211 protein-coding genes, 1 tRNA gene, 19 pseudogenes, 1 CRISPR repeat array and 1 riboswitch (2 of these 233 only partly in view) are annotated in these 229,357 nt (G+C 55.7%); of the genes and pseudogenes, 84 read left to right on the forward strand and 147 right to left on the reverse strand.

Annotated features, from left to right (window positions below):
• The 4 genes from ETEE_RS11850 to ETEE_RS21890 form a co-directional block, all read left to right on the forward strand.
• Positions 1–2,157 carry the 3' portion of a UvrD-helicase domain-containing protein gene (locus tag ETEE_RS11850; RefSeq protein WP_034165693.1) on the forward strand. The gene continues 1,227 nt to the left of window position 1, outside the view, so only the last 2,157 of its 3,384 coding nucleotides appear in the window; its start codon lies off the left edge, out of view; it ends in the stop codon at positions 2,155–2,157.
• Between the two features lie 84 nt (positions 2,158–2,241).
• The gene (locus ETEE_RS11855; RefSeq protein WP_034165691.1) at positions 2,242–2,991 is read left to right on the forward strand and encodes a multiubiquitin domain-containing protein; all 750 of its coding nucleotides are present in this window, start codon (positions 2,242–2,244) and stop codon (positions 2,989–2,991) included.
• Positions 2,966–4,147 (forward strand): ThiF family adenylyltransferase, encoded by a 1,182-nt coding sequence (locus ETEE_RS11860; RefSeq protein WP_034165690.1) that lies wholly within the window; start codon positions 2,966–2,968, stop codon positions 4,145–4,147. Before ETEE_RS11855 ends, ETEE_RS11860 begins: the two co-directional genes overlap by 26 nt.
• 77 nt (positions 4,148–4,224) lie before the next feature.
• Complete coding sequence (locus ETEE_RS21890) at positions 4,225–4,599, forward strand: ubiquitination-like system serine protease family protein (RefSeq protein ID WP_237753739.1); 375 nt, start codon at positions 4,225–4,227, stop codon at positions 4,597–4,599.
• A 459-nt stretch (positions 4,600–5,058) separates the two neighbouring features.
• Here the strand turns inward: ETEE_RS21890 and ETEE_RS11865 are convergent, their stop codons facing one another.
• Positions 5,059–6,033: a YagK/YfjJ domain-containing protein gene (locus ETEE_RS11865; RefSeq protein ID WP_202812016.1), complete on the reverse strand. Its 975-nt coding sequence runs from the start codon at positions 6,031–6,033 to the stop codon at positions 5,059–5,061.
• Positions 6,034–6,407: 374 nt separating this feature from the next.
• A complete protein-coding gene (locus ETEE_RS11870) occupies positions 6,408–6,611 on the reverse strand; it encodes a helix-turn-helix transcriptional regulator (RefSeq protein ID WP_034165687.1) in 204 nt (67 codons plus the stop codon).
• Between the two features lie 448 nt (positions 6,612–7,059).
• Here ETEE_RS11870 and ETEE_RS11875 point away from each other — a divergent pair, with 448 nt between their 5' ends.
• On the forward strand, positions 7,060–8,484 hold the full coding sequence (locus ETEE_RS11875) for a YagK/YfjJ domain-containing protein (RefSeq protein WP_034165686.1): 1,425 nt from the start codon (positions 7,060–7,062) through the stop codon (positions 8,482–8,484).
• A 352-nt stretch (positions 8,485–8,836) separates the two neighbouring features.
• Here ETEE_RS11875 and ETEE_RS11880 read toward each other — a convergent pair whose 3' ends face one another.
• On the reverse strand, positions 8,837–10,189 hold the full coding sequence (locus ETEE_RS11880; protein ID WP_034165684.1) for a tyrosine-type recombinase/integrase: 1,353 nt from the start codon (positions 10,187–10,189) through the stop codon (positions 8,837–8,839).
• Positions 10,190–10,582: 393 nt separating this feature from the next.
• On the opposite strand from ETEE_RS11880, the pseudogene ETEE_RS11885 reads away from it, so the two are divergent.
• The 3 genes and pseudogenes from ETEE_RS11885 to herA all read left to right on the forward strand — a co-directional run bounded on the left by ETEE_RS11885 (position 10,583) and on the right by herA (position 14,790).
• A pseudogene (locus ETEE_RS11885) lies at positions 10,583–11,741 on the forward strand (tyrosine-type recombinase/integrase).
• Positions 11,742–11,743: 2 nt separating this feature from the next.
• Positions 11,744–13,003: a DUF4297 family anti-phage-associated protein gene (locus tag ETEE_RS11890; protein ID WP_034165683.1), complete on the forward strand. Its 1,260-nt coding sequence runs from the start codon at positions 11,744–11,746 to the stop codon at positions 13,001–13,003.
• A complete protein-coding gene (gene herA / locus ETEE_RS20130; RefSeq protein WP_071881906.1) occupies positions 13,000–14,790 on the forward strand; it encodes an anti-phage-associated helicase HerA in 1,791 nt (596 codons plus the stop codon). Before ETEE_RS11890 ends, herA begins: the two co-directional genes overlap by 4 nt.
• 395 nt (positions 14,791–15,185) lie before the next feature.
• Here the strand turns inward: herA and ETEE_RS11895 are convergent, their stop codons facing one another.
• From ETEE_RS11895 to ETEE_RS11900, 3 genes are read right to left on the reverse strand one after another with little or no spacing between them, the layout of a single operon-like run.
• The gene (locus tag ETEE_RS11895) at positions 15,186–15,761 is read right to left on the reverse strand and encodes a phage polarity suppression protein (RefSeq protein ID WP_038631454.1); all 576 of its coding nucleotides are present in this window, start codon (positions 15,759–15,761) and stop codon (positions 15,186–15,188) included.
• Between the two features lie 14 nt (positions 15,762–15,775).
• Positions 15,776–16,018 (reverse strand): ogr/Delta-like zinc finger family protein, encoded by a 243-nt coding sequence (locus ETEE_RS20135; RefSeq protein ID WP_071881907.1) that lies wholly within the window; start codon positions 16,016–16,018, stop codon positions 15,776–15,778.
• Positions 16,015–16,767 carry a hypothetical protein gene (locus ETEE_RS11900; RefSeq protein ID WP_049703718.1) on the reverse strand — a complete coding sequence of 251 codons (753 nt, stop codon included), beginning with the start codon at positions 16,765–16,767 and terminating at the stop codon, positions 16,015–16,017. Before ETEE_RS11900 ends, ETEE_RS20135 begins: the two co-directional genes overlap by 4 nt.
• A 561-nt stretch (positions 16,768–17,328) precedes the next feature.
• Between ETEE_RS11900 and ETEE_RS11905 the strand changes: the two genes are divergently transcribed.
• The 7 genes and pseudogenes from ETEE_RS11905 to ETEE_RS21005 all read left to right on the forward strand — a co-directional run bounded on the left by ETEE_RS11905 (position 17,329) and on the right by ETEE_RS21005 (position 20,138).
• Positions 17,329–17,595: a helix-turn-helix transcriptional regulator gene (locus ETEE_RS11905; RefSeq protein WP_034166061.1), complete on the forward strand. Its 267-nt coding sequence runs from the start codon at positions 17,329–17,331 to the stop codon at positions 17,593–17,595.
• Positions 17,592–18,143 carry a host cell division inhibitor Icd-like protein gene (locus ETEE_RS20140; RefSeq protein ID WP_071881908.1) on the forward strand — a complete coding sequence of 184 codons (552 nt, stop codon included), beginning with the start codon at positions 17,592–17,594 and terminating at the stop codon, positions 18,141–18,143. Before ETEE_RS11905 ends, ETEE_RS20140 begins: the two co-directional genes overlap by 4 nt.
• Complete coding sequence (locus ETEE_RS11915) at positions 18,140–18,367, forward strand: hypothetical protein (RefSeq protein WP_034166062.1); 228 nt, start codon at positions 18,140–18,142, stop codon at positions 18,365–18,367. Before ETEE_RS20140 ends, ETEE_RS11915 begins: the two co-directional genes overlap by 4 nt.
• The gene (locus ETEE_RS11920) at positions 18,364–18,684 is read left to right on the forward strand and encodes a DUF5375 domain-containing protein (RefSeq protein ID WP_034166063.1); all 321 of its coding nucleotides are present in this window, start codon (positions 18,364–18,366) and stop codon (positions 18,682–18,684) included. The genes ETEE_RS11915 and ETEE_RS11920 overlap by 4 nt, the downstream gene beginning before the upstream one ends.
• 86 nt (positions 18,685–18,770) lie before the next feature.
• The gene (locus ETEE_RS22340; RefSeq protein WP_370634779.1) at positions 18,771–19,103 is read left to right on the forward strand and encodes a primase-helicase zinc-binding domain-containing protein; all 333 of its coding nucleotides are present in this window, start codon (positions 18,771–18,773) and stop codon (positions 19,101–19,103) included.
• Positions 19,087–19,548, forward strand: a pseudogene (locus tag ETEE_RS22345) (winged helix-turn-helix domain-containing protein); the annotation flags it as partial. The gene ETEE_RS22340 and the pseudogene ETEE_RS22345, both read left to right, overlap by 17 nt.
• 281 nt (positions 19,549–19,829) lie before the next feature.
• Positions 19,830–20,138: a hypothetical protein gene (locus ETEE_RS21005; protein ID WP_038631457.1), complete on the forward strand. Its 309-nt coding sequence runs from the start codon at positions 19,830–19,832 to the stop codon at positions 20,136–20,138.
• 37 nt (positions 20,139–20,175) lie between these two features.
• On the opposite strand, the gene ETEE_RS11940 is transcribed toward ETEE_RS21005, so the two are convergent.
• Positions 20,176–21,156 carry an IS5-like element ISKpn26 family transposase gene (locus tag ETEE_RS11940; protein ID WP_000019440.1) on the reverse strand — a complete coding sequence of 327 codons (981 nt, stop codon included), beginning with the start codon at positions 21,154–21,156 and terminating at the stop codon, positions 20,176–20,178.
• A 25-nt stretch (positions 21,157–21,181) separates the two neighbouring features.
• On the opposite strand from ETEE_RS11940, the gene ETEE_RS11945 reads away from it, so the two are divergent.
• On the forward strand, positions 21,182–22,099 hold the full coding sequence (locus tag ETEE_RS11945; RefSeq protein ID WP_144242810.1) for a hypothetical protein: 918 nt from the start codon (positions 21,182–21,184) through the stop codon (positions 22,097–22,099).
• Positions 22,100–22,627: 528 nt separating this feature from the next.
• On the opposite strand, the pseudogene ETEE_RS21895 reads toward ETEE_RS11945, so the two are convergent.
• Positions 22,628–23,421: pseudogene (locus tag ETEE_RS21895) on the reverse strand (IS256 family transposase); the annotation flags it as partial.
• Between the two features lie 250 nt (positions 23,422–23,671).
• Between ETEE_RS21895 and ETEE_RS11960 the strand changes: the two are divergent.
• From ETEE_RS11960 to cas2e, 9 genes are read left to right on the forward strand one after another with little or no spacing between them, the layout of a single operon-like run.
• Positions 23,672–24,676: a helix-turn-helix transcriptional regulator gene (locus tag ETEE_RS11960; protein ID WP_034165912.1), complete on the forward strand. Its 1,005-nt coding sequence runs from the start codon at positions 23,672–23,674 to the stop codon at positions 24,674–24,676.
• 27 nt (positions 24,677–24,703) lie between these two features.
• Positions 24,704–27,349, forward strand: a complete 2,646-nt coding sequence (cas3, locus tag ETEE_RS11965; RefSeq protein WP_034165911.1) for a CRISPR-associated helicase Cas3' — start codon at positions 24,704–24,706, stop codon at positions 27,347–27,349.
• A 3-nt stretch (positions 27,350–27,352) separates the two neighbouring features.
• Positions 27,353–28,837, forward strand: coding sequence for a type I-E CRISPR-associated protein Cse1/CasA (gene casA / locus ETEE_RS11970; protein ID WP_034165910.1), 1,485 nt, complete (start codon positions 27,353–27,355; stop codon positions 28,835–28,837).
• Entirely contained in the window at positions 28,834–29,358 is a 525-nt protein-coding gene (gene casB / locus ETEE_RS11975) for a type I-E CRISPR-associated protein Cse2/CasB (protein ID WP_034165909.1), read from the forward strand. The genes casA and casB overlap by 4 nt, the downstream gene beginning before the upstream one ends.
• On the forward strand, positions 29,355–29,990 hold the full coding sequence (gene cas6e / locus ETEE_RS11980) for a type I-E CRISPR-associated protein Cas6/Cse3/CasE (RefSeq protein WP_034165908.1): 636 nt from the start codon (positions 29,355–29,357) through the stop codon (positions 29,988–29,990). The genes casB and cas6e overlap by 4 nt, the downstream gene beginning before the upstream one ends.
• A 12-nt stretch (positions 29,991–30,002) precedes the next feature.
• Positions 30,003–31,046, forward strand: coding sequence for a type I-E CRISPR-associated protein Cas7/Cse4/CasC (cas7e, locus tag ETEE_RS11985; protein WP_034165907.1), 1,044 nt, complete (start codon positions 30,003–30,005; stop codon positions 31,044–31,046).
• A gap of 3 nt (positions 31,047–31,049) precedes the next feature.
• Positions 31,050–31,763, forward strand: a complete 714-nt coding sequence (gene cas5e, locus ETEE_RS11990) for a type I-E CRISPR-associated protein Cas5/CasD (protein ID WP_034165906.1) — start codon at positions 31,050–31,052, stop codon at positions 31,761–31,763.
• Positions 31,764–31,766: 3 nt separating this feature from the next.
• Positions 31,767–32,645: a type I-E CRISPR-associated endonuclease Cas1e gene (cas1e, locus tag ETEE_RS11995; RefSeq protein ID WP_034165905.1), complete on the forward strand. Its 879-nt coding sequence runs from the start codon at positions 31,767–31,769 to the stop codon at positions 32,643–32,645.
• 28 nt (positions 32,646–32,673) lie between these two features.
• Positions 32,674–32,913, forward strand: a complete 240-nt coding sequence (gene cas2e / locus ETEE_RS20155) for a type I-E CRISPR-associated endoribonuclease Cas2e (RefSeq protein WP_235439428.1) — start codon at positions 32,674–32,676, stop codon at positions 32,911–32,913.
• A 51-nt stretch (positions 32,914–32,964) separates the two neighbouring features.
• Positions 32,965–33,847: a CRISPR direct-repeat array (repeat unit 28 nt; unit sequence GTCTTCCCCACGTCCGTGGGGGTGTTTC).
• A gap of 55 nt (positions 33,848–33,902) precedes the next feature.
• Here the strand turns inward: cas2e and ETEE_RS21010 are convergent.
• A pseudogene (locus ETEE_RS21010) lies at positions 33,903–34,272 on the reverse strand (integrase core domain-containing protein); the annotation flags it as partial.
• 3 nt (positions 34,273–34,275) lie between these two features.
• Between ETEE_RS21010 and ETEE_RS20165 the strand changes: the two are divergent.
• Positions 34,276–34,959 (forward strand): annotated as a pseudogene (locus ETEE_RS20165) (IS3 family transposase); the annotation flags it as partial.
• Positions 34,960–35,021: 62 nt separating this feature from the next.
• Here the strand turns inward: ETEE_RS20165 and ETEE_RS21900 are convergent.
• The 3 pseudogenes from ETEE_RS21900 to ETEE_RS21910 all read right to left on the reverse strand — a co-directional run.
• A pseudogene (locus ETEE_RS21900) lies at positions 35,022–35,214 on the reverse strand (recombinase family protein); the annotation flags it as partial.
• 135 nt (positions 35,215–35,349) lie between these two features.
• A pseudogene (locus ETEE_RS21905) lies at positions 35,350–35,469 on the reverse strand (IS3 family transposase); the annotation flags it as partial.
• Positions 35,470–36,431: 962 nt separating this feature from the next.
• Positions 36,432–37,195 (reverse strand): annotated as a pseudogene (locus ETEE_RS21910) (IS5 family transposase); the annotation flags it as partial.
• 595 nt (positions 37,196–37,790) lie between these two features.
• Between ETEE_RS21910 and ETEE_RS20175 the strand changes: the two are divergent.
• The 8 genes from ETEE_RS20175 (at position 37,791) to ETEE_RS21295 (ending at position 43,845) form a co-directional block, all read left to right on the forward strand.
• Positions 37,791–38,375: a winged helix-turn-helix domain-containing protein gene (locus ETEE_RS20175; protein WP_071881910.1), complete on the forward strand. Its 585-nt coding sequence runs from the start codon at positions 37,791–37,793 to the stop codon at positions 38,373–38,375.
• Positions 38,347–38,847: a PsaF/MyfF family fimbrial adhesin regulatory protein gene (locus ETEE_RS21280; protein WP_227625186.1), complete on the forward strand. Its 501-nt coding sequence runs from the start codon at positions 38,347–38,349 to the stop codon at positions 38,845–38,847. Before ETEE_RS20175 ends, ETEE_RS21280 begins: the two co-directional genes overlap by 29 nt.
• A 405-nt stretch (positions 38,848–39,252) precedes the next feature.
• Positions 39,253–39,759 (forward strand): hypothetical protein, encoded by a 507-nt coding sequence (locus ETEE_RS21285; RefSeq protein WP_156119378.1) that lies wholly within the window; start codon positions 39,253–39,255, stop codon positions 39,757–39,759.
• Between the two features lie 47 nt (positions 39,760–39,806).
• Positions 39,807–40,136 carry a LysM peptidoglycan-binding domain-containing protein gene (locus ETEE_RS12025; protein WP_072006773.1) on the forward strand — a complete coding sequence of 110 codons (330 nt, stop codon included), beginning with the start codon at positions 39,807–39,809 and terminating at the stop codon, positions 40,134–40,136.
• A gap of 259 nt (positions 40,137–40,395) precedes the next feature.
• Positions 40,396–41,637, forward strand: coding sequence for a phosphoadenosine phosphosulfate reductase (locus ETEE_RS20180; protein WP_071844203.1), 1,242 nt, complete (start codon positions 40,396–40,398; stop codon positions 41,635–41,637).
• Positions 41,622–42,263, forward strand: coding sequence for an IbrB-like domain-containing protein (locus ETEE_RS12035; protein WP_034165837.1), 642 nt, complete (start codon positions 41,622–41,624; stop codon positions 42,261–42,263). The genes ETEE_RS20180 and ETEE_RS12035 overlap by 16 nt, the downstream gene beginning before the upstream one ends.
• 762 nt (positions 42,264–43,025) lie before the next feature.
• Positions 43,026–43,388 (forward strand): hypothetical protein, encoded by a 363-nt coding sequence (locus ETEE_RS21290; RefSeq protein ID WP_144242816.1) that lies wholly within the window; start codon positions 43,026–43,028, stop codon positions 43,386–43,388.
• 31 nt (positions 43,389–43,419) lie between these two features.
• Complete coding sequence (locus ETEE_RS21295; RefSeq protein ID WP_144242817.1) at positions 43,420–43,845, forward strand: hypothetical protein; 426 nt, start codon at positions 43,420–43,422, stop codon at positions 43,843–43,845.
• Positions 43,846–44,230: 385 nt separating this feature from the next.
• Here ETEE_RS21295 and ETEE_RS22350 read toward each other — a convergent pair.
• Positions 44,231–45,445: pseudogene (locus ETEE_RS22350) on the reverse strand (IS91 family transposase).
• 222 nt (positions 45,446–45,667) lie between these two features.
• Between ETEE_RS22350 and ETEE_RS21620 the strand changes: the two are divergent.
• The 5 genes and pseudogenes from ETEE_RS21620 to ETEE_RS12060 all read left to right on the forward strand — a co-directional run.
• Positions 45,668–45,816, forward strand: a pseudogene (locus ETEE_RS21620) (transposase domain-containing protein); the annotation flags it as partial.
• An 834-nt stretch (positions 45,817–46,650) separates the two neighbouring features.
• On the forward strand, positions 46,651–47,415 hold the full coding sequence (locus ETEE_RS12045) for a fimbria/pilus periplasmic chaperone (RefSeq protein ID WP_081854067.1): 765 nt from the start codon (positions 46,651–46,653) through the stop codon (positions 47,413–47,415).
• Positions 47,416–47,426: 11 nt separating this feature from the next.
• The gene (locus ETEE_RS12050) at positions 47,427–50,000 is read left to right on the forward strand and encodes a fimbria/pilus outer membrane usher protein (protein ID WP_051905087.1); all 2,574 of its coding nucleotides are present in this window, start codon (positions 47,427–47,429) and stop codon (positions 49,998–50,000) included.
• Between the two features lie 53 nt (positions 50,001–50,053).
• Positions 50,054–50,533 (forward strand): hypothetical protein, encoded by a 480-nt coding sequence (locus ETEE_RS12055; RefSeq protein ID WP_034165835.1) that lies wholly within the window; start codon positions 50,054–50,056, stop codon positions 50,531–50,533.
• A gap of 388 nt (positions 50,534–50,921) precedes the next feature.
• Positions 50,922–51,623, forward strand: coding sequence for a hypothetical protein (locus ETEE_RS12060; RefSeq protein ID WP_144242818.1), 702 nt, complete (start codon positions 50,922–50,924; stop codon positions 51,621–51,623).
• 10 nt (positions 51,624–51,633) lie between these two features.
• Here the strand turns inward: ETEE_RS12060 and ETEE_RS12065 are convergent.
• Positions 51,634–51,921: pseudogene (locus tag ETEE_RS12065) on the reverse strand (transposase); the annotation flags it as partial.
• Here ETEE_RS12065 and ETEE_RS21915 point away from each other — a divergent pair.
• Positions 51,911–52,300 (forward strand): annotated as a pseudogene (locus tag ETEE_RS21915) (DDE-type integrase/transposase/recombinase); the annotation flags it as partial. The pseudogenes ETEE_RS12065 and ETEE_RS21915 overlap by 11 nt on opposite strands.
• 322 nt (positions 52,301–52,622) lie before the next feature.
• On the opposite strand, the gene ETEE_RS12070 reads toward ETEE_RS21915, so the two are convergent.
• From ETEE_RS12070 to ETEE_RS21530, 3 genes are all read right to left on the reverse strand, one after another.
• A complete protein-coding gene (locus ETEE_RS12070; RefSeq protein WP_227625206.1) occupies positions 52,623–53,789 on the reverse strand; it encodes an Ig-like domain-containing protein in 1,167 nt (388 codons plus the stop codon).
• A gap of 74 nt (positions 53,790–53,863) precedes the next feature.
• Positions 53,864–55,756 (reverse strand): inverse autotransporter beta domain-containing protein, encoded by a 1,893-nt coding sequence (locus ETEE_RS12075; protein WP_227625187.1) that lies wholly within the window; start codon positions 55,754–55,756, stop codon positions 53,864–53,866.
• A 741-nt stretch (positions 55,757–56,497) separates the two neighbouring features.
• Entirely contained in the window at positions 56,498–56,671 is a 174-nt protein-coding gene (locus ETEE_RS21530; protein WP_156119367.1) for a hypothetical protein, read from the reverse strand.
• 136 nt (positions 56,672–56,807) lie between these two features.
• Between ETEE_RS21530 and ETEE_RS12080 the strand changes: the two genes are divergently transcribed.
• From ETEE_RS12080 to ETEE_RS12095, 4 genes are all read left to right on the forward strand, one after another.
• Entirely contained in the window at positions 56,808–57,317 is a 510-nt protein-coding gene (locus tag ETEE_RS12080) for an SMI1/KNR4 family protein (protein ID WP_034163796.1), read from the forward strand.
• Positions 57,318–57,335: 18 nt separating this feature from the next.
• On the forward strand, positions 57,336–59,018 hold the full coding sequence (locus ETEE_RS12085; protein ID WP_034163795.1) for a hypothetical protein: 1,683 nt from the start codon (positions 57,336–57,338) through the stop codon (positions 59,016–59,018).
• A gap of 13 nt (positions 59,019–59,031) precedes the next feature.
• A complete protein-coding gene (locus tag ETEE_RS19470; RefSeq protein WP_051905088.1) occupies positions 59,032–60,228 on the forward strand; it encodes a coiled-coil domain-containing protein in 1,197 nt (398 codons plus the stop codon).
• A 763-nt stretch (positions 60,229–60,991) separates the two neighbouring features.
• The gene (locus tag ETEE_RS12095; protein ID WP_034163794.1) at positions 60,992–62,434 is read left to right on the forward strand and encodes a glycosyltransferase family 39 protein; all 1,443 of its coding nucleotides are present in this window, start codon (positions 60,992–60,994) and stop codon (positions 62,432–62,434) included.
• Positions 62,435–62,848: 414 nt separating this feature from the next.
• Here ETEE_RS12095 and ETEE_RS22355 read toward each other — a convergent pair whose 3' ends face one another.
• From ETEE_RS22355 to ETEE_RS12165, 14 genes and pseudogenes are all read right to left on the reverse strand, one after another.
• Positions 62,849–63,043, reverse strand: a complete 195-nt coding sequence (locus ETEE_RS22355) for an integrase core domain-containing protein (RefSeq protein ID WP_071881911.1) — start codon at positions 63,041–63,043, stop codon at positions 62,849–62,851.
• Between the two features lie 24 nt (positions 63,044–63,067).
• Positions 63,068–63,298, reverse strand: a pseudogene (locus ETEE_RS22360) (transposase); the annotation flags it as partial.
• A 74-nt stretch (positions 63,299–63,372) separates the two neighbouring features.
• Entirely contained in the window at positions 63,373–64,284 is a 912-nt protein-coding gene (locus ETEE_RS12105; RefSeq protein WP_034163790.1) for a LysR family transcriptional regulator, read from the reverse strand.
• A gap of 44 nt (positions 64,285–64,328) precedes the next feature.
• Complete coding sequence (locus ETEE_RS20200; protein WP_071844201.1) at positions 64,329–64,661, reverse strand: DUF202 domain-containing protein; 333 nt, start codon at positions 64,659–64,661, stop codon at positions 64,329–64,331.
• Complete coding sequence (locus ETEE_RS12115) at positions 64,658–64,996, reverse strand: YidH family protein (RefSeq protein WP_034163788.1); 339 nt, start codon at positions 64,994–64,996, stop codon at positions 64,658–64,660. The genes ETEE_RS20200 and ETEE_RS12115 overlap by 4 nt, the downstream gene beginning before the upstream one ends.
• A 43-nt stretch (positions 64,997–65,039) precedes the next feature.
• On the reverse strand, positions 65,040–66,005 hold the full coding sequence (gene glk, locus ETEE_RS12120) for a glucokinase (protein ID WP_034163786.1): 966 nt from the start codon (positions 66,003–66,005) through the stop codon (positions 65,040–65,042).
• A gap of 68 nt (positions 66,006–66,073) precedes the next feature.
• On the reverse strand, positions 66,074–67,837 hold the full coding sequence (locus ETEE_RS12125; RefSeq protein ID WP_034171894.1) for a sulfatase: 1,764 nt from the start codon (positions 67,835–67,837) through the stop codon (positions 66,074–66,076).
• A gap of 2 nt (positions 67,838–67,839) precedes the next feature.
• Positions 67,840–69,258: an MFS transporter gene (locus tag ETEE_RS12130; protein WP_045426404.1), complete on the reverse strand. Its 1,419-nt coding sequence runs from the start codon at positions 69,256–69,258 to the stop codon at positions 67,840–67,842.
• A gap of 285 nt (positions 69,259–69,543) precedes the next feature.
• Positions 69,544–70,833 (reverse strand): anaerobic sulfatase maturase, encoded by a 1,290-nt coding sequence (locus tag ETEE_RS12135; protein WP_034171896.1) that lies wholly within the window; start codon positions 70,831–70,833, stop codon positions 69,544–69,546.
• Positions 70,834–71,134: 301 nt separating this feature from the next.
• A pseudogene (locus ETEE_RS12145) lies at positions 71,135–71,761 on the reverse strand (hemagglutinin repeat-containing protein); the annotation flags it as partial.
• Positions 71,762–72,076: 315 nt separating this feature from the next.
• Positions 72,077–72,916, reverse strand: a complete 840-nt coding sequence (locus tag ETEE_RS12150) for a hypothetical protein (RefSeq protein ID WP_049703720.1) — start codon at positions 72,914–72,916, stop codon at positions 72,077–72,079.
• A gap of 536 nt (positions 72,917–73,452) precedes the next feature.
• Entirely contained in the window at positions 73,453–75,078 is a 1,626-nt protein-coding gene (locus tag ETEE_RS12160) for a VENN motif pre-toxin domain-containing protein (protein WP_338031712.1), read from the reverse strand.
• Between the two features lie 620 nt (positions 75,079–75,698).
• Positions 75,699–75,842 (reverse strand): hypothetical protein, encoded by a 144-nt coding sequence (locus tag ETEE_RS21535; protein WP_156126160.1) that lies wholly within the window; start codon positions 75,840–75,842, stop codon positions 75,699–75,701.
• A gap of 161 nt (positions 75,843–76,003) precedes the next feature.
• Complete coding sequence (locus ETEE_RS12165) at positions 76,004–76,327, reverse strand: hemagglutinin repeat-containing protein (protein WP_081926420.1); 324 nt, start codon at positions 76,325–76,327, stop codon at positions 76,004–76,006.
• A 260-nt stretch (positions 76,328–76,587) separates the two neighbouring features.
• On the opposite strand from ETEE_RS12165, the pseudogene ETEE_RS22250 reads away from it, so the two are divergent.
• Positions 76,588–76,767 (forward strand): annotated as a pseudogene (locus tag ETEE_RS22250) (helix-turn-helix domain-containing protein); the annotation flags it as partial.
• A gap of 77 nt (positions 76,768–76,844) precedes the next feature.
• Positions 76,845–77,192, forward strand: a complete 348-nt coding sequence (locus tag ETEE_RS12170) for a SymE family type I addiction module toxin (protein ID WP_081926421.1) — start codon at positions 76,845–76,847, stop codon at positions 77,190–77,192.
• Positions 77,193–77,258: 66 nt separating this feature from the next.
• On the opposite strand, the gene ETEE_RS19475 is transcribed toward ETEE_RS12170, so the two are convergent.
• The 32 genes and pseudogenes from ETEE_RS19475 to dsdC form a co-directional block, all read right to left on the reverse strand.
• A complete protein-coding gene (locus ETEE_RS19475; RefSeq protein WP_051905089.1) occupies positions 77,259–77,732 on the reverse strand; it encodes a hypothetical protein in 474 nt (157 codons plus the stop codon).
• 1 nt (position 77,733) lies between these two features.
• Positions 77,734–79,932, reverse strand: a complete 2,199-nt coding sequence (locus ETEE_RS12180; RefSeq protein WP_338082345.1) for a hemagglutinin repeat-containing protein — start codon at positions 79,930–79,932, stop codon at positions 77,734–77,736.
• Entirely contained in the window at positions 79,904–80,245 is a 342-nt protein-coding gene (locus tag ETEE_RS21310; RefSeq protein ID WP_144242822.1) for a hypothetical protein, read from the reverse strand. The genes ETEE_RS12180 and ETEE_RS21310 overlap by 29 nt, the downstream gene beginning before the upstream one ends.
• A gap of 17 nt (positions 80,246–80,262) precedes the next feature.
• Entirely contained in the window at positions 80,263–80,526 is a 264-nt protein-coding gene (locus ETEE_RS12185; protein ID WP_034171866.1) for a hypothetical protein, read from the reverse strand.
• The gene (locus ETEE_RS21920) at positions 80,523–82,319 is read right to left on the reverse strand and encodes a VENN motif pre-toxin domain-containing protein (protein ID WP_338031713.1); all 1,797 of its coding nucleotides are present in this window, start codon (positions 82,317–82,319) and stop codon (positions 80,523–80,525) included. Before ETEE_RS21920 ends, ETEE_RS12185 begins: the two co-directional genes overlap by 4 nt.
• A 520-nt stretch (positions 82,320–82,839) precedes the next feature.
• Positions 82,840–82,959, reverse strand: a pseudogene (locus ETEE_RS22415) (VENN motif pre-toxin domain-containing protein); the annotation flags it as partial.
• 149 nt (positions 82,960–83,108) lie between these two features.
• The gene (locus ETEE_RS21315; protein WP_071881912.1) at positions 83,109–83,363 is read right to left on the reverse strand and encodes a hypothetical protein; all 255 of its coding nucleotides are present in this window, start codon (positions 83,361–83,363) and stop codon (positions 83,109–83,111) included.
• Positions 83,364–83,366: 3 nt separating this feature from the next.
• On the reverse strand, positions 83,367–83,930 hold the full coding sequence (locus ETEE_RS12200; protein WP_174434935.1) for a hypothetical protein: 564 nt from the start codon (positions 83,928–83,930) through the stop codon (positions 83,367–83,369).
• Between the two features lie 320 nt (positions 83,931–84,250).
• A complete protein-coding gene (locus ETEE_RS12210) occupies positions 84,251–91,879 on the reverse strand; it encodes a two-partner secretion domain-containing protein (RefSeq protein WP_051905091.1) in 7,629 nt (2,542 codons plus the stop codon).
• 55 nt (positions 91,880–91,934) lie between these two features.
• Positions 91,935–93,500, reverse strand: a complete 1,566-nt coding sequence (locus ETEE_RS12215) for a ShlB/FhaC/HecB family hemolysin secretion/activation protein (RefSeq protein ID WP_225865196.1) — start codon at positions 93,498–93,500, stop codon at positions 91,935–91,937.
• A 677-nt stretch (positions 93,501–94,177) separates the two neighbouring features.
• Positions 94,178–94,387, reverse strand: coding sequence for a hypothetical protein (locus ETEE_RS12220; protein ID WP_034171857.1), 210 nt, complete (start codon positions 94,385–94,387; stop codon positions 94,178–94,180).
• Position 94,388: 1 nt separating this feature from the next.
• Positions 94,389–95,618 carry a beta-ketoacyl-ACP synthase gene (locus tag ETEE_RS12225; protein WP_034171856.1) on the reverse strand — a complete coding sequence of 410 codons (1,230 nt, stop codon included), beginning with the start codon at positions 95,616–95,618 and terminating at the stop codon, positions 94,389–94,391.
• Positions 95,615–96,346, reverse strand: a complete 732-nt coding sequence (locus tag ETEE_RS12230; RefSeq protein ID WP_034171855.1) for a 3-ketoacyl-ACP reductase FabG2 — start codon at positions 96,344–96,346, stop codon at positions 95,615–95,617. Before ETEE_RS12230 ends, ETEE_RS12225 begins: the two co-directional genes overlap by 4 nt.
• Positions 96,343–96,819, reverse strand: coding sequence for a hotdog family protein (locus tag ETEE_RS12235; protein WP_034171854.1), 477 nt, complete (start codon positions 96,817–96,819; stop codon positions 96,343–96,345). Before ETEE_RS12235 ends, ETEE_RS12230 begins: the two co-directional genes overlap by 4 nt.
• A complete protein-coding gene (locus tag ETEE_RS12240) occupies positions 96,816–97,985 on the reverse strand; it encodes a beta-ketoacyl-[acyl-carrier-protein] synthase family protein (RefSeq protein ID WP_034171853.1) in 1,170 nt (389 codons plus the stop codon). The genes ETEE_RS12235 and ETEE_RS12240 overlap by 4 nt, the downstream gene beginning before the upstream one ends.
• 1 nt (position 97,986) lies before the next feature.
• Positions 97,987–98,571: a DUF3261 domain-containing protein gene (locus ETEE_RS12245; RefSeq protein WP_034171852.1), complete on the reverse strand. Its 585-nt coding sequence runs from the start codon at positions 98,569–98,571 to the stop codon at positions 97,987–97,989.
• Positions 98,568–100,889, reverse strand: a complete 2,322-nt coding sequence (locus tag ETEE_RS12250; RefSeq protein WP_034171851.1) for an MMPL family transporter — start codon at positions 100,887–100,889, stop codon at positions 98,568–98,570. The genes ETEE_RS12245 and ETEE_RS12250 overlap by 4 nt, the downstream gene beginning before the upstream one ends.
• Positions 100,858–101,463 carry an outer membrane lipoprotein carrier protein LolA gene (locus tag ETEE_RS12255; protein WP_034171850.1) on the reverse strand — a complete coding sequence of 202 codons (606 nt, stop codon included), beginning with the start codon at positions 101,461–101,463 and terminating at the stop codon, positions 100,858–100,860. Before ETEE_RS12255 ends, ETEE_RS12250 begins: the two co-directional genes overlap by 32 nt.
• On the reverse strand, positions 101,460–101,882 hold the full coding sequence (locus ETEE_RS12260) for an acyl-CoA thioesterase (protein WP_012847695.1): 423 nt from the start codon (positions 101,880–101,882) through the stop codon (positions 101,460–101,462). The genes ETEE_RS12255 and ETEE_RS12260 overlap by 4 nt, the downstream gene beginning before the upstream one ends.
• 3 nt (positions 101,883–101,885) lie before the next feature.
• Entirely contained in the window at positions 101,886–103,577 is a 1,692-nt protein-coding gene (locus ETEE_RS12265; protein WP_034171849.1) for a glycosyltransferase family 2 protein, read from the reverse strand.
• The gene (locus tag ETEE_RS12270; RefSeq protein WP_034171848.1) at positions 103,568–103,921 is read right to left on the reverse strand and encodes an ApeI family dehydratase; all 354 of its coding nucleotides are present in this window, start codon (positions 103,919–103,921) and stop codon (positions 103,568–103,570) included. Before ETEE_RS12270 ends, ETEE_RS12265 begins: the two co-directional genes overlap by 10 nt.
• The gene (locus tag ETEE_RS12275) at positions 103,908–105,269 is read right to left on the reverse strand and encodes an AMP-binding protein (protein WP_034171847.1); all 1,362 of its coding nucleotides are present in this window, start codon (positions 105,267–105,269) and stop codon (positions 103,908–103,910) included. Before ETEE_RS12275 ends, ETEE_RS12270 begins: the two co-directional genes overlap by 14 nt.
• Positions 105,266–105,847, reverse strand: coding sequence for a COG4648 family protein (locus tag ETEE_RS12280; RefSeq protein ID WP_034171846.1), 582 nt, complete (start codon positions 105,845–105,847; stop codon positions 105,266–105,268). Before ETEE_RS12280 ends, ETEE_RS12275 begins: the two co-directional genes overlap by 4 nt.
• Positions 105,848–105,851: 4 nt before the next feature.
• A complete protein-coding gene (locus tag ETEE_RS12285) occupies positions 105,852–106,103 on the reverse strand; it encodes an acyl carrier protein (protein WP_034171845.1) in 252 nt (83 codons plus the stop codon).
• 13 nt (positions 106,104–106,116) lie between these two features.
• Positions 106,117–106,374 (reverse strand): phosphopantetheine-binding protein, encoded by a 258-nt coding sequence (locus tag ETEE_RS12290; RefSeq protein WP_034171844.1) that lies wholly within the window; start codon positions 106,372–106,374, stop codon positions 106,117–106,119.
• On the reverse strand, positions 106,355–107,167 hold the full coding sequence (locus tag ETEE_RS12295) for a lysophospholipid acyltransferase family protein (protein WP_034171843.1): 813 nt from the start codon (positions 107,165–107,167) through the stop codon (positions 106,355–106,357). The genes ETEE_RS12290 and ETEE_RS12295 overlap by 20 nt, the downstream gene beginning before the upstream one ends.
• Positions 107,164–107,889 carry a beta-ketoacyl synthase chain length factor gene (locus tag ETEE_RS12300; protein WP_034171842.1) on the reverse strand — a complete coding sequence of 242 codons (726 nt, stop codon included), beginning with the start codon at positions 107,887–107,889 and terminating at the stop codon, positions 107,164–107,166. The genes ETEE_RS12295 and ETEE_RS12300 overlap by 4 nt, the downstream gene beginning before the upstream one ends.
• Before the next feature lie 66 nt (positions 107,890–107,955).
• Complete coding sequence (locus ETEE_RS12305) at positions 107,956–109,014, reverse strand: class I SAM-dependent methyltransferase (RefSeq protein WP_034171841.1); 1,059 nt, start codon at positions 109,012–109,014, stop codon at positions 107,956–107,958.
• A 64-nt stretch (positions 109,015–109,078) separates the two neighbouring features.
• Entirely contained in the window at positions 109,079–109,468 is a 390-nt protein-coding gene (locus ETEE_RS12310) for a hypothetical protein (RefSeq protein ID WP_034171840.1), read from the reverse strand.
• A gap of 1,363 nt (positions 109,469–110,831) precedes the next feature.
• The gene (gene tnaB, locus ETEE_RS12315; RefSeq protein WP_034171839.1) at positions 110,832–112,082 is read right to left on the reverse strand and encodes a low affinity tryptophan permease TnaB; all 1,251 of its coding nucleotides are present in this window, start codon (positions 112,080–112,082) and stop codon (positions 110,832–110,834) included.
• An 84-nt stretch (positions 112,083–112,166) separates the two neighbouring features.
• A complete protein-coding gene (tnaA, locus tag ETEE_RS12320; RefSeq protein ID WP_034171838.1) occupies positions 112,167–113,582 on the reverse strand; it encodes a tryptophanase in 1,416 nt (471 codons plus the stop codon).
• Between the two features lie 680 nt (positions 113,583–114,262).
• Positions 114,263–115,204 (reverse strand): DNA-binding transcriptional regulator DsdC, encoded by a 942-nt coding sequence (gene dsdC, locus ETEE_RS12325; RefSeq protein ID WP_034171837.1) that lies wholly within the window; start codon positions 115,202–115,204, stop codon positions 114,263–114,265.
• Positions 115,205–115,430: 226 nt separating this feature from the next.
• Here dsdC and dsdX point away from each other — a divergent pair, with 226 nt between their 5' ends.
• Positions 115,431–116,768 carry a D-serine transporter DsdX gene (gene dsdX, locus ETEE_RS12330; RefSeq protein ID WP_034171836.1) on the forward strand — a complete coding sequence of 446 codons (1,338 nt, stop codon included), beginning with the start codon at positions 115,431–115,433 and terminating at the stop codon, positions 116,766–116,768.
• 17 nt (positions 116,769–116,785) lie between these two features.
• Positions 116,786–118,114, forward strand: a complete 1,329-nt coding sequence (gene dsdA / locus ETEE_RS12335) for a D-serine ammonia-lyase (protein WP_034171835.1) — start codon at positions 116,786–116,788, stop codon at positions 118,112–118,114.
• A gap of 110 nt (positions 118,115–118,224) precedes the next feature.
• Here the strand turns inward: dsdA and phnV are convergent, their stop codons facing one another.
• From phnV to phnR, 5 genes are all read right to left on the reverse strand, one after another.
• Positions 118,225–119,022: a 2-aminoethylphosphonate ABC transport system, membrane component PhnV gene (gene phnV, locus ETEE_RS12340; RefSeq protein WP_034171834.1), complete on the reverse strand. Its 798-nt coding sequence runs from the start codon at positions 119,020–119,022 to the stop codon at positions 118,225–118,227.
• Entirely contained in the window at positions 119,016–119,885 is an 870-nt protein-coding gene (gene phnU / locus ETEE_RS12345; RefSeq protein ID WP_034171833.1) for a 2-aminoethylphosphonate ABC transporter permease subunit, read from the reverse strand. Before phnU ends, phnV begins: the two co-directional genes overlap by 7 nt.
• Positions 119,886–119,887: 2 nt before the next feature.
• A complete protein-coding gene (gene phnT, locus ETEE_RS12350; protein WP_034171832.1) occupies positions 119,888–120,997 on the reverse strand; it encodes a 2-aminoethylphosphonate ABC transport system ATP-binding subunit PhnT in 1,110 nt (369 codons plus the stop codon).
• A gap of 5 nt (positions 120,998–121,002) precedes the next feature.
• Positions 121,003–122,016 (reverse strand): 2-aminoethylphosphonate ABC transporter substrate-binding protein, encoded by a 1,014-nt coding sequence (phnS, locus tag ETEE_RS12355; RefSeq protein ID WP_034171831.1) that lies wholly within the window; start codon positions 122,014–122,016, stop codon positions 121,003–121,005.
• A gap of 143 nt (positions 122,017–122,159) precedes the next feature.
• On the reverse strand, positions 122,160–122,882 hold the full coding sequence (phnR, locus tag ETEE_RS12360; protein WP_034171830.1) for a phosphonate utilization transcriptional regulator PhnR: 723 nt from the start codon (positions 122,880–122,882) through the stop codon (positions 122,160–122,162).
• Positions 122,883–123,022: 140 nt separating this feature from the next.
• Here phnR and phnW point away from each other — a divergent pair, with 140 nt between their 5' ends.
• Positions 123,023–124,126, forward strand: coding sequence for a 2-aminoethylphosphonate--pyruvate transaminase (gene phnW, locus ETEE_RS12365; protein ID WP_034171829.1), 1,104 nt, complete (start codon positions 123,023–123,025; stop codon positions 124,124–124,126).
• 8 nt (positions 124,127–124,134) lie between these two features.
• A complete protein-coding gene (gene phnX, locus ETEE_RS12370) occupies positions 124,135–124,944 on the forward strand; it encodes a phosphonoacetaldehyde hydrolase (protein ID WP_034171828.1) in 810 nt (269 codons plus the stop codon).
• A 68-nt stretch (positions 124,945–125,012) separates the two neighbouring features.
• Here phnX and ETEE_RS12375 read toward each other — a convergent pair whose 3' ends face one another.
• On the reverse strand, positions 125,013–125,192 hold the full coding sequence (locus ETEE_RS12375; RefSeq protein WP_034171827.1) for a hypothetical protein: 180 nt from the start codon (positions 125,190–125,192) through the stop codon (positions 125,013–125,015).
• A gap of 445 nt (positions 125,193–125,637) precedes the next feature.
• Here ETEE_RS12375 and ETEE_RS12380 point away from each other — a divergent pair, with 445 nt between their 5' ends.
• From ETEE_RS12380 to ETEE_RS12390, 3 genes are read left to right on the forward strand one after another with little or no spacing between them, the layout of a single operon-like run.
• Entirely contained in the window at positions 125,638–126,237 is a 600-nt protein-coding gene (locus tag ETEE_RS12380) for a cytochrome b/b6 domain-containing protein (protein WP_034171826.1), read from the forward strand.
• Positions 126,238–126,246: 9 nt separating this feature from the next.
• Entirely contained in the window at positions 126,247–127,035 is a 789-nt protein-coding gene (locus ETEE_RS12385; RefSeq protein ID WP_034171825.1) for a molybdopterin-dependent oxidoreductase, read from the forward strand.
• 44 nt (positions 127,036–127,079) lie between these two features.
• A complete protein-coding gene (locus ETEE_RS12390; RefSeq protein WP_034171824.1) occupies positions 127,080–127,370 on the forward strand; it encodes a pentapeptide MXKDX repeat protein in 291 nt (96 codons plus the stop codon).
• A gap of 141 nt (positions 127,371–127,511) precedes the next feature.
• Here ETEE_RS12390 and guaD read toward each other — a convergent pair whose 3' ends face one another.
• The 27 genes from guaD to ETEE_RS12525 form a co-directional block, all read right to left on the reverse strand.
• Positions 127,512–128,861, reverse strand: coding sequence for a guanine deaminase (guaD, locus tag ETEE_RS12395; protein WP_045426336.1), 1,350 nt, complete (start codon positions 128,859–128,861; stop codon positions 127,512–127,514).
• A gap of 175 nt (positions 128,862–129,036) precedes the next feature.
• Complete coding sequence (locus ETEE_RS12400) at positions 129,037–130,065, reverse strand: HrpJ domain-containing protein (protein ID WP_034171823.1); 1,029 nt, start codon at positions 130,063–130,065, stop codon at positions 129,037–129,039.
• Positions 130,058–130,723, reverse strand: coding sequence for a type III secretion protein (locus ETEE_RS12405; RefSeq protein ID WP_034171822.1), 666 nt, complete (start codon positions 130,721–130,723; stop codon positions 130,058–130,060). The genes ETEE_RS12400 and ETEE_RS12405 overlap by 8 nt, the downstream gene beginning before the upstream one ends.
• Positions 130,720–131,274: a type III secretion system domain-containing protein gene (locus tag ETEE_RS12410; RefSeq protein ID WP_034171821.1), complete on the reverse strand. Its 555-nt coding sequence runs from the start codon at positions 131,272–131,274 to the stop codon at positions 130,720–130,722. Before ETEE_RS12410 ends, ETEE_RS12405 begins: the two co-directional genes overlap by 4 nt.
• A complete protein-coding gene (gene sctJ, locus ETEE_RS12415; protein WP_034171820.1) occupies positions 131,271–132,002 on the reverse strand; it encodes a type III secretion system inner membrane ring lipoprotein SctJ in 732 nt (243 codons plus the stop codon). The genes ETEE_RS12410 and sctJ overlap by 4 nt, the downstream gene beginning before the upstream one ends.
• Positions 131,999–132,250 (reverse strand): type III secretion system inner rod subunit SctI, encoded by a 252-nt coding sequence (sctI, locus tag ETEE_RS12420; RefSeq protein WP_034171819.1) that lies wholly within the window; start codon positions 132,248–132,250, stop codon positions 131,999–132,001. The genes sctJ and sctI overlap by 4 nt, the downstream gene beginning before the upstream one ends.
• Positions 132,247–132,513 carry an EscG/YscG/SsaH family type III secretion system needle protein co-chaperone gene (locus ETEE_RS12425; protein ID WP_034171818.1) on the reverse strand — a complete coding sequence of 89 codons (267 nt, stop codon included), beginning with the start codon at positions 132,511–132,513 and terminating at the stop codon, positions 132,247–132,249. Before ETEE_RS12425 ends, sctI begins: the two co-directional genes overlap by 4 nt.
• A gap of 4 nt (positions 132,514–132,517) precedes the next feature.
• Positions 132,518–132,739: a type III secretion system needle filament subunit SctF gene (gene sctF / locus ETEE_RS12430; RefSeq protein WP_034171817.1), complete on the reverse strand. Its 222-nt coding sequence runs from the start codon at positions 132,737–132,739 to the stop codon at positions 132,518–132,520.
• A gap of 18 nt (positions 132,740–132,757) precedes the next feature.
• Entirely contained in the window at positions 132,758–133,450 is a 693-nt protein-coding gene (locus ETEE_RS12435) for a helix-turn-helix domain-containing protein (RefSeq protein WP_034171816.1), read from the reverse strand.
• A gap of 84 nt (positions 133,451–133,534) precedes the next feature.
• Positions 133,535–133,759: an EscE/YscE/SsaE family type III secretion system needle protein co-chaperone gene (locus ETEE_RS12440; protein ID WP_034171815.1), complete on the reverse strand. Its 225-nt coding sequence runs from the start codon at positions 133,757–133,759 to the stop codon at positions 133,535–133,537.
• Between the two features lie 10 nt (positions 133,760–133,769).
• On the reverse strand, positions 133,770–134,960 hold the full coding sequence (gene sctD, locus ETEE_RS12445) for a type III secretion system inner membrane ring subunit SctD (RefSeq protein WP_034171814.1): 1,191 nt from the start codon (positions 134,958–134,960) through the stop codon (positions 133,770–133,772).
• 7 nt (positions 134,961–134,967) lie between these two features.
• Positions 134,968–136,449 carry an EscC/YscC/HrcC family type III secretion system outer membrane ring protein gene (locus ETEE_RS12450; RefSeq protein WP_034171813.1) on the reverse strand — a complete coding sequence of 494 codons (1,482 nt, stop codon included), beginning with the start codon at positions 136,447–136,449 and terminating at the stop codon, positions 134,968–134,970.
• Complete coding sequence (locus ETEE_RS12455) at positions 136,446–136,847, reverse strand: hypothetical protein (RefSeq protein ID WP_034171812.1); 402 nt, start codon at positions 136,845–136,847, stop codon at positions 136,446–136,448. The genes ETEE_RS12450 and ETEE_RS12455 overlap by 4 nt, the downstream gene beginning before the upstream one ends.
• Positions 136,848–136,975: 128 nt before the next feature.
• On the reverse strand, positions 136,976–137,872 hold the full coding sequence (locus ETEE_RS12460) for a protein EseG (protein WP_034171811.1): 897 nt from the start codon (positions 137,870–137,872) through the stop codon (positions 136,976–136,978).
• A 10-nt stretch (positions 137,873–137,882) separates the two neighbouring features.
• Positions 137,883–138,374 carry a CDC27 family protein gene (locus tag ETEE_RS12465; RefSeq protein WP_034171810.1) on the reverse strand — a complete coding sequence of 164 codons (492 nt, stop codon included), beginning with the start codon at positions 138,372–138,374 and terminating at the stop codon, positions 137,883–137,885.
• Between the two features lie 155 nt (positions 138,375–138,529).
• Complete coding sequence (gene sseE, locus ETEE_RS12470) at positions 138,530–138,913, reverse strand: type III secretion system effector protein SseE (RefSeq protein ID WP_034171809.1); 384 nt, start codon at positions 138,911–138,913, stop codon at positions 138,530–138,532.
• A 13-nt stretch (positions 138,914–138,926) separates the two neighbouring features.
• Positions 138,927–139,508 (reverse strand): type III secretion system translocon protein SseD, encoded by a 582-nt coding sequence (gene sseD, locus ETEE_RS12475; protein WP_034171808.1) that lies wholly within the window; start codon positions 139,506–139,508, stop codon positions 138,927–138,929.
• Positions 139,509–139,523: 15 nt separating this feature from the next.
• On the reverse strand, positions 139,524–140,960 hold the full coding sequence (locus tag ETEE_RS12480) for a type III secretion system translocon protein (RefSeq protein ID WP_034171807.1): 1,437 nt from the start codon (positions 140,958–140,960) through the stop codon (positions 139,524–139,526).
• Positions 140,957–141,424, reverse strand: coding sequence for a SycD/LcrH family type III secretion system chaperone (locus ETEE_RS12485; RefSeq protein WP_012847736.1), 468 nt, complete (start codon positions 141,422–141,424; stop codon positions 140,957–140,959). The genes ETEE_RS12480 and ETEE_RS12485 overlap by 4 nt, the downstream gene beginning before the upstream one ends.
• A gap of 10 nt (positions 141,425–141,434) precedes the next feature.
• Positions 141,435–142,025 (reverse strand): type III secretion system translocon protein SseB, encoded by a 591-nt coding sequence (sseB, locus tag ETEE_RS12490; protein ID WP_034171806.1) that lies wholly within the window; start codon positions 142,023–142,025, stop codon positions 141,435–141,437.
• A 25-nt stretch (positions 142,026–142,050) separates the two neighbouring features.
• Positions 142,051–142,398, reverse strand: a complete 348-nt coding sequence (locus ETEE_RS12495; RefSeq protein WP_034171805.1) for a hypothetical protein — start codon at positions 142,396–142,398, stop codon at positions 142,051–142,053.
• Between the two features lie 293 nt (positions 142,399–142,691).
• Complete coding sequence (locus ETEE_RS12500; protein ID WP_034171804.1) at positions 142,692–143,606, reverse strand: translocation protein in type III secretion; 915 nt, start codon at positions 143,604–143,606, stop codon at positions 142,692–142,694.
• Positions 143,584–144,057: a hypothetical protein gene (locus ETEE_RS12505; protein ID WP_034171803.1), complete on the reverse strand. Its 474-nt coding sequence runs from the start codon at positions 144,055–144,057 to the stop codon at positions 143,584–143,586. The genes ETEE_RS12500 and ETEE_RS12505 overlap by 23 nt, the downstream gene beginning before the upstream one ends.
• Positions 144,054–144,422 carry a hypothetical protein gene (locus tag ETEE_RS12510; protein WP_034171802.1) on the reverse strand — a complete coding sequence of 123 codons (369 nt, stop codon included), beginning with the start codon at positions 144,420–144,422 and terminating at the stop codon, positions 144,054–144,056. The genes ETEE_RS12505 and ETEE_RS12510 overlap by 4 nt, the downstream gene beginning before the upstream one ends.
• Positions 144,416–145,732, reverse strand: a complete 1,317-nt coding sequence (locus ETEE_RS12515; RefSeq protein ID WP_034171801.1) for a FliI/YscN family ATPase — start codon at positions 145,730–145,732, stop codon at positions 144,416–144,418. Before ETEE_RS12515 ends, ETEE_RS12510 begins: the two co-directional genes overlap by 7 nt.
• Positions 145,719–147,776: an EscV/YscV/HrcV family type III secretion system export apparatus protein gene (locus ETEE_RS12520; protein WP_034171800.1), complete on the reverse strand. Its 2,058-nt coding sequence runs from the start codon at positions 147,774–147,776 to the stop codon at positions 145,719–145,721. Before ETEE_RS12520 ends, ETEE_RS12515 begins: the two co-directional genes overlap by 14 nt.
• Positions 147,760–148,140, reverse strand: coding sequence for a type III secretion protein (locus tag ETEE_RS12525; protein ID WP_034171799.1), 381 nt, complete (start codon positions 148,138–148,140; stop codon positions 147,760–147,762). The genes ETEE_RS12520 and ETEE_RS12525 overlap by 17 nt, the downstream gene beginning before the upstream one ends.
• Before the next feature lie 179 nt (positions 148,141–148,319).
• Between ETEE_RS12525 and sctR the strand changes: the two genes are divergently transcribed.
• From sctR to ETEE_RS12555, 6 genes are read left to right on the forward strand one after another with little or no spacing between them, the layout of a single operon-like run.
• A complete protein-coding gene (gene sctR, locus ETEE_RS12530) occupies positions 148,320–148,967 on the forward strand; it encodes a type III secretion system export apparatus subunit SctR (protein ID WP_034171798.1) in 648 nt (215 codons plus the stop codon).
• A 15-nt stretch (positions 148,968–148,982) separates the two neighbouring features.
• A complete protein-coding gene (sctS, locus tag ETEE_RS12535) occupies positions 148,983–149,252 on the forward strand; it encodes a type III secretion system export apparatus subunit SctS (RefSeq protein ID WP_012847746.1) in 270 nt (89 codons plus the stop codon).
• Positions 149,252–150,034: a type III secretion system export apparatus subunit SctT gene (gene sctT / locus ETEE_RS12540; RefSeq protein WP_200901073.1), complete on the forward strand. Its 783-nt coding sequence runs from the start codon at positions 149,252–149,254 to the stop codon at positions 150,032–150,034. Before sctS ends, sctT begins: the two co-directional genes overlap by 1 nt.
• Positions 150,031–151,086, forward strand: a complete 1,056-nt coding sequence (locus ETEE_RS12545) for an EscU/YscU/HrcU family type III secretion system export apparatus switch protein (protein WP_034171797.1) — start codon at positions 150,031–150,033, stop codon at positions 151,084–151,086. The genes sctT and ETEE_RS12545 overlap by 4 nt, the downstream gene beginning before the upstream one ends.
• Positions 151,076–151,729 carry a lytic transglycosylase domain-containing protein gene (locus tag ETEE_RS12550; RefSeq protein WP_225865142.1) on the forward strand — a complete coding sequence of 218 codons (654 nt, stop codon included), beginning with the start codon at positions 151,076–151,078 and terminating at the stop codon, positions 151,727–151,729. The genes ETEE_RS12545 and ETEE_RS12550 overlap by 11 nt, the downstream gene beginning before the upstream one ends.
• A 10-nt stretch (positions 151,730–151,739) precedes the next feature.
• Positions 151,740–154,475 carry a two component system sensor kinase gene (locus ETEE_RS12555; RefSeq protein WP_038631476.1) on the forward strand — a complete coding sequence of 912 codons (2,736 nt, stop codon included), beginning with the start codon at positions 151,740–151,742 and terminating at the stop codon, positions 154,473–154,475.
• Here ETEE_RS12555 and ETEE_RS12560 read toward each other — a convergent pair.
• Entirely contained in the window at positions 154,472–155,116 is a 645-nt protein-coding gene (locus ETEE_RS12560; protein WP_012847751.1) for a two component system response regulator, read from the reverse strand. The two genes, ETEE_RS12555 and ETEE_RS12560, sit on opposite strands and share 4 nt — an antisense overlap.
• Positions 155,117–155,726: 610 nt before the next feature.
• Between ETEE_RS12560 and eseJ the strand changes: the two genes are divergently transcribed.
• Positions 155,727–159,794, forward strand: coding sequence for a type III secretion system effector EseJ (gene eseJ, locus ETEE_RS12565; protein WP_034171795.1), 4,068 nt, complete (start codon positions 155,727–155,729; stop codon positions 159,792–159,794).
• A gap of 135 nt (positions 159,795–159,929) precedes the next feature.
• Here the strand turns inward: eseJ and katG are convergent, their stop codons facing one another.
• Entirely contained in the window at positions 159,930–162,104 is a 2,175-nt protein-coding gene (gene katG / locus ETEE_RS12570) for a catalase/peroxidase HPI (RefSeq protein ID WP_034171794.1), read from the reverse strand.
• 892 nt (positions 162,105–162,996) lie between these two features.
• Here katG and tdcA point away from each other — a divergent pair.
• The 11 genes from tdcA (at position 162,997) to thiH (ending at position 174,267) form a co-directional block, all read left to right on the forward strand.
• Complete coding sequence (gene tdcA, locus ETEE_RS12575; protein ID WP_034171793.1) at positions 162,997–163,938, forward strand: transcriptional regulator TdcA; 942 nt, start codon at positions 162,997–162,999, stop codon at positions 163,936–163,938.
• A 96-nt stretch (positions 163,939–164,034) separates the two neighbouring features.
• A complete protein-coding gene (gene tdcB, locus ETEE_RS12580; protein ID WP_034171792.1) occupies positions 164,035–165,024 on the forward strand; it encodes a bifunctional threonine ammonia-lyase/L-serine ammonia-lyase TdcB in 990 nt (329 codons plus the stop codon).
• A 21-nt stretch (positions 165,025–165,045) separates the two neighbouring features.
• Positions 165,046–166,377 carry a threonine/serine transporter TdcC gene (tdcC, locus tag ETEE_RS12585; protein WP_034171791.1) on the forward strand — a complete coding sequence of 444 codons (1,332 nt, stop codon included), beginning with the start codon at positions 165,046–165,048 and terminating at the stop codon, positions 166,375–166,377.
• Between the two features lie 30 nt (positions 166,378–166,407).
• Positions 166,408–167,616 carry a propionate kinase gene (tdcD, locus tag ETEE_RS12590; RefSeq protein ID WP_034171790.1) on the forward strand — a complete coding sequence of 403 codons (1,209 nt, stop codon included), beginning with the start codon at positions 166,408–166,410 and terminating at the stop codon, positions 167,614–167,616.
• A 32-nt stretch (positions 167,617–167,648) separates the two neighbouring features.
• Entirely contained in the window at positions 167,649–169,943 is a 2,295-nt protein-coding gene (gene pflB / locus ETEE_RS12595) for a formate C-acetyltransferase (protein ID WP_034171789.1), read from the forward strand.
• Positions 169,944–169,954: 11 nt separating this feature from the next.
• Positions 169,955–170,353: a Rid family detoxifying hydrolase gene (locus ETEE_RS12600; protein WP_034171788.1), complete on the forward strand. Its 399-nt coding sequence runs from the start codon at positions 169,955–169,957 to the stop codon at positions 170,351–170,353.
• A 125-nt stretch (positions 170,354–170,478) separates the two neighbouring features.
• A riboswitch (TPP riboswitch) is annotated at positions 170,479–170,579 on the forward strand.
• Positions 170,580–170,797: 218 nt separating this feature from the next.
• Positions 170,798–171,433 carry a thiamine phosphate synthase gene (gene thiE, locus ETEE_RS12605; RefSeq protein ID WP_034171787.1) on the forward strand — a complete coding sequence of 212 codons (636 nt, stop codon included), beginning with the start codon at positions 170,798–170,800 and terminating at the stop codon, positions 171,431–171,433.
• A complete protein-coding gene (locus ETEE_RS12610) occupies positions 171,426–172,184 on the forward strand; it encodes a HesA/MoeB/ThiF family protein (protein ID WP_034171786.1) in 759 nt (252 codons plus the stop codon). Before thiE ends, ETEE_RS12610 begins: the two co-directional genes overlap by 8 nt.
• Complete coding sequence (gene thiS, locus ETEE_RS12615; RefSeq protein WP_034171785.1) at positions 172,165–172,365, forward strand: sulfur carrier protein ThiS; 201 nt, start codon at positions 172,165–172,167, stop codon at positions 172,363–172,365. Before ETEE_RS12610 ends, thiS begins: the two co-directional genes overlap by 20 nt.
• Before the next feature lies 1 nt (position 172,366).
• Positions 172,367–173,134, forward strand: a complete 768-nt coding sequence (thiG, locus tag ETEE_RS12620; protein WP_034171784.1) for a thiazole synthase — start codon at positions 172,367–172,369, stop codon at positions 173,132–173,134.
• Entirely contained in the window at positions 173,134–174,267 is a 1,134-nt protein-coding gene (gene thiH, locus ETEE_RS12625; protein WP_034171783.1) for a 2-iminoacetate synthase ThiH, read from the forward strand. Before thiG ends, thiH begins: the two co-directional genes overlap by 1 nt.
• A 79-nt stretch (positions 174,268–174,346) precedes the next feature.
• Here thiH and ETEE_RS12630 read toward each other — a convergent pair whose 3' ends face one another.
• The 3 genes and pseudogenes from ETEE_RS12630 to ETEE_RS12635 all read right to left on the reverse strand — a co-directional run bounded on the left by ETEE_RS12630 (position 174,347) and on the right by ETEE_RS12635 (position 176,756).
• Entirely contained in the window at positions 174,347–175,447 is a 1,101-nt protein-coding gene (locus tag ETEE_RS12630; protein WP_034171782.1) for a glycerol dehydrogenase, read from the reverse strand.
• A 100-nt stretch (positions 175,448–175,547) separates the two neighbouring features.
• Positions 175,548–175,864, reverse strand: a pseudogene (locus ETEE_RS21925) (transposase); the annotation flags it as partial.
• A 130-nt stretch (positions 175,865–175,994) separates the two neighbouring features.
• Entirely contained in the window at positions 175,995–176,756 is a 762-nt protein-coding gene (locus ETEE_RS12635; RefSeq protein ID WP_034171781.1) for a substrate-binding domain-containing protein, read from the reverse strand.
• 959 nt (positions 176,757–177,715) lie between these two features.
• On the opposite strand from ETEE_RS12635, the gene traT reads away from it, so the two are divergent.
• Positions 177,716–178,453, forward strand: coding sequence for a complement resistance protein TraT (traT, locus tag ETEE_RS12640; RefSeq protein WP_034171780.1), 738 nt, complete (start codon positions 177,716–177,718; stop codon positions 178,451–178,453).
• A gap of 172 nt (positions 178,454–178,625) precedes the next feature.
• On the opposite strand, the gene ETEE_RS12645 is transcribed toward traT, so the two are convergent.
• The 6 genes from ETEE_RS12645 to ETEE_RS12670 form a co-directional block, all read right to left on the reverse strand.
• Complete coding sequence (locus ETEE_RS12645) at positions 178,626–179,540, reverse strand: metallophosphoesterase (RefSeq protein ID WP_034171779.1); 915 nt, start codon at positions 179,538–179,540, stop codon at positions 178,626–178,628.
• Complete coding sequence (locus tag ETEE_RS12650) at positions 179,540–180,388, reverse strand: carbohydrate ABC transporter permease (RefSeq protein WP_034171778.1); 849 nt, start codon at positions 180,386–180,388, stop codon at positions 179,540–179,542. Before ETEE_RS12650 ends, ETEE_RS12645 begins: the two co-directional genes overlap by 1 nt.
• Complete coding sequence (locus ETEE_RS12655; RefSeq protein WP_081854099.1) at positions 180,385–181,278, reverse strand: carbohydrate ABC transporter permease; 894 nt, start codon at positions 181,276–181,278, stop codon at positions 180,385–180,387. Before ETEE_RS12655 ends, ETEE_RS12650 begins: the two co-directional genes overlap by 4 nt.
• Before the next feature lie 12 nt (positions 181,279–181,290).
• On the reverse strand, positions 181,291–182,565 hold the full coding sequence (locus tag ETEE_RS12660) for an ABC transporter substrate-binding protein (RefSeq protein ID WP_034171777.1): 1,275 nt from the start codon (positions 182,563–182,565) through the stop codon (positions 181,291–181,293).
• A gap of 29 nt (positions 182,566–182,594) precedes the next feature.
• Positions 182,595–183,692 (reverse strand): ABC transporter ATP-binding protein, encoded by a 1,098-nt coding sequence (locus ETEE_RS12665; protein WP_034171776.1) that lies wholly within the window; start codon positions 183,690–183,692, stop codon positions 182,595–182,597.
• A gap of 155 nt (positions 183,693–183,847) precedes the next feature.
• A complete protein-coding gene (locus ETEE_RS12670; protein WP_034171775.1) occupies positions 183,848–184,258 on the reverse strand; it encodes a hypothetical protein in 411 nt (136 codons plus the stop codon).
• Positions 184,259–184,817: 559 nt separating this feature from the next.
• Between ETEE_RS12670 and ETEE_RS12675 the strand changes: the two genes are divergently transcribed.
• Both ETEE_RS12675 and ETEE_RS12680 read left to right on the forward strand, forming a co-directional pair.
• Positions 184,818–186,497 carry a ShlB/FhaC/HecB family hemolysin secretion/activation protein gene (locus tag ETEE_RS12675; protein WP_034171774.1) on the forward strand — a complete coding sequence of 560 codons (1,680 nt, stop codon included), beginning with the start codon at positions 184,818–184,820 and terminating at the stop codon, positions 186,495–186,497.
• Between the two features lie 42 nt (positions 186,498–186,539).
• Positions 186,540–191,381 carry a hemagglutinin repeat-containing protein gene (locus tag ETEE_RS12680; protein WP_034171773.1) on the forward strand — a complete coding sequence of 1,614 codons (4,842 nt, stop codon included), beginning with the start codon at positions 186,540–186,542 and terminating at the stop codon, positions 191,379–191,381.
• A gap of 105 nt (positions 191,382–191,486) precedes the next feature.
• Here the strand turns inward: ETEE_RS12680 and ETEE_RS12685 are convergent, their stop codons facing one another.
• On the reverse strand, positions 191,487–192,503 hold the full coding sequence (locus ETEE_RS12685) for an SLAC1 anion channel family protein (protein ID WP_081926422.1): 1,017 nt from the start codon (positions 192,501–192,503) through the stop codon (positions 191,487–191,489).
• A gap of 616 nt (positions 192,504–193,119) precedes the next feature.
• On the opposite strand from ETEE_RS12685, the gene ETEE_RS12690 reads away from it, so the two are divergent.
• The 3 genes from ETEE_RS12690 (at position 193,120) to ETEE_RS12700 (ending at position 197,629) form a co-directional block, all read left to right on the forward strand.
• The gene (locus tag ETEE_RS12690) at positions 193,120–194,283 is read left to right on the forward strand and encodes a serine hydrolase (protein ID WP_034171772.1); all 1,164 of its coding nucleotides are present in this window, start codon (positions 193,120–193,122) and stop codon (positions 194,281–194,283) included.
• Positions 194,284–194,490: 207 nt separating this feature from the next.
• Positions 194,491–196,788, forward strand: a complete 2,298-nt coding sequence (locus ETEE_RS12695) for a formate C-acetyltransferase (RefSeq protein ID WP_034171771.1) — start codon at positions 194,491–194,493, stop codon at positions 196,786–196,788.
• Positions 196,754–197,629, forward strand: coding sequence for a [formate-C-acetyltransferase]-activating enzyme (locus ETEE_RS12700; RefSeq protein ID WP_034171770.1), 876 nt, complete (start codon positions 196,754–196,756; stop codon positions 197,627–197,629). Before ETEE_RS12695 ends, ETEE_RS12700 begins: the two co-directional genes overlap by 35 nt.
• Before the next feature lie 22 nt (positions 197,630–197,651).
• Here ETEE_RS12700 and ETEE_RS12705 read toward each other — a convergent pair.
• Positions 197,652–198,370 (reverse strand): annotated as a pseudogene (locus ETEE_RS12705) (helix-turn-helix transcriptional regulator).
• Between the two features lie 218 nt (positions 198,371–198,588).
• Between ETEE_RS12705 and nfsB the strand changes: the two are divergent.
• Both nfsB and ETEE_RS12715 read left to right on the forward strand, forming a co-directional pair.
• Positions 198,589–199,242, forward strand: a complete 654-nt coding sequence (gene nfsB / locus ETEE_RS12710; protein WP_034171769.1) for an oxygen-insensitive NAD(P)H nitroreductase — start codon at positions 198,589–198,591, stop codon at positions 199,240–199,242.
• 174 nt (positions 199,243–199,416) lie between these two features.
• Positions 199,417–199,905: a hypothetical protein gene (locus ETEE_RS12715; RefSeq protein WP_034171768.1), complete on the forward strand. Its 489-nt coding sequence runs from the start codon at positions 199,417–199,419 to the stop codon at positions 199,903–199,905.
• Positions 199,906–199,949: 44 nt separating this feature from the next.
• Here ETEE_RS12715 and ETEE_RS12720 read toward each other — a convergent pair.
• From ETEE_RS12720 to ETEE_RS12730, 4 genes and pseudogenes are all read right to left on the reverse strand, one after another.
• Positions 199,950–200,315, reverse strand: a pseudogene (locus tag ETEE_RS12720) (N-acetylmuramic acid 6-phosphate etherase); the annotation flags it as partial.
• 111 nt (positions 200,316–200,426) lie between these two features.
• Complete coding sequence (locus ETEE_RS20245) at positions 200,427–201,140, reverse strand: Mom family adenine methylcarbamoylation protein (protein WP_034171767.1); 714 nt, start codon at positions 201,138–201,140, stop codon at positions 200,427–200,429.
• On the reverse strand, positions 201,088–201,303 hold the full coding sequence (locus ETEE_RS20250; RefSeq protein ID WP_071881913.1) for a Com family DNA-binding transcriptional regulator: 216 nt from the start codon (positions 201,301–201,303) through the stop codon (positions 201,088–201,090). The genes ETEE_RS20245 and ETEE_RS20250 overlap by 53 nt, the downstream gene beginning before the upstream one ends.
• 177 nt (positions 201,304–201,480) lie before the next feature.
• The gene (locus tag ETEE_RS12730; RefSeq protein ID WP_034171766.1) at positions 201,481–202,035 is read right to left on the reverse strand and encodes a recombinase family protein; all 555 of its coding nucleotides are present in this window, start codon (positions 202,033–202,035) and stop codon (positions 201,481–201,483) included.
• 48 nt (positions 202,036–202,083) lie between these two features.
• Between ETEE_RS12730 and ETEE_RS21320 the strand changes: the two genes are divergently transcribed.
• Both ETEE_RS21320 and ETEE_RS12740 read left to right on the forward strand, forming a co-directional pair.
• Complete coding sequence (locus ETEE_RS21320; RefSeq protein ID WP_144242823.1) at positions 202,084–202,824, forward strand: hypothetical protein; 741 nt, start codon at positions 202,084–202,086, stop codon at positions 202,822–202,824.
• Positions 202,821–203,171, forward strand: a complete 351-nt coding sequence (locus tag ETEE_RS12740; RefSeq protein ID WP_034171949.1) for a tail fiber assembly protein — start codon at positions 202,821–202,823, stop codon at positions 203,169–203,171. Before ETEE_RS21320 ends, ETEE_RS12740 begins: the two co-directional genes overlap by 4 nt.
• 31 nt (positions 203,172–203,202) lie before the next feature.
• Here the strand turns inward: ETEE_RS12740 and ETEE_RS12745 are convergent, their stop codons facing one another.
• From ETEE_RS12745 to ETEE_RS12830, 18 genes are all read right to left on the reverse strand, one after another.
• Complete coding sequence (locus ETEE_RS12745; RefSeq protein WP_269147511.1) at positions 203,203–203,733, reverse strand: tail fiber assembly protein; 531 nt, start codon at positions 203,731–203,733, stop codon at positions 203,203–203,205.
• Entirely contained in the window at positions 203,730–204,860 is a 1,131-nt protein-coding gene (locus tag ETEE_RS21935) for a phage tail protein (RefSeq protein WP_227625188.1), read from the reverse strand. Before ETEE_RS21935 ends, ETEE_RS12745 begins: the two co-directional genes overlap by 4 nt.
• Complete coding sequence (locus ETEE_RS12755) at positions 204,861–205,406, reverse strand: YmfQ family protein (protein ID WP_034171756.1); 546 nt, start codon at positions 205,404–205,406, stop codon at positions 204,861–204,863.
• Positions 205,397–206,479 carry a baseplate J/gp47 family protein gene (locus ETEE_RS12760; RefSeq protein WP_034163784.1) on the reverse strand — a complete coding sequence of 361 codons (1,083 nt, stop codon included), beginning with the start codon at positions 206,477–206,479 and terminating at the stop codon, positions 205,397–205,399. The genes ETEE_RS12755 and ETEE_RS12760 overlap by 10 nt, the downstream gene beginning before the upstream one ends.
• Positions 206,480–206,869: a phage GP46 family protein gene (locus ETEE_RS12765; RefSeq protein WP_051905128.1), complete on the reverse strand. Its 390-nt coding sequence runs from the start codon at positions 206,867–206,869 to the stop codon at positions 206,480–206,482.
• A gap of 41 nt (positions 206,870–206,910) precedes the next feature.
• Positions 206,911–207,510, reverse strand: a complete 600-nt coding sequence (locus ETEE_RS12770) for a phage baseplate assembly protein V (RefSeq protein ID WP_034163783.1) — start codon at positions 207,508–207,510, stop codon at positions 206,911–206,913.
• A complete protein-coding gene (locus tag ETEE_RS12775; RefSeq protein WP_034163782.1) occupies positions 207,503–208,624 on the reverse strand; it encodes a phage baseplate assembly protein in 1,122 nt (373 codons plus the stop codon). The genes ETEE_RS12770 and ETEE_RS12775 overlap by 8 nt, the downstream gene beginning before the upstream one ends.
• On the reverse strand, positions 208,614–210,020 hold the full coding sequence (locus ETEE_RS12780; RefSeq protein WP_081926424.1) for a DNA circularization protein: 1,407 nt from the start codon (positions 210,018–210,020) through the stop codon (positions 208,614–208,616). The genes ETEE_RS12775 and ETEE_RS12780 overlap by 11 nt, the downstream gene beginning before the upstream one ends.
• Positions 210,021–210,025: 5 nt before the next feature.
• Positions 210,026–212,155 (reverse strand): tape measure protein, encoded by a 2,130-nt coding sequence (locus ETEE_RS12785; RefSeq protein ID WP_034163780.1) that lies wholly within the window; start codon positions 212,153–212,155, stop codon positions 210,026–210,028.
• Between the two features lie 123 nt (positions 212,156–212,278).
• Entirely contained in the window at positions 212,279–212,746 is a 468-nt protein-coding gene (locus ETEE_RS12790) for a phage tail assembly protein (protein WP_051905093.1), read from the reverse strand.
• An 11-nt stretch (positions 212,747–212,757) separates the two neighbouring features.
• Positions 212,758–213,114, reverse strand: a complete 357-nt coding sequence (locus tag ETEE_RS12795) for a phage tail tube protein (RefSeq protein WP_034163779.1) — start codon at positions 213,112–213,114, stop codon at positions 212,758–212,760.
• 9 nt (positions 213,115–213,123) lie between these two features.
• On the reverse strand, positions 213,124–214,629 hold the full coding sequence (locus ETEE_RS12800) for a phage tail sheath subtilisin-like domain-containing protein (protein ID WP_034163778.1): 1,506 nt from the start codon (positions 214,627–214,629) through the stop codon (positions 213,124–213,126).
• Positions 214,626–214,883 (reverse strand): DUF2635 domain-containing protein, encoded by a 258-nt coding sequence (locus ETEE_RS12805; RefSeq protein WP_034163777.1) that lies wholly within the window; start codon positions 214,881–214,883, stop codon positions 214,626–214,628. Before ETEE_RS12805 ends, ETEE_RS12800 begins: the two co-directional genes overlap by 4 nt.
• Positions 214,873–215,418 carry a phage protein Gp37 gene (locus tag ETEE_RS12810; protein ID WP_034163775.1) on the reverse strand — a complete coding sequence of 182 codons (546 nt, stop codon included), beginning with the start codon at positions 215,416–215,418 and terminating at the stop codon, positions 214,873–214,875. The genes ETEE_RS12805 and ETEE_RS12810 overlap by 11 nt, the downstream gene beginning before the upstream one ends.
• Positions 215,418–215,837 carry a gp436 family protein gene (locus ETEE_RS12815; protein ID WP_034163774.1) on the reverse strand — a complete coding sequence of 140 codons (420 nt, stop codon included), beginning with the start codon at positions 215,835–215,837 and terminating at the stop codon, positions 215,418–215,420. Before ETEE_RS12815 ends, ETEE_RS12810 begins: the two co-directional genes overlap by 1 nt.
• Positions 215,834–216,301: an HI1506-related protein gene (locus ETEE_RS21325; RefSeq protein WP_071881914.1), complete on the reverse strand. Its 468-nt coding sequence runs from the start codon at positions 216,299–216,301 to the stop codon at positions 215,834–215,836. Before ETEE_RS21325 ends, ETEE_RS12815 begins: the two co-directional genes overlap by 4 nt.
• Positions 216,302–216,362: 61 nt before the next feature.
• The gene (locus ETEE_RS12825; protein ID WP_034163773.1) at positions 216,363–217,310 is read right to left on the reverse strand and encodes a Mu-like prophage major head subunit gpT family protein; all 948 of its coding nucleotides are present in this window, start codon (positions 217,308–217,310) and stop codon (positions 216,363–216,365) included.
• On the reverse strand, positions 217,310–218,434 hold the full coding sequence (locus ETEE_RS12830) for a phage protease (RefSeq protein ID WP_034163771.1): 1,125 nt from the start codon (positions 218,432–218,434) through the stop codon (positions 217,310–217,312). The genes ETEE_RS12825 and ETEE_RS12830 overlap by 1 nt, the downstream gene beginning before the upstream one ends.
• Positions 218,435–218,578: 144 nt before the next feature.
• Here ETEE_RS12830 and ETEE_RS12835 point away from each other — a divergent pair, with 144 nt between their 5' ends.
• On the forward strand, positions 218,579–218,932 hold the full coding sequence (locus tag ETEE_RS12835) for a hypothetical protein (RefSeq protein WP_034163770.1): 354 nt from the start codon (positions 218,579–218,581) through the stop codon (positions 218,930–218,932).
• Between the two features lie 178 nt (positions 218,933–219,110).
• Here the strand turns inward: ETEE_RS12835 and ETEE_RS12840 are convergent, their stop codons facing one another.
• Positions 219,111–219,590, reverse strand: a complete 480-nt coding sequence (locus tag ETEE_RS12840) for a phage virion morphogenesis protein (RefSeq protein ID WP_034163769.1) — start codon at positions 219,588–219,590, stop codon at positions 219,111–219,113.
• Between the two features lie 43 nt (positions 219,591–219,633).
• On the opposite strand from ETEE_RS12840, the gene ETEE_RS21480 reads away from it, so the two are divergent.
• Positions 219,634–219,714, forward strand: a tRNA-Thr gene (locus ETEE_RS21480).
• On the opposite strand, the gene ETEE_RS12845 is transcribed toward ETEE_RS21480, so the two are convergent.
• The 12 genes from ETEE_RS12845 to ETEE_RS12900 form a co-directional block, all read right to left on the reverse strand.
• Positions 219,715–221,043 carry a phage head morphogenesis protein gene (locus tag ETEE_RS12845; protein WP_034163768.1) on the reverse strand — a complete coding sequence of 443 codons (1,329 nt, stop codon included), beginning with the start codon at positions 221,041–221,043 and terminating at the stop codon, positions 219,715–219,717.
• The gene (locus ETEE_RS12850; RefSeq protein ID WP_034163766.1) at positions 221,027–222,574 is read right to left on the reverse strand and encodes a DUF935 domain-containing protein; all 1,548 of its coding nucleotides are present in this window, start codon (positions 222,572–222,574) and stop codon (positions 221,027–221,029) included. The genes ETEE_RS12845 and ETEE_RS12850 overlap by 17 nt, the downstream gene beginning before the upstream one ends.
• A complete protein-coding gene (locus ETEE_RS12855; RefSeq protein WP_034163764.1) occupies positions 222,574–224,238 on the reverse strand; it encodes a hypothetical protein in 1,665 nt (554 codons plus the stop codon). Before ETEE_RS12855 ends, ETEE_RS12850 begins: the two co-directional genes overlap by 1 nt.
• A gap of 5 nt (positions 224,239–224,243) precedes the next feature.
• Positions 224,244–224,828 carry a DUF3486 family protein gene (locus ETEE_RS12860; RefSeq protein ID WP_034163763.1) on the reverse strand — a complete coding sequence of 195 codons (585 nt, stop codon included), beginning with the start codon at positions 224,826–224,828 and terminating at the stop codon, positions 224,244–224,246.
• 10 nt (positions 224,829–224,838) lie between these two features.
• On the reverse strand, positions 224,839–225,129 hold the full coding sequence (locus ETEE_RS12865) for a VpaChn25_0724 family phage protein (RefSeq protein WP_034163762.1): 291 nt from the start codon (positions 225,127–225,129) through the stop codon (positions 224,839–224,841).
• Positions 225,129–225,431 (reverse strand): DUF2730 family protein, encoded by a 303-nt coding sequence (locus tag ETEE_RS12870; RefSeq protein ID WP_034163761.1) that lies wholly within the window; start codon positions 225,429–225,431, stop codon positions 225,129–225,131. The genes ETEE_RS12865 and ETEE_RS12870 overlap by 1 nt, the downstream gene beginning before the upstream one ends.
• Positions 225,424–225,639: a TraR/DksA C4-type zinc finger protein gene (locus ETEE_RS12875; protein ID WP_034163759.1), complete on the reverse strand. Its 216-nt coding sequence runs from the start codon at positions 225,637–225,639 to the stop codon at positions 225,424–225,426. The genes ETEE_RS12870 and ETEE_RS12875 overlap by 8 nt, the downstream gene beginning before the upstream one ends.
• Before the next feature lie 2 nt (positions 225,640–225,641).
• Entirely contained in the window at positions 225,642–225,908 is a 267-nt protein-coding gene (lysC, locus tag ETEE_RS22365) for an Rz1-like lysis system protein LysC (RefSeq protein ID WP_071881915.1), read from the reverse strand.
• Positions 225,808–226,185, reverse strand: a complete 378-nt coding sequence (locus ETEE_RS21330) for a hypothetical protein (RefSeq protein WP_144242824.1) — start codon at positions 226,183–226,185, stop codon at positions 225,808–225,810. The genes lysC and ETEE_RS21330 overlap by 101 nt, the downstream gene beginning before the upstream one ends.
• Positions 226,186–226,249: 64 nt before the next feature.
• Positions 226,250–226,753, reverse strand: a complete 504-nt coding sequence (locus tag ETEE_RS12890; RefSeq protein WP_034163756.1) for a lysozyme — start codon at positions 226,751–226,753, stop codon at positions 226,250–226,252.
• A gap of 124 nt (positions 226,754–226,877) precedes the next feature.
• Positions 226,878–227,306 carry a Mor transcription activator family protein gene (locus ETEE_RS12895; RefSeq protein ID WP_034163755.1) on the reverse strand — a complete coding sequence of 143 codons (429 nt, stop codon included), beginning with the start codon at positions 227,304–227,306 and terminating at the stop codon, positions 226,878–226,880.
• A gap of 73 nt (positions 227,307–227,379) precedes the next feature.
• On the reverse strand, positions 227,380–227,898 hold the full coding sequence (locus tag ETEE_RS12900) for a gp16 family protein (RefSeq protein ID WP_034163754.1): 519 nt from the start codon (positions 227,896–227,898) through the stop codon (positions 227,380–227,382).
• 58 nt (positions 227,899–227,956) lie between these two features.
• Between ETEE_RS12900 and ETEE_RS12905 the strand changes: the two genes are divergently transcribed.
• The gene (locus ETEE_RS12905; RefSeq protein ID WP_034163753.1) at positions 227,957–228,370 is read left to right on the forward strand and encodes a DUF2513 domain-containing protein; all 414 of its coding nucleotides are present in this window, start codon (positions 227,957–227,959) and stop codon (positions 228,368–228,370) included.
• Here the strand turns inward: ETEE_RS12905 and ETEE_RS21335 are convergent.
• The 3 genes from ETEE_RS21335 to ETEE_RS21940 form a co-directional block, all read right to left on the reverse strand.
• Entirely contained in the window at positions 228,332–228,595 is a 264-nt protein-coding gene (locus ETEE_RS21335; protein WP_144242825.1) for a hypothetical protein, read from the reverse strand. The genes ETEE_RS12905 and ETEE_RS21335 overlap by 39 nt on opposite strands.
• Entirely contained in the window at positions 228,588–228,803 is a 216-nt protein-coding gene (locus tag ETEE_RS21340) for a hypothetical protein (protein WP_144242826.1), read from the reverse strand. The genes ETEE_RS21335 and ETEE_RS21340 overlap by 8 nt, the downstream gene beginning before the upstream one ends.
• A 96-nt stretch (positions 228,804–228,899) precedes the next feature.
• On the reverse strand, positions 228,900–229,357 hold the 3' portion of the coding sequence (locus tag ETEE_RS21940; RefSeq protein ID WP_034163752.1) for a nucleoside triphosphate pyrophosphohydrolase family protein. It continues 31 nt past the right edge of the window; only the last 458 of its 489 coding nucleotides appear in the window; its start codon lies off the right edge, out of view; its stop codon occupies positions 228,900–228,902.

Genomic DNA, 229,357 nt, shown 5'->3' on the forward strand with positions numbered 1-229,357 from the left:
AGCGATGAAGCCGTTCGAAGGCAGTTGCAGAGCGACTATGACCACATTCTGGTCGACGAGTATCAGGACGTTAACCACAGTAGCGTTCGGCTTCTTACGACACTGAAGCCGTCAGGTAATAACCTCTGGGTGGTGGGGGACGCCAAGCAGTCAATCTATCGGTTCCGCGGCGCCTCTTCGTTCAACATGGCCCGATTCGGTTGCCAAGATTTCCCTGGAGCGGTACGGGACAGCCTGAAAATCAACTACCGTTCCACCCCTGAAGTTGTCCATGCTTTTTCTGCTTTTGCTGCAGGTATGTCCGCAGCTGATGGAGAAGAGGCCCTTGAGGCGGATAGAGGCCCAAGCGGAACGCTGCCCGAAATCATCACAGTGAACAACGCCCCCCTGCTGACTTCGGCCATCGCTGATGGCATTCAAGAGCTTAGTAAGTTGGGCTATCGGTATCGGGACCAGGCAGTTCTTTGCCGGGGTAACGATCGACTTTCGGAAATTGGACGTGAGCTCGAGCGCGCCGGCATTCCAGTGCTTTTCCTAGGCAGCCTGTTTGAGCGCCCGGAAGTAAAAGACCTTGTCGCGGTGCTATCACTACTTGTGGATCGGCGCGCGATGGGGATGATTCGGACGGCTTGTTGGCCAGAATTCGCCATGAGTTTGGAGGATGTAGTTTGTGTCTTTGAACATTTACGAGGTACCGACGCGGAACCTGGCGCTTGGCGACTTAGCATTCCAGCTGAACTGACACCTGCTGGTCAGGCAGCTCTGTCTTACCTCAATGCAGCTCTTGCAGGCTTCGACGCGACCTCCCAACCTTGGATCGTGCTGGCAACCCTTCTGCTCGACCGGACTAGACATGCTGCCCGCATTGCGTCTTCAGCCTGCGTCTCGGACCAGGCTCAGGGCATCGCAATCTGGCAGTTCATGAACTTCGTTCGGGCGCAGCCGAACGGCCAGGGTCTCCCGATCCAGCGGCTTTCTGATCGCGTGAGGAGACTGCTGCGCCTTCGGGACGACAGAGATTTGAGGCAGCTACCCACGGCAGCCCAGGGGATTGATGCGGTTCGCCTGATGACTATCCATGGCTCGAAAGGGTTGGAATTTCCAGCGGTTCACATTGCCGGCGTCAATAAGGACTCCATCCCAGGGGCACTTCGGACATCAAAGTGTCCCCCACCTGCAGGCATGGTCGCAGGTGGTCAAGGGAGTGCAGAGGACATTGCACGGGCGGCTCACAACGAAGAGCAGGAGTGCTTGTTCTACGTCGCAATGTCCCGGGCGAAGACACGCTTGGCGTTTTACGGAGCGACCTCAACATCGAATGGGCGTGCCAGGCCGCTATCGCAGTTCCTGGATCGCATTGGTCCAGTTCAACGGCGTGCCGTCACGCCTACTACGGTATTACCTCCTGCCCCGGACGATACGCAAATACCCATCGTCTTCTCGGGAACCCCGCGGTTCAGCTCAGATGCGGTCGCGCTTTACGAATCGTGTGCACGGCGATTCCTCTACACACACTTGCTTCAGGTGGGTGGCCGGCGCTGCATGAGTTCATTTATGCATATGCATGAAGCGATTCGTGAGGTCTACCGGAAGATCGTCGCGCAGGGCAGCTCTAGTGCTGAGTGGGAGGATCTGCTTTCTCAGGCCTTCGCGGCTCAGGGGCTTCATGAACATGGCTATTTCGATGACTACCGTGAGATAGCCTCCACCATGCTCCAATACTTCCAAGCATCGAGGGCTGGCGCGCAGGTTGAAGCTCCGACCCCGCTGCGAATTGTATTAGACGGCCATGAGATCGAAGTAACACCGGATGATGTTATCGTGAAAGACGGAAAGCGGGCCATACGTCGGGTAAGAACTGGCCATGCGCCCAGCCGTGACAGCAAGGACGTCGGTGCAGCTGCATTTGTACTAGCGGCCCAAGCGGAGTTCCCGGGTGCCGAGCTGGAACTGGTCTACCTAGCTGATGCTGAAAGCAAGCCGTTGAAACTCAGCCCCAAAGAGTTGAGCAATCGCCAAGAAAAATTGGGCGAGATTTTCCGCGGCATCCGAGGCGGCCAGTTCCCAACAAATACTTCGGACGCCACTTGCCCGAACTGCCCGGCCTTTTTCGTGTGTGGCGCAGCCCCCTATGGAACCCTCTTAAAACAATTCTGAAAAAAGTTTACCGGCGGCAGTCACTGGGTCCGATTAGAGAGTTGAAGGCAGAACAAACTCTGTCGCAACACTTTAGAGGACCATATGAAAAACTATCCGTTTGACGACGTTGGTGACGCGATCCGTGAGGATCGTCCACTGCGAGAGGCCGGCGCCTATCGCATCCGCTTCGGCTTGGAAGGACTGACCTTCCGCAACATCGACGTGCCTGACCCGGTACCCACCGGTCGGCAAATCTTGGACAGCGCGGGGCTCGATCGCCGAAGCGACTATCTACTCTACGCACTTCTCACCTCGGGCGATTTTGAGGACGTCCGTCTCGACGAGACAGTGGATCTGCGAGGCAAGGGGGCTGAGCGCTTCATTGCATTCAAGTCCGACCGAGCCTTCAAGTTCTCCTTGAACGATCGCCAGATGGCCTGGGGTCACCCGGAGCTGTTGGGCAGCGTTTTGTATGACCTAGCCGACGCCTCGCCCGAAGAGGCCATCTTCTTGGAAGTACGGGGCGGCGAAGACATCCTCATCGAGCCGGATGACAGGATCAATCTCGACAGCCCTGGCATTGAGCGGTTTATCACCGCCCTCAAGCCGCAAAAGGGCTACGTCATCGTGGTCAATGCTGTCGAGGAGATTGTGCCGGACAAGCATGTCACCTTCGAGCAGGTGGTCAAGTTGTCCCATCCAAACGCGCCGGCAGAGACCAACGTCAAGTTCTCGATGACATACCGCAATGCTGCCTCGCACCCCCATGCTGGTGAACTCGCTGAGGGTGGCTCCGTTGAAGTCAAAAAACAGGGGACAATTTTCAATGTCACACGCACTGTTCAGTCTTAATGCCGATCTGGCCCGGCTGCGTACGGAGGGCTACTTCGTTCGCATTCAGGGGAGTCTCCTAGTCATGCTGGAAGTGCCCTATGTCGACGCTCAATGTCGTGTGCGTACCGGCACGCTGGTGTCCAACCTTGACTTGGCTGGGGATCGGACGCGCAAACCAGAGACACACGTAATCCACTGGGACGGCGACTTCCCCTGCAGCGCGAATGGAACGCCCTTGCCAGGCATTTCCCATGCGTCGCCCAACACCGACCTCGGTTACGGGCTCACCGCAAGGCACAGCTTTTCCAGTAAACCCAATCCGGATGGCTACCCGGACTATTACACTAAGATGGCTACCTACGCGACCATCTTGGCCGGCCCTGCGGCCGTCCTGCAGCCCGGAGTCAGCCCACGGCTGATCCGTGGTGCTGACGATGAGAATGAGCCCAGCGTCTTCAACTATCTCGATACAGCATCCAGCCGGGTAGGCCTAGGCGCGCTATCTAGCAAGCTGGAAGGTGAGGTGGTGGGCATCCTCGGCGCTGGTGGTACCGGTGGGTACATCCTCGATCTGGTCGCGAAAACGCCGGTGAGGGAAATCCGGATCTTCGACGATGACGATTTTCTTTCCCACAACGCGTTCCGCGCGCCCGGGGCTCCATCGCTCGAGGAGTTGCGGGACGCCCCCAAAAAGGTGCACTACCTGAAGGGCATCTATGAACGGATGCATCGCGGGATCGTGGCTCACCCCGTGAAGATGAAAACGGAGACGCTGGGGCTGCTTGACGGCATCACATTTGCGTTCATCAGCATGGATGCGGGTGAGGAAAAGCGGGCCGTGGTGGCGAAACTCGAAGCACTTGGTGTGCCATTCATCGACGTCGGGATGGGGCTTGAACTTAGCAACGGTAGCTTGGGCGGCATTCTGCGGGTGACAACGAGCACGCCGGCGAAACGCGAGCATGTCCACGCAGGGCGAATTTCTTTCGCTGGTGGCGGAGGTCAGGACGTGTACGCATCCAATATCCAAGTGGCCGACCTTAACGCCTTGAATGCTTGTCTCGCAGTCGTGAAGTGGAAAAAGCTCTGCGGATTCTATCGCGACCTAGAGAGCGAGCATCACAGCACGTACACGACCGATGGGAGCATGCTGCTCAACGGAGATCAAACATGATTCGCTATCAGACTCTGGAACATCGTTTTGTGCGAAATGTTCCACGCGAGCTGGAGCCAGGCATCTTGTATATCTCGATGGACTATGCAACCGCAGTGCACTCATGCTGCTGCGGTTGCGGGGACCGCGTGGTGACCCCATTCACCCCGACCGACTGGCGAATGACGTTCGATGGAGAGTCCATCTCGCTCCAGCCCTCCGTAGGCAACTGGAATCAGAAATGTCGGTCGCATTACATCATTCAGCGAGGACGTGTTTTAGAGTCGGGACCTTGGTCGCAAGGCCAGATAGAGGCGGAACGCTTACGCGACAAAAAAGCCAAAGCAGCACATTACCGTGTCTTGAATGAATCATGTACTGAGTTGTCGAATGCTATTCCTCCCCGAGAACAGTGTTCTCCTGCCCAGTCAATTAGTATCTGGGCTCGACTTAAAGCATGGCTTCAACGCTGACTGTAGATTTAGAGCGATAAGCTTACAATCAGTTTCGAAAGTGCCGAGGGGTATCGTTTAACATTGATTCGGATTAGCCGGTGAATTTCATCCTCTGCTTGAACCGATATGGGAGCACTCCAATCTTGAAGAGCTTACAGCGATGAGACTTATGTAGCATCGCTGTAGCTATTCTCTGGTCTGTACTTGGAAGAAATTCGGGTCGAGGAAAAGGCACTGGTTAGTGCGCTCGTACAGGAGCTGGCTGATCAAGAAAAACAGGTGAGGACTATCGCGTTAGCCCCCTAGTTCGACCATACATTGGTTAAGCAGTAAGCCTGCTACTCTGCATTGTCTACCAGCAAGTGATCAAATCTATCACACCGTTGACAAGGCCCAGCGTCCTAAAGCGTATAATGTGTCCTTTCCATACCAACCAACTTGACCACGACAAAAAGAAGGACAGAATATCCCTTAAAACTATCGACTCTCCTCCTCTCTCCTTGGCCTGCCAAGGCGAGGTTGGCGTGATGGTCTCTCCATACGCCCGAAGGTCCGACGACCGGCTGGCAATATTGCCAGTATTTGCGTATCCAGCTTGGTCAGATAACTCAGCGCATTAATCAGGTGTATACGCTTGACTGTATCGCTGTAGTGCACCATCCCAATCCCATCAGTACCCCATCTCTGATATTCCTCCCGCCTGACCTGGCAGTTGTAATAGATCCCGTTATTGTCGGTTATATCCTCCCACAGCCCCCCTATCGCTCTACTCAGCGAGATATCTTGTTGGTGTACAGCCCCATTAAAAATGAACGTAATGTGGGTATGGAAACGTCTATCAACACCGTACTCCAGTTTCCAGATATAGCCTACCAACGCAGGATATTTGTTCTGTATTCGACGAAGGTAACAACGCAGGTCATTCGTCACGAGGTCTAGCGTGAGCTGGTCGTAGTAGTCTTCGTGATAGCCGATATCCAATCGGATGACTAATAGCTTGGCATGCTGGTCGAATAGGCTATTAACACACGTCGCTATACTGCACTGATTGCGGCTCTGAACGCGTTTGAGGTTATTGAGGCGCTTACGGTGCGCCTTACTCTTGAGCTCTCTTAGAAACGCATACAGCGCGTTATTGATATCCCTGGCTAATTCGTCACCGACATCACTATCGAGAGATCTCTCATGGATGAGGTGCAATCCATAAACCTCTCGCATATGCGTTAGGAATAGCGCTACCGTTGGATGCGCTGACGATACCTCCTCATGACAATAAAAATAATCACACACGGTATCCAACGCATTAAAGAGTTTGGTTGATTGCCTACGGTCAATGCAAGTGATGCGTGACTTACCTGGGGCTGAATCAACAGCCCTGACAATAGGAAGCGTTGTATTTTGGAGCAGGTCTGTTATGGATAGGATATCTAATAGTCTGACTGAATTAAACATGGTGGCCTCGCTTAGGCAGGAGTAACCCTACGCTGTGTTATAGACACACGCGTATATAGGGGCGATTGGTGGAGTGGTATTGGCTAACTATGCTGGTGGTAGCATGACCACCACATGAGGGTGGTGTAATGGTACGCGATAGTGGTAATGGTTATTGGGTGTATATGGGTGGCTGTACATAGCACAGGAATAGTATTGAATAGAAGTAATGTTTAATAATAAATAAACCTAAACGCGATATGCCTACCTCACCTACAAAAATACCAAAAAACATATATAAGAAGAAATGGCTATTTTATTAACCCATTAACCTATCAAGATATGATTTATAACACTGAAAGTTATGGAGCTCACTAGGGATGAAAAAAGAGCATTCAAGACTGGCTGCGATGAATAAGCCAGCTATCAACATCGTGTTCAAACCAACCAATAGAGGACTGACCTATCTTGAAGGGTTTGGGGAATGTCTCGTCATAACGAGGGGACTTGGGATTAAGCCAGTCATAGATAGTAGACCTAGACATGCCAATCTTGTTGATGAGGTCTTTGATGCGCAGGACTTTGATGGTGTTGTTCATGGTGTACTCCTGATGATGTAGTGGGTTGTTTCATCAGAAGAGCGGGCCAGTGAAAAAAAAGATGGTAGTTCAGCGAGCTGAGTGGTCATGATGCCAAATACAAGTATGTGCCTTCATATTGGTAGCTTTCTATGGTTTGGAATGGTCACCCTCTCGGTGCACATAGGTAGCGATAGCCGGAGTAGTAGCCATAGGTAGGAGCATGCACATAGCCCATGGAGAATGAGTGAAAATTCAGATGAGCTTCGTTTTGCCATGCAAAGTCACTTCCCATGTTAAGTGTGATCATGGTTATGTACCGTGATTTGTATCTAAGTGTGCGAAGCGGACATCTAGAAGTCCGCCATTTACTTCTTTGCATTTTTATCGTGATATTCAGCCGGAGTTATGGTTATTTGATAGACAAGTAATTCATCATCACAGCTAGTGACGTAAAAGGAGAATACTCATGACTGACGAAATTGATGTGATAGCAAAAGAAGAAAGGAGGAAGGTAGATAAGGGAGAAACAGAAGAGATACTTAAAAAGTTTTCAATTTATGAATATAGTGACTCCCTACTGAAAGCAGCTAAAAGAAATAGGACATATGCCCATATTGCAGCTACGATCAGTAGAGGTTTTATGCTCAAAACATCTGAAATTGATGACTATAGACTTCGTTTTATAAAATCTCTTGGGGTGAATAGACGCCATTACCTGAAAAAAAGTCGGATTGTTTCGGGTGACGCTGATTTCTTTGAGCGAATTTTTATGTTGCTTAGATATATTGGGACTATTCGAGAATACAGTTATTACCACTTGCCTATGATTGGTCGGCGGATTTTTGAAATAAGTAATTTGGAAGATGAGCAGAGTGTTAACAAAGCATTCGAACTAATAAAGGATAGAATGGCAAGTCAAAAAGACTTATTGCCTGTGTATAGTGCGGCACAGAAGAAAGAGATTAGAAAAATACTTAGAAGGCTAATTTCATCAAATATTAATGCATTTATTTCAGATGAAGATTTTGAGAGGCATTTCAATGTGCACCCTGCAGTGCCATATTTTATTAAAGCTATAAAGTTTCATAGGCTGTCAATTGGTTGCGATACTGATTTCAATGAATATTACTCAGATGATGTTATTGGTGGGTTGGTAAGCTTTCTTAACGTTGTCTTTGACTCGAATAGCTATAAAGAAAGTGTAAGGGTGAGAGTATTTAATGTTGAGCAAAATATTAAATCCATCTTTGGCTACGTAAAAGAAAAAGAGGAAGGGAAAGCTCGTTATGTGGTCAGGTTTAGCTTGGGTTTCAAACAAAAAATAGAGAATATGTATGCTAAAGATGATGACATCCATATTGAGTCAAGCAATGTAGCTACACAGCCTGAAAAAAAAGGCTTGGATAAGGAACCATTGAAAATTGCTTCCCAAACCGAAGGCTTCAAAGATAAGCTAGAAGAGTTAGTAGAAGGACGGCGCAAGCTTTTCATAAACTGCTCGAGAAATCGATTGTTTAGGCATGTAGATGGATATATTTGGAAGTTGGACTATTGCTCTGTCAGAGGATACTACATGCATGTTTTTTTGTTTTTAGGTCGAGGGTGGGAGCATAAACTTGACATAAGAGAGACGATCGGGCAGCTCTGGAAAAGTACTATCATAAAAGACGGCGAAGGGGATGTTTTTGCTTATCCTGGAGATCGGTATGAGTTTGATTTGATGGATGGTGGTAATAGTAGCCATGCTTTATATGAAGAGTTAGAATCTCTATTTAGGCAGGATATTTTAGCCCATGTGGACACAATCCTTACAAATGGTAAAAAAGCACGTTCTTTTGGTAAGGGAGCGCAACGCAAGCCAGTAAGGAATAGATCTAAATATAAACTTTAGCAACAGCCCAAGGATGAAAGTAAATCCACAAAATTTAGCAATGGATTACTCAAGCACGCTAAAAAACTAAATTCGCAGCTTTTGGCGTTATACTTTCATGGCTCGAGCGAAGTATTGCTCATATCTGTGCTTTCTGGCTGGCCAGAGGCGATAAGGCTGAGCATTCCAAGTGGCAGAAGGTCTATCAGGAGCACCTGCAACAGACCACCTGACAGGCAGGACTAATGGCCAAGGAAGGCGCCGCATCAGCTATGTGCCCATCAGGTGGCTGCGTAGCATATCAGGCTAAACAGGCTCATAGAAGGAAGCGGCCATCGGCCGCTTCCTTCTTAGGTCTGATTGAGCTGAAAACTCAGCGTTTACCGAATGTCCCTTGGATTACGTTCCCCATAACATCAGGTGATTTTTCTACTTCATGTTGGGCTATTTGATGTTTCACAATATCCCCCCACCGAAGAAATAAACTCCTCAGTTTTTCAGGGTTACGTAAAGCACCCGCCTGATAAGTTCGCAGGAGTTTGTCACTGATCTGGTGGTTCAGCATATGCTCTATCTCTAGAGGTCCTGCACCAAGTTCAATTCCACAGCAGTTTGCAACACTGCGCCGCAGGTCGTGTACGCTAAAAGGCTCAAGTTCAGCCAGCTTACGCTTCTGTAGCCGGTCAAGGGCGCGCATAAGTGCGTCACCAGTGATGGCATGACCCAGCTTCGTCGTCGATTCGAACACATATGGACTGGTAGAGGAGGTTATCATTCGCTGCTCTGAAATGATTTCCTGAGCCAAAGGTGACAAGGTCACCACATGCGGGCGCCCATTTTTGGTTTCCGGGATCGTCCAGCGATCACCATCCAAGTGTGCCCATTGCATCGATATCACTTCACCTCGACGAACCGCGCTCAATATGACGATTTTAATTGCATTGGCGACACTTCCAGAAAGAACAGAAGTCGTAGCAATGCCACGGCCACCAGCTGTTAACGCTCCGCCACCTTCAACGCCCTCTTCTAATGCATGCCACAAGGCTCGTAATTCAGAGATTGGTAGCCAACGCTCTCGAGGTGGATTGGGGGTCGCATTGTACACTTTGGGTTTGAGTGCCAACGTGGGGCTAATCTCGATAAGCTGTCGTCGCATAGCCTCCTCCATCACCTGGTTCATTATCCCCATTGCTTTGCGGAGCCCTTCCAGAGAGACCTTCTGTAGCTTCTGATAGTGTTGGTGGAGGACGGCCATGGTGATATCGCAAATTCGATATTTACCAAGGACCTTTTGCAAGTGTGTTTGGTAAATTCGACGATAATCAGTGACAGTTCGAAGGCTAATCTCTGATCGAACGCCATCACGGCGTTTTACGCTGGCTTTGTGGCTAAGCCATTGCTCAAACAGTTCATCAAGCACGAGCATCTGTTCGTTCTTTTGTTTAGCCTCTGCAACAACCTGACGGGGATCGATGCCCTGTTTGACTTGCCCCACCGCAACACAATGTCGCTCACGAGCTTGAGCAAGTCCCATCGCAGGGTATAGTCCAAGGACCATGGTTTGTTGCTTGCCAAGTAGCCTAAATCTATACACGAAGCGTTTTTGCTTACCGGCCCGAACCTCGAGTGATAACCCGTTACCATGTTTAGAGCTGATAGCAAATCGGGTTGCGGTTGCACCTTCTTTAAGCTCTGCTGCCGCGACTTGTCGATCTTGAGAAATCATCCTAAAACCTCGTATTGGGGTACCACATGGGGTACCACATTTGGCATCGTATAGGGTTGTATGTCGTTGGACAAGAGTGAATTCGAAGTGAATTTAAGCGATTGAATTTAAAGTGAATAAATTTATTTTTTTGGATTTATCAAGACAGGGTTGAACGTGAGTTTATTGACTTCGTAATGCGAAGGTCGTAGGTTCGACTCCTATTATCGGCACCATTTCAACTTCCTCAAACGTCCGTATTAATCTGTAAATCATCTGATTTATAACGTTTTTTATTCTTTTAAATCCATAGTAGTCCGTAACCATCCAGTAGAATCCGGTACTGAGTGTGTATAGGATTGTGTATATGTTCCTGTTCGGTCGTGGATTCCTATACACAGGCCTTTAAACGATATGCAGATTCGTCGCGCAAAGCCTGAAGCTAAAGCCTATACACTCGGAGATGGTCAAGGCTTGTCATTGCTTATAGAACCTAATGGAAGCAAGAGCTGGCGGTTCCGTTATCGTTTTGCTGGTAAACCCAAAATGATCTCGCTTGGCGTTTATCCAACGATCACCCTTGCCGAATGCCCGTTCTCGTCGTGACGATGCCCGAAAACTGGTCGCTGAAGGAAAGAATCCGAGTGAGGTTCGTAAAGAGCAAAAGCTAGCTCTGCAAACAGAGTCAGAGAACGCCTTCGAAAAGATAGCCAGAGAGTGGCATCAACTTAAATCGGCTAAATGGTCGGCAGGATATGCCTCTGACATCATGGAAGCGTTTAAGAACGATATTTTTCCTTATGTCGGAACAAGGCCAGTGGGAGAGATTAAACCGCTAGAGCTGCTGAACGTTCTGCGTAAAATTGAGAAACGAGGTGCGTTGGAGAAAATGCGCAAAGTGCGGCAGCGTTGCTCCGAAGTGTTTCGCTACGCAATTGCAACGGGTAGGGCGGAGTACAATCCTGCGGCTGAGCTCTCCAGCGCTCTCGAAGTACACCAATCCAACCATTTCCCATTCCTAAAAGCTGATGAGATACCCGATTTCCTGCGTGCTTTGGATAGTTATACCGGAAGTCGGCTGGTCCTGATTGCCACGAAATTACTGATGATTACGGGTGTTAGAACCATCGAATTACGAGCGGCATTATGGTCAGAATTTGATCTAGATAACGCTATTTGGGAAATTCCCGCTGAAAGGATGAAAATGCGCAGATCACATCTTGTGCCATTGTCTGTTCAGGCGTTAGATTTACTCAATGAACTCAAGATCATGACAGGGAACTATCGTTATGTTTTTCCGGGGCGGAACGATCCGAACAAGCCTATGAGTGAGGCGAGTATTAATCAGGTTATCAAGCGTATTGGTTATGGTGGGAAAGTCACTGGTCATGGTTTTCGACATTCCTTATCCACTATCCTACATGAAAAAGGATATGATTCGGCTTGGATAGAAATACAACTTGCTCATATAGATAAGAATAATATCAGAGGCACATATAACCACGCTCAATATATTGATAAACGTCGGGGTATGATGCAATGGTATTCAAATTACATATTGGTTAAGGAATAATTATGGACAATCCACGCAGTGCTATAGGCGCAATCAAAGGCTATTTCTATCAGTTTGATAAGACTATTCTTGAATTATTGAAACGCTCCGATAAAGATGTCATTTGTATTGAGGGGGTTGAAGATATTGATCTTAAGACTGCCGATGACAATACGGCTATACAATGTAAATATTATGAGAGTACAGAATATAATTCATCTGTCATAGCGCCACCTATTCGCTTAATGTTAAAAGATTTCGCAGATAGAGTTTTTAACAATAGAGAGTCGTACAAATATACATTGTATGGATATTATTCTAAAGGGCATGATAAACTAACCCTTCCATTGACAGTTGAGTATTTGAAAGATAAGTTTTTGATATATCATGAATATGAAAAAAAAGATAATGATAAAAAAGGTGATGAAAAAAGGATAAAGAAAACAATTGAAGTTCATACGGCCTTAGGTCTTACTGATCAGCACCTATCAGATTTCATCAATTTATTGACTATTGATATACACGCGCCTTCCTATGATGAGCAAATAAAAGATGTATTAGATACCATTAAGGATATTTATTCATGCAATTCATTTGAGGCTGAATTTTATTATTATAACAACGCAGTTTCACTCATAAAAAAATATTCCATATTGAAAGGTGAGGAAAATAGAAGGATCTTGCCTTCCGACTTTAAAACTCGGATAGATAATAAAAGTATTTTATTCGATATATGGTTCTCAATATTTAAGTCAGAAACTATTTATTGTAAGGAGTTAAGAGCGAGATATTTTCCATCGGTAATGAATACTAGTAATTTTGATCGTATTTTTATTATTGAGGATAACGGCTATAAAATTAATGATGTAGTTGAGTTAATAGTTGTCATTTTAAATAGATGGTCTGCTACCAGTATAAAAATAAAAGAAGAGAATAGATTTTGCCCATATATTTATATTCATGGGATGTCTTCCTCTGATTTATTAGAGTTGAAGTTAGCATTAAGGGCGTCAGGATATCCACCGATGGATGGATATGATTTTCATGGAGCAACTTTTAATTGTGAATCATTAATGAGAGATGTTAATGATATCTCATTTTACAAACTTAGGTTTATAAATGATATTAATGTTATAGATGATATTTTATCAAGATCAACTAGAAAAAAAGAAATCTATCAATTCTATATAAATGCACCTATTTATGATTATGAGAGTAAGCAAAATAAGGTTGTTAAAATACAGGTTAAATCATTGGAAATGTGCAAGAGGATATTAAAATGACTGAACATGATTTGAATGATATTAATGCTGAGGTTATATCTGTTTATCCAAATAATATTAAAATTCTTGTTACCGATCTTAATGATTTTAAAGATGGCCAAAATTTAAAAGTTGGTTCATATATCAATGTTCCATCTGATGATGGGACCATGATGCTTATTGGCATTATTGAAAACTTCTCGATTGAAGCTAAAGAGAGTGGTGAGAGGAAGTATCTTATACAAGCTAACCCACTAGGTATCATCAAAGATGGGAAGTTTGAGCGTGGTGGTGATTCAATTGCATTACCGCCTAAAGAGGCAGTGCCAGCAACAGATGATGATATTAGAAAAATTTACAACAATTCTGTAGAAAAAAATAAGCAATTTGAGTTTTGCTCTCTTTCATATAACGACAATATTAGAATTCCATTAGATGGTAACAAGTTTTTTAATAAACATATTGCCATAATAGGATCGACAGGTTCTGGTAAATCGCATACTGTCTCTAAAGTAATACAAACGGCTATAAATGGAAAAAGTGGAGATTTTAGTTTAAATAATTCACATGTTATTATTTTTGATATTCACTCTGAGTATCGCTCAGCTTTTCCTGATGCTAATTTTTTAGATGTTAATAATTTATGTTTGCCATATTGGTTACTAAACAGTGAGGAATTAGAGGAGATTCTGTTAGATACCGGTGAAAGAGATAACTATAATCAGTCGTCGGTATTTAGAATGTTGGTAACTGCAAATAAAAGAAAACACAATCCATCTTTATCGAAAGTTTTTTATGATAGCCCTGTATTTTTTGATATAGATGAAGTTGAAAATGCTTTAAAAAACCTGCGAGATGAGACCAAAAATTCAAAAGCAAATGATAGATATATGATCATTGGTGAGTCTGGTGAAGCAGATAAAAAGGGGGATAGTTTAACAACCCAAGATTGTGGTTGCCAACTTAATGATGCTGATCGTATTGATAAATATTTTGAGAAAAAATTTAATTTCTACAACACTAAAAACTCGAATATAACAAAAGGGTTTTATGCTGATGGGACTTTAGATAAATTTATTTCTCGATTCTCAGAAAAAATCAATCAGGATAGGTTATCATTTCTTTTCTCTGAGAAATCTAGAAATAATAAATTTGAAGATGTTATTAGGAGTTTGTTAGGAGTAAGAACAACACCGGGTGATAACAGGAATGTGACTGTTATAGATTTAAGTGGAATACCTTTTGAGGTTTTGAGTATTACGGTTTCTTTAATATCTAGACTGATTTTTGAATATGGTTATGTCTATAAAAAAATGAAAGAGGCCAATGGTGAAAATACTGATTTTCCCATTCTTTTGGTTTATGAAGAGGCCCATAAATACGTTCCAAATAGTGAGCTTGTTAGATATAGATCTTCTAAGAAGTCAATTGAGCGTATTGCTAAGGAAGGCCGGAAATATGGGGTCACCTTACTTCTTGCCAGCCAAAGGCCATCCGAAATATCTGAGACTATATTCTCTCAATGTAATAATTTTATAGCGATGAGGTTAACTAACCCTGTAGATCAAAATTATGTCAAGAGACTGCTCCCTGATACACTTGGAGCTATTATTGATACTTTACCTTCCCTTAAGGCTGGTGAAGCTTTAATTATTGGGGAGTCAATTGTTTTGCCTTCCATAGTTTCTATTGATCTATGTCCCGAGGATAAGCAACCATCTTCAAATGACATAAGATATTGGGAAGTTTGGAAACAGCAATGGCATAATGTGGATTTTTCAGGTGTCAAAGACCATTGGCTTAAATAACTTTAAAATTTGTCAATTTGGGATTCTCTAAATACCTCTTGTCTACTTGCCGCTTCCGAGCGGCTTTTCCTTTGCCTTCATCAGGCTGCCTCAGAAGCCCTTCAAGCCCTCGAACATAGCTCCACCACTCACCGACACTCTCTTGAATCCGCGCGCCGCAGTGACGCGCTCAGGCCGTAAATTAAATACACATGTTAATGTTGGCGCGCAATGCTCTCCCCGCCTCGCCTGCCCGCTTCATGGGGCGCTTTTAATGCAGATGCATGAGACGGCGCAGGGCGCACCAGGACTGGCGCGGCGAGGGTTAGAAAATATCGTAAGGCGCATGCAAAACCATGCACGCTATGCATGCATGGCTTTTTAGAGAAAAAATGCGGGGATTTACGGCGATTTTTTTATGCCGGGCACTGCTGTTCCAGTGCGATTTTTCGGTGCATAAATTTCAGGTTTTCGGCAGGCGTCGTGCGGCTGATGGCATCCTGTCGGGCGGCTGTTTCTGGCCGTAGTCCCGCACTGTTTAAAATATCCCGACTGGCCTCGGCGTACTCAATGGCCGGGCTGATGGTCATACTGACGGCCAGCGCTTCCCGCAGGTATTCCAGTGCCCGATCGGCGACCCGTGTGCGTAACAGCTCCGGTTGATGATTCAGTCCCATTAACTCCGGTGCCAGCGCACTGAGCAGCTCGGTGCCGTGACGTTGCATGAAGCTGCGCAGCTCCGTACGCACACTGACACGCAACAGTTCATCATGGGCATGTAGGTATCGATCGGCGTGTTGATTCATCTCCCACTGTTTCACGGCGATCAATTCACGCAGATAGGCCAGGCGATCGCCAGACTTGCCGCTGCTATCGGCCTGTAGGCTAGCCATCTCTAGCGTCGCCTTGGTCCATGCCTGACGGCTATCCTGCCAACGTGTTTTGGCCGCTTGGCACGCCATTGCCGCTTTTTGTAATGGGGTTGTCGTCATGTTGGTGTTCTCGGTTAATGTGAAAAGGGAGAGCGATAGCAACCGGATACCCGGCGCGGCTCCGCCTGTGGTGCTGGCCGTTCTGCCGTTACCGGCTTGGCTGGTTGATGGATAATTTCATCGATGGATTCCAGCGTGCGGAACGTCGCCGAGCAGTGAACATTGGTGCACTGGTGATAGCGCTGCTTGACGTTATCCGATAAGTATCGGCTGCTGCGGGTATGGGCGGATTTCCCGCAAAAAGGACAATGCATCATGCGATCAGCCCCCGTGCCTGAAGCTGGGCTTTACGCTGCTGCATTTCTTCGTAAAAACGCATGCTCTGTGCCGGTGTTGCGGCGAGCTCATAGTCCATATGGGGGAACGGGCTGGGCGATAACCCTATTTTGTACAGTACCGGCTCATCGTTTAAACGGATCTCATATTGGTCTACTTGCGCTTTCAGCCAGCGACTGATTTCTGCCAGAACCTCTTGTTCGGCTGATTCAATGTCATGATGGCCAGCGCGATAGCGTTGTTGTTGCAGGGCGAAAATTTTGAGCTTGATTGCCCGGATGAGTGCAGGGGCTCCCTGTGACAGGGTGGTCTCAAACTCGCGCTGCACGTAGTCGTTTAACAGCGAAAAGTGTGCATCACGGTAGGCTTTCGCCGAGCTGCAACATGTGCCCTTTTCCTGATCGAGTTCATAAGCCAATACCTCGGCAGCGTTCTCACACTCTTGCATCAGCTCCCGGCGGGCGACACGCTCCATATGCTGTTGCTTGAGCGCATCGGTGAGCACGGCGCCATTGCGCAGGAATTGCTCGCGCCAGGCTTGCGTATCATCGAGGCCCGTTTGTTCCAGACGGGTTTTCTGCTGTTTGGCCTGCTCGATGGCATGCTGGATTTCATCCATCCGGTGCACGTTATCCAGATGATGAGTTTTGGCGCTCTCCAGCACTTGGAATGCCTTATCCAGCACGGCGGGGATCGCCGTCTCTTGTTGGGGGTGAGTGGTCGGTTTCATGGTCTTCTCCTGCTGCGTTATCAAGGTGAAATCATTCTGCAACGCACCACACAACCACACGAGCGCTCACGGTTGTCGCAGGGATGGCACAAACAGAATCGGGCAGAACGGCAATCAGGAGGGCTAGCCAGAGAAAGGGTCGGGTAAGCTTCTCTCTCTGTTTGTTTTTCTATAAATAACTGTTCACTACTATTCACTATAAAGAAAAAGATAAGTAATACAGTAAATTAAACAGTGAACAGTTGAGATGAAACTATTCACCGACTGTTCACTACTGTTCACCGTTGACGATGCTCTGCTCTATGAGTCTCCTTTCATTATTTATAGTTATTTCGGGTAGATAGAATAATTAATATTCATTACTCAGATATCGGTATGGTAAATATAGGTAAATAATGGGCAATATAGGACAGTCATCATTTTTGTATAAAAATCACTCTGTTGTGTAGTGGGACACTACAACATCTCTTGTTGCCCTGCGTAGAAATATTCACAAAATAGAGAGCTACCCGAAGCCGGACGGACACGACCGGATTTGTATGGATTTTATGAGGTAGCCCTATGCACACTGCTTTTTCTTCCCCGTCCTCAGCCCCTGCCGCCCCGATGATGCCGGTTCCTGATTCGGTTCAGGAACGCTTTATCCGTCTGCCCGAAGTGATCCACCTTTGCGGGTTGTCGCGCTCAACCATTTACGATCTCATCAGCCGCGAGGCCTTTCCGAAACAAATCTCGCTCGGCGGTAAAAATGTGGCCTGGGTACAGTCGGAAATCACTGCGTGGATGGCCGATCGTATCGCCGACCGTAACCGGAGCTACGACGCATGATGATCCTCGCACCGCAAAACCCCCCTTTTTCTGGCTTGCGTCTGTTGGCTGTTTTTGGGTATAGTTTTTCCGCTGTCGCAAAATCGGCAGCCGGGCGTAGGAACCCGAGTTACTCAGTGGCGACACCAGACGCGCCAGGCGTCTTTTTTTGCGTCGTTGTCCAGGTACACCCATTTTCTGGGCTGTGGTGCTTACACCGTGGCCCAAGTCAGATAATGGTGGCCCGGGCGGGGCAGCCTTCGGGCTGGCCGGTATCCATTGAGGCCGGTATTCCTACCCCCGTTCGGGTCACCACCCATGAGCGTAGGAACTCCGGTGGTGGCATTTACCGCTACTCAATGGAGGTTGCCATCATGGCTACGATCCTCACCCCGTCACACCCGCAGTTTGTCTTTGTCTTCGCCGCTGTCCGCCGCGCCGATCGTCATTCCCATATCTGTATGCTGCGCACCGTAGCTGATAACGAACGCAGTGCCCGCCGTTCCCTTGCCCGTGAGTATGTCCTGTCCTTTGCCGGTCGCCTGCCGGTGACGGGGGTGTACGCATGAAGCATACCACTATCGCCTTGCAAGACCTCGAATGCCTCGATCACCTGCGCAATGTTGGCCAACTGGTCGGTGAACTGATGCAAGAGCGGGCATGTATAACCGTTCAACGTAACCCGGAGCAAAATCTCCAGCTCACCTCCCTGATATACCTGATGACCGCCCAGCTCAATAGCGTGGTCGAGCGCTGTAACCAGCATTGGCTTGCCGGGGAGGACAATGTATGACTACGCCATTACCGCCTGTCCTGCGTGCCGCGTTGTACCGCCGTGCCGTTGCCTGCGCCTGGCTGACCCTGTGCGCGCGTCAGCACCGCTATCAGGCATTCACCCTCGATACGCTGGAAAATGCCATTGCCACCGAGCTGGAGGGCTTTTACCTGCGCCAGCACGGCGAGGAGAAGGGCCGCCAGATTGCCTGTGCGTTACTGGAAGATTTAATGGAAGCCGGACCACTCAAGGCCGCCCCGTCACTGTCCTTTCTCGGCATTGCCGTGATGGATGAACTCTGCGCCCGTCACATTAACGCGCCGGTATTGCACTGAGGGAGAAAACAACAATGGACATGAACGTTACGGACACCGTTAATCTGGCGCGCGGCCACTGGTTACATATTTTATCGGCGCTGGGGATGAAGATAAGGAAAAACCGCCATCAGCCCTGCCCGATTTGTGGTGGTGATGCGCGTAGCGACCGCTTTCGCCTTGATGATCTGGAGGGGCGGGGTACGTGGTACTGCAATCGGTGTGGTTCAGGAGACGGGCTCAGGCTGGTCGAAAAGGTGTTCGGTGTGTTGGCCGTAGAGGCCGCCGATAAGGTGAATGCGGTGATCGGCAACCTGCCGCCGGTTGCCCCGAAGGTGATTGCGGCCGCAGAGGCCGGAACGGAGGCCGACCGCAAAGCGGCGACCGCGCTGGCCGTAAAACTCATGGAGAAAACCCGACCGGCCACAGCTCAGGGATAAAATCGCCCGGGAGCTGGTCGTCATCGTGCGCCAGCTCATGCAGACGTTCAGGGACCCGATGACCGCGCGCACACTGCTGCAGTCGCAGCAGAACTCCGACGAGGCACTCTGCATCAAGCGCGACGCCGACCCGACGTTTGATTTTTGTGGTTATCTGGAGGCACTGCCCGAGCCTGACGGTATGTATATGGGAAATGCGAATATCATCCCGCGACAGCCGCGCCTGTATCTGTATCACGCCTATCTGGTGTACATGGAGGCCCATGGCTACAGGAACGCACTCAGCCTAACCATGTTCGGCAAGGGGCTCTCAGCCATGCTCAAAGAGTACGGTCTGAATTACGATAAACGGCGCACAAATCAGGGCATGCAGACCAATCTCGCGCTCAGGGAGGAAAGCAACGCCGATTGGCTGCCGAAGTGCGATGAGCCCACCGCGACATAACCTACCCGGACCGGCATTGCTGGTCTTTTTTTATGTCTAAATCGGCAAGGTGAGAAACGGAGGATCGCCATCTAGTAATTGCTATCAATTGATCAAATGATTAATATTATTTTGATTCTTGTTGAGGGGGGGGCGTGGAATGCTTTTATTTTGTCACATGTTTTTTTGACAATATCAATAGTCAACGAATCAACTTCTTTACGGGAAATGTTTATTAAATTACTTGATGGTAACCCTATTCGAATCGATTGCGAGAAACTCAATGATTAAGGAGAACAATGATGAATACTGGTGATGACAGAATCAACCAAGAGTGGATAGCGCTGAACGCAATAAGAGGCATGGTAAAAATCGCTTCAAAAGGTAGCATGAGTAAATCTACATACGACAATGCGTTAGATTTGGGAGGGGTTCTTTATCCTGAACTACTCGGCCCTGACAATAGTCTTTTAAGACGGGAGCGTGAGAGTGATACCACTAAGGAAGGTGCGAATAAGCGGGGAAATTCTTCTCGGCTGACTCAGTCATTTCATTTCTTCATGTTTGAGCCGATTTTTTCTCCCGTAAATGCCTTGAATCAGCCTATTTAGACCGTTTCTTCGCCATTTAAGGCGTTATCCCCAGTTTTTAGTGAGATCTCTCCCACTGACGTATCATTTGGTCCACCCGAAACAGGTTGGCCAGGGTGAATAACATCGCCAGTTGGTTATCGTTTTTCAGCAGCCCCTTGTATCTGGCTTTCACGAAGCCGAACTGCCGCTTGATGATGCGAAACGGGTGCTCTACCTTGGCACGGATGCTGGCTTTCATGTATTCGATGTTGATGGCCGTTTTGTTCTTGCGCGGATGCTGCTTCAAGGTTTTTACCTTGCCGGGACGCTCGGCGATCAGCCAGTCCACATCCACCTCGGCCAGCTCCTCGCGCTGTGGCGCTCCTTGGTAGCCGGCATCGGCTGAGACAAATTGCTCCTCTCCATGAAGCAGATTACCCAGCTGATTGAGGTCATGCTCGTTGGCCGCGGTGGTGACTAGGCTGTGGGTCAGGCCACTCTTGGCATCGACACCAATGTGGGCCTTCATGCCAAAGTGCCACTGATTGCCTTTCTTGGTCTGATGCATCTCCGGATCGCGTTGCTGCTCTTTGTTCTTGGTAGAGCTGGGTGCCTCAATGATGGTGGCATCCACCAAAGTGCCTTGGGTCATCATGACGCCTGCTTCGGCCAGCCAGCGATTGATGGTCTTGAACAATTGACGGGCCAGTTGATGCTGCTCGAGCAGGTGGCGGAAATTCATGATGGTGGTGCGATCCGGCAGGGCGCTATCCAGGGATAATCGGGCAAACAGGCGCATGGAGGCGATTTCGTACAGGGCATCTTCCATGGCACCGTCGCTCAGGTTGTACCAATGCTGCATGCAGTGAATACGCAGCATGGTCTCCAGCGGATAGGGCCGTCGGCCATTGCCCGCCTTGGGATAAAACGGCTCGATGACAGCGGTCATATTCTGCCATGGCAGAATCTGCTCCATGCGGGAGAGGAAAATCTCTTTTCGGGTCTGACGGCGCTTAGTGCTGAATTCACTATCGGCGAAGGTGAGTTGATGGCTCATGATGTCCCTCTGGGATGCGCTCCGGATGAATATGATGATCTCATATCAGGAACTTGTTCGCACCTTCCCTAAGGAATATCGTCAAAAAGCTGAGCTCAGATCAATAAAAAATGAGTTCCCTATTACTGCGCTGGAACTTGTTTTGACGGATATTGAAGATTACGAATCACTCATATCAATAGCTAGAAAAAATAGAGGTGATAAACAAAAATCCGATCAACTCAAGAGGAGATTGGCTCAGCTTTTAAAAGCAAAATCTGAACTGGAGATAAAATCACACTCTGAAAATCAACTGATTTTTAGAGATGCTTATAATGCCGAGAGAAATCTTCCTGAATTATCTAAGGGGCATGCTTATAAAGACTTTGAATTGCCCGATGGTAATTATCTAAGGCTTCGTGTGCTACATCCAGATAGACCGGAGCATATTACTGGCGCAGATATAATATATGAGCGGCATAATGAGAAGTCAGGAAAGATAAGTGTGGTCATTGTTCAGTACAAAATATGGGAGGATAAAAAATTATACATATCAGATAGTAGAATGAGAGATCAAATAGATAAAATGAGAAAGTTTACGTGTGGAAATGATATTTGTTCTCTTCAAAAAGGAGATAATACTTATAGATTCCCTTGTTGCGCAGGATTCTTGAGACCAACTGACAGGTTGCAACATGCAGATCAAAAATTTATTTCCACGGGTGAACACCTACCTATCTGTAGAATAAATGACTGTAAATCAGTAGGAAAGCAAGGTGGTGAATTACTTGAATATGATAAAGTAAAAGAAGTATCTCTTTCTGCTGAGCTATTTGAAGAACTATTTAATAGGGGAAAGGTCGGTTCTAGAGAACTATCACGTGATGAGTTGGAAGTATTGTATAAGAATGCTTCGGTTATCGATGCACATGATACAGTCGTCATCTACGCACAGGAATTTTAAATGTCGACTCAAAGGTATACAGGTACACTTTTCTATTTAAATGAAAAAATGAGAATAGTACTTATATCTATCGCCAATTATGAATGATGTTGAATAAGATTGGGAGTAAGAAGATTGGTCAGCACTACAGGTGCCCCCCTTCATACTTAATAGAAGGCCATTTTTCTGTATGGTAGCAACAGTGAACAGTAAAGTGTTCACTGTTCACCAACCATTCACCACATAACTGTTTGAATATTAATTGAAAAAAGGCATTGTGAATAGTGTGAACAGTTTTCCCCAAAAAAAGTTTTTTTCTGTTCTTTAATTTGTATGAAAAATGAACTCGCCTGCCAATATGTATAGGAGTGTGTATAGATTTATTCTTCTATTTAATTTTTATAAATTAAATCATAATGTTACTATGTTTTATTGGTTCCTGTTATCTTCGCCATTCTCCGCCAAGAATGAGTCGATTTAAATGGTGTGCTGCGTCAGGTGATTCGGTGCGAGGTAGACCCTGCACACGATTCTGTGTAAATGCCTTTTTTAGACATGACCGTCCAGGCGGTCACCGAACTTGATAATAAAGCGACTTATCGCCATGCGCCGGCCCCTCAGCGGCATAGTCCATTTCTGTGACGCCGCCTGGGTTGCCAGCCACACCACCTTTTTCACTGTGTCATCCATCGGGAGCACCTTACGCTTTTTGATGGCGTGTCTGATCACGTTGTTTAGCGACTCGATGGTATTGGTCGTGTAGATCACAAGGTGGATGTCCGCTGGGTAGGAAAAGGAAGTGGTCAGGTTCTCCCAGTTGGCCTACCCGCGGCGTCTTATCTGCGGATCTCAGTTGCTCCAGTCGCTGGAGAGCGCTTCCAGCGCCTGCAAGCCTGTATCTTCCGTGGGAGCTTGGTCGATAGCTTTCAGGTCACGGGTGACGGCCTTGTACTCTTTCCCGGAGGCAAAACGCAGGCGGTTGTGCATCCTATGCATGATACATAATGGGATATGCTCCTACGGATACGCTGTATTAGGCCGCCAATACCAGCGATGAAAGCGTCGTTCAGTCCGTGATGCTTCTGCTCCGTCAGCACGCTTAGCCAGAATTCGGCGCCTTCATTTTCGGCTATCCACATCCCCGACAATGCTTTCTGGCCTTTGATATTGATACCCAGTGTTAGAAACACCGACTTATCGAGGATACGACTATATTGTCGAACGTTTAGAGAAATATTATCAAAATAAACAATTGGATCAGCTGAAGCCCGCGGCCGGTGCTGCCATGCGACAGCTGCGCATGACAGCATCGGCTCTCTTTGAGCGTCGCGCCGCTTCGACACAGATTTTCCTCAGCAGGCGATCGAACTGGTTGAGATTCTAAGGGGGATGATGTTGGCCAGTTGGTTAGTCAGAGCCGGCAACTGTTTTTCGTTCATAAATCAATCGGTATTTAATGTTGGATTGAACATATCAAAATCAATCAATTAGACAAATATATGCGCGGGCTTACCGATATCTGTGAGACTCAATAAATTTTTTTTCTTTGAGGTGTATTACCCTAATTTACATTTATCAATAATTTAAAAAGAGATGGAACAACTTAATCGAGCCATTGCATTACACCAATTACTATTGGATTTTCGCTACCCCGTTCCACGCTCAGTCATTCTGGAGCGGCTTGAGTGTTCTGCCAGTACCTTCAAACGGTTACTGGAATTGTTGCGAGACCGCTATCAGGCACCAATCCTATGGGATCCGGTCGCCCGAGGTTATCGTTACGATACCGATGATGGCCGATTTACCTTACCCGGTGTCTGGTTTACCGCATCAGAAGCCTTCGCCCTGTTGATGGCCAATCGTCTGCTACAAGATGTGCAGCCTGGACTACACCAACAGGGGCTGGCGCAACTGCAGGAGCGCATCGGCACATTACTCGGCCCCCAGTGGAAGGGTCAGGCAGACCGGCTGCGAGTTGAGAGCATAGGGCGCCAGTATGTAGCACCTGAACTCTTCCTACCCCTGGTGCAGGCCCTGTTTGCTAGGCATCGACTCCAACTCCACTATCGTGCAACCTCGCATCAGGCCGACATTCGGTGCGTTTCTCCCCAGCGCCTATGCTGGTATCGGGACAACTGGTACTTGCTCGCCTGGTGCCACGAACGAGAGGCACTCCGCATCTTCGCTTTGAGCCGCATTACCGAACCCCTTGAGCTTGATGAGACCGCCTACGACAGCGAGACGCAGGAGCTGGACGCACTCTTTTCCAGTGGCTATGGCATCTTTGTAGGCAGTACCTTGCAGCAAGCCGAGCTACGCTTTGATCCCAGCGTGGCCCCTTGGGTCAGAGATGTGCAGTGGCATCGAGATCAAATTCAGACATTAGAGCAGAGCGGCCATATTCGTCTGAGCTTTCCCTATGCCGATCAACGCGAACTGGTGCGTGACCTGATGCGCTTTAGCGGTGAGATCGACGTGCTGGCACCACCGGAGTTACGTCAGTGTGTGATAGCCGCCATGGTGGCGGGATTAAAAAAACATGGAGCAGGGACATCAGTAGTCCAGCCCCTGAGCCAGTGGGGGGAAGATAATGGCTAAGGTGATAAAACAAAGGGCGACTGCGATATGATAAACCGAAGGCGCAAAGCGGCGGATACGGAGTCACCGATCGCGGCTGTCCCCTTTGAATTGTGTCCGGCTAAGACCTATAAAGATCGGCAAGGCGTACCCCATTTGGGGCGGAGTGTGTTTAACCACTGTCAGATAGTGGGGCAAACGGCCAAAACTTTGCTGGAGCGGATACCCGCGACGATTCGACACTCACTCTTTCCACCCGGGAGTGCACTCCAGGCCGCTCTTCACGATATCGGTAAGGTCAGCCCCGTATTTTTCCTCAAATTACAGTGTGCGGTGGAGGGGGATCACTCCTCTTGGTTACAGCGAATGCCCCAATTTCGCGCAATACAGGAGTGTGAATGGGGGGGCCATGCTGGCGTCAGCGAGTTGGCCCTCGCCGCAATCACAAGCAACCCGTTTGTACCTAGCATCGCTGGGCAGCACCACGGCTTTAATCCGCCCGAGGTGATGTTGACGGCCGATGCGCCGCCTTTGGGAGGAGAGCCCTGGCAGACAGAGCGCTGCAAGCTGGTGGCGGCGTTACAACGGGCAATGGGGGAAGCGATCCCCATTATCACGACGCCGGCGCAGGCCAGAATATTGGCAGGGCTGACTACCGTAGCGGATTGGATTGGCTCTGGTCCTCACTTTGAAGATCCTGCCATCCCCTGGCAACCCAGAATAGGGCAAGCATTAGATGATGCCGGGTTTGTATTGCCTCAGGTACGTCATGGGCTGACCTTTGGTGATATTTTCACTGCTGAGGATGGGACTCCCTATCAACCCAATGAGCCTCAGCAGCTTCTCCACCAGCATAGCCAAGGCGTCGGTGTTTATGTGCTTGAGGCGCCCATGGGGCTTGGTAAGACCGAGGCGGCGCTCTATGCAGCCTACAAGATGTTGGAAGAGGGAAAGGCCACAGGCATCTATTTTGCGCTGCCCACTCAGCTGACATCTAACAAGCTGTTAGACCGCTTCAATGGCTACCTCAAGCAGATCCTGACCGCAGAGAGTCCACACCGTCACTCCCTACTGCTTCATGGCAGCGCCTGGTTGGTAAATCAGGAGTGGGGCGAAGAGGGTAAACCCGGCCGCAGCTGGTTTGACAGTGCCAAGCGTGGCCTGTTGGCACCCTTTGCCGTGGGTACCCTCGATCAGGCACTAATGGCCGCCATGAACGTCAAACACGGTTTTGTCAGGGCCTTTGGCCTGGCGGGCAAGGTGGTGATCCTCGATGAGGTACACAGTTACGATGCTTACACCGGAGTGATCCTCGACGAGCTGATCCGACTACTTCGCACCCTGCATTGTACTGTGATTATTCTCAGCGCTACGTTAAGCCAGGCTCGCCGCAGTGAGTTGCTCGGGCAGCCGGCACAGCGAGATGCCTACCCGCTCATCTCGGTATCACCAGGTATCACGCCATCACCGTTGCAAGAGCTCCCGGTGACACCGGAAGCATCCCGCGCAGTTCACCTGCAGTGCAAGGCCATGGCGGATCAGACTGTATTAGAGGAAGTGCTAAAGCGAGCGGCCCAAGACCAGCAGGTGCTGTGGATTGAAAATACGGTAGCTGAGGCACAGGAGCGTTATCTCGATCTGGCTGCCAGAGCCCAAGAGCTGGGGGTAGCCTGCGGTCTACTGCACTCTCGGTTTACCGCACTGCATCGGCAAAAAAACGAGGCTCATTGGGTTGGCTGCTATGGCAAAGTGGGCAGAGCTGCTCGCAGGGAGCAAGGGCGCATTTTGATAGGCACTCAGGTGCTTGAGCAATCACTTGATATTGATGCCGATTTTCTAGTCAGCCGCATGGCGCCTAGCGATATGCTGTTTCAGCGTTTGGGTCGCCTCTGGCGCCATGAACAGACACCTAGGCCGCCAGAAGCCAGTAGAGAGGCCTGGATCCTTGCCCCAGACCTTGATACAGCGCGCCAAGATCCCTATCAGGCCTTTGGTGCAACAGCCCACGTCTACTCACCTTATTTGCTTTGTCGTTCTTTAGAGGTGTGGCTTGTGCAGGTGAAGGAGGGGATGGTCTCCTTGCCTGACCATATCCGCACGCTGGTGGAGTCCACCTATCGGGAACGCGACGAAGATGACGCGATGGTGCGCTGGAAACGAGAGCTCTTTGAGGGTTCGCACCGGCGTAAAGGGGTTAATACGCTTCGGCAGCTGGCGCGACTTACGCTCTCCAAAGGAGGCAAGACCCTGCCCGAGGCCAAGGCACAAACCCGCTATAGCGAGCAAGAGAGCGGTAACTTGTTGCTCCTGTCGGGGCTATCTCTGAACAACCACGATCAGGCTACAACCCTGACCTTTCTCGATGGTGAGCAGATCATTATTCCATGGCATGGACATCGCCTTACTCCAGCAGAGTGGCGAGGCCGTGCGGCACGAGTGACCCAGCATCTAGTCAGCTGCCGTTTAAGCCAGCTGCCCCGGCCAGCGGAGCGGCTCTGGTGCCAAAAAGTAGGCCTGGGCCATGTACTGTATCTCGGCCATCCGGATCAGGATGACGCCGCTATTTCTATTGCCCTGGTCGCTACAGATCATCAATTACATGCTGTCGATGGGTGCTCCGCCCCCTTAAGCGATCGCCTCTCTTATCGCTATCGGGATGACATCGGTCTCATCATTACCCAATACAAGGAGTAAGCCGTGGAACATCGCTTCAATCTGATCGACGAACCCTGGATACCGGTGGCCGATAAAGGACGGGTCGGGCTTAAGGATATCTTCACCCACCCCGAATACCGGATGTTGGGTGGTAATCCGGTGCAAAAGGCTGCCATTTTGAAGCTACTGCAGGCTATCGCCCAAGCCGCGACGACACCGAAAGATATGGCGGCGTGGCAGCAACTGGGTTGGCAAGGCATGGCAGAGCGGGTCTGTCGCTATCTAGCCCAGTGGCACGATCGCTTCTATCTCTACGGCCCGACCCCTTTTCTTCAAATGCCTGCCATTGCCAAAGCCGCTATCAAGAGTTTTGGCACCGTGCAGCCCAATGTGGCGACCGGCAATACCACGGTGTTGACCCAGTCCCAAGCTGAGCAGCCGCTCGATGATGGCGAGCGGGCGCTGCTATTGATCACCCAGATGGGGTTTGCGCTGGGGGGGAAGAAGACCGACAACAGCGTAGTGCTAACACCGGGTTACACCGGTAAGAGCAATGATAAAGGGAAGCCATCAACGGGCAAGCCAGGCCCCTCTGTTGCATATATGGGCTTACTGCATAATTACTGTTTGGGCACATCATTGCTAGAGAGTATCTGGCTCAACCTCTTTACCGAGGCTGAAATTGCTGATCTCACTCTTTATCCATCTGGCTTGGGTATAGCGCCTTGGGAGAAGATGCCAGAGGGGGAGGATTGCCAAGTTGCTAAACAGCTCAAGGGCTCTCTGATGGGGCGGTTGGTTCCATTGTGCCGCTTCTGCTTATTGGCCGATGAGGGACTGCATTACTCCGAAGGTATTGCACATGGCAACTACAAAGAGGGCGTCTTCGACCCTTCAGTGGCGATCGATATTAGCGGTAAGGAGCCCAAGGCGCGCTGGGCAGACCCCGAGCGCCGTCCTTGGCGCGAATTGACCAGCCTGCTCGGTTTTATCGATCAAGGAGGAAAATCGCTTGATTGTTATCAGATTAAACTGGCTTTGCGCAAAGCTAAAAAGCAGGTAGCTCACTTTGCTATCTGGTCTGGGGGATTAAGGGTCAGCAGTAATGCCGGTGAACAATATGCCTCCGGTTCAGACGATATGGTCGAGTCGCTTTGCTGGCTCTCTCCTAGCCACGTTAACGCGCTCTGGTTTAACCGTTTTCAAACCGAGATAGGCCAGTTAGATGGGCTGGCCAAGACCCTTTACGGCTGCGTGATAGGCTATTACAAGGCACAGATGATGGAGGGTGAGTCGCTCGCCAAACAGGCGAGCAACCTTTTCTGGCAGCTCTGCGAGCGTCAGAGTCAGGCTCTGATCGATGGTTGTGATGAGGTAAAGGCTCGACAACAGCTGCGCCGTCAATTTGCCCGCTATACCACTCAGGTATTTGACCAGTTTTGCCCCCATCAAACGGCGCGTCAGATGGATGCCTGGGCCAAAACCAAGCCAAACCTCTCCGCCTATTTGCAACAGGAGCAATCATGAATACGCAACCGCAAGCCTCACAGCGTCGCGAGGTGGATTTTGTCGCCTACCTCTGTCAGCGCTGCCAAAACGACAAGGGATTTGCCGCCCGGCTGCGCCGTGCCGATAACCCTGCTACCGAGTATCAAAGTTGGGACACCCTCGCCGCCTTCGGGATCAATCTGGAGTGGGCCGAAGAGCGCCAGCCATTTGCCCTGATTGCCGCCGCCGTGGCACGCAGCGATCAGGCATGCAATGGTACCTTGCCACTGGGGCAGGCGATAGCCCTCGCTTTTAGCGAGGGGCGCGAGAGCGATCAAGCCAAAGCCAGGCTACGCCGCCTGCTTGCCTGTGACGATACCGAAGAGGTATGCCGCATTTTGCGTCCGTTGTTGACGTTGATCCGGAGTCGGGTCAATCAACCCCTCGATTACGCGGCGCTGCTGGTGGACTTACGCTGGTTTCATCGCAGTGCAGATCGCGCCAAAGCACGCTGGGCTCAACAGTTCTACGGCCGGCAGGAAAAGGAGATAACAGTATGACCCTCTATGCCAGCGTGTTACGCCTCGATCGGGCCGCAGTGAAAGCGCTGCGAGTGACCGACCTCTACTCACTACACCGGGTGGTTTACACACTGTTTGAGGACGTACGTTCAGAGATGCAAAAGCAGGCCAGCGTACCAAGCGGAATCCAATGGGTCGATAAAGGGGGAGATCACCGTTGTCGCCAGATCTTGCTGCTCTCGGACCGCCTTCCTCAAACCGGTGAATACGGTGAGGTTGAATCACGTCCGCTGCCTGACGATTTTCTAGCGCATCGTCACTACCGCTTTGCCGTTACCGTCTCTCCGACCAGACGCGATAACCAGAGCCGTCAACTCAAGCCAGTGAAAGGGCGAGAGGCTATTGCCGACTGGTTTATCGAGCGCGCGGCCACAAACTGGGGCTTTTATATCGACCCTGAGCGTATTCAGGTCGATGACGTGAGAGTGGCCCAGTTCAAGGGCAACGCTGAGCGAGCTATCACGCTGCAGCAGGCAACCCTGAGCGGTTATCTCACCGTGACCGACCCCGAACGTTTTGCCATGAGCGTAGCCAACGGAGTGGGCCGTGGCCGCGCCTTTGGCTGTGGCCTGTTGCAAGTCGTTCCCCTTATCGAACTCCCTCTATTCTGACAAGGAATCATCATGAATAACGCGCTGAAAAATACCCGTATTGAGTTTCACATCCTGCAGTCTTTTCCGGTTACGTGTCTGAACCGGGACGATGTAGGAGCCCCCAAAACGGCCGTCGTCGGTGGCGTCACCCGCGCCAGGGTTAGCTCCCAATGCTGGAAGCGTCAGGTGCGTCTGGCCATGCAAGCGTTTGGTATTAAGCTGGGTATTCGCACTAAAAAGGTCGCTGATCTTGTCACAGAACACTGCATCAAACTGGGTGCAGCACAGGAGCCTGCTCAGGCGTGTGCGAGCAAGATTGCCGAGCTATTGGCCGATGATACCTTGCTGTTTATTAGCGACAGTGAGGCTGAAGCCTTAGCGGATTATGCTAGAGAGCAGGAGTTCGATTCTAACAAGATCAAAGATAAAGAGCTGGCTAAGCGGGCTAAAAAAAACCTCAACCCAGCCCTGGATGCGCTCGATATTGCTCTCTTTGGGCGCATGGTTGCCAAGGCCGCAGACATGAATGTCGAAGCCGCCGCCTCTTTCAGCCATGCCATCTCGACTCACAAGGTGGCCAATGAGGTGGAGTTCTTCACCGCGCTGGATGATCGGCAAGACGAGCCCGGTTCGGCCCACATGGGGGGTCTGGAATTTAACTCCGCTACCTACTACCGCTATATCAGCCTGGATCTGGGGCAACTCGCCGACACCATGGGTGGGGATGAACTCAATAAAGACCAGTTGAAACAGGCCATCGCCGCCTTTACCAAGGCGCTGTTTGTCGCGGTTCCCGCGGCTCGTCAGACAACCCAGTCCGGCGCCAGCCCGTGGGAGTTTGCCAAGGTGCTGGTTCGTAAAGGACAGCGCTTGCAGGTGCCCTTTGATGAACCTGTAAAAGCCGCTGGTCGTGGCTTTTTAGTCCCCAGCGTAGCAGCACTCAAAGGCTATATCAGCAAGAAAGAGGCGCTCACCGGCAGCCTGTTTGGCAAGCTGGGAGATTATGAGTGGGGTGAGGACGAGGCATTCAGTGTGGATCACCTGATCGCTAAGTTACAAAACCATGTGGAGTAAGTCATGAGTCAACCTTACCTGTTGCTATGGCTGGAGGGGCCGCTACAAAGTTGGGGACACGACTCCCGCTTTGGACGACGTGAGACCCTGCCTTTTCCAACTAAGTCCGGGGTACTCGGGGTGGTCTGTGCCGCCTTGGGCGCGAGTGGCCCTCAGACATCCCTACTTGCCCAATTTGCCGATCTTGATATGCAGGTCCACAGCTTTGCTCGTCGTGACAAGAATGGGGCGCTCGTGCCCCGAGAGCCTTTGTTACGCGATTTTCATATGGTGGGCAGTGGTTACGATGACAGGGACCCTTGGCAGAGTCTGCTGATCCCCAAAACCCGTGAAGGAAAGAAAGCGGTGGGGGGAGGCATAAAGATGACCTACCGCTATTACCTGCAAGACCAGGCGTTTGCTGTACTGCTCCAGACTCCTGCTGGCCTGTTAACCGAGGTCGTCCTGGCTCTGCAAAATCCGGTCTGGGATCTCTCCCTCGGCAGAAAAACCTGCGTGCCCAGCGAGTTTATCTTTCAGGGACAATTTGCCAACCGGGATGATGCGCTGACAGCCGCCCTCAATCTGGCCGAGCAGAAGCAACGAACCCAGGACTTTATGGTGGTCCAGGGTGCTACTGAAGGGGGAGAACTGCTGACATTAAACGATGTTCCGCTGCAGTTTGGTCAGCATAAGCGTTATCGGGATCGGCAGGTGACGCTAATAAACGAGGGCTAAACCATGAGTCGTGGTCAGCGTCTATTCGTCAAGATCACCCGGGAGTCTCTACCTCAGGTTAAGGATAAATACCCCTTTATCTACCTAGAGCGCGGGCGCTTAGAGATTGATGATAGCAGCTTAAAGTGGCTCGATGCCGAAGGGCAGGTTGTACGTTTACCGGTAGCGACGCTCAACGCCATCCTGTTAGGCCCTGGAACCAGCTTGACTCATGAGGCTGTTAAAACGGCTGCAGCGGCCAACTGTGCTATCTGTTGGGTGGGTGAGGATAGTCTGCTCTTCTATGCGGCGGGTTTTTTACCCACCGCAAGTACGCGCAACCTCCAGCATCAGATGCGGCTAGCCTGTAATAAAAAGTCATCCCTTGAGGTAGCTCGCCGCATGTTTGCCTATCGTTTTCCCGATGCGGATTTGGCAGGTAAGAGCCTCAAGGAGATGATGGGCATGGAGGGTAGCCGGGTACGCGCCCTATATCAGCAAAAGGCCCAGCAATATGGGGTTGGTTGGCGAGGGCGTCAGTATATTCCGGGAAAGATGGAAATTAGCGATACAACCAACCGAGTGCTCACTTCAGCTAATGCTGCTCTCTACGGCATCCTTTGCTCGGCGTTGCATGCCATGGGTTATTCCCCGCACATGGGGTTTATTCACTCAGGTAGCCCGCTGCCTTTCGTCTACGATCTGGCCGATCTTTATAAAGAGAACCTCTGTATCGATCTTGCCTTCTCCCTGACGCGTGAGATGGCGGGTCGTTATGAGAAGGCTCTGGTTTCATCTCGTTTTCGAGAGCGGGTGATAGAACTGAATTTGCTCGCGAGTGTAGCCAGAGATATACCACAGCTACTTGGAGGGGCAAATATTGATGCTGATAGTGCTAGCTAACGATTTACCTCCAGCAGTTCGAGGACGAATGAAACTTTGGTTTATTGAACCGCGGCCAAATACCTTCGTTTCCGGTATCAAGGATTCGGTTGCTGACACAGTGATCGAATACCTTTATCAACACTGCTCACCGGCAGCGGGTGTGGTGATATTTAAAAGCATTGCTAGAACACCGGGATATCAGATCCATACCATAGGATCACCGACTAAGACGCTCTGTGAGATCAATGGCCTGCAGTTGGTGATAGAAAAGCGACTCGAGCAGTAAGTTAACCACAATATGTAGTTGGTTTAGTATGCTCTTTAACAATATAATGGGGTCTTCCCCACGTCCGTGGGGGTGTTTCCTCGGCATGATTACCGATAGCGATAAAGCTGCTGTCTTCCCCACGTCCGTGGGGGTGTTTCTTCCGGGCAGGACGACCACTTCACGGCTGATGTAGTCTTCCCCACGTCCGTGGGGGTGTTTCTGCTTATGGAGCCGGAAACATGCGCGTACTAAAGTCTTCCCCACGTCCGTGGGGGTGTTTCTGCAACTACTCAACATCGTAGCGCCGAAAGGAAGTCTTCCCCACGTCCGTGGGGGTGTTTCTCAGCAGCACACCAATGATCCACTCAATGTGACGTCTTCCCCACGTCCGTGGGGGTGTTTCTCTGGCCCACGAAAAAACACCCTGGCGCCGGGGGTCTTCCCCACGTCCGTGGGGGTGTTTCCGTTTGGTGATGTTAGTTGCGCTGATCGTCTCCGTCTTCCCCACGTCCGTGGGGGTGTTTCTCGCCGACAGCGCACTCAGCGCCGACGCGGCCTGTCTTCCCCACGTCCGTGGGGGTGTTTCTCGTTGAGCCAGTCTTTTTCCATGTATGTGCCGGTCTTCCCCACGTCCGTGGGGGTGTTTCCGACGCTTTAAGCTCTACACCGGTCGCCTGAGCGTCTTCCCCACGTCCGTGGGGGTGTTTCTGATTGATGGCTGTGTAGCGCGGTTACGTAAATGTCTTCCCCACGTCCGTGGGGGTGTTTCCAATCGGCAACGATCCAAAATGGTTGTCATGAGGTCTTCCCCACGTCCGTGGGGGTGTTTCCGTACAAGGCGCTGTTAGCCGGAACCAAATTGCGTCTTCCCCACGTCCGTGGGGGTGTTTCTCTCACACCTATCTGTCCGGCAACATCGAGTGCGTCTTCCCCACGTCCGAGGGGTGTTTCCAAAAGTCAGCCAGTGAACCGTCTCGGTTTTGTGGGAGAGCGTTAAGTCCGGGAGTTCAGGCTGCCATAGCCTCGTTCCCGATGGGAGCGTAATACACTTTTTCTGCCTCAGCGGGTGGGATGTGACTCAGCCGCTCAAGCAACCGACGATTGTTGTACCAGTCCACCCACGCCAGTGTGGCCAGCGCCACTTCCTGCCAGTTTCTCCAGCTCTGTCGGTGTTTTGTACAGACCGTTGATACTTTCGGCCATGGCATTATCATAAGAGTCACCCGTACTGCCCGTTGAAGCTAGAAGCTCCGCCTCCTGTAGCCGCTGTGTGTACGCTAGCGATACGTACTATGAGCCTTTGTCGCTGTGATGAAGGGGGGCTGATGGCCGACGGGCCCACAGCGCCAGCTCCAGCGCGTCCAGTACGAACGCTGTCTCTTGGTCAGTGAAGCCTGGATCGCCAGTGGGGGTTCCGCCGGTGTCAGAAGCATCGCCACGATGGTCACTATGAAGGCCGTAAAACTCGGCCGATGGCTGGCCGGGCGGGTGATGAAGGAACTGGGTATCTCCAGTTGTCAGATGCCGGGGCATAAATACAAACGAGGGGGCAATGAGCATGTTGAACCCCTAATCTTCTTGCTCGGCAGTTTACCGCCACAGCGCCAGACCAGGCCTGGTGCGGCGATGTGACCTACATCTGGACGGGCAAGCGGTGGGCTTATCTGGCCGTAGTGCTGGATCTGTTCGCCCGCAAACCGGTGGGCTGGTCGTTACCGTATTCACCAGACTCAGACCTCACCATAAAAGCACTTCAGATGGCATGGGCGTTACGAGGACGGCCATCTGGCGAGTGATCAAGGGAGCCATTATACCAGCCGTAAGTACCGGTAGGTGTTGTGGCGCTACCGGATCACACAGAGTATGAGTCTGCGGGGAAACGGCTGTGATAACAGTCCGATGGAGCGGTTCTTCCGAAGTCTGAAGAGTGAATGGGTGCTGACGACGGGCTACAAAAGCTTCGGGGAAGCACGGTCATCCATAGCCCGGTATATCACGGGGTACTACAGTGCTCTCAGGCCTCACAGGTATAACGGCGGCTTAACGCCAAATAAATCAGAGTGACTGTTTCATGAACAGTCAGGTCGTGTGGCCAAAATTAGTTGACCACTACACAGTTAACCCTCTTCAGACTGAGCTCGTTTGATTCCTAGCGTTCTCTGTTCCGCTGTAAGTTTTTTTCAAAACGGACTAATCCGGCCATCATTGTTAACGTGGCTTTACCAACTGGCATTGTCAGGTCGAATTTTTCACGCAACCTAATAACCTTCTCCCCTTGGCCTGTAGTATCTCAAGGGTTGATAGGTCGTCAATCATGTTACATTCGGTTCCGCACGAACAGGTTGGTCAGGGCCTGTCGCCGAAGGCGAGTCATACAGAGGTTCAGTTCTGGTAAAAGGGGAAGTATGTGGCGCAGCATCCGCGCATGAGTATAAGCACACCAACAATCCGCCCGGACCAGAGGATTTCAATGTCGTCGAAGATGTTTTCCCGGGCTAGCTCCCGGGTTTTATAGCGGCGTTTTCCGTAGTACTTTTTTTTCAGTGAACTGAAGAAGGATTCGACCACGACACTGATGCTCCGATGTAAAGAGTTGACGATTTGCATATGCAAAATCTGAAAAAGTCAGTGGATAGAGTTCGCGCACGATATAGTATTTTAAACATCTGATGATCTCTTTGGTTGGTAGTTATTTGCCAGTTCGCCTGTCTACACTGACTTTGTCACTCTGTTTACTCGATAAACTTTTACCGTATATATTATATGAGGCATGATTAGAGTCTTACATTATATATATCAAGATGGCTCGAGTAGAGAATTTCGTTTCCATTGAGATGCTAAAACACGATGTCAATATATGTGGCTATTAACTCATAATAATGAAGGCTGTTCTTTTGCTCTTTCTTTTTCGACTCACTTAAACTTAAACAGTATGTGATTAAAATCATATCATGCTTTTGTAAAAAATCACGACTTATTCCTAATAAATTAAAGTCAGCAAGGAAAATAAAATCCTCATTTGGATTGTCGCAATAGCAAGAGAATTTATCATTTCCGATAAATTTATGAAAGTATAAAATTGCGGTGTTTTGCATCTTGGTTAAACTTGACGTAGCCGAAATCTCTTGCTCTATATATTCCATGTAAACCTCTGTTCATCTATGTGGGAGATACAGATGCACATGCTACTGAAACCTGTAATATACAGCCAATTATTTCGTGTTTTAAAAAAGAATATGTATTCATAATTGATAAGATTATAGCCTCCGCTACGTAATCGACATGAGTGCTTGGTTGCCATCAGCTATATTGACGGGGATTTAATGGTTACAATGGTTTTGTTGAATAAATCAAATTTCGGGTGGGTTTTCCGGCTACCAGCCTGATTCTCTGGTGAAAATACGTTGCCTGTTGCTCCATGTTCGTACCATGGATCCTATGTTGCCTGACCTCTGTAGGCCCACAGCGTCAGTAAAACTCCCAACAACGGTTTTCGCGATTCCAGCGATTGAATGGTGATTATAATCTATTATCTATTTCCACCGCGCATGACTCCCGCTCAGTCGCTGATTCGCAACGCCGCGATTGTGCTCTGCATACTCAACCGGACAGTAACCCGCCCCTTTTCGGGGAGGAAGGGGGCTCTAATGTTCTTACGATGCAGTTTATCGTGACATAACCGGGTATTGTAAGTGTCATCAGCCACGGCTGACCTGATTTTCCTGTGAGTCTGTTGGATGAGTCCGCTGGGGCCCCTGAGTCGGTTCAACGAGAGGGGTAGCACAGATAATGTCATGTGTGTTCACATCAATGGTCAAATGCAGTTTCCGCCAGATGCGATAACGCTCTTTGCCAGGCTTTTGAACTTTCCACTCACCGTCACCGAAGATCTTCAGCACGGAGGCATCAATTACCCTATGCGTAATCTCACCTCGGCTGGGCGTTGTAAAACTGATGTTAACCTACCTGATACATTTACTGACACGACTGTAATCAGGGCTGTGCAATGGGATGTCCAGCAGGGAAAAATGGATCAATAAAGCCCGGTGCGACCCACTGGGTGAGTCGGAGTATATGCTTAATTGCCATGACGGCGACGATGGCAAGGTCAGAATAGCGCAGAGGTCGCCCCCGTGATGAGGGGGATACTGACTCATACTGGGAGGATCATCTCGTCATCCAACACAGGAAGTGATGGCGCCTCGGTTGACGGATGCTTTGCTGTCGTTACGCCAGTGGGTGGTCTGCTTTGCTACGGAACCAGCTGTGTTGCCGGATGGTACGTGATCTGATCTTTCAACTCAGCAGCAGTTCGATTTACTCAACAATGCCGATATGCAATATAAATAATAGGTAATTATGTGATTATTTAGATAATCGCACTTATATTGATTCAGATGACTATAATTCCTCGTCACTTTACTTCAGTAAATAACACAAATGGAGAGCGTATGAGAGCGAACTTGAATTTAGTCTTGAATAGCTATGATTGTGTGTCTGAGCTAGAGTGCTTATCTATTGAAATTGACATTCTTATGTCTGAGTTTATATATGCAAATAAGATAGAGAAAAGCGCCTTGCATGAGCACATATTCTTAACATATCTCCTATCAATACATCATAAAATAACATTATTGATACAAGCCAGAAAGGCGGAGAAGAGAATGGATGTAGTGTAACTCGAGTAACTGGTGATTATCTTACAATGAATAGACAAATTTAATTAATGCAGTAATTATATTTTTTGTTATTGTAAATTGAGTTATATGCAAAATAGTCATATTAACCATTTTGTATTGGTGGTAATGCTTTTTATTATTTGTTTATGATTCGTTTATGTTGTTAATAGTTTTTCATGTATAGTTCTTCGTTTTCTTCTTGAAGGGGGAGGGTAAGTGTCGGCTTTGATAATTAGAGGGGAAACCCTATATATAAATGAGGAAGAGCAAGCTCTATCCGCTAGTGAGGTTGCTTTGCTATATTTATTATATAGCAATCCAAATGTTATATTTGGAAGTGATGATATCATAAAAAAATGCTGGCCAGATCGTATCGTTTCTGCTGGCTCTGTTCCTGTATCAATAAAACACATAAGGGATACCTTAAAAAAAATAACAGAAAAACAAGTGATAATAACGCATAAAGGTAAAGGATACAGCTTTGATAATATTGCTGGATATATAAGTATAGACATGTGTGATATCAACCAGGGGGCTATTAGCTTAGCGTCTGACAGTAAATTCAGCGTAACTAAAATAAAAACACTATTTGTTATTGCTGTTGGCGCCATTTTTATAGTCGGTTTATTAGATTGGTTGAGTAATACGTTTATTATTGTTGATAATGATCTGGATGTTTCCTCTGGACATCTGGAAATGAGTAAGTATAAGAAAAGTTCAAATGGAGAAGTTATATTTCATGATGCAAATGGCAAAGTCATTCGGTGTAACAATGCGACATGCTTGGAAAGTAGTCATTAATTTCAAGGTAGTATTGATCGTTTTATTGATTTCTATCATCCTACTTGGTAAGGGGACATTCAATGGATATTTTAACGATACATATAATGAATCGAGAGGAGTTGTTGAGCACATAGATTTATCTATCAGTAACTATAGGTTCAAACTGGCTCACTTTGTGAGCGATGAAAATAAAAATTTACTCTTAGCTGAAGAGGAAGAAGGAGTGGCTATTAAATTGTTTAATGGTAAATACCATCTTCTCCCCTTACATTATCAGAAAACCTTTTCTGCTATTAAATATATTGCATCTTTTGATGAGCTAGGTAGCATTAGGGCATGTCTTTATGATTTTGATAAAAAATCTAGGAGGCGTGTGCTTTTTTTAGATAATGACAGGGGTGGTATTGTTTTAAATGGAAAGTCTGTATACCCGTCATCACTATTTCTCGAAGGAGAAGGGCACGATAATAGCTTCTTTCATTCCAAATAAACCATGAATCCAAATACCTTCATAGCTTTTATCACCTAGGGTACCTGGTCTATCCTGGTCTATCCTGGTCTATCCTGGTCTATCCTGGTCTATCCTGGTCTATCCTATCCCCTTTGGGCTATTGATTCGGATGGCGCATAGTTATTTTCATTATTATTTATTAATAATGAAAATAACTCATAATATAGCCCCACCCCTCTATTTTTATTGTAAATAACTTATTTTAATACTCGTCATGCCTTATGCTTTTGTGGCTATTGTAGAGTCGTTTTTTTTGAACATCTATCGAATTATCTAATGGAAGGGGGAAGGATGAATTGTAAAGTGAAGTGTGTATCCCAAGGCGAAGTATTAATTTATTTTATAGGCGTATGTCAGTATGAATTGTTTGGCGCGGAGTTGCTAATGGATAAGTTGGTTGAAAAGATAAATGGCGCTGGACTTAAATGTTGTCAGTCAATTGTATTGTTACCATCAGCCATGAAGTTAAAATATCTTGGTGAAACAATAAAGTTAATAAAAGATAATGGTATTCTTCATCAAGTTGATATCCTTCTCTTTGTTGCAAGTTCTGGTTGGGGCATTAAAGTTTTAAATAAAATGTTATCATTTCACTCAACGTATGAGCCGTTTTCATTGGATTCATATAAAATAAAAATGAGTAAAAATTTAAAACTTGTGGAGAGAAAGAGTATCAAAGCGGCTCATAATTCATTTGAGTCTCATTTACTATCATCCATTCTAAATGGGGGAGATAGTAGGGCATTGCCCAAGACAAGGCCAGAATCTAAGGCTTTTTCACAGAGAAAAGTTTCACTTATAAAGCAATATGGATTCCGGCATTTTAATCATTTTTGTATTTTTCTTCAAGGTAGTGAGTCTCTCATTAGAGATTTGTTTTTATCCTATTAGCATAAACGGATCATATCGCCTTGTTATTTTTTATGGTTGGAGTCCCTGTGTTACGCCATCTGAATTTTTTTAGCTTTGGCTTTAGTATTGTTGTGCGTATTTTATTTCTTGTGGCATTTGTTTTAATATTAACAACTAAAATGGTTGCTGCACAGTTACACCCATTACAACAGTTCGAACCATATATTCATGTATATACATTGAAAGTGGGGGATAGTGCTACATCTGTAGCGGAGAAATTTAACATTACCCTGAAACAGTTATACCAACTAAATAAGTTTCGTAATTTCGAAAATGGCTTTAGTCATTTGCAGGTGGGTGATGAATTAGAGGTGCCGATTCTTATTCTTCATCAAGAAGATAAATTCCTTTCATAAAGTGAAATGCATTTTTAAAAAAAAGGTTTGGAATAGCTTGAAAGCCATGATGATTGTATTGATGATAATAAACATTACTGCTTGTAAGTCTATAAGAAAAGAACAGCAAGAGGTTATTGTTATGAGAAAAGAGTCGTCAAGTTTTATATATAATAATATAAATAAGGAACTTGTTGCTTGGATTAAACATTTTGCAAAAATCGATAGTGATAAGCTATAAGCAAGCTTATTTGATATGTTATTACTATGGTGTTTATTTATGGTAAGTAAAACTCGGCTTATGACAGAGAAAATATTAACTGGTGATAATGTTCTACATGCTGCAATGGAGCGTATTGATTGGATCTTTAGAACATTTACATCAGTTTGCTTATCTTTTTCTGGAGGAAAGGATTCCACTATCCTTTTCCATCTTGTCGCTAATGTTGCCAGAAAGAAAAAACGTCGTTTCTCTGTATTATTCATTGATTGGGAAGCTCAATATGAGTGCACGATCTTGCATGTTCGTAAGATGCGAGATGTATATCAAGACGTAACGGAGAATTTTTACTGGATAGCACTTCCTTTGAAGACGGTAAATGGAGTATCTCAGTTTCAGCCTGAATGGGTATGCTGGGAGCCAAAAGTAGAGTGGGTCCGACAACCCCCAGATCATGCTATTGTAGATTCAGCATATTTCCCTTTTTATCGGCATGCCATGACATTTGAAGAGTTTGTGGTGGATTTTTCATCTTGGCTCGCTAGCACCAATAAATGTGCTGTCGCTATATTGACTGGTGTACGTGCAGATGAATCTCTAAATCGATTTATGGGGTTGGTATCGCATCGCAAACAACGTTATGCAGACGATAAGCCTTGGAGTACAGCATCTCCTAAAGGGGATTATTATACAATGTATCCTTTGTATGACTGGAAAGTCCGTGATATATGGATATATAATTCCAGAACTAATGCCATTGTTAATCCAGTGTATAACCTGATGTACAGGGCCGGTGTTTCATTACACAACATGCGCGTCTGTGAACCTTTCGGACCGGAGCAGCGCAAAGGGCTGTGGCTTTATCATGTCCTTGAGCCGGAAAGTTGGGCTCGCATGTGTTCCCGCGTCTCCGGATGTGTCAGTGGGGCCCTTTATGCTAATGAAACTGGCGCTTATTTCGCTCTACGAAAGCAGATATCAAAACCATCTCATCATACTTGGCGTAGTTATGCTATGTTTCTTCTGGATGTTATGCCAAGAAAGACTGCTGAGCATTACCGGAATAAGATAGCTGTATACCTGCGGTGGTATCAGACACATGGTTACCCAGAAGATATTCCGGATGAACAAATGAATGATTTAGGTGCTAAAGATATTCCATCTTGGCGAAGGATCTGTAAGACACTAATTAAGAATGATTTTTGGTGTCGGACGTTATCGTTTAGTCCAAACAAATCTAGATACTATCAGAGTTATTTAAGTCGGATGAAGCTAAGGAGAAAAGAGTGGGGGATTTTATGACGTTGGAAGAGTTGAGTAATATGATTCATCGGTATTTCAGACTAAATGAAACAGAAGATGAAAAAATTCAGGCACTAAACTATTTGCGCAAATTACTTCATGAGCTTAGCCCCTTTGTGTTAGAACCGGTAGATTGTATTCTGTGGGTGAGGGCTGATCAGGTAGTAACTAATGATTATAATCCTAATGTCATGGCCCCGGCGGAAAAGAAATTGTTAAAGCAGTCATTGGAGAAGGATGGATTCACTCAACCAGTGGTTGTGTCGGAAGAAAAAAACCATTATCTGGTCGTGGATGGGTTTCACCGTCAGTTATTGGGTAAAAATAAGGGAGGGGTCGGAGATAGATTGAGGGGGTGGTTACCTGTCACCTGTATCAGAGCAGAAAGAAAAGGGCAAGCAGCGCGTATCGCAGCCACCATTAGGCACAATCGAGCTAGAGGTAAACATCAAATAACATTGATGTCTGATGTTGTAACGGAGCTATCACAACTCGGGTGGACGAATGAGAATATTGCTCAAGAGTTGGGGATGGATCAGGACGAAGTCCTTAGACTAAAGCAAATTAGTGGATTGACAGAGCTATTTCAAGAGGAGGAGTTTAGTCCCGCATGGACTGTTCGTTAATATATGCAATGGCAATGGCAATGGCAATGGCAATGAGGGGGAAGGGGGGAGACTACGGCAAGATTTCGAAGCGTATCACACTATATAAAGATGCGTACTTCAAGTCATGATTTGTCCTCTGCTCACTTTAGGCTTCTGAGAAGCTAAGATTTCAGATAAAAGGATTATCTAAGAGTTATCTATTAAAGTAGAGTGATTACTTAAAGGTGGCGCCTACCCTATAAAATATCACCATGAACATTTTATTTGGCGACATAGTGACCTCGGCTGATTAAGTATATAAATAAAATATATTAGTACCTCATTGCCATAGGAGGATAGTAATCCTGCTGTGCATGAAAAGTTACCAATGACTTATATGAACCTTCTTGTTTGTCATTTTTATAAAAAACATGAGCGATATGTAGTCGTGAGTTATTTGTGATTGTATTCCCTGTGAGCACTGCCAGGTTAGCGACAACAATAGTATTGTTGACCTGCCTGATATCATTATTTCGATAAATTTAAGTGAAATAATGAGATATTATCACTAATTGTTACTCCATATGATACTTTCATAAGCGATTGGACTGATTTTTATTCCTTTCGATTAAAGGCTAGGCGATAGTCATGAGGGCGGTTTCAACAGGGTGATACATTATTCTTACATGATTGCTTTCGATAATATAACTAGGGATAAAATTAAACCTACTAAAGTTGTTAGGTTTTAAGTTATTGGCTTTAATGAGTTGCTAACTACTATCAATAGAGGTGAGAGGGGTTATGAAGAATTACATCACACAAGCTTTAACAGTAGTTTATATTATGGTTTTAATTGCGGTAACAATATATGCTTCATTAATAGATGCAGATATTGAGCTGTTTAGAAAAGATGTTAGTGGCGAAATAAAGAGAAATCATGCGGGAGGGTTTTCTGTCTCATCTAAAAATGAATGGGAGTTATGTAATATGAGTTATCTTTTTTGTGTAGGGGTTCTGGCAAGAGAACCATTTATTGACGCTGTTCCTGCATATGATTTATACATTAATGGAATGTATTATGCTAACACTAAATTTACCGCCAGTGAAATCAAAGGTATTTGCCGAGCTACAAACAATAATGTCTCATATTATTTCAAAGACTAACTTATCAAAATAACAGGTATGGTAAAGCATCATGAATATAAAATATAAGAAAAGGTTTGTTTTTATCTTTGCCGTTGTAGCTGCATTAGTGTTTTTTGTATCGCCCCCTTTTTTAACAATTAGAGATGTCCATACGCTATGGAACAATGTTTTTGATGGCGGTCGTGATTCAAATCATAACCATGAGAAATATAACGTACTAAACCCATTGGTTTTAAAGCAATATGATGGCAATGTTTTTACCTATATCAATCATATTGATCATATGCAGTGCATCGTTCTTGTTAGTAGTTTTATGTTTTATGTGAAGAATAGAGTTGGCACTTATGCTGAGACATGTATAAATAACTATTGTAGGAGTAATAGTCTGAAGTTAAATAATGCTTTGATTTTATTGGAGTCATGCAGTGAATATGATAACAATATTGTGATAAAATACTATAGAAATAAGTATTAATATGGTTGATGACGAGCTTGTTGTTTCCATTTGGTCTCTACTCCCCATTGCGATGGGGAGTAGACATATGTACTATCTTTTAAGATAACCTTTCTCATATCAGATATCGATGTTATTTTACACTTACTTTTAGAACGAAAAGGGTATCCGCGATACATGCTTGTTTTTTATTGATTTTTCGGACCTAGCATTGCTAGGTAAGATAAATAGTCATTTATTGATGTATCTTAGACGGTTATTCTTGATGGTTAATAGATTGAATCGGCTATTTTTGAGATCTCTAACCATAGATCGTAGCGCGTTACACTCATCAGATGATGGGCACTGCTAGCGGTTACGCGTAAAAATACCTGTTTTGCTTTACTTTTAATCTAAAACTCGTTTTTCAGGCGCAATTATCCAGTAACGGGGTCTGAAGCCATCGCTTTTCGCCATCAGATGACAGCCTGTCAGAGAGCATTTTTGCCGCGTGCTCGTCCACTCCTGCGCCGGTAAAACGCAGCTGACTTTTACACTGGATACCCTCGTACGGGGTGGTGCTCAGGAAGCCCTTCATCAGTACCGCGCGCACCTAGGTCGTTTCGGTTTTTCCCATACACACATCTTCAGTGCTTCGTAAACCTTCTGCAACAGCTGGCCCCGTTCGCGGTTGGCTAGACAATCGTAGTTCCGCACCATGTTAAAGTTCCGTGCCGGAATGTGGCTGACGTAACGCTGTAGCATTCCTCCTGGCTAGATTTTCTGGCGTGTGTTGCTGTGTGCGGTGATCGTAATACTGATATATACGCCACCGCCTCGGTAATGGCACTGCGGAGAGGCCGCCACCGGCGATCGCTTCGGGCGGCGTTTTTCAAGGCGCTGGCCCAGGTATTTCACGTTGTGCCAGACACCTCGGATCTTTTGGGCAAAGTGTCCCTTCCAGGCCCGTCGATATTGTGCATGCGGGTAATGGCGCCTCCCGTCTGCGTTACGGGTATAGTCGGGACCCGGTAGGTCATTGGGGGATTCGCGCATAGTTATCTCGCAGAAGGTGAACGACGGCGTTGCGCCAGATGGTTTCTACCTCTTTCTTTTTAAAGAACAGCAGTCGCCAGACGTGGTGTTTGATATCGAGTCCAGCGCGGGTAACGGAGACATGAATATGCGGGTGCTGATTTAGCTGCCGACCATAAGTATGGTGCGCGCAGAAGATATCCACTTCGATTCCCTGTTGGCGCGTCCCGCGGAGCATGGCGCGGGTGGTACAGCGGAAAAGCACATTACGCAGCGACCAGGTATTGTTGAAGAACGGCCATGGTAGGTGAGGTATGGTGACGGTGATTGCTGCCTATCACCGTCAGGGAGGACGTGCAGCTGTTCGGCGGCCTGGAGGTCACAGCTGTCGCAGGCTTTGGACTTGCAGTTCTGGCATAAGAAGCGGGCATGGCTACAGTCCGACGAGGCGCTGTCGTCGCGGCGAATATCCATGGCACAGGAGCTACCGGCGAGCATGCGCTCGACGACGAGTTTGATCCTGTTGCCGAGGGGCGCCATGTTTATCGGGATACCGGAGCCCGCCGCCCTGCGGGAGTAGAAGTTTTACGGGGCGCACCATGTACATGGTGCAGAGCCTGCAGTGCGGCCGCGGGCAGGAAAAGGGCATCGGCGCTAGTCGGCTCACGCCACAGGCGGGCTCATTTTATGCGGGTATCAACGCGACGGGGTATGCGTCATCGCGTGAGCGGCCGGGCTGTCAGGCAGCGCTGGCGTTGAGATGAGGCGGGATCTTAACGAAGGCTGATGGCAGCCTCGCTGCCGTGCTCGCGCCATAGGGGCGCTACGTTCAGATGAAGGTGGTGAACGTTTTGCTGTACTGTACTCGTTTATCAGTACCTGTCGGCTGAATGGGGGGCGCCAGAGGCGTGGCTGCGTTATGTTCTGGGACATATCCAAGACTGCCCGGTGAACCGGCTGCGCGACCTGCTGCCATGAATGGCAAAACTCACATCTGCATAAGCGTCAATACAGTACTTAATTAACGCTTATTCATTTACTTCCCGTTTGACGTCTTTTCTGAAAAAGAATAAAGCATACACGGGATGGTGGCAGATGAAAATGTTGCGCATTTCATAATCACTTTGTGATTTGACTATAATATTTGATTCTTTTGGGTTATGGTACTGCTTAATTGCCCTCTATACCAATCCGTTTACACTGCATTGAATCTAAGGTCTGCATCCTAAGCGCTTTACTAGATTGCTGTTCGCAAATATATTCCACCGCGTGAAATGCAATATTATATCTAGCCTTTTTATTACCAGAATATTTCTTCGAGTGGGTAGAGCATATGCTACAGCGAAAAGCTTATATAACGACGACCAAATCATACCATTATGCTCGGGGAACATTAGTGTGCTCTACAGCATTATTCGTAACCGCATTGGTGTTGGCCTTTCTGCCAGGTTTAAGCAGTTCGATAGAAAAAGAGAAAATCGAAACCAACACGCCCAGCCCCTCATCACTGTTTGACTGGACACGATACGAGTCATTTACAACTCGATATCAGTCAGATGAAATCCTGGTTGTCAGCAATTCATTGGGCCTCGTTGAAAATAGGTAATCATGCTGTTTTTAGAGGCGTCAATATGCCTATCATACTTGTGTATTGCTCTCTATCCTGATGTTACTCCACTGACTTTAGAGTGCTGCGCCCCTATTTTTTAAGGGGGAATAATATCTATTTATTCAACAACGCTACTCACGGAATGCTATTCGCAAAATTACCCCATTATAGTGCAGTTTAATATTATTTCTGGATATTCGTCAATGTATAAAACACGGCGGCAAAAAGTGAAATCAATCATAAATACAAATATATGCAATATCGTAAAATGCCTGCGGCGGCGGTTTATCCTTTGTGTAATATCGGGATTTCTTGGTTTGCTGCTTTGCTCTTCTACCTTTGCCAGCGGTATTACACTGGGCGCCACGCGCGTTGTTCACCCGGCTGATGCTGCGCAATCAACCTTCTCCGTCAGCAACAAGACCGATGCGTCAACCTACCTGATCCAATCCTGGGTGGAAAATGCCACCGGTGCCAAGACCAGCGACTTTATCGTTACGCCACCGCTGTATACCAGCGCGCCGGATAATGAAAATGTGCTGCGGATCGTCTCGTCTGGGGCCGCCCATCCGCAGGATAAAGAAAGCCTGTATTACCTGAACATCAAAGCCATTCCCTCCGTGGATAAAAAGGCGCTGGAGAAACACGAGGGCGGAAGCCTGATTGTGGCGACCCTGATGCAGGTGAAGCTTTTTGTTCGTCCTGCCGGCCTGACTCCGTCTCGGGAGAAGGCGGCGGACAAGCTGGAGTTTACCCGTAAAGGGGCCAACCTGAACATTCATAACCCCACGCCCTACTACCTGACGCTGATTGACATAAAGGTAGGAACGAAAGCCCTGCAGGATGTCATGGTGCCTCCCCGGGAAAGCGTATCACTTGCACTGCCTGCCGGCAGCGGTGGAACGGTGAGCTGGAGTGCCATCGGCGACCATGGCGAGCAGGATAAAGCACAACGGATTATTCCCTGAGGAATTTGGGGATGTCTGGCCATTTCACCTTTCGACTGAGCGTACTGGCGACCGCGCTGCTTTGTTCTCATGCCCAGGCCGAAGAAGCGCTTTGGTTTCCGCCCGAGCTGGTTTCTGGTGTGGCGGAAACGGCAGACCTGTCTCGGTTTGAGCGAGGAGAGCAACTGCCGGGCACCTACAGCGTCAGTGTTTTCCTCAATCAGGAGGCGCTCGGGGTGCGCGACATGGCATTTGGGGTTGCCGATACGCCGGAGAAGCGGGCCGGCATCACGGACAGTACCGGCCTGATGGCGGAGCTGACCCGACAGGAGCTGATTACTGCCGGCGTTCGTCCGGAAGCGTTTGGTGAACAACGGGTTGACGAGGGCGTTGCCGTCCAACCGTTGTCACCAGGCAGCATCATTCCTCAGGCAACGACACACTTTGATTTTCAGCGGATGCGTTTGGACATCAGCATCCCGCACAAGTGGATGCAAAAACATTCGCGCAACGGGCTCTCCCCGGAGCAATGGAATGACGGCATTGCCGCCGGCCTGCTGAACTGGTCTTTGAGCGGAGCCCACACGAAGGGACGCTATGGCGGCAGCGCCAGTTACTTTCTGCGGCTGAACAGCGGGGTAAATGTCGGTCCCTGGCGGTTGCGTGATGAACGCACGCTGAGTGAAAACCGCTACGCCTCATCACACAGCCGAGAGTGGCGTCATGGACGCACCTGGCTTGAGCGGGGGATAACCTCTTTACGTAGCACTCTGATGATGGGGGACATGACCACTGCCGGCAATATTTTTGATTCCACCGAAATACAGGGGATTAGTCTAAGGACGGAAGACGCCATGTATTCGGATATCGAACGGGGATATGCCCCGGTAATACGGGGGACGGCCCTGACAAATGCCCGGGTCAGCATTCGCCAGAATGGTTACAGCGTGTATGAGACCAATGTGGCTCCGGGGGATTTTGCGATTGACGACATCAACCCGGTGTACTCCAGCGGCGACCTCGAGGTGACAGTGACCGAGGCGGATGGGAACGTCCGCATCTTTACGGTGCCTTATGCCACCTTGCCGGTTTTGCTTCGGGAAGGGCGCGTGTCATACACCCTGAACGCGGGTCGATTGCATGAGAGCGGGCGGCGCGATGCCCGGGAGTCCGGCCTGATACAGGGCACCTTGGCCTGGGGGCTGCCCGGGGGTATCACGGTCTATGGCGGCATCCAGCTAACCCGGAAGTATCAGTCTGCGGCCCTGGGCGCCGGTATCAACATGGGGACATGGGGGGCGGTATCGGCTGATATCACGCATGCGGACAGCACCTTGGCTGACGACTCTCATCATCGCGGACAGTCCATTCGGTTTTTATACAGTCGGGGTTTTGAAAGTACGGGAACCACGTTCCAGTTGGCCGGTTACCGTTACTCCACCCGGGGATTTTACACCCTGGAAGAAAGTTACCGGTCATTCATGCGGGGTTGGCGAGGCGAAGAGCGCCGTGACACCTCTGGGCGACGACTCCCCCGCCCGGTGACGGATTGGTATGACCTGAAGGACAACCGCCGGGAGCGGATGGAGGCCAACGTGTCTCAGCGCGTGGGAGACCACAGTTTGCTGTATCTGTCCGGCAGCCGACAAACGTATTGGAACGGTAAGGGGGCGAGCACATCGTTGCAGTCCGGCTTTAGCAGCCAACTCGGGCCTGTCAGTTACAGCCTGAGTTACAGCGAGAACTACAGCTCGTCACTGCGAGAGACGGACCGGGGGGTGAGCCTGTCTCTGTCCGTTCCGTTGGACGCCTTGTTCTCCGGTGCGGGTAAATCCACCTATGCCTCATGGGGTATAGGTCATAACAGCAGCGGCGGCATGACACAGCAGGCTGGATTGAGCGGTACCGCTCTGGCGCGGGACAACCTGAGCTGGAGCCTCTCCCAGAGTTACTCCCGCCAGAGTGGCAACGGTGACAGTTTTCAGGTGGGGTATCGGGGAACCTATGGTGACATCGCCGCCGGCTACAGTCAGGGCCGTGACTACCGTCAGGTTAGTTATAACGCCGCAGGCGGCATCATCGTTCACCGCGGCGGTGTCACCCTCGGCCAACCGCTGGGGAGCACTTCCGTTCTCGTGTCGGTGCCCGGCGATGCCGGTGTGCCGGTGGAAAGCGGCTCCGGGGTTAGGACGGACTGGCATGGATATGCCATTCAGCCCTGGGTCAGTGAATACCGCGAGAATCGTATTGCACTTGATGTCGCGCATCTGGATGCGCGCACCGACGTTGAGAAACCGGTGGCGCAGGTTATCCCAACGAAAGGCGCAGTCGTCAAAGTGGAGTTTGCAGCAAAAACCGGGCTACGTGCCCTGATGACGTTGACAAAAGACGGTAAGCCACTGCCGTTCGGCACCACGGTGAGCGCCGGGGAGAGCACCGGCATTGTGGGTGACGGCGGTCAGGTATTCCTGTCCGGTCTTACCCCTAAAGGCTCGCTGACCGCGCAGTGGGGACGCGATGCCGGTCAATCCTGCAGAGCCTCATGGATACTCCCTGCGGCAGATGCGGAGGGCCTGCTGACAAGGGGATCGGCAATCTGTCGATGAAACCGAATTTTTAAACCATTGCGTTAGGCAGTAACACACTAAGGAAACACACAATGAAAAGCACCATCATGAAAAATGTCACCGGTCTTCTGGTTCTGGCTTCAGCCGTCCAGCCGTTTGCCTCTCAGGCGGGTGAGGCGTCTGCCACGGTAACTATTACGGCGACCGTGGATGCCACTGTGGCATTGGATGTTGCCAAAACATTTGACCTGAAAAACAAGAAAGACGTACAGACACTGGATATCAAGACGACGAGCAATGGCACCAAGGTCAAACTGGAAGTGTCCCAAGCCGAGGCGGCAGATGACCATATCGTGCTCTCCGCTGGCGAGGGCAAGGACAAGCTGACAATGAATGTGAAGGCCACCCTGGGGACTTCTACAGAAAAATTTAAGAGCGGCACCCTTTCAATAGAAGTTCCTGCGGCTACCACTCAACAGACAACAAAACTGAACCTGACAGCCCTGCCGACGGCGACGCAGGTCGCCGGGAAGTACAGCGGTACCATTACCGTGAAGGCATCGACGATGTAAGGCTGTCATGCCCCTGATTCGTCATCAGCTCCCTGATGCGGCGTGGTCTCTGGCCTATGAGTGGCTTTGCCGGCAATGGCGAGCGAGACCTGAGATGGCGCTGGCCACGGGAGCTCAGCGGTTTTGAGCGTTATCTGGAGAAAACACAGATAGGCCGATAACGGTTTTGACTGGCAGGGGCTATGGTTCGGGCCTGAGGGGGCTGCCCTGGCGCCCCGCGCCTAAATAACCATCATGAGCGAAGCCTGCGGCTTTTTGAGCAGGCCTGGAGAGGGGGCTGTCTGAGCATGACGCCCGGCTGCGGGTGCAGGTGTACGCGGCTCGATGGCATCGCTGGGCTGACGCCATATTGCTGGCTGCCTGATAAGGAATGAAAATGCGAAAAATTATGCTGTACGTTGCTATGGTGTGGTCGGTGCTCGCGGCTATGCCTTGTTGGTCTACTACCCTAAAGGTGGAAACATTGTCTACGGGGATGAGTGCGGGTGAACATTCAAATTATTGGGATAAATGGCTAGACCATTGGATCGTAATCGCCCCAGAGGGGTGCGTGATATCTAATATAAAAGAAGCCAAATATTTCGACGATAACCTTTTGTATAAGTACTGGGCTGACATGGCTATCGTGGAGGGTGAAGGTACTCGAGAGGTAACTCTATGGATAAAGGAGCAGAGGGAGCAGGGGTATGCTGACACTAGCAGGTGGAAGGGTGAGGTATACGTGAAGTGCCTCGGGCCCTCACGGAGGGTACAAGTTAAGAGCATTGGCTACTATAGAGGCTCGGAAAAAATGTGGGCGGGGGGCTTGGACTTCGACATAGACGTTACCGGTGGACAATCCGTAACCGCAGAAGTGAATGACCTGAACTTCCCTATATCTAATTACGGATGCACCGCGTATCAGACCATTGGGCGGGCCTCGTCTGATATAGCTTCACTTACCGGAACGATCGTCAAAAAGCCGAGTGAATCGTCGATCCAATTGGAACTGGCGTCTAAATCGGGTGAGCTGCGGGCGCGGATATGTAACACCGGTGTTGGTGCGGGACGCTACTCATGGATGGTAACGGCAACACTCGCAGTGAAGTGACATTGCGTTGTTAACGTCTAGGTGTTTCGCCCCTGCACACGATTCTGTGTAAATGCCTTTTGCAGACATGACCGTTCAGGCGGTCACCGAACTCGATAATAAAGCGACTTATCGCCATGCGCCGGCCCCTCAGCGGCATAGTCCATTTCTGTGACACCGCCTGGATTGCCAGCCACACCACCTTTTTCACTGCGTTATCCATCGGGAGCACCTTACGCTTTTTGATGGCGTGTCTGATTACGTTGTTTAGCGACTCGATGGTATTGGTCGTGTAGATCACCTTACGATCTGCCGGTGCCAGAAATATCGCCACGATGGTCACTACAAAGGGCGTAAAACTCGGCCGATGGCTGGCCGGGCGGCTGATGAAAGAATTGGGTATCACCAGTTGTCAAATACCGGGGCATAAATACAAACGAGGGGGCAATGAGCATGTTGAAATCCCGAATCTTCTTGCCCGGCAGTTTACCGCCACAGAGCCAGACCAGGCCTGGTGCGACAATGTGGCCTACATCTGGACGGGCAAGCGGTGGGCTTATCTGGCCGTAGTGCTGGATCTGTTCGCCCGCAAACCGGTGGGCTGGTCGTTATCGTATTCACCCGACTCAGACCTCACCATAAAAGCACTTCAGATGGCATGGGCGTTACGAGGACGGCCATCTGGCGTGAGAGTTCATGGATACCGACGACGGGCTATGAAAGCTCCGGGGAGGCACGGTTAGCCGTAATCCGTTATATCACGGGGTACTGCTCTCAGGCCTCACTGGTATAACGGCGGCTTAACGCCAAATGAATCAGAGTGGCTGTTCCACAAACAGTCAGGTCATGTGGCCAAAGTTAGTTGACCACGACACAGAGATGTTCAATCATCGCTGTGAGTCAGTTGCCTGTGGAAAATAGAGCTGATATAACCAATTAGTAGTGTTACCAGGAGTAATTCTTCTGAGTGATAAATAGAAACGCCGCATATTGCGGCGTTATATTTCATGGTTGCCATTACTAATTACACGAAATGGTGAATTTCATTATCGTTTTTGAGCCTCGTCGAACTGTAATAATATTATCACCAACGCCGTTATCGCAAGAAACTTTATTCTCATTTACAAAAACATTTCCAGAGCTAGCAATGATATTTAAATCTGGAGCTAGCGACCAATTTAACTCTTCTATGGGTCTGTTACCGCAATTAGGTACCGGTGTACTATCAAGCTTAATCGTAATATCATCCCTGTCTAATTTTATAGGGGTGCGGTGCATTGTATGACATTGATCATTCCATCTCCGCAGAGTCACCTCTCCTACAAATGGAGAAAAATGCACGACCTTTGTTTTACCGTATATATCAAAATTAGTTCGTACTTGCACCGTAATTTCCTCGAGAACATCATCTGTTAGCGTAAATCGTACTATGCCATTCTTATCTGTCTTTTTCGACCGTGAACTCAGGAAACCTGAAGAACTACTGATGTATACGTTTTCATTAGGAATGTTCTGGTTAGATTTATCTTTTACTTGCGCAGTAAAAGCTATCTGGTCTGTAGAATATTCTTTGTCTGCGGTGAGCGCATAAATCTTCGCTGAGGCGGCATCCGCTTTAAAGGTGACAGATGCTGTTTTGCCTTTTGTGTCAAATGGCGTCGTCGCGGTCACGGTAACGTTCTCAGCTGCTGTATCCGTCAGCTTTGCGTAAGCCACCCCGTTATCATCGGTCGTCACCGTATTCTTAGACAGTGTTCCACTGGTGGCCGCCAACGTGACCTTCACCCCCGGAACAACGGCGCCGGCAACATCTCTCACCACCGTAGTAAAGGTGATGGCATCCTTGCCATTATCAACGGCAACGTCTTTGTCTGCGGTGAGCGCATAAATCTTCGCTGAGGCGGCATCCGCTTTAAAGGTGACAGATGCTGTTTTGCCTTTTGTGTCAAATGGCGTCGTCGCGGTCACGGTAACGTTCTCAGCTGCTGTATCCGTCAGCTTTGCGTAAGCCACCCCGTTATCATCGGTCGTCACCGTATTCTTAGACAGTGTTCCACTGGTGGCCGCCAACGTGACCTTCACCCCCGGAACAACGGCGCCGGCAACATCTCTCACCACCGTAGTAAAGGTGATGGCATCCTTGCCATTATCAACGGCAACGTCTTTGTCTGCGGTGAGCGCATAAATCTTCGCTGAGGCGGCATCCGCTTTAAAGGTGACAGATGCTGTTTTGCCTTTTGTGTCAAATGGCGTCGTCGCGGTTACGGTAACGTTCTCAGCTGCTGTATCCCGTCAGCTTTGCGTAAGCCACCCCCGTTATCATCGGTCGTCACCGTATTCTTAGACAGTGTTCCACTGGTGGCCGCCAACGTGACCTTCACCCCCGGAACAACGGCGCCGGCAACATCTCTCACCACCGTAGTAAAGGTGATGGCATCCTTGCCATTATCAACGGCAACGTCTTTGTCTGCGGTGAGCGCATAAATCTTCGCTGAGGCGGCATCCGCTTTAAAGGTGACAGATGCTGTTTTGCCTTTTGTGTCAAATGGCGTCGTCGCGGTTACGGTAACGTTCTCAGCTGCTGTATCCGTCAGCTTCGCGTAAGCCACCCCGTTATCATCGGTCGTCACCGTATTCTTAGACAGTGTTCCACTGGTGGCCGCCAACGTGACCTTCACCCCCGGAACAACGGCGCCGGCAACATCTCTCACCACCGTAGTAAAGGTGATGGCATCCTTGCCATTATCAGCGGCAACGTCTTTGTCTGCGGTGAGCGCATAAATCTTCGCTGAGGCGGCATCCGCTGGTTTAACCTTGATAGTCGTCGCGGCGGGATTAGAGTTATTACCGTTGTTATCAACGCCAACCGCTTTAATCACGTATTCCTGCGCAGTATTAGCGAGTTTGGTGTACAGGTATGACGGCAGCGTTACTTCTAATTGGGTAAGCGACAGTTTACGAAATGAGCCGCCGTTAGCGAAGAACTCCACAGAAGCCGTCCATTTGACATCCCTTAGACCATATTTATCTTTAGATACCGTGAGCGGTAGTGTTATTGTTTCTGCAGCTTCAGCTGTGACCGTGTTTGGCAATGAGATTTCCAGCAGATCCTGCTTGCGATATTGCATCACGATTTCATTGTTACGGTCGACGAGTTCGTACGAACTACCCATCAAGCTACGTAATACCTTAACGCCGTCAATGCTAATTTGTTGCGCCCATGGCACACCAAATCGATAATTAACGTTGATCCCAATACGGCTAGCGTCTTTCCTACCCCCGGAGTACTCACCCTTCAGGGTAATCAGCGGGATTGGTGTATAACTCAAGCCAAATGTTAGTGCTTTTGGATTATCTTTCAAGTCATCAGCATGACTACCGATATTCAAACGAATACCTTCACCAAAATATTGCTCGTATTTAAGGCTGGCACCTAATTGAGGATATGACGGCAAATACGCTTCAGCACGAAGGTCAAAGCCGCTGGCTGGACGTTCATCATAATCTTTCATGGCGGATAAACGGGACTCATGCCAGTCTGTTAGACCATAGTAGCCATTTACTGCCAGCTTCATATAATCCGCCCACATCTCCCCACCGATACCTGCACGTGCATGTTTCCCCGCGTAACTATAGTCGTAGAAAGTATTGACGCCATACATCCAGTTGTTGATATGTTTTCGATAACCCACACCAATATTGACGTAGCGACTGTTGCCAACGCTGGCATGCAGCCCAAACTGCGAGAAAAGCAAACCATCCGAACTTTCTGTGATTGGGAGTAAAACATCACCAGAAATTTTATTATCAAAGGAAGCATTAATGCGTACGGTGCCTTTTTGATTTGCCCATGCGTTAATTTTCTCTTTTATTAGATCTTCACCAATGCTTTCTGCGTAATTAATAGATAAATTTTTGATGTTCTCACTAGACAGGATTCGTCCTGCCTGCATTACGACATCCGCAACTTTAGTTGCAGGAGTGGGCAGTTGCGAAGGAATTGACTCACCGCCACCAAGAGACGGTAATTTATGGGTGTTCTGATTTTTTTGAAAAATGGCTGAGTTTCCCCCGCTCACATTTCTAGATTCACTGGCTCTAACTACTGAACTAACAGAAAACAATAATGGGGTAATTGTTTGAATAGATATCATCACCCATGATGTTATATTCACTATTATTTTGGCTATTTGAGTGGGGAGTTTAGGTGTCATTATTAAAAATAAAAATTAGATGGATTGGGTTGATATTATGGGGAGAAATCAGTGGATTTGATCATTATTTCTGGTTAATTTTGCATTAATAATGCCGCGCAAACAAAAGAACAGCCCCTCAGAGGGGGCGTGAGGCGACCTTTATGTTTTGATAATGTGAGTGATGATGTCTGATGACCACGTCATGGCAGTAGACCCACTTGCATATGACATGACTCATCAAGGAGGTGCTATGACAACATAGCATAAAAAACGGATTATTGATTACTACGCTGTACTGGATGATCCTGCCCCCAAGATAAAGTGGAAACCATATGGTTATAAAATGGCGAACGAAGTTTTCCTGCAACAGCATTACGCGCCGATTATCAATTAGCGAAATATCGAGAGCAGACATTAGGCTAGCTTGATGTTTACTTCCTTTTTTATAAAGGGCTTTTGTTTAGAAACAACGTTCGAAATTAATCATAGCTTAAGGTTATTATTCGAAGTTAACTGACTATGCTGAGATTAACTGTCTTTAACTTGACCGAGTGAGGTCGGGAATCCTCACCGCCGTTAATGCCGCACTGACATTTAGGTCTAACCGCTGTATTTTTGAGTAAAACTGAGATGTTTGGAGAAAGAAACGGATAAAGGAGCCTCGCGCAAGGTACACGTTGTTGCAACGTGAGGGGGATATTACACGTTAGCGCCGGCAGGCTCCAGCAGCAGCTTGTAAAACGCCTCTGCGTCCTGCGGCAGCAAGCCAGGATGTTCTCGCCTGAGGGACTCCTGTCGGTGCAGCGACTGGATTGGCGTCGCTGTGCCGCTAACTGACCATTTCACAAATTGCTGATATGTGGAGTTGGCCATATTCCTCATGGCACACGACTCGAATGAACAGAATTACTAGGAGAATGGCAGGATTAATACCGTGGTTTGACTTAATCGGTGTAAGCCGGTTAATGCGATGCGCTAACATTAAACCCATAAAACATGGGGAGTTGGCATGAACGAGCTGTGGAAAGATCTGGAACGCTGGCTGCAGGCTCACCGCCCGGCGTTGCTGGACGATCTCAATTCTCCGGCCAGCGGGGCGGAGATTCGCGATCTGGAGCAGGTGATTGGCGCGTCGCTACCGGCGGATTTCACGGCCTGCCTGCTGGTACATAACGGCCAGAAGGGCCTCGGAGGCTGGCTGTTCGGCAGCTGGGAGTTCCTGTCGACGCAGAATATCCTAATGAGCTGGTCGGTATGGCGAGATCTGCTGGAGGAGGGTGATTTTGAGGGCAAGGTCGCCAGGCCAGCGGAGGGGATTCGGCCCGGCTGGTGGTTGCCCGGCTGGATCCCTTTTGCCAGCAACGGCGGTGGCGACTACCTGTGTCTGGATCTCACCCCTGCAGTTGGTGGGGACTATGGTCAGGTGATCAATGTATTTCATGACGTAGCGGACAGAGTGGTGGAAATGCGCAGTTTCTCCGCATGGTTCACGCGTTTTGTTGTTGATAAACGGGTCTAATTCAGGATGGGAAGAAGTATGGATAGGAACCTTTCTACGCTGCGGGAAGAACGCCTGCAGCAGCTATTCGAAGATTGCCAGATGCAGGTGATTGGGCAGATTATTGGGCCCTTTGGCCTATCGACTGCCATGTTTGAAGATAGAAATGGCGGCAACGTCACCACACTGCGTAATTTTGAACGTAAAGATGATGACTATGTGGCGACTGATTCTGATCGTGCTTTGCATGCGCATTCACGCAAAGACTACAACGCTGTGGTCAGGTCGGAGTATGAAATTGATACTGGGGCTAAAGCGAAAAACGCCGGCGCTAAGACCTGGGATCAAAAGCGTGCAGATAAAATTGGCCAGGGCAGGGATGAGTACACCGGCAGGCGTGTTTCTGCTGACGGAACCATTGAGCTCACAGACGGACGGATTGTCCGCGCCGAGCTGGATCACGTGGTCTCGCTGAATGAAATTCATCACAATGCTAAAAACCATCTTGCCATGGGGAAGGTAACCCAGGATGCAGAGAGCGGAGAGATGAGCGTCGATACCAGCCGTATCCGCGGCATGGCCAACGATGACGAGAACCTGGCGCTGACCAATCAGCCACTAAACGGCTCCAAGAGCGACGAAGATATGGTCAAATGGGCGGCTAAGGAGAGGAAGGATGGGAGAGACGGCGCCACCATCACCAACGCTGAAAAGTTTGCAGTCGACGATGCGTTGATGAAAGAAAAATATCAGCGTGCAAAGCAGCATATCGATAGCACAGCGAACCACGCCATGCTGAAAAAACAGACGGCAGAACTGTTGCAGACCGGCGGTAAGCAGGCCGCCATGATGGGCATGCGCCAGGCTCTCGGCGTGCTGCTTACCGAGTTGGTTAACTGCCTGTTCAACGAATTTAAGGTACTGGTTAAGCAGGGCGTTGCCGTTGGGAAAACGCTTTTTGAAGAGATCCGCCAGCGTCTGGTGCGGGTCATCGATTCGGTGGTAAAAAAAATTCCTGATGCACTAGGGCAGATGATTCAGGGCGGCGTCGGCGGATTTATGAGTAATCTGCTGACCTTCCTAATCAACAACTTCCTCTCTACCGCTAAACGTTTTGTCATGGTGATCCGCGAGGGGCTTCTGGGGCTGTTCCGTGCCTTTAAAATGATTTTTTTCCCTCCGAAAGAGATGACCCGGGATCAAGCGCTGCAGGAGGGGCTGAAGATTCTCACCGCAGTGGTGGTCTCATCGCTGGGGGTGCTACTGACCGAAACGGTAGCGACTTTTATGGCCACAGTCCCATTCCTCAAGCCGTTCTCAGACCTGATTACCCCGGTGCTGCTCGGCATCCTGACCGGCCTGACTTCTGCGTTTTTTGCTTACCAAATCGATCGTCTGTTTGATCGCTACCGCTACTCCCTGAGCGAAAAGTTTATGGACGAGCTACTGCAGGACGGAAAGCGGCGAGATAAGTTTGCCAATGAGTTAGCCACCCTGTCTGAACAGTCGCTGAGCAATATAGATAACTACCAGAAATCGATCTCGGTGTACCAGCGTATCGGTACCTCCTTAAGCGGGGCAGGTCTAGCTGCCAACGCCACGCTGGCCAGCCTGGAGCAGACTGTGGCGGAAACCGCTGAGCAGGTGGACAAAAGTATTGCGACTATCGCTTTTATTCGCGATAGCCAGTCAGAAATTGACGACTTTCTTAAAACCTGTTGAAAGGATCAGGGGTATGACATCTCCAAATAGCCAAGAACTCAGCATTATTGAGGCCTTTTCTTCTGCCACCATACCCGAACGCATTATCCGTGAGAGCAATATTAAAGAGCTTATCAATGCGATGACTGCGGAGCGGGGCGAAGTGCAATCGCACACCAGGCAGCTGGATGCGCTGCGCCGGCAGCAGAAAAACGGAAATTTTCTCAGTAACTGGTGGAACGATCTCGACGATAAAGTACAGGAGGCCCAGCTCGACCTGAACAAATCCATCGGTCGGTTGACCGAGAAGTCGTCGCAGCTACTGATCGTCAACACCGCGATCTCTAAGGTGCTGAGCGATCAGCAGCGCATTCTGCTAAGACAGCAAAATTTACTGAAGCAACAGACTGATAGCCTGGAACAGCAGAATCAGAGAATTCTCGACCAGCAGATATTGCTGGAGCAGCAGCAGCGTGAAATAAACAAGGCCAACCAAGGGCTGATGGAGGCCAAGGGGCTCACCCAGAAACAGGCGCAGCAGCTGGTTGGCTGTGTGAAACAGGTCCGTGAGGCAGAAAGCCGCATCAGCGCCACGAGTGATGCTCTGCAGCTGGAGGTTGAGCGGCGGTTGCATGATGCGGCAGAGCAGTATCTGGCACAGCTGGACAGCGCCATTACTGAACAGCAACGCCGCAGCGACGCCTTTGAGCGGCGGGCGACGGCCAGCGCTGCAGAATCCGCCCAACGGCTGCAGGATACGCTGGGAAACGTTCTGGCAGAGGCGACCCAAAATCACCAGGAAATTCAGCAGCAGATTGTCGCACTCACCGCGACCCAGCTACGGCAGGGTGAAGAGCTTAAGCAGCAGATGCAGCAAATGGCAGCAGAACAGTCTCAGCGGCTGTGCTCAGAGCTGGCTCGCTTTGCAGGTGAGAATGCCGCATTTCAAACAGGGTTAAGTGAGCAGCAACAGTCAGAGTTTAAGAGCGTGCAACAGAGGCTATCGCTACAGACGGCTGCGATGCAGCAACAGCAGCAGGCGCTAAATCTTGGCGAACTGAGGCTGCAGACTCTACGGGAGGAGTGCCAGCAGAAGCAGGAAACCGCTGAGAATCAGCTGATCGCTCAGCAAAAATCTGCTGATAGAACCCGTTTAATGCTGGGAGTTTTGGCGACCCTGACGCTGGCTTCGCTAGGGTGGCAGGCCGCGGTGCACTATGGGCTGGTTTAGATAAGTCGTGGGTGGGGGAAAGCCATGCTAAGGCGTTCCTCCACACTGATGGAACTGCTGAGAGGTAGTGTATTAGTCGCGACTTGATCTGACTCATCGCCTTGAAAGGTTTAGCATTACCGATTTTGATATCCGTGTCGTGTTCTGATACCCAATGCGCGGTAATTATCACACTTCGTATGAATAATTACCTCATTAAATATTACGCCAGTTTACTTAGTCTAGCTGAGGCGTATCAGTAATGTGTCGAAAACCGGATAAATTATGGGGGAATCCATGAGAGACTTTAAGCCCGCCATAGGAAGCATTCTCCCAGCTCAAGGTGCGTAAAATCCCATCTGGTTGCTATCGTATTCTATCAATTGCTTTAGCTTTCTGCACGCGGCTGTCTAATTACGCTGGTCCTGACTAAAAAAATTCCCGATGCCAAAACCGCATTCAGGCACAATGAATACTACTATGAGCAAAATGATAAAATCAGATATGCCAGAAGACGTACGTATTACCTGAGAGAGATGAGCCGTTACGGGGTGACCCATCCAAAATAGAATGTGTTTCACAAGCCATTTCCCGCGGCGGTGGCTGCAGAGGGATGGATAAGATGCCCCGAACACGCTTGGTATGAGTTAAGCAATTCTTATGTTTTCCGTTATCATCTGTAGCTCAACCACGGCGGTTAAATCCCTTTCTGTTTATCTAAAAAATATAATTGACTCCTTAGAATAGCATTTTAACTCTCTGTTGATTTTTTTAAGGAAAACATATGACTCGCATGTTTTTAACAATGTGGGTGGGTCTGTACGCTCTCTTGTGGAGCCTGGCTACAATCTTCCTGGATCCTACGGTGCCCTATGATGCAGTGGAAGCATTGAACTGGGCACAAAATGCCGAATGGGGATCGCCGAAAAATCCCTGGCTGGTTGGTATGGTATGGCGTCCGGCGCTGTGGTTTTCCGGTATCTCGCTGAGCGCCTATTGGTATATCACGCATTTTTTGGCGATCGCTATCGGAATGATTGGGTGCTGGTTTCTCGCAAAACAGCTGAGCGGTAGTAAACGGCTGGCCTGGATTGCATTATGCACACTTAACCTGTCAGGAGTCATTAATTTCGATATCATCAGTTATAATGATAACTATTTGTTGGTTATGCTGTGGCCATGGATGCTATTGTCCTTTTTCCTGGCGTTCACCCGCCATCCTGCATGGTGGATAATATTTGCATTTACGGCAGGCCTGGGGGCGATGGCTAAGTATTCAACGCTGGCATTTGTCGGTGCCGTGTTTGTTGCCACACTGGCTGTGCCAAAAATTCGGAGATGTTATCGCCAGCCTGTATTTTATCTGGCGCTGCTGATTGGCCTTGTGATGCTTGCTCCAAATCTATTCTGGCTGTGGGAACATGACTTCGCGGCGTTCAACTGGGTCGATACACAGATAGCGCGTCAGTTTAACCCTAGTTTATTTATAAAGCTACTCAGCATCTATTATCCGTTGCTGTTTTTATGGTGGATATTGCACTCGCAAAAGATCTCTCTCCAGTGGCCTGTTGACACAGATAAACGTATCCTGTTATTGGTCGTTTTAGTGCCTCAGGTATTGATTTGGCTATGGTTCTTGTTTCATCATGGAGGGCGACTAACCGAGTGGCTTCAGCCGTTTTTCATTCTGTCCCCCGCATTGGTTATCGCCTGCGTCGTTACTCCCGGTACGCAGTCACTGAAAAGGCCTGTTTTGGTACTAATGGGGACCGCAATTCTGGTGTTACTTGGCTATGCTATGGTTATGATAACCAATGTAGCTAATGCGGGGCGCAAAATGAGCGGTATTATCCCGTTTAGCCACAATGTGGAGAGGCTATGGCTAGAGCGCTATGCTACTCCACTGCGTCTAGTTGGAGGAGAGCATCTGGCTGAGTGGCTCATTTTTTATGGGGCGTCAAGGCCTGAAATCATCACGCCTTGGAGTAACAGCACTAAACCTAATATCTATAACGCAAATATCCGATTGGCCGATATTAAGCAATCAGGAGCATTACTGATAGGCCGGTCTGATAAAAATTGTACTTATGCTTCGTTTACTCGGGGATTAAGTCAATGGCCGTCTTTACAGCTTGATGCTATCAGTCAGATAACTTTTCAAGAAGATAGCAAACATAGCGGTTATCCTGTCTGTATTGGGTTTGTAAAACCGGACACTATTAAATGAAGGTTCTTCGGATAAAAATTTATAAATAGTGCGCCCATAAGCTTAAAAGTCGCCGCGGCTTAACTTATTAACAGCGCCTTAAATCAGTTGAAACGGTGTTTTTTCGATAAATACGCCGGTGAGTTTTCCTCGGCTATGGGAGCAGATGCTCCGTGAGATGAAAACTCACGATTGAAAATTAATGGCGAGAAAGTTAAAGCGATCGGAAACGCTACGCCTAGCTTAGCTAGCATCGCGACTGCTCCCCCCACAGTGTTCCAGCCAATGGAACCTGTCGGGCCATTGCCCATGGAGATAACGTTTGCCAGCAATCGCTGCGTTTGCCAGATCTATCACGCTGTCTAACAGATAACTGATGCCGGCATTTGCACTTGCTCCCAGTCTCTGCATCGCCTGAGTGTAAATAGCCCCATTTTAGTTCCAGACATTTTTTGAGATCTTGGCCAAATAATGGCGTTGTCGATATTCCTCCGGCGTCATATTGTTCAGTGATTCATGCGGGCGTTCATCGTTATATTCTGACAACCATCTTTCCGTGATTTTTATTACTTTATCCAGCTGGATAAATTCCAGTTTTACTGCATGTTTCTCTGCTCGTTCAGTCAGCACCAGTGAGATAAACTACGGACCATGGTTCTCAAAGCTCAGGTCGGCAAACATCTGTTTGAGACGTCGGTTCTCGTCCTCAAGAGCCTTGATCTTTTTAATATCAAAGGCCTCCATGCCACCATATCTGGACTTCCAGCTGTAGTAGATGGCTTCAGAAATACTAGCCTTCCGGCAGGCATCTTTAACGGTGCGTCCGAATTCAACCGATTTAATCACGGCGATGATCTGATGCTCAATAAAATGGGATTGACGCATAGCGTTCTCCTTCGTTGGAGGATTTATTATGCCGAAGGATCTCTAAATGTGAATGGCACGATTATGCGGTATACTTACGATACGTCGTCACCAAAATGACTTTTCGACTCTATAATCGTGTCGATAAATGCTCTTTTATGCCCATGTTTCAGCACATCATCGATATACATAATTCCGGTCTGAAAGGTGGAGAAGGCTTTTGCCATATCTAGCGGAACTAACCCGCGGTTTGTGGCTTCCTGCTCCAGCTGCAGCGGTAGAGGTAGAATACAGTGGCTCTGGCTGACCAGTGCGATGGCATTGGAGACTGAGAACACTTCAAAACGCACCCGCTCAGGCGGAATACTGCACAGTAAGGGATCTTCAAACTCACCTTCTTCCGACTCATGTCGTAGGACAACCCACTCACTCTGGCTGAGCCGCTTTTGGGAGATGTGCCGACTGGTTGCCAGAGGGTGATCCGGTGCGCAAAACAGCATAAAGCGGGTCGTAAAAATAGGGATGTAGTGAATGGCGGACAGGCGGTTGTCGGGGGCCGGTATTGCCCCTAAAGCAAGGTCACATTCCCCCTTGAGCAGATGCTGTTGTCCCATGGCGCTGTTGCTGTTTTTGATGACAATGCGTACATCAGGAAACTGTGCCATATAACGCTGCATCAGTTTAAACAGCACACCGTGGCTCCAGGCATGTCCACATTCCAACACCAGCGTTTCCCGGTGGCTGCGTTTGATGGTGTCGATATCCAGCATCGCCTGGCGATAATTTCGTTCCAGAAGGCAGGCATGCTGGTAGAGGCTATCGCCGTATACTGTCAGTGAAATTTTTTTTCCGTTGCGCACCAGAAGAGAGACATCCAGCGCGGACTCCAGACGCTGCATGTTTTGTGTGAGCGTCGGCTGGGAGATAAACAGATTTTCAGCGGCAGCAATGAATGTTTTTTTCTCAACCAGTACCCTGAACTGAGCGATGAGTTTATGTAAATGCAAGATGACTCCTCAGTACATCAGTAAAACAGGTCGATAGTAACCTGTCAGTACAGTGAAAGGATACTGTTGAGCGTGATGACCAACGCATTCAGACACAACGAACCGCTGATCAGGCTTTTTGCTAGCGCTGACGGAAGGGTACACAAGTCAGTATTACAGACGAGGGTCTGCTGGCGCCGGTATGAAACCATCACCAGCGCCACTGACAAGGCGACAGAGGCACAACTCAGCCCGATGAGCAGCTGGCTGCCGTGGCAGAAACATGCACGGGCGATGACCAGAGTCAGTGCCAGTGAGGAAAATGCTGTTCTGTGCCACGACAGCGATGTTCGCTCTGGCTGAAGTCCCTGATCACGGATCCGGCGAGTCAGAGTCATATCATCAGTCCCAGCATCACAAGAATGCAAAGTGCCAGCCCGCCACTGAGCCAGAGGAGCAGGCGGGGAAAGGGAAGATCTTTATCAAAACGCATCGCGTGCTCATTTTTGTGCCAACGATACCAGGCGTAGCAGGATAATCCTGCGGCGGTCAGGCTGAGTACAATCACCAGTCCTGTCCGGAAGGTGCCCGGAGTCAGCGTGGTGGCCAGTTGATCTATGCCAACTGACGCAGCCATAAAGGCCAGTGCCGTCCTGACCCACGCGAGAAAGGTGCGTTCGTTCGCCAGTGTGAAGCGATAATCCGGTGATTTTCCCTGTTGTGGTGATGCCATTTTATTGTCCTGCTTACTGATGAATTAATACTGAACCCGTGGTTTAAAGGGGGATGCCTGAACGCTGCCGCAGATATGCCCCGGCGCCGAGGAGACCCGGATTGTCATGGACAATTAAGTAAACCGGAATGTCCTGCACATAGGAGGTAAAACGCCCTTTATCTTCAAAACGCTGGCGGAACGTTGAGGCTTTAAAAAAGTCCAGAAAACGGGGCACTATGCCGCCGGCAATGTAAACCCCTCCGGTAGTGCCAAGTGTCAGCGCTAGATTACCGCCAAAGCGTCCCATGATGTCGCAAAAAAGGGTGAGCGCTCGTCGGGCATCATGGCTGCGGTTTGCCAGTGCCCGCTCAGTCACTTCCTCCGGCGACAGGCTCTCCGGGAGTCTACCGTTCGCGAGCGCAGTGGCCCGATACAAATTGACCAGCCCGGCCCCTGACAACACACGCTCTGCGGAAACATGCCCCATCTCCTGGCGCAAAATAGCGAGCACATCTCCCTCTTCTTTATTGCCGGGGGCGAGATCCACATGCCCCCCTTCTCCGGGCAGGCTTATCCAGCGATTATCCACCGGAATAAGGTGTGCAATACCCAGTCCGGTGCCTGCACCATAAATGGCAACGGGCTTTCCGGCGGCTGCCTCCTTGCCACCAAGCTGAATAAGATGCGCGGGTTTCAGAACCGGTACCGCCATCGAAACGGCGGTAAAATCGTTGATGACATCCAGCCGTGAAAATCCCAGATTGCGCCTTAGTGCAGTAACTGAAAATGCCCAGCAGTGATTGGTCATGGTGACATGGTCGCCGGTCACCGGGCAGGCGATGGCAATACATCCGTCATCCACCGGGGATGGAATATCGCGGAGATAGTCACGGATCAGGTTTTCTGGCCCCGGGTATGCCGTGACCCTGTATGTCTGCACACGGGATAGTTCTCCGGTGGTGAGATTGCACAATGCGAGGCGGGCATTGGTCCCCCCCACATCGGCCACTAACGCAAATGTTGTCATATTTCTGTGGCTCCGCACAGGTCTGAACCATCATGACCTATCAGGGCCATGATGGAGTTCCGTTGTGTTCAGTAAGGTTTGTTAAACAGCGAATACAGTTCCCGGGCGTAATTACCCTGCTCATAAAATGCAATGACAGTCTGTTTTTTGAGATGGCCGAGCGAATGACTGGCAGCCAGTTCACTCAGGAATGTCTCACCGCCGGGACAGGCGGCGATTTCCAGTAGCAGCGTCCGGGTATCCGGGTGCATGCTCATCCCGTTGAGTGGACCGAGATACTGCTGCATGACCTGGTTTCTCCGGGCATGCTCCTGTGACACATACCCGGCATGAATATCATCGATATTCACCGGTAGCCCCAGCCGGCGCCATTCATCTTCAGGTGCCTGAGCCTCCGACAGGGCAAGGGACAGCATGCGCATCATGGCCGCCTCACGCTCAGGACAACACAACGGGTGCTCTTGATTTTTGTCGAGCTGTAAATCAAACAGCAGATTCCCGTGTGCGTAGGAGCTGTAAAATCCGGCAGATCCGGGAATTTTCATTACCGGAATGTGGCCCGTGAACGGGAAGCCCGGATGCAGCGTAGCATTCCGCAGTTCTGTAGCATTAAACATACGGCGCATGCGTGTGGGCATTAGGGTGTATTCATACAGCGGTATGTTCTCAGGGCTCTGGCTTCCGCGCATATAAACGTAGCGGCCATCGGTGATGGACACATGTGCGCCGAAATAACCAAACAGGGCGACGGATTTGACCGGGCCAGGCTTAGTCAGCATGGGCAGCAAAGACTGACCGGTCATCTGTGGTGTCTTTTCAATGCCGAAGGCATCAAGGAGGGTCACCGCGACATCGTGCATCTGCGCGAGTTCATCTCGTGATTCTCCGGCGACCTGGCTGCATGGATCCCAGATAAAAAACGGGGTGTGCGCAATTTCGTTATACACCGGCATCACGCTTTTACCTGACCACTCTTTTTCACCAAACATAAAGCCATGGTCGGTGTTGATGATAAGCATGGTGTCCTGCCACATATCATGGGTATCGAAGAAATCGAGAACCTTACCCAGATATTCGTCACACATCAGCATCAGTGCCTGGTAATGTTTTTCACCATCGATGACTTTCTGCGGGTTATTGATACGTTCCGTGGAGCTGTATTCCGGCCAGTCATCCGTGTTGCCAACAAGTGCCGGATCAACCATCCGTTTAAACCTGTCCGGAACAAAAAAGGGTTCATGCGGATCAAAGCTTTCGATTTGCAAAAACCAGTTATCCTGCCGGTGATTCTCCGCCAGAAATTCCAGTCCGGCCTGATAACAGCGGGCCTGTGGGTAGTCCCGCTCCTCGTGCATATAGCTGCGGTTTATCTGGTCATGCTCAATCATATTGCGGCGTAGTGGCTCAGCATTTTTCCACGCGTCCAGTTTCTCCACACCGGTAAAGCCAATTTTTGCTTTCCACAGGTCGCCTTCCTGACCGCGGATAAACTCATAGCTATTATAGCGGTTGTGGTAGGTTGCGCCGCCGTCCTCCCAGTAGTGCTGGTGGTCAGTTATCAGATGGGAATAGATCCCGTGCTTTTTCATGATCTCAAAAATGGAGTCATCAAAAGGCTCCAGTGGCCCCCAGCTACGGTGGAGGAAGTTCAGACGCCCGGTATGCAGATCCCGGCGCGCAGGCATGCAGGGCATGGAGCCAACGTAGAAATTATCGAAGCGAACCGTTTTTTCACCTAGTCGCTGAAAGTTCGGCAGCGGATGCGCATCCGGGTTGTAAGGTGGCAGCTTGTTGCGGCGCAGGGTATCAAACATCAACATGACAACTTTCATATTTACTCTCCGGAACCCAGCAGTTTCATACAGATTTCTTTGTGATTTTTTCTGTTGAGGGAATAGAAAACCATAGCCAGCAGTGAGAGCAACTGACCACAGACCGGGGTCAGTACCATCAGCGTGGTCAGGCCGTGCAGTGCGCCATCTGTCTGGGTCGCGGTGCCCGGCATATAGCCAATCAAATCCAGCATCCAGCCCAGCACAAACGCCCCGACCGCCGAGCCAAATTTGTTGGAAAAGGTCAGGGTGGAGGAGGCGATCCCGGCAGCATTCTGTTTTGTCTTCCAGCGCAGTTCGTCGGCGCAGTCTGTGACCATCATCCAGGTAATTAGAGAACCGCCCTGGCAGAACGCCATCACGCAGGCCAACAGGACCAGGGTGTAGGTCACGTTATCCGGACTGAATGTCAGCCAGAGGAGCAGTGAAGGAATGATGGCAATAAAGCAGACTGTCACGAACGCGGTTTTGTTACCGTAACGGTGGACCAGCCATTTCACCACCAGATACATTGAAGCACCGAAAATCATATTCAGCAGAGCACCGGTCGCCAGCAGCTTCGTGTTATGCAATACCCAGGTATAGAACTGCACGGTGACCCCGGCGGTGATGGCTAAAGCTAGGGTATTGGCTGACGAGGCCAGTGCCAGACAGGCCAGTGAGCGGCTGCGAAATGCCAGTGACATATGTTTAAACACGGCGATAACGATATGGGTTTTATCGGTTTTTGCCCCATTGTTCATGGCGGCGTCATCACTCTGAATACGCTGCCAGTTATCCTGCCTACGGGCGCCATATGCACAGATCCAGAATCCCAGCGTGGTGACCACGCCAAACAGAAGCCCTAGATACTGATAGCTGTGAATATCGACGACGGCATGCCCTGCTGCATCTTTAGTCTGGCTGAACGCCGACAGAATATAGATGCCGCCGGCACTGACGATGAATTGGGCAATAATGCCGGTAAATTGTTTGAGCAGGACAATGTTACTGCGATCATTCACTTTATCCGTAACATACGCCGTCAGGGAGTGGTAGGGGATATTGGATACGGTGGAGACAATGGAATAGAGCATGTAAATACCGGCGATATATATCACTCTCCCGAAGGAGGAGAGCGCCGGAGAGGCAAAGACCAGCCAGGTGGTGAATCCCAGCACCGGAGCCGAGGTGATTATCCAGAAGCGATATTTCCCCATCCGCGTGCGGGTCCGGTCACCAATTGCACCCATAATGGGGTCGATAAAGGCATCAATCCCCCTGGCTGCAAGTGTGATAGCACCGACAGTGGCCGGATTGACACCGTAAATATCAGAAGCGTAGGTAATAAAGAAGACCAGCATGGCGTAGAAGCTGAGGTTGGAGGCAAAGCCACCGCCCACCGCGTAGCAGAGTCTATCAGAGAGGGTCAGTCGTTCCATTTTATTGTCCTGGTATTTTTTTATGGCCTCTCATAGATAAAGCACTCTCCGCGCCGGGGATAATAGTTTGCGTCATTGATGTATAGGAAAAACCTATATATTGGCGTGCAGGAAGACACGGTGCCTTTGCAACATGCTGTAATTGTTTGTTTTTATTTCATGGCAGAGGAGCGACGCATCAGAAGATGGCAGAGAAAACAATGTGCAGAAATGTGACATTGCGCGAAGTCTGTACAGGGGGAGGGGGTGCCCTGATACTTCCATCAGGACACATTGTTGGCTATGTTAACGGGCGCAACACTTTTTGAATTTCTTTCCACTGCCGCAGGGGCAGGATGCGTTGCGGCTGGCTGTCGGTGTGGTGTGATCTCCCTGCGCAAGGGCCTGCATGACAACCCGAGCCGGATAACCTGCCGCCAGTAAATCTTTCAGCAGATTCATTTTCCGCGTAATGTGCTTAAAGAAATGTTTGTAGCCAGCACACAGGTAATTGTGACCCGGTTTCCCTCCCGGCGACAGCGCAAAGCGGTGCTTCGGACATCCACCGTGACAGACAAACTGATATTCACACTGGCGGCAGTCTTGGGTCAGGGTGTCCTTTTTCGCATGGCCAAAAGCCATGGCTTGCTCGCTGTGGTTCAGCGTTCTGATGTCCTGCTGGTGGATATTACCCAGCAGATGCTCAGGGTAGACAAAGTGGTCGCAGTTGTAGAGATCGCCATTGGATTCCAAGGCAAACGCGTGACCACAGGTTTCAGCGTGCACGCACAACACCGGGGGCTGACCATTCCAGGCAGTTATCGCCACATCAAACATTTGCACGGACACCTGACCCACATCACGGCGTATCCAGATATCAAAAATCTGCCGGAGAAATTCGCCGTACTGCCATGCTGGAACGGTCCACGGGGCCAGAGCCGCGGCACTTTCACCGGGCATCACCAGATGCAGGGGGGCGTTGTCTGATGTGCTGATGCGCTCGACCAGCGGAATGAACTGAATATAGCGCGAACCAGCTGCCAGCAGGAACTCATATACCTCTGCAGCATGGCTGACGTTGTGCTTACCGACTACCGTTAGGGTATTAAAATCCACGTCGTGCTGTTTCAGCAGTAATAACGCTTTCATGACTCGCTCATGGGTGCCATGACCGGCCCGATTTACCCGATAACAGTCGTGAAGCGCCTGGGGACCATCAACGGACAGGCCTATCAGAAAATGGTGCCGGGCAAAAAATGCCGCCCACTCTTCATTCATCAACATACCGTTGGTCTGCAGGGCATGCTGTATCCGGCGGCCCTCGCCGTACTTCTCACACAGTGCAATGACCCTGCGGAAAAATGGCAGACCCATCATCGTGGGTTCACCACCCTGCCAGGCAAACAGCACGTCATTGCTGTTCTGCGCTTCAATATGCTGGCGAATATACGTTTCCAGCGTCTCATCTGACATCCGCCAGTTCTGTTGCCTTTCCGGGTACAGCGCCTCTTTTTCCAGATAGAAACAGTAACTGCAGTCGATATTACAGACAGAGCCAGTAGGCTTTGCCATCACGTGACAGCCATTCAGCGTCATGGGCAGGGATCCTTATTCAGACTATCTCAGTCAGACTGTGCAGAGCCAGAACCAGCGCGTCCAGCGCCAGGGCACTGCAGGTTAGTCGTGTTAACAGCATGACTTTCGACTCCTGCCATTGAGGTTGATAATGGAAGGCTAAAAACGTCATGTCTGACAGACAATGCCACGGGAATACCCCCTGAAACAACAAGCGTAAGGTCAGTATGACGATAACCGCTGCGAACAATTAGCAGGGACAGCACCAGCAATGAGAGCGCCGTGCGCTGCTCAGCCAATGAGGTTCACTCGCTGGAGGGTATTGCCGGTTGGCCCGATCGCGCACGACGATCGCGCCGTCGGCGATAGCCGACTGGGTGGTGCCGCGGGCGCGCTCATTCTGATTGGCACCCGCCAACAGGCTATTGGCCATATTGCCCGCGAACTGGCCGCCAATGCTACCGCCGGAGCTAAGGCCACCCCCCTGGTGCTGCGCCTTGAACTCAGCCCGGTTGTCGATATCGGCAAAGCCCAGGGTTCCGCTATCTAAGCGGTTGTTCTCCTGATCGGCCGCGCTGGCAATGGCCGCGCCGTCCAGCTGGGTATGATTACCCACGGTGATATCAAAGCCGCCTTTACCGGCAAAGATGCCGGTCTGGTTCTCCACCGAGGCATAGTCGCTGTGCATCTTATCGCGGCTGGCGGCGATACTCAGAGAGCCATTGCCGAAGCCGATGCTCCCCCCGGCGCTGAAGCTGGATTGCTTGGCTTCATAGTTATCCATCGCCTGCTCACTGCGTAGGGTCAGATTATTGCCGACATTCGCCACAACTTTCTCCCCCTGTACCTGCGCCCCTTTCAGGGTGGTGTCATTACCGCTGTTCAGCGTTAGGGTGTTGCCCGCGCTCACCGTGGTATCCGTGGCATAGCGGCTGTTGCCTTTTTCAAATACCGTAATCCGTCAGTACGGCAGCTTAAATCCGTCGCCGAGTAAATTATTCTCCACATCAATCTCTGCTAACTTTATAAAAAATCCTCACTTATTCCTTCTTTCTTGCAACCAAATTTTTATCCATATCCCCCCACCTAAAATAATCCCTCCTATATATCCAGATCTGAAAAATGATGTAAAAACACTCTCCCACTTAAATATAAAAACACCAGTTTTAAAAAAACTATTAATGATGCAACAAGCATCGAAATAATACCCAAAAATAGAAATAAAATTACACAAGAAACTATAAGGTACAGGAGTCGATAAAAACTATTTTTTAACATTGTTTTTATCCTTTTCATTAAGTACATCCTCTACAAAACCTCCTGTTTTTTCATTTATATAGCTTCCACTAGTTGCACCTATTAAATCAGATAAACTATCTTTGGCAACTGTCGATATCGCTCCTTTTATAACTGTTCCACCAATACCACCAGAAACTGAGCCCACACCAGCACCAATTGTAGCATTAGTTAGATCTTCTCCTTTAATCCCACTTCCAATCGCAGCACTTCCCATATTAATTATGGCCGTCGCCTTCCACCCTTGCCCTGTTGTGGCTGCAGATACTACGCCAGCCATAAGGGTATCAACATAACTAAATGGCTCATCACCACTCAGTTGAATACCGGTATTTACTGCCATCCCTATCGCCGCATTAACAGCCATACCTCCTTTTATTGTAATACCCAGCATACTGCCTCCGAACATTACAGGCGCATCACCAATACTGGCATTCGATTTATGGTAACCCCATGTGTTAATAATGCTTTGGGCCTGTGCCATAGCCTCAGAATCTGGATTGCGTTTTATGTAATCTTGCCCAGACAGCAACCCCTTAACCAGTTCCTGGGACACCGCCTGGCCATATTCTTTTTCCATTTCACTAGCGTAAATGCGTAGATAAGTCGCCAGCTCAGCTTGTTCCGCGCTGCTCATCTGTGAAGGATCTTTAAGATATTTTGAGATCAGCGCATCGCTGCGCTTATCGGCATTCTCCTGTTTAATAAGGTCATTCGCGGTGGCTAATGTCTTATCACCGTTTTTGATCTTTTCAATAACCTTCTCAAACTTGTCTGAAGATGTTTCACCCAGCAGATTATTCTCCACAATGACTCACCCACAGTTAAACTGATCATTTTTCTAACAAGTTGGCTATCCACAACATAAAACCTGCAAAGCTACCGATATATATACTTATTTTACTTAAAAATAAAACAACAATTGATGAAAAAGACATTGATATTCCTTTATAAAAAAAGAAAAAAATTCACCGCATACATATAAAATAACTCCTGTTAGAAAAATTGAAACTATGCTAACTACAATAAAAAAAATTAGAGAAGGAATGAATCTTAGTAGTTTCATTTATCATTTCCTTCTTGCTTAATTTTGTACCCTGTATACTTACCTCAAACTATTACGCCAATATAAGAACCAAGTTCCCACACTACATAACATAGAGCAATACGCACTTATCTTTAAAGCTCTCACAATATCAGCATACGAAAACAGAAAGTCGCCACCGATCCAATAAAAAGCAAATAATCTCATGAATAATAATATCACTACTGCCATAATAAATATGGCAAAAAACCATATGAGCAAGGTCATTAAAAATCGCAGAAGGAGAGATTGATGTCTCATCACTTACCCTCCTGCTGGTTTTTGAGCTGCTCCTGAATAATAGCTCCCGAGCCTTCTGAAGCGATTGAAGAACCTATATTCCCAGCGATACCAGGAACTGGATTTAGTGGTAAGGGCTTACTGACTCCCATTCCCATGTCAGTCCATTCCCAGTTTTTCCAATTAGGGTTAATTACTTTCTCTAGTGGCCCTTGGATGATTTTCCCTACGCCATATCCTATCGCTGATGAGCTACCACTCATAATTGCACCAGACAGTGGATCTTTGTCATCAATCCAGTTACCCAAAGCACCACCTGCCGCATTCCAGCCCCCGGTACCCGTCAGGCCATTACCCATGCTGAACACATTCACCCAGCCTGCAATGGCTGCATTAGCTGGGTCAATTGAGCCGTCTACCCAGTAACTAACTCCTGCATTCGCCCCAGCACCAAGTCCCCACATCGCCTGGGCACTCCCCGGTAATAGGGCGACGCTACCTGTCGCTAATGCAGCGGCATAGGCTTTGTTTTCGGCCAGCCCCCGCTTGCAGGCCTCTCCCGACGGATTATCACGACAGGATAGAACATCAGCACCATGCTCCCTGGCTTTTTCCGTCTGGAGCCATTCACTGCCACCCAGCAGATTATTCTCCACCGTCGTCTTACCCGACTGTGCGCCGGCGAGCGCGGAGGCACCCGCGTCGCCCACCAGACCGCCGGCCAGTCCGGCGGCAACGGTGGCCAGTGCTGAAACGGTCTGTTTCTCGGTTTCGCTGAGCTCAGCGACCGGTTTCTGGTATATCTCCGTGGCCAGCATGCCGACGATTTCGCCGGTGGCCGCACCCGCGGCTCCGGCAAGGGCGTTATTCCCCTGTGCCGCGGCAAGCGCCGCGTTTACCACCGCATGGGCCGCCACGTTGGCAGCCTTATTGACCTCTCCGCTGAGCGGATCGGTGGTCATCGCTTTCACCATTTCGGCAATATACGGCGCCGCGCCGCCTGCCAGCGCCGCCTGCAGGTTGTCGCCCGCCAGCCCCTGTACCGCCGCCGTGGCCGCCTGAATCGCCTGCTGGTATTGCCCTCCGGTGCCAAACCCCGAATCGCGCATGCCGGTGTTATACGCCCACTGCGCTACATCCTTCTCGGTAAACGGCTTACCGCCGGTCGCCAGCGCGGTGCGCGCCTGATCCAGGGCCGTCGGATCACGCCGGGCTTTTTCCCCGGCGATCTCGCCCTCTGTTCGTGCAATATCGGCCACCTGATTGCCAATCTCACCGAGCAGCTGGCTCTGCTGCAGGCGCCGCTGCGCTTTCTCCTTGTCGAAGATAGGGGAGAGAGGCTGGTGCGCCTGCTCCGTGTCGCGCGCTAACCCGGCGACATCCTGCTGCTGGTTGGCCCGATCGCGCACGACGATCGCGCCGTCGGCGATAGCCGACTGGGTGGTGCCGCGGGCGCGCTCATTCTGATTGGCGCCCGCCAACAGGCTATTGGCCATATTGCCCGCGAACTGGCCGCCAATGCTGCCGCCGGAGCTAAGGCCAAACCCCTGGTGCTGTGCCTTGAACTCAGCGCGGTTGTCGATATCGGCAAAGCCCAGGGTTCCGCTATCTAAGCGGTTATTGTCTTGAGCCTTTTCCTTTTTCACCATGACAGAGTACTCTACGTTTATTGAGCACTATTTGTATTATACTAATAAAGAAGCAACACTATCTTATTGTGATATTTTAATTAATGAGTAGGTTTGCATGAGGAGTAATGCTACAGCATTTTCATTGGGCTGTCTTATTGTGATATCGTATTGGTATATAGGAGTGTATAATTTATCTTTATTATTTTGCGTGTCATTAGAGATACTAATAAATAGTGACTCAATCGTAGCGCATCGTATTCTGAAAATATGCCAGAATCTATGATATCCAGATACTTCTGGATAACAGATTTACAATCTCTGTCAGAAGCCTTAGATTCGACCAGTCTTTTATCCAATGGTCGGGCTTTCTTATAACGTAGTTAGTTATTACCTCCCAATAATTGATGTGCGTGAGTTATTTTCTATTTGATATTTTTATAGTCTAGATTTTATCCATAAACCGATGCCGAGAGTCAATCCAATGACTCAGCTTTTTTCAATGAAGTTGAAAATATTTCTGCAAAATTAAACGCTAAGGCCACCGCCACTGACCATATTCAGGTATTCCCTGATGCTGTTTTCGATATCCAAGCGTTGTACTTAATCATATGAATTTAAAATAATTATTTTATTTTTTATTTTTTATTTTTGCTTTCACTTTCTGCTATTTTTGCTTTAATCCAAATGCCTATACCTAAAACCGTACCTGCAGAGACTCTTTTTCTTATCGCTACAATACCTTGATCTAACCAGTAAAAATTAAAATCATGATCATTCATTAAAGAATATTGCGTAACCTAACGCGGCAAAAAAATCAACTATAGAAATAACCGAAACTCAATAAATGATTAAAAAACCCAACAAAGCAGAATTCATTGATTTAAATATAATCATTTGCTTGTAATCTCATCTATTCTTTCTGTACAGTTACGCTAATTACTTAAGATATGACTGAGCCAACTATTGTGCCCCCTATAGCAGAAGTCGTTTTATCGATTACCTGCATCTTATCGCGGCTGGCGGCGATATTCAGAGCGCCATTGATAAAGCTGATGCTCCCCCCGGCGCTGAAGCTGGATTGCTTGGCTTCATAGTTATCAATCGCCTGCTCACTGCGTAGGGTCAGATTATTGCCGACATTCGCCACCACTTTCTCCCCCTGTACCTGCGCCCCTTTCAGGGTGGTGTCATTACCGCTGCTCAGCGTCAGGGTGTTGTCCGCGCTCACCGTGGTATAGCGGCTGTTGCCTTTTTCAAACATCATAATCCGTCAGTACGGCAGCTTAAACCCGTCGCCGAACGTATTATTCTTCACGTTTATTTCGCCAATACAAAAACCAAGTCACTATATTACATAAAAGAGAACAATATACACTTGTCTTTAGAGTTCTCGAAATATCAGTGAGCGAAAACAGAGAATCTTCACCAATCCAAAACAAATAATCTTATAAATAAAAATATCAATACTGACATGGCAAATATGGTAAGAAACCATATAGACAAACTCATAAAAAATCGCAAAGCGTCACAACCGACTCGCTGATATTTGAAGAGGATGAGCTACAACCTGATGCCGATTTAGCTCTACAGTTTCAGGCCATTGCTAATATGGCTCCTGAACAACAACAGGTTATCAAGCAGCTTTTAGAAGGGATGATTATCAAATATGAAGCAGAACGATGGTCATCAAAGATGAAGGGATAACCGATAATTAGCGCGGTGATAACAGGCGGCAACCCGTTATCACTGCTGACCACAACCAACTGACAAGGAGTTGATTTATGGCTAAGCGCGATTGTAAGTCAGAACCACACACAACTGAAACGCCACAACCGATCACCTGCTACGAGTTCTATAGCCGGGCCGTGTATCGTGCGATCTTTTTGCGCGGCGAGTGGGTAACGCAGGCGGGATTTAGCGACGGCATGCCGATTAAGATCCGGGTGATGCCGGACTGCATCGTGATCACCGCCCAGAACACCCGCGAGCAGTGGGGCTGTGCCGAGGGGCTGAGCGTTACTCGGTTCAGTAAGAAGAAAATGGAGCAGTGGATACAGTCATTTCCGGGGGTGCTTAACGACACCGGCGATCTGCCGGTGTTCACGCGAGGGGACGGGCATTTTGGGTAAGTGTGACGGCTGATAGGAAGATCCCGGCGCTGGGGCCGGGATTTCTTAATCAGTAGATTTGATAACTTATAATCTATTCTTATTGATTTCGTTCGTAGTTACTAAGACGGCTTGAATACTTGAGTCAAGATTATCTTCATCCAACCATGAGACACCCTTTCTTTTTAAATGAAACTTTATTGTTGGCAATAACGTTTCATCATCCAACGATACAATAACACTCAAACAGTTACCATAATTTTCATTCCATTTTTTGATTATTGCATTACAAAAAACAATTGAGTATTGCAAATACTTTTCATTTACATAATCTTCTATATGGATAGAGTTTACAAAACATTCGAAGGCAATTTCATCCTCGAAAACATCAGGAGTGACCGAGTTACAATAAGAAAATAGTTTTTTCGAAAAAAAACAACCATGTAACTCAACAAAACCTTGCTCAACAATCTCATTTAATTCATAAGGAAGATTGAGTTTTTCGATATCCTCCCAACAAATAGATTCAATCAGAGGAAGCATTAAATAGTTAACTAGCATCTTATTTCTCTCCCAAGTATTTAGTCATACCTTTATCTATAGCATTCTTAAAGACAGGATCGTTCAACTTATCATTTACACTTTTAGGTGCTTCAGGGAATTTTTGCGTAACAGGATCATAATAGTATTTATTGTTACTATTATCCTGGTAATGTATTTGTCCTGCTCTCTTTCCTGGCGCTGGGTTCTCAACATCAATTCTTTCTTTCCCTTTACCCATCCACAATGTCTTACTTGGAACAGTTGGGCCATTTATGCCGAGCATAGCACCATCTTTATTTAAGGTATAATTAGGCTTACCAGCCTTACTAATCCCCCCAAATACCGAAGCCGCTGCACCCGCAATAATGTCAGCCTGAATGTTATCCAGACCATACTCTTTCTGAAGTGCTTCCGAGACTTTACTGGTGGCGACGACCCCTTCCGCCTGCAACTGCTGCGCAAAGGTCGCTGTTAGATCGTAGACCATCTTAACCGGGATATCTTCACCCAGAGCGCTGTCTATCGCCTGTTTCACCGCAAGGCTGTCGGCCAGTACATCACCGTATTTCTGCTGGCAAGTTGCCGGGTTAGCCGCACAGTCACTGATGAGCTGATTCTGCTGGGCAGTACTTAACTCTTCATACTTCTTAATCACACCGCCGCAGTCACTACTACCAGCCTGACAGGACTTCATTTCGGCAGACCAGGCAGCTATCTGTTTACTGCTCAGATAGTTATTCTCCACCGTCGTCTTACCCGACTGTGCTCCGGCGAGCGCGGAAGCCCCCGCGTCGCCCACCAGGCCGCCGGCCAGTCCGGCGGCGAGGGTTGCCAGTGTTGAAACGGTCTGTTTCTCGGTTTCGCTGAGCTCAGCGACCGGTTTTTGGTATATCTCCGTGGCCAGCATGCCGACGATTTCGCCGGTGGCCGCACCTGCGGCTCCGGCAAGGGCGTTATTCCCCTGTGCTGCGGCCAGCGCCGCGTTTACCACCGCATGGGCCGCCACACGCCCCGCGCCGTCCGGGGTGCTCTGCTTGATTATCTCACTAATATACGGTGCCGCGCCGCCTGCCAGCGCCGCCTGCAGGTTGTCGCCCGCCAGCCCCTGTACCGCCGCCGTGGCCGCCTGAATCGCCTGCTGGTATTGCCCTCCGGTGCTAAACCCCGAATCGCGCATGCCGGTGTTATACGCCCGCTGCGCTACATCTTTCTCGGTAAACGGCTTACCGCCGGCCGCCAGCGCGGTACGGGCCTGACTCAGGGCCGTCGGATCACGCCGGGCTTTTTCCCCGGCGATCTCGCCCTCTGTCCGTGCAATATCGGCCACCTGATTGCCAATCTCACCGAGCAGCTGGCTCTGCTGCAGGCGCCGCTGCGCTTTCTCCTTGTCGAAGATAGGGGAGAGAGGCTGGTGCGCTCGAACTGTGTCGCGCGCTAACCCGGCGACATCCTGCTGCTGGTTGGCCCGATCGCGCACGACGATCGCGCCGTCGGCGATAGCCGACTGGGTGGTGCCGCGGGCGCGCTCATTCTGATTGGCGCCCGTCAACAGGCTATTGGCCATATTGCCCGCGAACTGGCCGCCAATGCTACCGCCGGAGCTAAGGCCAAACCCCTGGTGCTGCGCCTTGAACTCAGCGCGGTTGTCGATATCGGCAAAGCCCAGGGTTCCGGTATCGAGGCGATTGCTCTCCTGATTGGCCGCGCTGGCAATGGCCGCGCCGTCCAGCTGGGTATGATTACCCACGGTGATATCAAAGCCGCCTTTACCGGCAAAGATGCCGGTCTGGTTCTCTACCGAGGCATAGTCGCTGTGCATCTTATCGCGGCTGGCGGCGATACTCAGAGAGCCATTGCCGAAGCCGATGCTCCCCCCGGCGCTGAAGCTGGATTGCTTGGCTTCATAGCTATCAATCGCCTGCTCACTGCGTAGGGTCAGATTATTGCCGACATTCGCCACCACGTTCTCCCCCTGTACCTGCGCCCCCTTCAGGGTGGTGTCATTACCGCTGTTCAGCGTCAGGGTGGTGTCATTACCGCTGTTCAGCGTCAGGGTGTTGCCCGCGCTCACCGTGGTATCCGTGGCATAGCGGCTGTTGCCTTTTTCAAACCCTTTGCCTTTGCTGGCGCTGGCATTGACATTGAACCCCACGCCGTTGGAGCCGAAGGTTATCCCGACCCCCACGCTGCTACCCTGGCTGCTGTTTTTGCCGTCCACCGTCATTGTCTTGCAGGAATTTAAGATCAGCGCCATTGAGATAATTCACCAACGCCGCAGCATCTGGATCCTTCAGCTTTTCATCCAGCCGAATTTGTGATGGGTGTGCATCATTGGCTACATTGGTCGCCCCTTGAATAAGCTCTTCCCATGTAACACAACGAACGCCACCATCGGAACAGGCATCAACCAGTTCTTTGCTGTTTTTGTTGCTGATTTCGATATATTTCTCAACAACGGATTTGCAGTCACCACCTGATGCTTTGCAGTCGGATAGCTCTTTATCAAGTGCTCTGGCTTCTGTGCTACTCAAGAAATTATTCTCCACTTTCACTCTGATTTTTTACGTTTATTTTCTTCCATTTTAGCTTTACCCCAAATGCCGATACCCAGAACAGTACCAGCCGAGACTCCTTTTCTTACCGCCGAGATACCTTGAGCTAACCAATCAAAATTCAAAGCATTACCATTCGTTAAAAAAAAGAATACCGCAACACCCAATACAGCGAAAAAGATGGTCAAGGAAATAATTAAAGACCAATAAACAACAAAAAAAATCAATAATGAAATACTCGCCCTTTGAAATTTAATCATTTCTTACCTGCTTTATCTATTTCTTCTTTTACAGAACCACCAACTGCCTCAGATATGACAGAACCTACTACTGCGCCTCCTAGATCAGAAGTAGCTTTATCAACTACCTGACCGATTGCACCCGAAGTCGCTTGCCCAGCCTTACCTCCCGCCAATGAGCCAGCCCCCGCCCCAATCACTGAGCCAATAGGATTCTCACCTTTAACAGCACTCCCCACAGCAGCCCCGCCCATGTTAATAGCCGTAGAAGCGCCTATACTTTTTCCCGTGGTTGCTGCGGCGGTAACACCGGCAAGTATCGCATCAACATAGTTAAACGGATCTTTACCACCAAGTTGAACGGCTGTATTTGCACCCACACCTATCGCCGCATTGGTCACCACACCAGCCTTAATTGAGTTTGCCAACGGCCCCGTCCCAAATGCCAATATAGGGTCCCCAATACTCGCATTGGATTTATGATATCCCCATGCCCTCATTATATTTTGCGCCTCAGCCATTACATCAGAGTCTGGGCCTCGTTTTAGATAGTCGCTCCCTGAAAGCAATCCATTGACTAGCTCCTGAGCAACACCTGTACCATATTCCGTCTCCATCTCTGCGGCGTAAATACGCAGATAACCAGCTAATTCGCTTCGTTCAGCGCTATTCAGTTGGGTAGGATCTGACACAAACTTTGCGATAAGTATGTCACTCCGTTTGTCTGCGTTTTCTAATTGAAGTAACTCTTTCGCCGTCGCTAACGTCTTATCACCATGCTGTATTTTTTCGATAATTTTATCTAGCTTGCTGGACGATTTTGTCCCAAGGAAATTATTCTCCACCGTCGTCTTACCCGACTGTGCGCCGGCGAGCGCGGAAGCCCCCGCGTCGCCCACCAGGCCGCCGGCCAGTCCGGCGGCGAGGGTGGCCAGTGTTGAAACGGTCTGTTTCTCGCTTTCGCTGAGCTCAGCGACCGGTTTCTGGTATATCTCCGTGGCCAGCATGCCGACGATTTCGCCGGTGGCCGCACCCGCGGCTCCGGCAAGGGCGTTATTCCCCTGCGCCGCGGCAAGCGCCGCGTTTACCACCGCATGGGCCGCCACACGCCCCGCGCCGTCCGGGGTGCTCTGCTTGATTATCTCACTAATATACGGCGCCGCGCCGCCCGCCAGCGCCGCCTGCAGGTTGTCGCCCGCCAGCCCCTGTACCGCCGCCGTGGCCGCCTGAATCGCCTGCTGGTATTGCCCTCCGGTGCCAAACCCCGAATCGCGCATGCCGGTGTTATACGCCCGCTGCGCTACATCCCGCTCGGTAAACGGCTTACCGCCGGCCGCCAGCGCGGTACGCGCCTGATCCAGGGCCGTTGGGTCACGCCGGGCTTTTTCCCCGGCGATCTCGCCCTCTGTCCGCGCAATATCGGCCACCTGATTGCCAATCTCACCGAGCAGCTGGCTCTGCTGCAGGCGCCGCTGCGCTTTCTCCTTGTCGAAGATAGGGGAGAGAGGCTGGTGCGCCTGCTCCGTGTCGCGCGCTAACCCGGCGACATCCTGCTGCTGGTTGGCCCGATCGCGTACGACGATCGCGCCGTCGGCGATAGCCGACTGGGTGGTGCCGCGGGCGCGCTCATTCTGATTGGCACCCGCCAACAGGCTATTGGCCATATTGCCCGCGAACTGGCCGCCAATGCTACCGCCGGAGCTAAGGCCAAACCCCTGGTGCTGCGCCTTGAACTCAGCGCGGTTGTCGATATCGGCAAAGCCCAGGGTTCCGCTATCTAAGCGGTTATTGTCTTGAGCCTTTTCCTTTTTCACCATGACAGAGTACTCTACGTTTATTGAGCACTACTTGTATTATACTAATAAAGAAGCAACACTATCTTATTGTGATATTTTAATTAATGAGTAGGTTTGCATGAGGAGTAATGCTACAGCATTTTCATTGGGCTGTCTTATTGTGATATCGTATTGGTATATAGGAGTGTATAATTTATCTTTATTATTTTGCGTGTCATTAGAGATACTAATAAATAGTGACTCAATCGTAGCGCATCGTATTCTGAAAATATGCCAGATTCTATGATATCCAGATACTTCTGGATAACAGATTTACAATCTCTGTCAGAAGCCTTAGATTCGACCAGTCTTTTATCCAATGGTCGGGCTTTCTTATAACGTAGTTAGTTATTACCTCCCAATAATTGATGTGCGTGAGTTATTTTCTATTTGATATTCTTATAGTCTAGATTTTATCCATAAACCGATGCCGAGAGTCAATCCAATGACTCAGCTTTTTCAATGAAGTTGAAAAGATTTCTGCAAAATTAAATTCTAAAGCCACGGCCAACACTGCATTTACCACCGCATAGGCCGCCTTATTGACCTCTCCACTGAGCGGATCGGTGGTCATCGCTTTCACCATTTCGGCAATATACGGCGCAGTGTTTCCCGCCAGTTCCCAGGCCTTTCGCCAAGTCGCTTTGCGCCTGTGCTATCTCTGCTGCTGTCGCGCCATTCAGGGCCATAAATTGCCCTAACGTTAAAGCAGCCTGACCGATATCCATCATGCCTTTAGGCATGATTTGTGGCGCAAGGAAATTATTCTCAACTTAAGCGCTTACGTTCATCAAGTTTAGATAAAATCCAACAACCTATACCCAAAGGAATCCCTCCGGAGAGTCCCATTTTTACTGAGTAGATAACATTAAGTACCCAATCAAACTCAAAAAGACCATTTTTATAGAAATAAATACAAGTAATCAGCAGTCTAATAAAAAATATAATTCCTGTAGAAATACAAACACAATAAATTATCAAAAAGTATAATAATCGAAGACCAACAGTTTGAATAAGTTTCATCTATCACTCCTGATTCTTCTTATTCAACAAATCTTGAGCCATGCTTCCAGAAGCCTCAGCTCCCATAGAACCGATTCCTGTACCAATCAAATCAGCAGCCTTATCTGATGTAATGGGTTGTAATTTATCAGTAACAACCTTACCGGTTCCTGCGCCAACGACAGCACCAACCCCGGCCCCGATCATCGCATTAGTTGGATCTTCTCCTTTGAGCGTACTGCCAACATAGGCACCACCAACGCTAATCCCTCCAGTGAGCACCGGACCTTTACCTTGTGTCAGTGCCCCGGTTCCTATCGCGATCAACGCATCAGTATAGCTAAATGGCTTGTCACCATTCATCGTAAGCTGAGTACTGATATTCGCTGCACCACCGATGGCACCACCGGTAGCGGCGGCTCCAGCGCCAACGGCTGCACCGGTTCCCATGGTGGCTGCGGTACTCATCATCAATGCCCATTTCTTCACCAACTCAGTAGCGGGTTGCGGTGCACCAGTTCCCAGTCCTCTCGCCAGCTCACTTTGTGCCTGGGCTATCTCTGCCGCTGAAGCTCCATTCTGCGCCATAAACTGCCCCAGTGAGGACGATGCCTGTCCGTAGTCCATCAGCCCCGATGGCAGACTGAGCGAGTTATTTTCAGTAACAACTTAGAAGCCTTTTAATTTCAATAACCGAGCTATCCACATCCCGCCCCCGATAAAGCTTCCGACACTGAAACTAATCTTACAAAGCAAAAATATATTTTCTTTAGTAAAATTTATTGGTATCCCTTTGAAAAAGTAGAAGAACATCTCCCCTGCTACGTATAAAGTAATTGATGTTAAAAAAATAGACACAATATTTAATACGATAAAAATAGCCAGATGCAGAAAAGCATTTTGTTTTCTCATTTTCTGCCATCCTCCTGAGAGGATTTCTGCTCTATAAACTTCCCACTGAGCTCTGAACCCAAGCTACCACCGATATCGCCAGCTATGCCTGGGAAATAACTAGGAGTCATTTCTTTTGAAAGCCCTAAATCTCCTTTAATATCAGTATACTTTTGCAAAGTCAGATTAAACTTCGGATCCCATCCACCTTTCAGCCAGTTAGCACCAGTATTAACGCCCCATGAAAGACCTTTACCAATGCCATAACCTGCGAAAGAACCGGCACCATTGATCAACGCCCCGGATGTTGGGTCTTTCCCTTCGAGCCAGTTTCCTAATGCACCTCCAGCCGCATTCCAGCCAACTGTACCTACAACACCATTTCCTGCGCTGATCACATTAACCCAGCCACCGATAATTGCTGTCGTTGGATCTATAGTTCCATCAGCCAGATAGTTGATGCCTGCATTAGCACCAGCCCCTAATCCCCATAAAGCCTGAGCACCACCCGGTAAAAGGGCAACGCTACCTGTCGCTAATGCGGCTGCATAAGCTTTATTTTCAGCTTGCCCCCGCTTACAGGCTTCACCGGAAGGATTACCACTACAGGAGAGGACATCCGCACCATGTCCCCTGGCTTTATCGGTCTGAAGCCACTCACTGCCACCCAGCAGATTATTCTCCACCGTCGTCTTACCCGACTGTGCGCCGGCGAGCGCGGAGGCACCCGCGTCGCCCACCAGACCGCCGGCCAGTCCGGCGGCAACGGTGGCCAGTGCTGAAACGGTCTGTTTCTCGGTTTCGCTGAGCTCAGCGACCGGTTTCTGGTATATCTCCGTGGCCAGCATGCCGACGATTTCGCCGGTGGCCGCACCCGCGGCTCCGGCAAGGGCGTTATTCCCCTGTGCCGCGGCAAGCGCCGCGTTTACCACCGCATGGGCCGCCACGTTGGCAGCCTTATTGACCTCTCCGCTGAGCGGATCGGTGGTCATCGCTTTCACCATTTCGGCAATATACGGCGCCGCGCCGCCCGCCAGCGCCGCCTGCAGGTTGTCGCCCGCCAGCCCCTGTACCGCCGCCGTGGCCGCCTGAATCGCCTGCTGGTATTGCCCTCCGGTGCCAAACCCGGAATCGCGCATGCCGGTGTTATACGCCCGCTGCGCTACATCCCGCTCGGTAAACGGCTTACCGCCGGCCGCCAGCGCGGTGCGCGCCTGATCCAGGGCCGTTGGGTCACGCCGGGCTTTTTCCCCGGCGATCTCGCCCTCTGTTCGTGCAATATCGGCCACCTGATTGCCAATCTCACCGAGCAGCTGGCTCTGCTGCAGGCGCCGCTGCGCTTTCTCCTTGTCGAAGATAGGGGAGAGAGGCTGGTGCGCCCGCTCCGTGTCGCGCGCTAATCCGGCGACATCCTGCTGTTGGTTGGCCCGATCGCGCACGACGATCGCGCCGTCGGCGATTGCCGATTGGGTGGTGCCGCGGGCGCGCGCCTGATTGTTGGCACCCGCCAACAGACTATTGGCCATATTGCCCGCGAACTGGCCGCCAATGCTACCGCCGGAGCTAAGGCCAAACCCCTGGTGCTGCGCCTTGAACTCAGCGCGGTTGTCGATATCGGCAAAGCCCAGGGTTCCGGTATCTAAGCGGTTGTTCTCCTGACCGGCCGCGCTGGCAATGGCCGCGCCGTCCAGCTGGGTATGATTACCCACGGTGATATCAAAGCCGCCTTTACCGGCAAAGATGCCGGTCTGGTTCTCCACCGAGGCATAGTCGCTGTGCATCTTATCGCGGCTGGCGGCGATACTCAGAGAGCCATTGCCGAAGCCGATGCTCCCCCCGGCGCTGAAGCTGGATTGCTTGGCTTCATAGTTATCAATCGCCTGCTCACTGCGTAGGGTCAGATTATTGCCGACATTCGCCACCACTTTCTCCCCCTGTACCTGCGCCCCTTTCAGGGTGGTGTCATTACCGCTGTTCAGCGTCAGGGTGTTGCCCGCGCTCACCGTGGTATCCGTGGCATAGTGGCTGTTGCCTTTTTCAAACCCTTTGCCTTTGCTGGCGCTGGCATTGACATTGAACCCCACGCCGTTGGAGCCGAAGGTTATCCCGACCCCCACGCTGCTGCTCCGGCTGCTGTTTTTGCCGTCCACCGTCTGGGTGTTTTGGGCCGATAGCAGGGTGATATCATGCTGGGCATCGAGCGCAATATCGCCGCCGGCCTGTAGCGCGCTGCCGGTGACGGCAATATTGCCGCTGTCGGGGGCTTTGCCGGTTGCGCTGACGCTCAGGTTGTTACCGGCGCTGACGCCGCTGCCCTGCGCCGTGGTCTGGCGGGTTTCGGTTTCGGACTTGGCGGCGCTGCTGCCGAAGGAGAGGTTAATCCCGATGGATGCGCCGCTGTCGCCCTGAGAGGCGTCAGCCAGGCGCGCGCCTTGTACTGCCTGAACCGCGGATAGTCCCGCTTTGATCGAATGCAGCGCTTTAATCCGGCTGTCATCCGTCTCTTTCGCCTGATTCGCCGTCTGTACGGCGGTATTCAGCGCGCTGCCTACCGTTCCGCTCAGGGCGAGCGTCAGCCCGCTCTGCTTCTGCTCGGTTTTGGTCAGCTCCGTGTGGGTGTTCTCCGCTGCGCTTACCGTAACGGACTGACCGGTCAGGTTGATATCTTTCTTCGCGATCACATCGCTGCCGTGCAGCGTAAGATTTTCACCGGCGCTCAGGGTGACATCGCCCCCGGTGCTGCCCAGGGTGCTGCCCTGGTGCTGCTGACTGTGGCTGTCCGTCGTCTGTGTCAGGGAACGTGTCCCGATGGTAAACCCGATGCCCCCGGAGCCCATCAGCCCGCTATTTCTCTCTGCGCGCAGGTGGGCCTCGTTACGCAGCTCATCCGCGGTGGTGACGGTGATATTTTTGCCCGCGCGGGCGCTCAGGTCGCCGTCCGCAATCACCTGGCTGCCCTCGGTCGTGAGGTTATCTCCGGCGCGCAGGGTAACGGTGTGGCCACTGAGCTGGCTGCCGGCCGCCCGTTGGCGCTGTACCTCGTCATGGGTTTCCAGCGACGACGCCGAAAGGAGACCTTTACTGTGCTGTTGGCTATGTTCAACCAAATCGGTCGCCACCGTCCCAGATTTTAGGGTTATATCCCGACCCGCCGCGGCCGTCAGGGCGCTATCCGCCGCCACCGTCGCCGCCGTGGCCGCGATATCCCGTCTGGCGTTGAGGGCGATGCTCCCGCCGAGAAGCTGTGTACCGACGTCGGCCTGCTCGCTGAGGCGGCGATAGTTATCCGCGCCCCAGTCGCTGTTTTCGGTGCGAGTGGTGGTCACCGTCGCCAGGGTGATGTCGCCGCCGGCGCTAATGGCGGTTTTAGCGTCTTTGCCCCGACTCTGAATATCTGACGCAGTCAGCGTGACGGAGTCTGTTGCGCTCATCGTTAGCTGGCCGCCGTCGTTCTGTATATACACGCCGGCAATGCGGTTGAGGTGTCGGTTGTCCTCCGTTCCCGTCAGGGTCGTTTCACTGCGGATATTTTCCGCATTCATGGTCAGGGCGCTGCCGCCGATAAGCGTGCCGCCGATGTTGCTGAGGCTACGCTGCGCGCTGAGCAGGGTCTCATTGCTGCTGATGGTTCCCTGGTTGAGGATATCCCCGGCACTTACCCGTAGCGCCGCTTGGCTGAGCATGCTGCCGCTGTTCACGAGCTGATCGTTAACGGTAAACCGCGTATTTTTACCGGACAGCAGCGCGCCGTCGGCGCCTAAATCCCCCGGCTTCAGCCGGGCATAAACCTGCGGCACCAGCACCGTTTCGCTGCTGCCGTCCGCCAGTGTCACGGTTTGCTCAACCAGCCATATGATATCGCTCGTCAGCAGCGCCATCTGTTCTGCGGTCAGCGCCGTACCCAGGGTCAAATTAAATTGTTTGCCAAAGGTGATACCGTTATTCATCAGCGCCTGGAACTGCTCCTCGTCACTGCGGTAATCGCCCAGATAACGCTGCCCGGCCAGCGTCACAATCTGCTCAGAGACCAGCTTCTGCTCGTAGTAGCCGTCCCCCAGGCGTTTGTGCATCTGCTGGTGATCGCTCAGCATGGCCTGCTGCATGTAATCGGTCGCCAGCCACGTTTTGTGGTTGGTGAAGCGCGGATCCGTCTCTACCAGGTACTGGCTGTCGCTGCCCGGCTGCACCCTAAACAGGTTATTCTTTGGCAGGGTCAACGGGGGATTCGCGCTGCGGATCACCGCCTCCACCTGCGCACCGTCCGTCGCAGACATTACCGGGAGCGTGGTGATGGCCAGCGGCGTGCGTCCGCCGCTGTCCCGCGTCTGAACGTCGGTCTGTGCATTGGCCTCCCATTTCTGCACCGCAAGGTCGATAGATGTGGTCAGCGGGGGAGGGGAGTAGTTTCCGCTCTCCTTTCCCTGGGATGTTTCTGTTCCGGCGAGGGGGCGCTTTGTCTTTTTGGGCCACCAGCGGGTCTGGGTTCCTGCGTCAGTCACAATATGGACGCCCGGCGTCGCGTTGTTTCGCAGGTCATGGATCGTCGCTATCAGCAGATCGCCTGCAATAACGCGACTGTCCTGATTCATCAGCGTGTCACCGTTGATGGTCAGCGTCATACCGGACTGAATAACCCCGGGCTCCGTCTTTATCACCTGCGTTTCCTGAATAACCCGGGTATATCTATATTCGTAAAACGAGTCATCGCTGCTGCCGTCTGGCATCACTGCGCTATGGACGCCATATTTATTTTTATGGCTGATATCAATATCCTTCCAGTCAAAACGCTGCGTGTATCCTTTCAGAACCCCCTCGTGGCGCTGCTGACGGCTGATTTCGGCAATCTGGGTTACCAGGTTGGTATTGATATTGTTAATCTCCCTGATATTCAGGGTCATATCTCCCTGCGACTCGAGGGTGGCGCCCATATTGTTGAAGCGATCTGCGCTGCCGGTGGCGCGGCCATTGGCATCTAGGCTACGTCCGATATTCAGCAGCCCTTGGCTATAAATCAGGCTCTCTCCCGCGTTATTCAGGGTCGCGCTGCCGATGTTCAGGCTGCTGCGGGCGGCGATTACCGCCGAGCGGGATTTATCCGCGGCGGCGGTGTTATTAATCAGCGCGGCCTGCAGCGCAATATCATCACCGTAGAGCCGGCCTGAGGCGGCATTGTTCAGGGTGCCGGCGTTAATCTGCGTCTTGATGCCGTCAATCAGTCCGATATTAGTGAGGGCATTGCGTACGCTCAGCGTGGCCTGATCGGCGCTGATTTCGGCGTCGCGGGTATTTATCAGCCAGGGGGCTTCGATGGTTAGCGCTGTTCCCCCTTGGATCTGCGCTGCGTTCTGAATGCCCTGATGTGCTGCGATCAGCAGGCTGCCGTTAGCCTGCACAGTGTGCTGGTTGCTGAACCGATCATTCAGCGTCAGGGCCATATCGCCGGACGAGAGGATATTCCCGTCACCGCTGAGTGTTCCGCTGTGAAGGGTCAGCGTCTGACCGGCCATCAGCGTGCCCTGCGTATTGGTGAGGCGCTCCGTGGTAAGGCGCACTTTTTCATCGCCGGCCGTGATGCCCTGCGTGTTGTCCAGCTCGCGGGTCGAGACGCTTAGCTGCCTGCCCGCGCGGATCTCTCCGCCGTGATTATCTGTTTTCTCGGTCACCGTCAGCCGCGTAGCCGCGCTGCCTTGAATTCTTCCGTGCTGATTGTGCAGAGCGTCGGCGCTGAGCGTCACGCTTTGTCCAGCGATGACCCCCTGTGCGTTGTCCAGGGTGTGCCGTACGGCCAATGTCAGCGCACCGCTGTCTCGCTGTATCAGGGTACCGGCGCGGTGTGACAGAGAATGGATCTGCGCGCTGATACCGCGAGCGGACGTTTCACTGTTATCCAGTTGATAGCTCCCGCCTTTCATTATCAGGTTTCCATTGGAGCGCATCTCGCCCTCCTGGCCGTTAAAATCCGCTGTGGCGATGCGGACAGCGCCGTCACCGGCGTGCTGAATGCGCCCGCGCCGGTTATCGATCCTGTCTGCGCTCAGCGTGAGATCGCGACCGTTGGCGGCGATCGTCCCGCCGTTATTGATTATCCCGTTCTTATGCGTCAGCGTCAGATCCTCTGCGCCTATCTGGATAATCTGCCCCTGCGTGTTGTCCAGCCTGCTACTGCTCAGCGTCAGTGCGCCGGCGCTCAGCCTGCCGCTGTGGTTATCAATTCCGTCCGGCGCCGCCGCCGTCAGTGCGTCGGCGGCGGTCACCGTCGCAGTTTGCAGATCCAGCCGAGTGGCCGAGCGCAGCGTGACGGCGGCGGCGGCGGTGTGGCTGCCCTGCAGTGAGGCAGCCTGTGCCGATACCGCCACATGGTCATGCGCGAGCTGCAGCCCGTTCAGGGTGGCCGCGTTCGCGGCGTTCAGAACGAGATCGCCGCGCCGAGAGAGCCTGCCGTCTTGATCGACGCCGGCCGCCACAACGGCCCCCATCGCGTTATTCAGCGCCCGGCTGTCAGAGGTGATATGGCGCCCCGCGAGGAGCTGTTTCCGGTTATCCATATCCCCGGCCGTTTTCAGCTGAATATCGCGCCCGGCGCTGATGGTGCCCGCGTTGGTGACGCTATCCGTCAGCGTCACCTTCAGGTCCGCGGCGGCGGTAAGAATGCCGCTATTCTGCAATTTACCGTCGGCGCTCAGGCTCAGTTCGCCAACCTGTGCCCCGATGATGCCCGCGTTACGCACGCCAACCCCATGTTCCGTGCCGACCAGCTTAATTTTATCGCTGTACATGCCGCCGACCGCCGCGACATCCAGCGCAAAGGCGGGCACGTCGCCCTCTGGCTCTCTTTTCCTCACCACGTTGCCCTGCGCATCGGTGATATTATGTCCGGTGGTAATGGTCAGATCCTGAGCATGCAGCTTGGCGTTGACCTCCACCGCGCGGCCGATCAGTCGGGTGTAGTCACTTTGCGCGTCGTTCATGCCGCCGCCGGTGATGGCAATCTGGCCTTTGTCCACCGCAAACCCCGCGACTCGCCCTTGCTCCAGCAGCGCCTGCGCGGCGGCCATCGTGGTCTGCCCGGCATTGATAAAGCCACAGCCGCTGCAGGTGATCCCGGCCGGGTTGGCAATGATCACATCCGCCCGCCTGCCCGCCACCTCAATAAAACCGTTGAGCTGGCTCGCGTTGGCGCTGTTGACCTCATTGAGAATGATCTTCGCCTCGCCTTTTGCCAGCCACGGGTTGGCGGTGATCATGCCGCTCAGCTGCGTCTGCGTATGGATTGCGCTGTTATTGAGGATGGCACCTTTGCGATCGACATCGAACTGGCGGTAGTGATTGTGGGATACCCCATCGCGGTTTGGGGTCTGAATATTCACCTGCGGCGTACCGTTGGCGGTGGAGAGCACGGACGGTTGCCGATTGCCGGGCGCCGCGCCGTCCGCCACAATACCGCCGGCGCTGGCGGGCAGGGCGATCCAGCCCAGCAGCAGCATCGTAGTCAGACGCAGCGGGGAGATGACGGCCGTCAGCGATGGGGTATCCACGCCGCGCGGCGCCCGGGCGTTATCCGCGCTATGATTTTTCGCTAACTCGGATACCACCATCATCATCTGGCGGGAGTGATTAAAAACGACACGATAGCAGCGTTTATTCATGGGTTATCACCTGCATCTTCAGCTTGGTCATCGGCACAGTCATCACGTGTCTCCGTCAGTACTGCCAGTTCACCGAAAAATTAACGACCGCATTGTCCGTCTTGAAGCCGTCCGGTTTGGACAGCGGCGTGCCGACAGAAAAATCATATGAAAGCCCCGCGGGGTAATAGCCGCCCCTCAGGCCGATCACGCCGCCGGCAAGGGTTTGCCCGATAAGTTCGCTGCGGTTATGGCCGTCCACCCGGCCGTAATCTGCGCCGATATACAGCTGCTGCTGCGGCAGCGGGGTCTGCCAAGATAGCGTGTTACGCAGATACCAACCGTCGTCACTGTTCAGCGTGCGTTCACCATCAAAACCACGCACGCTCCAGCGATTGCCGATGGAAAACTGATCCTGCGGCGTCAGCGGCGTCGCGCTCAGCTGGCGCAGGTATTCACTGTGTAACTGAAACTGCTGTTCACTCACCGAGAAGGGGAGCGTCAGCGATGCGGAGAGCTGTAAAATACGGGAGAGTGCGGTGGCATAGTCTTCGCCGTCTCGAGCGCGGTACTCCTCAAACGCGGGAATGGCGCCGAACCAACGGGTGCCGCGCTGATAGCTCCCGCCCACATCCAGAATGGCAGAGGCGAAATACTGTCGGTGCGTCACTCCTACTCGCCAGCTGCTGGTGCGGCGTTTCTGGCTCTCAATTTCAGTCTCTTGAATAAAGTTGCGGGTCTGGCGCAGATCCACGCCATAGTTCAGGGTCGTTTTGCCCGAGGTGTTGCGATACAGCACATTGCTGAGCTGCATATTGATATTTTCACTGCGCCCTTTATAACGCGCATCGCCATTGAGCAGCGCCACGGTTTGGACGTAATCATATTTACTCCCCGTGAATACCAGCTGCCAGTAACCGAACGGTACAGAATAGTGCGCGCTGTAGTTGGTCGATGCTTTCGCGTCCGTAAACAGCAGGTCCCGGGTGGCGGTGACATAAAACAGATCGCTGAGGGAGAGCGGATTATCCAGGGCTAACATCATCCCTCCCTGGTTTTTTCCGGCGCTCTCCGTGCCGGTATTATCCACCCACAGATTAACCCGCCACATTTTTTTCTGTTTGCGGGTAATGACGATATCGCTCTCCCCCGGCTGATTGCCGGGATGCAGCGCCACCGTGGCGTCGACGCTCGGCAAACGCTGTAAATTCTCCAGCCCCTGTTCGATATCCCGCAGATCCAGCACGTTTCCTTCACGGGCAGGCATGGCGCTATAGCGTGTTGCATAGTCATCCGAATCTTCGGTAAAACGCACCTGACGTATGCGCCCTGGCACCACGGCCAGCGCGAGGGTACCCTGCGTCAGATCCTGCTGCGGCGCCAGCACACGGGTCGTTACCCAGCCGTGGTCAATAAGGCGGTTTTGTAGGGTGGACATCAGCAGGTTAATCCCCTGCACACCCAGGCAATGACCGATCGCCTGATTGGCGAGGCGGGCTAAGGGGAGCCAGTGGGGTAATGCCTCGGTGCCGCTGAGATGAACCTGCGAAATAGGGAAGCAGGGCGTCTCACGCGGAAACTCGCCGTTAACGGCGGGCAACGTCGGCGGCGCCAGGTGGATATCTGGCGCCACCGGCGCCATCTGCTGTTCAAGCGCCTGCTGACGCTGCTGTTGGTGGATAAAGGGCTGCCCCGTCAGCGGCGCTGCTATTGGCGCGGCCTGAGATGAAAAGGCGCATGCCTGTGCAATTGCAGAAATAAATAAAATGTTTTGCCTGGCTTTTATAGCCATTCGAGGGCGAGGTGTTTTGCCAAGACAATAGGAATATGAGTTTTGCATTTATCGTTAGTTATATTTATTCTAGTGATAAGAGGAAGCGTTTTACATTATTATCTGCGCTGAGTAGCTAATGAAATAAACGCTGGCCGGTGATGACTGGAATTATTAATAAGTAATTGGCGTTAAAATGCAATGGGTCGACGCTTTTTCAGACTTATCGCATTATAAAAACATATCTATTATATGGTGGGTATAATTTTTTGATATTACTTGAGGCCATTGTCGGGGAATAATGGCGGGCGTCGCGGATTGGGGGGCGGTAATATGTTCGGTGAGTTTATTTTAATTATGGTGGCTGTGCCCGCTATACTCCAGAAATATAGCGGTCTCTCGTCGGGCTAGGGGATATAAACCCCGCCGCTTGAGCACCCTGCGATCTCGGCAATGTTCAGACGGGATCCGCGCCGGCCATCTAACGCGATAAGCGACGTCGATCGCGATAAACGGCGCCGGAAAAGCGCGGGCGGCACCTCTCTCATTTACGCTTGGTCGCCGGGGCTAAGGTGACGCCGCGGCGTCATCGCGGCCGCAAACGCCGGTTGGCCGTTTTTATGGCGGGAGATATCCGGCGGCGCGGCAGGGCAAGACGCTCCGGAGAGACGCTCGCGCCAGGTCGGCCCGACGGCGCCGCGCGGATCCGCGCCGGCAGCGCTGAAACGCTCCCTGGTCGGATCCGCCGGATGCGACATGCTACGCCCAGCGCTTAATGATGATGGAGGTGTTGATCCCGCCGAAGGCAAAGTTGTTGCTCTGCAGGTACTCGCAGTCAATGCGGCGAGCTTCTCCCATGATGTAGTCCAAGGCGCCGCACTGTGCGTCCGGCTGCGTCAGGTTGATGGTCGGCGCAAACCAGCCTTCGCGCATCATCTGTAGACTCATCCAGGCCTCCAGCGCGCCACAGGCGCCCAGCGTGTGGCCAAAGTAGCTTTTCAGTGAGGAGATCGGCACGCTATCGCCGTAAATCGCCGCGGTGGCCTGGCTTTCCGCAATATCGCCGCGGTCGGTGGCGGTGCCGTGGGCGGAAAGGTAGCCAATATCGCGCGCGCTAAGGCCGGCCATGTTCAGCGCCTGCTGCATACAGATCTGCATGGTGTCGCGCTGCGGCTGAGTGATGTGCGCGGCGTCGCAGTTGGTGGCAAAGCCGACGATTTCACCGTAGATGGTCGCGCCTCGCGCTTTAGCGTGCTCTAACGCCTCCAGCACCAGGGTTCCCGCGCCTTCGCCAATCACCAGCCCGTCGCGCCCTTGGTCGAACGGGGAGGGGGTGGTTTTGGGCTCGTCGTTACGCTGGCTGGTGGCGAACAGCGTATCGAACACCGCCGCTTCTGAAGGGCAGAGCTCCTCTGCGCCGCCCGCCACCATCACGGTCTGGTAGCCATGGCGGATGGCTTCCCAGGCGTAGCCGATGGCCTGGCTACCGGAGGTGCAGGCGCTGGAGGTGGGGATCACCCGTCCGCGCAGGCCGAAGAACAGCCCGGTATTCACCGCCGTGGTGTGCGGCATCATCTGCACGTAGGTGGTGCCGGTGATGTTGTTGGTGTGCTTTTCGGTCAGCATGGTGGCGAACTCACTCACCGGGCCGGTGCTGCCGGTGGAGGAGCCATAGGCAATCCCCGTTTCACCGTTGGTCAGCACCGGATCGTCGATCAGCCCGGCCTGCTCCAGCGCCAGTTCGCTGGCGCGGGTCGAGAGCAGCGAAACGCGACCCATCGAGCGAATGCGCTTGCGGGTATAGTGCGCCGGCGGGATAAAGTCGTCGATCGGTGCGCCGAGCAGGGTATGGAGGCCGTCATAGACCTGCCACTCCGGCATTTTACGCACCGCATTCTCATAGCCGAGCAGGCGGCGGGAGACGGCATCCCAGCTCTCGCCAAAGGCGGTTACGCCGCCCATTCCGGTAATCACCACGCGACGGGTCATAGCATTCCTCCGTTGATGGAAATGACCTGTCGGGTCACGTAGCCCGCAATGTCAGACATTAAATAGCCGGCAAGCCCGGCCACCTCATCGGCCTGACCCATGCGTTTCATCGGGATCATCGCCATCGCCTCTTTCAGCGCGCTCTCCTCCATCGCGATCATCCCGGTCTCAATCAGCCCGGGCGCGATACAGTTGACGGTGATTTTGCGCTTGGCGAGCTCAATTGCCAGCGCTTTGGTGGCGCCGATGATCCCCGCCTTCGCCGCGCTGTAGTTCACCTGGCCACGGTTGCCCATCACGCCGGAAACCGACGACAGGGTAATGATACGCCCGCCCTGGCGCAGGCCGATCATCGGCATAATGCACGGGTGAATGACGTTGTAAAAGCTGTCGAGGTTGGTATGGATCACGCGGTCCCAGTCGTCGTCACTCAGGGCCGGAAACGCGCCGTCGCGGGTGATGCCCGCGTTGCTGACCACGCCGTACCATGCGCCGTGCCGGGCGATCTCCTGCTCCAGCACCTCGCGGCACTGCTCGCGGTGGCCGACGTCAAAGCTGAGCAGGCGCCCGCTGCCGCCCGCCTGCTGAATGGCGGCCAGGGTCTCTTGTGCTCCCGCTTCGTCGCGGTGGTAGTGAACGCCTACGGTAAAGCCGTCGGCGGCAAGCTGACGGGCAATCGCACGTCCAATTCCTTTACTGGCCCCGGTGACCAGTACTGAGCGACTCATGCGCTATCCCCTTTATTAAAAAGCGTTATTAATTCTTCAGTCGTCGGCTGAAAGGTGTTGATGCGTCCGCTGGCGAGCGGGACGCCCTCTGCGCTGATGGTGCACTCAAAGCTGCCAAAGCGCTGATCCTGCATCAGCAGCTTCACCGCTATCTCCAGCGTGGTCTCGGCCGGAAACCCCCCTGCGGCGCACACTAGCTCGCGCGCGCCGAGCACCATGCCGAGCGCAATGCACGCCTCACCGACCTGCTGACGGTGCCAGCCCGACCATACGCCGACGGTCTGCGCCATCAGCTCCAGCGCATACCAGCCGGGGAGCTGATCGTGGGTATCGACAAACGGCGCCAGCACGCCGCGGCGGCTGACGGTGACCCGGCAGTGCGCCGTGCTGTCTGTGACGTTGACCACCTCTTCCAGCAGCAGCATCGGCGCGTCGTGCGGCAGATAGTGGGCGGGGGGCAGATAGTGGCTCATGATACGCTCCCCAGCAAAATGCTGGCGTTGTTACCGCCAAAGGCAAACGAGTTGGACAGGATCACCGGCCGGGCCAGCGGCTGCGCCTCGCGCAGGATCCCGCAGGCGGGCAGCGACGGGTCAATCTCGCCGCGGCTGAAGTCCTGCGGCGGCAGCGGCAGCCGCATTTGCAGAATCAGCGCGGCGATCGCCGCCTCGGTGATCCCCGCCGCCCCCAGCGTATGTCCGGTTAAGTGTTTGGTCGAGCTGCATGGAATATGCTCGCCAAACAGGTCGTGCACCACCTTAGCTTCGATTTGATCGTTGAGCGGTGTGGCGGTGCCGTGCAGGTTGATATAGCCCACGTCGTTCGGCCGCAGTCCGGCGTCGCTCAGCGCCTGCGTAATCGCCCGGATCGCCCCCTCTCCCTGCGGATGCGGCGCCGAGATATGCCAGGCATCGCTGGATTCTCCCACGCCCAGCAGCGCAATTGGCTGCGGCTGGCGCGTGAGCACCATTAGCGCTGCGCCTTCACCGATGGTAATGCCGCAGCGGTCGCGGCTAAACGGCTGGCACTGCGTGGGGGAGAGGGACTCCAGGCTGTTAAAGCCGTTGATCGGCATCCGGCTCAGGGTGTCCGCGCCGCCGACGATCGCCACGTCGGCAAGCCCGGCTTCGATCAGGCGCCGGCCGCTGATGATGGCCCTGGCGCTGGATGAGCAGGCGGTGGAAAGGGTGAACGCCGGGCCCTCCAGCGCCAGCCAGCGGCTGAGGAAGCGCGACGGATCGCCCAGCTCCTGCTGCGGATACTGCCAGTGCGGGCTCGGTTGCCGGTTCAGCGATAGATTGACGTGCGTGTCGCCCTCGTCAAGCCCCGAGGTGCTGGTGCCCATCACCACGGCGATGCGATCGCGACCGTAGCGCGCGATGGCGTCATCCACCTGCGGCTGGATCTGCGCCAGCGCGGCCAGGAGCAGCTGGTTATTGCGCGAGCGGTGCGCGGCAAAACGGTCGGGGATCGGCGGCAGCGTGGCGTCCACGCCGCCCAGCACCGCGTCAGGAAAGCCCTGCAGCCAGCCTGCGCGCGGACGCATGCCCGGGGCGACGCCGCGGGTCAGGTTGGCCGCCGCTTCTGCGGCGTTGCTGCCCAGCGCATTAATCATGCCGATGGCAGAAATGTAGATCATCTCACTCACCCAGATATTGAATGGTAATGTGGTATTTAAAGGCGTGCTGTTCAACGCTGACAGGCTCGCGTTTCCCCTTGCGCTGCAGATAGGTTATCTCCGTCACCAGCGCGCCGCGGGCATCGCGCAGCTCACGTTTATCACCCTTGTCGATGAGGGTCCAGCCTTTTGGCAGCAGCGGCTGCCAGTCGCTAATCGGCCAGTGGCTCAGCATTACGTCTGCCAGCACCTGACTCGCCGGCGGCAGCTGCGGCACGACGATCGACTGTTCGGTGTGCAGCCCTGTCTCATCGTAGGTCAAGAGGAACAGGCGGATGCCGACGGAGGAGAGCCCCGCCAGGGTCAGCCTTTTATCGTCGGCGTTGAGCATCACCAGCAGCGACTGGGTCTTGCCGTTAAAGCTGCCGGTCAGCAGCTGCTGCACGTTGACCGCCGGGGCGATCCCCGGCTTTGGCAGCGTTACGCGTGCGCCCGGCTCAAGCCAGGCCTGGGGGCGGCCCTGGCGTTCCGGGGTCGAATGGCTACAGCCTGCGAGGGTGAAGGCAGCCAGCAGGGCGACGGCGCGCCAGAAGGGAGAGGTTATCATCGTTTTTCCCGTTTTTTGTCCGGCATGGCTAGCGGCGCGAGCAGGTAGGCGGTGAAAATACCGCTCACCAGCACGAAGCCGAAACTGCTGATAGCCTGGGTGGCGCTGAAGATCAGCATGCCAAGGGTTAATAGGGTGGTCAGCATCGCAAGGGTAATCGCCAGCAGGGAGGTCAGCGGCGTACCGCGCGGGTTACTGAAGAACAGGGTGTAGTTGATGCCGATGCCAAGCACCAGCACCAGCGCCAGCAGCGAAAACAGGTTTAGCGAATGGCCGCTGAACGACAGCGCGGCCAGCCCGCAGCCGAGCGACAGTACCGATGGTACCAGGCTTATCAGCCCCTTGCGCAGGCCCAGCCGCGCCACCGCGCCGCAGGCGATCACCGCCAGCGCCACGCCGAGCAGCCCGGTCAGCAGGATCCGGTACTCGGCAAACAGCGCATCGAAGGTCAGCTTACGATCGACCCACGCCACGCCGGGCTGCTTCGCCGCCAGCGCCGCCAGCGCATGGCTGTCGCTGACGCCGTCCGCCGGAATCAGCACCCCGCTGGCGCCGTTCGGCAGCGTCAGCCACATCAGGCGCCAGCCTTCGCTGGCCGGGCTTTGCAGCCAGGCGTCGACGCTGACGGTCATCGGGCTGAGGTCCGGCGCGACGGCGCTGAGCCCGGCGCTTTGCAGCGTATGCTCGACCGTCGGCGCCGCCTCGCGCAGCAGCTGAAGATCCCGCTGCTGACGCGCCAGCGAGTTCAATGGCACGCTGCGGTAGCGCTGCAGTATCCCGTCGCGCTGCGCCGCCTCCAGCGCCGGGATAAAGGCCTCCATGCGCGTCAGGGTTTGCTCCGGCGTATCGCCGTAAACCACAAACCACTTCTGATCGACGCTCTGTCCGGTCAGGCGGGTGATGGCTTTCTCCTGTGCCAAGATCGACGGCGGCAGCGCCTGTAGCTGCGAGATATCATCATTGACTTTCAGCTGCGCCAGCCCGGCGAGGGAGAGCAGCGTCAGCGCCGCCGGCAGCCCAATGCGCAGCCGGTTGTCGCGTCGCCAGGCCGCCAGCCAGCGCAGCAGCGGCACCATGGCGGGTACCGGACGCACCGGCAGCCCGCGGCAGAGCCACGGGTGCCAGAGCAGCACCGTCAGGCAGGCGGCGCTCAGGCCGACGGCCGCGAATACCGCCATCTGGCGAATCCCGGGGAAGGGCGCCAGCATCATGATCAGGTAGGCGGCAACGGTGGTGAGCAGCGCCAGCAGCAGGGCGCTGCGTACCTTTAGCAGGCTTTGCCACGGCGTATTCTCTGCGCCGTGGACCATCCGTTCGGTAAGGTAATAGAGCGTATAGTCAGCCGAAATGCCGATGATGCTCATGCTCATCACCAGCGTCATCAGGTGCAGCTCACCAAACAGCAGCAGCGTCACGACGCTGCCCGCCAGTGCGCCGATGCCAATGGAGATCAGGCACAGCAGCAGCGGGCGCAGGGAGCGGAAGGTGATCACAATCAGCAGGATCACCCCCAGAATGGTCGCTATGCCGAGGGTCGAAATATCGCGTTTGGCCTGCTGGCTGGCATAGTCGCTGTAGAACACCGTCCCACGCGCGAGCAGCCGCGCCTGGGGATAGCGGGCCTGAAGCTCGCGCTCAAGCGTGTTCAGCGTCGTCACCAGCCGGTGAGTTTGCTGCATATCGAAGGAGTTGCCCGCCAGTTCGCCGTGCAGTAGATACCAGTAGCGGCCGTCCTCGTCCTGGGTCATCAGCCAGCCGTCCTTCAGCTGCAGGCGCTGGCTGTTCTGCGCCATGGCCAGCTGCGATCCGCGCATCAGCATCAGCGGATCCTGGCTGAGTTCTTTGCCGCTCACGCCGGAAAACGCCGAGTAGATCTGGGCCAGGATCCACTGCGCCTGCGCTTCGCCGCCGTTTTGCAGGCGCGCGCGGGTGGCGCTGTCGATCAGCGCGTTGCGGTGAGTCCAGAAGAACTCGCCCCAGGCCCGCTGATCGGCCGCGTCCAGCGGCCCCTTCACCCCGCGGAGCGCCGGCGATTTTTGCAGCGCGTTAAGCCACGCCTGCGCCACGCTGGGATCGGCCGTTTTCCCCGGGCTTACCAGCCATACCAGCTGGCGATCGAGGCGCTGCATAAAACCGTCGTTGAGCGCCGGGGGCAGCGTCCCCAACGCGTGCGTGGGCAGCATTGCCAGCACGCTGCTGTTGATGCGCGACTGCGGTAGCAGTGCGAGCAGGGTGCCCAGCAGCGCCAGGCACAGTATTCCCCACAGCAGCGCCGGGCGGCGAGCCTTATTGGGCGGCAAAGCGTTGGCGTTCGTCATGGGTCAGCGTTGCGGGCGTCAGTTGGTGTTGAGAGAGCGCGATATCGGTGCGATCGCCCTGTTTATCGTTCAGCTGGATGGTGTCCAGATAGGTGTTTCCCGCCAGATCGATAGTGGCGAAGATCTTATCCAGCGGCGTGGTGACAGGCGTTAGACGCAGCGTCCAGCGGCCCTGGCCCCGATCCTGGAAATCAATGCGGAAGTTCTGCTCCAGCACCTTCCGGTCGGCCTGGAACAGGGCACGCAGCAGATGGTTAAACTGGAACATCTGCGGGTTATCCTCCGCGGTGATCACCTGCGGCGGCTGGTGATTGATCACCTGTACCATCCGCGTGTCATCGAGCATCAGCCGCATCGGGAACGGCGTTTTCTGATCCCACAGCAGGCCGGTGTCGCGGGCGATCAGCATCTCGCCCTGCGATCGCAGGGGCTGAGGCAGCCCTTTAATCGTCCGGGTCTGCTCGAAATGGGCGCGCACCACCGGCTGTTCGGTAAAACGCTGCTGCAGGTCGTCCAGGGTGACGGCGCTGACGAACGGGCTCACTAGCAGCAGGATAACGGGCCAGAATCTCATGGTGTGACTCCCATACGTTCAAACAGGATCGCCGGGCTGACGAAGCACATCTCCCGGCTTTGCTCTTCCACCGCCACTTGAATGGTGTAGCCGGTGGTGGTGCGCTTGCCGCTGGCGGCGTCGAAAATCTGATAGCCGATGCGCAGGCGGTTCTCAAACTCCTCCAGCGTTGCGCGCACGCGAAAACGCTGCTCAAAGGTCAGCACGTCGCGGTACTTCACCCGGGTGTCGACCACCGGCCAGACGTAGCCGGAGGCTTTCATCTGCCGGTAGCCGTAATCAAACTGGTTCAGCAGCGCCTCGCGGGCGATCTCAAAGTAGCGAAAATAGTTGCCGTGCCATACCACGCCCATCATATCGACGTCGTGAAATGGGACGGTCAGCTCAACTTCGGCGGTAAAGCGGGGATCGCTCAGCACCCTTTACTCCTTATCGGCGGCCTCTGGCAGCTGCCAGAAGTCAAAAAAGTTAAACCAGTCCAGCGGCGACAGCAGCGCGTAGTGTTCGAGGCGCGCGGCGTAGCGGTGGATGGCCTGCTCCAGCGCGGCCTGGCGCTCGGCTCGCGGCAGCAGGAGCGGGTCGGCAAACGCCTCGCAGTGGATATGCAGCCTGCCCTGTTGATACAGGGCGAAAATCAGCAGCACCGGGCAGCGCAGAATTGAGGCGAGAATAAACGGCCCCTGGGCGAATGGCGCAGGCTGGCCCATAAACGGACTCCAGGTCACCCGGAAGTCGCCGCCGCGCTGTGGGTTGACCGCAACGCGATCGCCGACGATAGCGACCCATTCACCGCGATCAAGCTTCTCTTTCAGCATAATAGCGGTTTCCGGGCCAATATCGTTCACCGGCAGCAGATTGACCCCGGCCTGCGGCGCCATCTCTTCCATTATCTGCTTAAAGCGCTGGGCGTTTTCACTGAACACCAGCGCGTTGATGGTGATGTCTCCCCTCATGCTCGCCAGCGCCCGGCAGGCTTCGATATCGCCGAGATGCGAGGCCAGCAGCAGTTTACCCTGGGGCTTATCGAGCGCCAGCGCGGCTTCGGCGCCGGGGGCGAACACCACGTCGCGCCCAAAGTGCAGTTCGCCGCGCCAGCCGGCGACTTTATCCAGCATGGCGTTAGCGAAGCGCAGGAAATGGCGATAGCTGTTAAAGGGTTTGGGGACCGGCATCTGGTGCAAGGCGAGCTGCCGGCGTACGCGCGCCAGCCAGTTCTGCGAGGCGTGACGGGCGCGGGCGGCGGTCAGCCAGTAGACGCCCACCACCGGCCAGAGCAGAACGGTAAAGGCGTTGCGTCCGAGCCGGCGCCAGACGGCGAGCATAAAGCGCATGCCCCACAGGCCCCTGACCTCTTTCTGCTGCGCCCAATGCGCCGTCCGGCGGCGGCGCAGCAGGGAAGGTATGCGCGGCAGCATGCCGAAGAACAGCCGGGCGTGCATCAGGGAGATGCGCAGGTTGTCTTTCAGGGCGTCGAAATGCGACAGCCCATCAGCGGGGTAAGTCACCCGGGTGGGCAGAAAATGGCTGGTGTTACCCTGCCAGTAGAGGCGCACCATCACCTCGATATCGAAATCCATACGCTTGCCGATATTCACCTGGTCCGCCAACTGCAGCGTCGGGGCGACCGGGTAGACGCGAAAGCCGCACATGCTGTCTTTAAGCTGTAGCGAGAGGGTCTCTATCCAGACCCAGACGTGAGTAATCCAGCGTCCATAGCGTCGCGAGCGGGGGATCGACGCATCATAGATCGGCTGGCCGGAGATCAGCGACTGTGGGTGCTGCTGTGCCAGGGCTAGCATGCGGGGAATGTCTTCAATGGCGTGCTGACCATCGGCATCGACCTGCACCGCGTGGCTGAAGCCCTGCTGCTGTGCCGCCTGTAGGCCGCGCATCACGGCGACGCCTTTACCCGCGTTCTGGGCGAGGCGCAGCAGCGTCACGTCGGGCCGCGCTGCTGCGAGGGTTTCCAGCGCCGTGCGCGTGGCCTCGTCGCTGCCGTCATCGACAATGATGCACGGCAGGGAGAACGGCGCGAGGCGCGCCAGCACCGTCGGCATCATCGCGCCGTGGTTATAGCAGGGGATCAGCACGCAGGGGGAGAACGCTACGGGCATAGTCGAATCTTCCCACTGCTGGCGGTGTGGCGCGCGTCGCCCTCATGGCGCTGGAAGCTGAAGCTCAGCGTCTGCTTTGCCGGCAGCCAGTGCAGCGCCAGGGTGACGGTGGCGCCGGGCAGTAGCGGCGCCTGAAACTTTACGTTCTGAATGCTGTGAAAATGAAAGCCTGGCGCCAGCAGGGTCGTGGCATAGTGCATCGCCCACTCCAGCTGGGCGACGCCGGGTAGCAGCGGTTGAATCGCAAAATGACCCTGAAACCAGAAAAGGGTCGGATCGAGATAGAGTTCGATCTCCATCGCTCCACCCGGCGCCTGCAGGCGCTTAATTTCATGCGGTTTCATCAAATAACTCCTGTAGCTGGGCATAAACGCGCTTGTTCATACTGTTGACTGGGATCTCATCCAGTACCCGCCAGTAGCGGGGGATCGCCACCGGCTCAAGCCATGGCCGCAGCGCCCGGCGCCATGACAGCGCCAGCGCTTTGCCGTGCGTTTCCTGCCAGCGCTGGCGGAGCGCATCGTCAAGAACCAGCAGTACGCCAATGCCCTGGCGCCCTCCGCGGGTGATGGACAGGGCCGCCGCCTCGCGAATGCCATCGAGGTCGGTCAAGCGCCGCTCTATCTCGCTCAGTGAAATGCGTTTTTCTTCAATTTTCACCACGCGTCCGCGACGTCCGGCAAGGCAGAAGCGCCCGTCGTCGCCGAAGCGCAGCACATCGTCAAGCAGCAGGCCGTCAGCGTCGGCAATCAGGGGGGATCTCGCGCGGAAGGCGTCGCCTTCCGGCGTTATTTGCACGCCGGGGAAGGGGAGCCATGGGACGCTGTCCCGCTGGCGGTGACGCCAGGCGAGGATCCCGGTTTCGGTGCTGCCGTAAATCTCATCCGGCCAGATGCCGAGCCAGCGCTGCGAGCGGGTAACGTCGCTCCAGGGCAGCATGCCGCCTGCCGAGAGCAGCATGGCGAGCGGCGGCGGCGTCAGCTGGTGATCGAGACGCTTAAGGAACGCCGGGCTGCTGACGAAGAGATAGCGGTGGCGCGGGCTAAGCGCCACCAGCTGTTCAGCGTAGTGGGTCATCGCAGCGTGCAGCGGCAACCCCAGCGCCATCGGTAAAAAGATGCGGAAGGTCAGGCCGTAGAGGTGCTGTGGCACCACGGAGGCGACTACCCGGCAGCCAGCGAGACGCCCGGCAAAGCGGGCGCCGAGCAGCGCGGCTTCCGCATCAAGGGCGGCGATGGACTTCACCACCCGCTTAGGCTGTCCGGTAGAGCCGGAGGTGAACAGCGTCACAAAGGCATCGGTGGGTATCGGCGGTAGCGCGGCGGCGGACGTACGGCCGTCGTCAGCCGAGTGAACCCGCAGGTGCGGGCCGTGCCAGTCCAGAGGGCTTTCGCTCAGTACGCCGTCGAACAGCGCGCGCTGTTCGTCCAGCAGCGAGGCGCGGCAGTGGCCGGGAATCACCGGGGTTTTCCCCGCGTGTAGCGTCGCCAGCAGCGCCACGATAAACAGATAGCTGTTCTCAAAGCACAGCGCCCAGCGCTGACCCTCCTGCTCACGCAGGGTCGCGAGCAGCGCGGCAACATCGTAGCGCAGCTGGCCCAGCGTCCAGCTGCGATCGCCAAGCCAGGCGATGACGGTTTCGTCACTGCGCGAGGCGCTGAGCCACTGCGACAGGGGAAGCGTCTGATTCATTGAGTATCTCGTTTCATGACCCGGCGGCGAACCAGCCATTCGCCGACCATCAGTGTGCCCATCAACAGATAGGAGACCATACCGTTCCAGGCGGTCCACATCCGCATATCGCCATACAGGGCAGTAAAGAGCGCGATAGCGCCGTTAAAGAGGAAGAAGAGGCACCAGATCTGCGTTACGCGGCGGGTGTAGCGGACACCCTGCGGCGGGAGATCGGGGGTACGCAGACGCGCCAGTCGCTCGACGAGCGGCATTGCGCTCCACAGGGAGCCGCCGAAGACGCTGAGCATCACCGCATTGACGACCACCGGATAAAACAGCAGCAGCTGGTGGGTTTTCAGCAGCGCGCTGGCTGCGCACAGCACAATCCCCGCCAGCGCCACGCTCTGCATGACAAAGCGCATCGGCCCGGCGTTCCGTCTCGCCTGGCGTAAGCGTAAAACCAGCAGCAGCGCCAATACCGGCAGCAGCCAGCGCAGCGCGTTGTGCGCCAGCCCAAACCAGATAATAAAGGGCCAGGCCAGCAGCAGCGCGCCGGTCGCTACCTGAATGACGGGTAGCCCTCTGAAGCCTCGCATGGGATCAGGCGTCTTGCATCAGGCGCTCTACGGCGTCGACGACATCCTGCACCGTACGGACGGCTTTAAACTCTTCCGGCTTGATTTTCTTGCCGGTTTTCTTCTGTAGGTGGACTATCATGTCGACGGCATCGATGCTGTCCAGCTCCAGATCCTCATACAGGCGCGCCTCTGGCGTGATGTCTTCCGGGGCGATTTCAAACAGTTTAGTGAGAAGCGTGGCGACTTCCTGGTAGATAGCGTGTTGTTCTGTCATAGCGGGCTCGTTATCAGGCGCGTTGTGAATGAATAAAAGCGGCCAGCGTCGCCACGGAGTAGAAATGCTGGCGCATCTCTTCGCTCTCGGCGGACAGGACGATGCCGTACTGATTTTTCACCGCCAGACCCAGCTCTAATGCATCGATAGAGTCCAGACCTAACCCATCCCCGAACAGCGCGGCATCGGTGTCGATGTCATCGGTGCTCAGCTCGTCCAGATTTAACGTGTTAATAATGAGATTTTTAATTTCAAGGTAAAGCGCTTGCATCATTAATTCCTGAAAGAGGTGTTTCAACGATTTGTAATTTATTTAAAAGATGCCGGTTAAGCTGCCTTGCCGCCAGCGCCGGTTCTTGTGTTTTCGCATCATAATAATCGGTAATGTAGAGCCGTTCACCCACCGTCACGGTAAACCGCGGTTTGCTGGGGGGCACGTTATACCATTTGCTCTGTTTATCGAGTAGGCGTTCGCTACAGCGAATCGTCACAATGCGCAGGTCGCTGTTACAGCGTATGGCGATATTGGCCGCGCCGCGCTGCAGCGACATGTTTTCTCCCGGACGGGTACGGGTGCCCTCCGGAAAAATGAGAATGGTGTCGCCCTGCGCCAGACGCCGTCGGCTTTGCGGCAGCAAGGCGTCAGCCTGGCTATTGACCAGGTAGTCCGCGGCGCGGATAACGCCGCTGATAAAGGGGTTGCTCAACAGGGCGCTCTTCACCAGACAGTCGGTTTCCGGCATCACGGAGGCGATAAGCACGTAATCGATCAGCGTCGGGTGGTTCGCCACCACCAGGCAGCCTTGTTCCTGACGCAGCAGCGCGGCTCCCTCGATGTGGTAATCCAGCGTCCCGGTCAGCCTCGCCACCCGCAGAAAGAAACGGAAACTGAGGGAGATGCTGCGCCGGGCGATGCGCCGACGGGTATTATTGTTGCGCACCACGAGTAACAGGAGGTTAAACCAGACCAGCGACAGCAGCAACCCACCTACGCCAAACAGCGCGAAGCACATTCCGGTCATCAGCAGACGCCAGAATTGACCGAGGCGGGTGACCAGACTCATTGCGCGCGGCTCCAGCGCCACTGCCGGTTATCGCCGGCCAGCGTAAAGCATGGGGCATCATTAAGCACATGCTGTAAAAACAGCAGGCTTTGCGGCAGAGCCGTCTCTGCGCTGTCGTCTGCGCGCCGCGAACTGCACCGCAGCGCATCACCGGCTTCAAACACCAGCGCGACGGCGTAGGCCCAGGTCGGCATCTGTGTCGGCAGCTGCGGGTGATAAAACGCCGGTAAATTACCGTCAAAGTCGACCATCAGCACGCGCTGATAGCCCGCCTGCAGCAGGCAGATGACCTCGCACAGCCCCTGTTGAAACGTATCACGCCCCGCAGACAGCGATGAAGTGACCACCGGGTGCTTCGCCGCGATGGTCAGGTTGCCGACCGCGGCGTTGTGTACCGACATGGTGAAATCCGTGGGCGAGACCGCCTGTTCGGTCGCCAGCGCCTGCAGGATACGGTAGTTGCGCTCCAGCTCCCCATGGCGGCTGGTGTAGAGCACCGCGTCGATGTCATGCCGGCGCAGCATGGCCAGGCCGCATTCGACGGCGAGTTTGCTGCCGGAGCTCAGTCGCCGGGCGGTCATCATCGGTAGTTCAGTCAGTTTTGCCTGAGTCGCGCGGGGATCGATGGCAAAGGGCTGCTGTGACCACTGCTGCCACTGTGACGTTTCGCTCAGTCCTGGCGCTCTCGCCTGCCAGTCGATAAGGTTTAGTGCAAATTTCATCAACGCATGTCCGCGGTAAGTCGCGGCCCAAGCAGCATCAACCTTGACGCTGAAAGCCGCCGAATATTAACGTTTCTCGCATATTAATAAAGTATGCCCAACGCCGAGATTATCGAGGCGCTGTTCTACCCGGAAACCGGCTATTTCCAGATAGCGATAAAACTTTTCAATGCTGTAAAAACGGCTGTTGCCATTGGCCAGACAGGTAAAATAGAGCGATGAGGCGTTCAGGCTAAACGCGGCTGCTTCAAATCTCTGCGTATCCCAGAAGAGCTCCATGATGCAAAGTCGGGCTCCGGGTTTCATCACGGCGGCCATACGCGTCAGCATGGCGATAATCTGCTGCGGAGAGAAGCAGTCGAGGAACTGGCTCATCCACCAGATATCTGCCTCGCCGGGGAGCGGCGCATCGCTAAGCATATCCACGGCGTGGAAGTCGATGCGATGTGATAATCCTGCATCCTTAACATGCTGGCGGGCAAGCTCAATTTGCGGAGGCAGATCGAGGATCGTTACCGCGACGTTTTCGTCGTATTGACAGCAGCGCAGCGCCCACTTACCGGTATTTCCACCGACATCGTACAGGACTCCGGGCTGACTTGCGAAGATATGCGGTAGTACGGCGTTAAATGCGACGTCAGAATAGTAGTGATCGAAGGCAAACCAGCTTTCCCGCGCCGGGGATGGTAGCTGCGACAGCACCGGGTAGATGGTCTCGGCGTCGCTGAAGACTTTGAGCCCGGAGGGCTTCTCCGTCTTTAAGGCCTCCTCCAAGAAAAAAAGCCCCTGATAGCAGACGTCCTGAGTGAAATCCATATTCACCCGCGTCATTGCGTCGTGCAGCAGGAAGTGGCCCACTTTCGACAGGTAGTAGCGTTGATCCTTGCTGATGACGATACGGCCACTGAGTCCCATATCAAGCAGGACACTCACCGCATATTCGCTCAGCGCGCCGTTAGTGACGATGTCGTCGAGCGTTGCCCCCTGCGTTCCTTGCCGATCAAGATAGGCTAACACCCCGGTATTTCGCAGGTTGAGTGCGGTTTGAAACAACATGGGCGCAAATGCAATGCGCTGCGCTTCCGTGATGGCGTCGAGGGCGCTGAGAGAGTCCTTATCGTACATAATATAGGTAGCTTATCCTGAGCAAAAAGTCATCAGGCCATTGCTGGCCCAACGTTAGTGCAAATTATTGAACCGCGCCGGAGGCGAGATTGAGCTGAATATCTTTGTTGAGGTTATGCACCCAGCGATTATAGGTTTTGTGAATTTGACCGCCGGAGGCTTTCAGGTTGAGGCTGCTGTCGTATTGGATGCTATAGCCGGTAGCCGAGTAGGTGATGCGCACTTCGGCAACGTGGCCGCGGCTCTGTTGACGTGCATGAATTACGCCTGGACCCGCCGCGTTCATGACCCACTGGCGCTGTACGCCCGCTTTAAGAATGGCATTTTTAACCTGAGCTTCGGTATGACCGGCGCTGACGGTTGACTGTACGTTATCAATCGGTACGGTGCGCGCGCAGCCTGCCAAGGCTCCCATGACCGCGAATGCGGCTACCCATTTAGCTATTTTTTTCATATATACTCCGTCTTTGTATTATAAATCCGAATTACACATATTGTATCACTTTGATGTAAATAAAAACAAATATTAATATCAATACACATTAAATTTGGGATTACTCCCAAGAGGGATATAGGTATTAACAATGCTTTTCCATAAATGTATTGATGAGATTACTCGAGGGCGTAATGGCGCCTCAGCGGCGGGTGGGGGATATTAACCGGGTGATATAATTTGATTTCTGGATGGTTAATAGCGCTTTGACCGTTGCTGTTTTCCCCCGAGGCTTTTGGCTTTGTTTTGATAAAAGATTTTATTCTTTTGATATCAGAGGTTTCATCTCATCGTATGTTGCTTTCTATCTGGAATATAAGGCTGCAAATATTTTCGTCGCGCGGTAGATATCTTTGACGGTACGCGCGTAGGCGAGAGACTTTAGCACGCTAATGAGGCGGTGTTCGGTGCGTCGGGCCTCATGCCGGATGTTCCCCTGTGGGAACCTAGGCAACCTGCCGGAAAATCCTAACCGTGGATGGCTCGATAAAACGGGCTGTCTACCGTCATTTCATTATCCTGCCAAGGTTATAATTGTGGGGGTGGCGCCGGCTCAGTTTTTTGATGAGTTAATTTGCAGCGATATTTTCGGGTGGTGTGGAGCATATTGACTGCATTTTTATTGTCGCGCTGAGTTAGGCCGCCGTATTGGTTATCAACAGCCGAGGGGGAGCGACATGCGAGTCGGTGTCCCTGAATCATCCGGGCTATAGTAACCATCAGTTTCCACAACCTATCGAACGATGGCTCGCGACGATCCGCGCGATGGGGGATGGACTCTTATCCCGCCCTTACTGACTGCTGACCCCACCACCTACGGGCCGGATGTCCATGGCCCGGATAGCGTAAAATCATTCATGGGGAGCCGGTCAGGTCATCAGATCGGTGCGAGGCCTTGGGCTATTTTGCCGGTGCCCTGCCTCACCGTTCCCGCGACCCCAGAAGCCTGAGCGGCCGTTTTGGCGGCGAGGCGTTTATCGTCTTGTGCGGCGCAGAACAGACCTGTGGCGTATTGCGCGGCTGGGTAAGCTCGCGAAACGCTAGATTACGGCAGCGATCGGGCGTTGCCGGGGCATCTCACCGTCGATATCGGCGGTATGCCGCTGCCCCGGCAGAGCGTGATCCCGCCCGATTTCGATGCCCAGGTGCATCATGTCGATAAGAGGCTATATCAGGCGAAGAACCGTGGCCGTCGCTGTCTAAGGCGCCGCGAATTGAAGACGCAGCAGGAGGTGACGCCGCCTGCGCAAGAGCGCCTCCGTGCGCCCGTTTGGTGAGAGGCGCTTTCTGGCTCGCTATTCTGTTCTCCTTTATTCGCCTTGCGTTAGCTGAATACCGGCAATAGGTTGAGCGCCTTGCCGAACCAGCAGGCGATGACCAGCAGGCCAAACAGGATCACTAGCACGGGGATGACCTTGCCACCCCAGACGGTAAACAGCTGCTGCGGGAACTTCTGGCGTGATTTCAGCCCGAGGATGGCGGGCACGATGACCGCCCAGATGGTGGCGCATAGCCCGGCGCCGCCGATCCCATAGAGGAAGCCGTTGGGGAACAGCAGATAGAGCAGCGCCGGCGGGATGAAGGTCAACAATACCGTCTTGAGGCGGCCGACAGACGAATTGTCGATGTTAAATAGATCGGCCAGGTAGTCGAACAGCCCCAGGGTGACGCCGAAGAAGGAGCTGGCGACGGCAAGGTTAGAGAATACCAGCAGAAAGAACTCGATCACCCGGCCCGGCGTGGTGCCGATGAACGATTTCACCAGTGAGTCGACGTTGCCGCCCGCGGCGATGATATCTTTAAACGCCTCGCGCGGGATGTTGCCCATGGTGCAATACAGCCAGAACAGGTAGATCACCAACGCCAGGAGCGAGCCGAAGACCAGGCTCTTGATCAGCTTATCCTTACGCTTGCCATAGCAGATGATCAGGCTGGGAATATTGCCGTGGAAACCGAACGAGGCGAGGCAGACCGGCAGCGCCATAAAGATATAGGGGAAGTAGTGGTTGCGCTGGTCCATGCCGGCGGTCGCGTCGGTGAGGGTGGCGTAGTCGACGCGGAAGAAAAACGAGCCGAAGACGATGACGAAGGCGAGGATCTTGATGCCGAGAAACAGTGAGGTGATCCGGCTGGCCGCCAATGAGCTGAACCAGAGTACCGCGCCAACGAACAACGCCGTGGCGATGCCGACCAGGCGAGGATTAACCTGATGGCCTAGCTGCATGGCGATGGTTTCGCTGAGGATCGCGCCGTTGGCGGAGATATAGGCATAGGTCAGAATATACAGGACGAAGGCAACGGTGATGCCGTTAATGATATTCCAGGTGTTACCGAGGAGATCTTTGGTGATGGTATTGAAACTGGAGCCAATAGGGTAATTTAAATTTGCCTCGAGTAATAAGAGCCCAGAGTGTAGCATGGAAAACCAGGTGATGATTAAAATAAAAGCACCCCAGAAAAACCAACTGCCGGCCAAATCGACGGGTAAGGCAAACATTCCGCCGCCGATAACGGTGCCGGCGATAACCATAATTCCCCAAAATGCAGAATGCTTGTTTTTAAACTCCGGCTCCATAAGATTCTCCTCTTATTCAGAGCGTGATGATTTCTTGTTGGCGGAGAAGAGCCTACGCATGGTGCGCAGGCCCCTATTTTTGGTTTAGACTTCTTTTAATTTGGCGGTGAAGTGGCGGAGCACCTTCGGTTCGTAAATAAATTCCAGTCCTTTAATATTTTTGGCGCTCTGCTTGATCTGTTGGAATGCCTCGATAATAAAGTCCATGTGCGTCTGGGTATAGGTGGCGCGCGGAATGGTCAGGCGCAGCAGCTCGGCGGGGCAGGGCAGCTGTTGACCGGTTTTCGGGTCGCGGCCGAGTAAGAAGGAGCCGATTTCGACGGCTCGGATACCCGCAACCTTATACAGTTCACAGGCCAATGCCTGGGCCGGGAACTGCTCGGCGGGGATATGCGGTAACAGCTTACCGGCATCGACGAAGGCGGCGTGGCCCCCAGCCTGCTGGCAGGTGATGCCGATCGCCTCCAGCCCATCGACCAGGTATTGCACCTGGGTGATGCGGTAGGCCAGCCAATCCTGGTTCATGCCATCGTGTAGCCCGACGGCCAGGCGCTCCATGGCGCCCCCCTCCAGGCCGCCATAGGTCGGGAAGCCCTCTTGCACCACACACAGCGTGCGGCATTCGGTGTAGACATCGAAGAAGCGCTCATCTTTAAAGCACAGCAGGCCGCCCATCGGCACCATGGCGTCTTTCTTCGCCGACATGGCGAGCATATCGGCAAACTTGTAGGTTTCGCGGGTGATCGCGTCAATGCTCCAGTCGCGGTATTCCGCCTCGCGTTGCTGGACGAAGTAGGCGTTTTCGGCGAAGCGGGCGGAGTCCATCACCACCGGAATCTCGTATTTCTGCGCAACGGCGTACATCGCCTTCAGGTTGGCGATGGAGACCGGTTGGCCGCCCGCCGAGTTACAGGTGATCGTCGCCACGATATACGGTACGTTGTTGGCCCCGACCTCGCGGATGCCTTGCTCCAGCTTGTCGATGTCGAAGTTACCTTTAAAGTCATGGCGTGCGGCGGTATCGAAGGCCTCTTCGATGTAGACGTTGCGGATAGTGCAGCCGTTGATCTGGCTATGGCCCTGGGTGGTATCGAAGAAATAGTTGGAGAAGGCCACCATCTTGTTTCTATCCAATCCCTTCTCTTGCTCACGCTTCTTGATCAGCACCGGAATATAAATTTGCTCGGCGCCGCGCCCCTGGTGGGTGGGGATGGTGTATTGATAGCCAAAGATCTGCTTAACGGCGTCGACCAGCGCGTAGTAGCTGCGGCTGCCGCTGTATGCCTCGTCGCCGCGCATCATCGCGGCCTGCATATTCTGCGTGACGGCGCCGGTGCCGCTGTCGGTCAGCAGATCGATAAACACGTCTTCGCTATCCAGCAGGAAAGGGTTCATCCCCGATGCGGCGATCGCCTGCTCGCGATGCTCGCGAGTCGTTCTTTTTACCGGTTCAATAACGCGAATACGGAATGGTTCTGGTAAATGTTTAAAGTTATCCATTTTGCTCACCCTTTTAAATATACAGGTAGGGAGTGTTCTTTTCCGGCGGAGAAGAACACTGTAGATAAATAAAATATATAGCGAAGCGGAGCGGACATAATAAAACAGTTATGCCGTGGTGCACGTTCGCATAGAGTCAATCCCGCATGGCGTTATCCTATGCGAGTTTGCCAAAGGTGTCAGGATGGGAGATTAGGAAAAGAATTCGACGAGGATGGTGTCGAGATTAAACCACTTGCTAGGAATATTTGTTTCACATAGTTTTTTCATGATATGCAAACATCCTTAGTGAACGCTGTGACTATAAAATGCACACGGCGACTTTATTTGTCTATTGTTATATTGGTTAATTGTGATGGGATTCACGCGCCATAATTTAACTCAGGTATTTTTCAGGCCAAGCCGGTGTGGCGGTTATCGTTGGCATGGCGGGGTAATTTCTTGGGTGATCATCATCGGTGGAGCACCGCGGGGAATATGACGCCGCGTCGCCCCCACCCTGTATAGCGCCTGTTATGTCACACCAGTTTTTGAGCGGGCGGGCGCGGCGTGGATCGTGCTGGTTCCGCCGCCGATATTGCTCAGGGGGATAGCGAAGTGTTGGCGCAGTGGAGGGATAAAGGCGCGGATGTTGGCATCGCTGCGCGGCGGCGGTCTGCTCCGGGTCGCGGCGGCGGATCTCAGCGCTGCGCTCCCCGCTGCGCCTGCTGCTGTAGCCAGCCGATAAAGGCGTCGATTTTGGGCCACTGGCGTCCCGGCAGGGTGGTGGCATAGTAGTGCTGATGGCACTGTAGCGCCATTTGGCCGAAGGGGGCGATCAGCTCGCCGCTGTCGAGCCGCTTTTGCACCAGCCGCTTACGCCCCATGGCCACCCCGATATGGTTCATCGCGGCGATGACCGCTAGATCGGAACGGTCGAATCCAATGCCGGCGGCGGGCGGCAGGGGGACGGCAAAATGCTGCGCCCAGCCGAACCACTCATCGGTGCCGGAATCGTTGCTCCAGGCCTGCCTGTCGTGCAGCAGCGTACAGTGCTGCAGATGGTGCGGCGCGTTTAGCAGGTTGAACTGCCGGGCGTAGTCGGCGCTGCAGACGGGGAGGATGGCCTCATCCATCAGGAGATGGTGGCTCAGCTGTGCCGAGGGGGCGTCGTCAAAATAGATGGCCACATCAACCCCCGACCACTGCAGGTTGACGTTGTCATTGCCGGTCAGGATCGTCAGCGAAATCGAGGGGTAGCGCCGGGCAAAGTCGCCCAGGGCGGGCACCAGCCAGCACTGCGCGATGGAGGGGCGGGAGTAGACCGTCAGGGTGCCGGAAAGACGCTGGTTTTTGATGTCCAGGAGCTCCTGGTTCAGGACATCCAGCGATGACTTTAGCGCCCAGTATACCCGCTTGCCCTCCGGCGTCAGCTCGACCTTTCGGTGCGAGCGCACGAACAGCAGAATAGCCAGATCGGCCTCCAGCTGGGTGATCTGATGGCTGATGGCGCTGGGACTCAGGGAGAGCTCGGCCGCGGCCAGGGCGAAGGACTGGTGACGGGCGGCGACCTCAAAGGTATGGAGCTTGGCAAGCTGCCAGCCGTTAAGGGGGCGGTTTCTGACTTCTCGTAGCGATTCCATGGCGTCATCAGGCAGGGTGCGAAGGAAGGGAGTGTAAAGAAATTTGCTGCATATTTCATCATATTGATGAGCGTTTCTGACTTATTTTCTATTCCCAGCGTTTTATTTGATGTCGGTCACGCCATTGCATCTGTTTTCCTCATGTGAGCCGCCAATTATATCGTTTGTCAGCCGATGCGGTTTCTTTGTTCAATAGCACCGGGTTAATTACAGGGTAAGGTGAGATATGCACTCGCAAATTTGGGTTGTGGGCACGCTGCTGATCAGCATCGTGTTAATCGTACTGACTATCATAAAATGTAAACTGCACCCGTTTCTGGCCCTGCTGCTGGCCAGTTTCTTTGTCGGCACCATGATGGGAATGGGGCCGCTGGATATGGTTAACGCCATTGAGAGCGGTATTGGCAGCACGCTGGGGTTCCTGGCGGCGGTGATCGGCCTGGGCACCATCCTGGGCAAGATGATGGAGATCTCCGGGGCGGCAGAGCGTATCGGCATCACCCTGCAGCGCTGCCGCTGGCTCTCTACCGATGTCATTATGGTGCTGGTGGGGCTGATCTGCGGCATTACGCTGTTTGTGGAAGTGGGCGTGGTGCTGCTGATCCCGCTGGCGTTCTCCATTGCTAAGAAGACCAACACCTCACTGCTGAAGCTGGCGATCCCGCTGTGTACCGCGCTGATGGCCGTGCACTGCGTGGTGCCGCCGCATCCGGCGGCGCTGTTTGTGGTGAATAAGCTGGGCGCGGATATCGGTACGGTGATCGTCTATGGTCTGCTGGTTGGCTTAATCGCCTCGTTGGTCGGCGGGCCGCTGTTCCTGAAGCTGGTCGGCAACCGCCTGCCGTTTAAGGCGATCCCGGCAGAGTTTGCCGATCTGCAGGTGCGCGATGAAAAGACGCTGCCCTCGCTGGGCGCCACGCTGTTTACCGTATTGCTGCCGATTGCGCTGATGCTGGTAAAAACCCTGGCCGAGCTGAATATGGCGAAGGCGGGATCGCTGTATACGCTGCTGGAGTTTATCGGTAATCCGATAACCGCCATGTTTATCGCCGTCTTTGTCGCCTATTACATTCTGGGGCTGCGTCAGCATATGGGGATGGGGACGCTGCTGAGCCAAACCGAAAATGGCTTCGGCGCTATTGCCAATATCCTGCTGATTATTGGCGCAGGCGGTGCGTTTAACGCCATTTTAAAAAGCAGTGGCTTGGCGGACAGCCTGGCGCTGATCCTCTCTAACCTGCATATGCACCCGATTTTGCTGGCCTGGCTGGTGGCGCTGATCCTGCATGCGGCGGTGGGGTCGGCGACGGTGGCGATGATGGGGGCCACGGCGATCGTGGCGCCGATGTTGCCGCTGTATCCCAACGTCAGTCCTGAAATCATCGCGATCGCCATCGGCTCCGGCGCGATTGGTTGCACGATCGTTACGGACTCGCTGTTCTGGCTGGTGAAGCAGTACTGCGGAGCAACGCTGAACGAAACCTTTAAATACTATACGACCGCAACCTTTATTGCGTCGATTATTGCCCTGGCAAGCACCTTCTTGCTCTCTTTCATTATCTAAGTATCAAGAGACGTATGATGACGAACATTAATATGACCTCACTTATTGCCCAGTATCCGTTGGTGGCCGATCTGGTGAATTTACGGGAAACCGTCTGGTTTAACCCGGCGACGACGACGCTGGTGGAAGGACTCCCCTATGTTGGTCTGACGGCGCAGGACGTGCAAGATGCCCACGATCGCCTGGCCCGCTTTGCCCCTTATCTGGCCAAGGCGTTTCCGGAGACGGCGGCGACCAACGGTATCATTGAGTCCGAACTGGCGGCGATCCCGGCCATGCAGCGGCGTCTAGCGCAGGAGTACGGCCAGCCGATCGGCGGTCAGCTGCTGCTGAAAAAAGACAGCCATCTGCCGATCTCCGGCTCCATTAAGGCCCGCGGCGGCATCTATGAGGTGCTGGCGCACGCAGAAAAGTTGGCGCTGGAGGCCGGTCTGCTGACGACGGATCAGGACTACGGCATCCTGCTTACCCCGGCGTTTAAACACTTTTTCAGCCAGTACAGCATCGCCGTTGGCTCCACCGGCAATCTGGGCATGTCTATCGGCATTATGAGCGCCAGCCTGGGCTTTAAGGTTACCGTTCATATGTCGGCCGATGCCCGTGAGTGGAAGAAGGCCAAGCTGCGTAGCCACGGTGTGACGGTGGTGGAGTATGACGAGGACTACGGGGTGGCGGTAGAGCAGGGACGTAAGGCGGCGGAGTCCGATCCCAACTGCTTCTTTATCGACGATGAGAACTCCCGCACCCTGTTTTTGGGCTACGCGGTGGCCGGCGAGCGGCTGAAGGCGCAGTTTGCCGCGCAGGGGCGTACGGTCGATGCCGATCATCCGCTGTTCGTCTACCTGCCGTGCGGCGTCGGCGGCGGTCCCGGTGGGGTCGCGTTTGGCCTGAAGCTGGCCTTCGGCGACAACGTACATTGCTTCTTTGCCGAGCCGACCCACTCTCCCTGCATGCTGCTGGGGGTGTATACCGGTCTGCATGACGCCATCGCCGTGCAGGATCTGGGGATCGATAATCTGACGGCGGCGGATGGACTGGCCGTTGGCCGCGCCTCTGGCTTTGTGGGGCGGGCCATGGAGCGCCTGCTGGACGGCTGCTATACGCTCGACGATCAGAGCCTGTATAACATGCTGGGCTGGCTGGCGCAGGAGGAGGGCATTCGTCTGGAGCCCTCGGCGCTGGCCGGTATGGCGGGACCTGTCCATGTCTGCGCCTCGGCGGAGTATCCGCGGATGCACCACTTCGGCGAGCAGCAGCTGGCGCAGGCGACCCATCTGGTGTGGGCGACCGGCGGCGGCATGGTGCCTGAACGCGAGATGGCGCAGAACCTGGCGAAAGGACGCTGACGCGCGGGCGGCTGTCCGGCGGCGTTTCGTTGCCGGGCGGCCGCGCTTTTAACGCCCTGCGGCGTCGGTAACGCGGCGCCGCCGTTTTTCGGTTTACGGCCTCGCCGCGATCATTTTTTGCCCAGGCGGCCTGCCACCCTTTCCAGCTTTATCATTAAACAGAGCGTAATGGCTACCAGCACAATTGTCAGCGCCGCGCCGTCGGCAATATTGCCGCGGTCGGTCAGGCTAAAAATAGCGACGGGCAGTGTGGACCACCCCGGCGGGTAAATCATCATCGTGGCGCCCAGCTCCCCCATCGAGAGCGATAAGCTCAGCGCCAGCGCCGAGATCATCCAGGGCATCAGCAGCGGCAGCGTGACGTGGCGCATACGATACCACGGCGTTGCGCCGAGGCTGGATGCCACATGTTCAATGTCTGCCGGCAGGCGGGCTAACCCCGTGGAGACGTTGCTGAAGGTAAAGGCCGAAATCAGTACAAAGTGGGCGGCCAGGACAATCCATAGTGTTCCATTCATCTGTAGCGGCCCTTGGCTGAACGCGACCAGAATCCCCAACCCCACGGAGACCGAGGGGATAGCGCTTGGCAGGTAAAACGCTAGGCTGAGCCATTTTTGCGCCCTGGCGCTGTATTGGCGCAGGGCCAGGGCCGCCCATACACCGCACAGCAGGGCAAACAGGCTGGCGCAAAAGCCGACCACCAGACTGGCCAGCAGGGCGTCCCATGCGGCGCCGCGAAACGCATTCACAAAGTGCATCAGCGTGAATCCGCTGGGCAGAATGCCGTTCCACTGCTGGCTGAGGCTGGACATCAGAATGACCAGCAGCGGAAGAAAGAAGATCACGGTAAAGAGCGTCGTTGCCACGACGCCGGCGGCGATGCGCCCTTTGCGAGACCAAATCAGCATGGTTGGCTCCTTAGGTGGGTGCGCGAGACGGCCAGGCGATACAGGGAAAACAGCCCCAGCGAGAGCAGAATATTGATCAGCGCAATCATACAGGCGACGCCGTAATCCGACTCCAGGATGGCTTTGCTGTAGACCATCATCGGCAGCGTATTGACGCCCTTGGCGCCAATAAACAGCACAATGCCGAACTCATTGGTCGTGAGCAGCAGGCACAGGCTGCCGCCCGCCAGCAGGGCGGGCAGCGCCGCCGGAAAGATGACTCGGGCTATTATCTGGTGCGGGCGGGCCCCCAGGATGCTGGCGGCCTCCAGCTGACTTTTGTCGATTTGCCGCAGGGCGGCCATCAGCGGGCGCATGACCAGGGGGGTAAAAACGGTTATCTCGGCGAGGATCACCCCTTGCAGAGAGTAGAGAAAGCTTACCGGCGGTAGCTCAAAGCCGAACAGCTGCATCAGCGTGCCGTTGAGTAACCCGGCGGAGCCGTAAATAAAGGTAAACGCCAGGGTGATAAGGAAGGTTGGCAGGGCGATAAACGTATCGACGACCCGGCCGATCAGCTCGCTTCCCGGAAAAGGGATAAAGACCAGGATAAGCGACAGCACACTGCCCAACAGAAGGCAGCCGGCGGTGGCGAAAAAGGCAATTTGCAGGGTATTGATCAGCGCGCCGGTAAAGCGCCTGGACTCCACGACCTGCCAGAGGCTCTCCAAGCCCATTCCCCCATGAGGCGTGCTCAGGGCCTGCTCTGCAATGAGCAGCAAGGGGTAGAGAAACAGGGTCGCCAGCACCAGCAGCGGCGGCGCCAGCCAGCGCAGCGGGCGCAGCACGGGGCGGGATCTTTCCAGTGTCATAAAAAGCGACATCGTTATACCTCAATGAGAACCGCATCGTCAGGCTCAAACCACAGCGCCAGGCTGTCACCGGGCTGTGGCATGGGGCTGACCTGGGTCATGACTATACGTACGGACTCTCCCGCCACATCGCACAGCAAATGGGTTAAGTCGCCCTGCCAGTGTACCGACTGCAGCGTGGCGTTCAGGCGGTTGCTGTTCGCCGTGCGCGGCGCCAGGCTGATATGCTGCGGGCGAATGCACAGCAGTTTGTGGTATCCATGCTGACCGCCTCGGCTAAAGGCATTGATGATGGCGCCTGCGCAGCTTACGCTGACCATACCGGGCGTCGGGGTGACGCTCAGGGCCGTAGCCGGGATAATGTTCGCCCGCCCGAGGAACTCTGCCGCAAAACGATTGGGGGGGTGGTGATACAGCGAGCGGGTTTCGCCGTGGGCTATCATGGTGCCGTCTTTCATTATGCCTATCTTATCCGCCAGCGTGAGGGCTTCGGTCTGATCGTGGGTGACATAAAGGATGGTCAGCTCGGGCAGCTCTCGGTGTAAGCGGGCTATTTCTTCCACCATCGTGTGGCGGATCTGCGCATCCAGCGCTGACAGGGGCTCATCCAGCAGCAGCACGCGGGGGCGCACGGCAATCGCCCGGGCAATGGCTACGCGCTGCTGTTGGCCGCCGGAGAGCTGGTGGGGATAACGGGCCGCATAATCGCTCATCCCGACCGTCCTCAGCGCGTCGTTGACGCGATCGTTAATCAGCGCTTTAGGCTGCTTTTGTGCGCGCAGTCCAAACGCGACGTTATCCTCTACCCGGAGGTGGGGAAACAGCGCATAGTTTTGTACCACCATCGCCAGACCCCGTTTATACGGCGGCAGGTGGGTAACGTCGGTACCGCCAATGACAATACGTCCGCCCGTCGGCTGAACAAAACCCGCCAGCGCCCGCAGCACCGTCGTTTTTCCCGAGCCGGAGGGGCCGATCAGCGCCAGGACCTCGCCTGGTTCAATGGTCAGTGAAAGCGGTTTAAGAACTACGTTGCCGTGGTATGCCACGCGCAGGGCGTCAAGGGTAATACCGGAGGCGCCCTGCTGCGCCGGTGTTGGGATAGCGGTGGATTTCATCAGCATAATGCTTACTCGCTATCGGTCACTTTATGCCAGCGGGCGATGTCGGCTGACAGCGAACGCGCGACCTCATCCCAGTCCGGCTGCCAGCTTTTCACGCCCTCAAGCATGGCCTTGGCCATCATATAGTTGGCATCCTGCGGTGACACATCGCCGCGTACCGGCATTCCCCAGGAGAGGGCGCTGACGCTGGTTTGCGCCTCCTTGCTGAGCAGGAAGTTAATTAGCTTTTTGCCGTTCTCGCTTTCCGGCGCACCCTGAACCAGGCCGATGACATACGGAATCGATAATGCGCTGCGCTCCCCCTTGGCATCGGCGGGCCAGAAGATATTTACGTTCGGGTTGCGCTGCATCTGCGCCAGGTTCATCTGTAAGTCGCCGTTGGCGACGTAGAGCTCGCCTTTATTGACCAGGGCGGTGAGCTTGCCGGTCGAGGCAGACGGGCCGATGTTATTGGCCTGCAGCTGGCGGAGATAGTCAAAACCGGCCTCTTTGCTGCCAAAGCTGTGAAAGGCCTGGAGCATCACGGCGGTGCCGTCAGCGGCCTGACCGGGCGTGGAGTACTGCAGCTTGTTTTTGTACTTGCTGTCGAGCAGATCCTGCCAGCGTGCCGGGGCGGTTTTCAGCCGCTGGCCGTTGTAGATAAAGCTCAGGTAGTTTTGCACCAAAGGGGAGTAGCGATCGTTGGCGCCCGGGATCTGCTCCGCGGCATCCGAGGTAAAGCCGGCCAGCAGGTTTTCGGCGGCGGCGCGCTGAATAAACGGCGGGGCGGTTACCAGTACGTCGGCCTGTGGGTTCGTGCGCTCTTTCGCCAGCCGTTCAACCACAACGCCGCCGCCGCCCTCCACGTAGCGGACGGTGATCCCGGTCGCTTGGGTAAATGCCTTAAATTGCGCTTGATACCAGCTATTGTCCCCATCATGTAAACCATCGATAGAGTAAACCGTTACCGTAGAGCCTGCCCATACCGGCGCGGCGGCAAGGGTGAGAGCGGAGAGCAGTGCGAGTCGGGAGCGTTTCATCGAGATAGCCTCATTGCATGCGTTAAACTCATCTGGCCTATACCAGATTTTCGCTGTTACGCTAAACGGCTTTTATGACAATACGATGAAGGCACGCTATTTTTCGCCGCCGCAGCGGCAGAGCGCGGGCGGCGTTGGGGAGACTAAGGGGCGGTATCTACCTCAATGCGCAGGCTGTCGTGACGCCAGTATTCGATGTCCAGATCGAGTATGCGGCCATATTGGTCATAGTTGAGGCGGCGTAGCAACAGCGCGGGCCGCCCCTCCATCACGCCCAACGCCTGGGCGGCCTGAGGCGGCATCGCCGTGGGGTAAAATGACAAATGCATGCTGGTATAGCGCAGGCCGTAGCGCTTCTCATATATCTCCGTCAGGCTGCCGTTGAGATCGTATTGCAGCAGTTCGGGCACCCGGGCCGGCAGGCAATGGTTTTCGCAATAGCAGATAGCCCGATCATCGGCATAGCGCAGGCGGGCCAGCAGGTAAATTTTATCAACGGACTGCAGCTGTAGCGCGGCCCGTGCTCCCGCGGGTACATCGGTCACTATCCCATTGAGTAGCCTCGTTTTTGGCTGGCGTCCCTGCTCACGGCAGAGCCGATGGAAATTGGTGTTTTGGGTGGGGTCCAGCCATAAGCGCTCCGGCGTCACGAACCAGCCTCGCCTATCGGCACGCCAAATGATCCCGCTGGCCTCTAACTGCGCCAGGCTTTCTCGGATGGTAATGCGCGTGGTGTTAAAGCGCGCACATAGCTCACGCTCCGAGGGCAGCTTATCGCCGCTGCTTAATGCGCCGTCCCGAATACATGCCTGCAGTTCGGCCTTAATCAATAGATATTGAGGTGTCTCGCCGGGAATAGATTTCATGGTGACTCACTGCCGTTTTTCCTGCCGTCATTATACAGACGTTGATGAATTTTTTGTTGCAACCCGATTTTCCCTTTGACCCTGTGCCGTAAAGATCGTCATGATAAATGTAAATCTGGTATAGACCAAAGGCAAATAACATGACTTCACGTAACTATCTGCTGCTGACGCCCGGGCCGTTGACCACCTCGCGTACCGTGAAAGAAGCGATGCTGTTCGACAGTTGTACCTGGGATGATGATTACAATCTGGGGGTGGTAGAGCAGGTTCGCCGCCAATTGACCGCGCTGGCAACGGCGGAGGCGGGCTATACGTCCGTACTGCTGCAGGGCAGCGGCAGCTATGCCGTTGAAGCCGTGCTGGGCAGCGTGATTGGCCAGCACGGCAAGGTGCTGATTGTCAGCAACGGCGCCTATGGCGCCCGTATGGCAGAGATGGCCGAGCGTATGGGGATCGCCCATCATGTGTATGACTGCGGCGAGGTGGCAAGCCCGGATCCCCACGCCGTTGAGGCGATCCTTAAGGATGACGGCGCGATAACCCATATTGCGATGGTCCACTGCGAAACCACCACGGGAATATTGAACCCCATTGCGGCGCTGGGCGCGCTGGCCCGGCGCTATGGTAAGACCTATATCGTTGACGCAATGAGCAGCTTTGGCGGTATCCCGTTGGATGTCGCCGCGCTGGGGATCGACTTTCTGATAAGCTCCGCCAATAAATGTATTCAGGGGGTTCCCGGCTTTGCCTTTGTTATTGCCCGTGAGGAGCAACTGGCGCTGTGCGCCGGCCGATCCCGGTCACTGTCGCTGGATCTGTATGCCCAATGGGTCTGTATGCGGGATAACCACGGTAAGTGGCGTTTTACCTCCCCGACCCACACCGTACTGGCGTTTGCCCAGGCGTTGAAAGAGCTTGCCGAGGAGGGCGGCATTGCCGCGCGCTATCGGCGCTATCGCGATAGCCAGCGTCAGCTGGTGGCCGGTATGCAGAGGCTGGGATTTACCCCGCTACTGGAGGCCGCGCTGCATTCGCCTATCATCACGGCATTTTATTCCCCCACGCATCCGCAGTACCGCTTTGACGACTTTTATACCCGCCTGAAGGCGCAGGGTTTTGTTATCTATCCAGGCAAGGTGTCACAAAGTGACTGTTTCCGCATTGGCAACATTGGCGAGGTCTATGCCGCGGACATCACGGCTTTGCTGAACGCTATCGATAATGCCATGTACTGGCATAAATAAGGAGCATGATGAAGCGTATTAATGCAGTGATTCTTGACTGGGCTGGGACCACGGTCGACTTTGGCTCTTTTGCGCCGACGCAGATTTTTGTCGAGGCATTCCGCCAGGCATTCGGCGTTGAGATTACCCTTGACGAAGCGCGGGTGCCAATGGGGCTGGGCAAGTGGCAGCATATTGACGCGCTGGGTAAGCTTCCCGCCGTGGCCGCCCGTTGGCAGGCTAAGTGGGGGCGAGCCATGACGGCCGACGATATCGATGCCATCTATGCGGCGTTTATGCCGCTACAAATCGCGAGCGTTGTCAATTTTGCCGCCCCCATTGACGGCGTTGTCGACACGGTGGCGCAGCTGCGGGCCGAGGGGATCCGCATTGGCTCTTGCTCCGGCTATCCCCGCGCGGTAATGGAGAAACTGGTTCCCGCCGCCGCGGCCTATGGTTACTCGCCCGATAACTGGGTGGCGACCGACGATCTCGCCGCCGGCGGGCGCCCAGGCCCCTGGATGGCGCTGCAGAATGTGATTGCGCTGGGGATAGACTCCGTTGCCCACTGCGTGAAGGTCGATGACGCAGCCCCGGGGATTGTAGAGGGAATCAATGCGGGCATGTGGAGCGTCGGGCTGGCGGTATCCGGTAATGCGTTTGGCGCAACTCGGGAGGCGTTCTTGGCGATGCCGGCGGCGGAGGTTGCGCAGCGCCGCGAACGGGCCGCCGCCAAGCTGTACGCCGCCGGTGCGCACTATGTTGTGGATACGCTGGCAGACTTGCCGGGCGTGATAGCGCAAATCAATGCGCGCCTGACGCGGGGCGAGCGGCCGTAAGCGGGTTGCGTTGGCGTGATTCGCCGAGCGTGACAAGGGCATCGGTGTGGTGCCCTTGTCTGTTTCTGTTATCCGTGCCGCTGTGGCTCAACGGTGAGCGAGCGGCCATCGTTGGCGCTGGATGCCTCTTTATCTGAAACGCTGGTTTCACCGCCCTGCGGGTTATTCTCCCGCGGCATGCTGACCGAGGGCACCGTGGCGCAGCCGTTGATGAGTAACAACAGTGTGGAAAGAAGAACATATTTCATCTTGCTATAAACGCCCTTTTAGCGTTTGGATTCATGTCGCTCAGTATCGACGGTGATTATTCCGCCCGCGTATTTAGCTTAACATGGGCGCCGACGCTATCGGCGGCGTGGATTTTTGACGGGCCTGCGTTTTCCTGCGGCGACCTGGCCATGGGCGTTGTCCCGACACGGTATGGGGATGACGATTGGCGCCGTGCACCCTGCCGTAGCATGACCCTGTACGTCTCGCCTCATTATTTATCTACTGATCATCCTACCCATAAGGAATAATTATCGGTGTTTTAATTCCTATGGCTAATACGTTGAGGAATACCGCTATAGATTTATCAACGACAATACAACCAGGGGCGCTTTTAGGGCGAAAACTTATAACGTTTTGTTTAAGGATTTAACTTTTCGCCGTGGGGTAGACTGCAACTATTCCCCTACATGCAGGAGCGACCGGATGAGCGGCGCAAAGGTAGTGAATGTCCATCCGCTATGGCTACGGCTGTGTCACTGGATTAATGCCATCGCCATCTTTTTAATGATCCTGAGCGGATGGCGGATTTATGACGCCTCACCGCTGTTTGATTTCTATTTTCCCAAGCAATACACCCTGGGGGGATGGCTGGGCGGTGCCCTGCAGTGGCACTTTGCCGCCATGTGGCTGTTTGCCCTTAATGGCGTGGTGTATCTGACCATCAACGTGATCGGCGGCCGTTTTCGTCGGCGCTTTTGGCCGATATCGCTGCGGCAGCTGGGACAGGATATGGCAGACGCGCTGCGCGGCCGCCTGGCCCATGACGATCCGCGCCATTATAACGCGGTGCAGAAGTGTGCCTATCTGTCGGCCATCGGCGCCGCCATCGTACTGCTGCTTTCCGGTCTGGTGCTGTGGAAGTCTGTGCAGTTTCCGCTGCTGCGTGGGCTGCTGGGCGGGTATGAGGCGGCGCGCTATATCCACTTTTATGCCATGGCGTTCGTGTGCGCCTTCCTCGTGGTGCATGTGGTGATGGTGGCGCTGGTTCCTAAAACGTTGCTGGCGATGTTACGCGGACGCTAAGGAGCGACGATGAAGAAGAGCAACATCGATTTATCCGTCGGTGATGGTGATGCGCTGGTGAAGGAGGCGCAGCGTCTGGTTGCCCGCCGCCTGGACGGATCGTCGCGCCGCCGTTTTCTGCAGCAAGGCTTGACGCTGGGCGGCATCGCCCTGCTGACCGGGTGCGATCTCAGCGAAAATCCCGACGTAGAGAGCGTTCTCAACCGTATGTCCCGGTTTAACGATCGGGTACAGGGCTGGCTATTCAGCGGGCAGCGCCTGGCGCCGGAGTATACGCCGAGCGAGATCACGCGCCCTTTTCCCTTTAATGCGTTTTATGGCGAGGAGGAGATTCCCGACATCGCGGGAGATGACTATCGGCTAGAGGTTCGCGGGCTGGTGCGGGATACCCGGAGCTGGCGCCTAGCGGAGCTGTATCAGCTGACGCAGCATGAGCAGATTACCCGCCATATCTGCGTTGAGGGGTGGAGCGCCATCGGGCGCTGGGGCGGCGTGCGCTTCGCTGACTTCCTGCAGCTGATCGGCGCACAGACCCAGGCGAAATACGTTGGCTTTCGCTGCGCCGATGACTATTACACCAGCATTGATATGGCGAGCGCGCTGCACCCGCAGACCATTATGGCGCTCTCCTGGGATGGGCAGCGGCTGCCACCGGAGTATGGCTATCCGATGAAGCTGCGTATTCCGACCAAGCTGGGCTATAAAAATCCAAAGCATATCGTTTCCATAGAAATAACCAACCGATTCCCCGGTGGTTATTGGGAAGATCAGGGCTACAACTGGTTTGGCGGCAGCTGATCTTTTTAATGCAGTACTTCCTCAAATAAGATAAGGATGGAAAAATGAAAAAAGTAATCGCAACGGTACTGGCGGGTTCTCTGATGATGGCCTTCTCCGCAGCCTATGCCGCAGACGGCATGGCCAAAGATAATATGGGTCATGATGGCATGAAGCAAGAGAGCGCGATGTCCCATGATAATATGGGTAAAGATGGCATGAAGAAAGATGGTATGAAGAAAGATGGCATGAAGAAAGATGGCATGAAGAAAGATGGCATGAAGAAAGATGGTATGAAAAAAGACAGCATGAAAAAAGATAGCATGGCCAAGGATGAGATGAATAAAGGTATGTAACCCCGCGCCAGCGGCTTTATTTTATTCTGTGTCTTTCTACTACGCCCTATCGCCGCTCCCCCCGGCAATAGGGCGTTTTTCTATTAGGATATCTTGTGTCGCGCCGCGGGGGGGAGCCCCTGCGCCGTTTGACGGAGGATATTACGCACGTTGATACTGCTGGTTACCGGCAATATAGGTCTCTTTAATATTCTGTTTGCCCCCCATGATCATCAGTGCAAACAGCCTGTCTTCTAATGTAGTCGTATTATCCATACGCAGCTTTTGTATCTCATCGGTGTGCCAGTCGATAACCGTAAAGTCGGCCGTTTTCCCCGCGGTAAAATTCCCTACCTGCGCCTCAAGGCTGAGGGCAACGGCACCGCCGAGGGTCGCCAGATAAAATCCCATAAACGCTGACAGCGCGCCTCCCGCGAGCTGGGTGATTTTATAGGCCTCGCACAGGGAGTCTAATTGGCAGAAGCTGGTTCCCGCGCCGATATCGGTTCCCAACCCCACCCGAATGTGATGATTTTGCGCCCTGGCCAGATTGAATAGGCCGCTGCCTAAAAAGAGATTGGAGGTCGGGCAGAATGCGATGGCCGAGTCCGTTTTAGCGATGCCGTCCCACTCTGCGTCGCTGAGGTGAATCGCATGAGCGAATACCGATTTTTTCCCGGCGAGTCCATAATGGCGGTAAACTTGGAAGTAGTTTTCCTGCTCGGGATACAGCTCGGCAACCCAGGCAATCTCACTGTGGTTTTCACAGAGATGGGTGTGGACATAGGTATCTGGATATTTTTCTTTCAGCTTTCCAGCCAGACGCAGCTGCTCTGGCGTAGAGGTTGGGGCAAAGCGTGGCGTAATCGCATATTTCAGCCGGCCCTTGTTGTGCCATTTCTGAATCAACCGTTCGCTGTCTTGGTAGGCCGATTCTGCGGTATCAAGCAGGTAGTCGGGGGCGTTTCTGTCCATCATGACCTTGCCGGAGATCAGCAGCATATTTTTGCTCAGGGCCTCCTCAAACAGCGCATCTACCGACTGTGGGTGCACGGTGCCAAAGACCAGGGCGGTGGTGGTTCCATTGCCGAGTAGTTCATTGACAAAAATATGCGCAATGCGTTGGGCATAGGCCGGATCGGCAAACTTTTTTTCTGTTGGAAAGGTATATTTCTCTAGCCACTCCAACAATTGCTCACCATAGGCGCCGATCATTTCACTCTGTGGATAGTGAATATGGGTATCGATAAACCCCGGGGTAATCAGACAACCGGTTTTATCATCAATGTTTTTATAATTATACGCATCGCTATGATGGTAGGGGCGGCACTCAACGACTTTACCCTCTTTAATTATAAGTAATCCATCTTGAATAAATTCAAATGAGTCGCTGAGATTGTCTGTTTTTGCCGGATTACTAAAGAAATGGAGAAAACTAGAACGAATGGCTGATGTTGCTTGGTTCACAAGGATAGTCTCGTTATTGTTGGTGGAAGCATAAAATAATAGCATCGGTGGCAGGGACGTTTATCTGATTCGATATTATGTTGGTGTTTGGTTTATTTTTATATGGATGGGCGGCACTGGATCTTTTTTAGTGCGCCGGCGCGATTGTTTTCGCCACGGATATCAATACGGCCGGCGCTGGCGCCGTGCGGCAGAGAGACTTCCGCCGGGATAAAATAGATCAAGAGACGATACTATCGCTAAGGCTATGAATGGCTTCATCTAGCTGCAGGCGATGGTCCGCGTCGTTAAAGCATGCGTCCGGCAGCAGCTGTATCAGCTTGCCCAGCGATTGCAGGAGCCGATAGCGATCCAGCTCGGCCTGCGGCGGTAACATTTCGGCCAGCGTATCGGCGTTAAGCCAGATCTGCTCGATCAGCTGTACCACGAGCAGCATGAGCCCTTCACCGCTAATGGCCGGCATGCCCAGCGCCGCGGCGGCGCGATCGCAGTAGTCCTCTAGGCCGAGCAGACGCAGTAGCTGGCGCAGATCGTCAATGACGGCGGCCAGATGGCTGCCGACGATCGGCTGGCCGCTGGCGGAAAGCGCGTAGGCTAAGAGGTGCAGCATGGCGCGTATTTTTTTGCGGCGCTGCTGCCGCTCTCCTAGCAGGTTCAGCCACTGGGAGATCTGGCGGCGGGGGGCCAGCGCGCGGTGATAGAGCTGGAGTAGCTCTTGGCGCAGGCCCGGCGTCACGGTGCCAAACTCCAGCGTGGCAAACAGCGCGATGGCCGTTTGATCGTCCGCCATCAGGCTGGCCAGCGCCGCCTCCATTCTGCTGCGCAGCCTGGCCCCCGGCTGCCGGTGGGCCAGCCAGGCGGCCAGATGCAGGGCGGCCGCGCCGGGTGCCGGATACTGCGCCTGCAGGGCGCTCAGCAGCTGGGGCGCGTGCTGCCAGGCGTTGTCGTCGTTCAGATCGCTGAGATCCTCCTCCGCAACCATGGCCACCTCCGCCACCAGCTTGTGCATGAGCACCCGCTCACGGCTGCTTGACTCCTGCTCTTTGCCGTTGCGCAGTTCGCGCAGGCGTCCCCCCAGCGCAAAGCTCAGATCCTCCTGGGTCTCCTCTAAGGCATCACTCTGGCTTTCACTCAGCTCCACCATCGCCTGCGCGATGACGGATGCGCTGTTATCCGGACCTGGCGCGGCATGCGGTACGAGCGTCTGCCGTTCGGTGGGAGCCAACGAGGCGGAGTGAATGTTAAGCATATTGCCTCCCGCCGCAGGTATCCCTGAGCAGCTGCAGCAGGCGTGACTGCTGTGCCTGGCTATCCAGGTGAATGCGCAGCAGCCCATCGTCCAGCAGCGCCTGACCCTCTTGCAAGGTGGGATCGGCGGTGACGGCGATCCGTGGGCTGTCGGCCCAGGCGGCCTGGGCGTGCGCCATGGCCGAGGGCGGTACGCTCAGGGTGAGACGTCCCTGAGCGAAGCGACGGATCACCAGCTGATTGACTCTCCGAATAAGCAGCGCGTTCTGGTCCTGTTTCCCCAAGAGCTCCTCGATGGCTTGGGCCGTCAGCTGACGCCAGCGCTGCGCGAGCTGATCGGCCAGATGCTGCTCCAGATCCTGCTCGTGGCACAGCCACTGTACGGCGGCGGCGATGGCCTCCTCCTGCTTTTGCCGGGCCAAACGCTCCCCCTCCCGCAGCGCCTGCTCCCGCACCTGCTGCGCCTGCGTCTTGGCCTGGGCCAGAAGATCATCGGCCGCGGCCCGTATCGCACCGGCGTGATCTTCAGCCTGGCGCAGCGATGCGGCGATGGCGCACTGCGCCTCTTCCCGCTCTTGCAGGCGCTGTGCCGTGAGATACCCGTGGCCCGGCAGGGCGCCGGGGAGGGTCGTAAACGGAAGGTGCAGCGGATTGTTCATAGCCACCTCGCTAGCTTTTGCAGTATGGGGATGGGCGATCCCGCGGGGGCCGCGCCCTGGGACGGGGGCGCGTAGAGTCGGCAGGCGCGCAGCGCAGGATCCGGCGCCTGACTCAGCCAGGCGCTGCCGAGCTCCCTGGCCCGCTGACACAGCGACGCGGGCGGTAGGGCCTGCGGCGCGGCGCCATAGGGCAGCAGTACCTGCAGCTGTCCGATGCTGAGCGGATCCAATGCGTCGGAGAGCGTCTCGCGGTAGGGCTTGAGCAGCAGCAGCCCTCCGGCCTCCAGGGCCCAGAGCCCCATGGCCAGCAGCAGCGTCGCGCGGCGCTCGGCGCTGGACAGCAGATCGCCGGATAGCGGTGTCAGCGTGGGCGGCAGACCGCTTTGCCCCAGGCGCTGGCGTAGCAGCGTATCAAGCGCAGGCCGCGCCAGCGGGCTATCACGGTAGATCGACTGCCAGCAGTGCAGCCCCAGCGCCCCCCACCATGCAGGATCGATGATGTGCCCAGGCTGGTGCCAGATCTGGTACAGATGCTGCCGAGCGGGGGTCATGGTGTGCTCCTTGCGGGGCGTCGCAGCCACAGGAGCAGGCTAACGAGCAGGCCAAACAGGAGGGTGCAGGCTGCGGCGACCAGCGCCTCTTTGGGCAGCGGGTGGCCGTACAGCGTGATTTTATGATCCTCCGTCGCGACGGCGGCCGGAGGCTGATAGCGGTATTCTGCCCGCTGCAGGGTCACGCTGATGCGATCCGGCGCGAGCCCTGGAATACCATTGTGGATGAGGGCCCGGATCTCCGCCTCTCTGGCGGGGAGGTTGATTTCGGGGCTGTATTTAATGAAGACCGCCGCGGAGGCCTGGGGCGGCGCCTCGCCGACGATGATGCGCGGCTCAGCTACCGAGACCTCGGCATTAATGACGCCATCCATGCTACCAAGCATCTTTTCAATTTGCTGGCTTTTAAGAAAGTTGAGCTTGGCTTCCTCCTGTTCGGGGGAGGTAACCAGCTGTCCGCTGGGAAACAGCTCCTGCATGGTGACGGTTTTACGGCGCGGCAGGCCGTTTTGGCGCAGCACCTCGACGGCATCGACAAAGCGCTCCCGCTCGACCAGCAGGGTTACCCCCTCTTTTTCCACCCGCTTATCGGCCGGAATGTTGTTGTAGATCAGCAGGGCCATCATCTGATTCGCCTCTTTTTCATCCAGCTTGCTGTACAGCTCGCTTTTACATCCGCTCAGCAGGGGCAACAGGCCGAATAGCAGTATCCATGGAATAATTTTCATGACGGATTCACCAGCTTATTGATGGATTGGGCCACGGATCCCGCGACCTTGGCGGTCAGGTCGACCCCGACGGCCAGCTCATTCAGGGTGCCCTGGATCGCCAGCAGGGAATCCGGCGAATCGCCGGCCTGCGGCGCGTTCATCAGGGCGGCAAAGCGCTGCTGAGCGGGCAGGGGAACCGGATCTTGCGCCTCTGCCGTTCCGCGGGTCAGCGCCTGTCCGATAGCATTAATGGCATCGATATTCATACCGTTTTCTCCTGAGTGGTGGGCGTAAGCAGCGCGCGCAGCGGCAGGCAGTCGTCCGGCGGTAACATCGCCAGGCGGGCCGAGGCCGCCTTCCTGCGCCCCAGTCCGAACAGCAGAATGGCTTCGCAGCGGGTAATCTGGTCGGGATCGTCGATCCAGTCGGGCAGCGCATTGAGAATGTCGTGCATTTCGGCCCGCATCCCGCAGTTAACGGCGGCAAAGCCCGCCTCAACGACGAGGCGGGGGACAGACAGCGTATCCATGGCATTACCCTATTTTGCTGATGATGCTCATCATCATGTCTTTGACGGTTTTCATGACCGAGCTTTGATAGCCGATCATGACGGAGTACTGCTGCATGGCAAACTGGGCTTTCAGCATGGCCTGCGGATCGTTGTTGACGCTGCCGGAGGTGATAACCGTGTGCGCATCGTTAGACATGCGGGAAACCTGATTGCCCAGCTGAGAGACGATATCCTCAATGTTCATATAGGCTCCTTACCGTGTTTAGCCGGCGCGGTGGTGAAGGCTGGCCCGGCGCACTTCGCTCGGCGACTGACTGAAGTGGCGCCGAAAGCAGTCAGAGAAGTGGGCGGCGTTGCAGAATCCGGACTCCAGCGCTACGTCGATCACCTTTTTGGAGGTGGTTTCGAGCAGCTGACGGGCATGGCCCAGGCGCTGGCGCAGCAGCCAGCGTTTCGGCGCCATCCCAAACTTATCGTTGAACAGCTGGTTGAACTTACGCTGCGACAGGCCGAAGAGATCGGCATAGCGCGCCACCGGCCAGGGCTCGAGCCGATGGCGATAGAGCGTGTCGAACAGGTCGGCATCGGCGGTCAACAGCGATCGCAGCAGGGTCGACGTCCGCTGACACTCCAGGGTCAGGCTGTAGGCCAAGACCAGCCTGAGCATGGTTTCATCATCGGCATCCGCGAGCCGCAGCAGCGTTTTCAGCAGGCCCGGCGCCATGGCGATGGGTAACGGCTGAGGGGGAGATACGGGGTCCGGGCCGCTGTACATCAGGTGCTGCAAGTCCCGGCAGATGCTGTGCAGAAGATTGCACGGATAGCTAAATAGCCGGGTATGCCGGGTCGATGCGATGCCGGGAGGTCGTGAGTCAGCGATCAGCAGTACGCCGGGCTCCGGCAGGAGCGCGATGTTATCTGGACCGGTGACGAGCAGTAGATGCAAATTGGGCATGAGGTGCTCCTGACTGAGGTACTAAGGCCATCATAGCGACCGGGTAAATTTCCCCTATCGGGTCATCACCTGAGTTAGCGGCGATCAGGTGCTCTGATGCAGGGTCCACAGGGTATCGATGACGCGTACCGCGGCCAGACACGACTGACGCTGACGCTCCAGGCGGGCGTACTCGTCGGCGCTGTGCGGCTGGCGCAGGGCCAGGGCCAAACGCCGCGCGGCCTCATTGAGGCAGTCGATCAGGCGTTGGCGCTGGTGTCCGTGCGGATCCTGGCGAAGCGAATCTTCGAGATGCGTTAGGGTTGGCATAGGGAGCCTCTCAACGGGAGTGTAGGGGGATAAAAACAAGGCGCAGTCGACCCGCCAGCGAGACGCCGCTGGCCGTAACCTGGACGATGCGCATGCCTTGGCTGAGCGGTGCGCCGGGGAGCAGCCGCATGCCGTTGCTCAACTGCAGATATAGGGCATCATCGGCGCCGCCGACGCCGGCGATCGGCGCGGGCAGGAGATCGCCGGCGTCGAACTCTCCCGCCATACCGATAAAGCGCAGGGGCAGCGTATCTCCCTCACCCTGCCGGTTGAGGCGCTGAAGTAAACTGTTCAGGCGCGCCTGTTGCGGCGGCGCAATGTGCCCTGAAAGCAGCCAGGCGTGCTCGGTGCGCCGCGCGCTGATGCCCTCCAGCAGCCCCTCGGTACGCAGGGCATTGATCAGCCGTGCCAGCGTCTGTGCGCCGCTGTCCGTAAACTGCCAGCGTCCCAGGCCCGGCAGCCGATCCAGCGCCTGGGCCAGGGGAGCGCTATTGCCCTGGAAATCGCCGTCGATGGCGGCGTCGCCGTTATCCTGCAGTGTGATGATCATATTCTGATAGCCATAGCTATTCAGCAGCGCCCGTAGCGCCTGGCGCAGCGTATCGTTACACACGGCCTCCTGCTGCAGATGGATGCCGCTGGCCTGCAGGCGCTGACGCAGCGCCGCCAGGCGCCCGCTCTCCTGGCAGTGGCCGCGCAGCAGCAGATCCCCGCTGCTCTGCCAGATGGCCTGTAGCCCCGGCTCACTTTGCAGCGCCTGCGGCAGCCATGAGCGCGGGGAGGGGGGCGTCGGCGTCGCGCTGGGCCAAAGGAGACCGATGATCCCAAGCGTCGGCAGCAGCGCGCCGAGAAGGGGATACAGCAGCATGGCGCGGCGCCCGGCGCGGCGTTTGGCCATCTGCGGCAGCGGCGTATCGCTGTCACCGTCGGTCAGCGCAAAGTGGATGCCGGCGAGATCGATTCCCTGATTTAACGGCAGGCGTTCGCCGTGCCAGGGGCGGCCGCCAACCCAGCAGGCGGTAGGGGTAGCGAGGCTGACGCCCTGGGCGGTGACCGATAGCGAGGCGCTACCGCCGCTTTCCAGCGCCAGGTGCAGATCGTTCTCCTCGCGCCCGCCAAGGGTAAACTCGCCTGCGGGCAGCCGCAGCGCCTGTCCCCGTAGGGGGCCATTGAGCAACGTAAGCTTGAAGCAGGTCTCCATGGTTACCTCACATCTGGCGGGGCTCGGCTTTAATCAGAAACAGACGTACTACGCTGTGTATCTTGCGATCGGTGCTGCGGAACAGTCCGCCGATCAGGGGAATGTCGCCCAGCAGCGGAATTTTGCGGACGCCCTGCGTGTTTTCATTCTGCACAAAGCCACCCAGCAGCAGGGCCTGCCCCAGATTTAGCGTCGCCTGAGTGGCGATCTCCGCGTTTTGCACCTGGGGCAGGGACTCCGCCTGGCTGAGCGGTGCCCCCTGGCGTCCGTCTTCGATATTGAGGATCAGCAATATCTTATTGCCAGCGCTCTCCCGGATAAGGCGCGGCGTAACGCGCATCAGCGCCCCGGCGGTAATCGCCTCCAGCTTGGGGTTCTTCTCGCTTCTGAGCTTGGTGTAGAACGTGATGCTGCGATCCAGCACCGCCTGCACATTGTCCAGCGTGACGACCGAGGGGCGTGAAACGATCTTGGCCTTGGACTGCTGCTCCAGGGCGGAGAGGCGCACCATAAAGCTGCCGGAGTTGGAGATCAGCGAAGAGAAGCTGTCGGCGTTGAGCCCGCCGCTGTTGAAGCTGACCTGACCGCCGCCGATGCGCGCGGAGGCGGACCAGTCAATGCCCAGTTCGTTGATATCCCCGGCATCCACGTCGATGATAGTCACGGAGATCTCGATCAGGGTCGGGCGTTTGTCGAGCTGTTGGATAAGCTGGCGGTAGAGCGCCATATTCTGTTTACGATCGCGGATTAATACCGCGTTTTGGCGCAGGTCAGCCGAGAAGGTGGGCAGGCCGCTGCCATTGCTAGGGGGGGTGCCGCTCTTGCTGTCGGGAAGCGGCATGGCGTGTCCCTGCGCCATCTCGCGCAGTACCGATACCAGCCCAGGGACGACGACGCTCTGGCTGCGGTAGGCGTAGCTGGTGTCGCTGGCGTTGGCATACTTGAGCGGGAAAACGGCGACGGTTTCACGGTTTTGCTCCAGGTTAAGATCCTGCTCGTCCAGCTGTTTGGCCAGGGTCGTCACCTGGCTGAGGCAGGCGGGGACGCCGTTGACCTGTAGGGCGTTGGCGCTGGCGACCTGGCGGACCTGGCAGGCATAGCCGTCCAGCAGCCCGCTGCGTTGTAATAGGCGTTTGAGCACGGATCCCGCCAGGTAACTGGGCGCCAGCGTGGCCTGCTCCATCTCCTGAGCCTTATAGATATACAGCGTATTGCCATCGTAGTAGGGCAGCAGCTGGTACAGCCGGCTTAGCTCGGCCAGTATTGTGCCGCGCGGCGTATCTCGGAGCTCGCCCGCATAGGACTCGGTGATGCGGGGGCTGACCACCACCGGCACGCCGGAGTTGGCGCCAAGATCGCGCAGCACAGAGGCCAGCGTGGCGCTCTGGCTGGAGACAAAAAAGGGGGCGCCGCGCCAGGGGATGGGCTGCGCCAGGCTGGAGGCGGAAAATCCACCGCAGAGTAAGAGCAGTAGGACGATGATTCTCATGCATACCTCCCAATGAACGGGCCTGTGGGATGCGGCTCCCGAACCGCGGGCATCAGTAGCCCCGCCATCGCCAGCTGCTGCTGCAGTAAAAGATCGAGCTCTGCCTCCGTCAGCAACGGCGGATAGCGACGCAGGAGCCAGAACTGCTCCTGCTCAACGTAGAGCGCGTCGTCCAGCGTTTCCGGGCTCGCCGCCAGCAGCAGGCACGCCTGGCTAGCCTGCGCCAGCGGCCATGCGATCGTTATCGCCACGCACATACCGCTGGCAAAATAGCGTCCTTTCAGACGCCTACCCTGCAGGGTACCCGTGAGGCTCTGCTGCCCCTGGGACCAGTCGGCATGGCTGAGGTACATCGCCAGCTGCTGCAGCGCCTGGCGGGGATTCAGTTTTCTGTTCATGTCATCAGGGTAAAGCGGCGGCGTCCCGCTGCGTATCGGGTGCATACCTGAATTGATGGGCAAGGGCCGCGCGGGCATACCGGCCGCAGGGGCGCCGCCGGTATGTTCATGAGGCGAGAGGGTGGGGGTCAGGCAAAGCTGTAGCGTCGCGTCGGCGGCGCAGACCCGGCGCCGCTTTGACTGAGGGTTTGGAGGAGAAATGCGCGGGTTTTCTCCAGCGTTGCCAGCTGCGCCGATATCCTCCGTTCATCGGCATCGCGGTCGGCCCGCTGTTCGCTCTGGGCTATCTCTACGCGGCCCCAGGCCCGGCCGGCGCTGATCTCATGGACGCGCTGAACGATGCCATGGTGGGTCTCGTTGGTTTTAATCGCGTTAGCGCTGATCTCTATCATCGTTCTGCCCAGGGTCAGCGCCGGGATCGTGGTTTGCAGGGCGAGAGGGGCGGCGACGGGAAGAAATCCGCTGACGGCGACGGTGCTGACGGTAACGGCGCTGCGCGCCAGCAGTGAGCCATAGGCGGCGACCTGGCGTGCCCTTTCGTCGCTGGCGCCGCCGGTTTTCCCTAGCCAGTGGATCGCGTTGCCGATAGCGTCGCTGCCCATGGCGAGTCCTCCGCCGCCATTTTTTTTGTGGTTCCAGTCATAGGCTGCACAGGCGACATCGCCGACGGCGAGGGTGAACCCGACGCTGGCCAGCGTCAGCAGGGGGACGCCGGCGCCGGCGGTGAGTCCGGTGATCAGCGCGGCAGTGATCAGCACGGCGCTGGCCGCGACCAGGGTGAGCACTTTGGCGACAAAGGCGCGTTTCGCCATCTCGACGCCGCAGGCCTTGGCCTTTTGCTCGGCCTCCTGCGCCTGTGCCCTGAGCTGATCCAAGGGGATTGGGGCGCCCGGCGCCCGGCTGCGCGGCGCCTCAATGCCCAGCAGATCGCACTGGGTTGCGATATCCCTGCGGCCAGGCGCGGGCTCACTCCTCGGCGTTGCGGAGGGCGGCAGCGGTGCTTCGGTGAAAACGCCGTTGATCATCATGGCTTCCTTAAGGTTGATTAAGCGTATCCAGCAGGTCCTGTGCCCGCTGACGCAGAGGTGTATAGCGTGGGTTGGCGTCGGCCTGGCCATAGCACAGCGCAATCGTGGCATCCAATGCATCCATGGCGGCGTCAGGCTCTCTCAGCGCAAACAGGCACTCCGCCATATGAAACGGGGTAAAGGGATCGTTAGCCTGCAGCGCGAGGGAATAGCTAAAGAGGGTCAGCGCCTGGCGATACTCCTGCTGCTGCAGCAGTACGCAGGCAAATGCGAAGGTAAAGCGCCGTTCCAGCGGCTGCTGTAGGGAGAGAAAAGCGAACGTGGCCGTCGCCTCGTGAATATCGCCGTCGTTCAGGGCCTGGCAGCCGCGCGCATAGCTGGCCTCCATTTCATCCTGGCTGGCGCCGCTGAGGGGACGCTGGGTTTCCTTCCCCTCAAGCAGCGCCAGACAGCGACGCGCCACGTTTTCAGCCTGGGCGGAGAGCGATGCGGACGTCATAGTGTTCTCCAATTGATATGATATATTATTACATTATCAGGGCCTTTCCTCCGGGGCTTTGGCAAAGCGGGGCGGCTTTGGCTTTTGGCATTATGATTTCGGGGAGCCGGCCATTCTCCCCTGCGGCGGAGCGCTGGCCGGCGTTGATTGGGCGGTTAACGGCAGCGATAGCGCAGCCACAGCGCATCATCCAGACGTATGGGCTGCGCGCCTTCCGCCAGCATCACATCCGTCAGGCGCCGTCGCATCCTATCCAGCGCCCGATCGTGGGGCGCGGGCAGGATCATGGCATCGATATAGCGCAGCAGGGGAAGCGCGCCGATGAGGCGGCGCAGGAGTCCCATCAGGGCGATAACGGCCTGCCCATCGTCATTGCGGGCGGTAAAGTCACAGAGGATCAGACGTTCCCCCTCCTGCCGATAGGTGAGGTGAAAACGCGGGGTTTCGATGCGCTGCCCCATGAGAAACTCGCTCTCCAGGAAGTGCGCCGGCGCCGGGTGTAGCCCCTCTGCCACCATGAAACGGCTGACGTCATCCATCGTGTCACCTCCTTCAGGACATGCGTACGCTGCTGGCAATACGCTCGTGGGCCTGATTCAGGGTGGTCAGTATCTCGCGCAGATCGCCGGAGACTCTGAGCGCCTTTTCCTGCGTTTCATCCGCCCGCTTAAGCTGCTGGGCAGCCAGGCCGTGCTGATATTCGGATAGCGCCTGCTCCTCCTGCGCCTGACGGGACATATCATTGACATAGCCGACGCCGACGATCCCCTGCGTCATGCTGTTAACGCCATTGCTAATGGTATGCGCCTGTTCGCCGAACGCGCCGCCAAAGGCCTGGGCGATGCCGCCGAGGATTTGTGCGATAGCCTGGGCCTGCTTGGCCTGAAAGTCTTTATCGATGGCATCCACTCGAGTGTCATACGCTGTTTGTTGCATCTTGAACGCGTTGCTTTGCTGCGTCTGCTGATATTGGCGCAGCACATCGCGCAGCTTCCCAAACAGCTCTCCAAGCTGAACCATCAGCTCATTCAGCTGGCCGATGGCGTTGCCGCCGCGATCCCCCGAAACGTAGCGATGGCTGTCCGGTGGGGTAATGCCGTTAACGCCGAGGCTGCCGCTGTCGATGGTACTCATAGTCTGCTCCTTGGTTCAGGCGATATTGGCGGCGATGCTGCTGAGCATGGCGCCGCTCTTTTGCTGGGTATCCGCCGCGGCGGAGAGGGCTTTGCCTGCCCCGTCCATCAGGCTGCCGATATTCTCTTTGGCGCGTTTTTTGATTTTTTCAAACTCATCCAGCATGAACTGCATAAAGTCGGTCTCATTGATCAGCTGCTGGATGACTTTCTGGAGCTCGGCCCGCTCCTTGGTGATAACGCCTTGGTAGACGCCGTTAACGCTCTGCAGGGTGCTGCGGGTGGCTGACTTCGCATTGTTGGCCACGCTGTCGATGCAGGCGCCGACGATGGCTTTGATGACCTCGCGCTGCACCTCTTTAATGACCTGCTTGCTCAGCTCCTTGGCCGATATCTCGACGCCGGATTGGAGCGCTCTTTTCGCGGCGGTCTCGACCGCCCGCGTGACCATTTGCTCGATGGCCTGCTTGCTGAACGCCTCCAGGAGATGGCCCTGGCCCAGGAAGCGAGCGCTCTGCTCGGCCAGGCTGCGGGTGACCTGCTCGGAGACCTGTTCGGCAACCTGCTTGCCTATCTCTGCAGCCGCGGTCTTTATCGCGGCCTCGCTGCCCTGGGTCACGGCGGTATGTAGCGCTTCGCCGGCCGCCCCCTCCATGACGGTTTCCGTCGCTTTGGCGATGGACTTGCTCGCCATGACTCCGCGCCCGACGCTGACCAGATCGACGGCCATGCCGGCGATCTCGAAGGCCAGCTGTACCTTTCCGGCGACGTCGGCAATAGACTGGTATTTTTCCGCATTGTCCTTATCGATCAGCGCCAGGGTTTCGCAGGCGGCTTTCACCAACCCGGCGCATCCCGCCGCCACGTCCATGGCGCCGCCGGCAAAGTCGCCGATTAGGATTTTGCCGATGCCGCTGACCACCTCGGCGATGGAGACGATCCAGTCGACGATGGCGGAGAAAATCCCCGCTTTCTGCGCCTTGGCCTGATCCTCGATGGATTTCTCCACCTGTTTACGCAGATCTTCATTCTGGCGCAGACGTAGGCTTTCGGCGCCGTGGGTGCGGATCTCCATGGCCAGCGCTTTGAGATTGGCATTGTCGCCGAGCGCCTTGACCCCCAGCAGAGAGGCGGCTAGCGTCATCGCCTCCATCGGCGTGCGCTCGATATCGGTGACCGTCAGCGGCTTGCCGTCGACGCGGGGGCCAAAGATGTCCAGAATGCGGTTCAGTGCGCCCTCTGCGAGGCGCAGCGTCACGGGCTGACGGGGCGCGGGCGGGCGATGAAACTCGCGCTTAGGGTCGTGATCCTGCTGACGCTGAGGGGGGGGACGCAGCGGATCCAGTGCGCCGGCGCCAATCTGCGGGTGATCGTGCTGTGACTGCACGCTGTCGTTTTGCGCGCTGCCCCCCAGCGGCGGCGTGGTATAGCGGGTCTCAGTGATATTGTTCATGGCTGTGTCTCCTCGGTCACCGGTGTGAACTGACGCAGTATTTCCCCCTTGATCGCCTGGTACTGCGGCTTGGCGGCGCACCATTTCAACGCCGCGCTGAAGGCCTTGCCGGCCAGCGCCGTCTGCCCCATTTGTCGATAGCTGAGGCCCGCTAGATAGGCCGGCTGGGGGTCGTCCAGCCGCAGCAGGCCGGCCTGACCGAAGCAGAATACGGCCTGATCGTGCTCCTCCAGGCGCTGACAGCACAGCCCCAGGGAGAGCCAGTACTCGTATTGCCAGTGGGAGAGGCGGGCCAGCAGCAGGTAAAAGCGTTTGGCGCCGGCATAGTCCTCTGCGTCGAATAGCTGGCAGGCATAGCTGTAGACATGGTCAAGATCGTCGGGGGCGATATCCATCAGCGCCTGTAGGGTGCCACCCTGGTTGAAAAAACCATGCAGCGTAGCGAGATCGTCCTGTTCGGTCATCGTGGCCTCCTTAGCGGATATTCTGGGCGATGGCTTTGTTCATCTCGGCCAGCAGCGTCTGCATACTGTTGATGAGGCTGACGCAGACGTTATAGGACTGCATGGTCTTCTGGATCTGCAGCTGAGCCTGGGTGACGAAGTCGGAGCTGCGCCCCGAGTCGGTCTCCAGCGCGCCCTTAATTACGTCAAGCTCCCCCTTGTCCAGCCCCTTACCATCAGGGTGGCCGATGCTTTTCAGGTAGCTGTCGATGTCGCTGGTGGCGTTTTTACCGTCGTCTTGTACCGTGATATTGATGTTGTGATCGCGCAGATACTTGAGCACATCGGGCGGAAGATCGCCGGTATCGCCCGCTTTTTTGAACTTGGCGATGATGGCATCGATCTGATTGGCCACCTGCTGGGAGTTTCTGGCCCGGTCGGCCTTGGCCTTCATCTGGTCATATTTTCCCTGCGCCAGATCGGTGAATAGCGTCATGAACTGGTACAGCACGCTGATTCCTTCGGACATGATGCTATCGCCCTGACTCGCCATACGATCCAGGTCGTAACCGTTGGCGCCGATGTGGGTTACACCACCTTGGCTGTCGATATTGATGGACATAGTGCTCTCCTCTGATGGGATGGCGTTAGATGAAGTCATGCCCGATCGCCGGGGAGTGACCGGCGCCGCCGGGGCGTGACGGCGCCTGGCCAGCGCCCTGTCTCAGGGTGGCGCCAAGGGCGGAAAAGTGCGTTTGCAGACGGCTGATGCTGCTGTCGAGCTGCTGACGCAGCGGGGCTATCTCTTCGCGCATCGCGTGACTGAATCGCTCAAGCCGCTGGCGGGCCTGTGGGTCGCGGGGCGCGCGTTCATGGAGCGCGGCGATCTCTTGCTGTAACGCGTGAAAGGCGTCGATCTGTTCGCCAAGTTTGCGCTGACGCCGCTGTAGGTCTTGCATCAGTTGCAAAAGGGGATGAATGGCGTGTTGGCTCATAGTGAAACCTCCTATTGGCTACCGATAAGGTGATGCTAGAACGCCGTTAACGGGCGAACTTTCGAGAAGTTGCATAACGTTTGCTGTTTGGTCGTCGGGGTCGGGCTCTTTTGCGTCAACGTATTATCTGCGCTGATTTCGTGCGGGAGATATCGGGTAATTACCTGAATTTACGTTTGTTTTACTCTAGGATGGGGCTGAGGTGGGCCGTGCCGCCGGCCTGCGCCGGCGGCGCTCGATGGTTTGCGCGGGCGCCGGGGCGCCGCTCCCCCTGTGCGTCGTCCGCGCCGGGGCTATCCTTCCCGCGCATCGGGGACGGCCGATATCCGACGGGTGATCCGCACGGCCCAGCCATCGTCTAGCCGCAGTAGCGTTCCTTCCGCCCATGGGATGCCCCGCAGGGAGAGCTGCAGGCGCGGGTAGGCACAGGCGTTGAGCGGTGTCTCTAGGCCGGGCGCCCACTCTCCCAGGCTCTCCGCCTTGAGGCTGACGCGGCCGGCCTCGGCCAGGAGGCAGAGTTCGTCGGCGGCCGTGAGCGCGACCGTGGGCAGCGTTGCCCGTACGACGACGCCGCTCTCTGCGTCGTGGAGGCGTAGCTGCTCGGGGCTATCGGGGGAGGCGAGCCAGAAGCAGTCGGGCTGGGGAGCCATCCCCTGCAGCGGCAGCGCATCTCCGGGGGCGATCTTGGCCGCCTCTTCCGCCGAGAGCCAGCACCAGCCGAGGACTAACGGCAGCGTATGCTCCCGCTGCGCTGGCGGCGCTAGCGCCGCCAGCCAGCGCGTCAAGAGGCCGGGAGCGATCTGCGTAATATAGAGCGACAGGCGGGCGTCGGCGCGGGTAAAGGTGAGGCGCCAGCAGCGCTCTGGCGCCTCGGCCTGATGCAGGGTTGGCGAGGCCAATTCGGGCAGCGACGCCGCTTGTAGCCACGCATTCAGCGGTGAAAGCAGCCAGCCCGCAACCGCCGGGTGGAGATCGGGCTCAATTTGCGCCAGGGAGGGGGCCGCCAGCTGCGGCGCCAGCCAGCGACTCCACTCCGCGCCGACCCACAGCGCGATGGCGAGATCGTCACAGCGGCTCTCCAGGCGCAGCCCCGATCCCGAGGGGCGGTGTTGATCGGCCTGGATCCGCAGGCCGTTTATCTCAGCGCTGGCGTCGAGGCGGCTGAGAAAGAACAACGACTCACTGCTAAAGGGGGCGGCAAGGTTCATAGGCTGTCTCCACGGTTACGGGGATCCCCAGCAGGTCAGAGAGCGTGGCGCCGAGCGTATCGCCGGTCTGCGCCAGACGATCGCGCAGGGCGCCGGAGGGGGCAGACAGGCGCAGTATCAGCCGTCCGCCGTGCCATCCCGCCGTCACCATCAGTCCGGCGAGCGGACCGCTGGCTGCCCGCAGCTGCAGCCCCTCCGCGGACAGCGGCAGGGGCGTGGGGCGCGGGAGCGCCGGCAGGATGCCGCCGCCCGGCGCGCGATGCCCTGGCGTGTCCGGAGGCGTCGCATCGTCGGCGGCGCGGTGAGGCTCGGGGAGGGGCGCTGGCGGCGCCAGCAGCTGACGGAAACGCTCGGCGTCACGATCGGCGTCGGCGTCGCGCCGGGGGCGGCGTCCGTCGCGATCCGTGGCCGGGGCGTGGCCGGAAGTGGGCCCATAAGACGGCGTAATCATTCGCTCTCCTCCAGCAGTTTCAATTTTTCCTGTTCGCGCAGGTTGAGGCGCAGCTGCGTTTCGTGTTCACCGCGCAGCTGGCTGATGCGTCCCTGCTCCGCGGCCAGCGTGTCCAGCTCATGGCGCAGCCGCTGCGATTCGCTCTCCATGGCCGACTGGGCGCTGCGCAGGCGTCCCAGCGCCAAATGATCCAGGCAGCCCGTCTGCTGATTCAGGGTGCGCCAGCGGATCTGCAGCGCGGATAGCCGCGTCTGGAGCTGCTGCTGTCGCCGCCGTACGCTGTCAGCCTCATCGGCCAGCTGGGCCAGCGTGCTGCGCAGGCCGCGTTCGCGTAGCCGCTTGATATCGCGTAGCTGCGTCAGCATGGCTGGCCTACTGCGCTGTACAGCGCGCTGAGGGTGGCGGCCAGCGGGCAGCGTTCATCGGTTTTCTGGCACAGTAGAGTGGCGATGGCCTCCCGGCGGGCCATCGCGTCATCCGCGTCGGCATCCTGCCCCGGGCGGTATTCGCCCACCCGCACCAGCAGCGCGATCTCCTGCCAGGTCGCCAGGAGGTGGCGCAGGCGGTTGGCCGCCTGGCGGTGCTGTGGCGTAACGACCTGCGACATCACTCGGCTGACGCTGGCCAGAATATCAATGGCGGGATAGTGGCTGGCTTCGGCCAGGCGGCGTGAGAGCACGATATGCCCGTCCAGCAGCGAGCGGACCTCTTCGGCCAGCGGGTCGCTCTTTTGCTCTACCAGTACGGTATAGAACGCCGTAATGCTGCCGCAGGCGGCGGGGCCTGCCCGCTCCAGCAGCCGGGGCAGGCGGGCGTAGAGGCTGGGGGGATAGCCGCCGCTGACCGTCGGCTCGCCGGCGGCCAGCGCGATTTCACGGATCGCGCGCGCGTAGCGGGTCAGCGAATCGACCAACAGCAGTACGTGGTGTCCGCGATCGCGAAAGTATTCGGCGATGACGGTCGCGGTATCGGCGGCCTTGATCCGCTCCAACGCCGGCCGATCCGAGGTCGCCAGGATGACAACGCTCCGGGCGCGCAGTTCGGGGGACATGATCTGTTCGATAAACTCCCGCACCTCGCGTCCCCGCTCCCCGATCAGCGCCAAGATGACGACCTCGGCCTGGCTATTGGCGGCCAGCATGCCGAGCAGGGTGCTCTTGCCGCAGCCGGCCGGAGAGAAGATGCCCAGGCGCTGGCCGACGCCGACGCTGAGCGCGGCATCGATGGCGCGAACGCCCATCGGCAGCAGGGTATCGATAGGGGCCCGCTGCAGGGGATCTGGCGCGGGGCTCTCCAGCGATCGCCACTGCGTGGCCTGCGGCGGCGGTTTCCCGTCCGCCGGTTGCCCCAGCGCATCGATGACCCGCCCCAGCAGCGCCTCGCCGACGCCGATGCGGGCCTGCGCACCGCTGGGGGTCACCAGCATGCCGTTGGCGAGGCCCAGCGGCGGCTGGTAGGGCGAGAGCAGCGCCTGATCCCCCTCGATCGCGACCACCTCGGCCGGGCCGCCGTCGGGCAGGGTGCACTGTTCGCCAAGCCCGACCCCGGGCAGATGGGCGCGTAATAATGTCGCGCCGACGGTGAGCAGACGCCCCTCCAGGCGCTCTCCCGTCACCGACGGCAGGGTGGGGCTGCCGAGCAGGTCGAGGATCTTCTGAGTGTCAGGCAGCCGCATGGGTGTCTCCTATCAGCTCAATGTGCCCTAATACCTTGAGTTCCGCCTCATCGTCCAGCTCCTGAAACGAGAGTACGGCGGTGGTGAACAGCTCACGCTCGATCAGCTTACGGATAAATCGACGGATATCGATCGCGGTTACGATGGCCGTATTGACGGCGCCGCTGCGCTCCAGCGCCGCGTGGATCTCGGCCAGAATCGCCTGATTCTCCTGCTGCGAGAGCGCGGAGTAGGAGCCCGCAGAGGTCTGGCGGACAGACTCGCGCACCATCTGTTCAATCCGGCTACCGATAAGCCAGGCCTTGACCCAGGGCTGGCCGTGGCGCTGGCGCCCGATAATGTGGCGGCGTAGGGCCAGTCGGGCATATTCGGCCAGCATCACGGGATCCTTTTCCCGCGGCGCCCATTCGACCAGCGCTTCAAAGACGGCGCGCAGATCGCGGATGGAGACGCTCTCCGCGACCAGGCGCTGCAGAACATCGGCGACCCGTGCGACCGGCAGCTGGCGCTGCAGCTCTTTGACCAGTTCGCCGTAGCGCTGCTCCATCTGATCCATGAGATAGCGGGCTTCCTGGACACCGATGAACTCGGCGCCGTAGCGATCCAGTGCCAATGAGACGAGATAGGCAATCCGGTCATTGCCCTGATAGCGGTGCAGGCCGATGGCGGCGCTGCCTTCGGCCTGCTCCAGAGAGAGCCACTGCAGCGTGATCCCGCCGAAGGGGAGCGTCTCCCGGTGGTCGACCTGGCGCAGCGCGGGCGCGGCGAGATCGAGCAGGGCAAGGTGAGGAAGGGTCATCGAGAGCACCGGCTCCTGATACAGCAGCAGGGTAAACTGATCCGGGCCCAGGCCGTTATCTGTCTGGATCTGAATCTCCGGCAGCGGCAGACCCGCCTGCTCCAGCTTCTCCGCCCGCAGCGTGGCCAGCGCCTGGGCGAGGGAGGGATCGCGGGCCAGTGCGGCGGGCAGGCGCAGCGCGAGCGGCGTTGCGCCGATGAGCAGCGGCACGCCCTCCTGTCCGCTCTCGTCGCGCGGATCTGCGGTTTGGCCGGCGGCGAGCGGGGAGCGCTGCCGCTCTTTGCGTCTCAGCGCGTAGGCGATGGCGGCCACTCCCGCGCCAAGGCCGATAAAGATCAGGGTAGGGAAGCCGGGCAGGGCGGCAAACAGGGCCAGCACCGCGGCAACGATCCACAGCGCCTGACGCTGGCGCAGGATCTGCTCGGTGAGCTCACTGGCAAGGTTACGCCGGCTTTCCCCCGGGACCCGGGTGACGATGATCCCGGCGGCGATCGAAATGAGCAGCGCCGGGATCTGGGCAATCAGGCCATCGCCGACGGACAGGATGGCGTAGGTCGCCGCCGCATCGCCCGCGCTCATCTCATGCATAAACACGCCGACGCAGATTCCCCCGACGATATTGACCAGTATGACGATGATCGAGGCGATGGCGTCCCCTTTGACAAACTTCATCGCGCCATCCATCGCGCCATAGAGCTGGCTCTCTTTCTGAACCAGGGCCCGCTGGCGGCGGGCCTCTGTCGCATCGATAATCCCGGCGCGCATATCGCCGTCGATGCTCATCTGCTTGCCCGGCATCGCGTCGAGGGAGAAGCGGGCGCTGACCTCGGCCACGCGCTCAGAGCCTTTGGTAATCACGATAAACTGCACGACGGTAATGATGGCGAACACGATGAGGCCGACGGCCAGGTTGCCCCCCACGGCAAAGTTGCCAAACGTATAGACGATCTCGCCGGCATCGTGCTGCAGCAGAATAAGGCGGCTGGTGCTGATGGTCAGCGCCAGACGATACAGCGTCGTGATGAGCAAAACGGAGGGAAAGGCGGAGAACTCCATGGGTTCCCGGATGTAGACCGCCATCATCAGCAGGGTGATCGATAGCGTGAGGTTGATGGCGATCAAGATGTCTATCAGGGGCGTCGGCAGGGGAATGATCATCATGAAAACGGCCAGTAACAACATGGCCGCCAGAATGATGTCTTGGCGCGCGGTGATCTTGTGTAGCCAGCTATTGACCGTTTTCATGGGGATTCTCCATCACGCGATCGAGCAGGCGCCGTTGACGGCGCGCCAGCTCGCGCCACTGCTCGGCGCCGCTGTCAGGCGGCGCCGCCGCTGAAATCCACAGCGCATCGCCCGCCAGCCAGGCTCGCAGCGGGATCCCGCCGCCGGCCTCGGGCTGTAAGAGCTGCAGCAGGCGCAGCAGCGTCGGCTGCCGCTGCGGCACCGGTAGGCTGCGCGCCAGCGTTAGGCGCGCCCGCCCTTGATCCTGCTCCAGAAAAATACGGTCGCGATCCCGGCCCAGGGTCAGGCTGATCGCCGGCGGCTGAGGGGCGGCGCCCATCAGGCGTAGCCAAAGTTCGGTTTGCCGTTGCCACTGTAGGTCCATGAATATCCTCCGCGATCGTGATGCGCCCTCATGATGGCGGAGCCGTATTCAGTAAGGCATAGGGTGAATACCTGATGTCGCGTTAGCCCTGGGTTTTCCATGCAGGTCAGGTCTTTACCCGATGGGCGTCGGGGCGGAAGTGGGGAACACTGTCGGCAGATCCTAGAGGAGAACCCATCATGTCTCTGACAGAACAACCGGCGGAACTGATCGCGCTTCTGGTTACCCTCTCGCTGCTACCGCTGCTGATCGTAATGGGGACCTCGTTTTTAAAGCTGTCCGTTGTGTTTGCCCTGCTACGTAATGCGCTGGGAATACAGCAGATCCCCCCGAATATTGCGCTTTACGGTCTAGCGCTGATCCTGACGCTGTTCATCATGACGCCGGTCGGTACCGCCGTGCAGGCGCGGCTGGCCGATGCGCCTGTGGAGGCGCAGACAACGCTGCTGTCGCGGCTGTCCGACAATACGCTCGACCCATACCGTCAGTTTCTGCGCCAGCACACCTCCGCGACGCAGCTGCACTTCTTTCGCCAGGTGGCAACCAAGAGCTGGCCTGCCTCCGTTCGAGACCAGATCAGCGATGACTCGCTGCTATTACTGATGCCGGCGTTTGCCGTCAGTCAGCTGGTGGAGGCGTTCCAGATAGGCCTACTGCTGTTTTTGCCCTTTATCGCCATCGATCTCATCGTCTCCAATATCCTGCTGGCCATGGGGATGATGATGGTGTCGCCGATGACGATCTCCATGCCGTTCAAGCTGCTGGTCTTTATTCTGGTCGGCGGCTGGGACAAGCTACTGGGCCAGCTGTTGCTTTCGTACCGCTAAGGCCCGGGAGGCGCTATGGGAAAAGCACAGCTCGTGCAGTTGGCCAGTGAGCTGCTATGGCTGGTTCTGATCCTCTCTCTCCCGGTGGTGCTGGTCGCATCGTTGGTCGGCGTGCTGGTGGGGCTGGTGCAGGCGCTGACGCAGATCCAGGATCAGACGGTCTCTTTCGCCATTAAGCTGGTGGCCGCCAGCGTTACGCTGGCGCTGACCTACCACTGGATGGGCAGCGCGCTGTTTAGCTATGCCGGGAGAGCGATGGATCTGATCGCGCAGATGGGGGGCTGATGATGGCAGAGCTGAACCACTGGTGGCCGCTATTGGGCATCGCCATGATGCGCCCGCTGGGCATCATGCTGATCATGCCCCTATTCAATAGCGCGATGCTCGGCGGGGCCCTGATCCGCAATGCGCTGGCGCTGATGGCGGCGCTGCCGGCGCTGCCGCAGCTGGCGGCCCTGGTCCTGCCCAGCCCTCTGCAGGCACCGCTGCACTATGGGGGGCTGCTGCTGGGGGAGTTGGCCCTGGGGCTGTTGCTGGGATTTTCGGCGGCGCTGCCGCTGTGGGCCTTGAACATGGCGGGCTTTATTATCGACACCATGCGCGGCGCCTCCATCGCCGTGCTGTTTAACCCGCTGCTGGGCGAGCAGTCCTCGCCGATGGGGGTGCTGTTTTCCCAGCTGGTCGGCGTGCTGTTTATCGTAGGCGGCGGTTTTCATGCGCTGCTGGCCGCCCTGTTTTCATCCTATGGTGACTTGCCGCCGGGGCAGTATTGGCAGTGGGGACGCGGCTTTATTCCCCTGCTGATGCACCTGTGGCACCTGCTGTACGCCCTGGCGCTGAGTTTTTCCATGCCGGCGATGGTGATGATGGTTCTGGTCGACCTGGCGCTCGGCTTTATTAACCGCTCGGTGCAGCAGCTCAACGTATTTACCCTATCGATGCCGATTAAGAGCGCCATAGTGCTGCTGATGCTGATTATCAGCCTGCCTTTTGCCCTGGATGGCGTGCAGGCACTGTTCACCCGCTTTGACGGCGGACTGCTGCGCCAGCTAGCGGAGGTGCTATGAGTGAGAAAACGGAACAGCCTACGGCGAAGCGCCTGCGCGATGCGCGCGAGGAGGGGCAGGTCGCCAAGAGCCAGGATATCAGCGCGACCGTACAGCTGGCCGTCATTTTGCTCTGGATGGTGACGGAGGGGCCGGCGCTGTATGCGGCCATCGGCGGCTTCATCGATGCAACGCTGGCCACGCTGAACCTCCCGTTGCCCGACGCTATCGCGCTGCTGACCGGCAAGGCCGCCGCGCTGGCGGTGCGCTTTGTCTTCAGCCTGGCCGCGCTGTTGGCCGTGACGCTGATCTTAACCGGGCTGGTGGAGACCGGCTTTTTGTTTGCGCCGAAGGCCATCATGCCCTCCGCCGAGCGGATTAACCCACTGAATAACGCCAAGCAGATGGTATCCCTGCTCAAGCTGTTCGAGCTGGGTAAGATGGTGCTGAAAATCGTGATCCTCGGCCTGACCTTTACCTATTTTATCCGCGGCTATGCCGCATCATTTGCGCAGCTGGTGCGCGCCGACGCCGAGGCTGGTCTATGGGTCACCGGCAAAATGACCCTGTGGCTATGGGGGATCCTGCTGCTGCTGACGGCGCTGTTCGCCGTCGTCGACTACAGCATGCAGTACCGCCATCTGCGTAAGCAGCTGATGATGTCGCATGAGGATATTAAGCAGGAGTTTAAAAACGCGGAGGGGAGCCCGGAGATCAAGCAGCGGCGCCGGGAGCTGCACAGGGAGATCCAGAGCGGCAGCCTGGCCGATAGCGTCTCCAGCGCGTCGGTGGTGGTACGCAACCCTACCCACATCGCCGTTTGCCTGCGCTACTGCGAGGGGGAGACGCCGCTGCCGCAGGTGGTGGAGTATGGGCGTGGGGCGCGGGCGCGGCATATCGTGGCGCTGGCGGAGGCGCGGCGCATTCCCGTGGTGGAGAATATCCCACTGGCGCGCGCGCTGATCGCGACCACCTCTCCGGGCGATTACGTTCCCGAAGAGCTGTTTGTCGCGGTGGCCCAGCTCCTGCGTCTGCTGCGTGACGATACACAGGAGGAAGACGATGATGCGTAAATGGGTATGGGTGGGGCTGACGCTGGCGCTGCTGGCCGGGCGCTGCGCCGCGGCCCCGCTCAAATGGTATCGGGTGAGCGGGGAGGAGCGCGTCGCGTCGGCGCCGGCATCGGCGATAGCCGGCGGCGCGAGCTATGCGTCGCTGATTGGGCAGGTGGCGGGGAAGCATGCGCTGGATCCGCGGCTGATCCAGGCGGTGGTGGCCGTTGAATCCTCCTATCGTTATGATACGGTATCGGAAAAAGGGGCGATGGGACTGATGCAGGTGATGCCGGAGACGGCGGCCCGCTTCGGCCGTTTCGCGCTGCTGGATCCGCGCGATAATCTGGAGGTCGGTACGCGCTATCTGAGTACACTGCTGCGCCGTTTCAATGGGCGGCTGGATTTGGCGCTGGCCGGCTATAATGCCGGCGAGGGCGCCGTGCTGCGCTATGGGGGGACGGTCCCCCCCTATCCTGAAACGCAGCGCTATGTGCAGCGGGTGTTGGAATACTACCGTCAGCTGCGATCTGCTGTACCGGCGGCGCCCGCGCCACCGCCGGAAATGGGGGTGCATACGTCCGGAGGGGTCGGTAACCTTGGTCAGCTATGGCGCCTGTTAACCACTGGCTCTCCGGGCTCTTCGGCGTCCTCCCGCACATAAGGAATCCCCTATGTCCCGTCATATCTGGCGCACCTCCCTCTCGTTTCGCCTGGCGCAGATCCTCAGTGGATTTATTGCCCTGTTCTGGCTGCTGAGTACCGGCGTGACGCTGCTGCTGAACTTTGAGCAGACCAAGTCATCGCTGCAGCGGCGCTTGACGGCGACCGTGGCGGAAACGGTTTATGAGCTGAGCTCTGAGCTGCTGGACGTCAGCCGTGATGTGGATACGCTGATGCGCTGCTGGCACCGCCTGGACGACGGCGTTGCCTCTGGCGCCTACTATCTGACGGCGCGCTACATTCACGATATGACTGCGCCGCCGGATCCGGCGGCGCGCATCAGCCGCGCGAAGGCCTTTGTCGAAGCCTACGGCAGCGGTAGTCTGGGCAATCTGGTGGATACCTTCGTCCTGCTGGACGGCGGCGTGGTGCTCTCCAGCGCCGGCGGCCAGCCGACCGATACCCCGCTGCACATTGAGCAGATCCGGGCGCTGCGCGAGCAGGCCGTCGGCAACCACATCATCTGGAGTAAACCCTACCGCAGCGTCAGTGGAAACTGGCGGGTGATCGCGGCGAAGCGGGATTTGCTCACCGGTGCGCTGGTCGGCATGACGGTAAACCTGCACCCCTCCTTTAGCGCCGTAGAGAAAACCCCGGACGGTGAAACGATCGTGTGGCTCGATCGGGAGGGGCAGCCGATCATCCCGCTGTCCGCCGCGTTGCGTCAGAGCCTGCCGGCGTGCCAGCGCGAGATGGAGGGGAATTTTGATGAGGTCTTCTCCATCTGCCGCGAGGTCGCCCCGGTCGGCTGGAAGCTGCTGCTGTTTACGCCGAGCCGTCAGATTACGGACGCGGCATTTGCCGCGCTGCACCGCTATCTGCCGGTGGCGCTGCTGTTGCTGGTCGCGCTGGTGGGACTCCTGTACCTAGTGCTGCAGCGCACGTTGGGACGTACGCTGGCCGGTATTATGCAGCGTCTGACGCCCAACGTGGCGGTTGCCGATCTGCCGCCCCTGGTGGTGGCGGGAGAGGATGAGCTGGGGCGCATAGCGCAGGTCTATAACCGACTGCTGTCGGCGGTCAAGGCGCAGTATGCGCAGCTGGAGGCGCGGGTTGCCGAGCGTACGGTAGAGCTGGAGCGGGCGCGACGCCAGGCCGAGCGCGCCAGCGCCAACAAGAGCGAACACCTGAACAGCATCAGCCATGAAATCCGTACCCCGCTGAATGGGATTATCGGCGCGCTGACGCTGCTGGAGAACGGTGAGAATACGCCGGAGCAGCGTGATTTACTGGATACCGGGCTTAAGTGTTCGCGCCACCTGTTGGAGATCATCAATAATCTGCTGGACTTCTCGCGCATAGAATCGGGACAAATGGTGGTCAACCCAGAGTACCTCGATCCGCTGCCGCTGATCGATCAGGCGATGCTGACGGTGCAGGTTCCGGCGCTGGAGAAGGGGTTGACCCTGCACTGCCTGCTGGCGCCGTCGTTTCCGCAGACGCTGTATACCGACGGGCTGCGCCTGCGTCAGATTTTGATCAACCTGCTGGGCAACGCGGTCAAGTTTACCGCCCATGGCGAGGTGGTGCTGCACGGCTGGAGCGAGCAGGATCGACTCTGCTTCCGGGTGCAGGATACCGGCCCGGGCATCGATGAGGCGCGGATTAACGATATCTTTACCGCATTTCATCAGGTCGATTGCCACATCGCCGGCAGCGGCCTGGGGCTGCCGATCGCCCGCAGCCTGTCACGTCTGCTGGGCGGAGAGCTTTCCTGCGAGAAAAGCGCGATCGGCGCCCGTTTTCGTCTGACGCTACCGCTGGAGGGGAGCGGGAGCGTTCCCATCGCGCCGCCGGAGGATAAGGGTAGCATTGTCGCGCCGCGCTGCCTGCACCCACAGCTATCGGCCTGGGGATACCACCCCCTGGCGGGCGACAACCCCGATCTGGATGCGCCTGAGCTGAGCTACCTGCCCGGCCGTTTGCGGCAGCATTTGGACGGCGAAACGCAGGCGACCGGCGTACGGGAGCGGATGCCGGTATCGCCCTGGTCGCTGCAGGTGCTGGTCGTGGACGATGTCGATACCAATCAGGATATCGTCGGGCGTATGCTGCGCCAGCAGGGACATAAGGTGTATACCGCCTCTAGCGGCTCTGAGGCGCTGGTGCTGGGGCGTGGACACGTGTTTGATCTGGTCCTGATGGATATGCGTATGCCGGGGCTGTCCGGCGATGAAACGCTGCATCTGTGGCGGGATAGCGTGAACGGTATGCTCGATCCCGACTGCCCGATCATCGCGCTGACGGCCAATGCGCAGCCCGGAGAGCGCAAGCGGCTGCAGGACGCCGGTTTTAATGAGTATCTCACCAAGCCGGTGACCCCCGCGATGCTGTCCCGAGCCCTGGAGTACACGGCCGACATACAGTTAACCCGGGGTATCGAGCTGTCGCCTAACAGCGCAGGCGAGATACCGCTGCTCGGGCAGGATCCCGCGCTGCGGCGGCGTCTTCAGGAGGATGTCTTGCACTACCTGGCGCAGCTGACGCAGGCGGTAGAGCAGCAGGATACCCCTGCGGTGCGGCAGACGCTGCATACGCTAAAGGGGCTGGCCGGGCAGGGCGGTCTGACGCTGGTGTATGAGGCGGCTGCGCGCTGGGAGCAGGCGCTGGAGGGCGGGATGCCGATGCCAGACAAGGCGCTGGAAAGCCTATCCCGCTTGGTGCACAGTGAATTTGAGGTGGATTAAAACTCCAGAACTCCCAGGCGGCGGGCCCAGTTGCTCAGCTCCGCCGCGTTGTGGGCATCCAACTTGCGCATCAGGTTGAGCCGGTGGGTCTCCACGGTTTTCAGGCTGATGGACAGCAGCTCCGCGATATCCCGGTTACGCTTTCCTTCGGCGACCAGCTTGAGAATTTGCCGTTCACGCAGGGTCAGCGGCGGCTCCTGGGCCATATCGGACGAGGCCACCAGGGAGTCCAGCCTGAGGGCGGGATCGACAAAGGTTTTTCCCAGCGAGGCATGCTGCATGGCCGCCAGCAGGGTTTGCTGCGGGCTTTGCTTCAGGACATAGGCGAGCGCGCCGGCGGCGAGGGCTTCGCTGCCGCGCCGCGCCTCAGACGAGGCGGTGACGACGACGATGCGCATATCGCTCCAGCGACGCCGCAGCTGACGGATCACGTCAACGCCGTCCATGCCCGGCAGACCCAGGTCGAGTAAGACCAGATCGGGCGAGAGGCGCTGGCAGGCCTCATAAACGGCCAGCCCATTCGATACGGCGCCCACGACCCGGTAGCGGGGCTGGCTGTCCAGGAGATTACGGATGCCATCGGCCAGCAAGGCATGATCTTCTACGATCAGAATGTTCAGAGGTAAAATAGAAATCGTCATATTTAAGGGGTACTCCGAATCAGTGGCACACTGAAAACTTCATACAGCTCGCTCGGGGCATTTGAATAACCAGGGTTGTGCTGAACGCTTTTTTTTGCCGTCTAGGATTTTTCTACCACTTTTAGCGTATTGCATTTCTCGATATTCAAATTTCGGAGTGAGATTTTTAATCTATTCATTCCACGGTTTTTCAGCATTATTTTGGATAAACTGCGTCACGGTCAAGCAAAACTGCTGCCTTGGCTGAGCTAAGTGTAGGTTTTCAGGGGGGCGGTAATGTTTTTTGCACCGTAAGCGCCCTCGCGTTGAGATGCCTCATCATGTCGAAAATGAGCTAATTGATAGCATTTTGCGGCGATTGAGTCTGCTATTTTCAATCGTAATCTGTAGTTTTGCATGGGCGGATTGGTAAAATCATAGGTGAATTATAATAATAAATTCAGAAGTCTAGGATTTTTCTATTCACGTTATTATTTCCAAGTGACATATTTTTATCTGTCGATAATCTCAGGCCAATACCCGAAAGCATCTCAATAGCGGTACGGATAAAATCGCATTATGTTCCGGCTAACGGCCGGCGCCCCGTGTAACGCGATTGGGAGGTCTCTCCATGGTGAATGCTTTTACTTTATCCCCCGCGCTCAGCGGCAACACCGCGGGCTCTGAGTCAACGGAGAGCCTTTCTCGCAGCGTTAGCCGCGTGGCCGCGCTGTTTCCTGCCGAGAGACGCGCGGCGGCGGAAGCGCAGTATCATCAGCTGCTGCAGCGGGGGGATGACTCTCTTGCGGCGCTGGAGAGCGCCGCCGCGCTGCGCCAGCTATGTAACGCGGACAGCCAAAGCGCGGTGACGGTGGATTATGATGATACGACACAGGATTTCACGCTCAGTATCGATGGGCAGTGCATCAGCCGCCATCGGGACGCCCGTCTGCTCGAGCAGCTCAATCTGAGCGAGACATCGCTGCTGGCACCACAGCGTCTGGCGCTGTTTAGCGATCCGCTGCGGTTTTTCTGCTGGCTAAAAGAGCTGGGGTCACCGCATCAGACGACGGCGCTGAGCGCGCATGTGGCGCCCCATGACGGATCGGCGCTGATCCTGAGCGCCAATGGTCATGAGGCGCTGCGCCTTCCGCTCGGGCAGATTGATGAGCGTGCCTGGGCTGAGGCGCATCGTCTGTTCCCGACGCTGGCGGAGACGCGCCCGGCGGAGGAGCACCGCATTCTCGATTTGCGGCCGCCGCACGCGCCGGTGGCGCTGCCGCCTCCGGCGCCGCTGCGGGACGACGCACTGGATGACCTGCTGCCCGCGCCGATAGCGCTCGGCTCGTTGCTGCAGATGCAGCGCCATACGTTTAATCTCCTGTTCCGGGTGAAGGACATGCTGGTCGGGGGGCCGACCGAGCCAGCCTATCAGGCGCTGTCCCGACGCATCGAGACCCTGAATCACACGCTGGCGACGCTGCGTACGACGCTGACCACGGTGCGGCAGCAGAGTGAGACGCTACTCGCCCCTGCGGAGGCGCTGGGCGCGGAGATTGCCGAAGAGCAAAGGGCGCAGGAGGCGGTTCGCCAAGCGCTGCAGGCGGTGTTGACCGAATGCGCGGGGATCGAGGGGGGGCCAGAGGCGCCGCCGGTGATACAGCGTATCCGCGCACAGGCGCTGCATGTGGCCGATCGCCTGGCCGCGCTGGAACAGCGGATGGATGGGGTCGCGCAGAGTGAGTCCCCCACGGGTGAGCGGGGCGTATGGCGGGCCCGCCTGGCGCAGGTGAGCGCCCAGCTTGGCGATGGCGCCGGCGCTGTCGGCGACGACGATCGCCTGTGGCTGGCGCTGGTTCAGCAGGCGCAGGGAGAGGCGGGCGCCCCCGACGCGACCCGTTTACGCCAGGCGGTCGCTCGGGTGATGCAAAGCGGAGTGAGTCTGCCGGATACGGCGGTCGCCCAGCGTCTGCTGGCAGCCTGTTATCCCTACGTCGCGTCGCTCCGGGAGGATACCGCGGCGCTGCCGGCGCCGGATAGCCTGCTTATCGATCGGGAGCGCTATTCTCAACTGAGCGCCCTGCGCCGCACCACGCTGCAGGAGCGCGATCGCACCCTGCAGCTACAGCAGCTGCTCAGCGACGCCAGCCAGCAGGCGCAGGAAACCCTGCGGCGCGATCTGGATGAGATTAAGGGTAACCCGGATTACTTCAGCGCATTTAAACAGCGCAGCCAGGCGCTGGACGCGCTCGAGGACTATTTTTCCCGGCGCTGGTCGCCCGGCGTCGATACGGACGATAGCGATGGCGCTGCGGCGCCGATCCCCCATGAGCCGGCTTTGGAAGGCCTGCTGTATCTCTGTGCCCGCAGCGGCCCGGCCACCGTTAACCGCGATCGCTTGCTGTTGGATAACGACACGTTCGTCGCAGAGGATATTGCGGTGAGCGAGGCCGTGCTGCGGGAGTATCAGCGTTTGGCGCCCGCCGCGCAGGCTCGGGTCCAGACGATCGCCGCGGACTGCCTGCAGTTAGAGCATCAAATTGATTATCATAGTGAATTTCATCAGAACGCAGGGGTTAACTTCCCACAGGCGCTAGCGCAGGGCACGCTACGGGCGCAGTTTATGGCGGATCCTGAGGGCTATCTGGCCTTTTTCCAGCAGCGGGATCGGCTGCTGCAGCGCTACCAGGACAGCGTCGCGGCGCTGGCTTCGCAGCTGCCCGACGCCGAGGCCCCACACGGGGTGCTGAACCGGGCGCTGACGGAGATTAACGCCGAACGGCGGGTGATAGCGGCGCTGCTGCGCAGCGGAGAGACGCTGGCGGCCGTGGATAGGCTGGGGCACACTCTGGCCGCGCAAACGGCCACGTCTGCCCGGCTGGCGGCGGAGATCACGACGGCGGCCCAGCCGTTTGACGGCGCGCTGGCCACCATCAATCAGCAGGTGTATCAGCTGCGCAGCGCGGCCCTGAGAGCGATGACGGCGGAGACCGACGGGATGGTGCGTCAGCGCGATGCGCTGCGACAGGGAAAGGAGAGTGGGAGCGACGTCGTGTCGCAACTGGCGCAGCTTGAGCAGCGTATCGCCAGCAACAGCGCCGCCTTTCGCGTGGCGCTCTTGGCGCTGCAGCAGGAGCAGCAGCGGGCTGATGGGCCCGGCGGCGGCGGTTATCCCAAGGACATTTATTGGAGCAGCTGGCTGCTCGCGCAGATGGGAGACAAGGTCTCCTCGCTGCTGGGGGCGCGCATGGACAAGCCGCGGGATTTGCTGCTGCAGTACCAGCTGGCATTGAGCGGAAAAGGTATCGTCGCGGCCTCCCTGGAGCTGATGCAGGCGCTGCGCAAGCTGCCGACCGATCCCACCCAGGCGTTGACGGAGCTGGGATTTACCCCGAGCCAGCTGCTGGCCTGGGCCAGTGCGTATCCGCAGGAGCTCGCGTACCTCTCCAGCAATTTGGATCATACCTACCACGCGCTGGTCGCGACGGGATCGTCGACGCTCCTCGGCGATATGTTTCATACGGCCTGGCAGCGAGGGACGACGGCCAGCGTGATACAGGATACGCTGTTTGGCAAGCGTGAGCCGGTGGTGGGCGTGACGGACGCGAAGCCGATGCCGCCGGCTCTGATCATGCTGTTGAGCATGGCTGACTGGGCCCCCTATGCCGCCGGCGGCGTTAAGGGCATGCTGAGTCAGAATCTCGGGGGCGTGGTGGCCGGCGGTCTCGGCGGGGCCCTGTTTGGCGGCGGGGTGGCAACGGTGGCGCTGACCTCCATTTTGCAGTTTGTGGTGGGGGCGGCCCAGGCGCAGGCAGAGAAGGGGATCGCGGATAAGGTGGCCGAGCAGCGGCGAACCAACGTAGTCGTCAATGCGGTGCTCCGCGGGATGCAGCTGGACTCGTCGGCCAGTATCAATGAGCGTATTCAGCGCGTGACGGCGTATGCGATGCAGCGGGAGGCGTTACGCAGTGCGGGAACGATTGGCCGCGATCTCGCGGAGGAGGGGAAGCGGGGGGTGATAGGACGCATGCTCCAGGATATGTCCCTGACCTGGAAGCACGCCAGCGGCGCCCAGAGAGCGCTGTTGGTCGCGGCCAGCGTGGCTGCTCCGCTGTTGATCGGCGGCGTAACGCTGGGCTTTCTGGCGCTTGGGCCGCTGGGACTTCTGCCTGCCGGGATTATCGCCATCGGGGCCGCGTTGTTCAGCGGGGCGCTGACGACCGGCAGCCTGTGGAACTCGATGGTATCCTGGCTGATGCCCGAGCTGGGCCAGCGGGCGCAGCGGGAGATGAACGGCGACATATTGGAGAGGGCCTTGGCAAAGGCGCGTGAAGAGGCGGGGATACAGATGGCGAAAACGCTGGCGCAGATCGACGTGCGCGATCGGCACACGCTTGACGAGATACAGCGTCAGGGGGGTCAGCAGCTGACGCATCGGCTGGATACCCTGGCGGGTGAGCTGCGGAAGCAGACGGCGTTCGCCTCGCTGTCACCCCAGGAGGTCGGTGAGCAGTTTGACCTTGCGCTACGGCAGGCGGCGTCGGAGTCAGCGCCGCACCTGCCCTTGAATATGAAGGCGGAGGCCATCATACAGGCGGGGCTCAGCGTACAGCAGGCGGAGGAGATCCGCGATGAAATAGAGCAGGCGCTGTGGCAGCACAGCCCGCTGAGCGGAGAGGGGACGGCGGCGGCGATATAGCCGGGCATGCCGCTATAGAACGAGCGGGTTGGCAGGGACGCCGGGCGGCGCTGACGGTATCAAAAGCAACCCCCGGCATTGCCGGGGGCTGTGTCTGGATTTACGCCGCCGGGTCAGGCGGCGTCGCACCATTACTTAGCGCAGATCGTAGCGATCGGCGTTCATTACCTTGGTCCAGGCGGCGACGAAGTCGCGGACAAACTTCTCTTTATTGTCGTCCTGTGCATAGACTTCGGCATAGGCACGCAGTATTGAGTTGGAGCCAAAGACCAGGTCGACCCGGCTGGCGGTCCACTTCAGCGCACCGTTAGCGCGCTCGCGGATTTCATACAGATTGCTGCCGGTCGGTTTCCAGGTGTAAGCCATATCCGTCAGGTTGACGAAGAAGTCATTGCTCAGGACACCGATGCGATCGGTGAAGACCCCGACCTTGCTGCCGCCATAGTTGGCGCCCAGCACGCGCATCCCGCCGATCAGCACCGTCATTTCACAGGCGGTCAGGCGCATCAGCTGAGCGCGATCCAGCAGCAGCTCTTCGGCCGTGACCACGTAGTCTTTCTTCAGCCAGTTGCGGAAACCATCGGCCAGCGGCTCCAGAACTTCGAAGGAGGCTTCGTCGGTCATCGCCTGGGTGGCATCGCCGCGTCCCGGTGCAAACGGCACCTCGATAGCGACGCCGGCGGCCTTGGCGGCCAGCTCAATCCCCAGGTTACCGGCGAGGACGATGACATCCGCGACGCTGACGTTAAACTCGGCGGCAATCGGCTCCAGTACCGCCAGCACCTTGGCCAGACGGGCCGGCTCGTTGCCTTCCCAGCTGTTCTGCGGTGCCAGGCGGATGCGGGCGCCGTTGGCCCCGCCGCGTTTGTCCGAGCCGCGGAAGGTACGGGCGCTGTCCCAGGCGGTGCTGACCATGTCGGCGATGCTCAGGCCGCTGGCGGCGATCTTCGCCTTGACGGCGGCAACGTCATACTCGCTGCGGCCGGCGGGAACCGGATCCTGCCAAATCAGCGCTTCCTGCGGCACATCCGGCCCGAAATAGCGTGACTTCGGCCCCAGATCGCGGTGGGTCAGCTTGAACCAGGCGCGGGCAAAGACGTCGGAGAAGTAGGCGGGATCCTGACGGAAACGCTCGGCGATCTGACGGTAGGCCGGATCGACCTTCATCGCCATGTCGGCGTCGGTCATGATCGGCAGAAGACGGATGGAGGGATCCTCCACGTCGACCGGCTTGTCCTCTTCCGCGATCTGGATCGGCACCCACTGCCAGGCGCCTGCCGGGCTCTTGGTCAGGGTCCACTCATGGCCCAGCAGCATGTCAAAGTAGCCGTTATCCCACTGGGTCGGCTTGCTGGTCCATGCCCCTTCGATCCCGCTGCTGACCGTATCACGGCCAATGCCGCGGGTGGTATGGTTGTTCCAGCCCAACCCTTGTTCCTGCAGATCGGCGCCTTCCGGTGCCGCGCCCAGGTTGGCGGCGCTGCCGTTGCCGTGGCATTTACCTACGGTGTGGCCGCCGGCGGTCAGGGCGACGGTTTCCTCATCGTTCATCGCCATACGGGCGAACGTGACGCGCACGTCGTTGGCGGTTTTCTGCGGATCCGGGTTGCCGTCCACCCCTTCCGGGTTAACGTAGATCAGGCCCATCATGACTGCGGCCAGCGGATTTTCCAGATCGCGCTCGCCGGAGTAACGGCTACCTTCGCTGCCGCTCGGCGCCAGCCACTCTTTTTCTGAGCCCCAGTAGGTATCGATTTCCGGGTGCCAGATATCTTCACGGCCAAAGGCGAAGCCAAAGGTCTTCAGCCCCATGGACTCATAGGCCATGGTACCGGCCAGCACGATCAGATCGGCCCAGCTGATTTTGTTGCCATATTTCTTTTTAATCGGCCACAGCAGACGGCGTGCTTTATCCAGGTTGACGTTGTCGGGCCAGGAGTTGAGCGGTGCGAAACGCTGGTTGCCGGTGCCTGCGCCGCCGCGGCCATCCGCGATGCGATAGGAGCCAGCGGAGTGCCAGGCCATACGGACCATCAGGCCACCGTAGTGACCCCAGTCAGCCGGCCACCAGGGCTGGCTGTCGGTCATCAGCGCCCGCAGATCGTCTTTCAGCGCCTGGACATCCAGCTGCTTCAGCGCCTCTCGATAGTTGAACTGCTGTCCCATCGGGTTGGTTTTGCTATCGTGCTGATGCAGAATGTCTAGATTCAGGGCATTCGGCCACCAATCCTTACTGGCCATGCCCGCGGAGGTCATACCGCCGTGCATGACGGGGCATTTACCGCTAGAAAATTCGTTGTTATTTCCCATTTATCGCACCTTCAGTAAATTTATGGAGTACTGTTCAGGTCATTACTGCGGATAACCCATTGCGTGATGGATCGCTGCTTTCGTTTTATTCCTTAACGATTATACGTGCTAATGATTTTTTGTCCGGTCTGCATGCCCAATTTCTGAAATAGGAACAATCGATTAATCTATCGAACTTGATTGTTATTTCCTGTTAATCAAGCCCGTCAATACGTTTCCCTGCCCGATGACTTTTGCTTGGCAGCGCCGCTGGGGACGCGCTCAGTATCTATAGGGTGGCGCGTCGTGCGGCGGTGTGCCGATCGGGCCGTTTATCTGACGACAGCCGCAAAAGCGGCCGTCGCGCCTTCGGACGCCGTCGGTTTTTAGGACGATTCGGTAACGCCTTGCTACTCCGGTCGGTGGTGTTGGTAATAGATTCTGTTGTTTTGCCCATTTCATGGTGCTATTTGTTGTTATGGTTATTAAATTAGGTGTTTTGTGTTGATTTTCCCACTGATAATGTTCTTTTGTCCAGGTAGCAGGGCGCCGCTTGGCGCGCGGCGAGGGGGGCAGACAGGGCAGCCCCGCTGGGGTGAACCGATGGCACCGATAACATTCTGATGGAATATTTTTGTTTATCCGCATAAATTCATTTTTAGCTTCTTGGCGATTTAAAAATAGCTTTTTGGGAGGTGTTTAAATTATCGCCATAACATAAAGTTATTCTCTCTTTTTTTCTTGATTGTGGTCATGAAAAAATACGTTATTTTTATTTATCTGTATGAAATGTATAGGGTAAATATCAATTAAGAACATTGTACTTTATAAACTGTGAGCAATAACACATCCCCCCATAACCCTATTTAGTAGAGTTCAATACCACCCGCTGAGAGAATAAGTGCTAATGAATATGAACACCTTTATTCTACCCAAAACGCAACACCTTGTGGTCTTTCAGGAGGTCATCAGAAGCGGCTCAATTGGGGCTGCAGCCAAGCGTTTAGGAATTTCTCAACCGGCGGTAAGCAAGACCATCAGCGAGATGGAAGACTATTTTGGTATCGAGGTTATCATTCGTAAAAATACCGGCGTCACGCTGACCAGTGCGGGGCAGGTGCTGCTGAACTATTCCGAGTCAATCACCCGTGAAATGAAGAATATGGTCAGTGAGATCAATAGTCTGAGCTGTAGTAGCGTAGCCGATGTCGCCTTTGGTTTTCCCTCCCTGATCGGCTTTACCTTCCTGTCGCAGATGATTAAGACATTTAAAAGCGTCTTTCCCAGCGCGCAGGTGTCGATGTTTGAAGCTCAGCTTTCATCCTTTTTCCCGGCGATCCGTGATGGCCGTCTGGATTTTGCCATCGGTACGCTGAGCGACGATATGCAGCTGCAGGATCTGCACGTCGAACCGCTGTTTGATTCAGAGTTTGTCGTCGTCGCCAATAAGTCCCGCAGCGGCAGTGGCCCGCTGACGCTGGAGGCTCTACGGCATGAGCAGTGGGTACTGCCGCAAACCGATATGGGATATTATAAACAGCTACTCAGTATTCTGAATAAGCACCAGATTGACACCGCTAATATCATAAAAACCGACTCAGTCGTCACGATCTATAATTTGGTGCTCAATGCAAATTTCCTTACCGTGATCCCCTGCGATATGACGACCCCCTTCGGCTCAAACCAGTTTATGACCCTGGCGATTGAGGATGCGCTGCCAATCGCACATTATGCCGCAATTTGGTCAAAAAACTATAAGATTAAAAAATCCGCTCTGCTGTTGGTCGAGTTGGCTAAGCAGTATTGTCCAAGCCAGTGTGCCAAATATAAACAGCCCGTCGCCGCTGAGCAGTAGCACGTTAGATTAACGAATGTGGGTAATTAAACGATACCCACAGGATCAGTATTGTCGTTGGCTTTGAATATAAATTACTCTTATAGAGAGGATAGCATGCATATTACATATGATCTTCCCGTTAGCATTGATGATATTCAAGCAGCAAAAACCAGACTCTCCGGAAAAATATATAAAACAGGGATGCCGCGCTCTAATTATCTGAGCGAACGCTGTAAGGGCGAAATATTTTTGAAGTTTGAAAATATGCAGCGTACCGGTTCGTTTAAAATTCGCGGCGCGTTCAATAAGCTCAGCTCCCTGACGGATAGCGAGCGACGTAAAGGGGTGGTGGCCTGCTCTGCCGGTAACCATGCCCAGGGGGTTTCACTCTCCTGCGCCATGCTGGGGATCGACGGTAAGGTCGTCATGCCGACCAGTGCGCCCAAATCTAAGGTCGCGGCAACCAGTGACTATTCGGCAGAGGTCGTGCTACACGGCAATAACTTTAACGAAACTATCGAAAAAGTGAGCGAGATTGTCGAGATGGAAGGACGGATATTTATTCCGCCCTACGATGATCCGCTGGTGATTGCCGGCCAGGGGACCATCGGTCTGGAGATTTTAGAGGATCTCTATGATGTCGATAATGTTATTGTACCGGTCGGCGGCGGTGGGCTGATAGCCGGTATTGCCATTGCGATTAAATCGGTTAACCCGACCATCCGTATTATCGGCGTGCAATCGGAAAACGTACACGGTATGGCGGCGTCCTATTACGGCGGGGAGATCGCCTCTCACCGTACGGGCGGTACGCTGGCCGACGGCTGCGATGTCTCTCGGCCAGGGAACCTGACCTTTGAGATCGCCCGCGAGCTGGTTGACGACATGGTTCTGGTCAGTGAAGAGGAGATCCGGGCCAGCATGGTGGCGCTGATCCAGCGCAATAAGGTGATTACCGAAGGGGCCGGCGCCTTAGCCTCTGCCGCACTGCTGAGTGGAAAGCTCGATCAGTATATTAAAGGGCGCAAAAGCGTCAGCATCATCTCCGGTGGGAATATTGATCTCTCCCGCGTTTCGCAAATCACCGGGCTGGTAGGCGCCTGATTTTTTATGTGAGGATAAGATATGAGTAGCACTGACAGTGTCGTTACGGGTCAGGCCAAGGTGACCACGTGGCGCAAAACGGATACACGCTGGGTTTTAGGGTTGTTCGGCACGGCGATCGGAGCCGGCGTTTTGTTTTTTCCGATCAGCGCCGGTATCGGTGGACTGCTGCCGATTATTTTCATGCTTATTCTTGCTTTTCCCATCGCGTTCTTTTGCCATCGCGCGTTGGCCCGTCTGTGTCTGTCCGGGCACAGCGCATCGGATAATATTACCGATACCGTCGATCAGCACTTCGGCCATGTCGGTGGCGTGGTGATCACCTTCCTGTATTTTTTTGCCATCTGTCCGCTGCTGTGGATCTACGGCGTGACCATCACCAATACGTTTATTGCCTTCTGGGAGCATCAGCTGCTGCTACCGGCCATTAACCGCGGCGTGGTGGCGCTGGCGATCCTGCTGGTCATGGCGTTTTTTATCTACTTCGGCAAGGATTTAATGGTTAAGGTGATGGGATATCTGGTCTTTCCCTTCATTACCTGCCTGGTGCTGATCTCCCTGTCGCTGATCCCCTACTGGACGAGTGACATCTTTACCAGCTTTGACATGCACAGCCTGAGTCTGTTCGGCAGCCATGGCATTCTGGTAACCGTATGGCTGGGGATCGCGATTATGGTGTTCTCCTTCAACTTTTCCCCCATCGTCTCGTCGTTTGTGGTCTCCAAACGCGAAGAGTATGAGGCGGAGTTTGGCCGGGAATATACCGAGCAAAAGTGTGCGAAGATCATCTCGCGCGCCAGCGTGCTGATGGTGGTGGTGGTGATGTTCTTTGCCTTTAGCTGCCTGTTTACCCTGTCGCCGCAGGATATGGCGCAGGCTAAACAGCAGAACATTCCCATTCTCTCCTATCTGGCCAACCACTTCAGCTCGCTGGGCAGCGGGAAATCTACTTATGCCACCGTTTTGGAGTATGCCGCATCGATTATCGCCCTGGTGGCTATTTTTAAATCGTTCTTTGGTCATTACCTGGGAACCCTGGAGGGGTTGAACGGTTTGATCATTAAATTTGGTTACCATGGAGAGAAGTCACAGGCGCCGATGAAGAAGCTCAATATGATCAGCATGGTCATCATTATGGGCTCTACCTGGGTCATCGCATATCTCAACCCGAATATTCTGGATCTGATCGGTGCGATGGGCGCCCCGATTATTGCTGCACTGCTGTGTCTGCTGCCGATGTATGCGGTATGGCGGGTTCCTGCGCTGGCGAAATATAAAGGCAAAGCCTCTAACTATTTTGTCACGATTATCGGCCTGCTTACCATCCTGAATATTGTTTATCAGCTGATGTAATTCGGCGATCGGACGATGGGGAGTCATAAAATGGATGAGTATCCAGTCGTGCTGGTGATAAACAGCGGATCGTCTTCGATTAAGTTTTCCGTGCTGGACGCTCAGCGCTGTGAGGTGCTGCTGTCCGGCATCGCCGAAGGCATCAATAGCGGCAGCGCGACGCTGTCGGTGAACGGCGCGGCGCCGGTCGCGCTGGCGCAGCAGGGCTATGAGCCGGCGCTGGTCGCTATCTGCGCCGAGTTGGAGAAGCGCAGCCTGATTGAGAGCGTGGCCTTAATCGGCCACCGGGTCGCGCACGGCGGCAATCTGTTTCAGCAGTCGGCGATCGTGGACGATGAGGTGATGGAGAAGATTCGCCGGATCTCGCCGTTGGCGCCGCTGCACAACTATGCCAACCTGAGCGGTATGGTCTCCGCTCGACATCTGTTTCCCGGTGTGACCCAGGTGGCGGTGTTTGATACCAGCTTTCATCAGACGCTGGCGCCGGAGGCCTGGCTGTACGCCCTGCCATACCGTTATGCGCAGGAGTATGGCGTGCGGCGCTACGGTTTTCACGGCACCTCGCATCGCTATGTGTCGCAGCGGGCTCATCATCTGCTGGGGCTCGCTGAGGCCGACTCCGGGCTGGTGATTGCGCACCTTGGCAATGGGGCCTCTATCTGCGCGGTGCGCAACGGACGCAGCGTCGATACCTCCATGGGGATGACGCCGCTGGAGGGGCTGATGATGGGCACCCGCAGCGGCGACGTCGACTTTGGGGCGCTGGCCTGGATCGCCAGCCAGACCGGTCAGTCGATCGCCGATCTGGAGCAGATGGTGAACACCGAGTCGGGGCTGCTGGGGATCTCCGGACTGTCGTCGGATCTGCGGGTCTTGGAGAGGGCGCAGCGGGAGGGGCATCGGCGGGCCGATTTGGCGATCCGCACCTTTGTCCACCGCATTGCGCGCCATATCGGCGGGCACGCCGCCTCGCTGCGGCGTCTGGACGGCATCATCTTTACCGGCGGGATCGGTGAGAATTCGGCGCTGATCCGGCGGATGGTGCTGGAACATTTATCCGTATTCGGTATTACGCTGGCGCCGGATAAAAATAATCTTCCCGGTAGCGCAGGTGAAAGAATTATATCCGGAGAGGACTCAGCCGTTATTTGCGCAGTAATTCCTACCGATGAAGAGAGAATGATTGCTCTGGATGCACTGCGTCTGGGAAAAATGATGCCATCGATTGAATACGTATAATTTATTCATTGTTATCTAAAGAGAGTATTTCCATGAAGGTTGATATTAATACCGGCGATCGCGCGTATGCCGAGGCCTGGTATGGCTTTATAGGTACTGAATGGAAAAACGAAATAAACGTTCGTGACTTTATTCAGAATAACTATACGCCTTATACCGGCGATGAATCTTTTCTGGCGCAGGCGACGCCCGCGACAACGGCGCTATGGCAAAAGGTGATGGAGGGGATCCGCACCGAGAATGCGACCCATGCACCGGTCGATTTTGATACGAACGTCGCGACGACGATTACCTCTCACGGGCCGGGCTATATCGCGCGGGAGCTGGAGACCATCGTCGGTTTGCAGACGGATGCTCCCCTAAAGCGTGCGCTGCATCCGTTTGGCGGCATCAACATGATCCGCAGCTCGTTTAACGCCTATGGACGGGCGATGGATCCGGCGTTCGAGTATCTGTTCAGCGACCTGCGCAAGACCCATAACCAGGGGGTCTTCGACGTCTACTCACCGGAGATGCTGCGCTGCCGTAAGTCGGGGATTTTGACCGGCCTGCCGGACGGCTATGGCCGCGGACGTATCATCGGCGACTATCGCCGAGTGCCGCTGTACGGTATCGCCTATCTGGTGCGTGAGCGTGAGCTGCAGTTCGCCGCGCTGCAGCCGGCGCTGGAGCGCGGCGACGATCTGGAGGGGGTGATCCGCCTGCGTGAGGAGCTGGCGGAGCAGCGGCGGGCGCTGCTGCAGATCCAGGAGATGGCCGCCGGCTACGGCTATGATATCTCCCGTCCGGCGCGCAGCGCGCAGGAGGCGATACAGTGGCTGTACTTCGCCTATCTGGCCGCCGTGAAGTCACAGAACGGCGGCGCCATGTCGCTGGGACGCACCGCCACCTTCCTGGATATCTATATCGAGCGCGATCTGCAGGCCGGTGCCCTGACGGAGACCCAGGCGCAGGAGCTGATCGACCACTTCATCATGAAGATCCGCATGGTACGCTTTCTGCGCACGCCGGAGTTCGACTCGCTGTTCTCCGGCGATCCGATCTGGGCGACGGAGGTGATTGGCGGAATGGGGCTGGATGGCCGTACCCTGGTGACCCGTAGCTCATATCGCTATCTGCATACGCTGCATACCATGGGGCCGGCGCCGGAGCCAAACCTGACTATCCTGTGGTCGGAGGCGCTGCCGGTCAGCTTTAAAAAGTATGCCGCGCATCTCTCTATTCTGACCTCGTCGCTGCAGTATGAAAACGATGATCTGATGCGCCCGGACTTTAACAGCGATGACTATGGTATCGCCTGCTGCGTCAGCCCGATGGTGATCGGGAAACAGATGCAGTTCTTTGGCGCCCGCGCGAACCTGGCCAAAACCCTGCTGTACGCGATTAACGGCGGCGTGGACGAGAAGCTGAAGATCCAGGTGGGGCCGAAAATCGCGCCCCTGATGGATACGGTGCTGGAGTATGAGACGGTGATCGAAAGCCTCGATCGTTTTATGGACTGGCTGGCGGTCCAGTACATCAGCGCGCTGAATCTGATCCACTACATGCACGACAAGTACAGCTATGAGGCGGCGCTGATGGCGCTGCATGACCGCGATGTCTACCGCACTATGGCCTGCGGCATCGCCGGACTGTCGGTGGCGGTGGACTCCCTGTCCGCCATTAAGTACGCGCGGGTGACGCCGATCCGCGACGAGCAGGGTCTGGCGGTGGACTTCGCCATCGAGGGGGACTACCCGCAGTACGGCAACAACGACGATCGGGTCGATCGTATCGCCTGCGACCTGGTCGAGCGCTTTATGAAGAAGATCCGGGCGCTGCCAACCTACCGTCACGCGGTGCCGACCCAGTCGATTCTGACCATCACCTCCAACGTGGTCTACGGGCAAAAGACCGGCAATACGCCGGACGGCCGCCGCGCCGGGACGCCGTTCGCGCCGGGGGCTAACCCGATGCACGGGCGCGACACAAAAGGCGCCGTGGCCTCACTGACCTCCGTGGCCAAGCTGCCCTTTACCTATGCCAAAGACGGCATCTCCTATACCTTCTCCATCGTGCCGCAGGCGCTGGGCAAGGAGGAGACGGTGCGCAAGGATAACCTGGTCGGCCTACTGGACGGCTACTTCCACCATCGGGAGGCGGTTGAGGGCGGTCAGCACCTCAATGTCAACGTGATGAACCGCGATATGCTGCTGGATGCGATAGCGCACCCGGAAAACTACCCGAACCTGACCATCCGGGTCTCCGGCTATGCGGTGCGCTTCAATGCGCTCACCCGGGAACAGCAGCAGGATGTGATTTCACGCACCTTTACCCGCACGTTTTGAGGAGGATAACAATGCAGCGTAACACCCTGGCTACGGCACAGGCGCCGGGCGCGATTGGCCCCTATGTGCAGGGCGTTGATCTGGGCGGTCTGGTGATGACATCGGGACAGATCCCGGTCGATCCGCAAACGGGACGTGTGGCGGACGCGGTCGCCGAGCAGGCGCGCCAGAGCCTGGAAAATGTCGCCGCCATTGTCCAGGCCGCCGGACTGACGGTCGGCGATATCGTCAAGACTACGGTTTTTATCACCGAACTGCAGGATTTTGAGGTGATAAACCGAGTATACGCGGAATTCTTCGATGCCCACGGCGCCGCTTATCCCGCACGCAGCTGTGTGCAGGTTGCCGCGCTACCGAAAGCGGTGAAGCTAGAGATTGAGGCCATCGCCTGGCGCGGATGCTCCCGCTAACCCTCCGGCCGCCTGTCTTGGCGGCCTGTTTTTTTGAGCGCCGGCATCAGGTTTGCGGTGCCCGGCTTGAGATTTTCAGCATTAACGCGTAGTTTAGCTGCGCAACCCTGCCGTCACGGCAGGGGGTTATCTTGTCGGAGTGCCCTGTTGGGCTGAGACCGTTTATTCGGGATCCGCGGAACCTGATCAGGCTAATACCTGCGAAGGGAACAAGAGTTACACTGCTGCTGCATCGCCGTTAGGCGATCTCACCTCTTGCTTCATCCGTCGTCTGACAAGCCACGTCCTTATCTTAGGGAAATGAGCTATGTCCGGAACTCAATCACCCCATCGCGCCTCTGCGCGCGGCCTTGGCGGGCGGCTCCACCGCGCCCTGCTTTTCCCCGTGGCACGCCGTACGCTAGCCCACGGCGGCGCACGGTGCCTGCATCAGGAGGTGGTCTGATGTATCAGCCTGATTTTCCCCCGGTACCGCAGCGCTTAGGGCTGTATCCGGTCGTTGACAGCGTGGAATGGATCGCCCGTCTGCTGGAGGCCGGGGTACGCACCCTCCAACTGCGGATCAAAGATAAGGCGGAGGGTGAGGTAGAGGACGATGTGATCGCCGCCATTGCGCTGGGGCGCCGCTATAGCGCCCGGCTTTTTATTAACGATTACTGGCGGCTGGCTATCAAACACCGGGCCTATGGCGTCCATCTGGGCCAGGAGGATCTGACGGAATGTGACCTGGCCGGGATTAAGCGCGCCGGGTTACGTTTGGGCGTATCCACCCATGATGACATGGAGATGGATGTCGCGCTGGCAGTCCGTCCCTCCTATATTGCGCTCGGCCATGTATTCCCGACCCAGACCAAGCAGATGCCTTCCGCGCCGCAGGGGCTGGTGCAGCTGGCGCGCCATATTGCGCGTCTGGCCGGCTACCCAACCGTCGCCATCGGCGGCATCACGCTTGCCCGTATCCCAGAGGTGCTGGCGACCGGCGTCGGCGGCGTGGCTGTCGTCAGCGCCATCACCCAGGCGCCCGACTGGTTACAGGCTACGGCGCGGCTGCTTGAGAGGGTGGGCGCCGGTGATGAATGATCGCGATTTTATGCGTTACAGTCGGCAGATTTTACTGCCGGATATCGACGTTAGCGGGCAGTCCCGGCTGCTGGAGAGCCGGGTATTGATCGCCGGGCTGGGAGGGCTGGGCGCGCCTGCCGCGCTGTATCTCGCCGGCGCAGGCGTTGGCACGCTGGTGCTGGCGGATGACGATGACGTTCACCTGAGTAATCTGCAACGGCAAATCATGTTTAGCGCGGAGGATATCGGCAAGCCGAAGGCCGAGGCCGCCCGGGAGCGCCTATCTCGGCTGAACCCGGATATTACGCTGATCGCACGCCAGGAGCGCCTTGGCGGCGAAGCGCTGTTAAACGAGGTCCGCCAGGCGGATGTGGTGCTCGACTGCACTGACAACATGGCAACGCGCCAAGCGATTAACGCCGCCTGCGTTGCGGCCTCGACGGCCTTGGTGAGCGCTAGCGCCGTGGGGTTTGGCGGCCAGATGATGGTGTTGGCGCCCCCCTGGACGCATGGCTGTTATCGCTGCCTGTGGCCGGAGGATGCCGAGCCTGAACGCAGCTGCCGCAGCGCCGGCGTCATCGGCCCGGTGGTGGGCGTGATGGGGACACTTCAGGCGCTGGAGGCGATTAAGTTGTTGAGCGGCCTGGAGACGCAGCGGGGTGTCCTGCGTCTGTTTGACGCCCGCGCCAATCGTTGGCATACGCTGACGCTCCGGCGTGCAGAGGGGTGCCCGGTCTGCGGAGGCGATGATGAACGTGTTTGTCAATGATGAGGCCATCGTCTGCCCGCCGGCGTTAAGCGTGTCGGCGCTGCTGGCGCAGCTACAGCTGCCAACGGCCGGCATGGCGCTGGCGCTTAACCAGCATATTCTTCCGCATGCGCAGTGGCGGGATCATATCCTGCAGGAGGGCGACTCCCTTCTGCTGTTTCAGGTGATAGCCGGAGGCTGACATGTTGCGTATTGCCGATAAAACCTTTGAGTCCCATCTGTTCACCGGCACCGGTAAGTTTGCCTCGCCGCAGGTGATGCTGGAGGCGATTCGCGCCTCGGGAAGTCAGCTGGTGACGCTGGCGATGAAGCGGGTGGATCTCCGCGGACATCGAGATGCCATCCTGGCGCCGTTGCGCTCGTCGGGCGTGACGTTGCTGCCCAATACCTCCGGTGCGAAAACGGCGGAGGAAGCCGTCTTTGCCGCCAGGCTGGCGCGAGAGGCGCTGGGAACCCACTGGGTAAAGCTGGAGATCCACCCGGATGCACGCTGGCTGCTGCCGGATCCGATCGAAACGCTGAGGGCGGCGGAGAGCCTGGTGAAACAGGGATTTGTCGTGTTGCCCTACTGCGGCGCGGATCCGGTACTGTGCAAGCGGCTGGAGGAGGCCGGCTGCGCCGCCGTGATGCCCTTGGGCGCCCCCATCGGTTCGAACCAGGGGCTGGAGACCCGCGCAATGCTGGAGATAATCATCAGTCAGTCGATGGTACCGGTGGTGGTCGATGCCGGCATCGGTCTCCCCAGCCATGCCGCGCAGGCGCTGGAAATGGGCGCCGATGCCGTGCTGGTCAACACCGCGATAGCCGTTGCCGATGACCCCATCCGTATGGCCCGGGCTTTCCGCCTGGCGGTCGAAGCCGGTTTGCTCGCCCGCGCGGCCGTGCCGGGGGCCTGCAGCCAACGGGCTCAGGCCACCAGCCCGCTGACCCGTTTTCTGGAGGCTCGGTAATGGAGACCTTCAGCGCGCGTTGGCATCAGCTGGATTGGCAGACTGTCCGCCAACAAATCCATGACAAAACCGCTGCCGACGTTGAGCGTGCGCTTGGCGCGGCCACCCTGAACCGTGATGATATGATGGCGCTGCTTTCGCCCATCGCACAGCACTATCTGGAGCCTATGGCGCAGCGGGCCCAGCGCCTGACCCGCCAGCGTTTTGGCAACACGGTCAGTTTTTACCTACCGCTCTACCTTTCCAACCTCTGCGCCAACGATTGTACCTACTGTGGCTTCTCCATGAGCAACCGGATTAAGCGTAAGACGCTGGATCAAGAGGCTATCATGCGTGAGTGCCAGGCGATTCGGGCGTTAGGGTTCGAGCACCTGCTGCTGGTCACCGGAGAGCATCAGCAGCAGGTCGGCATGGCCTATTTTCGCCGGCACCTGCCGATGATCCGTAGCCAGTTTGCCTCATTGCAGATGGAGGTGCAGCCTCTGTCGCAGGCGGAGTATGCCGAGCTGAAAAGCCTGGGGCTGGATGGCGTGATGGTGTATCAGGAGACCTACCACCGGGCGGCGTATGCGCGTCACCATCTGCGGGGCAAGAAACAGGATTTCTTCTGGCGCCTGGAGACGGCGGATAGGCTGGGGAGGGCGGGGATCGATAAAATCGGCCTGGGCGCCCTGATTGGGCTCTCTGACAGCTGGCGGGCAGACTGTTATATGGTGGCCGAGCATCTGCTGTGGCTGCAGCAGCGCTACTGGCAGAGTCGGTATGCGATCGCCTTTCCCCGCCTGCGCCCGTGCGCTGGTGGTATTCAGCCGCTCTCCTTGATGGATGAACGGCAACTGGTGCAGGCCATTTGCGCGTTCCGCCTGCTGGCGCCGGATGTGGAGCTGTCGCTATCCACGCGGGAGTCGGCGCCGTTTCGCGATAACGTCATCCCATTGGCGATTACCCACGTCAGCGCCTTTTCCAAAACGCAGCCGGGAGGCTATGCCGATAGTGAGCCGGCGTTGGAGCAGTTCGCGCCGCATGACAACCGACACCCGCAGGAGGTCGCCCGCGCCCTGATCGCCCGTGGCCTGCAGCCGGTGTGGAAAGACTGGGACAGCTGGCTTGGGCGTACAGCGCCAGAGGGGTGAGCGTCGGCGCGGGCGGATGATGGCCACCCGTGGCGCGGGAGAGCAGAACCAACGGGGCGCTAGCGCCCCGTTAACCCCCTTATGCCAGCCAGGCGCGCCCCAGCCGGTCGGCCGCCAGGATCGCGGCGTACACCTGCGGCGGGGTCACCGTAAACGGCATATTGTGGATAGTTTCGCCCTCGGCGCAGCTGGCCTCGGCGACGGCCATGATTTTATCGTTCAGCTGCGGGCCCTCCTTGATGCCCAGCTGCGCCAGGGTGACCGGCAGTCCCACCTGGACGCAGAAGTCGAGCACGGTTTCGATCTGCTCACTGCTGCTGTTTTGCAGCACCAGCTGACACAGGGTGCCAAAGGCCACCTTCTCCCCGTGGTACATCGGATGGCACTCCTCCAGCACCGTCAGCCCGTTGTGGATGGCGTGCGCCGCCGCCAGCCCGGCGCTTTCAAAGCCCAGCCCGCTCAAATAGGTATTGGCTTCGACGATGTTGTCCACCGCCGGCGTAGCGACGCCGGCCTCGACCGCCAGCTTGGCCTTGTATCCCTCCTCCAGCAGCGTTTGATAGCACAGGTGCGCCAGCGCCAGCGCCGCCCGGGTCGACTCCCCGCCGGCCATGCTGATCGCGTGGGCGTCCACGCAGGCCTGCGCCTCAAAATAGGTGGAGAGGGCATCGCCCATACCGGCGACCAGCAGCCGTACCGGCGCCTTGGCGATGATCGCCGTATCCATCAGCACCATATCCGGGTTAGTCGGGTAAATCAGATACTCCTCAAACTCGCCCTGGTCGCTGTAGATCACCGACAGCGCGCTGGTCGGTGCGTCCGTAGAGGCAATGGTCGGCACGATCAGTACCGGCAGCGCCTGATAGTGGGCCAGCGCCTTGGCGGTATCCAGCGTCTTGCCGCCGCCGATGCCGATCACCCCCCGGCAGCCAAGCCGCTTCAGCTCGCGGCCCAGACGATCGATCTCGCTACGGCTGCACTCGCCGCCAAAGCGGGCAAAGTGCCCTTCGACGTCGGCCTGTTTCAGGCTGGTCGCCACCGTCTCGCGGGTCAGCCCCATGACAAAGTCGTCGGCGATGACAAACTGGCTGTCGGCCAGCAGCCGGGCATACTGTCCGATGGCGTGCAGTGCACCGGGCCCCTGAATGTACTTGGACGGTGATTGAATAACTTTTAACATCGTTACGCTCCTATCGGGAAGATCACGTCTGCTCAAGGCGCTCCGCCGGGCGAAGGCCACGCTGTCGTTGAGTATGGATCAGATAGTCAGGTTACGGCCCCTTTTTTGAGCCGGCAAGCGACGATTTTGTTATGCAACTATTCATCGATAACCGTGGCCAATTAATAGCGTCCGGCCTCTTACTGGCAAGCCACCCATTTTGCCAGAAGCGTTCGACAACCTCAGCATCACGCCACTTCCGGGAAGCGACGACGGGCTGTGATTGACGAGCATATGCCGATCGCCTTTCGCGCATTGCATCCGCAACCCGTCCTGAGGACGACGGCAATGGCGTTCATTGCCGTACGCGTTATCCATGCGCTTACGCTGCGTCTCCAGTGGATGCCAGGTTCTGTGCTCTGGGCGGCGCGATGCCATCGTTTTCCCGATCTCTGCGCGAATCTGCTACTTGTGGCCTGGCATATGTCACCCTAAGCAATTACCGTGACGCATTATATGACAGCGCCTTTGGGAATAGGCGCTACACGCAGACAGGAGGCTGTCCCGTTTAAGACGCGGCGGATCTCAACCAACCATATTTGATAAATATCGGAAGGGCTTCATCGGAGCGCAGCCAGGCTGCAAATTGGCGCGTTTCTACATCTGAGTCTTTACGGACGGTAATATTCATATCGCGCCATATCATATAGTCTGGTTCAATATTAACTACATCACCTATTCCTGGATTACTGATAGCCCAATCCGCCCAGGTTATCCAAACATCGGCTTGAGGCTGCTCTTCCAGAGCCTTACGGGCGCTCCCGCTATTGGGCGCAAAGAGGATGATATTTTTCCGTATGCCGATAACGGTCTTAATATCCCCTTTACGCCCCGCGATATCTTCCCATACCCCCGTGCCAGAGGTATTACTCGTACCACCGCCATCATTTACGATAATCCCAATTCCAGGACGAGATAGATCTTCAACTCCCTTGATATTTTTAGGATTTCCTTTTTTTACCAGCAGGATACTCTGCCGTAAGTACAGCGGCTCAATATCTTTCTCACTGAAGTTATTCTGATGATCGCGGACGATGGCCAAGGCCGATTGCTCAGAGGCACCAAATAGGATATCCGCATTCTTCTTTGCTGCATCATTCCACTTCGCCTGAGGGCCGTAGTGTACGGTAATCGGCACCCCAGTTTTTTGGGTATACTGTGCCGCCGCCGCCTGTAAGGCGACGTGGGGGCCTCCGGGCCCATACAAATTAATGTCGGCCGATGCAGCTGAAGAAAATGCAAAAACCATCGTTGCCAGAACTTTTTTCATAGGTATTCCTCTGATCTTTAGCGAGGAGATATGATAAGTGTTTTAGCCGTATCCCGATGTGTTATCACGAAAACGTTAAACTTTTAACATTTAATAACCCATAAAAAAATAAGGATATAAATAGGATTATTGGATAGATAAATAGAATGTCTATAGGTGATAATGATGTTACATCACTCGCCATCGGGCTATTTCACTGCGTCAGTCGAAGCACGTTCGATGATAGCCTAAGTGCCCGGCGTCCCGCCGGCAGTACCCGTTTTGCCAGAAGCGTGTGACAACCTCAGCATCACGCCACTTTGGCAAGCGACGATGGGCAGTGATTGACGAGTATATGCCTGGCGCCTTTCGCCAATTGCATCAGCAACCCGTCCTGAACACGAAGGCAACGGCGTTCATTGCGCTACGGTTATCGATGATGCGCTTACGCGGCGTTGCCAGTCGGCGTCGGGGCTTGCACCCTGGGCATTGCGCCGCCCTGTTTTCCCTGTACTCATCGCGGATCTTCCATTAGGGGGTTGTCCGACATTATCGATGGCGCTTTTCTGGCGGGGGCGACGATGCTCCATTGATGACACACGTTATTATGCGTCAGCGCGGGGAGTGAGTATCGGTGAGATTTATCTTATTGTTATACAAAATGAGGAATGATTTATTTTTTATTATATTATTCCAGGCTCTACTCCATTAGTATTAATTATGCCACACTAGCCGCTGGCGCTCCTGGCGTCATTCCGCTGGCCTTGCCCTGCGTGGCCTGAGTATGGCCTGGCTATTCCGCGCTCACCTCGTTTAGCTGCGATTTAATCTTGTCTAGGAATACTCTTGAATCGCGTTTATCAATAATGGCGCCATTTGCATTAAAATAATTCACATCGCTATAATCGCCGCCCGATGGAGCGCCACGCACAGCGGTTCCGGTTATTTCTTTTTATTTACCTCTGAATGAGTATATTTATATGCAACGCCATTATAAAAATGCCGCTATTGCCGGTCTGATCTCCCTTTGTCTGCTGTTGTCCGGCTGCGGCGCAGTGAGTACGGCGATTAAGAAGCGTAATCTGGAGGTGAAAACCCAGATGAGCGAGACTATTTGGCTGGAGCCGTCGTCCCAGAAAACCGTTTATCTGCAGGTGAAGAATACCTCGGATAAAACGCTGGACAATCTGCAGGCGCAAATCGCCGAAGATATTCGGGCGAAAGGCTATCAGCTGGTCTCCAACCCCGACCAGGCCTACTACTGGGTACAGGCCAACGTGCTACGGGCCGATCGGATGGATCTGCGCGAGGCGCAGGGTCTGCTGGGCCAAGGCTATCAGGGGGCGGCCACGGGGGCCGCGCTGGGGGCCGGAATCACCGCCTATAATACCGCCTCTGCCGGGGCGACGCTGGGGGTCGGGCTGGCGGCGGGCCTGATCGGACTGGCGGCGGATGCGATGGTTGAGGATGTCAATTATACCATGGTCACCGACGTGCAGATTGCCGAGCGTACGACGGCCAGGGTGCAGACCGACAATGTGGCGGCCCTGCGCCAGGGGACCTCCGGCGCCAAGGTGCAGACCAGCCGTGTTCAGGGTAATCAGCATCGCTATCAGACGCGTATCGTCTCCAGCGCCAATCAGGTCAATCTGAAGTTTGATCAGGCAAGACCGGCGCTGGAAGCGCAGTTGGCCAAGTCCATCGCCAGCATTCTGTAAGCGGGCCGTTGGGGCCGGCCGATCCTGCCCGGGCGGATCGGCGGGTCGTCGCGGGCGGCCTCTCTCTCTACGTTATCCCTACGCTCTCCCCGTAGTTGTCTCACGCCCTCCTCACGCTGCGCCTTCGCCGCGATCCCTTTTCCTCTCTCCGCGAACGCTCCGTTGCCTGTGCTCACAGCGTTAGCCGCCGGCTGGGCTCCGGGCCGAATCCGCGCAGCGTCAGGCGCGTGCCGTTCAGCTCTGCGATGGCGAAAGGAGAGGCGTCGGCGCCGTCGACCATGCCGCGTAGGGTAATAAAATCGGTGTGCTCCCGGCGCAGATAGCCACCGCGGTGATCGTGCCCGCTGAAGCAGGCGCGTACCCGATAGTGGCACAGCAGCTGGCTGACGGCGGCGTGGTTCCACAGGCTGTGGTGGGTTTCCTGCGCCAGGGGAAAGTGGCAGAAGACCAGAGCCGTTTCCGCCCGCCGCCGCGCCGCGTTCAGCTGCCGGTGTAGCCAGGTCAGCTGGGAGACGCCGACGGCGCCATTCCAGGGCTGGGCCTGCGGCGCCCCGCGCTGGGTCAGATGCGCCAGTAGGCGCTGCGCCCGGCGCAGATCGTCTCCGGCGGCGCACAGGCTGAGGTCATTGCCATCCAGGACTAACAGCCGTATGCCCGGCAGCGTCACGGCGTAATAGTGCTTGGGCAGCGCGAGGGGCGGCTGCGCCGCGGCCAGGTGAGCGGCAAGCGCGACGGCATCATGGTTACCGCTGACGATCAGATGGGGATGGCGCAGGGCGCGGTAGCGGGCCAGCAGCGCAGGATAGTCGCGCCAGTGGCGATCGACCAGATCGCCCAGCGTGGCGACAAAGGCCAGCGGCTGTCGGTTAAAGCAGGCGATGGCGCGGTCAAGCTTCTGCGGGCTGTGGCGGTAATAGCGCTCCCCGTCGGGGGGCGCGTCGGCGTATTGGGGATCGGCCACCAGGCCGAAACGCAGAGGCTCCCCTGCACGGTGATGGATAGGCGGGCGTCGGTATAGCGCGGCGGCCAGCCCCAGGCGCCGCCGCTGGGGCTGAGTGAGCAGGGAGGGCTGGGCATCGCGGTGCATCAGCGGATCCCCGCGCGCATAAAGGATTGCACAAAACGGCGCTGGCACAGCAGGAATAACAGCAGCAGCGGCAGGGTCGTCATCAGGGTGGCAGCGCCGATCAGCGCCCACTGTATGCCCTGTTCGGGAGCGGAAAAAAGCTGCAGACCGACGGTGAGCGGGCGGGCGCGCAGGGAGTCGGTGATCACCAGCGGCCAAAGAAAGTCATTCCAGTGAAAGCTGACCGACACCAGGGTAAAGGCGACGTAGACCGGCGTTGCCAGCGGGACGTAAATGCGCCACAGAATGCAGGCTCGGCTGGCCCCCTCGATGATAGCCGCCTCCTCCAGCGCCAGCGGGATCCCCTTAAAGGTCTGGCGTAGCAGGAAGATGGCGAACGCAGAGGCAAAGTAGGGCAGTGCGATGCCCCACAGCGTGTCGCGCAGTCCAAGGGCGCTGATGGTCTGGTAGTTGTTCAGGATCAGGACGTCCGGACTGATCATCAGCTGTAGCAGGATCAGGGCAAACAGCAGCCCGGCGCCGCGCGGCGCCATCCGCACCAAGGCCCAGGCCGCCAGCGTGGCCAGCAGCAGCTGGACGCAGACGATCAGGGAGACCTGCAGGGCCGTATTGATGAAATAGCGGCCGAAGGGGGCTGCGTGCCAGGCGGCACGAAAGTTCTCCAGCGTCAGGGGGGCGCCCGGCGAGAGGCTGCTCTGCTCGGCCGCCGGGTGCAGGGCGACCCAGGCGGCGACCAGCACCGGCAGCAGCCAGAGCAGGGCGCCGATCCAGATCAGCAGGGTGACGGCGCGGCGGCCCAGCGCATAGGCTCGCGGGCGGTAGGATAACGGCAGCGTGAGGGTGCTCATTGATACCAGGCTCTCCTGTCCAGCAGGGTGAACTTCATCAGCGTCAGCGCGGCGAGGATCGCCAGCAGGACGACGGTCATCGCGGCCGCATAGGGCAGATCCCAATAGCTGAACGCGGTGCGGTAGATGTAGAACAGCAGCAGGCTGGTGCTATTGTCCGGCCCGCCGTTGGTCATGGCGATCACCTGATCCGCCAGGCGAAAGGCATTCATGGAGGCGTTGATCAGTACAAATAGGGTGGTGGGCATCAGCAGGGGCCACTGCACCCGGCGAAAGAAGGTCAGCCGCGAGGCGCCCTCGATGGCGGCCGCCTCGCTCAGGCGCGGATCGATCTGCTGCAGCGCCGCCAGATAGAAGATCATAAAGAAGCCCGCTTCGCGCCATACTGAAACCGCCATCAGGCAGTACAGGGCGCTATCGGGATCGCCCAGCCAGTTCACCGGGGCGCAGCCCAGCAGCGCCAGCGCGCGGTTGAGCAGCCCCAGCTGCGGCGTATAGAAAAACAGCCATAGGTTGGCGATAGCGACCATCGGTAGCAGCGACGGCAGAAAAAAGGCCGTGCGGATGAGCGCGCTGCCGCGGGCGCGGCGATTGACCGCCAGCGCCATGGCCAGCGCCAGCCCCACCGCCAGCGGAATGGTCAGCAGGGCGTAGCGTAGGTTGTTGTACAGTGACAGCACAAAGGTATCGTCCTGCCACAGGGCGCGGTAGTGCTCCAGCGTGATACCGCCGCCGGGGTCGCTGCTGAGCAGGCTATCGCGCAGCGCCGCCAGCGCCGGGTAGTGGGTAAACAGCGCCAGCGGCGCCAGCGCCGGCAACAGCAGAAGATAGCCGTATACCTGGCGCTGCACTCCTGCGCGGCGGGCCAAAGAGACGTGGGCATGCATCATCCGTCGCTCCGTTTATTGGTAGCGCTGCAGCAGGCGATCGGCCTGGCGCTGGGCGTCAGCGAGGGCCTGCTGGGGGCTCTTCCCGCCGGTGACGGCGGCTTCGACGGCCCGGTTGAGCAACTCCTGCACCTGTACGCTGCGGTAGGTGGAGAGCTCCGGCTGGGAGTATGGGAGCTGATCGCGGGCGACGGTGGCCTGGGGGAACTGCTGTACATAGCGCTGCATGGCATCGGTCTGCCAGGCGGCCGGTGAAGTGGCGACATAGCCGGTGGCGATGCTCCAGCGCGCCGCCTGTTCCGGGGCGGAAAGCCAGCGGATAAAGCGCAGGGCCGCCTGGCGCTGCGCCGGGTTTGCCTGGCTGAACAGGTACAGGTTGCCGCCGCCGGTCGGGCTGCCGCGTCCGGTATTGGCCGGTAGCATGGCGACGCCGAAGGGGAATTTGGCGCTATTGCGCACCGTCGCCAGATTGCCGGTGGTGGTCACCATCATCGCCGTCTTGCCATCGATAAAGTCCTGTGGCGTCGAGCCCCAGTGAATGGCGCCCGGCGGCGAGATGGCGTGCTGTCGCGCCAGATCGCGCAGCCAGCTGAGCGCCTCGCGGTTGGCGGGCGTATCAAAGGTGACGGCGGTACCGCGGCGGTTGTCCAGCGTGCCCCCGTTGGTGGCTGCGATGGCCTGGAAGGTCCAGTAGCCTATCGGCGTGGACGGGATCTCTATTCCCCACTGGCGTACCTGGTTACCCTCGCGCAGGGTCAGGCGGCGGCCAAACGATTCCACCTGTCGCCAGCTCTGGGGCGGGCGCTCGGGATCCAGTCCCGCCTGGGCGAAAGCCTGCTTGTTCCAATACAGCACGACGGTAGAGCGTTGAAACGGGATACCGTAGATCTTGTCGTCAATGCGGCGAATAAAGGCCGGATAGAAGCTGTCTAGCCAGGCCTGGCCCGCCGCGTCATCGACCAGATCGCTGATGGGGGTGATGGCGCCGGCCTCCTTCAGCGAGTAGACCTCGATATCGCCGATCACCGCCAGCTGGGGCGGGTTGCCACCGCGAAAGGCGGTCAGCGCCTTGGTGACCGTGGTGGCATAGTCGCCGGTGTAGACCGGCTGAATGCGGATGTCGGGATGCTGCTGCTCAAAGTCGGCGACCAGGGCGTCGACGGTCTGGCTGACCTTGCCGCCGACGGCGATGGGGTAGTACATCTGGAGAGTCACCGGGGCCGCGCTGGCCACGCCGGCCGTCAGGGCCAGTAGGCTGGCCGCGGCGAACCGTGGCAGAGATCGTAGCATGACGTTTTCCTTATGGGGCAGAGAACGGATTAATGGGCAGCGTGAAGGGCAACCCGTGGTAAAAACGGCTGTTCAGCGTCGCGGCAGCGCGTGCCGCTGTCGCGGTGAAACAGATACTGGGCCTGGCGCGGCCAGCTCAGGCCGACGGTGCTGCCGGGGCTGAACCGGCGCAGCCCGCTCATGCTGACGGTGAGCTCGCCGCCGCACTCCAGCGCACACTGCAGCCAGGTCTCGGCACCCATATATTCGACGGCGCCGATCCTGGCGTCGGCTTTACCGGCGCCCAGGGCGGTCAGAGTCAGGTTTTCGGCGCGCAGCCCCAGCGTCAGCGCCGTCTGGCCATCATCGGCGCAGATGGGCTGGTGGCCCAGGCAGTGCCAGCCGCTGCGGCGGCGCAGGGGCAGCAGATTCATCGGCGGGGCACCGATAAATCGGGCGGCAAAGCTGCTGGCGGGATCGTGATAGAGGTTTTCCGGACGGTCGTGCTGGACGATGGCCCCCTCCTGCAGCAGGATGATGCGATCGGCCATGCTCATGGCCTCCAGCTGATCGTGGGTGACGTACAGCACCGTCAGCCCCAGGCGCTGCTGCAGGGTACGGATCTCGCGGCGCATGCTCTGGCGTAGGCGGGCGTCCAGATTGGAGAGCGGCTCATCCATCAGACACAGCCGGCGGCGGGCGATAACGGCCCGCCCCAGGGCGACCCGTTGCTGCTGTCCGCCGGAGAGCTGTGCGGGCAGGCGATCGAGCAGGGTATCCAGCTCCAGCAGGGCGCTGACCTCGGCCAGGCGGCTGGCGAAGTGACGCTTCTCCTCATGGCGCGCCCGCAGCCCGAACAGCAGGTTTTCACGGACGCTGAGGTGGGGAAACAGGGCGTAGGATTGGAACACCATAGACAGCTGGCGCTGCGCCGGCGGCAGGTGTTCTACCGGCTCGCCGCGCAGGTGAATGGTGCCGCTATCGGCCTGATCCAGGCCGGCCAGGGTACGCAGCAGGGTGGTTTTTCCACAGCCCGATGGGCCGAGAAGGGCGACAAACTCCCCTTCGTGGACGGAGAAGCTGATGTCGCGTAGGGCGGTTTTATCCCCCCAGGCTTTGTGAATATGGTGCAGCGTCAGGTAGCTCATGGCATTGGCCCGTCAGGAAATACGTGGCTTAAGCCTGCCAGCGCTGCGTGTCAGTTTCATGAAGGGAATATAACGCGGTGATGACGGCAGAGCGCCCAAACGGGGCGCTCTGGCGGCGCGGGGGGCGCTCCCCATCGCGCCCGGCGGAGAGGGGCTTAGGCGCGGGCTTCCAGCATATCGACCCACTGGGTCAGCGGTACGATGGCGCCGGGGCGATAGGTGAGCTGCAAGGCGCCCAGCAGCCGCACCAGATGGCTTTGCACCGCCGGCAGGTTTTCACGGACGTGGGGAACCACCAGAATATACTGCTCCAGCCAGCACTGCAGATTTTCGGCAAAGCCGCTGTTAAAATGTGCCAGCCACTGTTCGATGGCCTGTGGATTTCGCTGCAGGGCCTGGCTTACCTGCTCCTGGCTTTCGCTGACCGGAAAGACGAGGGTGCGCATCAGATTGAGCGCGTCGTCGCGATCGACCACCCGCAGCACGATAGCCGATGCGGCGTCGGGCAGCGCCTCTCCCTCCGCGGAATAGGCTCCGGGCGCTGACAGCGTAGCTGACTGAACCATGATAACTCTCCTTGAGAATATGAATATACTGGTTGATGACGGTATCCGTCACGGATCTGTTATCAAGATTAGCGCATCCTTTGTGGGGTTACCCGTCGTCATATCACACTGACATAATGGAATAAGCAGTGAGCCCCTCCAGTGCCGCGGCCGCTTATTTCTCCGGCGCCGTATTCTGCGCAGCGCCGCCGGCCTGACGCTAAAAATATCCCCGTATTTCAGTGGACAAGAGAGTGTGACAAATAGCACGTCTCCGCGCACCTGAGAGTATTCGGCCTATTTCGTCTTTCCTAAATCAAATTACCAATGATTCATTCTTTGAACGCAATCCATTGCCTATATCCACGGCGGGTGGCGCAGCACAATGTTTCGCAAAATAGGGGGATGGATAGCGATGTAATTATCAATTTGATTAGATTTGTATTGATTTATATTACAAATTGAGATTAATCTTAAAAACAGATTAGAAAGGATTAACTTTACGATGTTGTTTCGCCGTTCCATGCAGGGAAGATAACGATAACTCCACCGACAGATTGCCGTCGCCCGGGGGAATAATATGAATAAAAAAACGCCTTTCTGCCTGCTATGGGTAACGCTCTGGGGGATGTCGTGCGGCGCGGGCGCCGCGCCGTTCTGGGACAATACGCCGACCGATGAGTCGAGGCGCGCGCTGCAGAATAGCACGCGCGAAGTCAATTCACTGCTGGAGCAGCAGCGCCTTCAACGTCTGGAGAAGCAGCGCCAGGCGCGCCCCGCCGCCGCCGCGCCGGCCCAGTTGCGTGAAGACACGGCGTGCCTGCCGATCGGCGGTGTCTATTTAACCGGGATCACGCTGCTATCCCTGCGCGATCTCCGGACGCTGGACGCCTTGCCGGCGCGCTGCATCCGTAGCCGCGACGTCAATCATCTCGCGAAACAGCTGACCGCCCTGTATCTGGAGAAAGGCTATATCACCGCCCGGGTCCAGTTTCTGCGCCCCAACGCGCGCGGCGAGCTGGGCGTGCGGGTGACGGAGGGATTTATCGAGCGCATCGAGGGGGGCGATCGGGGCGTGAATCGGCGCTGGCTGTTCCCCGGCGCGATCGGTAAACCGCTGCGTCTGGCCTCTCTGGATCAGGGGCTGGATCAGGCCAACCGGCTGCGCTCTAACCACGTCAGCATGGACATTCTGCCCGGGGAGCGCGTCGGTGGTTCGGTGATCCGCCTGTACAACCGGCGGGGGCGTCCCTGGCAGGTCAGCGGCTCGCTGGACAACTACGGCCAGCAAAGCACCGGGGAGTGGGTGGCGCGCGGCAGCGCAACGCTGGACAGCCCGCTGGGGCTCTCTGACTTTGTCAGCCTGAGCGCGTCGACCACGCTGGCCCGGCCCTCGGCGCGCTACAGCCGCGCCTACATGCTGTTTTACTCACTGCCCTATGGCGACCTGACCTTCAGCGGCTTTGCCAGCTTCTCGGACTATCAGATGCACCAGTCGCTGCCGCATACCCGCATCCTGCTGGACGGGCAGGCCAGCCAGTACGGCCTGCGCGGCGATGCGGTGCTGCAGCGCAGTCAGCGTCAAATCAACACGCTGGGCGTTCAGCTGACCTATAAGCGCATCCGTAGCTATCTGCAGGATGATCTGCTGCGGGTCAGCAGCCCGACCCTGAGCGTAGCGGAGCTGGGCCTCAGCCACCTGCATATATTGTCCGGCGGCGTCGCCACGGGCAATCTCAGCGTGGAGCGGGGGCTGTCTATTTTGGGTGCCGATCGCGGACGTCAGCGCACCGGCGCCGAGGCGCAGTACACCAAGCTGAAGCTCGCCGCCGGTTTGAGCCAGCGGGTTACGCTGGCCGACGATGTCTATCTGTTCAGCTCCCAGTGGTATGGGCAATACAGTCGGGATCCGCTGCCGGGCGTTGAATGGGTCAGCCTCACGGAGCGCAGCGCGGTGCGTGGATTCAAGCGGGGCACGCTGTCGGCGGATAACGGATGGTATTGGCAGAACACGCTGTCGCGTCCCCTGAGCTGGCGGGCGTTCACCGTGACGCCGCGCATCGGTCTGGACGCTGGCCGCGTGCTGTCGAACGCGGGAGATCAGGGATGGCAGAGTGGCGTAGGCGCCGTTGCCGGCGTAACGCTGAGTACAGCCTCCGCGCAGCTCGATATTGAGGTCGGGCGCGCCAGGGCGATTTCAAATAATAACTTTCCGGGTCAATCGACCCAGCTATTAACACGGTTTTCCTATTCCTTTTAACTCGGCTTCGGCGTCCGCGGGCGCCGATATGAGGTAACCTCTATGGCATATCAACATTTTAAACTCTCTTCGGCGGGGCGACTGGCGACCATCATCGCCATCTCCTTTGTCGCCTGCAGCAGCTTTGCCGGCAATATTGTGTCGGATGGCGGGGCGCTTGGCCCCGGCGTGGCGACGGCGCCCAGCGGAGCCCAGGTGGTCAATATCGTCACACCGACGGATCGGGGGCTGTCCCATAACCAATATCAGGATTTTAACGTTAACCGTCCCGGCGCGGTATTCAACAACGCCCTGACGGGGGGCGAGTCTCAGCTGGCCGGCGCGCTGGCGGCCAACCCTAACCTGCACGGGCAGAGTGCCAGCGTGATCCTGAACGAGGTGATCAGCCGTAACCCCTCTCTGCTGCTGGGGCAGCAAGAGGTGTTCGGCATGGCGGCGGACTACGTGCTGGCTAACCCCAACGGCATCACCTGCGACGGCTGCGGCTTTATCAACACGACCCGATCGGCGCTGGTGGTGGGTAATCCGCTGGTCGAGGGGGGAGCGCTCAGCGCCTATTCGACTCTGAACAATGGCAATCGTCTGCAGATCGGCACGGGCGGGCTGTCGACGGACAGCGTGCTGGATCTGGTGGCGCCGCGCATTGAGAGCGCGGGTGCGGTCAGCGCCCGCGAGATCAACGCCGTCAGCGGCAATAACCGTCTAACGCGCGATCTCCACCAGATCGACGCGGGCGTCAATGGCACGGCGCTAGACAGCTATTATCTGGGCAGCATGCAGGCCGGGCGCATCCGCATCATCAACACCGCCGCCGGCAGCGGGGTGAAGCTGGCGGGCAGCCTGCAGGCGGATCAGGGGATTTCGGTCGCGGCGAAGGATCGTCTGACCCTGCAGTCCGCGGAGCTGCGCGGCGGCGATATCTCGCTGCAGGCGGGAACGCTGCGCGCCGAGGGCACCCTGTCCCAGCGCGATGAGCAGCGGGAGGGCAAGGATAACTACCAGAACTACCGCGGCGGGATCCACGCCAGCGATAGCCGCCGGGAGCAGAGCTACCGGCGCACGGTGCTCAGCGGCAAGAACCTGAGCCTGGTGGCGGCGGAGAGCAACCACCTGACCGCCACGGATATCAGCGGTGATGATGTGACGATCGCCGGCGGGGAGGTGCTGCTGGATGGCGCGTCGCTGACGCAGGAGCAGAAACAGACCGATAATCGCTGGTTTTACTCCTGGCAGCACGATGAAACGCGCAGCGACAGCCAGCAGCGTACGGTGGCGGGGCGTATCGATGCGCGCCATAACGCCAGCCTCAGCGCGACGCACGGCGATCTGCGGCTGCAGGGCAGCGAGGTCAGCGCCGGCCAGGATCTGCGCCTGAAGGCGAAGGGGGACGTGGCGCTGAGTGGTATACAGGAGCGCGATGAGCATCAGCTGACGGGGTATAAGCGCAACGAGGGCGCCGCGCTGAACAGCGGGCGTTGGAGTCAGCGCAGCAGCGAGGAGCGTCTGCATCAGACACGCCTGCGCGCCGGGCACGATCTGAGTCTGGAGGCCGGCGGCGATCTCAGCGCCCAGGCGGCGCAGATCCGGGCGAATAACGACGCCGGGATCGCGGCGGCGGGGAACGTTAACCTGACGGTGCAGAACGTCGCCAACCGTAAGACCGAGATCGACAACCATACCTACTGGGGCGGGATCGGCGGCGGCGGCGAGCGGGACAACAATCATAGCCAGGAGCGCAGCCAGGCCAGTGAGGTCGAGAGCGGCGGCCAGCTGACGATCTCGGCCGGGCAGGATGTGACGATCAGCGGCAGCCGGGCGCACGGCGGACGCGGCGGCGTGGTGCAGTCCCAGCGCGGCGACGTGATTATCGATCGGGTGGTGAACACGACGCGTGAGCAGGATAACAGCCGCCGCGGCGGCGCCTTTAACATCACCACCGCCTCGGAGAAGCGCACCGAGAGCCATGAGCAGGTGCGCGGCAGCCAGCTGGCGTCGGACGTGAACCTGCGGGTGAAGAGCGCCCGCGATATTCAGGTCAACGGCAGCCGGGTGGAGAGCGACGGAAAGCTGGCGCTGCAGGCCGGTGGTCGGGTCGATGTCGCGTCGGCGGCCGGCGTGGATACGCTGGAGAAAGAGAGTACCTCGCTACAGGTGACGGCGTATGCCAAGGCGCAGGGGGATAAACAGTATCGCGCCGGGGTTGGCATTGAGCACACCTCACGGCAGGAGGAGAGCCGCAGCGTGACGCATCGGGGCAGCCAGCTCCGCGGCGGCAGCGTCGAGGTGACGGCGGGAGATGACGTGGTGTTTAGCGGCGCGCACCTGCAGGCCGATGCGGGCGATGCGCAGATAAGCGGTAAGAACGTCGCCTTCGTGAGCGCCGAGGAGAGCAAAACCAGCCATACCCGTCAGACTCAGGCGGGGGGCGGAATGTACTACACCGCCGGTATTGATAAGGCCGGCAGCGGCTATGAGGGACACTATAGCCACAGCGATACGCAAAGTGAGCAGATCCGGGCGCAGGGCAGCAGCAGTAACGTCAGCGGTAATCTGACCATTACGGCGACGGATAAGCTGACGCAGCAGGGGGCGCACCACCAGGCCGGCGGCGTCTACCGGGAGCAGGCCGCCAGCGTAGAGCATCTGGAGGCCCACAACCGCGACAGCAGCCGCAGCCAACAGACCCAGGTCCATGGCGAAGCGGGTGCGAGCGTCGACTACAGCGCGGTGACCCGCCCGCTGGAGGGGGCGGTGAAGAAAGGCGCTAGCCTGGACGCCAACGGCGTAGTCAATGAGATTGGCACCATCGGCAAGCCGAATCTGGGGATCGATGTCGCCGCCAGCGGGGGCACCCATACGCAGAGCAGCAGCGATACCACGGCGCAGACCACGCAGATCCAGGCAGGGGCCATTCAGGTCACGGCGCGTGACGAGGTGCATGACCGGGGAACGCAATACCGGGCTACCGACGGCGGCGTCAGCCTGCGGGCGGATAGCCATCGTTTTGACACCGCCAGCGACAGCCGCAGCAGCCAGAGTGACGACGTTAATGGCGGCGCTAGCCTGCGCATCTACACCACGACCGGCAAGGATATCGGCGGTACTGCCCGTGGGCAGGGCGAGAATCGCAGCAGCCAGGCGCAGCACGTGACGGCGCAGACCGGTAAGGTGCAGGCGGCGAATGGCATCGATATCCAGCTGGGACAGGAGGGGCGCTATCAGGGAACGGCGCTGGACGGCGGCCGTGGCAAGGTGCAGCTCAACAGCGGGGGCGATCTGCGGCTGGATCAGGCGACGGACAGCCACAGCGTCAGCCACGCCGGCTATGATGCCCACGCCCGTCTCAGCGGCGATATGAGCGGCAGCAACAGCGGCAGCGCGGCGCTGGGCGGCGGGCAGGATAACGGCCAGCAGAGTGAAACTCAGGCGCATACGGCGCAGGTCCGCGCCGACGGCGGTGTGACCCTGAGCAGCGCAGGCTCCCTGACGCTGCAGGGCACGGAGGTCAGCAGCCAAGGGGATGTTACCCTCAAGGCCGATGAAAAACTGGATCTGGGCCAGGCGGACTCCGCGCGCCGTCAGCAGGGCAGCCTGTGGTCCGGCGAGCTGAGCGGCGGCGCCAGCCGCGGCAGCAGCGACAGCGCCGATAGCCGGGGAGGCTCGGTGGGGGCCAAGGCCAAGGTGGCGATGCAAAATGAGCAGCAGACGACGGCACAGGGCGCGCGCGTCAGCGGTGCCAACGTCACCCTGAGCGCCGGCGCGCAGGATAATGATGCGCTGCATCTGCAGGGGGCGCGGGTCACGGGGCACGATGTCGCGCTGAGTGCGAAACAGGGCGGAATCGTGCTGGAGTCGGCCAGCAACGTTCAAGAGAAAAACAATTGGGGCATCGATGCCTCGGGCGGCCTGTCCGGCCGTCAGAGCGTGAGCAAGGACGCTCAGGGGCAGGTCGATCCGGCCAGCCGTCAGAATCGCCATACTCTGAATACGGGGCTCAAGGTGGACGTCGATCGGCAGGCACAGACGACGCAGCAGAACAGCCAGATCCAGGCCGATAATCAGGTCACGATATCCAGCCAGGGGGATACGTCGCTGGCCGGCGCGCGGGTCGATGCGCAGCGTATCGGCGGCGAGGTGGGCGGCGATCTGCGTCTGGAGAGCCGCCAGGACAGCGAGCGCAGTACGCAGGTTAACGCCGGGCTGACCTTCAGCCACAGCAATGATGAGGGGGCCAGCAAGACGGCGAAGCTGTCCAAAATCGCGACGCCGCATCTCGCCGGCAAGGTACAGGACAAGCTGGAGGGCGCCATCGACAAGGTCAGCGATAAGGTGAGCGACGAATATAACGGTGCGGTACGCCGTTTGGATAAACGCCAGGACACCACCGGCAGCGTCAGCTTTAACAAGGCGAATGAGGCGGTGACGCTGCCGGAGACGCTGGCCGGTGAGAAGCCGCAGGGGGCGCTGTGGGATCGCGCAGCGCGCAGCGCCGGTAACGGGGTGAAATCATCGCTGACCGGCGCCCCCGGCGCGCAGGGATCGCTGCAGGCGGAGGGCAAGCGGGTGGATAACCTGTCGGTTACGCAGCAGTCCGGACTCTCCGGCCAGCAGGGCGTTACGCTACGGGTTGACGGGGAGAGCGACCTGACCGGCGCGACGATCGAGAGCCAGGCGGGACAGGTCGATCTGAACGGTAGCCGCGTGGTACAGCGCGATCTGGTGGGACACCGCTATCAGGGCAGCGGTAAGGGTGCGCTTCCGCTGAGCGTCGGTGGCTTGACCGAGGTGGCTAACAAGCTGGTCACTCAGGGTGAGCTGCCCCTGAGCGTCTCGACGGAGAGCCATCCGGAGAGCAGCCAGAGCGGGGTCCACAGTAAACAGTAAACAGTAAACAGTAAACAGTAAACAGTAAACAGTAAACCGGATAGCGGCGACGCTATCCTTCATCAGCGGCGGCCTGCGGGCCGCCGTTTTTAGCGCGGATAAACCTCAGCCGGCCAGCGTGCGCAGGCGCCCACGCGCGATGCCATGCACGGTGTAAGCCACCATCCACAGCAATAGCAGCGAAACCACAGCCAGCAGCAGCAGGGCGATCCCCTGACTGATCGGGCCGGGGTGATGGGCTGCATAGCGCAGCGCACTGCCCGCGCTGGAGGCCAGCGGAAAACCGACCGACCACCATGACAGGCGAAAAGGACAGGTGCGCGGCAGATTCTGGACGCGGCCTATCAGTACGCACAGCAGAAAGAGCGTCAGCATGTACAGCGCATCGGCAAACGCGTCGACCTGCCCAAGAGTGGTGACATAAGATGAGAATCCGACGGAAAAGGGGGCTAGTAAAATCAACAGTGACGGCTGCAGCGCAACGGGCAGCGGCGTGTCAAACAGGAGGCGGGAGAGGATCAGGGTAAACAGCGGCAGCGCGAAGAACAGCCCGATGGCCAGGGCAAACATCATCATCTGCGGATAGGTCTGCAGCTGCAGCGCAGGCATGGCCAGCGGTAGGTCGATGAGCCCGACAACCGGCACCATCCACGCCGGTGTCGCATGCGCCGTCTGCTGACGCTGGGACAGCCAGCGCGTTACGCTAAACCAGGCAAACCACACCATGCCGACGGCGCCTATCGCCCACACGGCCCGCGCCAGCGGCAGGCAGTAGTCGGCGATGATCATCGGTAGCAGCAACAGGCTGATCAGCGGCGTGCCGAATAGGTTACCGGCTATCGGATGGCGAAACTCAGCGCTGACGACGGCGGGGCTACCGATGATTTTGATGATGTAAGCGACGCTCAGCACGACAAAGACCAAGAGCGCGAACAGCCCAATTCCCTGGGCAATCCAGTGGGGCAGCCCAAAAAGTCGCCCAGCCAGCTGCCAGGCGGCGGCGAGGCCCGCAAGCCCCATCACGCTGCCAAACAGCGCAACGGGCAGGTGGTCTAAAGGGCTCCGCCGCGCGGCGTTAACCGGCGAACCCAGCGCGGCCAGGGTATCTTCTGTTTGTGCCATAAATGACTCCACGGTATTTTCTGTTATTTCGGAATAGGAATAGAAATAGGAATAGGACGATGAGTGGGGCAGATATTGCCTGTATTATTGTTTATGGAAATATATTTTATATGCCATCAGTGTATTATTTTGGCAAGCCTAGCCGAATAGCGCAATAAAGACAAATGCTGTATTTAATTAATCTATTTTTCTGAACTCAGAGACGCTAAAGCAATTATTTGCGCGTGGTGCACAGTGCAATATTTAAATAAAGGGTTATGATGCGGCGCCTGATTCTCAGCGTGTGGTGGGGCATCAGTCGCTAGACGCCTGATCCGTGCGCCCCGGCGGATGTCGCGCGGTGCCGCCACCCAGCGTCATAGCCCGCTGGGCGCGGGATGGCGTGGCCGACGATCATGGCCTGGTATTATTATTTTTTTGCATTATTGGCCTTGTGTATTCTTCTCCGTGTTTTTTATTACAACTTTCACCAACTGAATTGTTTTTTTTACATTTATTGACGCTACGGCCGGCGGCTTTTGTTAAGAATAGCCGCGCCCTCCCCCCTCTGCGCGGGCGGGCGGCGCGGCATGGCATATGCCCGCGCGTAACGACGATATCTGAATGAGGAAACGCTTTGAATACAGTTGCCAAAATCCCGCTGGCCCTCTTACTGCTTGCCGGTGCCGCCCAGGCACAGATGGCCTTTCCTCTGGTGCCGCCCCATATCGATGCCGCCTCCTGGGTACTGATGGACGCCCAGACCGGACAGATCCTGGCCGCCGGGAACCCGGATGCCCGGCGTAACCCGGCCAGTCTGACCAAGCTGATGACCAACTACGTGGTGGAGCGGGCGCTGGATCAGGGGCGGATCGGGCTCAACGATCGCGTATCGATCGGCGATGACGCCTGGGCGACCCGTAATCCGCTGTTTAAGGGATCGTCGCTGATGTTCCTCAAGCCGGGGGATCACGCGACGGTCAGCGATCTGATCCGCGGGATCATCATTGACTCCGGCAACGACGCCTGCGTTGCCCTGTCTGACTATGTCAGCGGGGATCAGGCCGATTTTGTCCGTCAGATGAACGCCTATGTCAATGCGCTGCACCTGCAGAATACCCACTTTGAAACGGTGCACGGTCTGGATGCGCCCGGGCAGTACAGCAGCGCGCGCGATCTGGCGCTGTTGGCCCGCGCCATCATTACCCATGAGCAGCCCTACTACCATTTTTATGCGGAAAAGAGCCTGAGCTGGAACGGGGTGACCCAGAACAACCGTAACGGGCTGCTGTGGGATCAGGATCTGCACGTGGACGGGATGAAGACCGGCCATACCGCCAGCGCCGGCTTCAATCTGGTGGCCACCAGCGTTGACGCGCGCGGTCAGCGTCTGATCGCCGTGGTGATGGGGGCCGACAGCAGCCGGGGGCGAGAGGAGCAGGCAAAGAAACTGCTGCTGTGGGGCGATCGTAACTTTGAAACCGTGCAGCTGGCGGCCAGCGATAAAGCGGTGACCCGTCAGCAGGTGCGCTATGGCCAGCAGCAGACCGTGGCGCTGGGCAACCCACAGGATATTTACTACACCCTGCCGAAGGGCGAGCTGCGCGACGTGAAGGTGGAGTACACCCTAAGCCATGACTATCTGAAGGCGCCGCTGGCGAAGGGCGAGGTGGTCGGGCAGGTGGACTACCTGTACGGCGGCAAGAAGATCGGCAGCTATGCGCTGCGAACGCTGACCCCCGTCGCCGAGGCCGGGTGGTTCTCCCGCCTGGAGGACTATATCGCGATTAAGATCGGCTGAAGGGGCGTAGCCCAGACCCACGCTGTCTGCGCGGCGGTCATTGTCGCCAATAGTTGAGGCAGATCCCATTTTTACCAGCAGCATACAAAAATCCAGTAAATGAGGCTTTTCTCTCCTGTCGGCGCGCGCGCCGATTGCCTATTGTGAGCGCAGATTGCCCGCACCCGCGGGCGTACCGTATCTGCATCCGTCTGCAAGGAGATCGCTATGCCAAACCGTATCTCGCGTTTAAAGGCCGCGCTGTTCGCCCAGCCCCGGGCCATCTCTCTGGAGCGGGCGCTGCTGTATACCGACAGCCACCGGCAGACGGAGGGGGAGCCGGTGATCGTGCGCCGTGCCCTGGCGACCGCCCATATTCTGGATAACGTGGCGATCGCCATCCGCGAGGATGAGATCGTGGCCGGCAACCGTACCGTGCAGCCGCGCGCCGGCATCGTCTCCCCGGAGATGGACCCCTACTGGCTGCTGGAGGAGCTGGAGACCTTTTCCCAGCGGCCGCAGGATCGCTTTGAGATCGACGAGCAGGATAAACGCCTGTACCGCGAGACGCTCTACCCTTACTGGGCGGGGCGCTCAATGAAGGACTTTATCAACGCGCAGATGACGGAGGCGGTGCAGCGCGCCGCCGCCAGTCAGATCTTTAGCATCAACCAGACCGATAAAGGGCAGGGGCATATCATTATTGACTACCCGCACCTGCTGCAGCACGGCCTGTCGGCGCTGATCGCCCGCCTGGATGCGGATTGCCGTCGGGCGCCGCACAGCGACTTTTACCGGGCCGCGCTGCTGGTGATGCGGGCGGCGCAGCGCCATATTCTGCGCTATGCGACGCTGGCCGAGGTGATGGCCGCCGCGTGTCGCGACGCGGCGCGGCGCGCGGAGCTGCTGCAGATTGCGGCGATATCGCGTCATAATGTCCACGAGGCGCCGCAGGATTTCCGCCAGGCCTGCCAGCTGTTCTGGTACTTCAACGTGATCCTGCAGTATGAGTCCAACGCCAGCTCGCTGTCCCTGGGGCGGTTTGATCAGTATATGCTGCCGTTTTATCAGGCCTCCCTGGCGCAGGGCGAGAGTGCCTCGCAGCTGCAGACGCTGCTGGCGGCGCTGTGGGTGAAGTGTAACGATGTGGTGCTGCTGCGCTCCAGCGGCAGCGCGCGCTATTTTGCCGGCTTCCCGACCGGCTATACCGCCCTGCTGGGCGGCCTGAGCGCCACCGGGCGCAGCGCGGTCAATCCGCTCTCCTTCGCCTGCCTGGCGGCGTACCAGGAGGTTTGTCTGCCGCAGCCCAACCTCGGGGTGCGGATCAACGAGCTGATCGATCGGGCGTTTTTGCTAAAGAGTGCCGAAACCATTCGTCTGGGCACCGGTATTCCGCAGATCTTCAACGACGAGGTGGTGGTTCCGGCCTTCCTCAACCGCGGCGTGTCGCTGGAGGATGCCCGGGACTATGCGGTGGTCGGGTGCGTCGAGCTGTCCATTCCTGGCAAGACCTACGGGCTGCACGATATCGCCATGTTTAATCTGCTCAAGGTGATGGAGCTGGTGCTGCTGGATAACGAGGGTAACGCCGCCCTGAGCTACGCGGATTTGCTGGCGCAGATCCGCGAGCGGATCCGCCACTATATTCGGCTGATGGTCGAGGGCAGCAATATCTGTGATATCGGTCACCGCGACTGGGCGCCGGTGCCGCTGCTCTCCGCTTTTATCAGCGACTGTCTCGACAAGGGACGCGATATCACCGACGGCGGCGCCCGCTACAATTTTTCCGGGGTGCAGGGGATCGGTATCGCCAACCTGGGCGATTCGCTGCACGCCCTGCGCGGCATGGTGTTTGAGCAGCGGCGCCTCAGCTTTGATCAGCTGCTGGCGCAGCTGAAGGCCAACTTCGCGACGCCCGACGGCGCGCAGATCCGCGCCCGGCTGATCAACCGTTTCGAGAAGTACGGAAACGATATCGATCGCGTGGACGATATCAGCGCCGATCTGCTGCGTTTTTACTGTAAAGAGGTGGAGAAATACCGTAATCCGCGTGGCGGACAGTTTACGCCCGGCTCCTACACCGTCTCGGCGCATATTCCCCTGGGGGCGGTGGTCGGGGCGACGCCGGATGGCCGGCTGGCCGGCGAGCAGCTGGCCGACGGCGGCCTGTCACCGATGCTCGGTCAGGACAGTCAGGGGCCGACGGCGGTGCTGAAGTCGGTCAGTAAACTGGATAACTACCTGCTCTCCAACGGCACGCTGCTGAACGTGAAGTTTACCCCGGCGACGCTGGAGGGCGAGGCGGGACTGAATAAGCTGGCCGATTTCCTACATGCCTTCAGCAAACTGAAGCTGCAGCATATCCAGTTTAACGTGGTCAGCGCCGAGACCCTGCGCGCGGCGCAGCGGCGCCCGCAGGCGTACGCCGGGCTGGTGGTGCGCGTCGCGGGCTACAGCGCCTTTTTTGTTGAGCTGTCGCGGGAGATCCAGGATGACATTATCCGCCGTACCGCCCACCCGCTGTGAGACGGCCCGCGCCGCCGGGGAGACGGCGTGCATCTTTAACGTGCAGCGCTATTCGCTGAACGACGGGCGCGGGATCCGCAGCGTGGTCTTTTTTAAAGGCTGTCCGCACCGCTGTCCGTGGTGCGCCAATCCTGAGTCGCTCTCCCCCGCGCCGCAGACGGTGCGCCGCGAGCAGCGGTGCCTGCGCTGTACCCCCTGCCTGAACGACGCCGATGAGTGCCCCTCTGGCGCCATGGAGCGTATTGGCCGGATCGTGACCCTGGCGCAGCTGGAGGCGGAGGTGATGAAGGACGCCGTCTTTTTCCGCAGCTCCGGCGGCGGAGTGACGCTGTCCGGCGGCGAGGTGCTGCTGCAGGCGGCCTTCGCCACCCGCTTTCTGACGCGCCTGCGCCGGCTGGGCGTGCGCTGCGCGCTGGAGACGGCGGGGGATGGGCCCGCCTCGCGGCTGCTGTCGTTGGCCAGCCTGTGCGATGAGGTGCTGTTCGATCTCAAGATCATGGATGCCGGGCGCTCGGCGCAGCTGCTGCGCCTGAATCTGCCGCGGGCGCTGGATAATCTGCGCCTGCTGCGTCAGCGTGGGATCCGGGTGATCCCGCGGCTGCCGCTGATCCCCGGCTATACCCTGTCACGGGAGAATCTGCGGCGGGCGCTCGACGCGCTGGCGCCGCTGGGGATCGACGAGTTACACCTGCTGCCGTTTCACCGCTACGGCGAAGGCAAGTACCGGCTGCTCGGCCAGCGCTGGGCGATGCAGGGGACGCCGGCGCCGACGCCGGAGCAGATCGTCCCGCTGCGGAGCATGGCCGAGGCGGCGGGCTATCGGGTGAGGGTTGGCGGCTAATCGGTGCGGCGCCGAGCCGCCGCTATGGCGCGTCTCTCTGGCTATGGTACTGGCGGCGATATTCGCTCGGCGTACGTTCGGTGCGCTGGCGGAACAGGCGGCAAAAGTCGTTGCTGTCGTCGTAGCCGCAGGCGTGGGCGATCGCCTTGATGGTCATCTCATACTCCTTGAGCAGCGTCTTGGCCTGTTCAAGGCGAACGTGATTCAGATAGTGATTAAAACCGCCGCCGTCGGCGCGCTGAAACAGCTGTGAGAGGTAGTTGGGCGCGCGCCGGGCGACGGCGTCGCGGCTCAGGGCGTTCATGTAGTGGCCGTCGATATAGTCGCGAATGGCGTTCAACAGCGCCTGGCTGCGCGGCGCGCAGGTGGCCCGCCAGCAGGTCAGTGCAGTGGCTGAGCAGCGCGCAGACGGTCAGCCGCGCAGTCGTCTGGACGGCGGGCTGCATGGCCTGCTCGTTCAGCGCCTGCAGTAGAAAGGTGCCGGTACGCGGCCCGCGCCGGGCGATCTGGGTCTGCTGCCGACGCTGGAGCTGCGTGCCATCCCACTGCCACAGGGTCAGAACGATCCGCTGCTTGGCAAACAGCAGGGTCAGCAGCGCGGCGCAGCAGGTTCCCGGCGATAGCGATCTCCAGGCGCGGCGGCTGCGCGGGCGCGGAGAGGGCGCTGGCGAACAGGATCTGTCCCAGCGCCAGGCGATCCTCCAGCAGGCGGCTCAGCGCCGGGGCTATCTCCAGAGGCATCGGGTTTCTCCATGGGGCAAACGCCGGCGGGCGGGGAGGCCGGCCGGATCCTCTCCGATTATCCGTTGCGCCAGAGGGGGAGGCAAGCCCGCCGCGACGGGGGATGACCGCCAGGATTGTCCTTGCTGGCGGCGGAATAAACAGGATAGTCTGAATGTCCTCCCGCGGCGGATCAGGGCGCCGGAGGGGTCATCATTCGTTCAACCAGGAGTCTCTCGATGGATATCATTTCAGCGGCGCTATCCCGCTACTCAACCAAGGTGTTTGACGCCGAGCGGAAAATCAGCCACGGCGATCTCGACAGCGTCAAGGCGCTGCTGCGTTTGAGCCCCTCTAGCACCAATTCCCAGCCGTGGCACTTTATTCTGGCGGGCAGCGATGCCGGTAAGGCGCGCGTTGCCAGCGCGACGGTGGGCACCTATGAGTTCAACCGGCGTAAGGTGCTGGAGGCATCGCACGTCGTGGTCTTCTGCGCGAAAACGGAGATAGATGAAGCCTATCTGCAGCATCTGCTGCAGCAGGAGCAGGACGATGGCCGCTTTGCGACGCCGCAGGCGATGGCGGCGCAGCATACAGGGCGCGCCTACTTTGCCGCCCTGCACCGCGATACGCTGCAGGACGCCGGGCAGTGGATGGCCAAGCAGGTCTATCTTAACCTGGGTAACTTTCTGCTGGGGTTGGCGGCGCTGAAGATTGACGCCGTGCCGATCGAAGGGTTTGACAGCGCCGCGCTGGATGCCGAGTTCGGCCTGTCGCAGCAGGGGCTGACCAGCGTGGCGCTGGTAGCGCTGGGCTACCGCAGCGCAGAGGACTTTAACGCCGCGCTGCCCAAGTCTCGTCTGCCGCTGTCAGAGATCCTGACCGAGTGCTGAGACGCCTTTCCCTCGCCCCTGCCGCCGTGGGGGCGGTCGCCCCGACGCGACATTTTAGCCGCTGCGCCTTTTTGTCAGACATTTTCCCCGCCGGGAGGACAGCGACAGACAATCGCGCTATAACGGAGAGAATCGCGTCCCGCCGGGGCGTCTGACTGGATAAGGGGAAGAGCAATGAAAGCGATCGCAATTCCGGGCAAGGTGCCCGCAACCCAGGAGTGGATAGCCGAGGTGGCACACGCGCTGCACGTGCCCGCGCTGGATCTGCAGGTGCACCGTTTCGCCGCCTGGCGGCAGCCGCAGGCGGCGTTCGATCTGCAGGCCGAGCTGACGCATATGCCGCACGGCCAGTGCGACCTGCTGCTGGCCAAATCTATCGGTACGCTGGCCTGTGTCCTGACGCCGGCGCTGCAGGGGCGTCAGACCGTCTTCATCGGCGTGGCGCTCTCCCTGTATAACGCTGAGCAGCGCCGGGCGCTGCAGACGTTGACCGCCCGCCAGCGGGTGCTGATTATCCAGCAGGAGGCCGATCCCTTCGGATCCTATGAGGCGTTGGCCCAGCTGGTGGGTGAGACGGCGCAGTGCCGCTGCGTTGCCGGAAACGATCATCTGTATAGCGATATCGATGAGCTGGGGCGGATCATCCGCGCCTGGCTGCAGTAGCCTTCTGGTCCGCGCCGGCGTCTGCGGCGCGGCCGTGCGTGGACTCAGGCCGGGCGCTCATTCAGCGCCGGGCGGATAAAGCCCCGGTGCCGGTCGAGCAGCGCCTGCGCCTCGGTGGCCGACAGGCCGGTCAGCACCATTACAATGGCGGTTTTACACTGCCGCTGGCTGCGCTCCAGCGCCTCGACGGCGCTGGCGCGATCGCACTCCCCGGCCTCCATCACAATGCGGATTTGGCGCTCGACCAGCTTGGCGTTGGTCGCTTCTACGTCCACCATCAGGTTGCCATAGACCTTTCCGCTGCGGATCATCGCCGCGCTGCTCAGCATGTTCAGGATCATTTTCTGCGCCGTTCCCGCCTTCATCCGCGAGGATCCGGTAATCACCTCGGGGCCTATAGCGCGCGAAATCATTTGATACGGATTTGAAAATCATTTGATACTAACTCAAACCGACGATCAGAATAACATTTGATACCAAATTAGCCGCTAAACAGCGGCTAATTTATACATCAATCACTCCTACGAGGTGGCTTCAGGTTTCGGGTAGGGCTGAACAGTGAACAATTTTGCATTTAACCGCTTTCGTGCTCGCTTGTTCAGAAACCGAATGTATCGGAACTGTTTAAAGCGGTGCGCTGTTGCTCGGCCAATGTTGGCTCGTAAGTACTCTCCGCGTTTACCTCCGCGGGAGATAGCGTTGCGGGCTATCTCGTGATACCACTCACCATCCAGCTCCCAAAATGTTGAATAATGGCACCCGATGTAATCAAAGTTGCTCGCTTGGTATACGACACCAAATCGCCCACATCGCTCATCAGCAAAGGACTGAACCCACATTACGCAGGGATATAGCAACTTGATCGCTTTAAGGGCATAACTAATGGCACGGGACTCTGAATTGCGCGGCATACAATCATGTAGCCATAAACGGTTTAACTCCATGTATTCACGGTTCCCCGTCCCCTCAACAACCCTTGAGCCACTGTTAGGATTTAATGCATATCCCCATTGCATTACTCCGACTAGCTCACGTCCAGAAAACACCCCCAGGTGCAGGTAAGAGTTATTCACAAACCGCTTACTGTAGTGCTTATTAGCAATGATCACGCGTGCCAGCCAACAGGGTATGGTTTCAACACGTAACTCATCTGAACCATACCCCACGACAGTATCACCGTATTTAATCGTTTTTGGGGGCGTAATAATTTTTGATGTTTTGGCTTTGATCCCCACTGTCTCTCTCTCTCTCCGTGGGGCACTCTGTAGTGCTCTGTATGGGGTTGTCCACCCTCAACTCATTAAATGCCTTGCAGCGAGGGCATTTTACCTGAATGTAATCGTAGGATGCTTTTGCCAGAAGCCGGTTACAGCGGCAGCACCGGATTTCTCTAATCATGTGATAGGCTCTCCCGAGTCAGTTGTTACCGAGAAAATCTATCAGCAATCGATCGGTGTTTATGATCGAAACATGGGAATTAATTTGTTTTAACGATCAACAACCACACCTCGGCAACTGGCCAACATCCCCCAAAAATGTTAAAATGACAAAGGAGTTGATATTATCGTGTATTGCTCATCTCTTTGCAGGGTGGTATTTATACAATGTTGAGAGACCGACGTCGTACAGTAGGGAAAGTTGTTTATATGAATACCCTTTGGCGAGAAGACGCCCCACCTGCTCCTGTTCATTGAGAGTTAGTGCTCGCGGTCGTCCACCAATTCGGCCTTTTTCCCTAGCGGCAGCTAAACCTGCTCGGGTGCGCTCAATGATCAATTCACGCTCCATTTCTGCCAATGCTGACATTATATGAAAGAAAAAACGCCCCATTGGCGTGCTGGTGTCAATGCTGTCAGTTAGGCTTAAAAACTCAATACCTCGCTCACGCAGCTCCGTTACCAACTCAACTAAATTTTTAACGCTACGCCCTAACCGATCAAGCTTCCACACTACCAGTGTATCACCTGTTTTTAGCACCTTTAATGCGCGCTTTAAACCAGGTCGAACAGCCGTTTTTCCGCTGATTTTATCTTCAATAATTAGGTCGCAATTTGCACAATTGAGCGCGTTGCGCTGTAAATCCACATTCTGGTCGATTGTTGATACCCGGATGTAGCCAACCCTTGCCATGAGAGTGCCTCCAACGATGTAAAAGAGGCTATTTTAAACGGTAAGCGTTTGGCTGATAGGTTTCTGTATAACCTTGGTTTGCAAGAAACCATCAATCTGGCAAAGGATGCATGTTCAAAGAGAGTTGTTAAAACGGTACGTAATGGTGAATTGTTAGCGAGCTGCACGACTCCAGGGTTTTACAGTATTTCCATTGATGATGCGAGCACTGTTGATGATTTCCCCAAGGTTCACGGAACTCCAATTTATAGCTATGGGGTGATGATAGTTATCAAAAATGATAACACCATTGAACAGTTATTTATTAGTCATAAGGGACATATTGCGACAAGACAGACCTGGTATGGGGTAGACCGTTATGAAATGTGGGTGGTCCAATATAGCAGCGTCAATAAACCGACGCATCCTGAGTTAGGATTGGGTGATTCAGCTTCAAAAAATATTGGCTCGGCTACGGGAACTGTAGCGGCAGGGGATGATGCCAGGTTTAATCACGCAATCGGGATTTCCCAATCATATCAGGTCATGACATCTTCACGAAAAATAGGCATCACGTATATAAATACTCAGACTAGACCGATAATTGTAAAAGTAAAGGCTCGCATTGATGCCAATGCTGAAATATCCATAAATGTAGATGGTGTCCAGGCTGCGGGTGGTGACGCGGCAAACGTGAATGGCGCTATTCAATGGGTTTATCCCAATGCCATAGTGCCACCAGGATCTTCATATGTTGCTTCAATTGCCAAAGGCTGGGGAGAGCTAATAGAGTGGGTGGAGTTACGATGAAATATTTTAAAGACAGCAATAATGTTATATACGCTTATGATGCTGATGGCTCACAGGATGAATACATCAAAGATGGCCTGATTCGCATTTCAGAGGATGAAGCGATATCCATCGTTAATCCACCACCAACAAAAGAGGATTTAATAAGAGAGGCTGCGCTTAAAAAAACATCTCTACTAGCTGAAATCGATACAGTCACAAAGTTATGGCAAACTCAATTAGCCCTAAACATTATTCTTGACTCAGATAAAGAAAAGCTCAAAGAATGGATGCGCTACGCACAATCTGTGGCAGCGGTTGACCCAGACGGCCTGCCTGAGTCATGGCCGGTAAAACCATCAGTATAAAAGCTACGCCCGCAATAATGCGGGCGCTCTGTTACTCTGGTATAGGCGGAAATGTTGCAGGCAATTGAGAGGTGTCTACTCGGTTGACGTTGACTCGGAATTTTTTCCAGGCTTTTAGCCTTGCTTCCTCTTCTGGCGTTGCTTCGCCTAGATCGACTGCATCCTGCAATGGAGCGATAGCTTTTGCAGCTCTGGCCAGTAGGCTTTGTTTCTTCCGTTCAGCCTGGTCAGTTAGTTCATCGGACGTATAGGTACGATGAGCGATACGTCCATCAATAAACTGCCACTCACCATCACTATCCGCCCCATCGGGTAATGAGGTCATTTCGACAACACTTCCACCATCGGGACAAATTGCACTGGCATCTTTATTAATGGCGCAAATTACCCCATCGGGGAGATATTTCACTTTGAAAGTATCTGGCTGAAATTGTGCTATTGCTTGATACCAGTCTCGCCCTGATTCATCATGCCAAAAAAAAGCCTCAAACTGTTCAGCAATTTCTTTTTGCTCGTCAGCTTCTGGCGCATATCGGGTTAGATTTTTCAAATGTAACATCATAGTCCCCCTACGTTATACCATGTTCCATTAATTAATTTTTGCAATGCTCGACGGTAGACTTGATCGGGAACGTCATCGCGGTTACCATTTTCAACCCCCGTAATTACATACGGAGGCTGATCGCTATATCCTGACCCCTGCCATATTTGGGAGCGCTCACAAGCTGATAATCGAATATCCTGCACTGTTTTCGTGTTAGGCATGAGTTCAACCCAACCACTTTCAAACCCATAGCCATCACGAGCAGAACGATAGCTGATACCACCATTTCTATAAGCCACTTTAAACTGTACTGCCGGACAACTTCCCCTGCCCATATTGAAATGAAGAATAAGGATTGAGGAGTCACCTAGCGATGCATCATAAATCCCGCTCGGTGCATTCCATGGCACGGAGTTAGCATCAGCGACTACTTCCCCTGTTGGCCCGAGGGCAAATGCCGAAACATCGCCAGCGGTTAGCGTAATATCGTTGGACAATGGATGATTGTTAATCCTGCGCGTGGATGGCACCGCATTACCGGCCTGATTAATGGTTTCTCGCAAACCAAGGTTATTGATAAAGCGCGCTTTATCGGGAATGTCTGCACCATGCTGGTTTTTCTGCATCGCGCCGATAATACGGCCATCATCACCAGCGGCTACCGTACCCGATGTTGTGCCGACATTACGGGTAGCGCTATTCCCGAGTTCAAGGGCTTTACGGGCTTCGGCCTTGCTCGGCACATCGTTTAGATTCTGGTCTTTTGCCAACGCGTTAACATCCGCTGGCCCGAGGCTGTCTTTTGTTGCCAGTGCGCCCAGTCCCAGCGCGTCCCGTGCTTTTTTCTGTGCAGCGGCACCCGCTTGGGCAATTTCACTCAGGCAGTTATTTTTCAATAATGCCTCATTGCCCACAATCACTTTGATTGCCAGTGCCAACTGGTTTAATTTGCTCTTATCCGGGCGCAGGCCTGCCACGTTCAAAATGGCGAGCAACTCGGCTTGCACGATGTTAAACCAGTCTTGCCCAGGCCAACTAATCCCCTTGGCGCCATCCCCTTCGGAAAACCAGCGTGGCGTGGTACTTTGTGCCGCCGACAGCGGAGGCATAGTCGCAATACCGCTATTATTATCTAAAAAATACATTTACTTCTCCGTCGGTGCGTCATACACATAACGAAACTCTTGCCATGCAGGTTTATAACGATTTAATAAACACTCCAGTATCCCGGCGTCATAAACCCGCAGCGGGGTGAGCACATGGTCAAGCACATTCATATTTCTATACGTGATATGGTCTTTTATCGTGATAATACTGACCCATTGACTCTCTGGCGCGGTTGTTATCTCGATGCGAAAACCATACTGTGCAGCTAACTCAATATAAAAATACCGATTCACACTAGGCTTTAAGCGCATTTTATTGGCGGCATAGTTTTGTCGCTCGGCCACGCCTGCATCGCCAATATCACAGTCGGGCAGCCCTAAAAATCGCTCCCAATCTGTCAACAGGAGCGTAGCCGAACTGGGGAAGCGCTCATGTAATAACTGGCGACCCGCTTCGCTAACTCGTGCTGATGATTGTGATAGCCCACCACACAGCGATGCTAGCGATGCCTCTGGCGCTTTATTCCATGCCTTACCTTCGGGTAACAACAACATTAACGCCCGCTGATGGGGGGTCATAACCATGTAATCTCTCCCAGCGTTAGCAGTTCCGTGTTACTGGCACTAGAGGATTCACTCGGTGAGCGTAGCTCAAAATCATTCAGCGTCATCACACCGGAGATCGCCCGCACATACGCCGAGACAAAAATAACATCCCCAGGCTTGGCCTCGTTATAAAACAGGGTCGATAACGCTTTTTTCACTGCTGCCTGATTCTCTGGTGTCTTGGGAGCAATGCGAATTTGAAAGTTAACCCGCTTAGGCGTCAGCTTCACCATATTAACGATAATGCCCTCAGGGCTCCCAGTCATATACCCCGTAGCCGGATCACGATGACCTGCGATATAGTCCTGTACTCGTTTTATATCTGTCTCAGTTGGGAATATATCGGGGTTATTATCCAGAACAAATGCGACACCTACTGAACCTCCGCCATTCAGCCGTGGTAGGCACCATGCACGGGTAACACCAGGGACCTCGCGTGCCCAACGCACATAGTCATATGCTGTGCCACCGCTGGGTGGGTACTGGACTCGAAATAATAGACGCGAGAGCAATTCTGCAACAGACTCGACATTTGCGCCGCCGGTTAATCCTCCGGGGGCGACAATAGCCTCAGATTGGATCCCCGCAACGGGTGTCACGAATGTTAATATTGTCCCCTCGGGACAATTTCCGGCTAACCCCGGCTCGACTGCCTCCAACGCCGCCTGGACAGTACCAGCATTACCGCTGATAGCCTTACTGACGCGAAACAGTGCGCCATCCGCGCGTTGTAACCGTGTATCAGCGGCGAGGTTCGCCGTATCATAGTAAGCCAGATTGACGGGGCCAGCGGCACGACTCGGTTGTTTGCGAATAACGCCCCAGAACGCGCAGTGCTTTAGCAGTTCATCTTCATCAGCATCTGAGGCGATAATTTGACGACTGATCCACGCCAAATGCTCATGCTCCATTGCGGATAACCCCGCCTGCGCATAAGCGATGGCGTGCACCGTGGTCTCACGTGAACCCGGCAGAGAGCCAGGCAAGTGTTGCTCGACATCCTGCTGCGTTTGAATAATCAACTGTGAAAGTGACGGTTGTTGATACGGCATTTAAAACCCTTTGAATGTTGCTTTAAACACAAATGGCGTTATGGCTCCATCCGGCAGTGTTAACCGGATAGCGAGATGCAGCACACCGTGGCGTGGCACTGTCGCCTCAACCTGTAGTGCCGTTATCAGTCCCGCTGTTTTCATCCAGGCCAGTGCCTCTTCGGCATAATTTTTTGCCCGGCGTAATACTGAGGTGAGCGTCTTTTCGCGGGACAATAGCCATAGACGGGAACCAATAGGACGACGGCGATAACTGTCTGCCCACCACCCGCGTCGGTCGTGGCTGCCATCTGGGAGCGCATCAGACGGCTCGGCTCGCCGGTCGGTAAACAGAGAGATAATCACATCCGTGGTCACACTGTTATCCGTCAAAAAATCCATGCCATTCATGGCGAACGTCCCGAGACCATCCTCCCAGATAATGGCAATACTCACTGTGGGCCTCCTGTAATGCTCTGGGTCTCTTGGTGGCGGTGGCCGCTATAACGAATACCTGCAATCACCGCATCGGACATCGTAAAGTCGCCCTTGGCGGAGCCGGTGCCATCCAGTTCGAAGTTGCCTAAAACATGCAGATTTTTCTGCACCTCAACATCACCGGTAAAAATGGTCTTAGGGGTATCGATGAGCACCTGATCGTCTGCATACACTTCTAGCGCCTTACAGGTGATGATGCAGCGGCCATCCTTGGTTAGCCGGATACGATGCCCCTCATAGTGATATAGCCCGGAGTCGCCCGCCGGTAGTCCGGTTGGGCGATAGCGCCGGTCTTCGGCAACCAGCACCACGGTTTGATCCCGCTGTGCTCCGATGCAGGCAATAATGGCTTCTGCACCAGAGAGCGGGACGCTGATTTGCCCGTATTGCAGTAACCGTTCTACATCATCGAGCGTTTCCCCCGCCAGCGCAGTCAGCTGCACGTTCTGCGCCTTTAAGCTGTCATTGATACCGGTTAACACTGCCCGTCCCAGCATCAGCTGAATGCGGCGCATCAGGGGGGCAAACATACGCTGTAACAGGGGGTCATTCATCCAGTTTTCCTCCCTGATTCAGCCAACTGTTAACCATCGCATCAATACCACCACCGGTGCTGCCAGCTCCGCTTCTGTCTGGCTCTGCCGGAACAATAAAGGCGTCCCGAGGTGCCAACGTGAGAGTGGTGGTTTCACCGCTTCGGATATCGAGAGCAAACTCGACACGACTTATCAGCAATGCCTGAACATCGACACCCACTCGTGCCGCACTGACTCGCGTCAACAGGTTCGGCTCCCAGAGTTTGCCGTTATCCCTAAACCACCCTCGAAGCTGGGCTGTAAAACTGATTGAACGGGCCAATGCCCGGCGCTCTTCGCGTAGCGCTCGTTGCCGTGCGCTGGCCGCATCAATTTTGTGATCGGCCAGAATGACGCGGGGGCGGTAGCGTGTGATCACATGGTCATCGGCCTTTCCCTTGGGTGCGGCAATGAGAGCCGCTGTTTTGGCATCGCCACTTTTACCACCGCCGCCACTATGGCCTTTAATTTGGTATTCGCTATAACGGTTACGCCAGTCATCGCTGTAATCACATGCCAGCAGATTTTCTCCCAGGGTGAGCGTATCGGTTTGTATATTCCCTGCTTGGGTAAAAACCAGATCGCCGTCGGCATTGCTGGTAACCAGGACACCACGATGCCGCGCGGCGCGCGTTAGGGCGTCGCTGACCGTTTCTGACAGCTCAAGCGTGAAGCTGGTGAACGGTTTGGCGGCAGTGGTATCGTTAAGAGCCCAGATAACCTTGATGCCAAAGGGACGGCACAAATCCTCTGCAATCTGGGCCAGCGTCCGGTTCCGCCACTGACCGCCAGCATAAATCGCCGAGCAGTCAACCAGATCCCCCGTTTTATCGCGGCCTTGTACCGAGACCGTGAGTGAGTCCTCGGTGATTTTTTGCTTTACCACATCGAGATAACCGGTGATCACCGTTTGCCCGTTAATGGTGAGTTTTAACGGTTGGCCCGTGCGGAAACTGTGCGGCGCGGGCTGTCCGGGCATCATAATGTCCAGCTCAAAATCCCCCGCCAAACGCTCAATAGAGCGAGTGACCCTGACTGAGATCCACCCAGTGAAAATGACCCCATCAATGAACAGCTCAACATTACTCGCCATCGAGGATCTCCACCTGGCTCCCGCCCAGAACAAAAGCCGGGTGACGAATACCATTACGACGTACAAAACGTTGCCATGCGCGCGCGTGTCCTGTACGCCGGTACAATGTGACCAGTGCAGGCTCTGTTCTGCGCAACGAAAACTGCTGGCTGGCGGGGAGATTGAGACCTCGGGTATTCATGTCATCAATCAATGCCAGTCGCAGGCGTTTTAACTGCATCGCACACGCTGTTTGCCCTAAATCCGATGTGTTGATCACACATTGATCCAGGGTGTCGCCAATATCCCGGCTTACCACATCAATGTCTCCCGTACTCTCCAATAACGGGGCGGTAATGGATGACCACCCGCTATCTGCAACGGGGGCAGAGGATGAGAGGCCATTCTGGGGTACATTCTCGCTATGCTGCGCGGATACGCGATCAATAGCGGCAGTTAATAGTTCAGAGGCCATCTGCACGCGGACAATAGCGGTCGCATTAATCAGGGTTTGTGATAACTGGCGGATCCCCGTTACGGTCGCGGGTTGTACACCATCAACGACCTGCTGGCGCGCTTGTCGTGTCAGGGTTTGCGTTAACGTGTCGCAGGTGCGGTAGATCTGCATCGCGGTTTCAGCCTGCTGCTGGCGGGCGGCGGCATTGTTACTGCTGCCACGTTCGGCAGTATTGATCCCGGCTTTTGCCTTTAATGCCAACGCGGGAAATTGCGTCATGGCCCGCAGCCCGGAGAAGATACCGGCAAAGGCTGTAGCCATACGTGCCGGGGTCGTGATAAGCGATGACACAGTGCCGCGCATGGCGGCCAGCGATCCCATAAATGATGAAATATCATGGCCTACACCCAGACCGGTGATCGCACTCTCGATAGCACCAATTTTATCGGTGACCGTATCGATAACGGCCTGCACATCGTGCAGGGAGGTGCTGGCAAAAGCCCAGGCATCACCCAAAGTATCAAACAGGGTATCTAGCGTACTTTTGCTCTGGAGGCTAACGGTAGAGGCTGTATCTTTACTGGCCTCCGGTGCGGTCGATGACTCCGCCGGAATGACCGTTATCGTAAACTCCACATAGTCCAGCTCATCGGCGCTATAGCGGCAGTCAAATGTATCAATCAGGACATTCAACGTGCCAAAGTCGGGATGGGATAACTCACCTTTCCCAGGAGCGTACAAGGCTTCACGCAGGCGTGCGCGCTGTTGCTGGGCCGTTTTACCCACCAGACACACCGTGAATGTAAACTCGGGGATTTTTGGGGCGATATCATCGGCACCGCCCGCCTCGCGCAGCGGGTATTCCCGTTTCGCAATATGGCGACCGCCTCGCTCGCGCTGCTCACGGGCGATCAGGAACGGGACACCGCGAAAGGAGCCTTTACCTGTTTCCGTCATCATCTACCTCAGTACGAGACAAAGTTATCACCGGTGTAAAAATCAACACCGAGCCCAAGGCCATTTTCTTTCACTTCGGCGCTTTGCATCCCCCAACCCTCCGGGGCAATCAGGCGTACAGCGGCCTCGGCTTTAGGTTGTTGTTGCGCCTTGGCATCATCACCGCGCCATTTACTGATAACACCATCCAACCAGCCCCCCAGGTTCTCGCCGAGATAGCTGCCCAGTGCCATACCTGCAACCGTACCGATTGGCCCGGCCAGAGAGCCGATAGCTCCACCCAACGTACCACCGGCGACACTACCGACAGCCCCGGACTTCTCCCGGCTGCTCGCCGTTTCATCCATCAGGATCGGCGCAACGGACAATGCGGCCATTGCCGGGCCTCCCAGACGCCCGAGTAAGCGTCCCCCGAAGCCTAGCGCACGGCCTAAGCCAGACCCCGCCAGGCCACCGAATAGACCAGCCACTTTTCCCAACCCGCTACGCGCAGCCCCCGAAATACCCGATAAAATTCGCCCCCCGGCCGCACCGGCCTTACCCATGCCAGGGATATGTCCTATCCATCCCGTAGCTCCGCGCCACAGTCGTTGTAATACACCGGGTTTTACCGCTGCGGGTAGCGCAGCCGGGGTGACCTTGACTCCACGGCCACGGCCTTTACCGGGGCCGCGTTTGCGTTTGCCATCGGCAGTGCTATAGATATCCCCGCCTGCGCCACCTAGCCCACCTGCAGGCCAGTTCGTTACAAATACATTCATCTGGGAGGGGAAGCCCATGCCCGGAAAGGCAAACGGCTCCAGCGGAGGAACGGCCCCACCGGGCGGTGCCGGGTTTTTCCGGTTACGTAGCCATCGATAAGCCCGGTAGGGATAGCGTACCGGCGCAGTGCCTATACGCCACGCTGGACGCAAAATGGCCCCACCGATGGCTCCGCCAATGCGTAACGCTTTTTGGGCAACATACAGCGCGATGATAGCCTTACCGGCAGTCATTGCACCGTTGGCAATCTTGTCGAGCACATCACCGAACCCGGCATCCCGTAGCTGTTGCAAGGTCGCGTTAACCTTTCCGAGTCCCTGATTAAACAGGGCGACGCCTTGCCGGGCACGGTCAAACAGCCCGGTGAATGCGCCAGCGGCGGCAGTGGCATACTGATCCAGCAAGCCTGACTTATCTGCGGCGTCATAGGTATCAAGAAAACCCCGTAGCTGGCCTTTCAGTACCTTAAAAGGGCCTTTATCCATAACCCGGCGAGAGAAGTCCTCCCAGGTATCGCCCATTTGTGCTGTTAGCCCTGTCCAGGAGTTCATGGCATTTTTTTGTGCGCCTTTGGCCTGTTCACGCAGTGCCTGGAACAACAGCGCAATAGACTTCGGCCCGAGTTTTCCTTTCTCGCCATCCTGTCGCACCTGTTTGACGTCCCGGCCTAACTTCTCTGCCAGCACCTGGTAGACGTTGATGCCATAGCCGGTCAGAATATTGGCATCCGCCGCCTGTATGCTTTGCCGGGCATACATCTGTTTCAACTGCATGGAAGCCCCTTGCGCAGCACTTAAATCCCAGCCGCGGTAGGCCCCCTGATCCTGCAACATGGTGATGAATTGCCGGGTTTGATGATCTGACATGCCAAACCCCATACTGGAGGTATACTCCTTCATCACGCCATCCAGACCCCAGGTTGAATCCTTGGCGTTTTTAACCGCCCAGGCTAACGTCTCCTTTACCCGTTTCTGATCGCCTTTATATTGAGAACTCAGTCCGATGGTGTAGTTTTCAAAACGGGAGGCCGGATCAATAAACCACTTATTCATGCCATAGATAGCCGCGCCTCCGGCCATCAACGCATACAGGCGAGACACGCCGCCATACGCCGCACCCGCCCGCGCCTCCAGCGCATCAAAGCCACTCGCCGCCTTGCGTAATCCAGTGTGCAGCAAGCCTACCGAGCGGGTAGATTGCTGCCCTAAGCGCCCAAGGCCATCCCCCAGGCCTCGGACACTGCTGCCCATACCACGCAGCGCTAACCCACCACGATGACCCATATTTGATAGGCTCTGTGACCACAAGCGAGCCTGCTGGGACACATTACCCAGTAGGTCAACGATGATGGAGGCTTTAAGCTGTTTTCCGGCCATAGTTAATCACGCTTCAATAGTTCGCTTGCCTGTCGGCAGTGTCGGTAGAGCTGACCCAACGGTAAGGTTAAGGCCCACTCCGGGCCAGATTTGGTCACCATGCCGAGGGTCAGGGCGGCTTTCTCAATCTGAGGCCGACACTGCATCCAGTCGCCCCGACTCTGCACTCAAGGCAGAAACCAGCGCGCTGTTGCGCAGGCGCTGTGCCAGAAGCAGGCGCTCTATGTCAGACTGCGATAATTGACGGAGCAACGTCATTGGCAACGGCCCATTGATCCGGCCAATGCGTGCAATCTGGCGGCGTAGCATTTCAAAACTGATCATCGCTGGGCTGCGTACCAACTGCGGCCCCTGTCGGGTATCCACCACGCGCTCGGCAGCCAGTTCGGCCTCAATGATGTCTTTCCCTGTCAAGTCGCGCAGCGTGACGTCATATTGCATTTCACGCTCATCGCCCTGGCCGAACGGCAGGCCGTCCTTGATTGCCAAGCACCCCTCCGCCAGTTGCCGTTTGACCTCGGCTACCATCAATGCGGTTTCGAGATCGTTGTCATCCAGCAGGCTCTCTAACTCGTCGATTTTTTCCGCCATGAGTCGGCTCCTTATGCAATGCGTTTGCTTTGAACAGCAGCAAACTTGGCGGAGATTTCTCCACCATCGGTTAATGAGGCAGGCTCTGTTGTCCAGGCCCCCGGCATCATGTGGGTCTCGCCGGTATCGGCGACAAACTCAATGGTGACATCCTCCCAGCTGTTGATCTCATCAACAGCCAGCACACCACCGGCGACGAACTTGGCATCAAGCGTGGCCTCTTTCGGTGTCCGGCTAAAGCCGTATACCTTGGGGCCTTTGATGGTCTTGCGTTCGTGTCCGCTAGGGGTAAATGTGGCCCCCTCCAGCGACTCATACTCCTGACCGTTAACGCGAATAATCGCTGTCCCCTGATATCCTTTACCCATATCGCCCTCTTATAGAATGAATTGCATCTGCTGCGCGTAGATACGGAACTGGTTAACCAAATCGGGGTTAGACAGAACATCCAGACGGTTCCGATCGTTTTTATTACGCTCAACGATCAGCGATGCTTTGAACTCATCAAAGTTTTCAAGCAGTCCAGCCTCTACCCATTCTTGAGCCAGCGCCAACAACTGGGTTTTCACAATTTTTGGTGTCGCGATAGCCTGCCCCGGCGAGATTGGCGTGCCGTCATCAGCCAGTTTGTGGCGCGGAAAACGCTGGGTAATGCGAACACGGGTCGAGTAACGCAGGTATGACAGCGTAGCGATGGTGTTCACATCGAGGTAGGACGGATCTGGATCACCGTAAGCATTGGTGCGATACGTGGTAATCTGGCGCTCAATTTGCACCACATCACCCGCTGCCACATCAACGGTCGCAATGCCGTCATACAGCAGCGTGTTACGCTCGGTCATCCCCAGACGGTCTTCTACTGCGGGTGCCATACGACGGATTAATGCCAGCGACTGCAACGGACGCGCGGGGTCAATAGCCAGATGTTTAGATCCCACCGCAGACAGCGTCGCAGCCCACAGGTATGAGGGTTCAGGCGCTTTCTGAATGCCGGTACAGGTCAGCAGAAAATCATTGCGAGCCTGCCCGAACGTAGTCATTTCACCCAGTGTGCCGGTATGAGCTGCCCAGGCAATACCATCGGACATTTTGACCGGCCCCCAACGGTCACGCAGCTCACTGCCCAACAGCTTTAAGTTGGCTGTATCCAGGTAAGGCATGATGACGTGCTGGTATTGCAATTCACCCATTGCGGCGATGGTCTCGGCCAAATCGGGGTTAGTTGCCTTGGTTTTCGGGTAGGCAATGGTTACCACAATGCCTTGAGGCGTCATTTCACCGTCATAGTAGTTCAGGCGAAGATCATGAATGGACAACTCAGAAATAAAACGGGCTGTCAACGTGACAACGCTTGTGGTTTCGTTAACATCTCCCCCGGACGGTGCAGCCGATACCGCTGTTACCGGCAGGGCAGGATTAGCATTGATGGCACTCGCCAGAGCATCCGCAATGGCCTTACCTTTCTGCTGGGCGGCTACGGAGACCCTTACACGAGTCCCGCCGATATAGACGCTCAATACGCCATCGGCTAACGCTGTACCGCTGATGGTGAGCGTACCAGCGGCACCGCTTCCGGTGCCATTCCCTTGAGCCATAACGTACAACACGGCGTCCGGGTTATCTTCCAGAAAAGCTTTAGCCATATTGGCAACCATCGAGCCTCGCCCCCATAGGGCGATCGCCTGTTTGTCTCGGGAGATCCGCACCGGCACATTTAATGCTCCAGTGCCATTGACCTTGTCGCCGCTCATATCGGCTTGCCCCAGCAACAGGACATTCACCAGTTTCTGAGGCGTCCCGGTCACCGCGCGTGAGTTATCAAACTCGATGTATGCCAATGGCACACGGATAGTGGTGCCAATGTCATTAAACGAAATCGTCATTGTTCATCACCTGATTGCGTGGGTTGGGATTGGGCGCGGCGCTTGCCTGCGCTCTCCGGGGTAGCCGCGTTCGCGTCGGCCTCTTCGGTGGCGCTATTCTCTTGCGAGACGTAAACCACATCGCCCAGGCGCAAACGGCGTAGCCAGTACGGGCTACGGGGTTTTTGCTCGCCGTGCTCGGCCAGCAGGGCCATCGTGACGGGATCGCGTACGGCACACCCCGGAGCCGGTTTAATAAAAATCTCATCGTTCATTTGGTGTCTCCTGTTGAGGTAAGGTGATATGTGCCTCACAAACCGGTGTCCCGTTGGGTTGCTGGAATGTTTGCCAGTGACGCAAAAACTCATCAAGCGACCCCAAATCGGTTTGCGGCTCAATCAGTTCCTCGCAGGTAAAATAGAGACCGTACAAGGAGACGCCGACGCCACCTTGCTTCTCGGTGTACAGATTGCGAGACTCGGTAAACTGCATCACACCGGTATCTCCTGGCTGAAACCCAGATATGCCACTGATGAGCCGCCCGACAATCTGGTATAGCCCCAGTCGTGAAACATCCACGCCATTGATCACATCGGCTACCACATACAGCACCCAGCGGCTCTCCATCCGCTGACGGGTACGCCCAGCGCCCGCACCTAACCAGACCACATACACCGCAGGCGGGGTCAGCAGCATGGTATGCAGGGCTTCCTCGCTCCAGTCGCCGGGGTGGGTGCCAACATGGCGCAACTGGTGCTCAAACAACGCATTAATCCGGGCAATCAGGGCGTTTTCGGTCTCGACAATCATCAGATAAACCCCTGTTGCTTACGGCTGAATACCGGCGCATCGGCCACCATCTGTGGTAGGTCGATCCCCTCTGGAGCGAGATTGTCTTCATCCACCCCGAGTTGCAGGTCACCGTTTTTCACCTCGTTAAGCCAGCGCAATGCGTCTTTATAGCGCTGGGTGGTTTGCTCCGTAGCCCGCTCATCGTTGAGGTAATAAAACGCAATGGCGCAGCAGTGCTGGGTCAGCAGCCGAGGAATGGCCGAGAGTGGCAACGCGTACCGCGCCGACAAGTACCCCTCAATCAGTGCGCTGGCATCCGTTAGCGCCCGATCGAGCTTCTCTGTATCCAACTCGGCAGTCCCCACCCGACGCAGCAGACTATTGAGCAAATCATCGCGGTAACGGACGCGCATATCAGCAACAGTGGCATAGTTCATGAGGCGTCCTGGTTGAGTGCCGCATCAATCTGGCTTTGGGTCACTTTGTCACCCAGAACGTCAACCACTGCGGCCACTTTGGGCTTGCCTGCGGCGGTAAAATGCGCCGGGTTGTCTGCCTCCAGCGCGGCAACGGCAGCGCGGATCCGGGTATTCATATCGCAGGTCGGAGTATCGGTGCCTGGATGTACCACACCCGCCACGCCGCCCTCATCATCACCAGTCGGCGAAAGTACGCGCACAACGAGGCATGGCTCAGCCTGTAATCGAGCCAGTTGCTCCGGTGTAACATCCACGGTCTGTTTGCCTTGAGTAAAGACCAGGCCTGCACGGCGGAACGTGGGGCGCGGGCAACAAACCGATACGGCAATACGTTCCGGATGCACAGCCTCAGTGTCTGGAGTACGGTTATTATCTTCTGGCAGGTTGCCCGCCAATGTCGGATCAATAGATTGCTTGTCCATCTCACAGTGCTCTCCGTTTGAAACGGGATATAAGGCGGCCTAAAGCCGCCTTAAAACCGGGTTACAGGAAATCAGCGACAAGTAACTTCAGCTTGCCTTTCATTTCGTTGGAGACCGTGGTGGTGCCATCGGTAAACAGCTCACGCTCCAACAGCTGCGTGGCCTGCTTCTCCAGTTCAGTCGGGACAACCAGATGCGTCGGCTTGATCCCCAGCTTGCGGCCACCATCAGCCGTGAAGGCGCGCATGGCCTGCCATCCCTGCCAGAGGTAGTCCAGGGTGAGCGGGGCTTTCATCATGTAAGCCATTTGCCAGAAGCCATAGCCGACATTGCGACGGGCTGAGGCACCAAAGACAAACTCGTTATCCGTAAAGGCTCGGCCCTCATCGACTTTGGTCTGGGCAACCAGCTCCAGCTTGCGGCGATCCTGAAAAATGAGCGGTTTGACGGCGCGGGAGCAATCCAGCAGGTAGAACGCCGGGCCGGTATAGTTGGTTTGCGAACCACTGGCCCCGACCTTGGCGGTAAACATGTTGGCTACGTTTTGCACATCGCCGCTACCATCAACCTTCGGGTAAACAGGATGGTCGGTATCAAAGAAATTTTGACCGTCATAACAGGCGTTTTTAATGCCATCGCGCAACGCCGCAAAGACCAGCTCATCCGGTTGGATCGCACCCGCCCGGCCCATCTCCTGAAACATCGGTGAGTAGATCCCGAGGTTGTCGTCCTCAAAATCATCACGGCTGATAGCAACCGTGCCCTCAAAGGTTTTGTTGGCGATGGTGTAGCCGTAGGCTTTCATCTTTTCGATGACACGCGCGCCGACCCATTCACGGAACTGCGGGAACTGCCCCAGCCAGCCGTAGGTGTTGGTCTTGGACGTTGACGGCACCGTCATGGCAATCTGTTGGTATTGCGACGGAGCCATGCTGATCCCGTTCTGAAAGTCGGCACGATAGCCGGTCATCAGCGCGGTGATCTGTGCCGGGGTAATCGGGGTAGGCATTATTTAGCATCCTCTTTCAGTTTCAGGAATTCTTCCGGGGTTTTCCCCAGCACGTTCGCCGCCTGCAAATCCTCCGCAGAAAGCGCGGCGGTGCTTTTTTTCGCCTCACTGGCCGCAGGAACGGTCGTGGTCTGCATGGCGGTCAGTGCGGGGATAGGCTGGCGCGTTGCCAACTGAGCAGACAGCGCTGCGACGCCAATTTGCCCTCCCAGGCGGCTCAGGTATTCCCGCTCGGATTTAAAGATGCGCCCCTCTTGCTCGGCCTTATCGATAACCTGCGTGATGGATTGCGCACCATGTTCAGATGACAGGGCAGCCAGTTGCGTGCGTAGGGCATTAAAGGTCTCGACTGGCACGTACTGGGTTAAGTCCACCGAACCTTGCGCTGGAGTCGTCCCTTTCAGGGTGGTGACCTCAGCCGACAGTGAGGCGACCTGAGTTTGCAGCCCGTCATGGGCATCGGATTTGGCTTTCATTGCCATCAGCGCAGACAGGGCAGCCGTTCCTTGTTCGGCGGTAACGTCGCCGCTTTCAGGAACGGTTACACCCAGCGCCGCCAGCAACTGGCGCAGCTGTTCATTCATGGGTTGATTCTCCGGTTGGGAGGAGGGAACAAAAGAAGCACTGAGGGCTGCAACGGCTTGCATACCCGTCAGGCCGGGGTCATTAGTCAGTGCAGCGACACGCACACCGATAATCTCGCCCGTATCCTCGTAGTACTGCAATACGGCGCTAAGATAGGCGTACTCCAGATTATCGATATGCTGGCGGGCGTTGGGTGTCCATTTAGGGCAAATGAAAACGCCTTGCCCTTCGCGCCACTCGATACCCTCGGGGCTAACCCAGCCTGCGGCCAGTGCCTGGATGCCTTTACTTTGGGTATGCAGGGTCTGGTGATCGTAATCAATCAGCAGCGGTTGTTTGAGAGCGGCTAGGCTGGCCCGGATACGGTTACAAGCCGCCGCGTCAACTAACCAGCCCTCGACGGGTTTCTCGGGGCGGCCATCGCGTGAACGCACCCGGCCTGCAGGTAGCAGCTGGCACCAGCCGTTTTCATCCGGTTTTACCAGGGCAGCACTCAGCGGGGCCAGGGCGATGTTATGGGAGCGTGATTTTGTTTTCATTCCCCCATTGTCAGGGGGATGGCGAATCGGGTGGATTTACCTTATGCCACAGGGAATACCTGAGCACTAGATAAAAAATGGATAACTACCAGTTAATGGACTAAATTACTCATAATTTATAATCAGGAATAGGGAGTATTTTGCATGGATTATAACACGCTACTTGGAATTATTGGCGGTTTAGGTATTGGCACTATATTAAACTCTATAATGTCCAATTTTTTAGCAAAAAAAACAAAGCAGAAAGAACGTCTTTATGAGGAAAAAAAGAGTGCATATTTAGGGCTACTATCTGCTATTCATAAAGCTGCTGCGATGCCATCTGAGACGACAGCAAAAGAGTATGCTTTATGGCAAACACATTGCTCTTTATTTGGGTCCCCCGAAGTTGCTCTATTTGCTCAAAAAATGATCGATACGAACGATGGCCCTAGCACAAAAAGGCATGAGGCATTTGATGGGCTAATACAAGCTATGAGATCTGATTTAGCTAAATAGTCCATTTCGAAGATAGAATAAGTTGCCTTAACCATCGTAGAAACATTTAGTACATTGGGGTGAGAGCGCCCCAAACTAGCCTCTTATCGTAAGGTGGGTTTGATACCCCTTTCAAACCCCTTTCAAAAACGCCGTGACGCTTTCAAAAACTTTTCCTAGTACAACGACGGGGATACAGTCACTTATCGCCGCTAAGGGCCATTTGCGCGCGTTTTTGAATAGCGGCGATAATCTCCTGCTCGCCAGCGCTATCCAATCCCATATAGGGCCGTGCGGTGATTGCAGCTGGGCCGGGAGCCATACCCGGCTTTCCGCCCCATTGATGAATCGCGGCGTAGGGTTTGTTGGAGCCGATAATCGCCCAGTTTGGGCCATAATCGGTGGTGACGCTGCGGGCGAGATCGCCCTGTAGCGTGAGGATTTTACCCGGCAGATAGCCGTGCTCTTCTCGCCAACGTCGCCAGGGATCAGACCAGGCAGCCCAGCTTTGCCTCTCAGGACTCTGTTCCCGCTCAAATGCCTGCTCTGTCGATGAGAGTAAGGCCCCGGCAACAACACGGGTAATGCCTCGGCCATCATCGCCCATTTTTATGAGTGTCCGAAAGGCACGCTGCAGGCGCTTTTGGTCAATGACGACCGCGAGATTTAACGTGCTCATGGTTGCTCCAATCCCCGGTTAATGGTTAACTATTGACTGATAGGCCGATGTACGCTTAACCGGTAAAGTCGGTGCCGCGTTAGTCACGTGGGCATGTATGCAGGTTCGATCCCTGCCATCGGCCTTAATTCAGACTCCCTTCCAATAGTTCAAGCCAGCCGCCGGCAATATCTCCTTGTAAGACCTGACTCTCGACCCGATAAGCATTGATCACCACATCCAGTTGGTCGGGATGCTTCTTTATGCCAAAAGGTGCATTTACCACGACTTTGGCAAGGCCATCTCGGCTGGCCACAACGTACAGCAGATTGTTGTGACGTTTATCCCACAAAACCGCCTGAGGATGGGCTAACAGACGAGGGAGCAGCGCCAGATCGTCTTGTGATAACGCTACGCCGCTACGTTGGTGTTTATCACTATCTATGTGCATCAGATTTTTTTCACTCATCGCCAGTAAGCGTGCCGGTGCCGTTCCGGTACGCACGGCCACAGCATCAGCGATGTGTTCACTCATAAACCCCAGCGTCTGAATACCGTTACCCGCACGCCGGGTCTCGGCGACACGGCGCGCCCACAGTGAAAAGGCCAACTGGCGAGCCGGACTGTTGTTCAGGATTTGAACCACCTGCTGGCGTAACGCCGGATCTTGTACCTCAACCAGTTTACGAATGAGCGACTGATCTGTACCAAATGCCGCCGAGCCAGGATTATATGACCAGCCCACATCCGGGGTCATTTTTACCCGGCCATTGTTAAAGGTAGTTGAGGCCGTTTTGAAAACTTCACCGGTGGTCTCATCAATACCCGCGTCCACGTCTTGTGTATGCAGGTAGCTAGCCCCGTAGCTGACACGCAACCCTAATGCTTTTAGCCTGGCGGCAGACAATGCCCGAACCCGGCAACGACAGCGCCAACCGTTCGGGGGGTAATGCGTTTTCCAAAACGGATCATCATAGCGGAATACCAGTCCGTTTAAGGCAGCATGTGCCGGACGTGTCCGGCTGTCCAGTACGGCCACATATTGCCAATAAGGATACAAATCCGCCGTATTTACCATTTGGGCGTAACGCCCGCTGTTATAGGCGGTACGGGTGTTCACGTCATAAATCAAGGCGAGGCGGCGGGCACTGCCCAATTGGATCTCGTTGGCATTACCCTGGCTATCCACAGCAATTTGCTTTCCCCACCATCCCAGCCGTTGCAGTCGCGGGGTCAGCGTCTTAATAAACTCATCGCGGGAAATCCCCTCACTGATCGCCCGATCTGTTTCCTCCCGGATAGACGTCAGCACATCCATTCTTACCGCTTTGGCCACGGTAAACATTCGGGCGTGTACATCAGCCAGTTGTTCGTACCAGTTCCAGGTGATGGCGTATCCTTTGGCGCGAAAATACGCCACGCTCTCCTTTGGCGGTAGGCGAGCGGCATAAGCCAGATCAATCGGTTGTGGCATCAAGCCTCCCCCAGACCTCGGCAGCAAAGACGGCACGGGTCAGCATGTCAATCAGGTCATCATCATTCATCTGCGGATACAGCGCCGCCGCCTGTTGCATTGCCGCCTCCGGGCCATGCTGGCGGATAGCGGTAATCAGCGGGGCCAATACGGGATCGATCGTGGCATTTAGCCCGGCAACATCCACATGCTCGGCCATGATATCCAACGCATCTTTAGCAGGCGGAGTCGGTACGGCGTCTTGTGCCGATAGCGGGGCCTGCGACGTGGGTAACGGTGTCGCCGCTGTGGCGGTAAATACCGGCTCATCATTCTGCGGTACAGGGATCCGCAGTTTGTCATGCAGCCAGGATACGGGGATAGGCATCCCCACGGCCAGCTTAGGGATAGCGTCGGCAAACATGGACATATCTTCCGGCTCCATCGTATCGAACGTGAAGCGCGGTAGGCGTGTTGGATCCAACGGTGAAGCGCTGTTAACCGCCAGCATGGGATAAATCAGATCACGGTTAAGGGTGGCAATCAGGTGGCGCAGGTCGGCATTACGAATATCTTTGCGCACCTCGTTATGCACCTCGCCCAACGCCCGGTTGCCGTTGGTATCGGTCTGACTGGTCAGCGTTGAGCCGAGGATTGCCTTAGAGATAGTCTTTTCGCCCCAGTTCATCATGGCGAGGAAAGGATCTGACTGGCCGTTCGCCGCCGTCGCAAAGTCCAGACTCATCCCCGCCGGGATAATCCCCCCGGCCCGGCGACCAATATCCATTACTGCTCGCATCAAGGCTGCTTTTTGCTCTTTGCTGGCACCGCTGGGATATTTACCCACCTTCAACGGTAAGCCGTAAATCTCCAGAAACTCGGCAAAATCCCGCAGACTGTAATTTTTGAAAATGAACGGCCAGATAAGGGTGCGCACCAGTCCTTGCGTCCCGGCATAGCCGGTTTTGGATTTAGCCTGATGACGTACCCAACCGAATGGCTGCAACGCCACACCCTGATAGCTGTCATCGCGCAGACGGATTTCGTGATAGTTATCCGGGTTGAGGCAAAAGAGTGCGGGATCGCGCCAATGAAGGGCGATCGGCCAACGCTGCTTTCCTAAGTATCCCCATTCGATTTCCTGCATCGAATAGCCTTTGAGGATCGCATCCGTGGCATCAAACAGCCCATCTTCAAACCAGGCGGCACTCTGCAAAAACTCACTCAACATTGCCGCATCTTTTTTCTCGGCGGCCAGAGCATTAGGCGGTGGCTCAATACGCCACGCCACACTCTGGATAGCCAGACGGCGTTTGCTCAACTCCGCAAACAGGTGCGTGTCTTTTTCTTCAAGATCTGCGGCCAAATCTGCCTGCATGATAAGATCGCCGCGTTCGGCAGCGCGCAGGCATAAAGCTGCCCGGTTAGGGGTGATCCCCGATGACGGATGCTCCGCCGCTCGGCTAGCAACCTGTGGCAGGTCTTCCCGCACAGATTGCATCTCCGGGTCAAAATCAAACGGCTGGCCGTTTATATCCAGAATTTTTCCCATTACCAACAGCCTCGCTCATAGTCGTGATAGTCATCATTCAGATCGTCGGTGGCTTCCTCTAGGGCACGTGTTCGTGCCGGGAGCGCCTGACAGGCGTCATCATCCAGCACAAATCCCTCCATGTAGGCAGCACGGTTCGCCATACACAACGCGACCGCAAAGTCACCGTGACGGCGGGCACCACTCGTCTTGGCCTCGCTGTCTTTGGTGCGCCCTTTATCTATCTGCGGGATACCGTTAACCACCTTGATACTCTGCAAATCGTCCAGGGTGGTCTGATGACGGGCTACCGTGATGTTTTGCGCTTCAAACTCACCTTTGAGCTTCGGCATCCACTCGGCATACCAACGAGGCGAAAGCATGACGCAATCCACCATTTCCGGGCCAAAATGCAGGCGAGCCGCCTCGGCCAGATAACCGCCGTTGCCGGTGGCGTCAAACGCCGCCCCAATCAGGCGCGGCAGGCGGGTGAGAATAAACAGCATGATTTGCCGCTGCTGCTCATAAGTGACGCGCCGCAGCTCGACGCGAAAGCATTCACGCTTGGTCAGCAACGGAGTGATCGCCAGCGGAACAAAACAGGTAAGATCGCCCACGCGTGCAAAGTCCTCGCCGAAACTGTGCGTATTGGCCGGGTCAAGAGCCTCCAATAGCGGGAGCAGGTTCAACTGGCACCAGTCATCGACGTCAGCTTCGCGCTGCACACTGCTCCACAGCTCAAAGTCATCAGGGGCCTCATAGCGCAAGATTGGGATATCCCGCGCCGGGGTCATCGCCGCCTCAATCAGTGGGCGGGACAGATAGGCTCCGCCGGATTTTTTCGGGATACAGCCATACTCTTCGTCGGCATCCTCTTTGCAGGGCGCATTCTTATACAGGTCATCGCGCCATTTTTTCTCGGCTTCCAGCGACCACGGCTGATCCGTGACGTAACAGATACGGCGGTATAATCCGTCATTGATGGCATCATCCAGCGTGATACGGTGAACGCTGTAATCCTTGCGCCCTTCGCGGGCATCCTGAATGTACTGATTAAACAGATTATCGACGCCGTTATGGGTCGATATCAGGCGCACGCGAGCCCCCCACATGGTCAGCGCCATTGCGGCTTTTAACAGTTCATCGAGGGCTTCATGGAAACCGGCTTCGTCAATAACCACATCGCCCTGCAAGCCGCGTAGGTTGGACGGGCGGGATGATAGCGCCTGAATTTTGAATCCGCTGTTGGGAAAGCGGATCATGTAGGTGAGGATTTCCTCTTTTTTGTCGCTATCCCAGAAGGTCTGCTCCCAGACGTCCGCCTTGGCTAGCTGGTTAAAAGCGCGGGCAAACAGCGCACAAGCCGCGATGTATTCCAGCGCCATTTCTTGCTTTGAGCCGACATAAAATACGTTACGGCCCCTCCGGCGGCGGGGCTTGGCCGCCGTGATCACATTGCGGCCCGCCTCGGCCCAGGTCAGGCCGGTACGGCGGGATTTCTCCGCAATGCAGATTTGGCTCTCATCATCAAACCAGCGCTGCTGATAGGCCAGAAAAACCGGCCCATTCTCAGGGTGGATCGCATTGATATCCGTCTGGATAGTGACGCCGAGCAGTTCGGCTTCTTCCTTCAGGTCAATAAGGCGCGGGGCCGTCAGCGCTTTAAGCGTTTTTTTTGACGTCATAGTGTTTACGCTTTCCCCAGCAGAACCATGCGGATCCGCTGCTCCAACGCCTCACTCATCCCATCCTGTCCGCGTAACTCCTCGCTAACCGCGTTGGCAGCCTCTTCGGCATACGCCAGGCGAATTTCCTTTTCGCGCTTAAGGTTGACCATCGCCGTATTTTCCAGACGCTGTACGGCCAGCATGGCGTTTTTCAGCAGATCAACATCAATCTCTGATTCAGGATCATTGGCCTGTTTCATCTGTTTGCGCATGGCCTTAAACAGCAAAGAGCGGCCCATCTCTAACACCAGTTTTGAGGTTTCGCCCGCAGGTTTATCGCCCAGTTCAGTCGTCAACGCTTTGGTCTGCTCGCGGAGTTCCCGCAGATCTTGCATCAACTGTTCATTCTCAGTTGCCAATCGGTTAAGGCCAGAACGGGACAACTTTTGTTCATCGGGTAAACCGGCATCCTCAATCAGTCGGTTTACTTCGGCCAAGATCTGCTGTTGGGTGATCTGCTTTTCACGCAGCATGTCAAACAGCGTCTTGCGAATAGCGTCAGGCAGGCGATCAATTTTGCTGGGGCGGCCACGCGTTTTCTTTTCCATGTGGCCTCCCTTATCGAGCGCGGGGCTTTTTTACACCCGGCACAACGACACGCCCCTCAGAGGCATCCTGTCCGCGAGCTGTCAGGTGTGCGACGTAATAGCCATTTGAAAGGGTTTCAATGCGGACTAATCCCTGCTCAGAAAGCCAGTGGATCAAGGTGCGTACCTTGTCGCGGGAAATGTTGTGGCCGTAAGCATCAAGGCAATCCTGTAAAACGGACTCGCCTAACTCCAGACCCCCCTCGGCCAGAGATCGCAGAATAACCAGGCGCTGATCCTGCGTCAGAATATCATCAAGCATTACTCACTCCGGTTGATGGTTTTTTCCAGCATCAGCTGGTTTTGATGGGATACTGCCCGCAGCGCGGCGTTGGTCTCTTTCAGATCGCCACGCAGTTCATACATTTCTTCTTTCAGGGCGTTAAACTCGGCCTGTGATGGCAAGTTGCCCTGCTGGGTTTCGATACTGCGCAGTCGCTCATCCAGCTTGCCAACGGCCTCTACGGTGGCGAACGAGCGGCGTAACACAAACAGTGCGACGGCATATACGGTGCTAATAATTGACAGCCCCTGTCCCCAGTAGTCTTTGAGAAACTCAAACACGCCGAACCTCCCGTAAACGCTGGCAATCAATACAGCACACCGCCGTTGGGACGATGGCGAGCCGCTGAACAGGAATAAGCTGGCCACAGTCCTCACATTCACGGCAAGCCGTCACGGGTAAGGCCGGGTGGGCCTTGCGGAGTTGGGCCGCTAAACTCTCCGCCTGAAAGCGCGCTTCAATTTCGGCAGCGCGGTCAAAATCATCCATCGCTATTTTTTGCTCATTGGGTGCCGCGAAAGCTCTATCTGACGGATCCCGGCTTTATCGGCATTGCAGTTTTTAATCACGGCCAGCAGTTGCAGGTTGTAATCCACACTGGCCCCGTAGGTGAATGGCTCTGGCGGCATTGGCGCGAGACAATCCGCCAACAACTCGTCAGGGATGGGGACGGGCGGCACCGGTACGTATTGCACGCGCGGCGTCCCGCACGCGGTCAGCGCCACGCTGAGGCACAAGGGCAGCAGCCGGGGCATCATTCGCCAGGGCTTCGCGCACATCTTGCCGGATGACGTCCATCTCTTGCTGGTTTTGTTTTTTCTCATCCCGTACTGCCTTGGAAACCGTGTTAAACAGCGTCATGGCCCGTTGCTGGTTTTGTAGAATAAAACGCGCCTCGTCGCGCTCTCGCCTCAGTAACGCGTTGTCTTCCTGCAAGGTGCCATTGTCGTGATAAAGAAAGGCAACAGCGGCCCCCAGACAGGCGATCACCGCAAACATAAACAGCGTTGCCGCATTCGCTTTTAGCCAAGCCACAAGACCCCCCGCAGAACCAGAACAAATACCAGCAACCCCAGCGTAACCACTCGCCAATATTGGCTTAATCGGCTTTCGGCAAGTCGAACGTACATAGCCACTCATCCGCATTGCGCCGATCACGCAGGCCTGGGAGTACCTCACCGCCTGCACGGATCCAGCGTGGATATTCTTTGCAGGAGGCGGGCATTTCCCCGGCGTTGATGAGCTTTAAGAGTGTGGACTTGCGAAATTTTCCAACCCCTACGTTGTAGATAAACGATGCCAGCGCCACACGTTGACCGTCCGTTAAAGGGGCTGTGACATAGCGATCAATCGCCTGAAATGCACCGCCCAGATCTTTTTCAAGCAAGGCCAGACATTCTGCGTCGGTCTTGTACATGCCGGGCTTAACGTCAGGGCCGGTGTGGCCGTAGCAGATGGTGGGGATTTTCACCGGATCCAGGTAGGTCGTGTTAACTTTCCCTTCCCAATAGCCGGTATAGGTTGCGGTGATCCCCAACAGACTGGCACCGGACAAAATGGCCGCGAGTAACTTTTTACGTAATGCAGGGGGGAGTTTGGGCATGAGGCTATCCGTTCGTCACAATCTGCGAACAGGATAAAAAACAGAGAGGTACTCAGGGGATTTGCATATGCCGGTGAAACTGCAATCCGCCCTCTGGAGGGCCGCCGATTGCACGCGGCGTGACTTAATGCGAAGCGAACAGATCGCGCTGGTAGCGGTTCATGTGCAGTTTGCGCTGGCGACTTATGATGCGATAAAACTGGGTCTGACCCAACCGGTATTTTTTCAACAGTGCGGTCATGTTCCGTCCATCATATTCCCGGTAGATTTTATCATCGCGCAGCGAGTTAAACAGCACCTCCCCATTAGGAAGATAGTAAGAACGCCCACCCATATAATGGCTCATTGCCGCAGCCAGCTTACGTGCCAGCTGGCGCGGTTCATGCGGGGTTTTAGCTTGCCGCTTGATTTCACACTCCAGCACATCGATCAGCGCGACCAGCATTTGCGGCCACTGCCGCTCCAACTCATTAACCGGAATTTCGTCCATATGGTCGAACAGCTGCTGCGCATCGGGATCGCCCTCAAATAAATCAGTTTGGATCTCAGCCATAGACACCTCATGATCGTTTATACAGTACAAGGTGCCATTATATAAAAAATCCCGCCGATTAGCGGGATTTTTGTCATCGTTTAGTTGCCCGGTAGCGCAAATAATCACGACAGAGCGCATCATAGCCACGCGGTGGATTGCCCGGCGGCATTGCCGACAACATGCAGCGTCGGTGCCATTTTTTAAGGCTTTCCAACACCTGCGCGGCCAGTTCACTGTCCCGATTTAACCAGGCAAGCTGTGCCACACCCAGACCGCCATTTAGCGTGGCTGTCGTACGCTTTATCCAGGCATTCAATGCAACTTCATCACCATTTTTAATGAAGCCCTCGTCGTGCATGGTGCGCCATATTGCACGAATTTTTGCGGGGATCGTCGCAGGCTTTATCCCCTTGAGCGGGGGTTTTGCGTGAGGTTTAAAGCCTCGGGTGTTAAAAGCATCGAGAACGTTTTTAAGCTCGTTGTCGGTCATATCGCGGCAACTCCGTTTACCCGGAACGGCTGCTATGAGGACGGCCCGATAGGTATCCTCGTCGAGGTGTAGATCACGGCGGGCGATATGGATTAACTTAATGAGGGACGTACGCTGCATGGTGTGTCTCCTAGCGTGTATACTACATTCAATAGTAATTGATAATGGAGATATATGAATGCGTATTGATTATGATGAAATGAAAAAAATCCTTAATATTTTCTTGGACTCTCCCCATGCATTTATCACATTAAAAGATACCGGAATCCTTGAGGTGAATGATGAGCAAGAGGAGATCCTTTTATTTACATTGTTATTAATGGTAGAGAATGGACTCATAAGTAATGATGAGTTAGAAACGGGCTCTCCATCATGCATTGGTATACACATGACAAATAGCACACCAAGAGTAAACTCCGCGCGAAAAATAAGGCTAACCCAGAATGGGCATGATTTTGCGAGTGCTTTAGCCCAAAAGCCAATTCTTGAGAGAATCAAGAAAGAGTTTGCTGACGCCCCCTTTGATGTTGTTAAAGACGTCAGCAAGAGTATGCTAGCTAAATTTTTTAAAGATAAGCTCGGCCTGGAGTAGTTTCTGGCTTAATCTCCATAAAACATCTAAGGCGGCAACAGCTGCCTTTTTATCATCACTATTTGCCAACATTTCACCCATGCCACTGGCTATAAACAAAGGCCGACATTCATCTTTCATTGTGATTTCATTAGGCATATAGCCTCCGATAGCATTTCTTTTATCATAAAAGACAGTTTTTACAAATGAGGGAAGATTACAATATCTCAACCATTGCTTAGTCATAGGTTAGCATCCCATGATGATTTTTAATCATTTCTTTAGCAACATCGACAGCATCATAATGGTGCCAGTTAAATTCATCATTCTCTGGTGAGAAGGACCATAATTCCACAGCAATTAAAGCAGCCTGATCGCCCAACTCCGACGATACTGCCTTCATCAATCGACGTCGCCAGAAAAAATATTGAACCCTCTGTAATAGATTATTCACACTCCCTCCCCAATAGCTCGCTAATTTTTACAAAAGAAAAACCACGAGTGCGTAGCCTTACAACCTCTTCGGCAATGGCTTTCTTATGTGAGTTCATCATGAATTACCCCTCCCAGCAGATTGTTCGATACGTTGCGCATCCCGAACACAAATCTGCGCGGCATACATCATGCGACCCATTGCCAAACGCAAGTGCGCAGCTGCCTGTCGGTTATGACTCGCTTTGCCAGACATGGATAAACCTTTAGCCATGCACATATGCTCAAGAGCCTCATCAATCAACTCGAATGGCGGTGGTATGAGTTGAGCAGGAGCACTTGCAGGTATTCCCAGTCGCCGGGAGAGGCGTGCTAATTTTCGCGATTTTTCGTTGTCCAACTCACCGCCAAAGCCATTATTCCGTAACTGCTCAATCATAATTTCAACGTCTGCGGCTTCCGATACCACCTTACCAATATTGGTGCGATGGTTGAGGAAACGGCTGATGACGGCGGCTAATTCGCTGGCCTCCTCGTTTAATACCAGCATTTGGGCGTCAAATCCCCAGCGAGAGA

It is taken from the genome of Edwardsiella anguillarum ET080813 (assembly GCF_000264765.2).
GTDB classification, from domain to species: Bacteria; Pseudomonadota; Gammaproteobacteria; order Enterobacterales; family Enterobacteriaceae; genus Edwardsiella; species Edwardsiella anguillarum.

Coding starts and splice junctions, on each gene's coding strand:
- sctF (WP_034171817.1), bottom strand. CDS start 132,739: ATGAACATTGAGGATATCGTCTCTCAGCTGGGCAATCAGGTTTCCCGC.
- sctT (WP_200901073.1), top strand. CDS start 149,252: ATGATGGCAGAGCTGAACCACTGGTGGCCGCTATTGGGCATCGCCATG.
- ETEE_RS11905 (WP_034166061.1), top strand. CDS start 17,329: ATGCACACTGCTTTTTCTTCCCCGTCCTCAGCCCCTGCCGCCCCGATG.
- ETEE_RS12465 (WP_034171810.1), bottom strand. CDS start 138,374: ATGACGTCCGCATCGCTCTCCGCCCAGGCTGAAAACGTGGCGCGTCGC.
- ETEE_RS12055 (WP_034165835.1), top strand. CDS start 50,054: ATGAAAAGCACCATCATGAAAAATGTCACCGGTCTTCTGGTTCTGGCT.
- ETEE_RS12425 (WP_034171818.1), bottom strand. CDS start 132,513: ATGGATACGCTGTCTGTCCCCCGCCTCGTCGTTGAGGCGGGCTTTGCC.
- herA (WP_071881906.1), top strand. CDS start 13,000: ATGACTGAACATGATTTGAATGATATTAATGCTGAGGTTATATCTGTT.
- ETEE_RS12185 (WP_034171866.1), bottom strand. CDS start 80,526: ATGATTAAATTTCAAAGGGCGAGTATTTCATTATTGATTTTTTTTGTT.
- ETEE_RS12635 (WP_034171781.1), bottom strand. CDS start 176,756: ATGAAAAAAGTTCTGGCAACGATGGTTTTTGCATTTTCTTCAGCTGCA.
- sctS (WP_012847746.1), top strand. CDS start 148,983: ATGGGAAAAGCACAGCTCGTGCAGTTGGCCAGTGAGCTGCTATGGCTG.
- ETEE_RS12095 (WP_034163794.1), top strand. CDS start 60,992: ATGACTCGCATGTTTTTAACAATGTGGGTGGGTCTGTACGCTCTCTTG.
- ETEE_RS12810 (WP_034163775.1), bottom strand. CDS start 215,418: ATGATTGTCGAGACCGAAAACGCCCTGATTGCCCGGATTAATGCGTTG.
- ETEE_RS11875 (WP_034165686.1), top strand. CDS start 7,060: ATGACTGACGAAATTGATGTGATAGCAAAAGAAGAAAGGAGGAAGGTA.
- ETEE_RS12305 (WP_034171841.1), bottom strand. CDS start 109,014: ATGTACGATAAGGACTCTCTCAGCGCCCTCGACGCCATCACGGAAGCG.
- ETEE_RS12815 (WP_034163774.1), bottom strand. CDS start 215,837: ATGAACTATGCCACTGTTGCTGATATGCGCGTCCGTTACCGCGATGAT.
- cas2e (WP_235439428.1), top strand. CDS start 32,674: ATGAAACTTTGGTTTATTGAACCGCGGCCAAATACCTTCGTTTCCGGT.
- ETEE_RS21890 (WP_237753739.1), top strand. CDS start 4,225: ATGGACTATGCAACCGCAGTGCACTCATGCTGCTGCGGTTGCGGGGAC.
- ETEE_RS12285 (WP_034171845.1), bottom strand. CDS start 106,103: ATGACAGAACAACACGCTATCTACCAGGAAGTCGCCACGCTTCTCACT.
- ETEE_RS11895 (WP_038631454.1), bottom strand. CDS start 15,761: ATGACGACAACCCCATTACAAAAAGCGGCAATGGCGTGCCAAGCGGCC.
- ETEE_RS20180 (WP_071844203.1), top strand. CDS start 40,396: ATGGTAAGTAAAACTCGGCTTATGACAGAGAAAATATTAACTGGTGAT.
- ETEE_RS12525 (WP_034171799.1), bottom strand. CDS start 148,140: ATGGACCTACAGTGGCAACGGCAAACCGAACTTTGGCTACGCCTGATG.
- ETEE_RS19470 (WP_051905088.1), top strand. CDS start 59,032: ATGACATCTCCAAATAGCCAAGAACTCAGCATTATTGAGGCCTTTTCT.
- phnU (WP_034171833.1), bottom strand. CDS start 119,885: ATGTCGCTTTTTATGACACTGGAAAGATCCCGCCCCGTGCTGCGCCCG.
- sctJ (WP_034171820.1), bottom strand. CDS start 132,002: ATGAAAATTATTCCATGGATACTGCTATTCGGCCTGTTGCCCCTGCTG.
- ETEE_RS12760 (WP_034163784.1), bottom strand. CDS start 206,479: ATGCCGTATCAACAACCGTCACTTTCACAGTTGATTATTCAAACGCAG.
- ETEE_RS12290 (WP_034171844.1), bottom strand. CDS start 106,374: ATGCAAGCGCTTTACCTTGAAATTAAAAATCTCATTATTAACACGTTA.
- ETEE_RS12680 (WP_034171773.1), top strand. CDS start 186,540: ATGGCATATCAACATTTTAAACTCTCTTCGGCGGGGCGACTGGCGACC.
- ETEE_RS11940 (WP_000019440.1), bottom strand. CDS start 21,156: ATGAGCCATCAACTCACCTTCGCCGATAGTGAATTCAGCACTAAGCGC.
- ETEE_RS12825 (WP_034163773.1), bottom strand. CDS start 217,310: ATGCCTACCCCGATTACCCCGGCACAGATCACCGCGCTGATGACCGGC.
- ETEE_RS12060 (WP_144242818.1), top strand. CDS start 50,922: ATGCTGTACGTTGCTATGGTGTGGTCGGTGCTCGCGGCTATGCCTTGT.
- ETEE_RS12200 (WP_174434935.1), bottom strand. CDS start 83,930: ATGGCGCAGAATGGAGCTTCAGCGGCAGAGATAGCCCAGGCACAAAGT.
- thiS (WP_034171785.1), top strand. CDS start 172,165: ATGAACGTGTTTGTCAATGATGAGGCCATCGTCTGCCCGCCGGCGTTA.
- casB (WP_034165909.1), top strand. CDS start 28,834: ATGAATACGCAACCGCAAGCCTCACAGCGTCGCGAGGTGGATTTTGTC.
- cas1e (WP_034165905.1), top strand. CDS start 31,767: ATGAGTCGTGGTCAGCGTCTATTCGTCAAGATCACCCGGGAGTCTCTA.
- ETEE_RS12520 (WP_034171800.1), bottom strand. CDS start 147,776: ATGAAAACGGTCAATAGCTGGCTACACAAGATCACCGCGCGCCAAGAC.
- sctR (WP_034171798.1), top strand. CDS start 148,320: ATGTCTCTGACAGAACAACCGGCGGAACTGATCGCGCTTCTGGTTACC.
- ETEE_RS12170 (WP_081926421.1), top strand. CDS start 76,845: ATGGCTAAGCGCGATTGTAAGTCAGAACCACACACAACTGAAACGCCA.
- ETEE_RS12245 (WP_034171852.1), bottom strand. CDS start 98,571: ATGATAACCTCTCCCTTCTGGCGCGCCGTCGCCCTGCTGGCTGCCTTC.
- ETEE_RS11860 (WP_034165690.1), top strand. CDS start 2,966: ATGTCACACGCACTGTTCAGTCTTAATGCCGATCTGGCCCGGCTGCGT.
- ETEE_RS12675 (WP_034171774.1), top strand. CDS start 184,818: ATGAATAAAAAAACGCCTTTCTGCCTGCTATGGGTAACGCTCTGGGGG.
- ETEE_RS12875 (WP_034163759.1), bottom strand. CDS start 225,639: ATGGATGATTTTGACCGCGCTGCCGAAATTGAAGCGCGCTTTCAGGCG.
- ETEE_RS12085 (WP_034163795.1), top strand. CDS start 57,336: ATGGATAGGAACCTTTCTACGCTGCGGGAAGAACGCCTGCAGCAGCTA.
- ETEE_RS12630 (WP_034171782.1), bottom strand. CDS start 175,447: ATGTTAAAAGTTATTCAATCACCGTCCAAGTACATTCAGGGGCCCGGT.
- ETEE_RS12500 (WP_034171804.1), bottom strand. CDS start 143,606: ATGAACCTTGCCGCCCCCTTTAGCAGTGAGTCGTTGTTCTTTCTCAGC.
- ETEE_RS21325 (WP_071881914.1), bottom strand. CDS start 216,301: ATGGACAAGCAATCTATTGATCCGACATTGGCGGGCAACCTGCCAGAA.
- ETEE_RS12860 (WP_034163763.1), bottom strand. CDS start 224,828: ATGGAAAAGAAAACGCGTGGCCGCCCCAGCAAAATTGATCGCCTGCCT.
- ETEE_RS12800 (WP_034163778.1), bottom strand. CDS start 214,629: ATGACGATTTCGTTTAATGACATTGGCACCACTATCCGTGTGCCATTG.
- tdcA (WP_034171793.1), top strand. CDS start 162,997: ATGAACACCTTTATTCTACCCAAAACGCAACACCTTGTGGTCTTTCAG.
- ETEE_RS11960 (WP_034165912.1), top strand. CDS start 23,672: ATGGAACAACTTAATCGAGCCATTGCATTACACCAATTACTATTGGAT.
- ETEE_RS12115 (WP_034163788.1), bottom strand. CDS start 64,996: ATGGCATCACCACAACAGGGAAAATCACCGGATTATCGCTTCACACTG.
- ETEE_RS21935 (WP_227625188.1), bottom strand. CDS start 204,860: ATGTATTTTTTAGATAATAATAGCGGTATTGCGACTATGCCTCCGCTG.
- ETEE_RS12400 (WP_034171823.1), bottom strand. CDS start 130,065: ATGCTTAACATTCACTCCGCCTCGTTGGCTCCCACCGAACGGCAGACG.
- ETEE_RS12600 (WP_034171788.1), top strand. CDS start 169,955: ATGCAGCGTAACACCCTGGCTACGGCACAGGCGCCGGGCGCGATTGGC.
- ETEE_RS12440 (WP_034171815.1), bottom strand. CDS start 133,759: ATGCCAACCCTAACGCATCTCGAAGATTCGCTTCGCCAGGATCCGCAC.
- ETEE_RS12045 (WP_081854067.1), top strand. CDS start 46,651: ATGTATAAAACACGGCGGCAAAAAGTGAAATCAATCATAAATACAAAT.
- ETEE_RS11855 (WP_034165691.1), top strand. CDS start 2,242: ATGAAAAACTATCCGTTTGACGACGTTGGTGACGCGATCCGTGAGGAT.
- ETEE_RS12450 (WP_034171813.1), bottom strand. CDS start 136,449: ATGAGAATCATCGTCCTACTGCTCTTACTCTGCGGTGGATTTTCCGCC.
- ETEE_RS12655 (WP_081854099.1), bottom strand. CDS start 181,278: ATGATGCATGCCCACGTCTCTTTGGCCCGCCGCGCAGGAGTGCAGCGC.
- ETEE_RS12785 (WP_034163780.1), bottom strand. CDS start 212,155: ATGGCCGGAAAACAGCTTAAAGCCTCCATCATCGTTGACCTACTGGGT.
- ETEE_RS12900 (WP_034163754.1), bottom strand. CDS start 227,898: ATGCAGCGTACGTCCCTCATTAAGTTAATCCATATCGCCCGCCGTGAT.
- ETEE_RS12830 (WP_034163771.1), bottom strand. CDS start 218,434: ATGAAAACAAAATCACGCTCCCATAACATCGCCCTGGCCCCGCTGAGT.
- sseB (WP_034171806.1), bottom strand. CDS start 142,025: ATGTCCATCAATATCGACAGCCAAGGTGGTGTAACCCACATCGGCGCC.
- ETEE_RS12670 (WP_034171775.1), bottom strand. CDS start 184,258: ATGGTTCAGTCAGCTACGCTGTCAGCGCCCGGAGCCTATTCCGCGGAG.
- ETEE_RS12385 (WP_034171825.1), top strand. CDS start 126,247: ATGAAGAAGAGCAACATCGATTTATCCGTCGGTGATGGTGATGCGCTG.
- ETEE_RS12050 (WP_051905087.1), top strand. CDS start 47,427: ATGTCTGGCCATTTCACCTTTCGACTGAGCGTACTGGCGACCGCGCTG.
- ETEE_RS12135 (WP_034171896.1), bottom strand. CDS start 70,833: ATGACGCTGAATGGCTGTCACGTGATGGCAAAGCCTACTGGCTCTGTC.
- pflB (WP_034171789.1), top strand. CDS start 167,649: ATGAAGGTTGATATTAATACCGGCGATCGCGCGTATGCCGAGGCCTGG.
- ETEE_RS12550 (WP_225865142.1), top strand. CDS start 151,076: ATGATGCGTAAATGGGTATGGGTGGGGCTGACGCTGGCGCTGCTGGCC.
- ETEE_RS12775 (WP_034163782.1), bottom strand. CDS start 208,624: ATGGCGAGTAATGTTGAGCTGTTCATTGATGGGGTCATTTTCACTGGG.
- ETEE_RS12835 (WP_034163770.1), top strand. CDS start 218,579: ATGGATTATAACACGCTACTTGGAATTATTGGCGGTTTAGGTATTGGC.
- ETEE_RS21315 (WP_071881912.1), bottom strand. CDS start 83,363: ATGAAACTTATTCAAACTGTTGGTCTTCGATTATTATACTTTTTGATA.
- lysC (WP_071881915.1), bottom strand. CDS start 225,908: ATGATGCCCCGGCTGCTGCCCTTGTGCCTCAGCGTGGCGCTGACCGCG.
- cas5e (WP_034165906.1), top strand. CDS start 31,050: ATGAGTCAACCTTACCTGTTGCTATGGCTGGAGGGGCCGCTACAAAGT.
- ETEE_RS12235 (WP_034171854.1), bottom strand. CDS start 96,819: ATGAGCCACTATCTGCCCCCCGCCCACTATCTGCCGCACGACGCGCCG.
- ETEE_RS12375 (WP_034171827.1), bottom strand. CDS start 125,192: ATGAAATATGTTCTTCTTTCCACACTGTTGTTACTCATCAACGGCTGC.
- ETEE_RS12650 (WP_034171778.1), bottom strand. CDS start 180,388: ATGAGCACCCTCACGCTGCCGTTATCCTACCGCCCGCGAGCCTATGCG.
- ETEE_RS21280 (WP_227625186.1), top strand. CDS start 38,347: ATGCGACATGCTTGGAAAGTAGTCATTAATTTCAAGGTAGTATTGATC.
- ETEE_RS21285 (WP_156119378.1), top strand. CDS start 39,253: ATGGATAAGTTGGTTGAAAAGATAAATGGCGCTGGACTTAAATGTTGT.
- ETEE_RS12480 (WP_034171807.1), bottom strand. CDS start 140,960: ATGAACAATATCACTGAGACCCGCTATACCACGCCGCCGCTGGGGGGC.
- ETEE_RS11880 (WP_034165684.1), bottom strand. CDS start 10,189: ATGATTTCTCAAGATCGACAAGTCGCGGCAGCAGAGCTTAAAGAAGGT.
- ETEE_RS21335 (WP_144242825.1), bottom strand. CDS start 228,595: ATGACTAAGCAATGGTTGAGATATTGTAATCTTCCCTCATTTGTAAAA.
- ETEE_RS12505 (WP_034171803.1), bottom strand. CDS start 144,057: ATGATTACGCCGTCTTATGGGCCCACTTCCGGCCACGCCCCGGCCACG.
- ETEE_RS22340 (WP_370634779.1), top strand. CDS start 18,771: ATGAAGATAAGGAAAAACCGCCATCAGCCCTGCCCGATTTGTGGTGGT.
- ETEE_RS12295 (WP_034171843.1), bottom strand. CDS start 107,167: ATGAGTCTGGTCACCCGCCTCGGTCAATTCTGGCGTCTGCTGATGACC.
- sseD (WP_034171808.1), bottom strand. CDS start 139,508: ATGAGTACCATCGACAGCGGCAGCCTCGGCGTTAACGGCATTACCCCA.
- ETEE_RS12740 (WP_034171949.1), top strand. CDS start 202,821: ATGAAATATTTTAAAGACAGCAATAATGTTATATACGCTTATGATGCT.
- dsdX (WP_034171836.1), top strand. CDS start 115,431: ATGCACTCGCAAATTTGGGTTGTGGGCACGCTGCTGATCAGCATCGTG.
- ETEE_RS12410 (WP_034171821.1), bottom strand. CDS start 131,274: ATGACCCCCGCTCGGCAGCATCTGTACCAGATCTGGCACCAGCCTGGG.
- ETEE_RS11945 (WP_144242810.1), top strand. CDS start 21,182: ATGAATATGATGATCTCATATCAGGAACTTGTTCGCACCTTCCCTAAG.
- ETEE_RS21530 (WP_156119367.1), bottom strand. CDS start 56,671: ATGGCCAACTCCACATATCAGCAATTTGTGAAATGGTCAGTTAGCGGC.
- phnV (WP_034171834.1), bottom strand. CDS start 119,022: ATGCTGATTTGGTCTCGCAAAGGGCGCATCGCCGCCGGCGTCGTGGCA.
- ETEE_RS12805 (WP_034163777.1), bottom strand. CDS start 214,883: ATGAACGATGAGATTTTTATTAAACCGGCTCCGGGGTGTGCCGTACGC.
- thiH (WP_034171783.1), top strand. CDS start 173,134: ATGGAGACCTTCAGCGCGCGTTGGCATCAGCTGGATTGGCAGACTGTC.
- ETEE_RS12905 (WP_034163753.1), top strand. CDS start 227,957: ATGCGTATTGATTATGATGAAATGAAAAAAATCCTTAATATTTTCTTG.
- ETEE_RS12755 (WP_034171756.1), bottom strand. CDS start 205,406: ATGGTTATGACCCCCCATCAGCGGGCGTTAATGTTGTTGTTACCCGAA.
- ETEE_RS12665 (WP_034171776.1), bottom strand. CDS start 183,692: ATGAGCTACCTGACGCTGCACCATATTCACAAAGCCTGGGGGGATAAA.
- dsdA (WP_034171835.1), top strand. CDS start 116,786: ATGACGAACATTAATATGACCTCACTTATTGCCCAGTATCCGTTGGTG.
- sctD (WP_034171814.1), bottom strand. CDS start 134,960: ATGGAGACCTGCTTCAAGCTTACGTTGCTCAATGGCCCCCTACGGGGA.
- tnaB (WP_034171839.1), bottom strand. CDS start 112,082: ATGGAGCCGGAGTTTAAAAACAAGCATTCTGCATTTTGGGGAATTATG.
- phnT (WP_034171832.1), bottom strand. CDS start 120,997: ATGCTGATGAAATCCACCGCTATCCCAACACCGGCGCAGCAGGGCGCC.
- ETEE_RS12265 (WP_034171849.1), bottom strand. CDS start 103,577: ATGCCCGTAGCGTTCTCCCCCTGCGTGCTGATCCCCTGCTATAACCAC.
- ETEE_RS12250 (WP_034171851.1), bottom strand. CDS start 100,889: ATGACGAACGCCAACGCTTTGCCGCCCAATAAGGCTCGCCGCCCGGCG.
- phnR (WP_034171830.1), bottom strand. CDS start 122,882: ATGAAATCTATTCCCGGCGAGACACCTCAATATCTATTGATTAAGGCC.
- ETEE_RS12380 (WP_034171826.1), top strand. CDS start 125,638: ATGAGCGGCGCAAAGGTAGTGAATGTCCATCCGCTATGGCTACGGCTG.
- phnX (WP_034171828.1), top strand. CDS start 124,135: ATGAAGCGTATTAATGCAGTGATTCTTGACTGGGCTGGGACCACGGTC.
- ETEE_RS12270 (WP_034171848.1), bottom strand. CDS start 103,921: ATGAAACCGCATGAAATTAAGCGCCTGCAGGCGCCGGGTGGAGCGATG.
- eseJ (WP_034171795.1), top strand. CDS start 155,727: ATGGTGAATGCTTTTACTTTATCCCCCGCGCTCAGCGGCAACACCGCG.
- ETEE_RS12275 (WP_034171847.1), bottom strand. CDS start 105,269: ATGAATCAGACGCTTCCCCTGTCGCAGTGGCTCAGCGCCTCGCGCAGT.
- tnaA (WP_034171838.1), bottom strand. CDS start 113,582: ATGGATAACTTTAAACATTTACCAGAACCATTCCGTATTCGCGTTATT.
- ETEE_RS12240 (WP_034171853.1), bottom strand. CDS start 97,985: ATGATCTACATTTCTGCCATCGGCATGATTAATGCGCTGGGCAGCAAC.
- ETEE_RS12660 (WP_034171777.1), bottom strand. CDS start 182,565: ATGCTACGATCTCTGCCACGGTTCGCCGCGGCCAGCCTACTGGCCCTG.
- ETEE_RS12715 (WP_034171768.1), top strand. CDS start 199,417: ATGAAAGCGATCGCAATTCCGGGCAAGGTGCCCGCAACCCAGGAGTGG.
- ETEE_RS12165 (WP_081926420.1), bottom strand. CDS start 76,327: ATGATGTTTGAAAAAGGCAACAGCCGCTATACCACGGTGAGCGCGGAC.
- cas3 (WP_034165911.1), top strand. CDS start 24,704: ATGATAAACCGAAGGCGCAAAGCGGCGGATACGGAGTCACCGATCGCG.
- ETEE_RS19475 (WP_051905089.1), bottom strand. CDS start 77,732: ATGCTAGTTAACTATTTAATGCTTCCTCTGATTGAATCTATTTGTTGG.
- ETEE_RS12695 (WP_034171771.1), top strand. CDS start 194,491: ATGCCAAACCGTATCTCGCGTTTAAAGGCCGCGCTGTTCGCCCAGCCC.
- ETEE_RS12545 (WP_034171797.1), top strand. CDS start 150,031: ATGAGTGAGAAAACGGAACAGCCTACGGCGAAGCGCCTGCGCGATGCG.
- ETEE_RS12510 (WP_034171802.1), bottom strand. CDS start 144,422: ATGCTGACGCAGCTACGCGATATCAAGCGGCTACGCGAACGCGGCCTG.
- ETEE_RS12730 (WP_034171766.1), bottom strand. CDS start 202,035: ATGGCAAGGGTTGGCTACATCCGGGTATCAACAATCGACCAGAATGTG.
- ETEE_RS12225 (WP_034171856.1), bottom strand. CDS start 95,618: ATGACCCGTCGCGTGGTGATTACCGGAATGGGCGGCGTAACCGCCTTT.
- ETEE_RS11920 (WP_034166063.1), top strand. CDS start 18,364: ATGACTACGCCATTACCGCCTGTCCTGCGTGCCGCGTTGTACCGCCGT.
- tdcD (WP_034171790.1), top strand. CDS start 166,408: ATGGATGAGTATCCAGTCGTGCTGGTGATAAACAGCGGATCGTCTTCG.
- ETEE_RS12485 (WP_012847736.1), bottom strand. CDS start 141,424: ATGACCGAACAGGACGATCTCGCTACGCTGCATGGTTTTTTCAACCAG.
- ETEE_RS21005 (WP_038631457.1), top strand. CDS start 19,830: ATGAATACTGGTGATGACAGAATCAACCAAGAGTGGATAGCGCTGAAC.
- ETEE_RS11870 (WP_034165687.1), bottom strand. CDS start 6,611: ATGAACAACACCATCAAAGTCCTGCGCATCAAAGACCTCATCAACAAG.
- ETEE_RS12310 (WP_034171840.1), bottom strand. CDS start 109,468: ATGAAAAAAATAGCTAAATGGGTAGCCGCATTCGCGGTCATGGGAGCC.
- ETEE_RS12745 (WP_269147511.1), bottom strand. CDS start 203,733: ATGATGTTACATTTGAAAAATCTAACCCGATATGCGCCAGAAGCTGAC.
- ETEE_RS12780 (WP_081926424.1), bottom strand. CDS start 210,020: ATGATGACGGAAACAGGTAAAGGCTCCTTTCGCGGTGTCCCGTTCCTG.
- ETEE_RS12795 (WP_034163779.1), bottom strand. CDS start 213,114: ATGGGTAAAGGATATCAGGGGACAGCGATTATTCGCGTTAACGGTCAG.
- ETEE_RS12230 (WP_034171855.1), bottom strand. CDS start 96,346: ATGAGTCGCTCAGTACTGGTCACCGGGGCCAGTAAAGGAATTGGACGT.
- ETEE_RS12790 (WP_051905093.1), bottom strand. CDS start 212,746: ATGGCGGAAAAAATCGACGAGTTAGAGAGCCTGCTGGATGACAACGAT.
- ETEE_RS12255 (WP_034171850.1), bottom strand. CDS start 101,463: ATGAGATTCTGGCCCGTTATCCTGCTGCTAGTGAGCCCGTTCGTCAGC.
- ETEE_RS12700 (WP_034171770.1), top strand. CDS start 196,754: ATGACATTATCCGCCGTACCGCCCACCCGCTGTGAGACGGCCCGCGCC.
- sctI (WP_034171819.1), bottom strand. CDS start 132,250: ATGAATATCGATGCCATTAATGCTATCGGACAGGCGCTGACCCGCGGA.
- cas6e (WP_034165908.1), top strand. CDS start 29,355: ATGACCCTCTATGCCAGCGTGTTACGCCTCGATCGGGCCGCAGTGAAA.
- ETEE_RS12610 (WP_034171786.1), top strand. CDS start 171,426: ATGAATGATCGCGATTTTATGCGTTACAGTCGGCAGATTTTACTGCCG.
- ETEE_RS12850 (WP_034163766.1), bottom strand. CDS start 222,574: ATGGGAAAAATTCTGGATATAAACGGCCAGCCGTTTGATTTTGACCCG.
- ETEE_RS12460 (WP_034171811.1), bottom strand. CDS start 137,872: ATGATCAACGGCGTTTTCACCGAAGCACCGCTGCCGCCCTCCGCAACG.
- ETEE_RS12390 (WP_034171824.1), top strand. CDS start 127,080: ATGAAAAAAGTAATCGCAACGGTACTGGCGGGTTCTCTGATGATGGCC.
- ETEE_RS12210 (WP_051905091.1), bottom strand. CDS start 91,879: ATGAATAAACGCTGCTATCGTGTCGTTTTTAATCACTCCCGCCAGATG.
- ETEE_RS12855 (WP_034163764.1), bottom strand. CDS start 224,238: ATGACGTCAAAAAAAACGCTTAAAGCGCTGACGGCCCCGCGCCTTATT.
- ETEE_RS12515 (WP_034171801.1), bottom strand. CDS start 145,732: ATGCGGCTGCCTGACACTCAGAAGATCCTCGACCTGCTCGGCAGCCCC.
- ETEE_RS12765 (WP_051905128.1), bottom strand. CDS start 206,869: ATGAATGGCATGGATTTTTTGACGGATAACAGTGTGACCACGGATGTG.
- thiG (WP_034171784.1), top strand. CDS start 172,367: ATGTTGCGTATTGCCGATAAAACCTTTGAGTCCCATCTGTTCACCGGC.
- katG (WP_034171794.1), bottom strand. CDS start 162,104: ATGGGAAATAACAACGAATTTTCTAGCGGTAAATGCCCCGTCATGCAC.
- ETEE_RS12215 (WP_225865196.1), bottom strand. CDS start 93,500: ATGGCGCCGGTGGCGCCAGATATCCACCTGGCGCCGCCGACGTTGCCC.
- ETEE_RS11890 (WP_034165683.1), top strand. CDS start 11,744: ATGGACAATCCACGCAGTGCTATAGGCGCAATCAAAGGCTATTTCTAT.
- ETEE_RS12495 (WP_034171805.1), bottom strand. CDS start 142,398: ATGAGCCAACACGCCATTCATCCCCTTTTGCAACTGATGCAAGACCTA.
- ETEE_RS12220 (WP_034171857.1), bottom strand. CDS start 94,387: ATGTCGCATCCGGCGGATCCGACCAGGGAGCGTTTCAGCGCTGCCGGC.
- ETEE_RS12645 (WP_034171779.1), bottom strand. CDS start 179,540: ATGCACCGCGATGCCCAGCCCTCCCTGCTCACTCAGCCCCAGCGGCGG.
- guaD (WP_045426336.1), bottom strand. CDS start 128,861: ATGCTATTATTTTATGCTTCCACCAACAATAACGAGACTATCCTTGTG.
- ETEE_RS12125 (WP_034171894.1), bottom strand. CDS start 67,837: ATGAAAGTTGTCATGTTGATGTTTGATACCCTGCGCCGCAACAAGCTG.
- ETEE_RS20250 (WP_071881913.1), bottom strand. CDS start 201,303: ATGATTAGAGAAATCCGGTGCTGCCGCTGTAACCGGCTTCTGGCAAAA.
- ETEE_RS12080 (WP_034163796.1), top strand. CDS start 56,808: ATGAACGAGCTGTGGAAAGATCTGGAACGCTGGCTGCAGGCTCACCGC.
- ETEE_RS12890 (WP_034163756.1), bottom strand. CDS start 226,753: ATGCCCAAACTCCCCCCTGCATTACGTAAAAAGTTACTCGCGGCCATT.
- tdcC (WP_034171791.1), top strand. CDS start 165,046: ATGAGTAGCACTGACAGTGTCGTTACGGGTCAGGCCAAGGTGACCACG.
- ETEE_RS20135 (WP_071881907.1), bottom strand. CDS start 16,018: ATGATGCATTGTCCTTTTTGCGGGAAATCCGCCCATACCCGCAGCAGC.
- ETEE_RS20200 (WP_071844201.1), bottom strand. CDS start 64,661: ATGACTCTGACTCGCCGGATCCGTGATCAGGGACTTCAGCCAGAGCGA.
- sseE (WP_034171809.1), bottom strand. CDS start 138,913: ATGGATGACGTCAGCCGTTTCATGGTGGCAGAGGGGCTACACCCGGCG.
- ETEE_RS12770 (WP_034163783.1), bottom strand. CDS start 207,510: ATGAATGACCCCCTGTTACAGCGTATGTTTGCCCCCCTGATGCGCCGC.
- cas7e (WP_034165907.1), top strand. CDS start 30,003: ATGAATAACGCGCTGAAAAATACCCGTATTGAGTTTCACATCCTGCAG.
- ETEE_RS12280 (WP_034171846.1), bottom strand. CDS start 105,847: ATGCGAGGCTTCAGAGGGCTACCCGTCATTCAGGTAGCGACCGGCGCG.
- traT (WP_034171780.1), top strand. CDS start 177,716: ATGCAACGCCATTATAAAAATGCCGCTATTGCCGGTCTGATCTCCCTT.
- ETEE_RS12685 (WP_081926422.1), bottom strand. CDS start 192,503: ATGGCACAAACAGAAGATACCCTGGCCGCGCTGGGTTCGCCGGTTAAC.
- ETEE_RS12455 (WP_034171812.1), bottom strand. CDS start 136,847: ATGAACAGAAAACTGAATCCCCGCCAGGCGCTGCAGCAGCTGGCGATG.
- ETEE_RS12130 (WP_045426404.1), bottom strand. CDS start 69,258: ATGGAACGACTGACCCTCTCTGATAGACTCTGCTACGCGGTGGGCGGT.
- phnW (WP_034171829.1), top strand. CDS start 123,023: ATGACTTCACGTAACTATCTGCTGCTGACGCCCGGGCCGTTGACCACC.
- ETEE_RS12560 (WP_012847751.1), bottom strand. CDS start 155,116: ATGACGATTTCTATTTTACCTCTGAACATTCTGATCGTAGAAGATCAT.
- nfsB (WP_034171769.1), top strand. CDS start 198,589: ATGGATATCATTTCAGCGGCGCTATCCCGCTACTCAACCAAGGTGTTT.
- ETEE_RS12405 (WP_034171822.1), bottom strand. CDS start 130,723: ATGAACAATCCGCTGCACCTTCCGTTTACGACCCTCCCCGGCGCCCTG.
- ETEE_RS12075 (WP_227625187.1), bottom strand. CDS start 55,756: ATGATATCTATTCAAACAATTACCCCATTATTGTTTTCTGTTAGTTCA.
- glk (WP_034163786.1), bottom strand. CDS start 66,005: ATGACAACATTTGCGTTAGTGGCCGATGTGGGGGGGACCAATGCCCGC.
- ETEE_RS21295 (WP_144242817.1), top strand. CDS start 43,420: ATGAATATAAAATATAAGAAAAGGTTTGTTTTTATCTTTGCCGTTGTA.
- ETEE_RS12895 (WP_034163755.1), bottom strand. CDS start 227,306: ATGGCTGAGATCCAAACTGATTTATTTGAGGGCGATCCCGATGCGCAG.
- ETEE_RS12555 (WP_038631476.1), top strand. CDS start 151,740: ATGTCCCGTCATATCTGGCGCACCTCCCTCTCGTTTCGCCTGGCGCAG.
- ETEE_RS11865 (WP_202812016.1), bottom strand. CDS start 6,033: ATGTTTAATTCAGTCAGACTATTAGATATCCTATCCATAACAGACCTG.
- ETEE_RS12435 (WP_034171816.1), bottom strand. CDS start 133,450: ATGCCCAATTTGCATCTACTGCTCGTCACCGGTCCAGATAACATCGCG.
- ETEE_RS21535 (WP_156126160.1), bottom strand. CDS start 75,842: ATGAATGATCATGATTTTAATTTTTACTGGTTAGATCAAGGTATTGTA.
- ETEE_RS12845 (WP_034163768.1), bottom strand. CDS start 221,043: ATGCCACAACCGATTGATCTGGCTTATGCCGCTCGCCTACCGCCAAAG.
- ETEE_RS21290 (WP_144242816.1), top strand. CDS start 43,026: ATGAAGAATTACATCACACAAGCTTTAACAGTAGTTTATATTATGGTT.
- ETEE_RS11915 (WP_034166062.1), top strand. CDS start 18,140: ATGAAGCATACCACTATCGCCTTGCAAGACCTCGAATGCCTCGATCAC.
- dsdC (WP_034171837.1), bottom strand. CDS start 115,204: ATGGAATCGCTACGAGAAGTCAGAAACCGCCCCCTTAACGGCTGGCAG.
- thiE (WP_034171787.1), top strand. CDS start 170,798: ATGTATCAGCCTGATTTTCCCCCGGTACCGCAGCGCTTAGGGCTGTAT.
- tdcB (WP_034171792.1), top strand. CDS start 164,035: ATGCATATTACATATGATCTTCCCGTTAGCATTGATGATATTCAAGCA.
- ETEE_RS11900 (WP_049703718.1), bottom strand. CDS start 16,767: ATGAAACCGACCACTCACCCCCAACAAGAGACGGCGATCCCCGCCGTG.
- ETEE_RS20140 (WP_071881908.1), top strand. CDS start 17,592: ATGATGATCCTCGCACCGCAAAACCCCCCTTTTTCTGGCTTGCGTCTG.
- ETEE_RS12300 (WP_034171842.1), bottom strand. CDS start 107,889: ATGAAATTTGCACTAAACCTTATCGACTGGCAGGCGAGAGCGCCAGGA.
- ETEE_RS12865 (WP_034163762.1), bottom strand. CDS start 225,129: ATGCTTGATGATATTCTGACGCAGGATCAGCGCCTGGTTATTCTGCGA.
- phnS (WP_034171831.1), bottom strand. CDS start 122,016: ATGAAACGCTCCCGACTCGCACTGCTCTCCGCTCTCACCCTTGCCGCC.
- ETEE_RS12840 (WP_034163769.1), bottom strand. CDS start 219,590: ATGAGCACGTTAAATCTCGCGGTCGTCATTGACCAAAAGCGCCTGCAG.